At 66.6% G+C, this 230,686-nt stretch carries 212 protein-coding genes and 3 pseudogenes (1 of these 215 only partly in view); 129 read left to right on the top strand and 86 right to left on the bottom strand.

Annotation, left to right across the window (positions count from 1 at the left end; all coding sequences use genetic code 11):
* The 3 genes and pseudogenes from AB4879_RS15180 to AB4879_RS15170 form a co-directional block, all read right to left on the bottom strand.
* Positions 1-282: the 5' portion of a hypothetical protein gene (locus AB4879_RS15180; RefSeq protein ID WP_370508219.1), read on the bottom strand. 36 nt of this gene lie to the left of the window's left edge; the window shows 282 of its 318 coding nt (coding positions 1-282); it begins with the start codon at positions 280-282; its stop codon lies beyond the left edge, outside the window.
* A gap of 784 nt (positions 283-1,066) precedes the next feature.
* The gene (locus tag AB4879_RS15175; RefSeq protein ID WP_370508348.1) at positions 1,067-1,606 is read right to left on the bottom strand and encodes a hypothetical protein; all 540 of its coding nucleotides are present in this window, start codon (positions 1,604-1,606) and stop codon (positions 1,067-1,069) included.
* A 246-nt stretch (positions 1,607-1,852) separates the two neighbouring features.
* Positions 1,853-1,951, bottom strand: a pseudogene (locus AB4879_RS15170) (DUF2510 domain-containing protein); the annotation flags it as partial.
* A 190-nt stretch (positions 1,952-2,141) separates the two neighbouring features.
* Between AB4879_RS15170 and AB4879_RS15165 the strand changes: the two are divergent.
* From AB4879_RS15165 to AB4879_RS15155, 3 genes are all read left to right on the top strand, one after another.
* Positions 2,142-2,459, top strand: coding sequence for a WXG100 family type VII secretion target (locus AB4879_RS15165; protein ID WP_370508218.1), 318 nt, complete (start codon positions 2,142-2,144; stop codon positions 2,457-2,459).
* Positions 2,456-4,282: an alpha/beta hydrolase gene (locus tag AB4879_RS15160; RefSeq protein WP_370508217.1), complete on the top strand. Its 1,827-nt coding sequence runs from the start codon at positions 2,456-2,458 to the stop codon at positions 4,280-4,282. Before AB4879_RS15165 ends, AB4879_RS15160 begins: the two co-directional genes overlap by 4 nt.
* Before the next feature lie 71 nt (positions 4,283-4,353).
* Positions 4,354-4,836, top strand: a complete 483-nt coding sequence (locus AB4879_RS15155) for a hypothetical protein (protein ID WP_370508216.1) — start codon at positions 4,354-4,356, stop codon at positions 4,834-4,836.
* 357 nt (positions 4,837-5,193) lie between these two features.
* Here the strand turns inward: AB4879_RS15155 and AB4879_RS15150 are convergent, their stop codons facing one another.
* Complete coding sequence (locus AB4879_RS15150) at positions 5,194-5,991, bottom strand: hypothetical protein (protein ID WP_370508215.1); 798 nt, start codon at positions 5,989-5,991, stop codon at positions 5,194-5,196.
* 797 nt (positions 5,992-6,788) lie between these two features.
* Between AB4879_RS15150 and AB4879_RS15145 the strand changes: the two genes are divergently transcribed.
* The 3 genes from AB4879_RS15145 (at position 6,789) to AB4879_RS15135 (ending at position 9,405) form a co-directional block, all read left to right on the top strand.
* Complete coding sequence (locus tag AB4879_RS15145) at positions 6,789-7,484, top strand: hypothetical protein (protein WP_370508214.1); 696 nt, start codon at positions 6,789-6,791, stop codon at positions 7,482-7,484.
* Positions 7,477-8,061 (top strand): hypothetical protein, encoded by a 585-nt coding sequence (locus tag AB4879_RS15140; RefSeq protein WP_370508213.1) that lies wholly within the window; start codon positions 7,477-7,479, stop codon positions 8,059-8,061. Before AB4879_RS15145 ends, AB4879_RS15140 begins: the two co-directional genes overlap by 8 nt.
* A 444-nt stretch (positions 8,062-8,505) precedes the next feature.
* Positions 8,506-9,405 carry a hypothetical protein gene (locus AB4879_RS15135; RefSeq protein WP_370508212.1) on the top strand — a complete coding sequence of 300 codons (900 nt, stop codon included), beginning with the start codon at positions 8,506-8,508 and terminating at the stop codon, positions 9,403-9,405.
* 708 nt (positions 9,406-10,113) lie between these two features.
* Here the strand turns inward: AB4879_RS15135 and AB4879_RS15130 are convergent.
* Positions 10,114-11,814, bottom strand: coding sequence for a hypothetical protein (locus AB4879_RS15130; protein ID WP_370508211.1), 1,701 nt, complete (start codon positions 11,812-11,814; stop codon positions 10,114-10,116).
* A 91-nt stretch (positions 11,815-11,905) separates the two neighbouring features.
* Here AB4879_RS15130 and AB4879_RS15125 point away from each other — a divergent pair.
* From AB4879_RS15125 to AB4879_RS15115, 3 genes and pseudogenes are all read left to right on the top strand, one after another.
* Positions 11,906-12,009, top strand: a pseudogene (locus AB4879_RS15125) (hypothetical protein); the annotation flags it as partial.
* Positions 12,010-12,021: 12 nt separating this feature from the next.
* Positions 12,022-12,315 (top strand): annotated as a pseudogene (locus AB4879_RS15120) (DNA processing protein DprA); the annotation flags it as partial.
* Between the two features lie 80 nt (positions 12,316-12,395).
* Positions 12,396-13,244: a siderophore-interacting protein gene (locus tag AB4879_RS15115; protein ID WP_370508210.1), complete on the top strand. Its 849-nt coding sequence runs from the start codon at positions 12,396-12,398 to the stop codon at positions 13,242-13,244.
* Here AB4879_RS15115 and AB4879_RS15110 read toward each other — a convergent pair.
* Both AB4879_RS15110 and AB4879_RS15105 read right to left on the bottom strand, forming a co-directional pair.
* Positions 13,241-16,216, bottom strand: coding sequence for an RND family transporter (locus tag AB4879_RS15110; RefSeq protein WP_370508209.1), 2,976 nt, complete (start codon positions 16,214-16,216; stop codon positions 13,241-13,243). The two genes, AB4879_RS15115 and AB4879_RS15110, sit on opposite strands and share 4 nt — an antisense overlap.
* On the bottom strand, positions 16,213-16,644 hold the full coding sequence (locus tag AB4879_RS15105) for an MmpS family transport accessory protein (protein WP_233209257.1): 432 nt from the start codon (positions 16,642-16,644) through the stop codon (positions 16,213-16,215). The genes AB4879_RS15110 and AB4879_RS15105 overlap by 4 nt, the downstream gene beginning before the upstream one ends.
* A gap of 92 nt (positions 16,645-16,736) precedes the next feature.
* Here AB4879_RS15105 and AB4879_RS15100 point away from each other — a divergent pair, with 92 nt between their 5' ends.
* The 3 genes from AB4879_RS15100 to AB4879_RS15090 all read left to right on the top strand — a co-directional run bounded on the left by AB4879_RS15100 (position 16,737) and on the right by AB4879_RS15090 (position 19,494).
* Positions 16,737-17,060, top strand: a complete 324-nt coding sequence (locus AB4879_RS15100) for a metal-sensitive transcriptional regulator (protein ID WP_370508208.1) — start codon at positions 16,737-16,739, stop codon at positions 17,058-17,060.
* Positions 17,061-17,365: 305 nt separating this feature from the next.
* Positions 17,366-18,511 carry a transporter substrate-binding domain-containing protein gene (locus AB4879_RS15095; RefSeq protein WP_370508207.1) on the top strand — a complete coding sequence of 382 codons (1,146 nt, stop codon included), beginning with the start codon at positions 17,366-17,368 and terminating at the stop codon, positions 18,509-18,511.
* A gap of 65 nt (positions 18,512-18,576) precedes the next feature.
* Positions 18,577-19,494, top strand: a complete 918-nt coding sequence (locus AB4879_RS15090; protein ID WP_370508206.1) for a tyrosine recombinase XerC — start codon at positions 18,577-18,579, stop codon at positions 19,492-19,494.
* A 4-nt stretch (positions 19,495-19,498) separates the two neighbouring features.
* Here the strand turns inward: AB4879_RS15090 and AB4879_RS15085 are convergent, their stop codons facing one another.
* Entirely contained in the window at positions 19,499-20,929 is a 1,431-nt protein-coding gene (locus AB4879_RS15085) for a YdiU family protein (RefSeq protein WP_370508205.1), read from the bottom strand.
* A gap of 101 nt (positions 20,930-21,030) precedes the next feature.
* Positions 21,031-21,522, bottom strand: a complete 492-nt coding sequence (locus tag AB4879_RS15080) for a M23 family metallopeptidase (protein ID WP_370508204.1) — start codon at positions 21,520-21,522, stop codon at positions 21,031-21,033.
* 299 nt (positions 21,523-21,821) lie between these two features.
* Between AB4879_RS15080 and rpsB the strand changes: the two genes are divergently transcribed.
* The 8 genes from rpsB to AB4879_RS15040 all read left to right on the top strand — a co-directional run bounded on the left by rpsB (position 21,822) and on the right by AB4879_RS15040 (position 31,148).
* Positions 21,822-22,658 (top strand): 30S ribosomal protein S2, encoded by an 837-nt coding sequence (gene rpsB / locus AB4879_RS15075; protein ID WP_370508203.1) that lies wholly within the window; start codon positions 21,822-21,824, stop codon positions 22,656-22,658.
* 18 nt (positions 22,659-22,676) lie between these two features.
* Complete coding sequence (gene tsf / locus AB4879_RS15070; RefSeq protein ID WP_102806855.1) at positions 22,677-23,492, top strand: translation elongation factor Ts; 816 nt, start codon at positions 22,677-22,679, stop codon at positions 23,490-23,492.
* A 136-nt stretch (positions 23,493-23,628) separates the two neighbouring features.
* A complete protein-coding gene (locus AB4879_RS15065; protein ID WP_370508202.1) occupies positions 23,629-25,056 on the top strand; it encodes an amidase in 1,428 nt (475 codons plus the stop codon).
* Positions 25,057-25,156: 100 nt separating this feature from the next.
* Complete coding sequence (locus tag AB4879_RS15060; protein WP_370508201.1) at positions 25,157-26,326, top strand: ABC transporter permease; 1,170 nt, start codon at positions 25,157-25,159, stop codon at positions 26,324-26,326.
* Complete coding sequence (locus AB4879_RS15055) at positions 26,326-26,892, top strand: ABC transporter permease (protein ID WP_102806852.1); 567 nt, start codon at positions 26,326-26,328, stop codon at positions 26,890-26,892. Before AB4879_RS15060 ends, AB4879_RS15055 begins: the two co-directional genes overlap by 1 nt.
* Positions 26,893-26,894: 2 nt before the next feature.
* Positions 26,895-27,617 carry an ABC transporter ATP-binding protein gene (locus tag AB4879_RS15050; RefSeq protein WP_102806851.1) on the top strand — a complete coding sequence of 241 codons (723 nt, stop codon included), beginning with the start codon at positions 26,895-26,897 and terminating at the stop codon, positions 27,615-27,617.
* 24 nt (positions 27,618-27,641) lie between these two features.
* On the top strand, positions 27,642-29,162 hold the full coding sequence (locus AB4879_RS15045; RefSeq protein WP_199189845.1) for an APC family permease: 1,521 nt from the start codon (positions 27,642-27,644) through the stop codon (positions 29,160-29,162).
* Between the two features lie 6 nt (positions 29,163-29,168).
* A complete protein-coding gene (locus AB4879_RS15040; RefSeq protein WP_370508200.1) occupies positions 29,169-31,148 on the top strand; it encodes a primary-amine oxidase in 1,980 nt (659 codons plus the stop codon).
* Positions 31,149-31,186: 38 nt separating this feature from the next.
* Here AB4879_RS15040 and AB4879_RS15035 read toward each other — a convergent pair whose 3' ends face one another.
* Positions 31,187-31,615 carry a MarR family winged helix-turn-helix transcriptional regulator gene (locus AB4879_RS15035; protein ID WP_102806849.1) on the bottom strand — a complete coding sequence of 143 codons (429 nt, stop codon included), beginning with the start codon at positions 31,613-31,615 and terminating at the stop codon, positions 31,187-31,189.
* Positions 31,616-31,661: 46 nt separating this feature from the next.
* Here AB4879_RS15035 and AB4879_RS15030 point away from each other — a divergent pair, with 46 nt between their 5' ends.
* The 6 genes from AB4879_RS15030 (at position 31,662) to rlmN (ending at position 36,168) form a co-directional block, all read left to right on the top strand.
* Complete coding sequence (locus tag AB4879_RS15030; protein ID WP_370508199.1) at positions 31,662-32,339, top strand: class I SAM-dependent methyltransferase; 678 nt, start codon at positions 31,662-31,664, stop codon at positions 32,337-32,339.
* Positions 32,340-32,380: 41 nt separating this feature from the next.
* Positions 32,381-32,734: a Fe-S protein gene (locus AB4879_RS15025; protein WP_102806847.1), complete on the top strand. Its 354-nt coding sequence runs from the start codon at positions 32,381-32,383 to the stop codon at positions 32,732-32,734.
* A 124-nt stretch (positions 32,735-32,858) separates the two neighbouring features.
* Complete coding sequence (gene pyrH, locus AB4879_RS15020; protein WP_102806846.1) at positions 32,859-33,599, top strand: UMP kinase; 741 nt, start codon at positions 32,859-32,861, stop codon at positions 33,597-33,599.
* Between the two features lie 12 nt (positions 33,600-33,611).
* Positions 33,612-34,169 (top strand): ribosome recycling factor, encoded by a 558-nt coding sequence (gene frr, locus AB4879_RS15015; RefSeq protein ID WP_370508198.1) that lies wholly within the window; start codon positions 33,612-33,614, stop codon positions 34,167-34,169.
* 23 nt (positions 34,170-34,192) lie between these two features.
* Positions 34,193-35,059 (top strand): phosphatidate cytidylyltransferase, encoded by an 867-nt coding sequence (locus AB4879_RS15010; protein WP_102806844.1) that lies wholly within the window; start codon positions 34,193-34,195, stop codon positions 35,057-35,059.
* A gap of 17 nt (positions 35,060-35,076) precedes the next feature.
* Positions 35,077-36,168, top strand: a complete 1,092-nt coding sequence (rlmN, locus tag AB4879_RS15005; RefSeq protein WP_370508197.1) for a 23S rRNA (adenine(2503)-C(2))-methyltransferase RlmN — start codon at positions 35,077-35,079, stop codon at positions 36,166-36,168.
* 9 nt (positions 36,169-36,177) lie between these two features.
* Here rlmN and AB4879_RS15000 read toward each other — a convergent pair whose 3' ends face one another.
* The 4 genes from AB4879_RS15000 to AB4879_RS14985 form a co-directional block, all read right to left on the bottom strand.
* A complete protein-coding gene (locus tag AB4879_RS15000) occupies positions 36,178-36,432 on the bottom strand; it encodes a DUF2631 domain-containing protein (protein WP_036338962.1) in 255 nt (84 codons plus the stop codon).
* 57 nt (positions 36,433-36,489) lie between these two features.
* Positions 36,490-37,833, bottom strand: a complete 1,344-nt coding sequence (locus tag AB4879_RS14995) for a deoxyribodipyrimidine photo-lyase (RefSeq protein WP_370508196.1) — start codon at positions 37,831-37,833, stop codon at positions 36,490-36,492.
* A 121-nt stretch (positions 37,834-37,954) separates the two neighbouring features.
* Positions 37,955-38,545 (bottom strand): fasciclin domain-containing protein, encoded by a 591-nt coding sequence (locus AB4879_RS14990; protein ID WP_370508195.1) that lies wholly within the window; start codon positions 38,543-38,545, stop codon positions 37,955-37,957.
* Positions 38,546-38,651: 106 nt separating this feature from the next.
* Positions 38,652-39,311: a fasciclin domain-containing protein gene (locus AB4879_RS14985; RefSeq protein WP_370508194.1), complete on the bottom strand. Its 660-nt coding sequence runs from the start codon at positions 39,309-39,311 to the stop codon at positions 38,652-38,654.
* A 193-nt stretch (positions 39,312-39,504) separates the two neighbouring features.
* Between AB4879_RS14985 and dxr the strand changes: the two genes are divergently transcribed.
* From dxr to AB4879_RS14955, 6 genes are all read left to right on the top strand, one after another.
* A complete protein-coding gene (gene dxr / locus AB4879_RS14980; RefSeq protein ID WP_370508193.1) occupies positions 39,505-40,680 on the top strand; it encodes a 1-deoxy-D-xylulose-5-phosphate reductoisomerase in 1,176 nt (391 codons plus the stop codon).
* Positions 40,677-41,906 (top strand): RIP metalloprotease, encoded by a 1,230-nt coding sequence (locus AB4879_RS14975; protein ID WP_102806838.1) that lies wholly within the window; start codon positions 40,677-40,679, stop codon positions 41,904-41,906. The genes dxr and AB4879_RS14975 overlap by 4 nt, the downstream gene beginning before the upstream one ends.
* 47 nt (positions 41,907-41,953) lie before the next feature.
* Positions 41,954-43,105, top strand: a complete 1,152-nt coding sequence (ispG, locus tag AB4879_RS14970) for a flavodoxin-dependent (E)-4-hydroxy-3-methylbut-2-enyl-diphosphate synthase (protein WP_370508333.1) — start codon at positions 41,954-41,956, stop codon at positions 43,103-43,105.
* 43 nt (positions 43,106-43,148) lie between these two features.
* On the top strand, positions 43,149-44,003 hold the full coding sequence (locus AB4879_RS14965; RefSeq protein WP_102806836.1) for a GNAT family N-acetyltransferase: 855 nt from the start codon (positions 43,149-43,151) through the stop codon (positions 44,001-44,003).
* A 192-nt stretch (positions 44,004-44,195) separates the two neighbouring features.
* Complete coding sequence (locus AB4879_RS14960) at positions 44,196-45,548, top strand: family 16 glycosylhydrolase (RefSeq protein ID WP_370508192.1); 1,353 nt, start codon at positions 44,196-44,198, stop codon at positions 45,546-45,548.
* Positions 45,549-45,637: 89 nt separating this feature from the next.
* Positions 45,638-47,461 carry a penicillin-binding transpeptidase domain-containing protein gene (locus tag AB4879_RS14955; protein WP_370508191.1) on the top strand — a complete coding sequence of 608 codons (1,824 nt, stop codon included), beginning with the start codon at positions 45,638-45,640 and terminating at the stop codon, positions 47,459-47,461.
* 9 nt (positions 47,462-47,470) lie between these two features.
* Here the strand turns inward: AB4879_RS14955 and AB4879_RS14950 are convergent, their stop codons facing one another.
* Entirely contained in the window at positions 47,471-47,737 is a 267-nt protein-coding gene (locus AB4879_RS14950; RefSeq protein WP_036338938.1) for a hypothetical protein, read from the bottom strand.
* 164 nt (positions 47,738-47,901) lie between these two features.
* On the opposite strand from AB4879_RS14950, the gene AB4879_RS14945 reads away from it, so the two are divergent.
* Positions 47,902-48,816: an NAD(P)H-dependent flavin oxidoreductase gene (locus tag AB4879_RS14945; protein ID WP_370508190.1), complete on the top strand. Its 915-nt coding sequence runs from the start codon at positions 47,902-47,904 to the stop codon at positions 48,814-48,816.
* Between the two features lies 1 nt (position 48,817).
* Here the strand turns inward: AB4879_RS14945 and AB4879_RS14940 are convergent, their stop codons facing one another.
* Positions 48,818-49,219, bottom strand: coding sequence for a ubiquinol-cytochrome c reductase iron-sulfur subunit (locus AB4879_RS14940; RefSeq protein ID WP_370508189.1), 402 nt, complete (start codon positions 49,217-49,219; stop codon positions 48,818-48,820).
* Between the two features lie 55 nt (positions 49,220-49,274).
* Between AB4879_RS14940 and AB4879_RS14935 the strand changes: the two genes are divergently transcribed.
* From AB4879_RS14935 to AB4879_RS14915, 5 genes are all read left to right on the top strand, one after another.
* Positions 49,275-49,850, top strand: coding sequence for a DUF1707 domain-containing protein (locus AB4879_RS14935; protein ID WP_083116837.1), 576 nt, complete (start codon positions 49,275-49,277; stop codon positions 49,848-49,850).
* A gap of 9 nt (positions 49,851-49,859) precedes the next feature.
* Positions 49,860-50,720, top strand: coding sequence for a type I methionyl aminopeptidase (gene map, locus AB4879_RS14930; RefSeq protein ID WP_102806831.1), 861 nt, complete (start codon positions 49,860-49,862; stop codon positions 50,718-50,720).
* A gap of 73 nt (positions 50,721-50,793) precedes the next feature.
* Complete coding sequence (locus tag AB4879_RS14925) at positions 50,794-52,317, top strand: cobyric acid synthase (RefSeq protein WP_370508332.1); 1,524 nt, start codon at positions 50,794-50,796, stop codon at positions 52,315-52,317.
* Positions 52,318-52,321: 4 nt separating this feature from the next.
* Positions 52,322-52,990, top strand: a complete 669-nt coding sequence (locus AB4879_RS14920) for a hypothetical protein (protein WP_102806829.1) — start codon at positions 52,322-52,324, stop codon at positions 52,988-52,990.
* A 61-nt stretch (positions 52,991-53,051) separates the two neighbouring features.
* On the top strand, positions 53,052-53,615 hold the full coding sequence (locus AB4879_RS14915; RefSeq protein ID WP_102806828.1) for an alpha/beta hydrolase: 564 nt from the start codon (positions 53,052-53,054) through the stop codon (positions 53,613-53,615).
* Between the two features lie 2 nt (positions 53,616-53,617).
* Here the strand turns inward: AB4879_RS14915 and ngg are convergent, their stop codons facing one another.
* The 3 genes from ngg to AB4879_RS14900 all read right to left on the bottom strand — a co-directional run bounded on the left by ngg (position 53,618) and on the right by AB4879_RS14900 (position 58,937).
* Positions 53,618-55,387 carry an N-acetylglutaminylglutamine synthetase gene (gene ngg, locus AB4879_RS14910; RefSeq protein WP_370508188.1) on the bottom strand — a complete coding sequence of 590 codons (1,770 nt, stop codon included), beginning with the start codon at positions 55,385-55,387 and terminating at the stop codon, positions 53,618-53,620.
* On the bottom strand, positions 55,384-57,192 hold the full coding sequence (locus tag AB4879_RS14905) for an N-acetylglutaminylglutamine amidotransferase (protein ID WP_370508187.1): 1,809 nt from the start codon (positions 57,190-57,192) through the stop codon (positions 55,384-55,386). Before AB4879_RS14905 ends, ngg begins: the two co-directional genes overlap by 4 nt.
* 173 nt (positions 57,193-57,365) lie before the next feature.
* On the bottom strand, positions 57,366-58,937 hold the full coding sequence (locus AB4879_RS14900) for an amino acid permease (protein ID WP_370508186.1): 1,572 nt from the start codon (positions 58,935-58,937) through the stop codon (positions 57,366-57,368).
* Between the two features lie 266 nt (positions 58,938-59,203).
* On the opposite strand from AB4879_RS14900, the gene AB4879_RS14895 reads away from it, so the two are divergent.
* The 6 genes from AB4879_RS14895 (at position 59,204) to AB4879_RS14870 (ending at position 65,104) form a co-directional block, all read left to right on the top strand.
* Positions 59,204-60,526, top strand: a complete 1,323-nt coding sequence (locus AB4879_RS14895) for a glutamine synthetase family protein (protein WP_370508331.1) — start codon at positions 59,204-59,206, stop codon at positions 60,524-60,526.
* Positions 60,513-61,265: a gamma-glutamyl-gamma-aminobutyrate hydrolase family protein gene (locus AB4879_RS14890; protein ID WP_370508185.1), complete on the top strand. Its 753-nt coding sequence runs from the start codon at positions 60,513-60,515 to the stop codon at positions 61,263-61,265. Before AB4879_RS14895 ends, AB4879_RS14890 begins: the two co-directional genes overlap by 14 nt.
* Positions 61,262-62,626: an aldehyde dehydrogenase gene (locus AB4879_RS14885; protein WP_370508184.1), complete on the top strand. Its 1,365-nt coding sequence runs from the start codon at positions 61,262-61,264 to the stop codon at positions 62,624-62,626. The genes AB4879_RS14890 and AB4879_RS14885 overlap by 4 nt, the downstream gene beginning before the upstream one ends.
* Positions 62,627-63,400: a 3-oxoacyl-ACP reductase gene (locus AB4879_RS14880; protein WP_370508183.1), complete on the top strand. Its 774-nt coding sequence runs from the start codon at positions 62,627-62,629 to the stop codon at positions 63,398-63,400.
* A 38-nt stretch (positions 63,401-63,438) separates the two neighbouring features.
* A complete protein-coding gene (locus AB4879_RS14875) occupies positions 63,439-64,161 on the top strand; it encodes a FadR/GntR family transcriptional regulator (protein ID WP_102806972.1) in 723 nt (240 codons plus the stop codon).
* 88 nt (positions 64,162-64,249) lie between these two features.
* A complete protein-coding gene (locus tag AB4879_RS14870) occupies positions 64,250-65,104 on the top strand; it encodes a class I SAM-dependent methyltransferase (RefSeq protein WP_370508182.1) in 855 nt (284 codons plus the stop codon).
* A gap of 6 nt (positions 65,105-65,110) precedes the next feature.
* On the opposite strand, the gene AB4879_RS14865 is transcribed toward AB4879_RS14870, so the two are convergent.
* Entirely contained in the window at positions 65,111-66,175 is a 1,065-nt protein-coding gene (locus AB4879_RS14865; protein ID WP_370508181.1) for a sodium:calcium antiporter, read from the bottom strand.
* Positions 66,176-66,260: 85 nt separating this feature from the next.
* Positions 66,261-66,812 (bottom strand): RNA polymerase sigma factor SigC, encoded by a 552-nt coding sequence (gene sigC / locus AB4879_RS14860; RefSeq protein ID WP_102806818.1) that lies wholly within the window; start codon positions 66,810-66,812, stop codon positions 66,261-66,263.
* 139 nt (positions 66,813-66,951) lie between these two features.
* Here sigC and AB4879_RS14855 point away from each other — a divergent pair, with 139 nt between their 5' ends.
* From AB4879_RS14855 to AB4879_RS14840, 4 genes are all read left to right on the top strand, one after another.
* On the top strand, positions 66,952-69,198 hold the full coding sequence (locus AB4879_RS14855) for a heavy metal translocating P-type ATPase (RefSeq protein ID WP_370508180.1): 2,247 nt from the start codon (positions 66,952-66,954) through the stop codon (positions 69,196-69,198).
* A 20-nt stretch (positions 69,199-69,218) separates the two neighbouring features.
* Positions 69,219-69,428, top strand: a complete 210-nt coding sequence (locus tag AB4879_RS14850; RefSeq protein ID WP_199189842.1) for a heavy-metal-associated domain-containing protein — start codon at positions 69,219-69,221, stop codon at positions 69,426-69,428.
* Between the two features lie 6 nt (positions 69,429-69,434).
* Positions 69,435-70,577, top strand: coding sequence for an SGNH/GDSL hydrolase family protein (locus AB4879_RS14845; protein WP_370508179.1), 1,143 nt, complete (start codon positions 69,435-69,437; stop codon positions 70,575-70,577).
* Positions 70,578-70,762: 185 nt separating this feature from the next.
* Complete coding sequence (locus AB4879_RS14840; protein WP_370508178.1) at positions 70,763-71,383, top strand: superoxide dismutase; 621 nt, start codon at positions 70,763-70,765, stop codon at positions 71,381-71,383.
* A gap of 9 nt (positions 71,384-71,392) precedes the next feature.
* Here AB4879_RS14840 and AB4879_RS14835 read toward each other — a convergent pair whose 3' ends face one another.
* On the bottom strand, positions 71,393-73,303 hold the full coding sequence (locus AB4879_RS14835) for a cytochrome c oxidase assembly protein (RefSeq protein WP_370508177.1): 1,911 nt from the start codon (positions 73,301-73,303) through the stop codon (positions 71,393-71,395).
* Between the two features lie 106 nt (positions 73,304-73,409).
* Between AB4879_RS14835 and AB4879_RS14830 the strand changes: the two genes are divergently transcribed.
* Positions 73,410-74,081, top strand: a complete 672-nt coding sequence (locus tag AB4879_RS14830; protein ID WP_370508176.1) for a DUF5134 domain-containing protein — start codon at positions 73,410-73,412, stop codon at positions 74,079-74,081.
* Between the two features lie 54 nt (positions 74,082-74,135).
* Here the strand turns inward: AB4879_RS14830 and AB4879_RS14825 are convergent, their stop codons facing one another.
* The 3 genes from AB4879_RS14825 to AB4879_RS14815 all read right to left on the bottom strand — a co-directional run bounded on the left by AB4879_RS14825 (position 74,136) and on the right by AB4879_RS14815 (position 75,969).
* Positions 74,136-74,711: a hypothetical protein gene (locus tag AB4879_RS14825; RefSeq protein WP_370508175.1), complete on the bottom strand. Its 576-nt coding sequence runs from the start codon at positions 74,709-74,711 to the stop codon at positions 74,136-74,138.
* A 32-nt stretch (positions 74,712-74,743) separates the two neighbouring features.
* Positions 74,744-75,040 (bottom strand): hypothetical protein, encoded by a 297-nt coding sequence (locus AB4879_RS14820; protein WP_370508174.1) that lies wholly within the window; start codon positions 75,038-75,040, stop codon positions 74,744-74,746.
* A gap of 209 nt (positions 75,041-75,249) precedes the next feature.
* A complete protein-coding gene (locus AB4879_RS14815; RefSeq protein ID WP_370508173.1) occupies positions 75,250-75,969 on the bottom strand; it encodes a zf-HC2 domain-containing protein in 720 nt (239 codons plus the stop codon).
* A gap of 78 nt (positions 75,970-76,047) precedes the next feature.
* On the opposite strand from AB4879_RS14815, the gene AB4879_RS14810 reads away from it, so the two are divergent.
* The 5 genes from AB4879_RS14810 to AB4879_RS14790 are packed head-to-tail and all read left to right on the top strand — an operon-like array spanning position 76,048 to position 79,050.
* Entirely contained in the window at positions 76,048-76,380 is a 333-nt protein-coding gene (locus AB4879_RS14810) for a helix-turn-helix transcriptional regulator (protein ID WP_102806812.1), read from the top strand.
* A gap of 55 nt (positions 76,381-76,435) precedes the next feature.
* Positions 76,436-77,182, top strand: coding sequence for an energy-coupling factor ABC transporter permease (locus AB4879_RS14805; RefSeq protein WP_370508172.1), 747 nt, complete (start codon positions 76,436-76,438; stop codon positions 77,180-77,182).
* Positions 77,179-77,535 carry a PDGLE domain-containing protein gene (locus tag AB4879_RS14800; RefSeq protein ID WP_370508171.1) on the top strand — a complete coding sequence of 119 codons (357 nt, stop codon included), beginning with the start codon at positions 77,179-77,181 and terminating at the stop codon, positions 77,533-77,535. The genes AB4879_RS14805 and AB4879_RS14800 overlap by 4 nt, the downstream gene beginning before the upstream one ends.
* 1 nt (position 77,536) lies before the next feature.
* Positions 77,537-78,313: a cobalt ECF transporter T component CbiQ gene (gene cbiQ, locus AB4879_RS14795; protein ID WP_102806809.1), complete on the top strand. Its 777-nt coding sequence runs from the start codon at positions 77,537-77,539 to the stop codon at positions 78,311-78,313.
* A complete protein-coding gene (locus tag AB4879_RS14790; protein WP_370508170.1) occupies positions 78,310-79,050 on the top strand; it encodes an energy-coupling factor ABC transporter ATP-binding protein in 741 nt (246 codons plus the stop codon). Before cbiQ ends, AB4879_RS14790 begins: the two co-directional genes overlap by 4 nt.
* A gap of 86 nt (positions 79,051-79,136) precedes the next feature.
* Here AB4879_RS14790 and AB4879_RS14785 read toward each other — a convergent pair whose 3' ends face one another.
* The 7 genes from AB4879_RS14785 to AB4879_RS14755 form a co-directional block, all read right to left on the bottom strand.
* A complete protein-coding gene (locus AB4879_RS14785) occupies positions 79,137-80,387 on the bottom strand; it encodes an NAD(P)/FAD-dependent oxidoreductase (RefSeq protein ID WP_370508169.1) in 1,251 nt (416 codons plus the stop codon).
* Positions 80,384-81,781, bottom strand: a complete 1,398-nt coding sequence (locus tag AB4879_RS14780; RefSeq protein WP_370508168.1) for an NAD(P)/FAD-dependent oxidoreductase — start codon at positions 81,779-81,781, stop codon at positions 80,384-80,386. The genes AB4879_RS14785 and AB4879_RS14780 overlap by 4 nt, the downstream gene beginning before the upstream one ends.
* On the bottom strand, positions 81,781-83,208 hold the full coding sequence (locus AB4879_RS14775) for an FGGY family carbohydrate kinase (protein ID WP_370508167.1): 1,428 nt from the start codon (positions 83,206-83,208) through the stop codon (positions 81,781-81,783). The genes AB4879_RS14780 and AB4879_RS14775 overlap by 1 nt, the downstream gene beginning before the upstream one ends.
* Positions 83,205-84,737 carry an amino acid permease gene (locus AB4879_RS14770; protein WP_370508166.1) on the bottom strand — a complete coding sequence of 511 codons (1,533 nt, stop codon included), beginning with the start codon at positions 84,735-84,737 and terminating at the stop codon, positions 83,205-83,207. Before AB4879_RS14770 ends, AB4879_RS14775 begins: the two co-directional genes overlap by 4 nt.
* A gap of 95 nt (positions 84,738-84,832) precedes the next feature.
* A complete protein-coding gene (locus AB4879_RS14765; RefSeq protein WP_370508165.1) occupies positions 84,833-85,624 on the bottom strand; it encodes a DeoR/GlpR family DNA-binding transcription regulator in 792 nt (263 codons plus the stop codon).
* 121 nt (positions 85,625-85,745) lie between these two features.
* Positions 85,746-87,158 carry a mycothione reductase gene (gene mtr, locus AB4879_RS14760; RefSeq protein ID WP_370508164.1) on the bottom strand — a complete coding sequence of 471 codons (1,413 nt, stop codon included), beginning with the start codon at positions 87,156-87,158 and terminating at the stop codon, positions 85,746-85,748.
* 10 nt (positions 87,159-87,168) lie between these two features.
* Positions 87,169-88,128: an alpha/beta hydrolase gene (locus AB4879_RS14755; RefSeq protein WP_370508330.1), complete on the bottom strand. Its 960-nt coding sequence runs from the start codon at positions 88,126-88,128 to the stop codon at positions 87,169-87,171.
* Between the two features lie 182 nt (positions 88,129-88,310).
* On the opposite strand from AB4879_RS14755, the gene mqo reads away from it, so the two are divergent.
* Genes mqo through AB4879_RS14715 form a run of 8 tightly spaced genes read left to right on the top strand, consistent with a single transcriptional unit; the run spans position 88,311 to position 98,563 of the window.
* Positions 88,311-89,882: a malate dehydrogenase (quinone) gene (gene mqo, locus AB4879_RS14750; protein WP_102806802.1), complete on the top strand. Its 1,572-nt coding sequence runs from the start codon at positions 88,311-88,313 to the stop codon at positions 89,880-89,882.
* Positions 89,879-90,352, top strand: a complete 474-nt coding sequence (locus tag AB4879_RS14745; protein ID WP_102806801.1) for a GNAT family N-acetyltransferase — start codon at positions 89,879-89,881, stop codon at positions 90,350-90,352. Before mqo ends, AB4879_RS14745 begins: the two co-directional genes overlap by 4 nt.
* Complete coding sequence (locus AB4879_RS14740; RefSeq protein ID WP_370508163.1) at positions 90,349-92,172, top strand: VWA domain-containing protein; 1,824 nt, start codon at positions 90,349-90,351, stop codon at positions 92,170-92,172. The genes AB4879_RS14745 and AB4879_RS14740 overlap by 4 nt, the downstream gene beginning before the upstream one ends.
* Positions 92,173-92,204: 32 nt before the next feature.
* Positions 92,205-92,819 (top strand): cob(I)yrinic acid a,c-diamide adenosyltransferase, encoded by a 615-nt coding sequence (gene cobO, locus AB4879_RS14735; RefSeq protein WP_102806799.1) that lies wholly within the window; start codon positions 92,205-92,207, stop codon positions 92,817-92,819.
* A 2-nt stretch (positions 92,820-92,821) separates the two neighbouring features.
* On the top strand, positions 92,822-94,195 hold the full coding sequence (locus AB4879_RS14730) for a cobyrinate a,c-diamide synthase (RefSeq protein WP_370508162.1): 1,374 nt from the start codon (positions 92,822-92,824) through the stop codon (positions 94,193-94,195).
* Complete coding sequence (cobA, locus tag AB4879_RS14725) at positions 94,192-95,415, top strand: uroporphyrinogen-III C-methyltransferase (protein WP_102806797.1); 1,224 nt, start codon at positions 94,192-94,194, stop codon at positions 95,413-95,415. The genes AB4879_RS14730 and cobA overlap by 4 nt, the downstream gene beginning before the upstream one ends.
* Before the next feature lie 33 nt (positions 95,416-95,448).
* The gene (locus AB4879_RS14720) at positions 95,449-97,017 is read left to right on the top strand and encodes an MFS transporter (RefSeq protein ID WP_102806796.1); all 1,569 of its coding nucleotides are present in this window, start codon (positions 95,449-95,451) and stop codon (positions 97,015-97,017) included.
* A 52-nt stretch (positions 97,018-97,069) separates the two neighbouring features.
* A complete protein-coding gene (locus AB4879_RS14715; protein WP_102806795.1) occupies positions 97,070-98,563 on the top strand; it encodes an MFS transporter in 1,494 nt (497 codons plus the stop codon).
* Here the strand turns inward: AB4879_RS14715 and AB4879_RS14710 are convergent.
* The 3 genes from AB4879_RS14710 to AB4879_RS14700 all read right to left on the bottom strand — a co-directional run bounded on the left by AB4879_RS14710 (position 98,560) and on the right by AB4879_RS14700 (position 102,711).
* Positions 98,560-99,894: a cytosine permease gene (locus AB4879_RS14710; protein ID WP_102806968.1), complete on the bottom strand. Its 1,335-nt coding sequence runs from the start codon at positions 99,892-99,894 to the stop codon at positions 98,560-98,562. The two genes, AB4879_RS14715 and AB4879_RS14710, sit on opposite strands and share 4 nt — an antisense overlap.
* Before the next feature lie 94 nt (positions 99,895-99,988).
* Positions 99,989-101,983 carry a YhgE/Pip family protein gene (locus AB4879_RS14705; protein ID WP_370508161.1) on the bottom strand — a complete coding sequence of 665 codons (1,995 nt, stop codon included), beginning with the start codon at positions 101,981-101,983 and terminating at the stop codon, positions 99,989-99,991.
* A gap of 14 nt (positions 101,984-101,997) precedes the next feature.
* Positions 101,998-102,711 carry an ATP-binding cassette domain-containing protein gene (locus AB4879_RS14700; RefSeq protein WP_370508160.1) on the bottom strand — a complete coding sequence of 238 codons (714 nt, stop codon included), beginning with the start codon at positions 102,709-102,711 and terminating at the stop codon, positions 101,998-102,000.
* Positions 102,712-102,837: 126 nt separating this feature from the next.
* Between AB4879_RS14700 and AB4879_RS14695 the strand changes: the two genes are divergently transcribed.
* Complete coding sequence (locus AB4879_RS14695) at positions 102,838-103,512, top strand: VOC family protein (protein WP_370508159.1); 675 nt, start codon at positions 102,838-102,840, stop codon at positions 103,510-103,512.
* Between the two features lie 23 nt (positions 103,513-103,535).
* Positions 103,536-105,290 carry a proline--tRNA ligase gene (locus tag AB4879_RS14690; protein ID WP_370508158.1) on the top strand — a complete coding sequence of 585 codons (1,755 nt, stop codon included), beginning with the start codon at positions 103,536-103,538 and terminating at the stop codon, positions 105,288-105,290.
* On the opposite strand, the gene AB4879_RS14685 is transcribed toward AB4879_RS14690, so the two are convergent.
* Together AB4879_RS14685 and AB4879_RS14680 are read right to left on the bottom strand one after the other, a co-directional pair.
* Positions 105,291-105,788 carry a ferritin-like domain-containing protein gene (locus AB4879_RS14685; protein ID WP_102806792.1) on the bottom strand — a complete coding sequence of 166 codons (498 nt, stop codon included), beginning with the start codon at positions 105,786-105,788 and terminating at the stop codon, positions 105,291-105,293.
* Positions 105,785-106,315: a hypothetical protein gene (locus AB4879_RS14680; protein WP_102806791.1), complete on the bottom strand. Its 531-nt coding sequence runs from the start codon at positions 106,313-106,315 to the stop codon at positions 105,785-105,787. Before AB4879_RS14680 ends, AB4879_RS14685 begins: the two co-directional genes overlap by 4 nt.
* A gap of 115 nt (positions 106,316-106,430) precedes the next feature.
* Here AB4879_RS14680 and rimP point away from each other — a divergent pair, with 115 nt between their 5' ends.
* From rimP to AB4879_RS14640, 8 genes are all read left to right on the top strand, one after another.
* The gene (gene rimP / locus AB4879_RS14675; RefSeq protein WP_370508157.1) at positions 106,431-106,964 is read left to right on the top strand and encodes a ribosome maturation factor RimP; all 534 of its coding nucleotides are present in this window, start codon (positions 106,431-106,433) and stop codon (positions 106,962-106,964) included.
* Positions 106,961-107,995 (top strand): transcription termination factor NusA, encoded by a 1,035-nt coding sequence (gene nusA / locus AB4879_RS14670; protein ID WP_370508156.1) that lies wholly within the window; start codon positions 106,961-106,963, stop codon positions 107,993-107,995. The genes rimP and nusA overlap by 4 nt, the downstream gene beginning before the upstream one ends.
* A 102-nt stretch (positions 107,996-108,097) precedes the next feature.
* Positions 108,098-109,504, top strand: coding sequence for an FAD-dependent oxidoreductase (locus AB4879_RS14665; RefSeq protein ID WP_370508155.1), 1,407 nt, complete (start codon positions 108,098-108,100; stop codon positions 109,502-109,504).
* 49 nt (positions 109,505-109,553) lie between these two features.
* Positions 109,554-109,937: a YlxR family protein gene (locus AB4879_RS14660; RefSeq protein ID WP_370508154.1), complete on the top strand. Its 384-nt coding sequence runs from the start codon at positions 109,554-109,556 to the stop codon at positions 109,935-109,937.
* Between the two features lie 80 nt (positions 109,938-110,017).
* The gene (infB, locus tag AB4879_RS14655; protein WP_370508153.1) at positions 110,018-112,801 is read left to right on the top strand and encodes a translation initiation factor IF-2; all 2,784 of its coding nucleotides are present in this window, start codon (positions 110,018-110,020) and stop codon (positions 112,799-112,801) included.
* Positions 112,801-113,298 carry a 30S ribosome-binding factor RbfA gene (gene rbfA / locus AB4879_RS14650; protein ID WP_370508152.1) on the top strand — a complete coding sequence of 166 codons (498 nt, stop codon included), beginning with the start codon at positions 112,801-112,803 and terminating at the stop codon, positions 113,296-113,298. The genes infB and rbfA overlap by 1 nt, the downstream gene beginning before the upstream one ends.
* Positions 113,273-114,271, top strand: coding sequence for a bifunctional oligoribonuclease/PAP phosphatase NrnA (locus AB4879_RS14645; RefSeq protein WP_370508151.1), 999 nt, complete (start codon positions 113,273-113,275; stop codon positions 114,269-114,271). The genes rbfA and AB4879_RS14645 overlap by 26 nt, the downstream gene beginning before the upstream one ends.
* A gap of 150 nt (positions 114,272-114,421) precedes the next feature.
* Positions 114,422-115,723 carry an MATE family efflux transporter gene (locus tag AB4879_RS14640; protein WP_370508329.1) on the top strand — a complete coding sequence of 434 codons (1,302 nt, stop codon included), beginning with the start codon at positions 114,422-114,424 and terminating at the stop codon, positions 115,721-115,723.
* Here AB4879_RS14640 and AB4879_RS14635 read toward each other — a convergent pair.
* The gene (locus tag AB4879_RS14635; protein WP_370508150.1) at positions 115,720-116,280 is read right to left on the bottom strand and encodes a class I SAM-dependent methyltransferase; all 561 of its coding nucleotides are present in this window, start codon (positions 116,278-116,280) and stop codon (positions 115,720-115,722) included. The genes AB4879_RS14640 and AB4879_RS14635 overlap by 4 nt on opposite strands.
* Before the next feature lie 447 nt (positions 116,281-116,727).
* Here AB4879_RS14635 and AB4879_RS14630 point away from each other — a divergent pair, with 447 nt between their 5' ends.
* Positions 116,728-119,397: a Calx-beta domain-containing protein gene (locus AB4879_RS14630; RefSeq protein ID WP_370508149.1), complete on the top strand. Its 2,670-nt coding sequence runs from the start codon at positions 116,728-116,730 to the stop codon at positions 119,395-119,397.
* A gap of 6 nt (positions 119,398-119,403) precedes the next feature.
* Here AB4879_RS14630 and AB4879_RS14625 read toward each other — a convergent pair whose 3' ends face one another.
* The 3 genes from AB4879_RS14625 to AB4879_RS14615 all read right to left on the bottom strand — a co-directional run bounded on the left by AB4879_RS14625 (position 119,404) and on the right by AB4879_RS14615 (position 122,180).
* The gene (locus AB4879_RS14625) at positions 119,404-120,162 is read right to left on the bottom strand and encodes an enoyl-CoA hydratase (protein WP_370508148.1); all 759 of its coding nucleotides are present in this window, start codon (positions 120,160-120,162) and stop codon (positions 119,404-119,406) included.
* 21 nt (positions 120,163-120,183) lie between these two features.
* The gene (locus tag AB4879_RS14620; RefSeq protein WP_370508147.1) at positions 120,184-121,494 is read right to left on the bottom strand and encodes a hypothetical protein; all 1,311 of its coding nucleotides are present in this window, start codon (positions 121,492-121,494) and stop codon (positions 120,184-120,186) included.
* A gap of 134 nt (positions 121,495-121,628) precedes the next feature.
* Positions 121,629-122,180 carry a helix-turn-helix domain-containing protein gene (locus AB4879_RS14615; RefSeq protein WP_370508146.1) on the bottom strand — a complete coding sequence of 184 codons (552 nt, stop codon included), beginning with the start codon at positions 122,178-122,180 and terminating at the stop codon, positions 121,629-121,631.
* Between the two features lie 141 nt (positions 122,181-122,321).
* On the opposite strand from AB4879_RS14615, the gene AB4879_RS14610 reads away from it, so the two are divergent.
* Both AB4879_RS14610 and AB4879_RS14605 read left to right on the top strand, forming a co-directional pair.
* Positions 122,322-122,585 (top strand): DUF2277 domain-containing protein, encoded by a 264-nt coding sequence (locus AB4879_RS14610; protein WP_370508328.1) that lies wholly within the window; start codon positions 122,322-122,324, stop codon positions 122,583-122,585.
* Complete coding sequence (locus tag AB4879_RS14605) at positions 122,582-123,127, top strand: DUF1802 family protein (protein ID WP_370508145.1); 546 nt, start codon at positions 122,582-122,584, stop codon at positions 123,125-123,127. The genes AB4879_RS14610 and AB4879_RS14605 overlap by 4 nt, the downstream gene beginning before the upstream one ends.
* Here the strand turns inward: AB4879_RS14605 and AB4879_RS14600 are convergent.
* A complete protein-coding gene (locus AB4879_RS14600; RefSeq protein WP_370508144.1) occupies positions 123,038-124,861 on the bottom strand; it encodes a CocE/NonD family hydrolase in 1,824 nt (607 codons plus the stop codon). The genes AB4879_RS14605 and AB4879_RS14600 overlap by 90 nt on opposite strands.
* Positions 124,862-124,864: 3 nt before the next feature.
* Between AB4879_RS14600 and AB4879_RS14595 the strand changes: the two genes are divergently transcribed.
* The 3 genes from AB4879_RS14595 to truB are packed head-to-tail and all read left to right on the top strand — an operon-like array spanning position 124,865 to position 127,355.
* Positions 124,865-125,800 carry a metallophosphoesterase gene (locus AB4879_RS14595; RefSeq protein WP_115319435.1) on the top strand — a complete coding sequence of 312 codons (936 nt, stop codon included), beginning with the start codon at positions 124,865-124,867 and terminating at the stop codon, positions 125,798-125,800.
* Positions 125,797-126,465, top strand: a complete 669-nt coding sequence (locus AB4879_RS14590) for a 4'-phosphopantetheinyl transferase (RefSeq protein ID WP_370508143.1) — start codon at positions 125,797-125,799, stop codon at positions 126,463-126,465. Before AB4879_RS14595 ends, AB4879_RS14590 begins: the two co-directional genes overlap by 4 nt.
* Positions 126,462-127,355 carry a tRNA pseudouridine(55) synthase TruB gene (truB, locus tag AB4879_RS14585; protein WP_370508142.1) on the top strand — a complete coding sequence of 298 codons (894 nt, stop codon included), beginning with the start codon at positions 126,462-126,464 and terminating at the stop codon, positions 127,353-127,355. Before AB4879_RS14590 ends, truB begins: the two co-directional genes overlap by 4 nt.
* A gap of 12 nt (positions 127,356-127,367) precedes the next feature.
* Here the strand turns inward: truB and mntR are convergent, their stop codons facing one another.
* On the bottom strand, positions 127,368-128,072 hold the full coding sequence (gene mntR, locus AB4879_RS14580) for a manganese-binding transcriptional regulator MntR (RefSeq protein ID WP_370508141.1): 705 nt from the start codon (positions 128,070-128,072) through the stop codon (positions 127,368-127,370).
* A gap of 80 nt (positions 128,073-128,152) precedes the next feature.
* Between mntR and AB4879_RS14575 the strand changes: the two genes are divergently transcribed.
* Positions 128,153-129,130, top strand: coding sequence for a bifunctional riboflavin kinase/FAD synthetase (locus tag AB4879_RS14575; protein WP_199190086.1), 978 nt, complete (start codon positions 128,153-128,155; stop codon positions 129,128-129,130).
* Positions 129,131-129,136: 6 nt separating this feature from the next.
* On the opposite strand, the gene AB4879_RS14570 is transcribed toward AB4879_RS14575, so the two are convergent.
* Together AB4879_RS14570 and AB4879_RS14565 are read right to left on the bottom strand one after the other, a co-directional pair.
* Entirely contained in the window at positions 129,137-129,622 is a 486-nt protein-coding gene (locus tag AB4879_RS14570; protein ID WP_370508140.1) for an SRPBCC domain-containing protein, read from the bottom strand.
* Between the two features lie 3 nt (positions 129,623-129,625).
* Complete coding sequence (locus AB4879_RS14565) at positions 129,626-129,964, bottom strand: helix-turn-helix transcriptional regulator (protein ID WP_102810099.1); 339 nt, start codon at positions 129,962-129,964, stop codon at positions 129,626-129,628.
* Positions 129,965-130,131: 167 nt separating this feature from the next.
* Between AB4879_RS14565 and rpsO the strand changes: the two genes are divergently transcribed.
* From rpsO to AB4879_RS14535, 6 genes are all read left to right on the top strand, one after another.
* Positions 130,132-130,401, top strand: coding sequence for a 30S ribosomal protein S15 (gene rpsO / locus AB4879_RS14560; RefSeq protein ID WP_102810098.1), 270 nt, complete (start codon positions 130,132-130,134; stop codon positions 130,399-130,401).
* 265 nt (positions 130,402-130,666) lie between these two features.
* Entirely contained in the window at positions 130,667-132,916 is a 2,250-nt protein-coding gene (locus AB4879_RS14555) for a polyribonucleotide nucleotidyltransferase (RefSeq protein WP_102810097.1), read from the top strand.
* Positions 132,894-134,243: a pitrilysin family protein gene (locus tag AB4879_RS14550; RefSeq protein ID WP_102810110.1), complete on the top strand. Its 1,350-nt coding sequence runs from the start codon at positions 132,894-132,896 to the stop codon at positions 134,241-134,243. Before AB4879_RS14555 ends, AB4879_RS14550 begins: the two co-directional genes overlap by 23 nt.
* Positions 134,244-134,293: 50 nt before the next feature.
* Entirely contained in the window at positions 134,294-135,271 is a 978-nt protein-coding gene (locus AB4879_RS14545) for a nitronate monooxygenase (protein WP_370508326.1), read from the top strand.
* Positions 135,268-136,182, top strand: a complete 915-nt coding sequence (gene bla / locus AB4879_RS14540; RefSeq protein WP_370508139.1) for a class A beta-lactamase — start codon at positions 135,268-135,270, stop codon at positions 136,180-136,182. The genes AB4879_RS14545 and bla overlap by 4 nt, the downstream gene beginning before the upstream one ends.
* A 60-nt stretch (positions 136,183-136,242) precedes the next feature.
* Entirely contained in the window at positions 136,243-137,037 is a 795-nt protein-coding gene (locus tag AB4879_RS14535; protein WP_370508138.1) for a VOC family protein, read from the top strand.
* 76 nt (positions 137,038-137,113) lie between these two features.
* On the opposite strand, the gene ald is transcribed toward AB4879_RS14535, so the two are convergent.
* Positions 137,114-138,229 (bottom strand): alanine dehydrogenase, encoded by a 1,116-nt coding sequence (ald, locus tag AB4879_RS14530; protein WP_370508137.1) that lies wholly within the window; start codon positions 138,227-138,229, stop codon positions 137,114-137,116.
* 95 nt (positions 138,230-138,324) lie between these two features.
* On the opposite strand from ald, the gene AB4879_RS14525 reads away from it, so the two are divergent.
* Entirely contained in the window at positions 138,325-138,837 is a 513-nt protein-coding gene (locus AB4879_RS14525; protein WP_370508136.1) for an Lrp/AsnC family transcriptional regulator, read from the top strand.
* A gap of 69 nt (positions 138,838-138,906) precedes the next feature.
* On the opposite strand, the gene AB4879_RS14520 is transcribed toward AB4879_RS14525, so the two are convergent.
* On the bottom strand, positions 138,907-139,836 hold the full coding sequence (locus AB4879_RS14520) for a PE-PPE domain-containing protein (protein WP_370508135.1): 930 nt from the start codon (positions 139,834-139,836) through the stop codon (positions 138,907-138,909).
* A gap of 129 nt (positions 139,837-139,965) precedes the next feature.
* On the opposite strand from AB4879_RS14520, the gene dapB reads away from it, so the two are divergent.
* The 3 genes from dapB to AB4879_RS14505 all read left to right on the top strand — a co-directional run bounded on the left by dapB (position 139,966) and on the right by AB4879_RS14505 (position 141,723).
* On the top strand, positions 139,966-140,700 hold the full coding sequence (gene dapB, locus AB4879_RS14515; RefSeq protein WP_370508134.1) for a 4-hydroxy-tetrahydrodipicolinate reductase: 735 nt from the start codon (positions 139,966-139,968) through the stop codon (positions 140,698-140,700).
* A gap of 35 nt (positions 140,701-140,735) precedes the next feature.
* The gene (locus AB4879_RS14510) at positions 140,736-141,158 is read left to right on the top strand and encodes a hypothetical protein (RefSeq protein WP_370508133.1); all 423 of its coding nucleotides are present in this window, start codon (positions 140,736-140,738) and stop codon (positions 141,156-141,158) included.
* Positions 141,159-141,270: 112 nt separating this feature from the next.
* Positions 141,271-141,723 carry a flavodoxin family protein gene (locus tag AB4879_RS14505; RefSeq protein ID WP_370508132.1) on the top strand — a complete coding sequence of 151 codons (453 nt, stop codon included), beginning with the start codon at positions 141,271-141,273 and terminating at the stop codon, positions 141,721-141,723.
* A gap of 7 nt (positions 141,724-141,730) precedes the next feature.
* On the opposite strand, the gene AB4879_RS14500 is transcribed toward AB4879_RS14505, so the two are convergent.
* The 9 genes from AB4879_RS14500 to AB4879_RS14460 form a co-directional block, all read right to left on the bottom strand.
* Positions 141,731-144,793: an FAD-dependent oxidoreductase gene (locus AB4879_RS14500; RefSeq protein ID WP_370508131.1), complete on the bottom strand. Its 3,063-nt coding sequence runs from the start codon at positions 144,791-144,793 to the stop codon at positions 141,731-141,733.
* Complete coding sequence (locus tag AB4879_RS14495; protein WP_370508130.1) at positions 144,790-145,197, bottom strand: SCP2 sterol-binding domain-containing protein; 408 nt, start codon at positions 145,195-145,197, stop codon at positions 144,790-144,792. The genes AB4879_RS14500 and AB4879_RS14495 overlap by 4 nt, the downstream gene beginning before the upstream one ends.
* Entirely contained in the window at positions 145,190-146,212 is a 1,023-nt protein-coding gene (locus tag AB4879_RS14490) for a hypothetical protein (RefSeq protein WP_370508129.1), read from the bottom strand. The genes AB4879_RS14495 and AB4879_RS14490 overlap by 8 nt, the downstream gene beginning before the upstream one ends.
* Positions 146,209-146,484 (bottom strand): hypothetical protein, encoded by a 276-nt coding sequence (locus AB4879_RS14485; protein ID WP_370508128.1) that lies wholly within the window; start codon positions 146,482-146,484, stop codon positions 146,209-146,211. The genes AB4879_RS14490 and AB4879_RS14485 overlap by 4 nt, the downstream gene beginning before the upstream one ends.
* Complete coding sequence (locus AB4879_RS14480; protein ID WP_370508127.1) at positions 146,481-146,939, bottom strand: hypothetical protein; 459 nt, start codon at positions 146,937-146,939, stop codon at positions 146,481-146,483. The genes AB4879_RS14485 and AB4879_RS14480 overlap by 4 nt, the downstream gene beginning before the upstream one ends.
* Positions 146,936-148,138 carry a polyprenyl synthetase family protein gene (locus tag AB4879_RS14475; protein ID WP_370508126.1) on the bottom strand — a complete coding sequence of 401 codons (1,203 nt, stop codon included), beginning with the start codon at positions 148,136-148,138 and terminating at the stop codon, positions 146,936-146,938. Before AB4879_RS14475 ends, AB4879_RS14480 begins: the two co-directional genes overlap by 4 nt.
* A complete protein-coding gene (locus AB4879_RS14470) occupies positions 148,107-148,868 on the bottom strand; it encodes a hypothetical protein (protein ID WP_370508125.1) in 762 nt (253 codons plus the stop codon). Before AB4879_RS14470 ends, AB4879_RS14475 begins: the two co-directional genes overlap by 32 nt.
* Positions 148,869-148,971: 103 nt before the next feature.
* Entirely contained in the window at positions 148,972-153,279 is a 4,308-nt protein-coding gene (locus tag AB4879_RS14465) for an AAA family ATPase (RefSeq protein WP_370508124.1), read from the bottom strand.
* A 151-nt stretch (positions 153,280-153,430) separates the two neighbouring features.
* Entirely contained in the window at positions 153,431-153,979 is a 549-nt protein-coding gene (locus tag AB4879_RS14460) for a TetR/AcrR family transcriptional regulator (RefSeq protein WP_370508324.1), read from the bottom strand.
* A 279-nt stretch (positions 153,980-154,258) separates the two neighbouring features.
* Between AB4879_RS14460 and AB4879_RS14455 the strand changes: the two genes are divergently transcribed.
* Positions 154,259-154,732: a hypothetical protein gene (locus tag AB4879_RS14455; protein ID WP_370508123.1), complete on the top strand. Its 474-nt coding sequence runs from the start codon at positions 154,259-154,261 to the stop codon at positions 154,730-154,732.
* Here the strand turns inward: AB4879_RS14455 and AB4879_RS14450 are convergent.
* A complete protein-coding gene (locus AB4879_RS14450; protein ID WP_370508122.1) occupies positions 154,721-155,461 on the bottom strand; it encodes a dienelactone hydrolase family protein in 741 nt (246 codons plus the stop codon). The two genes, AB4879_RS14455 and AB4879_RS14450, sit on opposite strands and share 12 nt — an antisense overlap.
* A 43-nt stretch (positions 155,462-155,504) precedes the next feature.
* Between AB4879_RS14450 and AB4879_RS14445 the strand changes: the two genes are divergently transcribed.
* The 3 genes from AB4879_RS14445 to AB4879_RS14435 are packed head-to-tail and all read left to right on the top strand — an operon-like array spanning position 155,505 to position 157,989.
* Complete coding sequence (locus AB4879_RS14445; RefSeq protein WP_370508121.1) at positions 155,505-156,305, top strand: thymidylate synthase; 801 nt, start codon at positions 155,505-155,507, stop codon at positions 156,303-156,305.
* Entirely contained in the window at positions 156,302-156,784 is a 483-nt protein-coding gene (locus AB4879_RS14440) for a dihydrofolate reductase (protein WP_370508120.1), read from the top strand. Before AB4879_RS14445 ends, AB4879_RS14440 begins: the two co-directional genes overlap by 4 nt.
* A complete protein-coding gene (locus tag AB4879_RS14435; RefSeq protein ID WP_370508119.1) occupies positions 156,781-157,989 on the top strand; it encodes a winged helix-turn-helix domain-containing protein in 1,209 nt (402 codons plus the stop codon). The genes AB4879_RS14440 and AB4879_RS14435 overlap by 4 nt, the downstream gene beginning before the upstream one ends.
* Positions 157,990-158,066: 77 nt before the next feature.
* Here AB4879_RS14435 and AB4879_RS14430 read toward each other — a convergent pair whose 3' ends face one another.
* Positions 158,067-159,626: a class I adenylate-forming enzyme family protein gene (locus tag AB4879_RS14430; protein WP_370508118.1), complete on the bottom strand. Its 1,560-nt coding sequence runs from the start codon at positions 159,624-159,626 to the stop codon at positions 158,067-158,069.
* A gap of 109 nt (positions 159,627-159,735) precedes the next feature.
* Here AB4879_RS14430 and AB4879_RS14425 point away from each other — a divergent pair, with 109 nt between their 5' ends.
* Genes AB4879_RS14425 through AB4879_RS14405 form a run of 5 tightly spaced genes read left to right on the top strand, consistent with a single transcriptional unit; the run spans position 159,736 to position 165,505 of the window.
* Positions 159,736-160,833 carry a diguanylate cyclase domain-containing protein gene (locus AB4879_RS14425; protein ID WP_370508117.1) on the top strand — a complete coding sequence of 366 codons (1,098 nt, stop codon included), beginning with the start codon at positions 159,736-159,738 and terminating at the stop codon, positions 160,831-160,833.
* A gap of 9 nt (positions 160,834-160,842) precedes the next feature.
* On the top strand, positions 160,843-161,607 hold the full coding sequence (gene thyX / locus AB4879_RS14420; protein ID WP_102806527.1) for an FAD-dependent thymidylate synthase: 765 nt from the start codon (positions 160,843-160,845) through the stop codon (positions 161,605-161,607).
* 24 nt (positions 161,608-161,631) lie between these two features.
* Positions 161,632-162,534 (top strand): 4-hydroxy-tetrahydrodipicolinate synthase, encoded by a 903-nt coding sequence (dapA, locus tag AB4879_RS14415; protein ID WP_102806528.1) that lies wholly within the window; start codon positions 161,632-161,634, stop codon positions 162,532-162,534.
* A complete protein-coding gene (locus AB4879_RS14410) occupies positions 162,531-164,210 on the top strand; it encodes a ribonuclease J (RefSeq protein ID WP_370508116.1) in 1,680 nt (559 codons plus the stop codon). Before dapA ends, AB4879_RS14410 begins: the two co-directional genes overlap by 4 nt.
* Before the next feature lie 35 nt (positions 164,211-164,245).
* A complete protein-coding gene (locus AB4879_RS14405) occupies positions 164,246-165,505 on the top strand; it encodes an MFS transporter (protein ID WP_370508115.1) in 1,260 nt (419 codons plus the stop codon).
* Here the strand turns inward: AB4879_RS14405 and AB4879_RS14400 are convergent.
* From AB4879_RS14400 to AB4879_RS14390, 3 genes are read right to left on the bottom strand one after another with little or no spacing between them, the layout of a single operon-like run.
* A complete protein-coding gene (locus AB4879_RS14400; protein ID WP_370508322.1) occupies positions 165,466-166,440 on the bottom strand; it encodes a DUF3445 domain-containing protein in 975 nt (324 codons plus the stop codon). The genes AB4879_RS14405 and AB4879_RS14400 overlap by 40 nt on opposite strands.
* A 5-nt stretch (positions 166,441-166,445) precedes the next feature.
* Positions 166,446-167,369, bottom strand: a complete 924-nt coding sequence (locus AB4879_RS14395; protein WP_370508114.1) for a 2Fe-2S iron-sulfur cluster-binding protein — start codon at positions 167,367-167,369, stop codon at positions 166,446-166,448.
* A complete protein-coding gene (locus tag AB4879_RS14390) occupies positions 167,366-167,947 on the bottom strand; it encodes a dimethylamine monooxygenase subunit DmmA family protein (protein WP_370508113.1) in 582 nt (193 codons plus the stop codon). The genes AB4879_RS14395 and AB4879_RS14390 overlap by 4 nt, the downstream gene beginning before the upstream one ends.
* On the opposite strand from AB4879_RS14390, the gene AB4879_RS14385 reads away from it, so the two are divergent.
* Entirely contained in the window at positions 167,937-169,484 is a 1,548-nt protein-coding gene (locus tag AB4879_RS14385; protein WP_370508112.1) for a hypothetical protein, read from the top strand. The genes AB4879_RS14390 and AB4879_RS14385 overlap by 11 nt on opposite strands.
* Here AB4879_RS14385 and AB4879_RS14380 read toward each other — a convergent pair.
* Together AB4879_RS14380 and AB4879_RS14375 are read right to left on the bottom strand one after the other, a co-directional pair.
* On the bottom strand, positions 169,430-170,245 hold the full coding sequence (locus AB4879_RS14380) for a mycofactocin-coupled SDR family oxidoreductase (protein ID WP_370508111.1): 816 nt from the start codon (positions 170,243-170,245) through the stop codon (positions 169,430-169,432). The genes AB4879_RS14385 and AB4879_RS14380 overlap by 55 nt on opposite strands.
* Positions 170,246-170,250: 5 nt before the next feature.
* Entirely contained in the window at positions 170,251-170,565 is a 315-nt protein-coding gene (locus tag AB4879_RS14375) for a putative quinol monooxygenase (RefSeq protein ID WP_102806533.1), read from the bottom strand.
* Positions 170,566-170,771: 206 nt separating this feature from the next.
* On the opposite strand from AB4879_RS14375, the gene AB4879_RS14370 reads away from it, so the two are divergent.
* The gene (locus AB4879_RS14370) at positions 170,772-173,285 is read left to right on the top strand and encodes a DNA translocase FtsK 4TM domain-containing protein (protein WP_370508110.1); all 2,514 of its coding nucleotides are present in this window, start codon (positions 170,772-170,774) and stop codon (positions 173,283-173,285) included.
* Between the two features lie 63 nt (positions 173,286-173,348).
* Here AB4879_RS14370 and AB4879_RS14365 read toward each other — a convergent pair whose 3' ends face one another.
* Positions 173,349-173,849, bottom strand: coding sequence for an amino-acid N-acetyltransferase (locus AB4879_RS14365; protein ID WP_102806535.1), 501 nt, complete (start codon positions 173,847-173,849; stop codon positions 173,349-173,351).
* 55 nt (positions 173,850-173,904) lie between these two features.
* Between AB4879_RS14365 and pgsA the strand changes: the two genes are divergently transcribed.
* The 5 genes from pgsA (at position 173,905) to AB4879_RS14340 (ending at position 177,158) form a co-directional block, all read left to right on the top strand.
* Complete coding sequence (pgsA, locus tag AB4879_RS14360; protein ID WP_102806536.1) at positions 173,905-174,510, top strand: CDP-diacylglycerol--glycerol-3-phosphate 3-phosphatidyltransferase; 606 nt, start codon at positions 173,905-173,907, stop codon at positions 174,508-174,510.
* On the top strand, positions 174,488-174,976 hold the full coding sequence (locus AB4879_RS14355; protein WP_370508109.1) for a CinA family protein: 489 nt from the start codon (positions 174,488-174,490) through the stop codon (positions 174,974-174,976). Before pgsA ends, AB4879_RS14355 begins: the two co-directional genes overlap by 23 nt.
* 71 nt (positions 174,977-175,047) lie before the next feature.
* Positions 175,048-175,383, top strand: coding sequence for a transcriptional regulator ClgR (gene clgR / locus AB4879_RS14350; RefSeq protein WP_102806538.1), 336 nt, complete (start codon positions 175,048-175,050; stop codon positions 175,381-175,383).
* 117 nt (positions 175,384-175,500) lie between these two features.
* Positions 175,501-176,313 carry a phage shock protein PspA gene (gene pspA / locus AB4879_RS14345; protein ID WP_102806539.1) on the top strand — a complete coding sequence of 271 codons (813 nt, stop codon included), beginning with the start codon at positions 175,501-175,503 and terminating at the stop codon, positions 176,311-176,313.
* 14 nt (positions 176,314-176,327) lie between these two features.
* The gene (locus AB4879_RS14340) at positions 176,328-177,158 is read left to right on the top strand and encodes a hypothetical protein (RefSeq protein WP_102806540.1); all 831 of its coding nucleotides are present in this window, start codon (positions 176,328-176,330) and stop codon (positions 177,156-177,158) included.
* 11 nt (positions 177,159-177,169) lie between these two features.
* On the opposite strand, the gene AB4879_RS14335 is transcribed toward AB4879_RS14340, so the two are convergent.
* On the bottom strand, positions 177,170-177,613 hold the full coding sequence (locus tag AB4879_RS14335) for a limonene-1,2-epoxide hydrolase family protein (RefSeq protein WP_102806541.1): 444 nt from the start codon (positions 177,611-177,613) through the stop codon (positions 177,170-177,172).
* A 42-nt stretch (positions 177,614-177,655) separates the two neighbouring features.
* Here AB4879_RS14335 and AB4879_RS14330 point away from each other — a divergent pair, with 42 nt between their 5' ends.
* The 5 genes from AB4879_RS14330 (at position 177,656) to recX (ending at position 181,402) form a co-directional block, all read left to right on the top strand.
* Positions 177,656-178,822, top strand: coding sequence for a glycosyltransferase (locus AB4879_RS14330; protein WP_370508108.1), 1,167 nt, complete (start codon positions 177,656-177,658; stop codon positions 178,820-178,822).
* Positions 178,823-178,831: 9 nt separating this feature from the next.
* Positions 178,832-179,026, top strand: coding sequence for a DUF3046 domain-containing protein (locus tag AB4879_RS14325; protein ID WP_036338673.1), 195 nt, complete (start codon positions 178,832-178,834; stop codon positions 179,024-179,026).
* Positions 179,027-179,030: 4 nt separating this feature from the next.
* Positions 179,031-179,720, top strand: a complete 690-nt coding sequence (locus AB4879_RS14320) for an alpha/beta fold hydrolase (RefSeq protein ID WP_370508107.1) — start codon at positions 179,031-179,033, stop codon at positions 179,718-179,720.
* 142 nt (positions 179,721-179,862) lie between these two features.
* Entirely contained in the window at positions 179,863-180,915 is a 1,053-nt protein-coding gene (gene recA, locus AB4879_RS14315) for a recombinase RecA (protein WP_036338669.1), read from the top strand.
* Entirely contained in the window at positions 180,884-181,402 is a 519-nt protein-coding gene (recX, locus tag AB4879_RS14310; RefSeq protein WP_370508106.1) for a recombination regulator RecX, read from the top strand. The genes recA and recX overlap by 32 nt, the downstream gene beginning before the upstream one ends.
* On the opposite strand, the gene AB4879_RS14305 is transcribed toward recX, so the two are convergent.
* Together AB4879_RS14305 and AB4879_RS14300 are read right to left on the bottom strand one after the other, a co-directional pair.
* Positions 181,403-181,963, bottom strand: coding sequence for a DUF305 domain-containing protein (locus AB4879_RS14305; protein WP_370508105.1), 561 nt, complete (start codon positions 181,961-181,963; stop codon positions 181,403-181,405).
* Positions 181,964-182,044: 81 nt separating this feature from the next.
* The gene (locus AB4879_RS14300) at positions 182,045-183,334 is read right to left on the bottom strand and encodes a cytochrome (RefSeq protein WP_370508104.1); all 1,290 of its coding nucleotides are present in this window, start codon (positions 183,332-183,334) and stop codon (positions 182,045-182,047) included.
* Positions 183,335-183,399: 65 nt separating this feature from the next.
* On the opposite strand from AB4879_RS14300, the gene AB4879_RS14295 reads away from it, so the two are divergent.
* Complete coding sequence (locus AB4879_RS14295) at positions 183,400-184,227, top strand: TIGR03560 family F420-dependent LLM class oxidoreductase (RefSeq protein ID WP_370508103.1); 828 nt, start codon at positions 183,400-183,402, stop codon at positions 184,225-184,227.
* Positions 184,228-184,235: 8 nt separating this feature from the next.
* Here the strand turns inward: AB4879_RS14295 and AB4879_RS14290 are convergent, their stop codons facing one another.
* Positions 184,236-185,042 (bottom strand): alpha/beta hydrolase, encoded by an 807-nt coding sequence (locus AB4879_RS14290; RefSeq protein ID WP_370508102.1) that lies wholly within the window; start codon positions 185,040-185,042, stop codon positions 184,236-184,238.
* A 128-nt stretch (positions 185,043-185,170) separates the two neighbouring features.
* The gene (locus tag AB4879_RS14285) at positions 185,171-185,842 is read right to left on the bottom strand and encodes a GAP family protein (RefSeq protein WP_370508101.1); all 672 of its coding nucleotides are present in this window, start codon (positions 185,840-185,842) and stop codon (positions 185,171-185,173) included.
* A gap of 55 nt (positions 185,843-185,897) precedes the next feature.
* On the opposite strand from AB4879_RS14285, the gene AB4879_RS14280 reads away from it, so the two are divergent.
* The gene (locus tag AB4879_RS14280; RefSeq protein ID WP_370508100.1) at positions 185,898-186,602 is read left to right on the top strand and encodes a TetR/AcrR family transcriptional regulator; all 705 of its coding nucleotides are present in this window, start codon (positions 185,898-185,900) and stop codon (positions 186,600-186,602) included.
* Positions 186,603-186,611: 9 nt separating this feature from the next.
* Here the strand turns inward: AB4879_RS14280 and AB4879_RS14275 are convergent, their stop codons facing one another.
* Together AB4879_RS14275 and AB4879_RS14270 are read right to left on the bottom strand one after the other, a co-directional pair.
* Positions 186,612-188,831, bottom strand: coding sequence for an arylsulfatase (locus tag AB4879_RS14275; protein ID WP_370508099.1), 2,220 nt, complete (start codon positions 188,829-188,831; stop codon positions 186,612-186,614).
* Between the two features lie 82 nt (positions 188,832-188,913).
* The gene (locus AB4879_RS14270; protein WP_370508098.1) at positions 188,914-190,899 is read right to left on the bottom strand and encodes an FAD-dependent monooxygenase; all 1,986 of its coding nucleotides are present in this window, start codon (positions 190,897-190,899) and stop codon (positions 188,914-188,916) included.
* Positions 190,900-190,995: 96 nt separating this feature from the next.
* On the opposite strand from AB4879_RS14270, the gene AB4879_RS14265 reads away from it, so the two are divergent.
* A complete protein-coding gene (locus AB4879_RS14265; RefSeq protein ID WP_370508097.1) occupies positions 190,996-191,595 on the top strand; it encodes a TetR/AcrR family transcriptional regulator in 600 nt (199 codons plus the stop codon).
* A 73-nt stretch (positions 191,596-191,668) separates the two neighbouring features.
* On the opposite strand, the gene AB4879_RS14260 is transcribed toward AB4879_RS14265, so the two are convergent.
* On the bottom strand, positions 191,669-192,682 hold the full coding sequence (locus AB4879_RS14260) for an Lrp/AsnC family transcriptional regulator (RefSeq protein ID WP_370508096.1): 1,014 nt from the start codon (positions 192,680-192,682) through the stop codon (positions 191,669-191,671).
* Between the two features lie 168 nt (positions 192,683-192,850).
* Here AB4879_RS14260 and AB4879_RS14255 point away from each other — a divergent pair, with 168 nt between their 5' ends.
* The 3 genes from AB4879_RS14255 to AB4879_RS14245 are packed head-to-tail and all read left to right on the top strand — an operon-like array spanning position 192,851 to position 195,343.
* Positions 192,851-193,585: an alpha/beta fold hydrolase gene (locus tag AB4879_RS14255; protein WP_370508095.1), complete on the top strand. Its 735-nt coding sequence runs from the start codon at positions 192,851-192,853 to the stop codon at positions 193,583-193,585.
* Complete coding sequence (locus AB4879_RS14250; RefSeq protein WP_370508094.1) at positions 193,582-194,574, top strand: amidohydrolase family protein; 993 nt, start codon at positions 193,582-193,584, stop codon at positions 194,572-194,574. The genes AB4879_RS14255 and AB4879_RS14250 overlap by 4 nt, the downstream gene beginning before the upstream one ends.
* Complete coding sequence (locus AB4879_RS14245) at positions 194,567-195,343, top strand: SDR family NAD(P)-dependent oxidoreductase (protein WP_370508093.1); 777 nt, start codon at positions 194,567-194,569, stop codon at positions 195,341-195,343. Before AB4879_RS14250 ends, AB4879_RS14245 begins: the two co-directional genes overlap by 8 nt.
* 62 nt (positions 195,344-195,405) lie before the next feature.
* Here the strand turns inward: AB4879_RS14245 and AB4879_RS14240 are convergent, their stop codons facing one another.
* Positions 195,406-196,341 (bottom strand): LysR family transcriptional regulator, encoded by a 936-nt coding sequence (locus tag AB4879_RS14240; RefSeq protein ID WP_370508092.1) that lies wholly within the window; start codon positions 196,339-196,341, stop codon positions 195,406-195,408.
* Between the two features lie 57 nt (positions 196,342-196,398).
* Here AB4879_RS14240 and AB4879_RS14235 point away from each other — a divergent pair, with 57 nt between their 5' ends.
* Complete coding sequence (locus tag AB4879_RS14235) at positions 196,399-197,139, top strand: SDR family oxidoreductase (RefSeq protein WP_370508091.1); 741 nt, start codon at positions 196,399-196,401, stop codon at positions 197,137-197,139.
* Positions 197,136-197,891 (top strand): SDR family oxidoreductase, encoded by a 756-nt coding sequence (locus AB4879_RS14230; protein ID WP_370508090.1) that lies wholly within the window; start codon positions 197,136-197,138, stop codon positions 197,889-197,891. The genes AB4879_RS14235 and AB4879_RS14230 overlap by 4 nt, the downstream gene beginning before the upstream one ends.
* 79 nt (positions 197,892-197,970) lie before the next feature.
* Here the strand turns inward: AB4879_RS14230 and AB4879_RS14225 are convergent, their stop codons facing one another.
* From AB4879_RS14225 to AB4879_RS14205, 5 genes are read right to left on the bottom strand one after another with little or no spacing between them, the layout of a single operon-like run.
* Positions 197,971-199,266: a DUF1254 domain-containing protein gene (locus tag AB4879_RS14225; RefSeq protein ID WP_370508089.1), complete on the bottom strand. Its 1,296-nt coding sequence runs from the start codon at positions 199,264-199,266 to the stop codon at positions 197,971-197,973.
* A gap of 14 nt (positions 199,267-199,280) precedes the next feature.
* The gene (locus AB4879_RS14220; protein WP_102806551.1) at positions 199,281-200,144 is read right to left on the bottom strand and encodes an amino acid ABC transporter permease; all 864 of its coding nucleotides are present in this window, start codon (positions 200,142-200,144) and stop codon (positions 199,281-199,283) included.
* Complete coding sequence (locus AB4879_RS14215) at positions 200,141-200,821, bottom strand: amino acid ABC transporter permease (RefSeq protein ID WP_102806552.1); 681 nt, start codon at positions 200,819-200,821, stop codon at positions 200,141-200,143. The genes AB4879_RS14220 and AB4879_RS14215 overlap by 4 nt, the downstream gene beginning before the upstream one ends.
* A 12-nt stretch (positions 200,822-200,833) precedes the next feature.
* Positions 200,834-201,670 (bottom strand): glutamate ABC transporter substrate-binding protein, encoded by an 837-nt coding sequence (locus tag AB4879_RS14210; protein ID WP_370508088.1) that lies wholly within the window; start codon positions 201,668-201,670, stop codon positions 200,834-200,836.
* A 19-nt stretch (positions 201,671-201,689) separates the two neighbouring features.
* Positions 201,690-202,418 (bottom strand): amino acid ABC transporter ATP-binding protein, encoded by a 729-nt coding sequence (locus AB4879_RS14205; protein ID WP_199189833.1) that lies wholly within the window; start codon positions 202,416-202,418, stop codon positions 201,690-201,692.
* Between the two features lie 126 nt (positions 202,419-202,544).
* On the opposite strand from AB4879_RS14205, the gene miaB reads away from it, so the two are divergent.
* Both miaB and AB4879_RS14195 read left to right on the top strand, forming a co-directional pair.
* Positions 202,545-204,071, top strand: a complete 1,527-nt coding sequence (gene miaB, locus AB4879_RS14200; protein ID WP_370508320.1) for a tRNA (N6-isopentenyl adenosine(37)-C2)-methylthiotransferase MiaB — start codon at positions 202,545-202,547, stop codon at positions 204,069-204,071.
* Positions 204,059-204,664 (top strand): hypothetical protein, encoded by a 606-nt coding sequence (locus tag AB4879_RS14195; protein ID WP_102806554.1) that lies wholly within the window; start codon positions 204,059-204,061, stop codon positions 204,662-204,664. Before miaB ends, AB4879_RS14195 begins: the two co-directional genes overlap by 13 nt.
* On the opposite strand, the gene AB4879_RS14190 is transcribed toward AB4879_RS14195, so the two are convergent.
* Positions 204,661-205,986, bottom strand: a complete 1,326-nt coding sequence (locus AB4879_RS14190) for a DUF349 domain-containing protein (RefSeq protein ID WP_102806555.1) — start codon at positions 205,984-205,986, stop codon at positions 204,661-204,663. The genes AB4879_RS14195 and AB4879_RS14190 overlap by 4 nt on opposite strands.
* Positions 205,987-206,201: 215 nt before the next feature.
* On the opposite strand from AB4879_RS14190, the gene AB4879_RS14185 reads away from it, so the two are divergent.
* The 5 genes from AB4879_RS14185 (at position 206,202) to hflX (ending at position 211,065) form a co-directional block, all read left to right on the top strand.
* On the top strand, positions 206,202-207,086 hold the full coding sequence (locus tag AB4879_RS14185) for a DMT family transporter (RefSeq protein WP_370508087.1): 885 nt from the start codon (positions 206,202-206,204) through the stop codon (positions 207,084-207,086).
* A gap of 20 nt (positions 207,087-207,106) precedes the next feature.
* Positions 207,107-207,793 carry a hypothetical protein gene (locus AB4879_RS14180; RefSeq protein ID WP_370508086.1) on the top strand — a complete coding sequence of 229 codons (687 nt, stop codon included), beginning with the start codon at positions 207,107-207,109 and terminating at the stop codon, positions 207,791-207,793.
* Positions 207,781-208,707 carry a tRNA (adenosine(37)-N6)-dimethylallyltransferase MiaA gene (gene miaA, locus AB4879_RS14175; RefSeq protein WP_370508085.1) on the top strand — a complete coding sequence of 309 codons (927 nt, stop codon included), beginning with the start codon at positions 207,781-207,783 and terminating at the stop codon, positions 208,705-208,707. The genes AB4879_RS14180 and miaA overlap by 13 nt, the downstream gene beginning before the upstream one ends.
* A gap of 15 nt (positions 208,708-208,722) precedes the next feature.
* On the top strand, positions 208,723-209,592 hold the full coding sequence (gene dapF / locus AB4879_RS14170) for a diaminopimelate epimerase (RefSeq protein WP_370508084.1): 870 nt from the start codon (positions 208,723-208,725) through the stop codon (positions 209,590-209,592).
* Positions 209,593-209,664: 72 nt separating this feature from the next.
* Positions 209,665-211,065 (top strand): GTPase HflX, encoded by a 1,401-nt coding sequence (gene hflX / locus AB4879_RS14165; protein WP_370508083.1) that lies wholly within the window; start codon positions 209,665-209,667, stop codon positions 211,063-211,065.
* Positions 211,066-211,096: 31 nt separating this feature from the next.
* On the opposite strand, the gene AB4879_RS14160 is transcribed toward hflX, so the two are convergent.
* The 3 genes from AB4879_RS14160 to AB4879_RS14150 form a co-directional block, all read right to left on the bottom strand.
* A complete protein-coding gene (locus AB4879_RS14160; RefSeq protein ID WP_370508082.1) occupies positions 211,097-212,059 on the bottom strand; it encodes a hypothetical protein in 963 nt (320 codons plus the stop codon).
* The gene (locus AB4879_RS14155; RefSeq protein WP_370508081.1) at positions 212,056-212,721 is read right to left on the bottom strand and encodes a hypothetical protein; all 666 of its coding nucleotides are present in this window, start codon (positions 212,719-212,721) and stop codon (positions 212,056-212,058) included. Before AB4879_RS14155 ends, AB4879_RS14160 begins: the two co-directional genes overlap by 4 nt.
* Before the next feature lie 201 nt (positions 212,722-212,922).
* Complete coding sequence (locus tag AB4879_RS14150) at positions 212,923-215,205, bottom strand: molybdopterin-dependent oxidoreductase (RefSeq protein WP_370508080.1); 2,283 nt, start codon at positions 215,203-215,205, stop codon at positions 212,923-212,925.
* A 137-nt stretch (positions 215,206-215,342) separates the two neighbouring features.
* Here AB4879_RS14150 and AB4879_RS14145 point away from each other — a divergent pair, with 137 nt between their 5' ends.
* Both AB4879_RS14145 and AB4879_RS14140 read left to right on the top strand, forming a co-directional pair.
* A complete protein-coding gene (locus AB4879_RS14145) occupies positions 215,343-216,515 on the top strand; it encodes an acyl-CoA dehydrogenase family protein (protein ID WP_370508079.1) in 1,173 nt (390 codons plus the stop codon).
* A gap of 221 nt (positions 216,516-216,736) precedes the next feature.
* Positions 216,737-218,866, top strand: a complete 2,130-nt coding sequence (locus AB4879_RS14140; protein WP_370508078.1) for an LGFP repeat-containing protein — start codon at positions 216,737-216,739, stop codon at positions 218,864-218,866.
* Between the two features lie 18 nt (positions 218,867-218,884).
* Here AB4879_RS14140 and lexA read toward each other — a convergent pair whose 3' ends face one another.
* Positions 218,885-219,544, bottom strand: a complete 660-nt coding sequence (lexA, locus tag AB4879_RS14135) for a transcriptional repressor LexA (protein ID WP_102806565.1) — start codon at positions 219,542-219,544, stop codon at positions 218,885-218,887.
* A gap of 213 nt (positions 219,545-219,757) precedes the next feature.
* Between lexA and AB4879_RS14130 the strand changes: the two genes are divergently transcribed.
* Positions 219,758-220,240 (top strand): LysM peptidoglycan-binding domain-containing protein, encoded by a 483-nt coding sequence (locus AB4879_RS14130; protein ID WP_102806566.1) that lies wholly within the window; start codon positions 219,758-219,760, stop codon positions 220,238-220,240.
* Positions 220,241-220,329: 89 nt separating this feature from the next.
* On the top strand, positions 220,330-220,794 hold the full coding sequence (nrdR, locus tag AB4879_RS14125; protein ID WP_370508077.1) for a transcriptional regulator NrdR: 465 nt from the start codon (positions 220,330-220,332) through the stop codon (positions 220,792-220,794).
* A gap of 2 nt (positions 220,795-220,796) precedes the next feature.
* Here the strand turns inward: nrdR and AB4879_RS14120 are convergent, their stop codons facing one another.
* From AB4879_RS14120 to AB4879_RS14110, 3 genes are all read right to left on the bottom strand, one after another.
* Positions 220,797-221,483, bottom strand: a complete 687-nt coding sequence (locus tag AB4879_RS14120) for a PhzF family phenazine biosynthesis protein (protein WP_370508076.1) — start codon at positions 221,481-221,483, stop codon at positions 220,797-220,799.
* 56 nt (positions 221,484-221,539) lie between these two features.
* Positions 221,540-224,743 carry a right-handed parallel beta-helix repeat-containing protein gene (locus tag AB4879_RS14115; protein ID WP_370508075.1) on the bottom strand — a complete coding sequence of 1,068 codons (3,204 nt, stop codon included), beginning with the start codon at positions 224,741-224,743 and terminating at the stop codon, positions 221,540-221,542.
* A gap of 353 nt (positions 224,744-225,096) precedes the next feature.
* Positions 225,097-230,541, bottom strand: a complete 5,445-nt coding sequence (locus AB4879_RS14110; protein ID WP_370508319.1) for a beta strand repeat-containing protein — start codon at positions 230,539-230,541, stop codon at positions 225,097-225,099.
* Positions 230,542-230,686: the final 145 nt, after the last annotated feature.

Raw genomic sequence — 230,686 nt, 5'->3', positions numbered from 1 at the left:
TGCCACCATGTCGGCGAACAGCTTCTCGCTACTTACGTCAGGCCAATCAACAGCGGCCGGGGAACTGGACCACATCGCCAACTCGACGACCGTACTGCTGCGCAGATCGGAAACGAGGTACTCGTGAGTGATCGTTGGTCGCGCGCCGGTGGTCGTGAGCACAGCCCTCAGTGACTGGCCGGGGTGTCCGTTGGGCAGGAATTGCTCGGAAATTTCCGACACGGTGGTCCCCGCTGTCTGTGACATGCAGTCGCGATGCAACACCGCGCTCGCGGTGTCCATTACCGCCGACGCTCTCTGTCCGGCGATCCATGGATCGCCACGCCAGTGCAATATTTGAACCGCGAGCTGCCACTGCCCAGGGGGATTGGGCAGCATGATATGGGCCGCCACAGCTGTGTCTCGCTGGTCGTCGGTGATGGGTGGTGCGGCGCATACATCGTCCATCTCGAACCTAGGACTTGTAACTGATTCCGTCAGCGGCCCGAGAGTGGGCCACGAGTAGACGCGATTCAGCGGAATCGCTGATGGTGAGATCCAGGCAGAGTCGGGAATGTGAGCGCACGCCGGGGGGCAGTTGCCGTTCGGCACTCGGTTCGGGTCAGGTGCTGGAGCAGGGAAGATACTCGGTCCTGGCCCGGCGGCCGACGTCGCTGAAGCCGCATGCGGCGCGGGGGTCGTCAAATTCCCGGCACCCGGCCGCGCAGCCAGTTTGTAACCACCGAAAACCGCGACGCCTACGGCTGCCACAAGACTGACAAATACCGCGATGAGAGTGATGAGTCTGGGCGAGATCCCTCGTGTGATCGCATATGCGGAGTCGTCGGTTTCGCCGTCGTCGACCGTGCCCCACGCATACGCGGACTGAGTGTCCGCTTCAGCAGCGCCCGAGAGCTCAGTGGGGTCGCTAGGTTCCGTCATCGAAGATTCCCCCGAACCATCGGCGGAGCGTAGCGGAATTTCAGTACCAGCCTGCTCGAACCCTCCAAACTTCGGTTGAAGTCACAGCGAGTCCCAAGAGTGCCTCGTCGAGGGGAAAGGCTGACGTGATCGAGCGCCTGTTCAACTAGTTGATGTAGACGACCAGGAGTGTGCCTTGAGCATTCACGCCGGAGCAGCGCTTCGATCCCGGCCACACGTTCGTCTTATTCAACAAGCAGGTCATCAGATAGGACTGGTGGGTCACCGGGCTATAAGCGACAACGTTGGTACCGGGTTGGGAGTAATACGCTGTCCGGACGCTGTCTGCGAACGCGCAACTGGTGTCGTCGGTGGCGACGCCAGTCAAGCCTGATGGACAGACCTTGAAGTGCTCGACAGGGCCCGCCGACGGCGGCGGTGGGCCCGGTAGTGGGGGCGGCGGCGCGGCTTGGGCGGGCGTCGGCATATCTTGAATCGCAAACAGGAATGCGCCGGGCGCGGCCTCCCACAAGGTCCTGTCGCCATCTGAGGTGACGTCGATCGGCACATCGTGACTCGTCCCGCGCGACGTCTTGACCTGTGCGATGCCCTTGTATTCGTTGCCCGCCTTATTGACCAGGTCGACGTGAATCACCTTCAGGTGCAACGGTGATAGGTCCGGATCGGTGTCGAGTTTGGACTGCATGGAAGACTTCACTTCCGCAGCGACCTGGTCGGCCTTCGGTGTGCTCGGCGTGGGTGTTGTAGTCGGTGTGAGGGTCGGCGCAGCCGTGGAACCCTCCCCGGTGGGTCGCGTCAATACGAAAACCGCAGAGCCGACAGCGATCACGACAGCAAGACCCAGAACCCACAGCGGCCACAAGCGCCGCGACCTCTCTGTCGTCGGCGGCGGTGGCTCAGGGAATGGCTGGGCAACCTGAGGGCCTGTCGGTGGCCCCGGTTGGATAGCGCCGTCCCACTGCGTTCCATCCCAGTAGCGGGCACCCTGACCGCCGAGCGGGTCGGGATACCAACCCGGCTCAGTCGCCATCGCTGTCGGACTTCCCCCACGTCATGGGCGCATTTTAACCGGTTCCTGCGATTCTCTGATTGGATCCGCGCCGGCCGACCGGGACGCCGATGAGCCGCGATATCGAGTGGACGTCCATCGGTGAATTGCACGGACATCCAGGCCGTTGTAGTTTCAGCTTTAGTTTGCTGAAGGCATCGGCGGAGGCGTCATGGGTGATCGCTTGAATGTGAGCCCTGAACACTTGCTGTCCTGGGCGGCTACGGTCGACCAGCACTCCCAGAATGTCTTCGCCACCCACGCGCAGGCCGACCAGACCTTCGAGTCGTCGCTGTTCAGCTGGGCTGGACAGTCGCAAGCCGCGATGTCAGCGAAGGCGGCCGAGTGGGCCACGGTGACAACTGTTCTCTCAACGCGGTTATACGCGCACGGTGAAGGGTTGCGGGTAAGCGGGCTGTCGTTCGCTGACATGGATGCCCGCGACGCCGCGAAGCTGGCTTCACTGCGCGAATCCGATGAGCCCACGTGACTCTCGGCGTCGCCGACATCGAGCGGTGGGATCCCGAAGCGGTTCGGGAGGTCTTTCACGCCGCGACCGCACGGGCGACGTCGTCAACGCAGGCATCTCTGGCGCTTGCGCAGCTGCCGGCCTTCGACTCGTGGGGCGGCGTGGCCGCTGATGCCGCGCGGGACGCGATCGGTAAGACCAGGGTTGACCTCGACGCGCACGCTCAAGAGGCGCGCGCTGTTGCGCAGGCGGCCGAGCAAGCCGCGCAGGGCATCGAGAAGGTCAAGCTGGATCTGCGCCAACTCGACGAGGACTCCGACGCGGCAGGGTTGGCGATCGACCCCTTTAGCAGCACAGTCGTTCGGGGTCCGAAGTTCAAGGGCACCCCTGCCGAGCTGGCGTCCAAGGTCACGGCCTTCCAGTCCCGGCTGAACGCGATCCTCGCCGTGGCCAACGGTGTTGACGCGCAGCTGGCATCGGCGATCTTCATGGCCGACGGCAAGATGCCGATCCCGGATTCACCGCCAACGCCGGCACCGCCCCCGCCGCAGACCAGCGCTGAAGACGTCAAGAAGTGGTGGGAGTCCCTCACCCCGGAGCAAAAGCAGGCAGAACTGCGCGATCACCCGGACATCGTCGGTAACCTCAACGGCGTCCCAGTCGCTGCGCGCAGTGATGCCAACTTGCGGGTGATGCGCCACGATCTCGAAACTGTCGATGAAGCCGCCCGCCGCGCTGGTGTCTCCACCGCTGACGTCATCAAGGACCCGACCAAGTACGGGCTGACCGCCACCGACGTCACCCGGTTCCACAACGCCACCGAAGTCCAAGAAGGCCTCAAGCATGACGCGGGCGATCGAGGGACGAACCCGACGTTCTTGTTCGCCTACGATCCCACCGCATTCGGGGGCAAGGGCCGCGCTGCCATCGCCATTGGCAATCCCGACACCGCGAAAGACACTTCGGTAATCGTTCCCGGCACCAGTAGCAGCGTCACAGGTGGCTGGCTGCACGACAACCACGACGACGCCCTGCACCTGTACTCGCAGTCCGAGGCCGCCGATCCCGCCAATAGTCACTCGGTCATCGCGTGGATGGGGTACGACGCACCCAATGACTTCCAAGACCCCCGCATCGCGACGCCCTGGCTGGCGCGCGCAGGCGCTCAATCGCTGGCCGCTGACGTCAACGGCCTGGCGGCGACACACATCGGCGCGGATCACATCACTGTGCTCGGCCACAGCTACGGCTCCACCACCGTCGCCGACGCCGCAGTGATGGGAATGAACGCCAACGACGTCGTACTGCTCGGCTGCCCGGGAACGGACATGGCTCAGTCCGCAGCCGACTTCCACCTCGCCTTAGGTGGCCACGTCTATGTCGGGGACGCCTCAACAGATCCGGTGGGCTGGCTCGGCGAAGGCCAGACCGGCTTCAACTGGGCCAACCAACAACTCAACTACCCCTTCGGGCCGCTCGCGGGGCTGGGGGCAGACCCAGCGGCTGACGGGTTCGGGGCGACCCGCTTCCACGCCGAAGTGCCTGGCGCAGAGGGGATCAACCCGCACGACCACTCGCACTACTACGCCAAGGGAAGCGAGTCGCTGCGCGCTATGACGGACATCGCCACCGGCCACAGTGAGCGCCTTATGACCGATCAGCTCATCGCCGAGTCGCGGCACAAACCCACGGTCTCCACGCCGGATCACGTCGATATACCGGGCATCGGGCGCGTGAACCTGCCCCACTTCGAGGTACCGATTCCGGGAACCCCGGCGATCGTTGACCCCGAGTTCGATAGGCCAATCGGTTCGATCAACGACAGCCACGGATACGCCGAATGATCACAAGAACTCGCAGCCTGCTCGCCATCGCCTTGTGCGCATTGATCTTTCCACTCGGAGGGTGCCTCACCGTGAACGACAAACCGTCCTCCCCGCGCACATCGGCTGCGCCCGGGCCGACGCTGACACCGCTCAGTGATGACGAAGCCCAGGCCCAACTTACCCAGCTGGGCAAAGCAATCGTCTCCGCTGCCCAACTGCAGAACGTTGACGCCGGGTTCGCGTTCTCCTCGTGCAACGATCAGGGCGACCCACCCCATCAAGGCTCGCTGGAGATCGGCTTCACCGTACCCAGTGGACAGAGCCCGGATGCCTACCTGAATCAGGTCGCAGCGCATATGACGTCGCTGGGTTGGGTCGACGGAGCGCCGCCGGGAAAGACCTACGTAGGCAAGGTGCTCAGCATGGGAGGTATCGCGGCTCAGCTTCGCCCACCCACCGTCAACGACCCCAAAGCTGTCATCTCCATCGACGGCGAATGTCGCAACATGACCGACCACAAGACCGACGGCAAAGGCAACGGACACGACGTCACTGCCGAAGTCACCAGCTGACGGGCTCTGCAACTCAAGGCGGGCCCCGTGAATTATTTGTTGCTACGCACATTTCGGAATGCCCACTGGGAGTGCACGACGCCCCTTCGTTAGAGCAGGGGTTACGCCCCCTCCGTGCCAGTGCCCGACCCCGACGGGCTTGATCGGGGGTCTACTCCCGCAATGAACCGCTCGGGTTCTCAGCCCGATATTGATTGGAGTGGAGGGCCGGGTGCGCAAACCTGCGCTGGGGTCGTTCGAGGTAGATTGCCTGAGACAGGGTGATGCGACCGTACTGCCGACGCCACTTCAGAAGCACCTCATCATCAGTCACCGTCCCGTCCTAACGATGCTGTAGGAGCGCGGGACTCGCGAAGGCTATCGGGGCGCTCGCCGTAAGTGATTCTTGATCTCCCGATACGCCTCGGCCCGGGCCATGACCGCATCCATCGCGGACGTGTTTGGGGCGGTGTCAGGTGCTGCCTCGATCCCGTACAACTCCGCGCTTAACATGGCGGTCAGTTCTGCACGCTTCTCGGCGACCTTCGCATCTCTGCGTTCGTTGCGTAGAGATTCGTCGATGAGCTGTGCTTCCGTGGCGCACTTGCCGATCAATTCGACACTCTCGACTGCGGCCCGCTCTAGATTCGCGATTGTGTTGCGCGCCTCAGCAAGAGTTTTGCGATCATCGGCACCGGGATTATCTAACCCGGATAACTCGTCCGCAACCTTGCGTAAGCGGTGCGCCTTCTCGAAATTGGCGGTAATCCATTGGATGTTGGGGCCGAACTCGACATCGGGAAGCCATCCTGCGATAGCGGCCTCGGAAGCGCGAACCAGCTCCACTGCTGTCAGCGCGGATTCGAGTAGTGCGGCATTTTCTTTGCCGAGAGTATCGATGCGCCGTTGCTTTTCTAGTCGGGCCCGCTCTTCCCGATCTTCGCGTTCGCACTGAGCGACAATAAGCGCCCGCTTCTGCTCCATTTCATCGTGCCTTTTTGCACCCTCATTGACCCAGTACGCAATCAACCCGATTACAAATATCGCGACGACAACGCCGAACGCGATGAGCATAGCCTTCGCCGCCTCGTTATGCTCAATCCAAAACCAAAGCGCAACAAGGATGAGGATGAAGCCGCCGACGCCTCCGCCACCAGCTGAGCGGCCGTTGCTCACCCTCGCCTCACTTACTGTCGCTTCAACTTAATCTCCGGTGCGCCAGCGCACAGAACTGCTTCTTACAGGCACTGGCCGTCGTCGCTCGGATCGCTAAGAGCACCGTTGTGTGGTCATATCCACACATTTTTGCGGTGTTGCTTGGACAACACAACCCACGTTGTGCACCTCCATAGCTCAATTAGGTCGCGGCCTACTTCGTCATCGGTCACGTTGCCCTCCTAACGCGGTGCAACAACAACCTACTCAATCAACGCTGTCCCCGACGCGCACTATGCCGATTCGGTTGTACTTGCCGCCGGTTTGCGCGGCGTAGGTATTGCGCACCTCGCCGCAGAAGAACACTGGTCCAGGGTTTAAGCAGCTGATCAAGATGTCGAAGACGAGGCGTGGCGATACGTACTTGTCACATAGTTCTGCAGAGTTGGAGTCTCGACTCCAGGCGCGGCGGCCGGCCCTGAAGTGGATATGACCGGATCAGACGCAACCGTGGTTGCATCTGGAGTGCCGGACTAATCTCCCGCTTGGTAGTAACTCGACGAAACGGGCTTAGCGGTTGGGGATGGTGCCGGAGATGGTGATTAGACCTGGACGGTGATCTTTGGTGGCGTACTCACGGGGGGATTTGTTAGGGCATGGGAGATGTGGTAGCCGCCCATGGTAGCGCCGATGGTTGTGGCGGTAATCAGGATCGGTTTAACAAATTTTACTATGGATTGATCTCCTCGTAATTCTGCTATGCGCTTTTGTGCATATAAAATCAATACCGAAATGCGCGTAATGTAGACTGCCCGCTTATGTGGGGTAAGCTTTGGGAATTCCCATTCCACGCAGACATCTGGGGTGATGTTGCCACGTGGGCTGGTGCTGTCTCGACGGGTCTGGCGGCACTCATTGCTGCGATCACTTACGCGCGTAGCAGTCGTGCCGAGAAGTGGGCTCAAGCGAAGCTCATCTACTTCGAAATCGGAGCTCGCGGTAAGTACGTCGTCCACAACCGCTCAGACAAGCCGATCGTAGGCGTTCGTGCCGTACCCGTACGCCGGTCGCTATGGTCAGCCGCGAAAATAAGCAGCTTCACCGATTCGGTAATCTTCTCATTCTTCAATGCGCCTTCCTACGAGCTTTATGAAAAAGTACGACAGACTCACTCAAGGAAGAACCCAACCAGGCAGCATCCCGGCAACTACATGTTCGCGGAAAAGATCGAGGCTGATCACTCGGCGAGCGTTGATGCTAGATGGATTCATATCAACGGGTACGAGAGCTACATTGAATTCCGCGACGTCTATGGCCAGGATTGGCGCTGGGATATTGAAGAAGAGAAGCTGAAACCGGTCGAGCGGCGCCCTAGCCCTCTGAGGCTTAAGAGCAATCGTCGATCGGCGGCATGGTGGATCTTGAAGAACGAGTGTATTCACGTATGGCGACATCACCTTTATCATCCGAGCGGCCGGCCGGAAAGTCGCAAGGACGAGTCACTACATGAGTAACGACGAGGGCCGATGGCTGAAAGCTACCAATCTGGTTATCGCAGGTGCGTCCTTGGTAGCGGCGGTCTTCTCGGCTGTCGCCGCCTGGAATGCTAGCGACGTCGCCAACGATTCGCTTGAACTCTCTCGACAGATCGAAGCGCGGTCAGATTCGGCAATGTCGGCTAGTCCTTCAATCGGAATCAAAGGGCGATGCTCGGATGCCGCGAATCCTCTAACGGTGTCGGTTTACGTCGGCAATGGCGGCAAGTTGCCAGGAAAGATCACTGGTGTTTTCTTTCGAGCAGATCTACAACCTACTGAAGCGCAGAAGAAGGCGATGCCCAACGCCAACTGGAGTTCTGTGCTTGGTACATCTCTTGAGGAGGGAACGGTAGATCCATTCGATTCTGCCGAGGTGAAGATGCAGATCGATTGCAATAAATTGTCGAAGGTCGGTATCGATCCCGCGAAGGCGGGCGAAGATATTGTCTACTCGGTAGAGCAACACACCAAGGCGTGGTACGTCATGCCGCTGTATGCCTATGGCGGCAAGGGATTCGGAGAACGAGTGACCCACGCGTATTACGAGAACTAGAGTAGGTAAGAGGAAGCCTCCAGAACCAATCCGCCCATAACATTTCTGTGCGTCAGTGCCGTTAATAGTGCCACGTATGAGAATCGATTCCTTCAAGAAGTGGGTCACCTTCACCGACATGGGTACCAGCAAGAGCGGTCGCACAAAAGTCTGGGCTATCACGGGCAAGAAAACCATGGCAAAAGCGAAGGTACTAACCAACCTCTAACACGATGGCACTACCTACCCGGCCGGCGAGACGTTCGAGGCTGATGATTCGATCGTGGACACCCTGGAGCAGGCCGGTGTCGTTGAGGCGGCCGCTAAAGAGCGGTGAACATTGTCCGAAATCAAGAGCGACGCACCAGCCAGCAAGGTCGCCCCGAAGGGGCAGAAGTCTATGCAAGCATGCAAGAAAGCCAAGTAGGCTGCCAGCGCTTCACCGCCACAATGAGACGACCCAAGATGGGTCGTCTTTTGTATGCTGCGGTGGTGCCGACTCTTCACGAAGCTCCGAGGCCGATGCGCCATTTCATGACTGAAACAGCGCGCTACGGGCTAGTGGCGGTCTTCATCGCATACCTTGGATTCGCCTTTCCCTTAGTAACGAAGAAGGATGCGCCGCCGCGCCAGAGTGAAATCTCGAACAACAGCGGATGCATCGGCAATTGTCAGGGAGCGACAGTAGGAGCGGCAAAGCAATCAGACAAGGTCGAAAACACTTATGATCCGGAAGCGGGATGCACGCTGGACCCAGAAGACAAGTCGGTTGCCGGTGGTTGGGGGCCTGCGCGAAACGTGCTCGCAAAAGACCAGTACAGTGAATTCCCCGCGTTCAACCTAGATAAGCTTCCTGAGGTTGGCGATGAGCGTGGCTTCTACGACGGCCGCGAAGACGGCATACCGCCTCCGTATGTGTGGCACTACGATATTCATGTTCAGCGTGACAAGACCTATATTTTGCGCATGATCATACACAACAGTGCGTACCAAGGAAGCCCCGAAAACACAGCTAAAGGCACTCGGCTGGAGGTTAACCTGCCCGTTTGCACCGGTCGTCGTATCGCGAGTCAAGCAACGATAATTTCGACTAATTCCGCGCCAAAGGAGGTGTGGGGCGGTGTGACATTTATAGGTGATGAGCCGTTCAATTTGGTCTATGTCAGTGGGTCGGCCATCCTCTGCACGAATCACTTCGCGTGTAAGGCCGATGGACGTGGCGGCGTGCCATTATCTGAGGATTTTCTAACTATTAAAGGCGTATTACTGGGATTTGATTCAATGAATGGCGATGTGCCTGGCGGATACCAAGCATCATTGCTTGTCTTGTATAAAGTTCGTCCTCAGTTCGCGCCGAAGCCGTAGCCGCGTCATCCTGGATCTTGGGATGGATTCGTAAAATTCTCAGATCGAATGCCCAGTACTTCCCTCGCAGCGTGTTGTAGGTTTCATTGGTATAAGTAGATGCTGCTCGTTGCAATTGCCAAACGCAGTCAGTCGTCAATGGGTGGCACCCGATTTCTCCGCTACGCAATTCTTTGATGCTTGGCGGACGACCTTCATGCTGGGTGTCGCGAGCCAGATCACAAACCCTGATGTTGCGGTGAAGATAGCCAGCGCCGGTCCGCCGTTCTCATTGGCCGCATTGATGGCGCCTAGATAGCCGCTGCCACCAAGCAGTGATTTAACATTTGTCAAAGATCTAGCGCTGATCCGAGGACTGGAACGGGAAAATCAGGTGTCGCGGATGCAAGCAGATCAATTTGAGTTTGCCCTGGGCCAGTCTCAGCTGACAACTGGTAAGAGCGCTCAAGTACTTTCGAAGTGATGTGCTCTAGGTCATCGCCTGGACCTTTACGAAAACCATCTCGATTTCACTTATCCCCAAGGCGCTCGGCCATGTAGATATAGTTTCACTAATCGCCGGTCGGGGTCTACGTCTCCGTGGCCCTGTCTCCCTTCACAATTCCGGGATCAGGGAGGCCTCATTCATCCCCTTGGTACGGGGAAAGCGGAACCCCCGGCACCTGGGCCCGGGGTTCTGTTATTGCCCTTTCCCGCATCGGAATCCTCTTACGGTTCGTCCCCCTTGGCGTCCTGGGGGATTGAGGTTTCTGCTTCTGCTTCGTTGGAAAGGTCTGCTTCGTCGGTCACTGGAATGGCCGTGCCAGTTACAGGGTCGATGCGGATCTTTCCCTCTCGTTCTAGCGTTTCAAACGCTTTCTTCAACTCTTGACCAAAATACTCACCGCCAGAAAGTCCTGTGTCATCTCGTATGAGGGCGTTCATTCTAATGAGTGCTTCGCCTACCCGTGCCTCTTCTGCTGTGGCTGCTTCCCTCGATTGCTTGGCCATCTCACGGCCCCCTGCGATGGCTTGGCGGGCCATCGCTGACATGAACAGAATTCCTGGAACGCGTTGCTCCATTTCTTCGGTCGTCGAGACGAATCTGAGGGTTTTCGGCGGCACGAAAGTGAAGTCAGAGCTGTTGAAAAACATCTGCCCACTTTCGATTTCGCCCCTGGTGGGTTCTCTTGAAAGCTCGACTTCGAATACGTATTTCGTGTAAGCGCCCAACCTCGGCCAGCTGTGACTCGCTGGAGAGTCTGGCAGGGTATCGCTCTTTCGAATTGCGATGACGCGTAGCTCACTCGGCTCGGCAGTGCGCTTAGGTGATCCACCTCGTAACTTATGCACGATGCGATTCAGCCGCGATAATTTCGTCGGACGCAGTATATCGCCGTCTACCTCTGGGTAAACGGGGTGAAAAGAGTTCAGCTCCAACGTGGTCCATAACCAGGTATGCCCGTTCAATTCATCCTCGGGGTCGTCCTCGACCCGATGGCTGTGGGCGTGCAGAGGTTCGAACACTGATCCGTGCCCCGTTACTAGCCGCACGACATCTTCTAGGATCTGTTGTTCTCTCAAAGGTCCATTACCCCAACACATGTTGAATCTCCAGAAGCCGTCATGAGGCTTCCGCAGCATCGCAACCACGAAGTGGCCCGGAAGATAGGGGAGGCCACCTTCTGGCGAGCCGTTGCGATACCCATTCAAGTCTGAGGGGATTTCCCCTCGGGCCATAGAAGTAACCTCCCAGTCTCGCAGGACTTGTAAGAGGTCAGGTTTCGGTCCATCTCGGTCAACTATGGAATGGACTTGCTGCGCATACAGTTTCGGGGTCCGGTGTTCTAGGAATTGCTTTTTCTCTTGGCGCCCAGCGAATTTAGAGGCTATCCGCATCGTCATCCCCAGCTCAAACATCAGTTCACCGACTGCTGTTAGCGCCTGCTCACGTTGTTCTAGGGACGCTGCGTGGGTAGTGCGTGGCAGGGGGAGTGCCTGGAATGCCAGTTTGTCGAGGTGGTCGGAGACCACACCGGCCATGGTGACTACAGGAACGTCTGCCACGAGCATCAACGCTTGGTATTGCTGCAACAGTTCTGCTTCTAGGTCTCGGACTGTGCCTAGCACCTTCAGCCTGTCTTCTTCGCTGATGCCTTCGCGTGCCAGGTGGGCCAACTTCAACGCGGTGCGATGAAAATTTTGGTTGGCTTCTATTTTCCGTTCGGCGAGCCACTTACTGCGCTCCCTCCTACGGGTCAGTTCGGCGGTGACGATGGCAGCTAGAAGGCTTCCGAAGCCGAGGATGGTCAGGAATTGGATCCAGGTCGGCCCGGTTGTTGCTGTGGCCGCCGCGTCCGCTAGTACGCCGACTTCGCCAAGAGATGTCATAAGCAATGTCGCCGCCGGTCCGAAACCGGGTGATGCCACCAGCGAGTCATAGCGGAATCGTTGCACCGATGAGGGGGACCGCAGCCATGACGCGCCGCACGGCAGGCGCAGGACCTGCGAAATCGAGGCGTTAGCCGTCGCGTGGACATTGGCGGATCTGGCCGGCCGCACGACGCCGAACATCGACGACGCGGCGGTGGCGTGAGTTTCCGTAAGTCAGGAGCAAAGCCATGAGCGATGACGTGACGCAACGGTGCCGAGCTGGTGACGCGAGCCGACGAGGTCGTCGAATTGGTCGGTCGGGCCGGCGAATTCGCCGACGAGGAGCCGCGACCGGTTGGCGTGCTCGACGGTCTGAGCGACCCCGAGAAGCAGGTGTACGAGGCGCTGCCGGCCCGCGGGGTGCGCAGCGCCGATGACATCGCGGTGGCGTCCGGTCTGGCGCCTACGGCAGTGCTCGGCCCGCTGGCGATGCTGGAGATCGCCGGACTTGCCCGCCGTGAGGAGGGTTGCTGGCGGCTGGTGCGCAGGCCGGCCTGACGATGTAGACGGCCGGAACACACGCTCGAAACGTATAGTCGAGCCGGTTGGCTATCGATTTTCTTTCGTCGGGAGGCGATGTGGCGGGTCGACCACTACACACATTTCAGGTCGTCAGTACCGAGCAGCTGGCGCCGCACATGGTGCGCGTCGTCCTCGGCGGTACCGGGTTCGACACGTTCACACCCGGTGAGTTCACCGACTCCTACGTCAAGTTCGTCTTCGTGCGCGACGACATCGACGTCACGTCGCTGCCGCACCCGCTGACGCTCGACAGCTTCAAGGACTTCCCGCCCGAACAGCAGCCCACCGTGCGCACCTACACCGTGCGCCGCGTCGACCCGCAGGCTCGTCAGATCACCGTCGACTTCGTGGTCCACGGTGAGCACGGCGTGGCCGGACCGTGGGCGGCGGCCGCCACACCCGGCGACACCGTCTACCTGATGGGCCCCGGCGGGGCGTACGCGCCCGACCCGGCCGCCGACTGGCATCTGTTCGCCGGCGACGAGGCAGGACTCCCAGCCATCAGCGCAGCCCTGGAAGCGTTGCCGCCCAACGCTGTTGGCAAGGCCTTCATCGAGGTGGCCGGACCCGAGGACGAAGTCGAGCTCAACGCGCCGGAGTCCGTGGCCATCAATTGGATCTACCGCGGCGGGCGCGCCGACCTGGTCGGCGACGACCGGGCCGGTGACAACGCGCCGCTGATCGAGGCCGTCACCACCACCTTGTGGCTCCCGGGCCAGGTGCAGGTCTTCATCCACGGTGAAGCCCAAGCCGTCATGCACAACCTGCGCCCCTACATCCGCAAGGAGCGCGGAGTCGACGCCAAGTGGGCCTCCATCTCCGGCTACTGGCGGCGCGGCCGCACCGAAGAGACGTTCAAGCAGTGGAAGCGTGAACTCGCCGAGGCCGAAGCCGGGGAGGCTTAAGCCGGCGCGATCGCCTCGGTGTCATTCTCGGGTTCGGGCTTGATGTCCCGCTCGGCTGGGACCGCGCGCATCCGCTCGCTGTAGGCCGGCCGCTGCCGGACCCGCAGCGGCCACCAGAACCAGGGTCCGAGGATCGCGGCGATCGACGGTGTCATCAAGGACCGCACGATCAACGTGTCGAGCAACAGGCCGATGCCGATCGTCATCCCGCCCTGACCGACGTTGAGCAGGTCACCGGAGATCATCGAACCCATCGTGAAGGCGAACACCAGTCCGGCCGCGGTGACCACAGTGCCGGTACTGCCCATCGACCGGATGATGCCGGTGTTGATACCCGCGCCGATCTCCTCCTTGAATCGCGACACCAGCAGCAGGTTGTAGTCGCTGCCGACGGCCATCAAGATGATCACTGCGAACGCCAGCACAATCCAGTTCAATTCGATGCCCACGATCCGCTCGAAGATGAACACCGACAGGCCGAAGGCGGCACCCAGCGAGATCACCACCGTCCCGACGATCACCATCGACGCCACCAGGGCGCGCGTGATGATCAGCATCACGATGAAGATCAGTGTCAGAGCGGCGAACGCGGCGATCATGGTGTCGTATTTGGCTCCCGCCTGCACGTCTCGGTACGTGGCCGCCGTGCCGGTCAGGTAGACGTCCGCATTGGCCAGCGCGGTGCCCTTGATCGCCTCGTGCGCGGCGGTCAGCTGGTCGTCGACCACCGAGATGCCGGCTTCCGATGCGGGATTCACATCATGGGTCACAATAAGCCGGGCCGCTTTGCCGTCCGGTGAGAGGAACAGCTTCAGCCCCTTCTGGAAGTCCGGGTTGGCGAACACCTCCGGCGGCAGGTAGAAGTAGTCGTCGCTTTTGGAGGCGTCGAACGCCTCACCCATCGCGGTGGCCGTGTCGGTCATCTGCTGCATCTGCTGGATCAACCCGTCGAAGCTGCTGTGGATGGTCTGCAGGGTGTGCTGCATCGTCGTGGCGGTTGCGATGATCGGGCCGAACTGCTGCACCATCTGCGGCACCAGCGCGTCGATGCTGTCCATGCCGTTGACCATCTTGTCCATGCCGTCGACCATCGCCGTCATGTCGGTCTGCAGTGCGGCCATGTTGTCGCTGAACGTGTTGACGCCGTCCATCGCGTCGAACGCCGAGCGCACCGCAAAGCAGGCCGGGATGTTGAAACAGTTTGGCTCCCAGTAGAAATAATTACGGAACGGCCGCACCTCGTCGTCGAAGTTGGCGATGTTATCGCGCATCTGGTCCAGCGTGGCCTTCATGGTGTCCATGTCGGCGACGCTGCGGTGCGCTGACTCCACCATGCCGTGGCCCGCGCCGACGGTGGTGTGCATGGCGTCGGAGAACTTCACCATCAACGCTTGCAGCTGAGTCATCGATCCGATCATCGCGCCCATGTCGTCACTCATCTTGCTGATGTCGCCGACGCGCTGCTTCAAGAACTGCAGGTTCTGGGTGATCGGTACCGAGGACATGCTGATCTGGTAGGGGATGGAGCTGTGGGCGATGGGGGAGCCCAGCGGACGGGTGATGCTCTGCACCATTGCGATGCCTTTGATTCTGAACAGCGCCTTGGCAATCCGGTCGAGCACAATCATGTCGGTGGGGTTGCGCATGTCGTGGTCCGACTCGATGGTCATGATGTCGGGGTTGAGTCGCGCTGTGCTGAAGTGCTTTTCGGCCGCCGTGTATCCGACGTTGGCCGGCACGTCGGAGGGAATGTAGCGGCGGTCGTCATAGCTCGTCTTGTAGCCGATCATGGCCAGCAGGCCGAGCAGCACGATGCTGGTCGCCGCGGCGAGAATGGGTTTGGGCCAGCGGACTGTTGCGGTGCCGACCTTGCGCCACCCCCTGGTCTTCATCATCCGCTTGGGATCGAGCAGACCGAATCGGCTGGCGACGACCAGGATGGCCGGGGCGACGGTCAGTGCGGCGGCGACGACGATGATCAGGGCCAGGGCTGACGGGTAGGCCAGCGAATTGAAGTAGGACAGCCGGGTCAGCCGCAACGTCAGCATGGCGCCCGCGATGGTCAGCCCGGAGCCCAGGATGACGTGGCCGACGCCGTGGAATGCGCTGTAATAGGCCGATTCCGGATCCTCGCCGTTCTGTCGGGCTTCGTGGTAGCGACCGATCAGGAAGATCGCGTAGTCGGTGCCCGCTGCGATCGACAATGCCGTCATCAGCGGAACCGAGAACGTCGAGAAGTCCATGATTCCGAGGTGGCCGATCACCGCGACCGCGCCGCGGGCGGCACCCATCTCGATGCCGACGATCGCCAATATGAGCAGCACGGTGCTCACCGATCGGTAGACCAAGGCCAGCATGATCGTGATGACGATCATCGTGACCACGGTCATCTTGATCATGCCGCGGTCACTGGCTTCGAGTGAATCCGTGGTCAGCGGCGCAGGCCCGGTGACATAGGCGTGTAGCCCTGCGGGAGGCGGGGTTTGGTCGATGATCGTGCGCACAGCATCCACCGAGTGGTTGCCTTCGGTGCTGCCCTGGTCGCCGGCCAGGTTCAGCTGGACGTAGGCGGCCTTGCCGTCACTGCTCTGGACGCCGGCGGCGGTGATCATGTCGCCCCAGAAGTCCTGAACGTGCTCCACGTGCTTGGGGTCGGCCTTGAACTTCTCGACGAGGGTCTGGTAGTAGCGGTGCGCCGCGTCGCCCAGGGGTTGATCGCCGACGAGCACCACCATGGCGATGCTGTCCGACGTGGACTCCTGAAATTTCTGCCCCATCCGCTTGGCGGCGATCACCGCCGGCGCGTCCTGCGGTGACATCGATACGGCATTGGCCATGCCGACCTTCTCGACCTGCGGGACAAGCAGATTCACGGCTGCGGTGAATGCCACCCAGACCAGGATGATCGGAACCGCGAGCGCCCGGATGGTGCGGGGGACCCGGGTCCGGGTTTCCTTGGTGTGGGCGCTCATGCGGCTTTGTCCAGACAGAAGGCTTGCGCGTCACGGCCGTTGGCGAAATTCTCGGCGACGAGTTTGTCGTCGACCAGGATCCGGCACCCCAGAGCATCGGTATCGCCCTGGGCGACCACATTTGCCAGCACGCCGGGATCGGTGGTGCTCACCGTCACCGACCAGGGCAACTCCGTGAAGGCGGCCTCGATCGTTTTGCCGTTGACGTCGAGGTAGCTGATCCGCCCGGATGCCTCTGCGGGACCGACGATCTCATAGGTCACCCGCTTGGTGTTGATGGGCTTGATGGCGTCTGCCGGCATCGCGGCGGCGAGATAGGGCTTGTCGGAGTCAAAGAACGTTCGAAGCCGGCCGACCACACCGACCGCGGCGAGTAGAGCGATCACCACCATCGCTGCCACCCAAAACCGTTTCAGCAAGCCAAGCATTGGCGGCATCTCCCTCTCGTGTGACGCGACTCAGGCCGCAGCCCGTGGACGGCGACAATCTAGTCATACCATAGGGGGTATGGTATACAGAAATGGTGGGAACCGAGAAAGTCGACGTCGTCGACGTCGAGAAAGGCCATCAGCCGCAGTGTGATGCGGCCGTCGCCGGCGCGTTGACACGGCTGCGCCGTGTGCACGGTCAACTCGGCGGTGTGATCGGGATGATCGAAGAGGGTCGCGGGTGCAAGGATGTCGTCACTCAGCTCGCAGCGGTGTCAAAGGCTTTGGACCGTGCGGGTTTCACGATCATCGCGACCGGCCTGCGCGAATGCATCGACCCGGCCGCCGCCGGGCGCGAAGGCGCCCAGAAGTTGACGATCGACGAGTTGGAGAAATTGTTCTTGAGCCTGGCCTGACGCCGGCTCTTCCGGAAAGGAGATCACGATGTGCCGAGCTGTGAATTGTCGGGTGTGCGGGAAGACGACGTGGTCGGGGTGTGGCATGCACGTCGATCAAGTACGTCGCGGCGTGCCTGCCGGCCAGTGGTGCTCGGGTCACGCCGAGAGCGAGGCGCCGCGGTCGCGCTGGAATCCGTTCAAGCGGTCCTGACGCCGGCAACCCACAGCCGTTGGTGCGCACAGTGGCGCCGACGCTCTGTCGGTGGCGGGCGAACAGTTGACTCTGCGCGATAGCCTCGGAGGGTTCCCGACAAGCGAGGTGAGTGGTTCTGCGTTCTTATCGACTGGTCGCGGTGTCGGTTCTCGTGTGGGTGGCCGGCCTCGGGCTGATCGGCGCACCGCGGGCGGCGGCGCAACCCGCTCCCGAGGACGGATCACAACAGGTCACCGTCGCGATTCACCGCCTCGAGCCATTTGTGATGAAGACCAGCACCGGGGAGTGGACCGGGTTCAGCATCGACCTATGGACCGAGATCGCCAGGCGGCTCGGCTGGAGCACCGACTACCTCGCTACCGACGACGTCAACGGCCAACTCGCCGCGGTGGCCGACGGCAGGGCCGATCTGGCGGTAGGCGCGATCTCCTTGACCGCCCAACGCGAAAAGTCCTTCGACTTCTCGCAGCCCACACTCGATGCCGGGCTGCAGATAATGGTGCCCGTCCACCACACCCGACCGTCGGTGCCGGGCCTGGGGGGTTTCCTCGATCTGTTGTGGAGCCGGACCATGTTGATCTGGCTCAGCGCCGCCGTCGTGGTGAGTGTGGTCCCGGCGCACATCTTCTGGTTCATTGAACGTCGTACCGCCAAACCGGTTGTCTCGAGGTCATACTTCCCGGGCATATTCCAGGCGTTCGGTTGGGGAATCGGGTCGCTCGTCGGCAAGAACAGCACCGCGGCCACCCAGTCGGTCACCCGTGCGCTGGCGATTCTGTGGGGCTTCGCGGGCATTGTCTTTGTGTCCTTCTACTCCGCGAACCTGAGCGCCACACTGACCGTGGCGAAGCTGGAGTCCAAGATCAGTGGTCCGGCGGATTTGTATGGCAAGTCGGTGGCGACGGTGGCCGATACGACCGCCTCGTCGTACTTGCGCGGCATGGGCATCGAAGCGACCGAGACCCGTACGATCGACGACTCCTACCACCTGCTCAACAACGCCGATTACGACGCGGTCGTGTTCGACGCGCCGGTGCTCCGCTATTACGCCGCACACCGCGGCGAGGGTGCCGTCGCATTGGCCGGTCCGGTCTTCCAGGACGAAAGCCAGGGCTATGTCTTTGCCATCAACAGCCCGTTGCGCAAACCGATCAACCAAACGGTGTTCCTGATGCGCGAGGACGGCACCTACAACTTGATCAAGGAGAAATGGTTCGGCGACGACGAGGCAACCTCGGCAAGCAGTGCAAATTAGCGGCTGTTTCGGACACGCCGGGCCGCTCGCTCCCGTAATGCCCGCGCGTCTGCGAACGTAGCGGAGTGGACCCGAGCGACTACGCGGCGATCCTCGACGATTACGCCGAGTACCTCGCGCTGGAGCGCGCCCGCTCCGAGCACACTCAACGGGCCTATCTCACCGATGTGAAATCGCTGTTGGCCTTCCTCGACGAGCGCGCCCCGGGCGCCGGGCTGGGCGGACTGAGCCTGCCGATCCTGCGCTCCTGGCTGGCCGCGCAATCCGCCGCCGGAGCGGCCCGCACGACCCTGGCCAGGCGCACCTCGGCAGTCAAGACGTTCACCGCCTGGGCCGTCCGGCGCGGTCTGCTTGCTGACGACCCCGCGGTCCGGCTTCAGCTGCCCAAGGCCCGTCGCACCCTGCCCGCGGTACTGCGTCAGGATCAGGCGCTGGCCGCCATGGCCGCCGCCGACCTCGGCGCCGAGCAGGGCGACCCGCTGGCGCTGCGTGACCGGCTGATCGTTGAGCTGCTCTACGCCACCGGCATCCGCGTCAGCGAACTGTGCGGCCTGGACATCGACGACGTCGACACCGGCCGGCGGGTGCTGCGCGTTCTGGGCAAGGGCAACAAACAACGTACGGTCCCGTTCGGGGCGCCGGCGCTGGCCGCGCTCACTGCCTGGCTGACCGACGGCAGGCCCGAACTGGCCACCCCCGACTCCGGTCCTGCGCTGCTGCTCGGGACGCGCGGCAAGCGACTCGACCCCCGCCAGGCCCGCACGGTTGTGCACCAAACGATGTCGGCGGTCGACGGGGCGCCCGACATCGGACCGCACGGTCTGCGGCACAGCGCGGCCACCCATCTACTCGAGGGCGGCGCCGACTTGCGCATCGTCCAGGAGATCCTCGGTCACTCGACGTTGGCGACCACGCAGCTCTACACCCATGTGACGGTCGCGCGCCTGCGCGCAGTGCACGATCAGGCTCACCCGCGCGCCTGAGAATCTAAGTGCCGCAGAATGTTTGAAAGCAGCGGCCGAAATCTTCCGGTGCGGGCTCGGCGTAGCGTTCGAACCCCGCACGCTCGTCGTACGGCGAGCTGAGCGCCACCAGCAGCCGCGTGAACGGCTCGAGGTCGCCCACCGTGGCCGCGGTCAGTGCCTCCTCGACGAGGTGATTGCGGGGGATGTACACCGGATTGACCCGGCGCATCGCTTCGACGTCCGGGCTCAGGCTGCGCCACCGGGTCGCCCACGCCTCGAACGGTGGCTCGATGACACCCTCGGCGAGCCGACGGAAGAACGAGGTGTAGTCGACGCGCTCGCCTTCGAGTAGCTCCACCAGATCCTCGGTGAGTTGCAGGGCGGGTGCGTGCTCGACCTCGGCACCCAGTCCGAGCTTTCGGCGCATGCCCGCCAACCACGCCGAGGAGTACCGCGGCGCGAACTGCTGCAGCGATTCGGTCGCCAGCTCGACAGCGCGGTCCTGATCCTCATCGATCAGCCCGAGCAGCGTCTCGGCGAAGCGGGCGAGATTCCAGGTGGCGACGGAAGGTTGGTTGCCGTAGGCGTAGCGGCCCCACGAGTCGATCGAACTGAACACCGTCTTGGGGTCGAAGGCGTCCATGAAAGCGCATGGCCCGTAGTCGATCGTCTCACCCGAGATCGTCATGTTGTCGGTGTTCATCACGCCATGGATGAAGCCGACCAGCATCCACTGCGCGACGAGGTGGGCCTGAGCGGCGATCACCGAGTCGAGCAGCGCCAGATACGGATTGTCGGCTTCGGCGGCGGCCGGGTGGTGCCTGCTGATCGCATGGTCGGCGAGTCGTCGCAGCACCTCGAGTTCGCCTGCGGCCCCGACATATTGGAAGCTGCCGACGCGCAGATGGCTGGACGCGACACGGGCGAGGACGGCGCCCTCCAGCTGGGTCTCGCGCTGGACGATGCGCCCGGTGGCCACGACCGACAGCGAGCGGGTGGTCGGAATGCCCAGCGCGTGCATCGCCTCGCTGATCAGGTATTCACGCAGCATCGGACCGACCGCCGCCAGGCCGTCGCCGCCGCGGGCGAACGGCGTGCGGCCTGATCCCTTGAGATGCAGATCGCGTAACCGCCCGTCGGCGTCGGTGAGTTCACCGAGCAGCAGTGCGCGGCCATCGCCCAGGCGCGGCACCCAGCCACCGAACTGGTGACCGGCATACCCCTGCGCGACGGGCTCGGCGTCCGCGGGCAGCTGAGTCCCGACAAGTAGCCCGATTCCGTCGGGACTGCGCAGCCAGGCGGGGTTCACCCCCAGCTCGGCGGCCAGCGTCTCGTTGAGCACGAGCAGCCGTGGGTCAGGGGCGGCTTCGGCCTGCCAGCGCAGCGCGATCTCGGGCAACTCGGTGGCGAATCGGTGGCCGAGGACGACGGTCGTGTCGGGCGCGATGCTCATTACCGACCAGCCTACGGAGAATTACTTCTCGCGAGCAGACACCAACTCGCAATTTCGAGAGCCAGTTCGTACGAGTTTGTGTCTGCTCGCGGTGGGGATTCTCACCCCGCCAGCGGCTTGAGCCGAACCGGCGTGCCGGCCAGCAGACCCAGCGGATCGATGTAGTCGGCTCGCGACGCCGGCCCCCACATCGCCCCCCAATGCAGGCACGCCGGCGCCGGGCAGCCCGCATGCCCGGGCAACAGCCGGCCCAGCGCCGTCGACCCGTCGACGAGCTGACCGACCCGCACCGAGGCCTCGACCGGTTCGTAGCTGGTGCGCAGTCCGCCGGCATGCGCCAACGACACCACCGGGCGCCCCGCCAACCTCCCGGCGAAGACCACCGTCGCCGGGCCTGCGGCGTAAACCGGCTGGTCAGGCGTCCCGGCCAGGTCCACGCCGCGGTGACCGCGCTGCCAGTCCGGCGACGGTGCGTCGAAGGCCCTGGTCACCGACGGCGGAGGCCGCAGCGGCCACACCAGCCGGCCCGCGTCGGCACGCCCGGCGCCCGCACCCACCAGCAACGCCGCCACCACCACCGCAATGACCCGCATCACTCCAGTTCAGCGCGATATTCGCCGAGACGAAAGCCGCCAGGAGCCATCCTGTGGACGGGCGCCGCGCTGTGGACAAAGCACCCCTTCGAGCGGTGTAAACTTTCCCCTGCAACTCGCGCGAGCGGGTTGACTTCGCGCGCCTGTTCCGCAAGTTCGCCACGTCGACACTTGCACCACGCATGCCGGTTGGTCTCGTCCGAGGTTTCACAACGACGGGTCGGCACGCCTCAGGCGCCAGGGCTTGGCTTCACCCGAAGCCGGGCGACAACCGACAACACATAAGGAATGGCCGACCCATGGCTGTTGTAACCATGAAGCAGCTGCTTGACAGCGGCACGCACTTCGGGCACCAGACCCGACGCTGGAACCCCAAGATGAAGCGGTTCATCTTCACCGACCGCAACGGCATCTACATCATCGATCTGCAGCAGACGCTGACCTACATCGATCAGGCCTACGAGTTCGTCAAGGAGACCGTCGCCCACGGCGGCACCATCCTGTTCGTCGGCACCAAGAAGCAGGCCCAGGAATCCATCGCCGAAGAGGCGACGCGCGTCGGCATGCCGTACGTGAACCAGCGCTGGCTGGGTGGCATGCTCACCAACTTCCAGACCGTGCACAAGCGCCTTCAGCGGATGAAGGAGCTCGAGGCCATGGAGCAGACCGGTGGCTTCGAGGGTCGCACCAAGAAGGAAATCTTGATGCTGACCCGCGAGAAGACCAAGCTCGAGCGCAGCCTCGGCGGTATTCGGGACATGGCGAAGGTGCCGTCTGCGGTGTGGGTCGTCGACACCAACAAGGAACACCTCGCGATCAGCGAGGCCATCAAGCTCGGCATCCCGGTCATCGCGATCCTGGACACCAACTGCGACCCCGATCAGGTCAACTACCCGATCCCGGGCAACGACGACGCGATCCGCTCCGCGGCGCTGCTCACCAAGGTGATCGCCTCCGCGGTGGCCGAGGGTCTGCAGGCACGCTCCGGCGGTTCGGGCGACAAGGCTGACTCCGGTTCCGGAGCCGCGGCCGAGCCGCTCGCCGAGTGGGAGCAGGAGCTGCTCGCCAGCGCAACCGCGTCGGCCCCCAACGACGCTGGGCCGGTCGCCACCGAAACCACCACTGAAGGTTCTTAGTTTTTAGGGAAGGGCCACATGGCTAACTACACCGCTGCCGACGTCAAGCGGCTTCGGGAGCTCACCGGTGCGGGCATGCTCGACTGCAAGAACGCCCTGGCGGAGAGCGACGGCGACTTCGACAAGGCTGTCGAAGCGCTGCGCATCAAGGGTGCCAAGGACGTCGGCAAGCGCGCTGAGCGTGCCACCGCCGAAGGCCTGGTCGCCGCCAAGGGCGGGGCGATGATCGAGCTCAACTCCGAGACCGATTTCGTCGCCAAGAACGCCGAGTTCCAGAAATTGGCCAACGACGTGGTCGCCGCCGCGGCGGAGTCCAAGGCCGCCGACGTGGAGGCCCTCAAGGCCGCCAAGATCGGCGACACGACAGTCGAGGAAGCCGTCGCGGCACTCTCGGCCAAGATCGGCGAGAAGCTCGAACTGCGCCGCGCGGCGTACTTCGACGGCAACGTCGAGGCCTACCTGCACAAGCGTGCCGCCGACCTGCCGCCCGCCGTGGGCGTGCTGGTCGAATACACCGGCGACAACACCGAGGCGGCACACTCGGTGGCGCTGCAGATCGCCGCGCTGAAGGCCAAGTACCTGACCCGTGACGACGTCCCCGCCGACATCGTGGCCAACGAGCGCCACATCGCGGAGGAGACCGCCAAGGCCGAAGGTAAGCCCGAGCAGGCACTGCCCAAGATCATCGAGGGCAGGGTCACCGGCTTCTACAAGGACGTCGTGCTGCTCGACCAGCCGTCGGTGTCCGACAGCAAGAAGACCGTCAAGGCGCTGCTCGACGAGGCCGGCGTGACCGTGACCCGGTTCGTCCGGTTCGAGGTCGGCCAGGCCTAGCGCCCGACACCAAACTTGGGCGGAACACCAACCGCCCACTGGAAAACCCCGCGCCACATCCGGCGATCCCGGAGGCGCGGGGTTTTGCCATGTCGGGATCGCTGCTATTGAACACGTGCCTGCTAGCGTCGGCGGAATGCAACATGTGAACGCCTACCGCGATGACGCGCTCGGCACGATGGACGCCGTCGCTCTGGTCGACGCCCTCCGCACCGGCAAGGTATCCCGCCTCGAGCTCGTGGAGGCCGCCATCGCGCGTACCGAGGCGGTCAACCCCATGCTCAACGGTCTGGCCCATCAGACGTTCGAGCGGGCACTGGCCCGCGCGGCCGCCGGCGGCCACGGATACTTCGACGGGGTGCCGACGTTCATCAAGGACAACGTCGATGTCGAGGGCATGCCGACAATGCAGGGCACCGACGCCTGGGAGCCCCGTCCCCAGCCCGCGCACGGCGAGTTCGCCGGCCTCTTTCTGGCCACCGGCGTGGTGCCCCTGGGCAAGACCCAGCTCTCGGAGTTCGGGTTCAGCGCCTCCGCCGAGCATCCGCGGCTGGGCGCCGTTCGCAATCCGTGGGACACCGACTTCACCGCCGGGGCGTCGTCGTCGGGCTCCGGTGCGTTCGTCGCGGCCGGTGTGGTGCCCATCGCCCACGCCAACGACGGCGGCGGCTCCATCCGCATCCCCGCCGCCTGCAACGGCCTGGTGGGCCTCAAGCCGTCACGGGGCCGGCTACCGCTGGACAAGATGACCCGACAGATGCCGGTGCGCATCGTCAACGACGGGGTGCTGACCCGCAGTGTGCGCGACACCGCCGCGTTCTACCGGGAAGCCGAGCGGGTCTGGCGCGACCGCAAGCTGCCGCCCATCGGCGCGGTGACCGGGCCGAGCACTGCCCGGCTGCGCATCGCCGTCGTCACCCAGTCGGTGGTTCGTCAGGCCGCACCCAGCATCCGGGATCACACCCTGAAGACCGCCGAACTGCTTGCCGGCCTTGGTCATAGCGTCGAATACCTCGACCAGCCGCCGGTGCCGCGCTACTTCTTGGACGACTTCCTGTTGTACTGGGCGTTTCTGGCGATGACGCTGGTGCGCACCGGGCAGCGGACGTTCGGTCAGAGTTTCGACAAGACGAAGCTCGACAATCTCACCCTGGGGCTCGACCGGCACGCCACCCGCAACCTGCACAAGTTGCCGATCGCCATCACGCGGTTGCGCAGGCTGCGGCGAATCACCGCCCGGCTGTATCAGACGTACGACGTGATCCTGATGCCCACGCTCGCCGAGGAGACACCCCGCATCGGTCATCTGGATCCCACCGCGGACTTCCAGCAGATCATGGACCGACTGATCGACTGGGTGGCATTCACCCCGCTGCAGAACGCAACCGGCGAGCCGGCAATCTCTTTGCCGCTGGCCCAATCCGCGTCCGGCATGCCGGTGGGCATGATGCTGGCCGGGCCACTCGGCCACGAACGCCGACTCCTGGAGCTCGCCTACGAGCTCGAGGCGGCCCAGCCGTGGCCGCGCATCGACACCGCGCACGAACAGCCGCTGCCGCACTAGTTGCCACAGACACCTTGATTTAACAGCCGGGGTGCTCGCGTAACTCGAGTGACATCAGCGGATTCGGTGGCCGAAACAGTCCACGCCGAATATTTTCGGTGTGGAAACCTCTGCCTCCACAACGATTTCGCGGCCATCGGTGATCGCCACAACATCCGGAAACAAGACGTTCGTGCGTCTGCTCCGGTTTGCTTGGGCGAACATCCGCCGGCGGCCCGAACGGTTTGTGCTGTCTGTTCTCGGTATCGCACTGGCGATCACCTGCGTGACGGTGGTGCGCACGATTTCGTCGAGCTTCGCCATCACCGGCGCCGATTCGGTGACCGACGTGCTCAGTGGTGCTCAACTGTGGGCGGTGCCTGCCGCGGGCGTCCACTACGACAGCTCGGTGCAGGCGCTCGTCGCCGATGGTCCGGTCCCGGTGATCGACGCCCCTGGGGGGTGGCGGGCGATCAAGACGCTCTCGGGCATCACCGATATCGGTGGTACGCCGGTATCGCTGCGCGGCAATGACGAAATCCCAGACAGCCAAGCAGTTTTGGGCTCCGGTGTCGCGCAAAGACTGGGTCTGCACGACGGTGACCGGGTCAGTGTCGGCTCGCAGAGCCTCGCTGTGGTGGTACGCGGCACGGGAGAATCGGTCACGGTGTCGACCCCACTGGCGCGCACCGTGGTGGGCGACAGCGGGTGGTGGACCGTGTACGCGCCGACCGGTCAGGAGAAGAGCCGCAGCCTCGGCAGCACCTTCGGTGACGCGGTAGGGCTGCGGTCCACCTCCGATCCGTCCGTCAAGCCCGATCCCGGCGGCCCGGGATTGATCTACGACACGGTGGGCGGTACCGGCCCGCTGACGTTCGATCAGAAGTACTCGGCGTTGTTCTCCGGCAAGGTCACCAGCTCGACGCTGGGCATCATCTCGATCATCGGGCTGGTGCTGGGGTTCATCATCGCGGTCTCGTCCTTCCTGGCGGCCGTGCAGGAACGCCGCCGTGAGTTCGGCATCATGTCCAGCATCGGCCTGGCCGACGAGGTGCTTTATTTCTTCCTGGTGGAGTCCGCCGTCGTGTTCATGGCGGCTTACGTGGTGGGGGTGCTGACCGCGGGAGTCGCTGTGTGGCTGGTGATTCCGGGCATCGCGACCCCGGTCACCTGGCTTCAGGCGGCCGGCATGGTGGCGGGCTTCCTGCCCGCGATGTCGATCGTCGGTGCACTGATACCGGTGCATCGCCTGTTGCAGAACCGTCCGGTCGACCTGCTCGGAGCGCGCTGATGATGAGGTTCGGACTTTCCTACGGCTGGCTGGCGGCACGACGCCGGGTCCGCGAGATGGTGCTACCGATCGTCACCACCGCCACCGGCGCCTTTCTCGTCGTCATCGTCTTCGGAATGTCGGCAGGCATCCAGGAACAGTCGGCGTCGCTGGGTCACGCAGGAGAAATCGGCCGGGCCGTCATCCTGATCGCGATCACGGTGCTGCTGGTGGGTGTCGTGGAAGTGGCTGTGGCGACCACCCGCACGATCGCGCATCGCACCCGCGAACTCGGGGTGCTCGGCGCCACCGGAGTGCCGCGCCGTCCTGTCATCGCCGCACTGCTCGTCGAACCGGCAGTCGCGGCCACGCTCGGAGCGATCGTCGGTGTGGTGCTTGCGATCATCGCCGCCGTCGCATTCGGCATGCTCGGTCTGGTGCCCACCGGGGTGTCGGCGGCCGGTCTCGGATTCGGCTCGGCGATCGCGGTCGCGGTCAGCATTGCCGCCGCCCTGGCGACCAGCGTCATCCCCACCTGGAACGCGGCGTCGCGTCCCCCCGTCCATTCCCTGTCGACCGGAGGTTAGACATGACCGCAGTCGAAGACGCCGTCCCCGATGTCGCGTCAGCGCCCGAGCCGTCGCCGGTGATCGAGATCAGCGACGTGTGGAAGTTGCACAAGCTCGGCGACGAAGTCGTCAAAGCCCTGATCTCCGCCGAGTTGACCGTGATGCCAGGCGAATTCGTCTGCCTGATGGGTCCGAGTGGGAGCGGCAAGTCAACGCTGCTGAACATCATCGGCGGCCTGGACCGGCCGACCAAAGGGTCGGTGCTGATCGCAGGCCGGGACACCGCCAGGCTGACCGAAAGTCAGTTCGCCGCACTGCGCCACGACACCATCGGGTTCATCTTCCAGAGCTACAACCTGATCCCGTTCCTGTCCGCGGTCGAGAATGTCGAGCTGCCGCTGATGTTCGAGCCGTATGACCGTAAGGCGTTGCGGCAGCGCGCACTCGACCTGCTCGACCTGGTCGGGCTGAGCCACCGGGTGCACCACCAGCCGACCAAGATGTCGGGCGGTGAGCAGCAGCGCACCGCGATCGCGCGGTCGCTGATCAGCAACCCGACGCTGGTGCTGGCCGACGAGCCGACTGCAAATCTGGACCACCGTACGGGGGAGACGGTGGTGCGCATGCTGCGCGACCTGTGCTCAACGCTGGGCGTGACGGTCGTTGCCAGCACCCACGATCCCACGGTGGCCGATGAAGCGAGCCGTGTCGTCCGGATGAGAGACGGACAAATCATCAATTGATCCAACTCCGATGGGGAGTTACGTATGACGCAACAAATAGATGCGCCGGCCTCGGCCGGGCGTGACAAGCTGCTGACCACAGAGCTCGTTCCCGAGCAGGTACTGCCGAAGGTGATGACCACCTTCGGCCTGACCGCCACCTACGTCTTCATCATCTGCTGGATCACCGGCTCGTCGATCATGGCTGCCGGCGGGTGGACCGCGATCCCGATGTGGATTCTCGGCATCCTCACCTTCCTGATCCCCGCGGGCATGGCGGTCGCCGAACTCGGCAACCTGTGGCCCGGTGAAGGTGGTGTCTACATCTGGGCGACCCGAACCATGGGCGAGACTTGGGGATTCATCGGCGGCTACCTGTCGTGGATCCCGGTGGTGCTGAACTCGGCGTCCTCACCGGCGATCATCCTGCAGTTCCTGCTGCTGGCTTTTCACGCCGAATTGGGCCTGACGCTCACCATCATCATCCAGGTGGCGCTGCTGTGGGCCGTCATCGGCCTGGCGCTGGCCAAACTCGCTGCCAACCAACGCATCATGAACACCGTCTTCGTCGTCTATTGGGCCCTGACCGCCGTCATCTTCATCTCCGGCGTCATCTACGCCATCCGCAATGGGTCGGCCCAGGAGTTCACCGCGCACGCCGCAATGGTTCCCGACTTCGCCGGCGCCGGTTTCCTGTATGGCACCGTGCTGCTCTACCTGGTCGGTGTCGAGACGCCGTACAACATGGGCGCGGAGTTCCTCTCGGTACGCAAGAGCGGACCGAAAATGGTGGTGTACGGGTCGATCGCGCTGATCCTGATCTACCTGCTGACCACACTTGGCACCATCATGGTGCTGCCGGCCGATCAGGTGAATCCGGTCACCGGTGTCATCGGCATGCTGGGCACCGCCGCACCCAAGGGCGTGATGGAAGCCGCGGCTGTCGTGCTGGCCATCATCGTGTTTGTGGCGTTGATGAGCTACCAGGTCACCTACTCCCGACTGATCTTCGTCTCCGGTCTGGAACGTCACCTGCCGCGCATTTTTACGCACCTCAATCCGCGTACCCGCAATCCCGTGACGGCGATCCTCATCCAGGGCGTGCTCTCGTCGCTGCTCATCGTGGGGCTCTACTCCCAAAGCAGCATGGCCAACGTCACCGTGTTCCTGCAGGGCGGCCTGTCCATCGCGTGGCTGATTTCCGGATTCTTCTTCCTCGTCCCGGTCATCATCGCGCGCAAGAAGTACTCCGATCGCTATGCCGCGGAAAAGTTCTGGCGGATCCCCGGCGGCACGGTCGGTGTCTGGATCACGGTCATCGTCGGCTCGCTGGGCACCATCGGCGGCGTCTATTACTCGTTCGCGAAGTCGTGGATCGCGGATGTGCCCGACAGCACCTGGATGACCTGGACCGGCAGCATCGCGCTCGGCATGTTCGCCCTGGGTGTCGTCGTCTACATCTTCGGCCGGCGCTCGGCGCACAAGACGACCAAGGAAGACGCACTGGCGCATCTGGCCGTGCTCGATCTCAAGAAATCCGAATCACCTAGCCCTGAGGCGGTTTGACCGACAATGACCATGGACAGCACCGTGCTGAGCGCGGGAACGACCGATGACCGTGCCGCTTACCCGCTCGACCCGCTCAGCGGAGCCGAGATCGAGATGGCGGCCGCGATCGTCAAAGAATCCGACTATTCAACTCCGACACTAAAATTCGTGATGATCCAGCTCGCCGAGCCGGACAAGAACACGCAACTGACGTTTGAGTCGATGACCGATGTCCCGCGGCGGGCGTTCTGCACCATGTACGACGGGGCGGCCAAGATGATCTACGAGTCGGTCGTCGACATCGGCGCCCGGGTGGTGGAGTCCTGGACTGCGATTCCCGGCCGCTTCCCGTCGTATCTGGTCGAGCACATGACCGGCGTCGAGGAGGTGGTCCGAGCAGACCCACGCTGGCAGGAGGCGATGCGCAAGCGCGGCATCACCGATTTCGACCTGGCGATGATCGATCCGTGGCCGGCCGGCTATTACGGAGCGCAGGATCACTACGAGAACTCGCCGCTGATCTGTCGCCCGCTCACCTTCATGCGGGCGGCGCCGTCGGAGCACGGATACGCCCGCCCGGTGGAGGGCGTGATCGTGACCTTCGACCTCGACTCCATGACGGTGCTCGACGTCGAAGACCACGGCGTGGTGCCGTTGCCGCCCAAGGCGGGCAACTACTCGGCGCAGTTCATGTTCGACGCCGACAACCGACCGGCCTTCACCGAGTTCCGCGACGACGTCAAGACCATCGAGATCACCCAGCCGGACGGACCGAGCTTCACCGTCGACGGCTGGAAGGTCGAGTGGCAGAAGTGGTCTCTACGAGTGGGATTCAACCCGCGCGAGGGCCTGACATTGCACGAGATCACCTACAACGACCGGGGCACCGTCCGGCCGATCATGTACCGGGCCGCGCTCTCGGAGATGGTGGTGCCGTACGGGGACACCTCGCCGACACACTGGAACAAGAACGTGTTCGACATGGGCGAGGTCGGCATGGGCTTCTCGGCGAACCCGCTGACCCTGGGTTGCGACTGTCTGGGCGAGATCTTCTACTTCGACGGCATGGTGCACGATTCCGACGGCAACGCGGTCACCATCCCCAACGCGATCTGCATGCACGAAGAAGACTACGGAATCTCCTGGAAGCACACCGATTTCCGCACGGGCGAGGTCGAGGTGCGCCGCTCGCGCCGGCTGGTGATCTCGATGATCTGCACGGTCGGCAACTATGAGTACGGGTTCTTCTGGTACCTGTACAACGACGCGTCGATCGAGATGGAGGTCAAACTCTCCGGGGTGCTCACGACGGGGTCGATCCCCGAGGGTGAGAAGCCGCGGTGGGGCAAGCTGGTGGCGCCGGGTATCTACGGCCCGAATCACCAGCACTTCTTCAGTTTCCGACTCGACATGGCCATTGATGGTCCGGATAACAGTGTCTACGAGGTGGATTCGATCGCCGAGCCCGACCCGGCGCTCAACCCGCACCACAATGCCTGGATCACCCGAGACACCCTTGTCGCGTCGGAGGCCGAGGGCGCCCGGGACTGGAACTGGCAGACCGGGCGGTACTGGAAAGTCACCAACCCGTCGAAGATCAACGAACTCGGCGCCGAGGTGGGTTACAAGCTGGTGCCGCGGGATCCGGTGCCGGTGATGGTGCAGGAGGGCTCCTACATCTATGACCGGGCCCGCTTCGTCCAACACAATCTGTGGGTGACGAAGTACGACCCGGCCGAGAAGTTCGCCGCCGGGGACTACATGTATCAGTGCGCCGAGGCGCAGGGGCTGCCCGAGTACGTCGCCGACGACGCCCCGCTGGACAACACCGACGTGGTGCTCTGGTACACGGTGGGGGCCCACCACATCGTTCGGCCCGAGGACTGGCCGGTGATGCCGTGCGCCTACACCGGATTCCACCTCAAGCCGATCGGCTTCTTCGACGGCAATCCCGCGCTTGACCTGCCGCCGTCACCACCGAAAGCCTGCCACGCCAATCACTGACAACCAACGAGGCTGCAGCGCAACGTAATCGGGATCAGCTACTGGTCCGGGGCGCCGAGGGCGGCGAGAATGGTACGGAATTCTCGCCGCTGCTCGGTGGACAGGCCCGCCATCAGCCGCTGCTCGGCGGCGCGGACGCCCGTCTCGGTGCTGTCCAGCAGCTCTGCACCGGCCCGGGTCAGCTTCGCGGGCAACGAACGGCCGGAGGCCACGGTGTCGGGGCGGGTGACCAGCCGACGTTCTTCGAGGCTGCGCAGCACCATGTTCATCGCCTGTGGCGAGACGCCGGTGTCGCGGGCCAGTTCAGCGTTGGAGCGGTCGGGGAACCGGGACAGAATTCGCATGCAGATGTATTGCGGGAACGAGAGGCCGGCCGGTTCGAGCGCGGTGGTGCTCACTTCGGCGCGCAGCGCCGAGGCCACCCGGTGCATCAGGTAGCCCAGCGGCTCGTCGTGACCTCCACCCATGTCAATGATATTGACATATATCAACTGGGTTGATAGTCGTGGAGGTATGAGTACAGAAGATCTCTTTGATTCGGCCTACCGTCAGTCGGCTCCGCAGTTCGCGGGCCTTCGTCCGCCGTGGAGCATCGACGAGCCCCAGCCCGAGATCGCGGCCCTGATCGAACAGGGCAAGTTTCACGGTGACGTGCTTGATGCCGGCTGTGGGGAGGCGGCGGTCTCGATCTACCTCGCCGAGCGCGGCTTCACCACCGTCGGTCTTGACCTGTCACCCGCGGCCATCGAGCTCGCCCGCGCGGAGGCGGCCAAGCGCGGCCTGCGGAACGCGAGTTTCGACGTCGCCGACATCAGCGACTTCGGCGGCTACGACGGCAGATTCGGCACCATCGTCGACTCGACCCTGTTCCACTCGATGCCGGTCGAGTTGCGCGACGGCTATCAGCGCTCGATCGTGCGTGCGGCCGCACCGGGGGCGTCCTACTTCGTCTTGGTCTTCGCGGTCGGATCGATGCCCGCCAATGGGCCCGTGCATCCGGTGACCGAGGACGAGCTGCGCGCCGCGGTCGAACCGTATTGGGTGATCGACGAGATCCGTCCCGCGCGTATTCACGCCAACGTGCCACCGGAGATGGCTGAGATGGTCAAGTCGGCCGGTGGTGACCTGCGTGAGGAGCCGAAGGGTCGCAAGTCGATGCCGGCCTGGCTGTTGTCGGCGCACCTCGGCTGACTGCCGCTTGATGGGCGACGTCGTGTCGTAGGCTCTGCCGCATGGAACTACTACGTCATGTAGTTGTGCTGGTGCACATCGTCGGGTTCGCGGTGACGTTCGGCGCGTGGGCGGCCGAGGGAGCCGCCCGGAGGTTTCGCACCACCCGGTTGATGGACTACGGCCTGCTGGTGTCGCTGCTCACCGGTCTGGCGCTGGCCGCGCCGTGGCCCGCCGGAATTGTCTTGAACTATCCCAAGATCGGGGTCAAGCTGGCCATCCTGGTGGTGATCGGTGGCCTGCTCGGTATGGGCAACGCCCGGCAGCGGCGCACCGGCGAGCCGGTTCCGCGCCCGGTCTTCCTCTCGGTGGGGGTCTTATCGCTGACGGCAGCGGGTATCGCTGTGCTGTGGTGATGGGCGCACCAGGCATAACCCGGGAAATCGGCACCTTCGGCGATGAGGCAGGATGGAAGTGCCGTCCCGAAAGTCGCCGGGATGGCACTCTCATGCCAGGAGCCCGACTAGTCCGAGGAGTCTGATGGGGGAGACGGCGACGGATTCTCAGGAATTGCGCCCACATTTCAACAGGGTGGTGCTCAAGCTCGGTGGGGAGATGTTCGGCGGCGGATCGGTCGGGTTGGATCCCGACGTCGTCGCCCAGGTGGCCCGCCAGATAGCCGAGGTGGTCCGCAGTGGCGTCCAGGTTGCTGTCGTCATCGGCGGCGGCAACTTCTTCCGCGGCGCGCAGCTGCAGCAGCGCGGGATGGAACGCACCCGCTCCGATTACATGGGCATGCTCGGCACGGTCATGAACAGCCTTGCGCTGCAAGACTTCCTGGAAAAGGAAGGCATCGTCACCCGGGTTCAGACCGCCATCACCATGGGGCAGGTCGCGGAGCCTTACATTCCCTTGCGCGCGGTGCGGCACCTGGAGAAGGGGCGCGTGGTGATCTTCGGAGCCGGCATGGGTCTGCCGTACTTCTCCACCGACACCACAGCGGCGCAGCGCGCCCTCGAGATCCGTGCGGATATCGTGCTGATGGCCAAGGCTGTCGATGGCGTCTTCACCGCCGATCCGCGACAGGACCCGAAGGCCCAGATGATCACCGAGATCAGCCACCGCGAAGTGCTCGATCGCGGGCTTCAGGTCGCCGACGCCACGGCGTTCAGTTTGTGCATGGACAACGGAATGCCGATCCTGGTCTTCAACCTGCTCACCGACGGGAATATCGCCCGGGCGGTCGCAGGTGAGAAGATCGGAACTCTGGTCAGCGGTTGAGAGGACCACTACATGATTGAAGAGGCTCTCTTCGATGCCGAAGAGAAGATGGAGAAGGCCGTCTCGGTCGCCCGCGACGACTTAGCGTCCATCCGGACCGGACGGGCCAACCCGGGAATGTTCTCCCGCGTCGTCGTCGACTACTACGGGTCGCCGACGCCGATCACGCAGCTGTGCAGCGTCAACGTGCCCGAGGCACGGATGGTCGTCATCAAGCCCTACGAGGCGTCGCAGCTACGGGCGATCGAAGACGCGATCCGCCACTCCGATCTCGGGGTGAACCCCACCAACGACGGCAACATCATCCGGGTGTCGATCCCGCAGCTGACCGAGGAACGCCGCCGCGATCTGGTCAAGCAGGCCAAGTCCAAGGGTGAGGACGCCAAGGTGTCGGTGCGCAACGTGCGCCGTCGTGCCATGGAGGAGCTGCACCGCATCCGCAAGGACGGCGAAGCCGGCGAGGACGAGGTCGGGCGCGCCGAGAAGGATCTGGACAAGGCCACAGCCACCTACGTCGGCCAGATCGACGAGTTGGTCAAGCACAAGGAAGGCGAATTGCTGGAGGTGTAGCCACCTTTCAGCAACGCATCGAAGTGGCGGAAACCGATACCGGCGGCGCGGCCGCGCAGCCATCGCCCAAGAGTTCGCGCGCAGGGCGTGATCTGCCCGCCGCCATCGCCGTCGGCGTCGTGCTCGGCGCAATGGCGATCGGCAGCCTGCTGTTCGCCCCGAAGTGGTGGATGCCGCTATTGGCCATCGCGATGGCGATCGCCACCCACGAGGTGGTCCGCCGGCTTCGCGAGCACGGGTATGTGATGCCCGTCGTGCCGCTGCTGCTCGGTGGCCAGGCGATGATCTGGCTGGCCTGGCCGTGGGGCGTGGCGGGAACGCTGGGCGCCTACGGTGCCACGATCGTGGTCGCCATGGTGTGGCGCCTGCTCGGTCAGGGTCTGCGCGAGCAGCCGGTCAACTATCTTCGCGACATCGCCGCCTCGGTGCTGCTGGCCACCTGGGTGCCGTTGTTCGCGAGTTTCACCGCGCTGCTGATCTTCCAGGACAACGGCGGCGCCCGGGTCTTCACCGTGATCGCCACCGTCGTGTTCGCCGACATCGGCGGCTACACAGCCGGCGTGCTGTTCGGCAAGCATCTGCTGGCCCCGGCGATCAGCCCGAAGAAATCCTGGGAGGGCCTGGGCGGCTCGCTGTTGTTCGGCGTCACCGCGGCCGTGCTTTCGGTCACGTTCCTGCTGCACAAGCCGGCCTGGGTCGGTCTGCCGCTCGGGCTGATGCTGGTGATCACCGGAGTCCTCGGCGACCTGGTGGAGTCCCAGGTCAAGCGCGACCTCGGTATCAAGGACATGGGCACGCTGCTGCCCGGCCATGGCGGCATCATGGACCGCGTCGACGCGATGCTGCCGTCTGCGGTCGCCGGCTGGATAGTCCTGACTCTGCTGGCCTGACCGCCATACTGGAGCCAATGAAACGAGAGCTCGTCTTCGAGGCACCGCGGCGTGGGTTACCGCCGCGGCATCTCGCCGACCTGGATGCCGCGGCCCGCGCGGCCGCGGTGGCCGAACTGGGGTTGCCGGCATTTCGGGCCAAGCAGCTCGCGCAGCAGTACTACGGCCGGTTGCTCGCCGATCCTCAGCAGATGACCGATCTGCCCGCGACGGTCCGCGACGCCGTCGCCGATGCGCTGTTCCCGAAGCTGCTCACGGTGGCCAAAGAAATCGAGTGCGACGCGGGTGAGACCCGAAAGACGTTGTGGCGCGCCCACGATGGCGCCACGTTCGAGTCGGTGCTGATGCGCTACCCGAACCGCAACACGGTGTGCATCTCGTCGCAGGCCGGCTGCGGCATGGCGTGTCCGTTCTGTGCGACCGGCCAGGGCGGGCTGACCCGCAATCTGAGCACCGCCGAGATCCTGGAGCAGGTTCGGGCGGCGGCGGTGACCTCGCGCGACGAGTTCGGCGAACGCCTGTCGAATGTCGTGTTCATGGGGATGGGTGAGCCGCTGGCCAACTATGCGCGGGTGCTTGCCACCGTGCAGCGGATCACCGCGGCGCCCCCGGAGGGCTTCGGGATCTCCGCGCGGTCGGTCACGGTGTCGACCGTCGGGCTGGCACCGGCGATGCGCAAGCTTGCCGACGAACACCTCGGTGTGACGCTGGCGTTGTCACTGCACACGCCGGACGACGAGCTTCGCGACACCCTGGTGCCGGTGAACAACCGCTGGCAGGTCAGCGACGTGCTTGACGCCGCGCGCTACTACGCCGACCAGACCGGCCGGCGGGTGTCGATCGAGTACGCGCTGATCCGCGACGTCAACGATCAGCCCTGGCGTGCTGATCTACTCGGCAAGAAGCTGCATCAGGCCCTCGGCCCGTTGGCGCACGTGAACCTGATTCCACTGAACCCGACGCCGGGCAGTGAGTGGGACGCCAGCCCCAAGCCGGTGGAACGCGAATTCGTCCGCCGGGTGCGCGCTCAGGGAGTGTCATGCACTGTGCGCGACACCCGCGGGCGGGAGATCGCCGCGGCATGCGGTCAGCTCGCCGCCAGCGGTTAGCGCGTCGGCCTAGCGGATCCAGCCGCGGCGGCGACCCCACCAGTCGCGCACGGTCACGGCGAACACCAGCACCGCGAACACGATCAGCACGTAATCCTCAACGTGGCCGACGTGGTTGCCCTTCAACATCGCCAGCAGGAAGACCGTGACGAAGATGCCGAGAGCGTGCCAGGTGCGCGGATTGACCTTGCTCCAGCCCCAGGCAGCTGAGGGTACGTCGGCCGGATCGACCTCTGAATAGCGCTCCACCTCGGTGCTGACCATTGCGGCTCCTGTCACTCGGCAACTGCGGTAATTCTGGCATACCGCTTCGACCCGAGCTCAGCCGATCTGGCCGTAGCGCCGCAGCGCTTCGACCCGCTCCGCGGCGTGGTCGACGATCGGCTCCGGATAACCGGGCGGTGGGCCGCCCTTGAGCTTGTGGACATCGGTGACGTCGGCGAGCTCGGGCACCCACCGCCGGATGTACTCCCCGTCGGGGTCGAACTTCTGGCCCTGGGTGGTCGGGTTGAACACCCGGAAGTAGGGGGCCGCGTCGGTCCCGGACCCGGCGCACCACTGCCAGCCGTGCTGATTGTTGGCCATGTCGCCGTCGACCAGCTGCTCGAGGAACCACCGGGCGCCCCACTGCCACGGCAGATGCAGATCCTTGACCAGGAAGGACGCCACGATCATCCGCACCCGGTTGTGCATGAATCCCGAGTCGCGCAGCTGACGCATCCCGGCGTCGACGATCGGAAATCCGGTGCGGCCCTCCTTCCAGGCCTCGAACGCCTTCGTCGACTCGGGGCCGGTGTCCACCTCGATGGCGTCGAAGTTTCGGTTCCAGTTCCACCACGCGCTGTCCGGCCACTGGTCGAGCACTGCGGCGTAGAAGTCCCGGAACGCCAGCTCCCGCAGATACGAAGCCGGGCCCTTGGCGCGGAAGTCGAGGTCGGCGGCCATCGTCCTCGGGTGAATCGTGCCGAACTTCAGATGCGCCGACATCCGGCTGGTGGCCGCTTTGTCCGGCCGGTTGCGATCCTCGTCGTAGTCGGCCAGATGGGATCGGACGAACTCCTTCCACCCGGCCAGCGCCGCCGCCTCGCCAGCCTCGAGGTCGAGGTCGGCGCCCGGGTCGGGGGCGTCCACCCGCAGCTTCGCGGGCAGGTCCGCCGGGTCGATCCAGTTCACCTTCGCTGTTGCCGAGGCGGCAGGCCCGCGCCATCCGACTTCCCGCCACCGCGCCAGGAACGGGGTGAAGACCTTGTACGGGGTGCCGTCGTCCTTGGTGACCCGACCCGGCGTGACGAGATAGGGCGAACCGGTGGCCTGCAGCGTCGCCCCCGTCTCGGCCAGTGCGGCCGTGACCGCCGCGTCGCGCCGCACCCCGAACGGGGTGAAGTCGGCCGAGACATGCACCTCGGTGGCGTTGATCTGCTTGCACAGCAAGGGGATTCGTTCCTCGGGCCGCCCGCGGGTGATCAGCAGCCGGCCGTCGAGTGAGTCGGCGAGCGTGCGCAGCGAATCCCCGAGGAATTGCAGCCGACGTGGGCCCGATGACGTCTCCAGACGCGGGTCCAGCACGAAGCAGGCGAGCACCTCGTTGCCGTCGGCGGCAGCCTCCAACAGCGGGGGCAGATCGTTCAGGCGCAGGTCGCGACGGAACCACAACAGTGTGGGCATGTTCCTATGCTGCCCTTTCCATGCTGAAGGTATGCGCGACGCAGGTCCTCACCCGCGGGGTGACCCGCACGCCGCCCGAGCTCTCGATCACCGAGCGGGCCGGCGTACGGGTCGCGCCGGTCTACTGCGCCGGCGGCATCAGCACCGTGTCGATGAGGTACACCGTGGCGTTGGCGGTGCGCACGCCACCGCACACCACGTTGGCACCGTTGACCTGCAGGTGATCGCCCGAGCCGGTGACCGTCAGGTCCGCGCCTTGGACGGTCTTGTGAGTCCCCACCACCTTGTCGGGTGTGGCCTGACCCGGAACCACGTGATAGGTCAGGATCGAGGTCAGCAGGTCCTTGTTGGTCTTGAGCTGGTCGATGGTGGCCGGGTCGATCTTCGCGAAAGCGTCGTCCGTGGGCGCGAAGACGGTGAACTGCCCGCCGTTGAGGGTGTCGACCAGGTTGACCTCGGGGTTCAGCTTGCCGGACAACGCAGCCGTCAGGGTGGTCAGCATCGGGTTGTTGGCGGCCGCGGTGGCGACCGGGGCCATCGACATCCCGCTCACCGAGCCCGGCCCGGTGGGCACCTGCTCGGCGTAGGCCGCGCAACCCGGCCCAACCGGACCCGAGTGGTTGTCGGCGGCGGCGACGGGAGCCAGACCCACCGAGAACACCGCGGCCATGGTGAGGCCGGCCATCGACGCGACCTTCGTGGATACCTTCATCGACATTCGATCATTCCTTTCGTAAGACGTTGCGCCAGAAGAGGTCAGCGCACCGTTGCGATGTGTTGTGTTGAGAGTTGGCGTGGTTCGTGCGGAGCGCGCCGGGTCACTGGGCGGGCGGCATCAACACCGTGTCGATCAGGTAGACCGTGGCATTGGCCGTCTGCACACCGCCGCACACGACGTTGGCGTCGTTGACCTTCAGTGCGTCACCGGATCCGGTCACCGTGACCTCTGCGCCCTGGACGGTCTTGTGCTGGCCGACGACCTGAGCGGGGCTGGCCTGCGCCGGAACCACGTGGTAGGTCAGGATCGAGGTCAGCAGGTCCGAGTCGGTCTTGAGCTTCTCGACGGTGGCGGGATCGAGCTTGGCGAACGCGTCGTCGGTCGGCGCGAACACGGTGAACTGTCCGCTGTCGAGGGTCTGCACCAGGTTGACGTTCGGGTTGAGCTTGCCGGTCAGGGCCGACGTCAGCGTCTTCAGCAGCGGGTTGTTGCTGGCTGCCACCGTCACCGGGTCCTTCGACATGCCCGCGACCGAACCAGGTCCGGTGGGCACCTGCTCGGCATAGCTCGCGCAACCGGGGCCGACGAGAGTGCCGGCCGGTGCGGCCGCCGCCGAGGTGGTGGTCGTGGTCGTGGTGGTCGCCGCAGGCGAGGTGCTCGACGACGACTCCGCCGTCGTGCTGGTCGAGGAACAGCCCGCGAAGAGCACGGCGGCCGCCGTCAGTCCGACAGCGCTCAGAACGGTGCGATGAAATGCCATAGGTGACTCCCTTGTCGTGTGAATCGGTTCCAGTCGGTGCGACCGGTCGTGATCGGCAATGCACAGGCAATTCGGCACGCACCGCGGTCCGGACGGGTGCATCCGGGGTGGGGTCACAAACGCGTCACAGTCTCGGCGGGCGCGAATCGGCAGGGATGCCGGGATTGCGGGCCGCACGCGGCACAATTGAGTGGTGAGCGCCGCCAACCGTCTCCGGGTCCTGATCTTGGGCAGCACCGGTTCCATCGGAACCCAGGCGCTGGAGGTCATCGCCGAGAATCCGGACCGGTTCGAAGTCGTCGGTCTGGCCGCCGGCGGGGGGAATCCCGACCTGCTCGCCCGACAGCGCGCCGAGACCGGTGTGACCAGCGTCGCCGTCGCCGACCCCGCCGCCGCGGACCAGGTGGGCGAGGTCACCTACAGCGGGCCCGACGCGGTCACCCGGCTGGTGCAGGACACCTGCGAGACCGGCGTCGACGTCGTGCTCAACGCCCTGGTCGGGGCGTTGGGGCTGGAACCGACCCTGGCTGCGCTGGCCTCCGGCGCCCGCCTGGCCCTGGCCAACAAGGAATCGCTGGTTGCCGGCGGACCGCTGGTGGTCAAGGCAGCGGCTCCGGGACAGATCGTGCCCGTCGACTCCGAGCACTCGGCGCTGGCCCAGTGCCTGCGCTCGGGCACTCCCGATGAGGTCGCCAAACTGGTGCTCACCGCCTCCGGCGGGCCGTTCCGCGGCTGGTCGGCCGCCCAGCTCGAGCCTGTCACTCCCGAGCAGGCCGGCGCCCACCCGACCTGGAACATGGGCCCGATGAACACGCTGAACTCGGCGTCGCTGGTCAACAAGGGTCTGGAGCTGATCGAGACGCATCTGCTGTTCGGTGTTCCCTACGAGCGCATCGAGGTCGTCGTGCATCCGCAGTCGATCGTGCACTCGATGGTGACGTTCACCGACGGCTCGACGATTGCCCAGGCCAGCCCGCCGGACATGAAACTGCCGATCTCACTCGCCTTGGGCTGGCCGGACCGGGTGCCCGCCGCCGCCGCGGCCTGCGACTTCACCACGGCCTCCACCTGGGAGTTCGAGCCGCTGGACGCCACGGTGTTTCCCGCCGTCGACCTGGCTCGCGAGGCCGGACAGGCCGGCGGCTGTCTGACCGCGGTGTACAACGCCGCCAATGAAGAGGCCGCCGAGGCCTTCCTGGCCGGAAAGATCCGGTTCCCGGCCATCGTGCGAACAATCGCCGACGTGCTGCACGCCGCAGACCAGTGGGCCGCCGAACCCGCTACCGTGGAAGAAGTACTTGACGCGCAGCGCTGGGCACGGCAACGGGCCCGCGAGGCCGTCACACAGGAGGTCGCTTCAATCCGATGATGTTCGTTATCGGCATTGTGCTGTTCGCACTCTGCATCCTCATCTCCGTGGCGCTGCACGAGTGCGGTCACATGTGGGTGGCGCGCGCCACCGGAATGAAGGTGCGCCGCTACTTCGTGGGCTTCGGTCCGACCCTGTGGTCCACGCACCGGCCCAACCGGCTCGGCTCCACCGAGTACGGCGTCAAGGCGGTCCCGCTCGGCGGCTTCTGCGATATCGCCGGTATGACCTCGGTCGAGGAACTCACGCCCGACGAGCGCCCGTACGCGATGTTCAAGCAGGACACCTGGAAGCGGGTGGCGGTGCTGTTCGCCGGGCCGGCGATGAACTTCATCATCGGTCTGGTGCTGGTCTACGGGATCGCCATCGTGTGGGGTCTGCCCAACCTGCATCAACCGACAAATGCGATGGTCGGCGAAACCGCTTGTGTCGCACCACAAGTCAGCAAAGACAAGGCGGGTGACTGCACTGGACCCGGTCCGGCCGCGCTGGCCGGCATCAAGAAGGGCGACGTCATCACCAAAGTCGGTGACGCCCGGGTCAAGACCTTCGACGAGCTCGTCTCCGCGGTGCGCAAGGTGAACGGTCCCACCGTCTTCACCGTCGACCGGGTCGAGAACGGGCAGTCCCGAGAGTTCACCACCACTGTCGACGTCACCACGACCCAGCGGTGGACGTCCAAGGACGCGACCGCACCGACCACTGTCGGTGCCATCGGTGTCGCGCCCGAGGTTTTCGGTCCCACGCAGTACAACCCGCTGTCGGCGGTCCCCGCGACGTTCGCGTTCACCGGTGACCTGGCCGTCGAACTGGGCAAGTCGCTGGCGAAGATCCCGACCAAAGTCGGCGCGCTGGTGCACTCCATCGGCGGCGGCGAGCGCGACCCCGAGACCCCGATCAGCGTGGTGGGCGCCAGCATCATCGGCGGCGACACCGTCGATCACGGTCTGTGGGTGGCGTTCTGGTTCTTCCTGGCCCAGCTGAACTTCGTGCTCGGCGCGATCAACCTGGTGCCGCTGTTGCCGTTCGACGGCGGTCACATCGCGATCGCGGTGTTCGAGAAGATTCGCAACCTGCTCCGGTCGGCGCGCGGCAAAGTCGCCGCGGCGCCGGTCAATTACCTGAAGCTGATGCCCGCCACCTACGTGATCCTCGTCGTGGTGGTCGGCTACATGCTGTTGACCGTCACCGCCGACCTGGTCAACCCGATTCGACTGTTCCAGTAGTCGGCCCGACGTTTGGAGATGAAGACGTGACTTCCATTGGCCTGGGCATGCCGGCCCCGCCCGCACCCGTCCTTGCGCCGCGCCGCACGACCCGCCAGCTGATGGTGCGCGACGTCGGCGTCGGCAGCGACCACCCGATCTCGGTGCAGTCGATGTGCACCACCAAGACTCATGACGTCAACACGACGCTGCAGCAGATCGCCGAGTTGACTGCCGCGGGCTGCGACATCGTGCGGGTGGCGTGCCCGCGCCAGGAAGACGCCGACGCGCTGTCCGAGATCGCCAAGCACAGCAACATTCCGGTGATCGCCGACATCCACTTCCAGCCGAAGTACATCTTTGCCGCGATCGACGCAGGCTGCGCGGCCGTGCGCGTCAACCCCGGCAACATCAAGGAGTTCGACGGCCGGGTCGGTGAGGTCGCCAAGGCTGCGGGCGCCGCGGGTATTCCGATCCGCATCGGGGTGAACGCCGGCTCCCTGGACAAGCGGTTCATGGAGAAGTACGGCAAGGCCACCCCGGAAGCGCTCGTCGAGTCCGCGCTGTGGGAGGCCTCGCTGTTCGAGGAGCACGGCTTCGGCGACATCAAGATCAGCGTCAAGCACAACGATCCGGTCGTGATGGTGGCCGCCTACGAGCAGCTGGCCGAAAAGTGTGACTACCCATTGCATCTCGGCGTCACCGAGGCGGGGCCCGCGTTCCAGGGCACCATCAAGTCGGCGGTCGCCTTCGGCGCGCTGCTGTCCCGAGGGATCGGCGACACCATCCGCGTCTCGCTGTCGGCCCCTCCGGTCGAAGAGGTCAAGGTCGGTATCCAGATCCTGGAGTCGCTGAACCTGCGGCCCCGCGGGCTCGAGATCGTGTCCTGCCCGTCGTGCGGGCGGGCGCAGGTCGACGTCTACACGCTGGCCAACGCGGTGTCGGCCGGTCTGGACGGACTCGACGTGCCGCTGCGGGTGGCCGTCATGGGATGCGTCGTCAACGGTCCGGGGGAGGCGCGCGAAGCCGATCTCGGCGTGGCGTCGGGCAACGGCAAGGGCCAGATTTTCGTCAAGGGCGAAGTGATCAAGACCGTGCCAGAGGCACTGATCGTCGAGACGCTGATCGAAGAGGCCATGAGACTTGCCTCCGAGATCGGCGACGCCCAGCGTGACAGCGGCGCATCTGCCAGCGGTTCGCCTGTCGTGACCGTAAGCTGATGGCGTAACCCGCCGGGGTTTCACTCCGCAGAAAGTAAGGCCCATGTCGGCTCCGCCACTGTTTCGTCTGGTCGACGAGCGACGGGTATCGGTGGTGCGCGACGCCGCGGCGGTGAGCCGGGTTTTCGCCGACGATCCGGTCGGCTCCTGCATGGTCGCGGCGCGCGTCGCCGATCACGGCGTCGAGCCGCAGGCGATCGGCGGCGAACTCTGGACGCGCAGGCGCGCTGAGGAATCCCTCTGCTACGCCGGGGCGAATCTGATTCCGCTCCGTGGCGCGCAACCCGACCTGCACGCGTTCGCCGACAAGGCGATGAGTACCGCCCGGCGCTGTTCGTCTCTGGTCGGCCGGGCCGAACTGGTGCTGCCGCTCTGGGACCGCCTGCAGCACACCTGGGGGCCCGCCCGCGATGTGCGCGACCACCAACCGCTGATGGCATTGGGTGTGTCCCCGTCCGCACGAATCGACCCGGCGGTGCGACGCGTGCGCGTCGACGAGCTCGATGCCTACCTGGTCGCCGCGATCGACATGTTCATCGGCGAGGTCGGTATCGATCCGCGGATCGGCGATGGCGGCCGGGGATATCGCCGCCGCGTCGCCAGCCTGATCGCGGCGGGCCGGGCCTATGCCCGATTCGAGCACGGGCAGGTGGTGTTCAAAGCGGAGGTGGGTTCGCAGTCACCGGTGGTCGGCCAGATCCAGGGCGTGTGGGTGCATCCGGAGTGGCGCGGCCACGGGCTCGGCACGTCGGGCACCGCGGCGGTGGCTGCCGCCGTGGTCAACAGCGGGCGCATCGCGAGCCTGTACGTCAACAGCTTCAACGCGGTCGCCCGTGCGGCATATGCGCGCGTGGGCTTCGCCGAGGTCGGGATGTTCGCAACCGTCCTGCTCGACTGATTTCGTCATATTTACATGTGCCCGATCTGAGACGAGATCTTCCCGATCCCGCCTAATGTAGGTGAGACGCGGTGCACGTCGCGTCAAGGTCTGGAGTTCGCGGGGGTCCGGGGTGTTTGCGGTCTGCCCGCGTTGTCGAATCGGGGGGTCGGCATGCGGGAATCTCGTTATGGTTTGCCAACTTCCGGCTGGGTGACCGGCGCCCTGATGGCGCTCGGGGTCGGCGCCTCGATCACAGTGGGCTGCGGTGTCGCGGCTGCTGACGACGGCTCGTCGTCGTCAGCGGCGGCGTCCACGTCGAAATCCGGTGCGGCACATTCCAAGCCGTCCTCACACACCTCGGCTGTGAGTCGGCCGCGCGCGCCGCAGGCGAAAAAGCCGGTGGCGGCGGTCGGCACGACCGGCCGCCGGGTCGCGGCGCAGGCGCAGGCGCAGCCCGAAGTCATCGCCTCCGCGCTGGTCGGCGCGCAACCGACCAAGGCGGTAACGGCCACCAAAGGTGCTTCGGCAGTGGGTAATCCGCTGGGGTTCCTCAATTCGATCGCCCGGCGGATTCAGGTCACCTTCTTCAACCGAACGCCGACGATCTATTACGACGCGTCGAAGAACGTCATCAATGACGACGGCAGCATCACCGGGCAGGTCATCGGCAGCGACGCCGACGGCGACACACTCAAGTACACCGTCAGCACCCCGGCGGACGGGACGGTGAAGGTCGACAGCAGCGGTCACTTCACCTACACGCCCGGGGCCGACTTCGTGCCCGCCTCCGGTGACCTGTTCACCGCGTCGGTGAGCGACGCCATGGCCGGGCGCTACCACGGACTGATGGGATTGCTGGTTCCGGGATGGGGGTCGACGGCAAGCCTGGTTGCGAAGGTGACCGGTACGATCACGGTGCCCGGCGATCCGGGAGGTGTCGGAACATGGGGTACACCAACGCGATCCACGTTCTTCACTGACTGGTCGGTGCTGTCGGACTGGTGGGTGTACAACGGCAGGACTCAACATGGCAACCGCACACCGAACCAGATTTCGTTCGCCGACGGGGTGATGACGCTGTCGGGTGACGCGGCAGGCAATGATGCGGGCATCGCGTGGGGGCCGGGCCAGAAGTACGGCGCCTGGGAGGTCCGAGTCAAGATCCCGGTGGGTGCGCCGAACTACGATCCCGTGCTGCTGCTATGGCCTGATGCCGAAAACTGGCCCACCGGAGGTGAAATCGACTTCATGGAGATCTGGGGCGACGGCTCGCGGCAGGCGGTGAATTCGGTCCTGCATTACTCGTCGACCAACCAACAGGCCGGTGCGACGATGGCGGTGGACGCCACGCAGTGGCACACCTACGCGGTCAAGTGGACACCGACCGAGATCACCACCTACGTCGATGGCACGACGATCTTCACCACCACGGACACCTCGATGTTTCCGCCGGGCCCGATGCACCTGGCGATCCAGCTGGACATGCTGGGTCCCGACATCTCGGCCGGAGCGAAGATGATGGTGGCGTGGGTCAAGGAGTATTCACTGGCGTCGGTCCTGTGACCGGCGCCGCGCAACTTTGAGGTTCCGATCGACTCCACCGCGGTGTGTTTGCGGCACTTTCCGGTCACGGGCTCATAACATTTGCCCCAATGGCTACTTGCACCTCATTAGCAACACGAGTAACAGGCGTCATCTCGGTTTTGGCGGTGGTGGCGGCGTCAGCGACCCTGTCGGCGTGCACCCCGCGCCCCGATGGGCCGGGCCCGGCTGCGGAGAGATTCTTCGCCGACCTCACCAAGGGCGACACCGCCTCGGCTGCGCAACTGTCCGACCGCCCGGCCGACGCCCAGGCCGCGCTGAACGAGGCATGGGCAGGGCTGCAGGCCACCCACCTCGACGCCCAGATCCTGGGCTCGCGATACACCGAGGACACCGGCAGCGTGAACTACCGCTTCACCTGGCAGCTGCCCAAGAAGCGAACCTGGACCTACGACGGCGTGCTGCAGATGATCCGCGACGAGGGCAATTGGCACGTCCGCTGGACCCCTGCCGGACTGCATCCCAAACTTGGTGAGCACCAGCACTTCTCGCTGCGTTCCGATCCGCCGCGGCGGGCCTCGGTCAATGAGCTCGGCGGTACCGACGTGCTCGCTCCGGCCAACCTGTATCGCTATCAGCTCGACGCCGCCAAGGCAGGCCCCGCGCTGATGTCCACCTCGCGGGTGGTCGCAGACCAGCTGCGCCAGTTCGACAACACCCTGGACCCGCAGCGCCTCGCTGAGCAGGCCAGCTCGTCGAGCGCCCCGCTGGACCTGATCACCCTCAAGCCGGTGGACCACGACAAGGTCGCTCAGGCGCTGGACATGCTGCCCGGGGTTGTCGTCACCCCGCAGGCCGACCTGCTGCCCACCGACGACCGCTTCGCCCCGGCCGTCATGGGCCAGGTGAAAAAGGCGGTGATCGACGAACTCGACGGCGAGGCCGGCTGGAGAGTGGTCAGCGTCAACCAGAACGGCGCCGACATCGACGTGCTGCACGAGGTGGCGCCCACCCCGGCGCCGTCGATCTCGATCACCCTGGACCGGTCGGTGCAGAACGCCGCCCAGCACGCCGTCGACACCCAGGGTCGCAAGGCGATGCTGGTGGTGATCAAGCCGTCGACCGGCGAGATCCTCGGCATCGCGCAGAACGCCGCGGCCGATGCCGACGGACCGGCGGCCACCACCGGGTTGTATCCGCCCGGCTCGACCTTCAAGATCGTCACCGCCGGCGCGGCCATCGACCGCGACATGGCCACCCCCAACACGCTGCTCGGCTGCCCGGGTGAGATCGACATCGGCCACCGAACCGTGCCGAACTACAACAAGTTCGACCTCGGCACGGTCCCGATGTCGAAGGCGTTCGCCAATTCGTGCAACACGACGTTCGCCGAACTGGCCAGCCGGATGCCCCCGACGGCGCTGACCGTGGCGGCCTCGCAATACGGCATCGGCCCGGACTACACCATCGACGGGCTGACCACGGTGACCGGCACGGTGCCGCCTACGGTGAACCTGGCCGAACGCACCGAGGACGGATTCGGCCAGGGCAAGGTGCTGGTCACGCCGTTCGGTATGGCGCTGGTGGCCGCGACCGTCGCCGCGGGCAAGACGCCGACCCCCCACCTGATCGTGGGCAGCCAGACCTCCGAGACCGGCGATCACCCGCCGATCACCCCGGCGATGCTCGACGGTCTGCGCCCGATGATGCGGCTGGTGGTCACCAATGGCACCGCCAAGGACATCAGCGACGCCGGCGATGTGCGCGGTAAGACGGGCGAGGCCGAGTTCGCAGGCGGATCCCATGCCTGGTTCGCCGGCTACCGCGGTGACATGGCGTTCGCAGCGCTGATCGTGGGCGGCGGGAGTTCGGAGTATGCGGTCCGGATGGTCAAGATGATGCTGCAGGAGTTGCCGGCCGACTACCTGGCTTGACCCCAGGCGTCAGAACGTCGGCAGGTACGACAGGCTCTCATTCCAGAAGTCGTCGTCACCGTAGCTGCGCAAGTACTTGGACTTTCGAAACGCCTTGTCTCCGAAGAGGTCGAACACGCCGACTTCGGAGTGGTCTTGCTCGGTCGCGACGTACGCCGTGTCGCCGCGCTCGAGTCGGCGAACCATGTGTTCGCGACGACAACTGTCGACATCGTTCCCGACCTGATACTGAACCGCGACCAGATGGCGATAGTCGCGGCTCTCGGGGGGTGACATTCGCCGAGCAACAATTTGATAACGCATCGCACCACCTCGAAATATGCAGCTAGAAAGCGTGTCGAAGACTCTACAAGAGTTTGCCAAAAATGCAGCGCCGTGTCGAGTTCTCGGCGCGTCGCTGCTGGCTCGAGACCGTGGAACACTCGATGCTTAGATGAGGCGTGGCCAACCGGATTCAGACTCTGCTGGGTGTTGCCTACCCCGTCGTCCAGGCCCCGATGACCTACATCGCGCGGGCCACGCTGGCCGCTGCGGTGTCCGAGGCCGGGGGACTCGGGGTGATCGAAACCCTCACTCCGGAAGGTCGCGCCGACCTGCGTCGAGTGCGCGATCTGACCGACCGGCCGGTGGCCGCCAATCTGATGATCCAGGGCTGGAAACGGGATCCGTCGATCGTCGATGTGCTCGCCGGGGCGAACGTCCGCCACGTGTTCACCTCCGCGGGCGACCCGGCCCTGTTCACCGCCCGGCTGCACGACGCGGGGATGACCGTGGTGCACGTGGTGGGATCGCTGCGGGGCGCCCTCAAAGCCGTCGACGCCGGGGTGGATGCGTTGGTGGTCGAGGGCGTCGAGGGCGGGGGATTCAAATCGGCGCTCGGAGCGTCCACCTTGGTGCTGCTGCCGCTGATCGCCGACCAGGTCGACCTGCCCCTGATCGCGGCGGGCGGGATCTGTGACGCCCGCTCGGCCGCCGCGGCGGTGGTCCTGGGGGCCGAGGGCGTCCAGATGGGCACTCGCATGCTGGCCAGCCGCGAGGCGGCGGTACACGCCAACTTCAAGGACGCCATCGTCGCCGCCGATGACTTCGGGACGATCCTGCTCGACCTTCCCGGCAATCCCACGATGCGGGTGCTGCACGTCGGTCTGGCCCGTCGGGTGTCGACCGAGGGGGCCTCCGCGCCGCTGATCAGCGGTGTCACCGAGCTCTACTTCGAGGGTGACATGGAGGCCAGCGTGGCCAACACCGGTCAGGTCTCGTCGCGCATCGGCGAGGTTCTGCCGGTAGCCGACATCGTCCGCGATACCTGGCTTGGCGCCCAGGGCGTCCTCACCGGGGCCGCGGCCCGGCTCTGAGTCAGTCGGCGACGATGTTGCCGCCCGCGACCCGCACCGCCACCTGGGTCAACGGAGTCACGGCGGGCCCGCGCAACACGGCGCCGTCCAGGCCGAACCGACTGCCGTGGCACGGGCAATCGAGCGTGCCGTCGGTCACCGTGGACAGCTTGCAGCCGGCGTGCGTGCAGCGGGCCACGAATCCCTCGAAGACGCCGGCGGTGGGCTGGGTGACGACGGTGTCGCCGATCACCTTGCCCGACCCGACCGGGATGTCGGTGGCCGCCGCCAGCACCTGACCCGGTGCACTGGTCGTCGGCGGGGACACGAGCTCACCGGTGTTGGAATTGCAGGCGGCGATCGGTGCGACGGCGGCCCCGATGAGGACAGTTCGACGCGGCAGCCCAGAGATCGACGCACTCATCGGCCCAGGCTAGCCAGCCCGATCCCAGAGGTCGAGCAGGTACCGTGGAGAGGCCATGACCGGAATCGAACACACCCCTGGACTGCGGGTTTCCGACGCCGACCGCAACGGAACGCTGCGGCGGCTGCACAACGCCGTCGCGCTCGGGCTGATCGACATCGGCGAATTCGAGGAACGGTCGGCGCAGGTGTCGGCGGCGCGGATGCATTCCGATCTCGAGGTGTTGGTGGACGACCTGCCGGGGCCCGGGGCGATCGTCACCTCCGCCGCCGATCGGGTTGAACTGCGCGGCTGGATGGGGTCGCTGAGGCGGCAGGGCGAGTGGATGGTGCCGACCCGGCTGGCGTTGGTGCGCCGCTTGGGTTCGGTCGACCTCGACCTGACCAATGCCCGGTTCGCCGGGCCAGTCGTCGTGATCGAGCTGGACATGGTGCGCGGGTCGTTGGATTTGCGGCTGCCCGACGGCGCCAGCGCGTCGATCGACGACGTCACCGTGTACGCCGGCAGCGCCCGCGACCGTCGCAAGGACGCCCCGGCGGAAGGCACCCCGCACGTCGTGCTCACCGGCCGGGTGGTCATGGGGTCGGTCAACGTTCGCGGCCCCAAGCGTCCGCTGTTGCGCCGCCACTAGGCTGGGAACATGCCCGTACGTACTGCACTCCGGCCCGGAACCGTTGCACCGGAACTGCCTGTCCCGAAGGCGATCGAGCGACCGGAATACGTCGGCAAGTCGACGGTCGCCGAAGGCAGCGAACCGTGGGTCCAAACGCCCGAGGTGATCGAGAAGATGCGCGTCGCCGGGCGGATCGCCGCCGGCGCGCTGGCCGAGGCGGGTAAGGCCGTCGCGCCGGGGGTCACCACCGACGAGCTCGACCGCATCGCCCACGACTACATGATCGATCACGGCGCCTACCCGTCGACGTTGCACTACAAGGGTTTTCCGAAGTCGTGTTGCACGTCACTGAACGAGATCATCTGCCACGGCATCCCCGATTCGACCGTCGTCGAGGACGGCGACATTGTGAACATCGATGTGACGGCCTACATCAACGGCGTGCACGGTGACACCAATGCCACCTTCTTGGCCGGCGAGGTCAGCGAGGAACACCGTCTGCTGGTCGAACGCACCCACGAGGCGACGATGCGCGCGATCAAGGCCGTCAAGCCCGGCCGGGCCCTGTCGGTGGTCGGCCGGGTCATCGAAGCCTATGCAAACCGGTTCGGCTACAACGTTGTTCGCGACTTCACCGGTCATGGAATCGGCACGACGTTCCACAACGGACTGGTGGTGTTGCATTACGACCAGCCTGAGGTCGAGACCGTGCTGGAGCCGGGGATGACGTTCACCATCGAGCCGATGATCAACCTCGGGGCGCTGGACTACGAGATCTGGGACGACGGCTGGACGGTGGCCACCAAGGACCGCAAGTGGACCGCACAGTTCGAGCACACGCTGGTCGTCACCGAGGACGGTGCGGAAATCCTGACGCTGGCGCCCTAGTCATGGCGAGTGTGCGTCCGCGTACGCGGTCAGCGGCGTGTTGCGTACGCAACCGCACGTTCGGCGCCACGACGTGAGCGCCGGCGCGCTGCTGATCGCCGGCACCACATCGGATGCCGGTAAGTCGATGGTCGTCGCGGGGTTGTGCCGACTGCTGGCGCGCAAGGGAATTCGCGTGGCGCCGTTCAAGGCACAGAACATGAGCAACAACTCGGTGGTCGCCCTGGACGCGCACGGGGTCGGCGGCGAGATCGGCCGGGCCCAGGGTATGCAGGCGCGCGCGGCCGGACTGGCGCCGAGCACCCGGTTCAACCCGGTGCTGCTCAAACCCGGCAGCGACCGCACCTCCCAGTTGGTGGTCAGGGGCCGCCCGGTCGGCACTGTCGGCGCAGCCGACTACATCCACCATCGCGACCGGCTCGCCGGGGTGGTCGCCGACGAACTGGCTTCACTGCGCGCGGAATTCGACGTCGTGCTGTGCGAAGGTGCGGGATCGCCGGCCGAAATCAATTTGCGGGCAACCGATCTGGCCAATATGGGGTTGGCCCGGGCGGCCGATCTGCCGGTGGTGATCGTCGGCGACATCGACCGCGGCGGTCTGCTGGCTCACCTGTTCGGCACCGTCGCCGTGTTGTCGCCGGAAGACCAGGCACTGATCGCGGGCTTCATCGTCAACAAGTTCCGCGGGGATCCGGCCCTGCTGGCCCCCGGGCTCGACCAGCTCGCCGAGCTCACCGGCCGGCCCACCTACGGCATCGTGCCGTACAGCGACGGGCTGTGGCTCGACGCCGAGGATTCGGTGTCGGTGGTGGCCGGGCATGTGGTCGGTATCCCGGCTCCGCCGCGCGGTGAGCAGCGGTTACGCGTCGCGGCGATCCGGCTGCCGCGCATCTCCAATTCCACCGACGTCGAGGCACTGGCCTGCGAACCGGGCGTGCTGGTCCGGTGGGTCAGCGAGCCGGCGGAACTGGCCGACGCCGACGTGGTCGTGATCCCCGGCAGCAAGGCGACCGTCGCCGACCTCGGCTGGCTGCGGGAGCGCGGCCTGGCCGATGCCATCACCGCGCATGCGCACTCCGGTCGCCCGGTGCTGGGCATCTGTGGTGGTTTTCAGATGCTGGCACGGCGCATCGGTGACACCGTCGAAACCCGGGCGGGTGATGTCGAGGGGTTGGGACTGCTCGATGCCGAGATCGACTTCGCGGCCGAGAAGGTGCTGCGGCACTGGGAGAGTCCGTTGAGCGGTTACGAAATCCACCACGGCCGGGTATCCCGATGTGGCGAGGACGGCTGGTTCGACGCCGACGGCGCCGTCCAGGGTTATCTGCGAGGCGCGGTGTTCGGCACCCACTGGCATGGCTTGCTGGACAACGACGAGTTCCGGCGCGGGTGGCTCACCACGGTCGCGACGGCCGCCGGCCGGACCGGTTTCGAGGTTGCGACCGATGTCAGCGTGCCGGCCCGCCGGGATGCCCAGCTCGATCTGATGGCCGATCTGCTGGTCGCCCACCTCGACATCGATGCCCTGTTGTCGCTGATCAGCGGTGGTGCGCCGGTGCGTCCGACGGTGAGCACCCGCGTGCATCGCCTACCCTGAACTCATGTCGGGTCGGGCAGTTCTGGTCACCGCGTCGGCGGCTGCGGTCTTGGTCGCCGGTTGCGGGTCGACGGTGTCGGGAACCGCGACGTGGCCGGGTGCCACGCTGGAGAAGGCCACGCTGGCCCCTGCCGATTTCCCGCCCGGCGTGCAGTACGACCGGATCGTCGAGCAGCTCGGTCAACCTGACAACACCGGTAGTCCACCGTCGATGCGGTCGCGACCGGAGGGCTGCGCGAACGCCCTGACCAACGTGATCGCCGACTCGGCCGAACGCGGCCCGGGCAGCGCGGCCAAATACGCGGCCACCTACAACGGCACACGCATCGTGATGACGGTCCTGTCGTGGCCCCTGGATCTCGACAAGCTCGAGGCGGCGGCCGGCCGCTGCGCCCAGTTCGAGACCTACTTCGACACCCGCAGCAAGGGCATCCCGATCACCACCACGGAACTTCCCGGCTTGAGTGATGATGCGCTGGCCTATCAGCAAACGATGCAGCTGATGGGTTCGGCCAGTAGTGTTTACATGGCGTTCCAGAATGTGGGCCGGTATGGAGTTTTCGGAATCGCTTTTCCCACATCTGATCCCAGCATCGCTGCCAAAGCGTCACTGCCGCAGACGTTCCTGGACGTGTTTGCCAAACAAGCTGTGAAGATCCGTAAGGCGATCTGAGGAGATGAGGAACCCTGCCGAAACTGCCTCGGGCCCGCTGGTTTCCCAGTAACGTGGCGAAATGCCTTCGACGATGGTGACTGTCGACGGGTTCCCCGTCCCGGTCAGCGTGACCGGACCGGAGAAGGGCCCCCATGTCGTCGTGCTGGGCGCGGCCCAGCACGCACCTGCTGCCTATGACGGGGTCTGTCAGCGCTTGCACACGGCGTCGGTTCGCACGGTCGTCATCGGCGCCGACCCTCGGCTACATCCCAAAGCGGTCATCGGCATCCTCGACGCCCTCGACGTCCGATGGGGAATCCTGGTGGGGGATCGCGCGGGCGCCGAACTCGCCTGGGAACTGGCGGCCACCCGGCTCGATCGGTTCACCGGCCTGGTCGTGATCGACCGCGGACATCCGCGTGTCCCCGACCAGAACGGTGTGGTCCGCGATGAGGACTGCCCACCGGTGGAGATCAACACCACCGCGCTGGTCAGCACCCCCGCCGCCCGGGCATTGGCCAGGGCCAGCCAGCGCTACGTCTACAGCGATTACCGGTTGGTGGAGTTCACCGGCAGGCGCAATGCCGCCGAGTCCACCGCGCAGCTGGCGGCGGAGATCGTGTTACGCACCAGCACCTGGTGAGTTCAGCGCGGCGCCGCCTCGGTCGCCTCGCTAGGGGTCCACGCCTGGGGTAGACCCGGCTGTCCGGGGAACAGGAAGTCGACGAAAGCCTGTGCGGTGGGCTGTGGCTGGTGATTGGCCAGCCCGGGCCGTTCGTTGGCTTCGATGAACACATACTCGTCGCGGGTCACGTCGGGCACCAGGAGATCGATGCCGGTGACCGGGATGCCGATGGCGTCGGCCGCCACCACGGCGACCCGGCACAATTCGGGATGCACGATGGCCGTCACATCGTGAATGGTGCCGCCCTGGTGCAGGTTTGCGGTTTTGCGCACCCGCAGCCGTTCGCTTTCGGGAAGGACGTCGTCGAAGGACCAACCGGCCTCGGCGACAGTCGCTTCGGTGACGTCGTCGAGGGGGATACGCGATTCACCACCGGTGGCCGCGGCGCGGCGGCGGCTCTGGGTCTCGATGAGTTCCCGCACAGTGTGTTTGCCGGTGCCGACGATCTCGGCCGGTTTGCGCAGAGCCGCGGCGACAACCTTGCCGTCGATGACCACCAGGCGAAGATCATCGCCGGCGGCGCGTTGTTCGATCAGCACTTCGGGGTGTTGTTCACGGGCGCGCGCGAGAGCGGCGTCGAGCGCCTCAGGGCTGTCGATTCCGACGGTGATGCCCTTGCCCTGCTCGCCGCGGGTCGGTTTGACGACGACGTCGCCGACCTCGGCCAGGAAGGCATGGTCTTCGTGGTCGAAGGTGGCCAGCCGGCCCCGCGGCACGACGATGCCGGCTTCGGACACGATGCGACGGGTCAATCGCTTGTCGTCGCAGCGGCTCATCGCAACCGCGGAGGTGTATTCGCTCAAGGACTCTCGCGTCACCACGCTGCGGCCGCCGTACGACAATCGCATCTCGCCGGTTTCGGCGTCGAGGACCTCGATGCGGATTCCGCGGCGCATGGCCTCGTCGGCGATGATGCGCGCGTATGGGTTCAGATCGTCGACAGTCTCAGACGCCGGGGTGAACAGCGGCTCGTTGATCGCGTTCTTGCGCTTCACGGCCAGCACCGGGACGCGCTGGAAGCCGAGCTTCTCGTACAGCGCGATCGCGGCGTCGTTGTCGTAGGCCACCGAGAGGTCCAGGTAGGCGCGGCCGCGCTGGCGGAAGATGGCGGCCAGCGTGCGGGTCAGCGATGCGCCGATGCCGGGCAGGCTGGCGGTCGGGTCGACCGCCAGTGACCACAGGCTGGAGCCGTCCTCGGGATCGTTGAACAGGCGCTTGTGGTCGACGCCGGTGACGGTGCCGACCACCGACCCGTCATCGTCGCGCACGGCGACGAGGTACTCCACCGCGTCGCGGTGCAGGTGGTTGTTCCAGATCAGTTCGGTGGGGGCGGGGACCATGCCGCAGCGCACGTACACCCGGTTCATGTCGTCGGCTTCAGCCTGATCTCGCAGCTGGCGCACGGTGAATCCGGCCGGTGTCGGCACTTCGGGGTCGTCGGGGTGCAGCCGCCAGCGGTAGGTGTGGCTGGGGTCGATGAACAGTTCGGCCGGCGATTTGGCCACCAGCACATGCGATTCGCGGGCGTAGATGCAGATGTCCCGCCGGCCCTGCTCCTCCTGCTGCAGCACCGCGGCCAGCTTGTCGGGGCTCTCGAAGGTCTGCCCGAAAATCAATCGGCCCCAACCCAATTCGAGAACGGTGTCGTCGGACATCTCGCGGACCAGGTCTTCCGGCGAGGCCTCGTGCAGGCTCATCGTGATGGCCTCGGTGTGCGACGAGGTGCTCATGCGGCCGGCCCGGTGATGCCGTGCTGCTGCAGCCATAGCTCGAGGAGTCCGATCTGCCAGAGTTCGTTGCCGCGCAACGGGGTCAGCCGTCCGTTCGGATCGGCCAGCAACCGCTCGACGGCCTCGGGCCGGAACAGGCCGCGTTCCTTGGCCTGGGGCGCGTACAACGCGTCACGGACCATCTCCAGGTACGGCCCTTCCAGATGGGTGAGCGCGGGTACCGGGAAATAGCCCTTAGGCCGGTCTATCACCTCGGCTGGAATCACTTGGCGGGCAGCCTCTTTCAGCACGCCCTTGCCGCCGTGGGCGGTCTTGAACTCGGGCGGGCAGGTCGCCGCCAGCTCCACCAGGTCGTGGTCGAGGAAGGGCACCCGGCCCTCCAGCCCCCAGGCCATCGTCATGTTGTCGACGCGCTTGACGGGATCATCGACCAGCATCACGGTGGTGTCCAGTCGCAACGCGCGGTCCACGCCGGTCTGCGCACCGGCCCGGGCGAAGTGCTCGGCGACGAACGACAGGCTGGGATCCTCCCGGCCGGTGAGCCGGTCGTCGGCGAGCAGTGCGGCCACGCCGTCGTGGTCCCGGTCGAAGAACGCCCCCCGGTAGCGGGCGACCGAACCGTCGACGCCGGCCGCGTCCGGCTCGGCCATCGGGGGATACCAGTGGTAGCCGGCGAACACCTCGTCGGCGCCCTGGCCGGACTGAACGACCTTGACGTGCTTGGCGACTTCCTGGCTCAACAGATAGAACGCGACGCAGTCGTGGGAGACCATCGGCTCGCTCATCGCGCCGATCGCGCCCTGCAGAGCGGGCAGCATCCGGGCGGTGTCGATGCGGATCTGGTGGTGGTCGGTGTCGAAACGCTTGGCCACGATGTCGGAGTAGACGAACTCGTCACCCTTGACGCCGCCGACCGATTCGAAGCCGATGGAGAAGGTGGACAGTCCGTGCTGGCCTGCTTCGGCGAGCAGACCGACGATCAGGCTCGAGTCCACCCCGCCCGAGAGCAGGCAGCCGACGGGCACGTCGGCGACCAGGCGGCGCTTCACGGCGGCCCGCAGCGAGTCGAGGACCGCGTCCTCCCAATCGCGTTCGCTCCAGTCGGACCGGTCCGCGCGACGGCTGAAATCCGGTTCCCAGTAAGTGATCTCACGTCGCTTGCCGTCGGGTTCGATGGCCAGCAGGGTGCCGGGGGAGAGCTTGCGGACGCCGCACAGGATGGTGCGCGGTGCCGGGACCACCGAATGGAAGGTCAGGTAGTGGTGCAACGCGATCGGGTCGATGCGGGTGTCGACTCCGCCGCCGGCCAGCAGGGCAGGCAGTGATGACGCGAACCGGATGCGGTGGGAATCTTCGCTGATGTACAGGGGTTTGATGCCGAGCCGGTCCCGGCCGAGCAGTACGCGTCCGCTGTCTCGTTCGGTGATCGCGAAGGCGAACATGCCGGACAAGCGGTCGACGAACCGGTCACCCCAGTGGTGGTAGGCCTTGAGCAACACCTCGGTGTCGCTGTGGGAGAAGAACCGGTAGCCATGACCGGCGAGTTCGTCGCGCAGAGCTTCGTAGTTGTAGATACAGCCGTTCCAGGCGATGGTCAGTCCGAGCTCGGCGTCGACCATCGGCTGGGCGCCGGCGTCGGTCAGGTCGATGATCTTCAACCGGCGATGGCCGAGCGCCACGCGCCCCTGTGACCACACACCAGACGCGTCCGGCCCACGGGGCTCCATCGTCTCCGCCATTGCAGCCACCGCGGCCACATCGGGGGCCTGATTGTCGAGACGGACTTCACCCGCCGCTCCACACATCGTTACGACCAATCCCGTCTGTTTCGCTGTCTTCGGCGTTCCTATTTACCCGCGACGAACGATTCTTAACCCGAGCCTAGACGCCGGTCACAAAAACCGCGCCCCTCGGCCTGGGGCACGAGGGGCGCGGGGCCCGCCTCACGGAGGGCCTGGGGTGTGGTCTCCTGCAGTGTTTAGGAAACCCCCTCCAGTTCCTCACCGGTGAGGTCGATTTGCCGCACCGGCCCGGTGAACCAGTTCTTCACCGACGCGTGCCAGTAGATGTACAGCAGGATCAGCACGCCGCCGACCACCAGTGGGGTGTAGTTGACGAACTTCCACTCGAAGCTCGCGTCCCAGGGCGCGCCGCCGATCGAGGTGGGGAACATCGCGATGATCGAGGTGATGATGATCTCGGCCAACGCCAGAGGTGCCATCCACTTGTGGTGCCCACGGAGATTCCATTTGCCCAGGGGGAACGAGTCGCCGGCTTTCCAGCGGTAGTAGATCGGCACTGCGAAGCACAGATAGAGGCCGACCACCCCGATCGAGACCACCGCGAAGAAGGCGATCGGCACCGGGGCGCCATTGATGTCCACCTGGACCAGGGCGGGCAGCGTCAAGATGGCCGCGATCACCGCGGTGACCATGACGGCGTTGGCGGGCACCTTCTTCGTGCTGAGCTTGGACCACAGCTGATGGCCGGGCACCGCCCGGTCGCGGCTGAACGCGAACAGCATCCGCGAGGCGCTGGTCTGGCACGCCGTGGTGCAGAACAGCTGCCCTGCGGTGGAGATCAGCAGGACGATCGCCACCCACTTGGAGTCCATCGCCTGGCTGAAGATGGTGGCGACCGCGCCACCGCCCGTGGTCACGCCATCGACGTCCTGGACGGCGAACAGGAAGCTCAGCAGCAGGATCCAGCCGCCGATCGTGGAATAGAAGATCGACCGCCAGATGCCTTTCGCCGCGCCATCGGCCGCACTCTTGGTCTCCTCGGACAAGTGTGCCGACGCGTCATAGCCGGTGATGGTGTACTGCGTGAGGATCGCCGACATCGGCAGCACGAACAGCAGGAAGCCGAAACCGGAGGTGGATCCGCCGAAGAAGCCGGTGTTGTTGACCGTGGTGGCGAACACCGTGGAGAAGCTGGCGTGCTGGGCGGGGATCAGCCACAGGATCACGATCACTGCGGCGGCGCCGATGACGTGCCACCACACCGAGATGTTGTTGATCACGGCCAGCAGGTGGCTGGAGAAGATGTTGATGGTCGCGACGATCACCAGGATGACAAGGAACATGACGAATGTCCGGGTCAGGCTGTAGCCGGCCAGCCAACTCTCGCTGAACGTACCGAGCGTCAGATCAAGGAAGGTCGCCGATCCGTAGGCCACCGACGCCAGGATGGCGATCAGGCCGATCAGGTTCAGCCAGCCCGTGTAGTAGCCGGCTTTGGGACCGCCCAGTTTCGCTGCCCACCAATAGATTCCGCCCGATGTGGGGAATGCCGACACCAGCTCGGACATGCACAGCCCGATGAGCAGGATGAAGACCGACAGGATCGGCCAGCCCCAGGCGATGGCCGCCGGGCCGCCGTTGTTCCAGCCCAGGCCGAACGAGGTGAAGCAGCCGGCCAGGATCGAGATGATCGAGAACGAGATGGCGAAATTACTGAAGCCGGACCAGGACCGGTGCAGCTCCTGGGTATACCCGAGGCTGGCGAGGTGCTTTTCGTCGTCGTCGAGTAGTTCGTGACCCTCTGGCACGGTGTCTCCTTCTGGGCGTCATGACGAAGAGGCGCCCACCGGCGCTCTCCTTGAGTAGGGACAATAGAGTGCTATTGGTCTGGTGTCCTACCTTTGGAGTGACGTTTATGTAAACCTGGACCACGACGCCGTCGCGACGGCGGCATCCAATGGTTGACTTTCCGTCTAATCAACCCGATCCCGGGCTATCGAGAGGGGCACGCGTGACGCCTGATGGTGCCGGCCGCCGCCGGCCAGGTCTGTTGCTGCAGGCCGAGTTGGAGGCCATGGTCGCCGCCGGTGAGATCGACACGGTGATCGTGGCCTTTGCCGATATGCAGGGCCGGCTCACCGGCAAGCGGATCTCGGCCGAATTGTTCGTCGACGATGTCGCCGCCCACGGCGCCGAGTGCTGCAACTACCTGCTCGCGGTGGACGTCGACAACAACACGGTCGACGGTTACGCGATCTCGAGCTGGGAGACCGGCTACGGCGACATGGTGATGACCCCGGATTTCAGCACGCTGCGCCGTATCCCGTGGCTGCCGGCCACCGCACTGGTGATGGCCGATCTGTCCTGGACCGACGGCCGGCCGGTGAGCCAGGCGCCGCGCGGCATCCTGCGCAAACAGCTCGACCGGCTGGCCGAACGCGACATGTGTGCGGTCGCCGCGACCGAACTCGAGTTCATGGCGTTCGACACGAGCTACCGCGACGCCTGGAAGTCCGGCTACCGCAACATCACTCCGGCAACCGACTACAACATCGATTACGCGATGTTGGCGTCGACGCGGATGGAGCCGCTGCTGCGCGACATCCGTAACGGGATGGCCGGTGCCGGCATGTACTGCGAGGGCGTCAAGGGCGAATGCAACCTCGGCCAGCAGGAGATCGGGTTCCGGTACGCCGACGCGCTGGTCACCTGCGACAACCACACGATCTACAAGAACGGCGCGAAAGAGATCGCCGATCAGCACGGCAAGAGCCTGACGTTCATGGCGAAATACGATGAGCGGGAAGGAAACAGCTGCCACATTCACATCTCGTTCCGTGGCACCGACGGCTCCGCGGTGTTCGCTGATGACTCCGACGAGCTCGGGATGTCGCCGATGTTCCGCAGCTTCATCGCCGGTCAGCTCGCCACGCTGCGCGAGCTGACGCTGTTCTATGCCCCGAACATCAACTCCTACAAGCGGTTTGTCGACGGCAGCTTCGCGCCGACTGCGATCGCGTGGGGCATGGACAACCGCACCTGCGCGTTGCGGGTGGTCGGCCACGGATCCGGGATGCGGATGGAGTGTCGCGCCCCCGGCGGTGACGTCAACCAATACCTCGCGGTGGCGGCGCTGATCGCCGGCGGGCTGTACGGCATCGACAACGGGTTGGAGCTGCCCGATGCGGTTGACGGCAACGCCTACACCAGTGGGGCCGAGCGGCTGCCGACCACGCTGGCCGAGGCGGCCGCGCTGTTCGAGGGTTCGGCGGTGGCGCGCGAGGTGTTCGGTGACGACGTCGTGGAGCACTACCTGAACAACGCCCGCGTCGAGCTGGCGGCGTTCAACTCCGCGGTCACCGATTGGGAGAGGGTGCGCGGTTTTGAGCGGCTCTGAGAGGGAGACCTTGCTCCGTCCCGTCGTGGGTCTCACGACGTATCTCCAGCAGGCTCAGACCGGCGTCTGGGATGTGCACGCCAGCTTCCTGCCCGGCATCTACATCGAAGGCGTCACGCTGGCCGGGGGCATCGCCACACTGCTCCCGCCGCAACCGGTGGACGCCGGCATCGTCGAGCGGATCCTGGACGGCATCGACGGTCTGATCATCACCGGCGGCCGGGATGTCGATCCGTCCGCATACGGCCATGATGCGCACCCGGCCACCGACGTGCCGGACCGTGTTCGCGACGCCTGGGAGCTCGCGCTGGTTGCCGGGGCGATCCGCCGGCACCTGCCGGTGCTCGGTATCTGCCGCGGGGCGCAGGTGCTCAACGTGGCACTGGGCGGCACACTGCACCAGCACCTGCCGGACGTCGTCGGGCACACCCGTCATCAGCAGGGCAACGCGGTGTTCACCACCTCGACGATCAGCACCGTGGCGGGTAGCCGGCTGGCCGGCCTGATCGGCGAGAGCACGAATGCGCAGTGCTACCACCACCAGGCCATCGACCGGCTCGGTGACGGACTGATGATCAGCGCCTTCGACGCTGAGGGTGTGGTCGAGGCCGTCGAGGTGCCGGGGGACGATTTCGTCCTGGCCGTGCAATGGCATCCCGAGGAAACCCTGGACGATCTTCGCGTGTTCGCCGGCCTGGTCGAGGCGGCCCGGGCCTACACAACGGAAAGAGTGAATTGAGTACAACCGAACTGGTCAATCCGGCCACGGAAGAGTCGCTGCGCACGGTGGAGCTGACCGACGCCGCCGGCGTCGACGACGCCGTTGCGCGCGCCAAGGTCGCCCAAAAGGTCTGGGCCGCACAGGCGCCCGCCGAGCGGGCGGCCGCATTGCGGGCGTTCGCCGCCGCAGTCGACGCGCATGTCGGGGAGCTGGCCGCCCTGGAGGTGGCCAACTCCGGTCATCCGATCGGCGCGGCCGAGTGGGAGGCCGGACATGTGCGCGACGTGCTGCAGTTCTATTCGGCCACCCCGGAGCGCTTGTCGGGCAAGCAGATTCCGGTGGCCGGTGGCCTGGATGTGACGTTCAACGAGCCGATGGGCGTGATCGGGGTGATCACGCCGTGGAACTTCCCGATGCCGATCGCGGCGTGGGGCTTCGCGCCCGCGCTGGCCGCAGGCAACGCGGTGGTGCTCAAACCGGCCGAGTGGACGCCGCTGACCTCGATGCGGCTCGGTGAGCTCGCGATGGAAGCCGGCCTGCCCAAGGACCTGTTCCAGGTGCTGCCCGGCCGCGGTTCGGTGGTCGGCGAGCGGTTCATCAGCCACCCCGATGTCCGCAAGATCGTGTTCACCGGTTCGACCGAGGTCGGCACCAAGGTGATGGCCGGGGCGGCCAACCAGGTCAAGCGGGTCACTCTGGAGCTCGGTGGCAAGAGCGCGAACATCGTGTTCGCCGACTGCGATCTGGAGAAGGCCGCGGCCACCGCACCCTACGGTGTGTTCGACAATGCCGGCCAGGACTGCTGTGCGCGCAGCCGGATTCTTGTGCAGCGCAGCGTGTTCGACAAGTTCATGGAACTGCTCGAGCCGGCCGTCAAAGGCCTGGTCGTCGGTGATCCCGCGGCCCGGGACACCGAGATGGGACCGCTGGTGTCGCGCAAGCACTTCGAGTCGGTGGCCGCCTACGTACCTGATGACAGATGCGTCGCCTTCCGCGGCTCGGCGCCGAGCGGACCCGGTTTCTGGTTCCCGCCGACGGTGCTCACCCCGCAACGCACCGACCGCACCGTCACCGAGGAGATCTTCGGACCGGTCGTGGCGGTGCTGCCGTTCGACGACGAGGCCGACGCCATCGCGCTGGCCAATGACACCGAATACGGTCTGTCCGGGTCGATCTGGACCGACAACCTGTCGCGGGCCGTGCGGGTGTCCCGCGCGGTCGAGGCGGGCAACCTGAGCGTGAACTCGCATTCGTCGGTCCGGTACAACACCCCGTTCGGCGGCTTCAAGCAGTCCGGGCTCGGCCGTGAACTCGGCCCGGACGCACCCCTGCACTTCACCGAAACCAAGAACGTCTTTTTTGCTGTAGAGGAGAGCTAGATGGATCTGTCCCAGCGACTCAAGGACAAGGTCGCCGTCGTCACGGGTGGGGCGAGCGGTATCGGACTCGCAGCCGTCAAACGGATGCGGGACGAAGGCGCGATCGTCGTCATCGGGGATCTCGACGAGACAACCGGCAAGACCGTGGCCAACGACTTGAACGTGACGTTCGTCCAGGTCGACGTTTCCGATCAGGTCGCGGTGGATAGGTTGTTCGACACCGCTTTCGAGCTGCACGGCGGCGTCGACATCGCGTTCAACAACGCGGGTATCAGCCCGCCCGACGACGACCTCATCGAGAACACCGGCATCGACGCCTGGGACCGGGTGCAGGACGTCAACCTGAAGTCGGTCTTCTTCTGCTGCAAGGCCGCACTGCGGCACATGGTGCCCGCACAGCGCGGCTCGATCATCAACACCGCCTCGTTCGTGGCGGTCAACGGTTCGGCCACCTCCCAGATCTCCTACACCGCGTCCAAGGGCGGCGTGCTGGCGATGTCGCGCGAACTCGGAATCCAGTACGCGCGCCAAGGCATTCGGGTCAATGCACTGTGCCCCGGCCCGGTGAACACGCCGCTGTTACGGGAGCTGTTCGCCAAGGATCCCGAGCGGGCCGCCCGCCGACTGGTGCACGTACCGATGGGCCGGTTCGCCGAGCCGGAGGAGCTGGCCGCCGCGGTGGCGTTCCTGGCCAGCGACGACTCGTCGTTCATCACCGGGTCCAACTTCCTGGTCGATGGCGGCATCACCGGCCACTACGTCACCCCGCTGTAGATCATGGTTCGGCGGGCAGGAACGGAGTGACCCGGGAATTGTCAAGCGCACCGGAACCGCAGCAGGCCCACGAGGCATTGCTGCGTCCGGTGCGCCTTGGCAATGCCTTCGAGGACACCGTCGGCCGGCTGCTGCAGACCATCAAGCTCGGTGTGCTCACCCCCGGTGACTCGCTACCCCCGGAACGGGAGCTCGCCGCCCGGCTCGGCGTCAGCCGAGACACCGTCCGGGAGGCGATCAAGTCCCTGGCCGACGCCGGTTATCTGGTGTCGCGCCGCGGCCGCTACGGCGGCACCTTCCTGGCCGAGTCGCTACCGGCCCCCACCGAAGGCCGGGTGCGGTTCAGCCGCGCCGACATCGACGACGCGCTGCGGCTGCGCGAGATCCTCGAAGTCGGCGCCGCCAGGATGGCCGCGACCCGAACGCTGACCGCGGCCGAGCGGGAAGGGTTGTGGTCCCGGCTGACCGATGTGCGCTGCTCGTGCGCAGAGGACTATCGGCGGCTGGACTCCCGGCTGCACCTGGCCATCGCCGAAGCCGCCGGCTCGGCATCGCTGGTGCCGCTGGTGGCCGAGAACCGGATGCGGCTGAACGCGCTGTTGGATCAGATTCCCTTGCTGCGGCGCAATATTGCGCACTCCGACGAACAGCACAAGGCCATCGTCATCGCCATCCTCGCCGGCGATCCTGATGCGGCCGGAGCGGCGATGCAGGCCCACGTCGCCGGGTCGGCCGCCCTGCTGCACGGCTTTCTGGACTGAATTTCCCTTTCGCTTTATTGCCATTTCTGCGTGCGCTTCACCGCGTGCGCGCATTCTGTGCCCACGGCCGTGGTGAAGGAGATCTGGGATGGGTACCGGACCGGAACACGATGACTCCGCCGATCGCGCGCTGAAGGCCAAGCACCGTGCCCTGTGGGCGTCCGGTGACTACCCGACGGTGGCCGCCGAGTTGGTGGCCGAACTGGGACCGCAACTCGTCGACGCTGTCGGCATCCGGCCCGATCACGTGGTGCTGGACGTGGCCGCCGGCGCCGGCAACGCCTCGATTCCGGCCGCCGAAGCCGGCGCGCGAGTGACCGCCAGCGACCTCACCCCGGAGCTCTTCGACGCCGGCCGCCGGATCGCCGCCGCCCGTGGTGTCGAGTTGGAGTGGGTGGAGGCCGACGCGGAGGCGCTTCCGTTCGCCGACAACCACTTCGATGTCGTCCTGTCCTGTCTGGGCGCCATGTTCGCCCCGCATCACCAGGCGGCCGCCGACGAGCTGGTGCGGGTGTGCCGGCCGGGTGGGACGATCGGGATGATCAATTGGACGCCGCAGGGCTTCATCGGGCAGTTGTTCGCCACCATGAAGCCCTATGCCGCACCGCCACCCCCGGGTGCCTCGCCCGCACCGCTGTGGGGCGACGAGAACCATGTACGAGAGTTGTTCGGCGACAACGTCACCGACCTCACCATGGCACGGCGGGCGCTTCCGATGGCGCACAGTCCCAGCCCGCTGGAATTCCGGGAATACTGGAAACGCAACTACGGACCGACGATCGCTGTGTACAGCTTCAATGCGGAGCGCCCCGACCAGGTGGCGAACCTCGACCGCGACTTCCTGGCGTTCCTCGAGCAGTGGAATCAGTCGGATCGGCCCGGCCACACCGCGTATTCGGCCGAGTATCTGGTGGTGACGGCGACCAAGGCCGCGCGGGATTGACGGTGATCACCCGGCGATGAAGGCCAATCCGGCAACCCCGACGACGTAGAGCACAACCACGGCGATCGAGTCCGGACCCATGCGAAGCCATTGCCGCTGTGGGCGAAAGATCAGCCCTGCCATGTACACCACGGTGAGCAGGGCGGCCAGGGCGGTGAGGTAGATGTCGGTGTGGTGGGCGGTCGGCAACACGGCGGCGCCGGACAGCAGCGCCGCGAGGAGGAAGAGCACCGGCAGGAAAGCGTTGCCGCCGAAGATGTCGCTCATCGCCAGCTTGTAGTCGCCCATCCGAGTCGACGCCAAGCCGGTCGACAACTCGGGAAGCGAGGTGGCGGCAGCAAGCACGGTGGCGCCGAACAACACCCCCGACATGCCCCAGCGGCTGAACACCTCCTCGCCGCTGCGTTCGATCAGAACACCGGCGAGCAGTGTGCCGAGCGCCGCGACAACGAACACGGCGACCGCGCGGCCGGTGCTGACGCCCCGTTGCGTAGCGGTCTTCTCGTTCGTGGCGGTGGAGTGACCCGGTGGCTTGTCCTGGCTGCCCGGCGCGTGGCCGCCGTCGTGCCACGGCAGGCCCTGTCCGGCGCGGCGGATCAGATACAACCCGATCGCCCAGACGGCGGCGATCAGGACCGCACCGGGAGTCAGCCGCCAGACGATCAGCGAATCGGGCAGCTGCGTGGACATCACCACGATCACTAACAGCGCCACCACGAGACCGGCTTCCAGCACCAGGGTCAGCGATGCAGCCAGATAGGTCAACGGCTTTCGCGGACGCGTGCCTGCGGCGTCGAGGACGGCCAGGACGACGGTCTGGATCGCGATGCCACCGAGGATGTTGCCGACCGCCACATCGACGTGATGGGACAGTGCGGCGCTGGCGGTGATGGCGATCTCGGGCAGGTTGGTCGCAATGGCGAGAAGGATGACCCCGCCGAGCGCCGAGCCCAGATGCCATCGCTGCGAGAGCACATCGGTCGTCTGGGACAACTTGATTCCCGCGAACCAGATCACGGCGGCGCAGACGACGAAGATCGCCACCAGCGCCGGCGAAGCCAGAGAGGTCATGGCGATGTGTTTCCCGCCCGGCGGGATGCTAACCAGAGGGCAACAGTTGTCCAGCGACAAACAATCGGCGCGGGCGTCGAGTCGGTCAGCCGGCCTGATCGTCGCGACCGGCGGCGGCGAGGAGATCCTCGCGCGCCCGCGCCACCCGGGAGCGGATCGTGCCCACCGGGCATCCGCAGACCTCGGCGGCTTCGGCATAGGACAAGCCCAGCACCTGGGTGAGCATCAAGGCATTCCGGCGGTCGGTGTCCAAGCCGTCGAGCAGCATCCTGATCTCGGTGATCTCCTCGAAGCGCCCGCTGCTGCGCCGGGAGTCGAGCACCTGCTCCAGGTCGACCGCCGAGGTCGTGCGCGGTCGCGCCTGGTTGCGGCGGATCTGGTCGACGACGACGCGGCGGGCGATCGACAGCAGCCAGGTCCGGGCCGAGGACCGGCCGGAGAACCGGGGGAGTGCGCCCAACGCCCGCAGGAACGTCTCCTGGGTCAGGTCGTCGGCGTGACCAGGATCACCGAGAAAGGCGACCGCGCGCCACACGTCGCGCTGGGTGGCCTTGATGAACGCCTCGAGTGCGGCCGCATCGCCCCGGCCCGCGGCCAGGGCCAGCGCAGTCACGGGGTCGTCGTCGCGTTCGGCCACGCTCAGTGAGACTAGGGGATCTCCATGACCGGCACATTCCCGGCCCGTTGCAGGCGCGTATTTTGGGAGGCTGGGGAACCCGACGGCAGCTTCAGCCGACTCTTCCCTCGGGTCCGCACCACAGCCAAGGAGAGCGATGATGGTATCGGTCGTGGGCGGGTCGACCGCTCCGGGCGTGTCCGACGCCGCGCACCGGATCGAACTCGACGTCTCGGGGATGTCCTGCGCGGCGTGCGCGGCCCGGGTCGAGACCAAGCTCAACAAGATCGGCGGCGTGCGCGCCTCGGTCAATTACGCCACCCGGGTGGCCAGCGTCGACGCCCCCGACTCGGTGGCCGCCGACGACCTGTGCGAGGTGATCCGCAAGGCCGGGTACGACGCCGCTCCGCGTGCGGCCTCGTCGGCCGAGCCGGTGGACCCCGACGACAAGATGGCCCGCAGCCTGCTGCGGCGGCTGGCGATCGCCGCCGTGCTGTTCGTGCCACTGGCCGACCTGTCGGTGATGTTCGCGGTCGTGCCCAGCACCCGGTTCACCGGCTGGGGTTGGCTGCTCACCGCGCTGGCGGCGCCGATCGTCACCTGGGCGGCCTGGCCGTTCCACCGGGTCGCCCTGCGCAACGCCCGCCACGGCACCGCCTCGATGGAGACGCTCATCTCGGTCGGGGTCACGGCGGCCACGTTGTGGTCGCTGTACACGATCTTCATCGGGCATCGGGACCGGCGCAGTGACGGCATCTGGCAGGCGCTGCTGAGCAGCGATTCGATCTATCTGGAAGTGGCCGCCGGCGTCACCGTCTTCATCCTGGCCGGCCGCTATCTCGAGGCCCGGGCGAAGTCTCGGGCAGGCAGCGCGTTGCGCGCGCTGGCCGCGCTGAGCGCCAAGAACGTGACGGTGCTGCTGGCCGACGGCAGCGAAATGGTGCTGCCCGCTGACGAACTCAAAGAGCAGCAGAAATTCGTGGTACGCCCCGGCGAGACGATCGCCGCTGACGGGTTGGTGATCGAGGGTGACGCCGCCATCGACATGAGCGCGATGACGGGCGAAGCCAAGCCGTCGCGTGCCCATCCCGGTGGCCCGGTGGTCGGCGGAACGGTGGTGCTCGACGGTCGGTTGATCGTCGAGGCGGCCGCCGTGGGTGCCGATACCCAGTTCGCCGGGATGGTGCGGCTGGTCGAGGAAGCGCAAGCCCAGAAGGCCGATGCCCAGCGGCTGGCCGACCGGATCGCCGGGGTGTTCGTGCCGGTGGTCTTCGGTATCGCGGCGCTGACGGCGATGGGCTGGTGGCTGGCCGGGGCCGACGCCGATCGGGTGTTCTCGGCGGCGCTGGCGGTGTTGGTGATCGCGTGCCCCTGTGCGCTGGGGCTGGCCACCCCGACCGCGATGATGGTGGCCTCCGGACGCGGCGCGCAGCTCGGCATCTTCCTCAAGGGTTACCGTGCGCTCGAAGCCATCCGCGCGGTGGACACTGTGGTGTTCGACAAGACCGGCACACTGACCACGGGTCATCTGGCGGTCACCGAAGTGACGGTCGCCGACGGCGCGCAATCCGACGAGATCCTGGCGCTCGCCGCGGCGGTCGAGGTGGCCTCCGAACATGCTGTCGCGGTGGCCATCACGACCGCCACCGACGAGCGCCGCCAGGTGGAGGACTTCCGTGCCCACCCCGGCCGCGGGGTCGTCGGGACGGTATCCGGGCAGCACGTGACGGTGGGCCGCCCGTCGTGGGTCGCCGGGCAGGCCGAGATCCCCGAGCCGGTGCAGTCGGCGCGACGGCGTGGTGAATCCCGCGGTGAGACAGTCGTCTTCGTCGCCGTCGACGGACGGGTCTGCGGTGCCGTTGCGGTGGCTGATGCGGTCAAGGAGTCGGCCGCCGACGCGGTGGCCGCGCTGCACCGCCGGGGGCTGCGCACAGTGCTGCTCACCGGCGACAACGCCGCCGCCGCGGGTGCGGTGGCCACCGAGGTCGGCATCGATGAAGTGATCGCCGAGGTGCTGCCCGAAGGCAAGGTCGACGTGATCGAGCAACTGCGCGAACATGGCCGGGTGGTCGCCATGGTGGGTGACGGCATCAACGACGGACCCGCGCTGGCATCGGCGGATCTGGGTCTGGCCATCGGGCGCGGGACCGACGTGGCGATCGGCGCCGCCGACATCATCCTGGTGCGCGACGATCTCGACATCGTCCCGCAGGCACTCGACCTGGCCCGTGCGACCATGCGCACGATCCGGACCAACCTGTTCTGGGCATTCGGCTACAACGTGGCGGCCATCCCGATCGCCGCCGCCGGATTCCTCAATCCGCTCATCGCCGGTGCGGCGATGGCGTTCTCATCGTTCTTCGTCGTCTCGAACAGCCTGCGACTGCGCAACTTCGACTCCCGATAGCCACCGGAAGGCAGATCTCGATGTCTCACACGTTCAAGGTCACCGGCCTGCACTGCCAGAGTTGTGTGCGGGTGGTCAGCGGTGCGCTGACGGCGCTGCCGGCGGTCAGCGCCGTCGACATCGACCTCGACCCCGAGGGCGCGTCGATCGTGCGGGTCGACGGCGACGTCAGCGTCGAGCAGGTCCGTGCCGCGCTCGCCGACGAGGGCGACTACGCCGTCGTCGGCTGAGACGCGATGACCGTCATCACACCGATCTCGCGGGAGTTCCTGCGCGGTGCACAGGAACTCGAGCAGACGAGCCATGGCCTGCTGCCGCATCGGCTGCCCGGTTGGGCCCGGGCGCAATGCGCCGACCCACAACTCGCGATGGCCGAAGCCCAACCGGCCGGGTGCCGATTGGTGTTCGAAACCCGGTCCACCGAAATCGAATTGGACGCCCTGCGCACCCGGCCCGCCTATGTGGGCATGCCCATGCGACCCGACGGCCGCTACGACCTGCTGATCGACGGGGAGTTGACGGCGCAGGCCAGCCTGACCGGCGGCAGCCTGCTGATGAAGGATGTCGCCGCCGGTACCGAGGAACTCATCGCAGGCCCGCCAGGGACGATTCGCTTCGCCGGCCTGCCGGACCGGGCCAAGTCCGTCGAGATCTGGTTGCCGCACAACGAGATCACCGAACTGATCACACTGCGCAGCGACCACCCGTTGCAGCCTCGCCCGATCACCCGGCCGGTGTGGCTGCATCACGGCAGTTCCATCAGTCACGGCTCCAATGCCGTGCACCCCACCGGCACCTGGCCCGCGGTGGCGGCCGCCGGCGCCGGCGTCGAACTGATCAATCTCGGTATGGGCGGCGCGGCGCTGCTGGATCCCTTCACCGCCCGCACCATGCGCGACATCCCCGCCGACCTGATCAGCGTCAAGATCGGGATTAACATCGTCAACGCCGACCTGATGCGGCTGCGCGCTTTCGGCCCGGCCGTCCATGGCTTCCTCGACACCATCCGCGACGGGCATCCGGTCACGCCGATCGTCGTTATCTCCGCGGTGCACTGCCCGATCCACGAGGACACGCCGGGACCGTTGGCCCCCGACTTCAGCGGCGGAACACTGGCATTCGCCGCCACCGGCAACCCGACCGAGGTGTCGGCAGGCAAGCTGACGCTGCGCGTCATTCGTGATGAACTCGCCCGCATCGTCAGCCACCGCGCGGTCACCGACCCGAACCTGCGCTACGTCGACGGCCTGGACTTGTACGGTCCCGCGGACTTCGCCGAATTCCCGCTTCCCGACCGGCTGCACCCCGGCCCGCAGGCCCACGAGCGCATAGGGCAGCGGTTCGCCGAAGTCATCCGCGGGGCCCTCCCGCTCCTATAGCGAACCGATCGAATCAGTGTGGCGCCAAGGCCAATTCAGTGTGACGAGTGTGGTGGGCAGTGCCGGTCGCGAGCTACCACCTCGGGTTGAGGATCTGGCGATGTGCTGCATCGACTCGTCGACCGCGACCGACCTGCCACAGATTCACCCTATCATCTGAACACCTGAACAGATAAGTTGATGGCATGACGGAATACTCATTGCCTGACTTGGACTACGACTACAGCGCGCTCGAGCCCCACATTTCCGGCGAGATCAACGAGATCCACCACAGCAAGCACCATGCGACCTATGTGAAAGGCGTCAACGACGCGTTGGCCAAACTGGAGGAAGCCCGCGCCACCGCCGACCACGCCGCGATCTTCCTCAACGAGAAGAATCTGGCCTTTCATCTCGGCGGCCACCTCAACCACTCGATCTGGTGGAAGAACCTGTCGCCCGACGGAGGTGACAAGCCGACCGGTGAGCTGGCGGCCGCCATCGACGATGCGTTCGGGTCATTCGACGGTTTCCGTTCTCAATTCGCCGCAGCCGCAAACGGTTTACAGGGTTCCGGTTGGGCGGTGCTGGGTTACGAGCCGCTCGGTGGCAGACTGCTCACCTTCCAGCTCTACGATCAACAGGCCAACGTGCCGCCGGGGATCGTGCCGCTGCTGCAGGTCGACATGTGGGAGCACGCCTATTACCTGCAGTACAAAAACGTCAAGGCCGACTACGTTACGGCCTTCTGGAATGTCGTGAACTGGGCCGACGTTCAGGACCGGTTCGCCGCCTCGACCGGCAGACCGCTGGGCGGCCTTGCCTGACAGGCTGATTCAGCGCCGGTTCTTGGCCAGCTCCCGCAGCATCGCGTTGTAGGCGTCGAGATCGTCGTCGTAGTGGGCGTCGGCGTGCCGGTCGGTGCGGGTGGCGGTCCGCCGGTCTTGACGCGCCCATTGGTACACCAGTGCAATCACCACGACGATGACGGGGAGTTCGCTCGAACCCCAGGCGATCGCCCCGCCGAGGTGCTGGTCGTCGTTGAGGCTCGCCAGCCACGGCACGTGCAGGTAGCGGTAGAACGTCCCGCCGAGCACCGAGGTCATGGTCATGGTCGCGATGCCGAAGAACGCGTGAAACGGCATCACCGCGAACAGCAGGCCCAGCCGCCCGATGAACGGCAATCGCTTGGGTCCCGGGTCGATACCGATGATCCCCCAGAAGAACAGGTACCCGGTGATCAGAAAATGCAGGGTCATGAACTCGTGACCCCAGTGGTAGCGGACCAGGGTGTCGAAGATCGGGGTGAAGTAGACCGCGTACAGCGATCCGACGAAGAGCACGAAAGCCGTTGCGGGATGGGACAGGAACCGTGACGCCGGCGAATGCACCAGCCACAGCAGCCGTTCCCGCGCACCCGGCGGATGGCCGGCGCCCGCCACCGGAAGCGCGCGCAGCGCCAAGGTGATCGGTGCGCCGAGCACCAGGAACACCGGGATGAACATGTTCAGCGCCATGTGCTCGGCCATGTGCACGCTGAACATCGCCGACCCGTAGGCGCGCACCCCCGAGCTGGTTGCGAGGAGCAGTGCGGCACAACCCAACAGCCATGCCACCAAGCGGCCGGGCGGCCAGGCGTCGCCGCGCCGTCGCAGCCGGATGTAGCCGATCACGTAGCCCAGCGCCAAGACCACCGCCGCGACGCCGAGCAGCACGTCGAAACGCCAGACAGTGAGCAGCCGAAGCGCATTCGGCGGGTCGGAGAGCTGGTAGCCGAGGAAGACGTCCCAGGCGGTGAACTCGTGTGCCAACAGCCGGGGCGCGGTCTGAACCGCCATCGCCGCCACGGCGGCGACCGCCACGATGCCCGCCACCGCGCCGGTCACGGCGCTCCGGGGGGCGATCGCCAGGCTCACGATCAGGGCGACCGCGGCCAGCGCGCCGAATCGTCCATAGTCCGACGCCAGCCCGGCCGGTGTCGCCAGCAGGAACCACAGCACGGCGCCGTAGATCAGGGCCACCGCGCCGGCGACCCGCTGGGTGAGCAGAATCCGTCCGCGCAGTTCGGCCGTCGGCGGGGCCAGCGCAGCACTGACCGCCACGCCGGTCAGCACAGCCAGCGCGGTGGCGAAGACGATCACGGCGCTGGTCGCGTAGTCGTGGTTGGGCCCCTGGCCGGCGTTCCCCGTGACCGGTAGCGCGATCACGCCGATGAACGTGGGAATCAGCAGCACGGCGTGCCACGACCAGCGCAGGGTGGCGCGCAGACTGACGGTCACCACGGCCGCGACGACAGCGGCGGCGATCCAGCCGCGGCCCATTTCCGATGCGCCGAGCGCACTTCCGAGGCCACCGCTGGTGATCAACCGGGTCACCGGCACGCCGGCGGCGTTGGCGGCCTGGACCGGGATCATCGCCAGCGCCGTGACCAGCCAGACGGGGGCGAGGCGCTCGGCCAGCAGATGCACCCGGAACGATGCCGGGTCGAGCACGCCGCGGTCGTCGGGCTCGGCGGCGATGACGATGAACACCAGCGCGCCCAGACAGATCGCGGCGGCCAGCGTCGCGGTGAAGTAGCCGATCAGCCCGGCGACGCTGGTCGCCAGGCCGGGGTAGGAGTCGCCGGTCGCGGTGAAGCGACGGTCACCGGAGGCCACCGCGTAGGCGACGAGGGCGGCGAGCAGCCCGAGGTAGCCGCCGAGCATCCACCGACCCGGCGAGCGGGTGCCTGTGTGGGTGACTTCCATCATCGCGAGTCTACGACTCGTCGTCGTAGTCGAGTCGCCGTGGTGGGAACTTTCTGGTGCGATGAATCGACCATTGCTGACGTGCCGAGCGGAGAAGGAGTGACCGGTGATCGCTGACCTGACGCTGCGCTGGGTCGTCACGCTGCTGTTCATGCTCGCCGCCGCGGAATGCCTGTCGGCCCTCGTCGTCGGTGACCGGCGCCCGGCAGGTGTCGTCAGCCAACTGCTGCACGTCGTGATGGCGGTGGCGATGGCGGTGATGGCCTGGCCGTGGGGCGCGGCACTGCCGACCGTCGCGCCGATGGTGTTCTTCCTGCTCGCGACCCTGTGGTTCGTCGCCGTCACAGCGAGCCCGACCTGCGCCGGCCATCGGGTCGCGGGTGTTTATCACGCACTGATGATGCTGGCGATGGCGTGGATGTATGCCGTGATGAACGGCCGGCTGCTGCCCGGGCAGGCGTCCTACGCCGGGGACACGGCGTCGACGTCCGGCGGGTCGTCGGGCCATGCCGGTCACGCGGGGATGAACATGCCCGGCATGGACATGTCCGGGGCCGCGGGCACGGCGGACAGCTCCGGCGGCGGATACCCGCCCTACATCGACACGCTGAACTGGGTGTGCACGATTGGGTTCGCGGTGGCCGCGGTGTTCTGGCTGTATCGCTACCTGGCGGTGCGAATGGACCGCGAGCCCGCTGCGACCGCGCGGCCGCTCGGGATCCTGTGTCAGTCGATGATGGCCGCCGGGATGGCGATCATGTTCGGCGTGATGCTCTGAGGCGACGACCAACTGTGGCCCGAAGGATCGGGCCACAGTTCGTGGTGTGTCGGTCTAACAGGAGCCCTGCGCCCGCAGCGCCGTCTTCGCCGTCGTCGCGGTGCATACCTGCGTAGCTGTCGACGAAGCGCGCCGATGATTACCGGTGGCGACCTGGTGGCCGCTGAGTTGGCGGATCACTGCTGCGGAGAGGTCTGCCTCGTCGGGTAGCGCCGCACCCCTGGTTTGCAGGGAGTCGTAGGTCGTCTTGATCAGGCCGCCGTTCAACAGGCCCGTCACCGTGCCGTTCGATCCGTGGGTCGGGTGCTCGTAGTTCGGCGTCCCAAATGCGTTGTGGTAGTTGATTCCGAGTGGGGAATCGTCCAGGGCCTTGGTGAATGCGGTGCTCTGGTTGAACACCCGGTCGCCGAGTGCTTGGACGGCGCGCACACCCGGTGCCGGATTGCCCGGAGTCTCTTCACTTCCGAAGCCCGGCCGGCCGACTGCGTCGCCTGACGGGGTGCTGTAGCCGTGGGCGTGCCCGATACCCGCTCCGGGAGTCGCGACCATCAGTACCGCGGCCAGAGCGGTCCCGCCCAGTGCGGCGCCTGCGCGAATGCGGCGCCGGGGATTGACGTGCTGCGTGATCATGTGGGTCTGCCTTTCAGTCAATGGTGTTGTTTTCAACGGCCCCGGCCGTTGCAGGCCGCCGTGGTAGGCACGCCGGTGTCGGTGCACATCGCCCTGGACCCGCCGCCGTTGCCGGTGGCAGTGCCGGCACCGGCCCCGCCGCGGGTATTGGCGCCGCCGCTCTTCGCGCTGCTGTCGGTGCTGCCGCTGGTGCCGGAATCCGAGCCGCCGTGGTCGTGGCCGGGATGCGCGGCCGCATTTCCCGCCAGAGCGACGCCGGCTGAGACCGCTGCGGCGGCCACGAACGCGCCCAGTAGTCGCGGCACCCGACTGTTTTTTGTGACCTTCATTCGTCTCTCCCGTGTTGGTGGACCCCGATCTACTACAGGGCGTAGTAATCGAGGGCATATCGGTGCCCTTGCGGGCCGGCTGACCCTGATTCCGTCAGCTGCGTGCGAGCCTCAACCCATCGCTAGGGGGCTGAGCCCTCACAGCAGACGATCAGGAAACGCACAGATAATTGGTCGCGGGCCGCCGCGGAAAGTTCCCCGTTGTCAGGTCACGCAGCGCCGTCGGTGGGGTAGAGGTGACCGCGGCGACGGCCGCGAGAGGCACTGTCGGGCAACACCACATCGGCGGTGATGGGCGCGGCATCACCTCGGGGCTCCGGCTCGGACGCCCGGCTGTCGCGCCACACCAGCAGCGCCAGGACGGTCCCGGCCAGCACGGGCAGGTGCGATAGGACGCGGTCGAGCGTCACCGCGCCCGCGACCGCGTCGGAGACGACGTAGCCGGTGAGGACCGCGGTGAACACCGACAGCACCCCGGCCAAGCCGGCGGCCGCGGTAGGTCGCGCCGCCGCGACGATCATGACCACGCCCAGTGCCGCCGACCATGCCGTCGACTCGTTGAGCAGGTGGCCGCCCATCATCGCGTGGTGGGTGGCCGCCGATGTTCCGACGTTGACGCCGAGGGCCTGAGCCCCTGCGACCCCGACCTGCATGAGCCCGATGACGGCCAACGCCGCGCGCAGCATGTTATTGGCCGATGGCAGCCGCCGACGTGCGGCCAAAAGCTGGTCGTTCGGCGCAGCGACGGCCGCCACCTGGGACCGGCCGGCCAGCCGGCGCAGCAGCTGCGTCTGCTCGACGGCCCTGGCGTACCACGCCCCGCACTGGTCGCAGGTGGTGAGATGCTCGTCCACCCGGGCCGCGGGAACGGGTTCACGTTCGCCGTCGATCCGGGCTGACAACGCCTCCCGGGCGACATCGCAGTCCACGCATCAATAGTCGCGTACGGAGGCCGGATTGTTCCAGCGTCCCGGGTCCAGCCCGCCTGCTGGGCTAGATTCCTAGTCATGGATGCCCCCGGCGATACGGCGAAGGTCGAGCTTGCCTCGTCCGCGCTGGCCGATGTGGACATCCACAATTGGACGCAACGCTTCGATCTATTGTCCGACCCGCACCGGCTGGAGATCCTTCTTGGGTTGCACCGCGCGCCCGGCATCTGCGTCGGTGATCTCGCCGCCGCCGTGGGACGGTCGGAAAACGCTGTCTCGCAGGCACTTCGGGTGCTACGTCAGCAAGGCTGGGTCACCTCGACGCGGGTGGGGCGTCAGGTCAGCTACCGGCTGGAGGATCACACCGTGCACGATCTGCTGCACTGGATCGGCGCCGCCCACTCCGAGTGAGTGACCTCTTCACTCCATTATCTGTACAGGTAGACAGATATCTCGCCGGCCGATTATGGTTGACCGTTGGGGACCGACCCGACCGCGAGGAGACACGTTGAGCGTCCAGATCACGGCCATGCACATGAGCGACGGCCTGGTCAACGCGCCGACCTCGGTGATGTTCGGGGCGCTGGCGATCGCGGCGGTGGCGGTGTGTGGCTGGCGGGCGCGTACCGAACTCGACGAACGCACCGTCCCGCTGGCCGGTCTGGTCGCCGCCTTCATCTTCGCGGTCCAGATGATCAACTTCCCGATCCTGCCCGGCGTGAGCGGGCATCTTCTCGGTGGCGCGCTCGCCGCGATCCTGGTCGGCCCGTACACCGGCGTGCTGTGCATCACGATCGTGCTGGTGGTGCAATCCCTGCTGTTCGCCGACGGCGGCGTGACCGCACTGGGGATGAACATCACCAATATGGCGTTGATCGGCGTCACCGCGGGATACGCCGCCGCGCGGGTCATCTACGCACTGGTGCGACGGCGTCGCCCCGGCTCGGTACCGGCGCTCGGAGTCGTCGGCTTCCTCTCGGCGTTGTTCGGGACAGTCTGCGCAGCAATGGGATTCGTGGCCGAATACGCGATCGGCGGTTCCGCGCCGACCTCGCTGGGCACGGTCGCCACCTACATGCTCGGTACCCATGTCCTGATCGGTATCGGCGAAGGGCTGATCACGGCGGTGACGGTGATGGCTGTAGTGCGGTCCCGTCCGGACCTCGTCTACCTGCTGCGCCGCGATCGCGACCGCGAGGCGGTGGCCGCATGAGCGCGCAGACGGTGGCCCGGCGCTGGCAGTTCTGGGTCGGCTTCGGGGCGGCGATCCTGCTGATCGCCGGTGTGGTGTCCTACTTCGCCAGCTCGAGCCCGGACGGACTGGACTCGGCGACATTGCAGGGTTGTCAGGTCGTCCACACCGAGCACGGTGAACAACTGACCGGCAGCTGCATCGCCCAGCACGCAACCGAACACACCATGTCGGCCTCGCCGCTGGCCGACTACACGATCTTCGGCCATCCCGCGACGAGCGGACTCGCCGGCGTCATCGGCGCCCTCGTCGTGTTGGGCATCGCCTTCGGCGGATTCTGGCTGATCGCCCGCAGCCGCCGCGCGAAGGACTGAGATGGGAGCCGGGCACTCCCACCCGCTCTACCGGGACGGCGAATCAGCGGTGCACCGCGCACCCGCGGAAGTCAAGATCGCCGGACTCGTGTTGTTCGTCCTCGCGGTGGTGGCCACCCCGCGGGAGATGATCTGGCCGTTCGCCCTCTACGCCGTGATCGTGCTGGTGGTGTGGCGGGTGGCTTCGATCCCGCTGCGATGGATCCTGCCGCGGATGCTTATCGAAGCGCCGTTCATCGTGCTGGCCGTGTTGCTGCCGTTCGCCGAAGGCGGCGAACGCGTCACGGTCGGCGGTCTGCAACTGTCGGTCGCCGGGTTGTGGGCGGCGTGGGGGATCGTGGTGAAAGGCACGCTCGGCGTGGCCGCCTCGCTCACCGTCGCCGCCACCACGTCGGCGCGGGAGCTGCCGTTGGCGCTGAGCCGGCTCGGCGTGCCCGGGCTGGTGACCTCGATGCTGGTGTTGATGATCCGCTACATCGACCTGCTGTCGGCGGAGGTCAGCCGGATGCGGATGGCACGGATCTCCCGCGGCGACTCTCCGCGCGCCCTTCATCAGATCGGCGCGATCGCGAAAGGCGTTGGGGCGTTGTTCCTCCGGTCGTATGAGCGGGGCGAGCGCGTGTACCTGGCGATGACGTCACGCGGCTTCGACGGCACGGTGCCCGAGTTGGCGATCGTAGGGGCCGGTCCGCGGGCCTCAGGGGCGCAGTGGGTGTTCGCGCTGACGCCGGCGGTGGCCGCGGCCGCGGTGGCGGCCTCGGCGTGGGTGCTGCGATGAGCGCGCCGGCCGTCCGCGTCGAGGGTCTGCACTACCGTTATCCCGACGGCCGGGTGGCGCTCGACGGTGTCGATCTCAGCATCGCGCCCGGTGAGCGGGTGGCCATCCTCGGCCCCAACGGGGCGGGTAAGACCACGCTCATGCTGCATCTCAACGGCGTCCTCACCGCCACCTCGGGCACCGTCGAGATCAGTGGAATTACGTTGACCCGCAAGAGTCTTCGCGACATCCGGCGCCGAGTTGGGTTGGTGTTCCAGGATCCCGACGATCAGCTGTTCATGCCCACGGTCGCGCAGGACGTCGCGTTCGGCCCGGCCAACTTCGGGCTCACCGGGGATGCGCTGGCCGCCCGGGTGGCCGCCGCGTTGGAGGTCGTGTCGATGACCGAGCACGCCGACCGCAGTCCCGGGCACCTGTCCGGTGGGCAGCGTCGCCGCGCCGCGCTGGCCACTGTCCTGGCCTGCGAGCCCGAGATACTGGTGCTCGACGAGCCCTCGGCGAACCTCGATCCGGTCGCGCGGCGGGAACTGGCCGAGACGCTGGCTACGCTGCCGGCGACGATGGTGATCGTCACCCACGACCTGCCGTATGCCGCGCAGCTGTGCGACCGGGCGATCGTGCTCGACGGCGGCGCGGTGGTCGCCGACGACACCGTCACCGCGGTGCTGTCCAACGCCGAATTGCTGGCCGCCCATCGGCTCGAATTGCCCTGGGGTTTCGCGGTTCCCGCGCGCTGATCGTGTCCCGAGCAGACACAAAATCGTATGAATCGGGCGAGAATTCCACGACTTTCTGTCTGCTCGCGAGGGAAATCGAGCACGCCTCAGTCGGCGAGCGACAGGACGACGGGGCCGCCACCCGCGTCGACACCATCCAGGATTCTGGACGGGACCCGGAACACTCGCCCGGGCGATGCGGGCCAGGGCAGCGTCGTGCGGCCGATGACGGCACCATCCTGGCGGGCAACGACTTTGGGAATGCGGACCAGCCGATCAGTCCACAACAGCAGCCGGTGCCGGGCGGGCGCCGGATCGCCGGGACGCAGCAGATTGGGAGCCACCCAGCGCAACGGCGCCGCGGCGTGGATCGGAACCCCCGCATCCGTAGGCCGGTGTCCCGCCAGGTGTGCGCGGACCTGGCCGGCGACGTGGCGGCCGTCGAGTGCGGCGATATCGGCGGTGTCGACGGGGTGCAGCAGGTTGCCGATCGCGAAGACCCCGGGTCGGCTGGTTCGCAGCGCGGTGTCCACGACCGGACCGAGAGTTCCGGGATCGATGTCGAGGCCGGTGCTGCGGGCGAGTTCGTGGTCCGGGATCCAATCGCCGGTCAGGACGACGGTGTCGCAGTCGACGATCCGGCGTTCACCGGTGTCGAGATTCTCGACCTCGACGCCGGTGACTGTCGGCGTGCCGATGATCCGCACCACTCGGGTGCGTGTGGCGATCTGCAGTCCCAGCAGCGGTGACCGGCCGGCGAGGTTGAACAAGCCGTAGGACTCCGGCGACGGGTATTCGGTTGTCATCAAGACGGTCTGGCAGCCGACGTGTTTGAGGGTGAGCACCGCCGAGTAGCTGACCAGCTCGGCACCGACCACGACGGCACGCCTGCCGACGGCGCGATGCTTGAGATGCACCGCGTTCTGCAACAGGCCGGTGGTGTAGACGCCCGCCCCGCGATCGCCGGGAATCAACCGGGCCGGGCGTGGTCGCTCACGTGCCCCGGTGGCCAGGACGATGGCCCGGGCGGTGAGGTGGTAGCGCCCCTGCGGCGAGGTGATTTCGAGAGTCTGATCGTCGGCCCAACCGGTGACCATCGCACTGGTGCGTATCGCCGCGCCGGCGGCGCGGGCATCCCGGGTGAGCCGTTGCGCGTAGGCGGGCCCGCTGATGAACGTCTTGCGGTCACGTATTCCGTAGCCCGGGTGATCGCTGTGCCGCGGGATCCCACCGGCTTCCGACTCACGTTCCAGAACAACGATATTCAGCGTGCTGGTGCGGGCCAGGTCGGCGGCCGCCGTCAGTCCGGCGGGGCCGGCGCCGACGATCGCGACGTCGACCGTTTCGGTGGCGGTCATCGGCGGCTCTCCTGGTGAGTCTCACGGTCGAACACCGACTGAACTTCGGCGCCGCAGAAGAACGCCTGGCAGCGGCCGTTCATCACGCGGGTGCGTCGCCGCAGTCCCTCCACGGTGGCGGGCGGGATCACCGAATGGCAGGCGTCGCGAATCTCACCCTCGGTGACCCGCTCGCAGAAGCACACGATGCGCCCGTAGGCGGGGTCGGCGGCGATGGCGTCGGGCTGCTGGAAGGGGCGGGGGAATGCCTCGCCCAGATTCGGCATCTGCGGGGGAGCCGGCAGTTCGGCCTTCGGCACCAACGACAGACCGGCGTCGGCGAGCTGATCCCGCACGTATTCGGCGATTGCCATACCCGCGGTCAGGCCGGTGGAGCGGATACCGCCGACCAGGAGGTAGTGCTGCGCGGTATCGGCCTCGATGAGGTAATCGCCGTTGTCGATGGCCGCACGGAGCCCGGAGTAGGTGGCGGTCACTTCCTCCTCGAGGAGGCGTGGCATCAGAGTCCTGCCCTTGCCGAGCAGGAAATCGAAGCCGGCTTCGGAGGTGCCGGTGGCGGTGCGGTCCTGCAGATCTTCGGACGTGGGTCCGAGCATGACATTGCCGTAGATGGTCGGACTGACCAGCACGCCCTTGCCGCGCGCGGTCGGCACCGGCAACACGATCTTGTCCACCAGTGCACGGGCGAGCTTGTCGTAGACGATGAGTTCGCCGCGGCGCGGGGTGACCGTGAACCGCTGATAGCCGAACAAGGCGTCGACGAGATCGGCGCCGAGTCCCGATGCGTTGACGATCCAGCGTGCGGTGACCTCCCCGCCGCTGGTGTGAAGAGTGGTGGCATCCGCTGCGATGTCGACGCCGTCGACCCGGTGGCCGGTCAGCAGCACGGTGCCGCGGTTGACGGCATCGGTGGCCAGTGCGAGGTTGACCGTCCACGTGCAGATGATCGATTCGTCGGGGACGGTCAAGCCACCGAGTGCGCCCGGTCCGAGGTTCGGGATATCGGCGTAAACCGCTGCGGCATCGATGATTTCGCAGTCATGGTAGCCGTTGTCTTCGGCTTTCTTCCGCAAGCCGGGTAGGGCGTCGACTTGCTCCTGGTCCCAGGCCACCAGGATGGCTCCGGTTCGTTCGACCGGGATGCCGGTGTGCGAGGCGTAGTCGGAGAGCAGGTGGTAGCCGCGGTGCACCATCGCAGACTCGAGCGTGCCGGGCTTCGCGTCGAAGCCGGTGTGCAGGATCGCGGTGTTGGCCTTACTGGTGCCGTCGCCGACGTCGCTACGGGCCTCGATGAGCGCGACCGAGAGTTGGTGGCCGGACAGTTCACGGGCGATCGCCGATCCGACGATGCCCGCGCCTATGACGACGACGTCGTAGGCGGTGGGGGTGGTCATCACGTCTCCTGGGAGGGGTAGGTGGTGGCGGCAAGTTCACGCCACCGATCACGAAAGCCGTTGGCCTGCTGTCCTGTCCAACTCGGTTCGTAGGTCGCCGCAGGTGCCCAGTCCGGAACGACCTCGGACAGAGACTGATTCGGAGACCGGCTCAGCCGGGCCAGCGCCGCGGCACCGAGCGCGGTGGCATGGGCGGACGGGTACACCTCGACGGGCACCTGCAGGATATCGGCGCAGGCCTGCATGAGGACGGTGGACTGGGTCAGTCCGCCGTCGGCGCGCAACGTGGTCAGCGGCGTCGGGGTGTCGGCGTTGATGGCGGTCACCAATTCGGCGATCTGGGCGGCGATGCCCTGCAGGACGGCCAGCACCAGATGACCGCGATCGGTCGACAACGTCATCCCCGAAATGGACGCCTTGGCTTGAGATTTCCACCACGGTGCCGCCAGACCGGCCAGTGCGGGCACACACAGCACCCCGCTGCTGTCCTTGGCTGCGATGCCATCCATCTCCTCGGCGCCGCCGACGATGCCGAGCGAGCTGAGCCAGCGCACGGCCGACGCCGCGGTGTACACCTGACCGTCGACGCAGAACGTGTCGCGGCCCCCGATCCGCCATGCCACCGAGGAGGTCAAGCCGGTGGTGGAGTGCACGCCGGTGGTTCCGGTGTTGGCCAGCAGGAACGCGCCGGTCCCGAAGGTGCATTTGGCCATGCCCGGCTCCAGGCAGGCCTCGGCAAGCAGGGCTGCCTGCTGATCGACGACGATACCGCCGACCGGAATTTCGCCGCCGAATGCCGTTGTCGTGCCGATTGTTTCGTCATTGCCGACGATGGCCGGTAGGCGTTCGCCGTCGAGCTCGAACAGCGCCAGCAACTCGTGGTTCCACTCCTTGGCGCCCAGATCCACCGCCAGGGAGCGACTCGCGGTGGTGGCGTCGGTGACGAACGCTCCGGTCAGCTGATGCAGCAGCCAGGTGTCCGATGTAGTGACCACTCCGTCGGTCTCGACATTGCGACGCAGCCAGGCCATCTTCGGTGCCGAGAAGTAGGGGTCGAGCACCAGCCCGGTGCGGGCGGCCAGCATCTCGCCCCACTCGCGCATGGCCGCGCACAGCGGTTCGGCACGGCGGTCTTGCCACACGATCGCCGGCGTCAGAGCACGGCCGGTATCGGGATCCCAGGCCAGGACCGTCTCGCCCTGGTTGGCCAACGAGACCGCGTCGATCGGGCGGTTCGCCTGGGCCACCGCTGCGCGCCCGGCGATCAGGACCGACTCGAGCAACTCGTCCGGGCTCTGTTCGACGCCACCGCCCTCGAGATACCGCGGATGCACGGCGACTTCGGCCAGCCCCACCACGCCTTCGTCGGGGTCAACGACGATGGCCTTGGTTCCCGACGTGCCCTGGTCGATGGCCAGGACACTCATCGCGGCACGTCCTCGGCGACTTGCCGTGCGCCGGCCGCGCTGTCGAGTTCGGCGTCTATCGAACGCAATTCGGGCATCTTGAGCCCGTCGCGACCGCGGGTGATCAACAGGTAGCCCAGGTAGACCGCGCCGATCGCCACCATCACCAGCACATAGAGCCACGGCTGCCGGAACGAGGCGTCGCGGAACAACGACAGCGCGAACACCAGCCACGCCACCGCCACGACGATGATCGGGACCTCCCACCGGCCGAGGCTGAACGCCGCGCTCTGCGGCAGCTGACGCCGCTTGGCGATGTAGAGCGCCACGGTGATGGCATAGATGACGGCCGGCAGCAGGGTCGCGGCGGAGAACAGGATGAACAGCGCGTCGGTACTCGTGGAGAAGACGCCGAGGATCACCGCCGAGATCGTGGTCATCGCGATCGTGGCGTTCAACGGGGTCTTGGTGCGGGGAGACACCTTGTGCAGCGCCTGCCAGCCGGGGAAGCGCTGATCGCGGGACATCGCCCAGGTCAGTCGCACACCGCTCATCACGATCACCAGACCGCAGGCGAAGATCGCGATGGCGACCAGGATCAGCAGCGCGGTCCCGACGAATGAGCCGAGGATGTCGCGGATGACGTCGGCGATCGGAGTTCCCGACTCGGCCAGCGCCGTCGGATCGTTGACCGCGGCGGTCACCACCAGCAGGAACAGGAAGCCCAGCACGCCTGAGGCCAGCACGGCCTGCCACATCGCCCGTGGCACAACAACTTCCGGCTGCTTGGTCTCCTCGGCCAGGTTCGCGGCGGATTCGAAGCCGACGATGGTGAACGCGCCGAGCAGGAAGCCCAGCATCCAGGGGCCGGCGGCGGTCGCGGTGCCGAAGTTCCAGTAACCCTCGGCAGGGATGTCGCCGCGGGAGAACAAGTTGCCCGCCGACAGTTTGTGGGTGACCACACCCACGATGAACAGCAGGACGACCAGCGCCACCATGCCGATCAGTTCAGCACTGACCGCGAAGTTGTTCACCCGTTCGGTCCACTTCGTCGAGACCGCGACCAGAAGACCCTGCAACAGCAGGATGGCGGCGGTGATCAAGAACGACGTCAGTGCCGTGCCGGTGAAGTCGAACAACGCCGGAACGACCGTCGCCGCGACGGTGTAGTCCACCGCGACGGCCACGATGGCCAGGAAGGTGAACGAGATCCAGCCGGTGATCCACCCCAGGATCGGGTTGGCCAGCCGGGACACCCACTGATAGGCGTAGCCGGTCACCGGGATCCGGGCGGCCAGCGCGCCGAGCAGCAGGGCGACCGCCAGCTGCCCGATGATCACGATGGGCCACGTCCAGATGCCCAGTGGGCCGGAGCTTTTCAGGACACTGCCGTACGTGGTGAAGATGCCGGTGGCGATCGAGACGAAGGCGAATGCCACTGCGAAGGAGGCGAATCGCCCGGTGGAGCGCTCCAGGGTGTCGGTATAGGTGCCCTGAGAGACGTCTCGAGAAGGGGTTCCCGCGGGTGGCGGTGTGGAAGAATGTGTCACTGGATCGGTCTTTCTGACTCTGAGTGATTCGGATATGAGGTTCGGTCCCGCGGGCGGCGCTGCAACGCCGCCCGCACCCATGTGGGGGGAGCGATTCAGGCAGTGGCTGCGGCCGGCGGCCGCGCTGACAAGACCACACCTCCCGTCTCGTCGAAGGCTGCTGCAACAGCCGTGTCGGTGCTTTGGTCGGTGATCAGGCCGTCGACCGCGCTGAGGGCACACACCCGGTGCGGCGCCACCTGGCCGAGCTTGGAGGAATCGGCCAGGATGTAGCTGCGCGCGCTGTTGGCGATGATCGTGCGCCGGACGTCGATCTCGTCGAGATGGAAATCGGTGAGCCCCGAGCGGGCGTCGACCCCGCCGGAGCCGATCAATGCGAGATCGGGATAGATGTCGGCGAAAAAGGCTTTGGTGTGGGCATTCGAGCAGGCCAGGTCGCCGGGGCGGACGCGCCCGCCGGCCAGCAGCACCTGGATGCCGGGGCGGTCGGCCAATTCGACGGCCACCGGCAGCGACGGCGTGACGATCGTGCCGGTGAATCCGCGCGGGATCGCCTGGGCGACGGCGACCGCAGTCGTGCCGATGTCCAGGACCACGGTCTGGCCGTTCTCCATCAGTCCCACAGCGACTTTCGCAATCTGAGCCTTCGCCTGATGGCGGATGACCGAGCGTTCGGTGAACGACGGTTCCATCGCTCGGCGCTGGTCGACCGCGGCGGCACCGCCATGCACGCGGCGGATCACGCCACGCTCCTCCAGCAGTGCCAGATCGCGGCGTACGGTCTCCGCGGAGACGCCCAGCCGGCGGACCAGGTCGTCGGTGCTGACGGCCTGGCCGGAGCTGCTGACGGCCTCCACGATCGCTTCTTGCCGTGCGACGGGCAGCATCTCAGCTGACCGATTTTGTGGCTTTTTGACCGCACATGACTGCAAGTGTGGAGTGTTGTGTGCATCACGTCAAGCCGAGCGCGCGAGCCATCGTGGCGACAGTCGCGGGCTAGTGGGGACGTCAGTGCCGGCGCGACGGCGGCCAGGGCGGCTCGCCGCACAACGCCAGCAGTGCGTTCTCGATCACTTCGGGCAGGGCCGGGTGAATCCAGTACTGACCTCGGGCCATCTCCTGACCGGGCAGCCCGAAACTCATCGCCTGGATCAGCGGCTGGATCAACGACGATGCCTGGTACCCCATGATGTGGGCGCCCAGGATCTTGCCGCTGTCCTGCTCGACGATGAGCTTGGCGAACCCCGTGCTGTCCTCCATCGCCCAGCCGTACGCCACGTCGGAGTAGTCCTGCACCTTGACGTTGATCTTGTATCCGGCTGCGCGGGCTTCGTTTTCGGTGAGCCCGACGCAGGCGATCTGCGGGTCGGTGAACACCGCCGACGGCACGAAGCGGTGATCGGAGTACATCAACGCGTCAGTGTCGTCCCAGTCCTGCAGCAGGTTGTGCCGCACCACCCGGGCCTCGTGGTTGGCGACATGCTTGAGCTGATAGTGCGACGACACGTCACCGAGGGCGAAAATGCCTCGCGCGGTTGTGCGTTGGTAGTCGTCGACCTTGACCAGACCGTGCTCGTCGAGTTCCACGCCGGCCAGGTGCACGTCCATCAGATCGCCGTTCGGCTGGCGGCCGGTGGCCACCAGCACGGCGTCGGCGTGCACTTGCGATCCATCGTCGAGTTCGACCACGGTCTGGGACCCGTCGGTATGCGCCCCGATCATGTTGCGGTGGCTGCGGATCTCCCACTTCTTGGCGGCGATGTCGGTGAACCGCTCGCAGAGCGCGTCGTCGCAGTGCGACAGCATCGCGGCACCGCGGATGACGATGGTGACCCGGCTACCCAATGCCGAGAAGACATGCGCGAATTCGGCCGCCACGAACCCGCCACCGATGATCACCAGATGGTCGGGTAGCTCGGGGATGCGCATGATCGTGTCGCTGGTGTGGACATCGACACCGCAACCGGCGATCGCGTCGGGCACCATCGCCCGCGCACCCGCGGCGATCACCACCTGCGCGGCGGTGAACTCGTCACCGGCCTCGGTCCGCAGCCGGTAGCGATCGTCGTCGCGGCCGGTGAATCGGGTGTGGCTGTCATAGACCGTCACGTCCGGCGAGGAGCGCCGATAGTTCTCGCCACCGGCCGCCAACGGATCGATCCGGCCGAACACCCGCGAGACGATATCGGTCCAGCGCACGCCGTCGATGTGGGCGTCGACGCCGAATCGGGCGGCGTCGCGGACGGTCTGGGCCACCTCGGCGGCGTAGACGAACATCTTGGTGGGGATGCACCCCACGTTCAGGCAGGTGCCGCCGAACACGCCCTGCTCGCAGATCGCGATCTTCTTGCCGCTGAACCGCTCGTCGATGATCGTGTTGCCCGAGCCGGTCCCGATGATCGCAATGTCGAAGTGCTCCAACGACTTCCCCTTATCCCTGACCTGCGGCCGACGCGGCGGTGTGGCGTGCGCGGTAGAAGTCCAGCCAGCCCGACAACTCGTCATAGGCTGCGGCACGCGGCGCGGCCAGCGACAGGAACACGTCGTGCTTGGCGTCGCGGATCGGCACCACCGTCGTGCGATTACCGATACAGCCCGCCCACCGCGCGATCTGCGTGACGTCGAGCACCGCGTCACCGCGCTGCATGCTCGCCGCGTCCGCGCTCTCGGTGACGCTGTGATCGGAACGCAGGATCAGGTTCGGCACGCCGACGTCCAGACCGCGGTGCAATGTGGCGTGACCGCGGCGGATCGCGTGGATCCAGCCGAACGTCACCGGGAAGCCGCCCAGCGGTTTCCACTCCAGGTTGTAGTCGAACTCACCGTGGTAGTCGCGGTGCAGTGTCAGCCCGTAGCCGCCCTTACTGGTGCTGCGCACCACCCGGGTCTTGCGAACCCGCGACATCGCGCCGATGGCCGTCGAGGTGAGCCGGGTGCGCAGGATCGCGGGTCCGTGCAGATCCAGCCACGGGCTGTTCAACACGAGACCGCCGATGGACAGCGCCGCGGTCGCGGAGCGCCGCCGCACCCGATCGAGCCACAGCGACACGATCAGTCCGCCGGCCGAGTGGCCGCACACCAGGATGGTCGTACCGGGATTCTCGATCGCAATGATCTCGACCGCCCGCTCCAGCTCGCGGTCATAGCGGGCGAGGTCGGTGGTGAAGTGCGGCGTCTGGCCGTCGCGCCACGACCGCCCGCACTTGTGTTGGTCCAGCGCGTAGAACCGGAACCCGGCGCCGGTGAAGTGGTCGGCCAGGTCGGTGTTGAAGAAATAGTCGGTGAATCCGTGCACCGCCAGCACGGTGTGGGTGGCCGGTTTGCCGTCCGCGCGGCGCACCAGCGTGGCGAACAGATCTGCCTCACCATCGGGGTCCGGGCCCAACGCCATGGTGGCCTGTTGGTAGCCGGACAGGACGTCGTCACCCCAGTCGGCCTGCCGTGGCGTCACAGCCCCTACCCTAGCTGTGAGCAATGCGGGGTGTGGTGCTGGCGACTCTCGCGAATAAGTCGGTGTCGGGCGGGATAACCTGACTGTCTATACAGCTGTCACAAGTAAAGGACGACGATCCGGTGTCAGATACCACCAAGACCGATGTCGTACTGGTCGGTGCGGGAATCATGAGCGCGACGCTGGGCGCCCTGCTGCGGCTGGTCCAGCCGGACTGGTCGATCACGCTGGTCGAACGCCTGGACGCCGCAGCCGCCGAGAGCTCCGATCCGTGGAACAACGCGGGCACCGGCCACTCCGCGCTGTGCGAACTGAACTACACGCCGGAAAAGGCCGACGGCACCATCGACATCGCGAAGGCCATCACCGTCAACGAGCAGTTCCAGGTCACCCGCCAGTTCTGGAGCTACGCCCACGAAAACGGCATCCTGCCCGACGTCCGCAGCTTCCTGAATCCCATCCCGCACGTCAGCTTCGTGCAGGGCGCCGAGCACGTCGACTACCTGCGCCGCCGCCGCGAGACCCTGGTGCGCAACCCGTTGTTCGCCACGATGGAGTTCATCGACGACCGCGACGAGTTCAGCCGTCGGCTGCCGCTGATGGCCAAGGGCCGCGACTTCTCCGAGCCGGTCGGCCTGAACTGGACCCAGGACGGTACCGACGTCGACTTCGGCTCGCTGACCCGTCAGCTGCTCTCCTTCGGCACCGAGCGCGGCATGAGCACATTGTTCGGTCACGACGTTCTCGATCTGCACAAGGAGTCCGGCGGCGGCTGGACGGTGAAGATCCATAACCGTCGCACCGGGCAGAAGCGCAAGCTGTCGGCCAAGTTCGTATTCGTCGGAGCCGGCGGTGGTGCGCTGCCGCTGTTGCAGAAGGCCGGCATCCCCGAGGCCAAGGGCTTCGGAGGCTTCCCGGTCAGCGGTCAGTGGCTGCGCACCGGCGACCCGGAACTGGCTGCCGCGCACCAGGCCAAGGTGTACGGACTGCCCCCGCTGGGTGCCCCGCCGATGTCGGTGCCGCACCTGGACACCCGCGTGATCAACGGCCGTTCCTGGTTGCTGTTCGGTCCGTTCGCGGGGTGGTCGCCGAAGTTCCTGAAGGAAGGCAAGGTCACCGACCTGCCGCTGTCGGTCAAGCCCAACAATCTGGCTTCGATGATCGGCGTGGGGCTCACCGAGATGGGCCTGTTGAAGTACCTGATCGGCCAGTTGGCTCTCAGCGAAGCCGACCGGGTGGACAACCTCCGCGAATTCGCCCCCACCGCACGGGATTCCGACTGGGAGCTGGACATCGCCGGCCAGCGGGTGCAGGTCATCCGCCGCGACTCCAAGAAGCTCGGTGTGCTGGAGTTCGGCACCACGGTGCTCGCCGCCGCCGACGGTTCGATCGCCGGCCTGCTCGGTGCCTCCCCGGGCGCCTCCACCGCGGTCCCGGCGATGATCGAGGTTCTCGAACGCTGCTTCGCCGACCACTACCAGGGCTGGCTGCCCAAGCTCAAGGAGATGGTGCCCTCGCTGGGCGTCAAGCTCTCGGAGAATCCGGACCTGTTCGGCGAGGTGTGGGCGCACGGCACCAAGGTGCTCGGGCTCGAGAGCGGAACCCACGCCGGCCACGCCGCACGGGCCGCCGGCCCCGACAGCACCCCGGTCGCGTCAGATTCCGGTGATCCGGAACCCGCGGGAGTGGTGTGACGGTCGCCTTGCGCCGGTCCTGGGCCAAGGACCTCGACGCGGCGACCCTCTACGAGCTGCTGAAGCTCCGGGTCGAGGTGTTCGTCGTCGAACAGGCTTGTCCCTACCCGGAACTCGACGGCCGCGACCTGCTGGCCGAGACCCGGCATTTCTGGCTGGAGCAACCCGACGGCACGGTGATCGCCACGCTGCGGCTGATGGAGGAGCACGCCGGGGGAGAGAAGGCATTCCGCATCGGCCGGGTGTGCACCCAGCGCCCGGCCCGCGGGCAGGGCCACACCAGCCGGCTGATGCAAGCCGCGCTGGCCGATGTCGGTGATCACGCCTGCCGGATCAACGCCCAGACCTACCTTGTCGACATGTACGGCAACCACGGATTCGTGGTCGACGGAGCCGAATTCGTCGAGGACGGGATCCCACACGTTCCGATGTTGCGCCCGGCCGCACCGATCTTGACCGAGAAGCCGTGAACGCACCCGCTTTTCCGTTCAGTGCGATCGTCGGGCACGACCAGCTGCGTCTGGCGCTGATCCTGTGTTCGGTGCGCCCCGAGATCGGCGGGGTGCTGATCCGCGGCGAGAAGGGCACCGCGAAGTCGACGGCGGTGCGGGCGCTGGCCGCGGTCCTGGCCGAGGTGGACGCCGGTGCCCGGCTCGTCGAGTTGCCGATCGGCGCTACCGAGGACCGGGTCGTCGGATCGCTGGACCTGCAGAAGGTGCTGCGCGATGGTGAGCACGCCTTCTCACCGGGCCTGCTTGCCCGCGCCCACGGTGGCGTCCTCTACGTCGACGAGGTCAACCTCCTGCACGACCACCTCGTCGACATCATGCTCGACGCCGCCGCGATGGGCCGGGTGCACATCGAGCGCGACGGCATCTCCCACTCCCACGAGTCGCGATTCGTGCTCATCGGAACCATGAATCCCGAAGAGGGCGAACTGCGTCCGCAACTCTTGGACCGGTTCGGGTTGACCGTCGACGTGCACGCCTCCCGCGATGTCGCGGTGCGCAGCGAGGTGATCCGCCAGCGGCTGGCCTACGAAGCCGATCCCGCCGCATTCGCCACCCGGCACGCGGGCGCGGACAGCGAGCTGGCCGCCCGGATCGCCGCCGCGCGAGCGCGGGTGGCCGCAGTGGTGCTGCCCGATGCCGAACTGAACCGGATCGCGGCGCTGTGCGCGGCGTTCGACGTCGACGGCATGCGAGCCGACCTGGTGGTCGCACGCACCGCGGTGGCGCACGCCGCCTGGCGTGGAGCCGAAGTCGTTGAGCAGCAAGACATTCGGGTGGCCGCCGAACTGGCGCTGCCCCACCGCCGCCGTCGCGACCCGTTCGACGACCCGGGCCTGGACCCGGCGCAGCTCGACGAAGCGTTGGCCGCCGCCGACCCCGAATCCGGCCCCGAACCCGAGCCCGAGCCGGACCCGCCAGGGGGCGGGCAGCCGAGCGAAGGATCTCCGCAATCGTCTGCGCCGCAAGGCACGTCGTCCTCGTCGCCGCGCCCGGCTGCACCGCCCGCGGCGACGTTCCGGACCCGTGCGCTGACCGTGCCCGGCGTGGGGGAGGGCAACCCCGGTAGGCGCTCGCGGGCCCGCAACCGCTCCGGTGCCGTGGTCACCGCGACCGATTCCCCCGAGCAGGGGCACGGTCTGCACCTGTTCGCCACCGTGCTGACCGCCGCGGGCAACCGCCGGTTGCGTCCGCAACCCGAGGACATCCGCCGCGCCATCCGGGTCGGCCGGGAAGGCAACCTGGTGATCTTCGTCGTCGACGCCTCCGGGTCGATGGCCGCGCGGGACCGGATGTCGGCGGTATCCGGTGCGGCACTGTCGCTGCTGCGCGACGCCTACCAACGCCGAGACAAGGTCGCCGTCATCACCTTCCGACAGGACGGCGCACGAGAACTATTGCCGCCCACGACGTCGGCGCACATCGCCTCGCGGCGGCTGACCCGATTCGACACCGGTGGCACCACGCCGCTGGCGCAAGGACTGCTGGCGGCGCGGGACGTCGTGGTCCGCGAACGAGTGCGGGACCGCACCCGCCGCCCGCTGGTGGTGGTTCTGACCGACGGCCGCGCCACCGGTGGGCCGGACCCGCTGGGGCGCAGCCGTTCCGCGGCCCGCCGGCTGGTCGCGGAAGGTGCCGCCGCGGTGGTGGTGGACTGCGAGACGTCCTACGTCCGGCTGGGGTTGGCCGCCGATCTGGCCGAGAATCTGGAAGCCCCCCTGCTGCAACTGGAGCAGCTGCGCGCAGACTATCTGGCACAGGCCGTGCGCAGGGCCGCCTGAAGCTGCGTTAGCGTTCGGAAAGGTTTACGTCCATGCCGCAGGGTCAGCCGCTCACCGTGCCGAACGACGGGCTGACCACCCGGGCCCGTCGCAACACCCCGGTGCTGGCCGTGCACACCGGGCCCGGCAAGGGCAAATCCACCGCGGCGTTCGGAATGGCATTGCGCGCGTGGAACGCCGGGATGAGTGTGGCGGTCTTCCAGTTCGTCAAGAGCGCCAAGTGGAAGGTCGGCGAGGAGTCGGCGTTCGCCGCACTGGGCCGGCTGCATGACGAGCAGGGACTCGGCGGAGCCGTGGAATGGCACAAGATGGGCTCCGGCTGGTCGTGGACTCGGAAAGCCGGCTCCACCGACGATCACGCCGGGGCCGCCGCCGAAGGGTGGACCGAAATCGCCGGGCGCCTCGCCGAACAACGACACGACTTCTATGTCCTCGACGAGTTCACCTATCCGCTCAAGTGGGGCTGGATCGACGTCGACGAGGTGGTCGACGTTCTCCTCGACCGGCCGGGTGGTCAGCACGTCGTGATCACCGGCCGTGATGCGCCGCAACGCCTTCTCGACGCCGCCGACCTGGTCACCGAGATGGCCAAGCTCAAACACCCGATGGACGCCGGCCGCAAGGGTCAGCGCGGAATCGAGTGGTGAGCATGACCAGCATTCCCGCCGTGGTGATCGCCGCGCCCGCGTCGGGAAGCGGAAAGACCACCGTCGCAACGGGTTTGATCGGCGCGCTGCGGGCCGCCGGCCGACGGGTCGCCCCGTTCAAAGTCGGACCGGACTTCATCGACCCCGGCTATCACGCCGTCGCCGCGGGCCGGCCGGGCCGCAACCTCGACCCCGTTCTGGTGCCCGAGGAGCTGATCGGCCCGCTGTACCGGCATGGCAGCAGCGATGCCGACATCGCCGTGATCGAAGGCGTGATGGGCCTTTTCGACGGCCGTATCGACGAGCATCCGGTCACACCCGCGCGCGGCTCCACCGCCCACGTCGCCCAACTGCTCGGCGCCCCCGTCGTCCTGGTGGTCGACGCCCGCGGCCAGTCGCAGAGTATCGCCGCGGTGCTGCAAGGCTTCTCGACGTTCCACACCGGCGTGCACATCGGCGGGGTGATTCTCAACCGGGTCGGCACCAACCGCCACGAACAGGTGCTGCGCCAAGCGTGCGAGGCGGTCGGGGTGCCGGTGCTCGGTGCGATTCCGCGCCGTGACGAATTGGCCGTGCCGTCACGGCATCTGGGGCTGATCACCGCCGTCGAGCACGGCGAGCAGGCCCGCGCCGCGGTCGCCGCGATGACCGAACTGATCGCTCGTCACGTCGATCTGCCCGCCGTCGTCGCGCTCGGTGCCTCTCGGGTGCAGGCGCCGGCGTGGGCACCTGAGGACGTGGTCGGCGAACCCCACGCGGGGCATCCGGTGGTCGCGATGGCCGCGGGCAAGGCCTTCAGCTTCGGCTACGCCGAACATCGCGAACTGCTGCGGGCCGCCGGGGCGGACGTCGTCGAATTCGATCCGCTCACCGACAGCCTGCCCATGCGCACCGCGGCGATGGTCCTGCCGGGCGGCTTTCCTGAGCAGCATCTGGCCGATCTGTCGGCGAACTCCGAACTGCGCGCCCAGATCCTTGAGTTGGCCGGCCACGCACCCGTGCAGGCCGAATGCGGCGGCCTGGCCTATCTGATGGACGACCTGGACGGCCATCCGATGTGCGGGGTACTGGCCGGCTCCGCCCGATTCACCCCGAGGCTGACGCTCGGCTACCGGGAGGCCGTGGCGGTGTGTGACTCATCGCTGCATGCCGCGGGTCAGCGCGTTGTCGGCCACGAATTCCACCGCACCACAGCGGAATTCATCCACGCGCCCGAGTCGGCCTGGGCGTTCCGGGGCCATGACGGCCAGCCCGTTCGGGAGGGTGCGGTCCACGCCGGGGTGCATGCGTCGTATCTGCACACCCACCCGGTCGCCCAACCGCAGTCGGTCGCTCGATTTGTCGCGCACGCAACCTTGACTAGGCTGCCCCGGTGACCGAGAACGCCTACCTCGTCGGCTTACGCCTGGGCGGCAAGAAGGTCGTCGTGGTCGGCGGCGGGACAGTGGCCCAACGGCGGATTCCGCTCCTGATGGCCCGCGATGCCGATGTGCACGTGATCACCCGGGCCGCGACACCGGCTGTCGAGGTACTGACCACCACCAACCCCGGCATCACGCTGGAATTGCGGGACTACCGCGACGGCGACCTCGAGGGCGCCTGGTACGCCATCGCCGCGACCGACGACCCGGCCGTCAACGCCGCCATCGTCGCCGAGGCCGACCGTCGGCAGATTTTCTGTGTGCGCGCCGACATCGCCCGCGAGGGCAGCGCGGTCACCCCGGCCTCGTTCGACCACGACGGGCTCCTGGTGGGTGTGCTCGCCGGTGGGGAGCACCGCCGGTCGGCGGCGATCCGCACCGCCATCCGCGAAGCCTTCCAGCAGGGACTGATCACCGCCGAGGCTCCGGACGACGTCACGCCCGGCAGCGTCGCCCTGGTCGGGGGCGGTCCCGGCGACCCCGAGCTGATCACCGTGCGTGGCCGGCGGCTGCTGGCCCGCGCCGACGTCGTCGTCGCCGACCGGTTGGCGCCACCGGAACTGCTCGCCGAGCTCGGACCGCACGTCGAGGTCATCGATGCCGCGAAGATCCCGTATGGCCGGGCGATGGCTCAGGAAGCGATAAACAAAATTCTTATAGACCGCGCCCGGGAGGGGCGGTTCGTGGTGCGCTTCAAGGGCGGCGACCCGTTCGTGTTCGCCCGCGGATACGAAGAAGTTCTGGCCTGCGCGGAGGCCGGCATCCCGGTCACCGTCGTACCCGGTGTGACCAGTGCCATATCGGTGCCGGCGATGGCCGGTGTTCCCGTTACTCACCGCGCGGTCAATCACGAATTCGTGGTGGTCAGCGGCCATTTGGCACCCGACCATCCGGAATCGTTAGTGAATTGGAATGCGCTGGCGCAATTGTCGGGAACGCTGGTTTTGTTGATGGCCGTCGAACGCATCGAATTGTTTGCCCAGGAATTGATGTCGGGCGGCCGACCTGCGGAAACACCGGTATTGGTGGTGCAACACGGCACCACCGCCGCCGAACGCATACTCCGGACCACACTGCGCGATGCGCCTGATCGGATTCGAGCCGACGGTATTAGGCCCCCGGCAATCATCGTGATCGGCCCCGTCGCGGGCCTTCCCGGGGCGTTCGGCCTTTAAAGAATCCTTAAGATTACTGTAGGGTAGCTCGGTATGACGGCCCTCAACGACGCTGCGCGGGCGACCGCCAACAGTTCTGAGCGCGCGGTCCCGATGCGCCTCGAGCCGGCAGCACTGGCGAAGACCAACAAGTACATCCCGAGCTGGTTGCCGTCTCGGCGGTTCTTCGCCGCGGTGACCGCCATCGGCGGCATGCAGCTGCTGGCCACGATGGACAGCACTGTCGCTATCGTCGCGCTGCCCAAGATCCAGGACGAGTTGGCGTTGTCCGATGCCGGCCGTAGCTGGGTCATCACCGCTTATGTGCTGACGTTCGGCGGGCTGATGCTGCTCGGCGGCCGGCTCGGCGACACCATCGGCCGCAAGCGCACCTTCATCGTCGGCGTCGCGCTGTTCACCATTGCGTCGGTCCTGTGCGGCGTCGCGTGGGACGAGGCGACGCTGGTGATCGCACGGCTGCTCCAAGGTGTCGGTGCCGCGATCGCCTCACCGACCGGTCTGGCCCTGGTGGCCACCACATTCCCGAAGGGGCCGGCGCGCAACGCGGCGACCGCGGTGTTCGCCGCGATGACGGGCATCGGCTCGGTGATGGGCCTGGTGGTCGGCGGCGCGCTGGTCGAGGTGTCCTGGCGGCTGGCGTTCCTGGTGAACGTGCCGATCGGCCTGCTGATGATCTACCTGGCTCGCAAGACCCTGCGCGAGACCCACCGTGAGCGCATGAAGATGGACGCCGCCGGTGCGCTGCTGGCGACCGTGGGTTGTACCGCGGCGGTCTTCGGCTTCGCCCAGGCGCCCGAGAACGGATGGCAGTCGCCCATCACCCTGGCCTCGGGCCTGGCGGCCGTACTGGCCTTCGTCGCCTTCGCGTTCGTCGAGCGTCGCGCGGTCAACCCCGTGGTGCCGTTCGCCCTGTTCCGTGACCGCAACCGGCTGGCGACGTTCGCCGCGGTGTTCCTGGCCGGCGGCGTGATGTTCACGCTGACGGTGCTGATCGGCCTGTACGTGCAGGACATCATGGGCTACAGCGCACTGAAGGCCGGGATCGGCTTCATCCCGTTCGTGATCGCCCTCGGCATCGGCCTCGGCGCATCCTCGCAGTTGGTGTCCCGTTTCCCGCCGCGGATCCTGGTGATCGCCGGTGGCGTGCTGGTGCTGGCCGCGATGATCTACGGCTCCACGCTCAACGGCGGCATCCCATACTTCCCGAACCTGGTCCTGCCGATCACCGTCGGCGGCTTCGGCATCGGCATGATCGTCGTGCCGCTGACCGTGTCGGCCATCGCGGGTGTCGGCTTCGACCAGATCGGCCCGGTGTCGGCGATCGCGCTGATGCTGCAGAACCTCGGCGGACCCGTCGTGCTCGCCATCATCCAGGCCGTGATCACCTCGCGCACCCTGTACTTGGGCGGCACCACCGGTCCGGTGAAGAAGATGAACGAGGCGCAGCTGCACGCCCTGGACCAGGGCTACACCTACGGCCTGCTGTGGGTCGCCGCCGTCGCGGTGATCGTGGGGGCTGTCGCGCTGTTCATCGGCTACACCGCCGCGCAGGTCGCGCACGCCCAGGAAGTCAAGGACGCGATCGACGCGGGAGAGCTGTAACTCCGCGAGGGCTCACCGACGACCGCCGCGGCGGCCAGTAGGGTAGTCACCCATGTCTGGTGTGAGTGGTCGTCAGCCGACCACCAGACCGCTGTCCTCCAGAGTGCTGGGGCTGGCGATCGTCGCGATCACCGGTATGCAGCTGATGTCCACGCTGGACGGCACGATCGTGATCGTCGCGCTGCCGCGGATGCAGGCCGAGCTGGGCTTGTCGGATGCCTCCAAGAGCTGGGTGATCACCGCCTACGTGTTGGCCTTCGGCGGCCTGCTGCTGCTCGGCGGTCGCGTCGGCGACGCCGTCGGCCACAAACGCGCGTTCATCTCCGGCGTCGGCGTGTTCACCATCGCCTCACTGGCGTGCGGACTGGCCAACGACCAGTGGACGCTGATCGTGGCGCGCGCCGTGCAGGGGATGGGCGCCGCGGTGGCCGCCCCGACAGGTCTGGCGCTGATCGCCACCACGTACGCCGTCGGACATGCCCGCAATCAGGCATTGGCCGTCTCGGCCGCCATGCAGGGACTCGGATCCGTTCTGGGCCTCGTCGCCGGCGGTGCGGTGACCGGCTTGTCCTGGCGGCTGGCCTTTCTGGTCAATGTGCCGATCGGAATCTTCATCATCATCGTGGGTCTGACCCGGCTCGAGGAGACCCGGCACGAGAGACTCAAGCTCGACATCACCGGCGCGCTGCTGGCCACCCTGGCGTGTACCTCGGCCGTGCTGGTCTTCACCCAGGGCCCGCCGCGCGGGTGGATCGATCCGTGGGTCATCGGTGCGGGCGTGGCCGCGGCGGTGTTCTTCATCTCCTTCCTGATCGTCGAGCGCGGCGCCGACAACCCGCTGGTGCCGTTCTCGATATTCGACAATCGCAGCCGTGTCGCATCCTTCGCGGCGTACTTCATGGCCGGCGGCGTGATGTTGACGCTGAGCGTGATGATCGGTCTGCTGGTTCAGGATGTGCTCGGGTACTCGCCGTTGCGCGCCGGGATCTGCTTCATGCCGTTCGCGGCGGCGTTCGTGGTGGGCAACGTCGCCGCCACCAAACTGGCGCTGCGGATCGCGCCGCGGTGGGTGATCCTCGGCGGTGGTCTGCTCGTGCTGGCGGCCATGCTCTACGGGTCGACGTTGAATCGGTCGATTCCGTACTTCCCCGACCTGTTCGTCCCGATCGTCGTCGGCGGTCTCGGCATCGGGATCATCTCGGTGATCTTGCCGCTGTGCACCCTGGCCGGAGTCGGGCCGCGCGAGATCGGCCCCGTCTCGTCGGTCACCCTGATGGTCTTCAACCTCGGCGGTCCGCTGGTCCTGGTGATCGTCCAGGCGGTGCAGACCTCGCGAACGCTGTACCTGGGCGGAACGACGGGTCCGGTCAAGTACATGACGCCCGCCCAGCTCGACGCGCTGGGCCAGGGGTATACCTACTCGCTGCTGTGGGTGGCCGGCATCGCCGTGCTGGTGGGGGTGGCCGCGCTGGGCATCGGGTTCTCCACCCGCGACATCGCCGCCGCCCAGCACACCCGCGAAGCCGTCGAGGCCGGCGAGCTCTAGGACCTACGCGCTCGCATCACCCGATAGCCGCCGTAAACCGCCGCTGCGACAAGGAAATTCACGAAGTACGCCAGATCGGCGCCGTGCAGAGCCGTCGCCACCGGCCCGACGATCAGGTTCGTGTGCATGAACGGCACCGCCGCCGCGAACGCCACGAAGAACGCCGCAAGGGCGACGACGGCGTCAGTGCGGGGGGTGACCTCATCGGCCGGGTTCACCGCGTCGCGGCCGGCGCTGCGGAAGCGCCAGTCGATCGCCACGATCGCCACGAACGCCGGAATCCAGTAGCTGACGAACAACAGCACACCCTGAAAGCGTGACGCCAGGTCGCCGGAGTGCAGCCACATGATGAGCGCGAACGCGATCAACACCACCACAACCGCGGACACCGGCCTGCGTACCCGCACCCCGACGGTCTGCAACGCCAGCGATCCGCTGTAGTCGTTCATCGCGTTGGAGGCCACCGACCCCAGTGCGATCACCAGCAGTGCCACCGCGCCCAGCACGCCGCCGCCCATGATGTCGCGCACGCCCTGCGCAGTCTGATCGGTGAGCGTGCCTGCCGCGGCCACCCCGATCGCCTGCACGGCGATGTAGGCCACCGCCAGGCCGCCGAAGGTGTAGCCGAACACCGCCGTGCGCGATGTGGTGACGGGCAGATACCGGCTGTAGTCCGAGGCGTAGCTGGCCCACGAGATCGCCAGGCTCAGCGCGATGGTGACTTCCAGCGCGAACGCGCCGGCCAGGTCGGCGCCGCCCAGGGTGGGCAATGAGATCACCTGGTGACCGCTGATCAGCTTCCACGCGAACACCGCGAAGGTGACGATCAGCACGACCGTCATCACCGCCTGCACCCGGTGGATCACCTCGTAGCCGAAGACCCCTACTGCACCCTGGGCCGCCAGCACGATCACCACCGCCAACCAGAACGGCATGCCCAGCAACTCGGCGAGCGCCTCACCGCCGAACAACCCGACCAGGCCGTCCCAGGCGATCGACGACAACCACTGGATCACCGCCACCACGCCGACGGTGCCGCCAAATGCCATGCGCGCGTTGGGAAGTTGCGCGGTACCCGTGCGCGGGCCCCAGGTGGACAGGTAAGCGACGGCCAGCGACCCGATCACCGTGCCGATCACCATCGCCAGCAGTCCAAGCCAGAAGCCCAGCCCGAGCACCACCGCCAGCGTGCCGGTGAACACCACCGTCATGTTCACCTGCGGGGCGAACCACACGGTGAACAGCCGGCGCGCGCCGCCGTACCGGTTGCCCGGCGGAATGGGCGCGATCCCGTGGGTTTCGACTGCCATGTCCCCGACGTGCGACGGCATCCGGCCGGCATAGGTCTGGGCGGCCAGCGATGACCCGGCAGAACCGGTCGGCGACGATTCGGTTGTCACCCACCCACCCTAGAGGCCGCCGGGCTCACACCTCGATGGGTGGGTGCAGCCGCTCCATCGTGTATTGGCGGTTTCGCCGGGCCGCCCAGGCGGTGGCCCCCAGCGATGCGGCGAGGACGCCGGAGAGCACCGCCACCGCGATCCACAGTCGGTGGTCTATCCCACCATTGATGAGTTGGCGTAAACCGTTGACGGCGTACGTCATCGGGTCTGCCGGGTGAATCACCTGGAAGGGCTTTGCGGTGGTCTCCACCGGATAGATCCCGCCGGCCGACACCAGCTGGAGCATCAGGAACGCCAGCGTGACGACGCGTCCGACGGCCACGCCGAACACGGCGTTGAAGGCCTGGATGATGCCGAGGAACGCGGCGATGACCAGGATCAGGAACGCCACCGTGGCAACCGGATAGCGAGCCTTCAACCCGACGCCGTAGTGCACCACCACGTACATCACCAACACCTGGCTCACCGCGACGAGGAGGGCAGGCCAGTACGACGCCAGCACCACGCGCAGCGCTCCGAGCCCGTTGATGATCGGCCGGGACTGCAGCGGGGTCAGAAGCATCCAGATGATCAGCGCTCCGATAAACAGTGCCAGCGGCAGGAAGAACGGGGCGAATCCGGTGCCGAAGGTCGCCGCCGGGTTGTGTGTCTCCATGTCCAGATTCACCGGAGAGGCAACGGTTTTGGCGACGACTTGGCGCTGTTGCGGCGTCCACGACGGAACCTGTGTGGAGCCTTCCCGCAGCTTGCCTGCCAGCTCCTGACTGCCGTCCCGTAGTTGCCCGGTGCCGTCGGCAAGGCGCTGCGCACCCGCTGCCAGCTGACGGCTGCCGTCGGTCAACGCCACCAGGCCGGCGCTGAGCCGCTGTGTGCCGGAATCGAGCTGTTGGACGCCGCTGCGCAGCTTCAGCACTTCGGCGCGCAGGCTGCCGTCGACCGCCGCCGTGAGGAAGGTCCGCACCTTGCTCGTGGGGTCGCCCAACTCGTTTTCGAGTTGGGCGGCGCTGTCGCGCAGTCGGGCGAGGCCGTCGTCGGTCGTGGGATCGATACCTTGGGCCCGAAGCAACCGCTGGGCGCCGGCGAGGACTGTCCCGACATCGCGCACCGTGGGGTCCGGGTTGTTCGACAAGGTGGCCACCGCTTGATCGACCAGCGCTGCGGCCTGCCGCTGGTCGATGTTCAACGCCGCTATCCGGTCAGAGGTCGAGCGCACCGCTCCGCTGAGGTGTTCGGCGACCGCGCCGACCTCGGCCGGATCCAGTCCCAGCCCGTCGACCCGCTCCAGCACGTGCACCAGCGGATCGGTCGCCGTGGTGACGGCGGCATTCAATTGTTTTGTACCGGTGGCCAATTGGGCTGCGCCATCTCGAGCGGTGGCCATGCTGGTGGCCAGAGTGGCCGATCCGGTGGCGAGTTGGTGGGCTCCCGCGTCGGCGGTGTCCAGTCCGGACGCCAGCCGGTCGGCGCCGTCGGCTGCGGCCTTGAGGCCAACGCCGGCGTCGGTGAGCCCGGTCAACACCGTGCCGACAGTCTGTTCGCCGACGCTGGAATTGACCTGATTGATGACCTCGCGCGCGGCGTTCTGACCAATGATCGAGCCGAGGTAGTTGTTGGCGTCGTTGAAGGTGAACTTCAGGCTGGCCGGGGTGGGCTCATCGCCGGAGGGCGAGGCGATGTCGGCGCTGAAATCGGCCGGGATCGTGATCGTGAAGTAGTAGGTGCCGTCTGCGAGCCCGCGGGCGGCGTCGGCCGCCGACGTCTCGTGCAGCTGCAGTTGGCCGGAATCCTTGAGCGCCTTGGCCACCTGGTCCCCGGCCCGCAGGGGTTTGCCCTGAGCCTGGGCGCCACGGTCCTCGTTGACCAGGGCGGCGGGAACCTTGTTGACCGCGGCGAACGGATTCCAGAACGCCCACAGGTACATCGCTCCGTACAGCAGCGGCATCAGGATGATGGTGACCAAGGCGATGCGGGGCAGGACGCCTCGGGAGTAGCGCTTGAGGTCGGTGCCCAGTGACATTCCGGCGAGCATGGTCAACCCGTCCCTTTCTGGGATTCCGACAATTCGGCGCGGTCGGCGTTGGCGACCGGAATCTGTGACCGGACGTCGTGGCCGCTCACCCCGTTCACTGTCGCGGTCACGATCGTCTGTTCGCGGCCCAGGTCGATCAGCCGCTCGATGAGCAGGTCCCGGTTGAGGTCGCTGGTGACGAAATCGAGGTTGCCGACGACCAGCAACGGCGGGCGCTTGGTGTTGGCCAGGGCGATGCGGAGCAGCAGCCGGTCGAGTTCGGAGAGTTCTTCGAAATACTCGTCGAGGGGAGGCAGTGGATGCGGCCCGAACACCGGCGCGCAGATGGCCGTCAGCGCGGCCATGTCGGCCCTGCGCACCAGGCGATACCACGGTGCGCCCCAACGTAATTGTTCAGTGATCAGATCGCGGACGGTGACCGACTCGGGGACGGTGTCGAGCTCGTCGATACCGGCGAGGGCGGACGTGGCGAAGATGTTGTGGACGTCGCCGGCACCGAAGACGGTCAGCTCGCCGGACTGGGGTGCCATCCGTCCGGCGATCGTCATCAGCAGCGCCGTGCGTCCCGAGCCGGCCGGACACACCAGGACGTTGACGCCGCCGGCCGGCACCTCGAGGTCGACGGGACCGTAGACCGGACCCCACGGTCCCCGCACCCTGATCCCACGGGCGACGACAGCGGGTGGACCGGAGTCGTCACTGTGGCTGTCGGGCAATTCCGGTAACACTGCGCACCTCCCGCGTCGTGCGTGCCCGCACATCAGAACACGCCGAGGCGGTGGCGCGCGCGGGAAATTATGCACGCCCTGAGCGCGGCCGGCCAGATCGCTAGGCTGACCTCTGTGAGTGCGTCGGACCGGCCGAGCCGCCAGGAAATCTCCGACGCGGTGACCGGCCTGGGCTGGCGACTGGTGCTCGGCGCGGTCTACGCCGAGGTGACGGTGTCGTCGCTGGCGCAGGCCGGTGAGGCGGCCGCACTGGTGGTGGCCGCCGTCGGCGCGGACGGGCAGGGACACGCGAGCATCGACATCAGGTCCGATCGGGTGGTGGTGCGGCTGCAGTCGGCATCCGCCGGGGCGGTCCTGGGTGTGGATATCGCTCTGGCGCAGGCGATTTCGTCAGCGTTGACGGAACGAAACCTGCGCCTTGCGCCTTGCTCGGTGCAGGCGTTCGAGATCGCCGTCGATGCGCTGGACATCGGTGCGGTCCGGCCGTTTTGGCAGGCGATCACCGGCTACGTCGATGAAGCCGGGCCATCGGATCTGACCGACGGTTTGATCGATCCGGCCGGGCGCGGCCCGGCGATCTGGTTCCAGCAGATGGATGCGCCCCGGACCCAGCGCAACCGGATCCACCTCGACATCGACGTGCCGCACGACGTGGCATCGGCACGCGTCGCCGCCGCGATCGCCGCGGGCGGGACGCTGCTGTCCGATGCCAAGGCGCCGGCGTTCTGGGTGCTGGCCGATCCGGAGGGCAACGAAGCCTGCATCTGCACCTGGCAGGGGCGCGACTGAGGGCATCGCTAGGCTTGCCCACTGTGATCACCCGCATGTCCGAGCTGTTCTTGCGCACCCTGCGTGACGACCCAGCCGACGCCGAAGTGCCCAGCCACAAACTGTTGATCCGTGCCGGGTACGTCCGGCCGGTGGCGCCGGGGCTGTACACCTGGCTGCCGCTGGGCCTGCGGGTGCTGCGCAAGATCGAGAAGATCGTGCGCGAGGAGATGGTCGCGATCGGCGGCCAGGAGATCCTGTTCCCGGCGCTGCTGCCGAAAGCGCCCTACGAGACCACCAACCGCTGGACCGAGTACGGCGACGGAGTGTTCCGGCTCAAGGACCGCCGCGGCAACGACTACATGCTGGGCCCCACCCACGAGGAGTTCTTCACCCTGACGGTGAAGGGGGAGTACAGCTCCTACAAAGACTTCCCGCTGCTGATGTTCCAGATCCAGACCAAGTACCGCGACGAGGCCCGGCCGCGGGCCGGGATCCTGCGCGGGCGCGAGTTCATCATGAAGGACTCGTACTCGTTCGACGTCGACGACGACGGCCTCAAGACCGCCTACCACGCGCACCGCGAGGCGTATCAGAACATGTTCAAGCGCATGGCAATTCGCTATGTGATCGTCTCGGCGGTGTCCGGCGCGATGGGCGGTTCGGCCTCCGAGGAGTTCCTGGCCGAAAGCGAGATCGGCGAAGACACCTTCGTGCGGTGCGTGGAGTCCGGGTACGCGGCCAACGTCGAGGCGGTGGTCACCGCGGTCCCGGAGGCAATGCCGGCTGAAAAGGTGGCTGGCCTTCCTCCCGCCCAGGTGCACGACACGGGCGATACCCCGACCATCGCCACCCTGGTCGAGTGGGCGAACTCCGCCGGCCTCGGCCGGGAGATCACCGCCGCCGACACCCTGAAGAACGTGCTGCTCAAGGTCCGTGCGCCCGGTGGCGATTGGGAGCTGCTGGCCATCGGCGTGCCCGGTGACCGGGAGGTCGACGACAAGCGCCTCGGCGCCGCGCTGGATCCCGCCGAGTACGCGCTGCTCGACGACGCCGACTTCGCCAGGTACCCCTTCTTGAAGAAGGGGTATATCGGCCCGAAAGGCTTGCTGGCCAACGGGGTTCGCTATCTGGTGGATCCTCGGGTGGTGGACGGGACGGCGTGGATCACCGGCGCCGACGAAACCGGCAAGCACGTCGTGGGCCTGGTCGCCGGCCGGGATTTCGTCGCCGACGGCACCATTGAGGCCGCCGAGGTGCGCGACGGCGACCTGTCGCCCGACGGCGCCGGACCGCTGGTGTCGGCGCGCGGAATCGAGATCGGTCACATCTTCCAGCTGGGCCGCAAGTACACCGACGCCTTCGCCGCCGACGTGCTCGGCGAGGACGGCAAGCCGGTGCGGCTGACGATGGGTTCCTACGGCGTCGGGGTGTCCCGGCTGGTCGCGGTGATCGCCGAACAACAGCACGACGAGTTCGGGCTGCGCTGGCCGGCGTCGGTGTCACCGTTCGACGTGCACGTGGTGATCGCGAACAAGGACGCACAGGCCCGCGCCGGGGCCGAGGAGCTGGCCCGCGACCTGGACCGGCTCGGCCTTGAGGTTCTGCTCGACGACCGCACCGCCTCGCCGGGGGTGAAGTTCAAGGACGCCGAGCTGCTCGGGGTGCCCTGGATCGTCGTGGTCGGGCGTGGCTGGGCCGACGGGGTCGTCGAGCTGCGTAACCGGTTCACCGGCGAGAAGCGTGAGATCGCTGCCGAGGGTGCCGTCACCGACATCGCGGCGACCCTGGCGTCCTAGTTACTCGGTGCCGCCGGGGAACGCCTCGGTCAGCGGCCGGATGCCCAGCGCCTGCTTCCAGCGTGCCGTCAGTACCGCCGTGTCGGTCAGCGCGCTGACACCGAAAGCGCGGTCCTGGTCGGACGTCGCCCGTTCGATCACCGCGCGCCAGGCCGTCGCGCAGTCGTTCTCCATCCGGATCGCGAGATTGCCCGCGTCGGTCGGGGTGTTCACCGCCATCGGCAGCTGATAGCCGGCGGCGGGCACCGGCGCCTTGACTGAGCGGCCGGTCAGCATCGCGATGGCCGCTTCGCGGCGCTCGCGGTGCTGCGCCATCGCGTCGGAGACCAGATCGTTCTCGTCCGGAGAGCTGTGGGCCGAGACGATGCCGTATCCGTAGATCGCCGCGTGCTCGGTGGCCACCGCGTCGAACAGCGCCGCCGCGGCGGCATCCGACGGCCGGTCGGGATCTGGCGTGGTCGACGGGGTCGGCGACGTCGACGAGGTGGGTGACGTCATTGCCCGGCCTTTCCGGCGGCGAGGGCCACCGAGTACCCGGTGACGCAGGACGCCGCGATCGAACCGATCAACCCGGCCCGGTATCCGGACAGGGTCGGCGCCAGCGAGGTGGCGCTGTCCGCCGAGCTGCGCAGCGCGGCGACCACATCGGCCACCGTCGGTGCCGGGGCGCCGGACGCCGACGTGGTGGTCGCAGCGGTGGAACTGGTCGTGGATGCCGGTTTGCCGGAGAGTCGCGCGACCTCGGCGGCCAGCACCGTGGCGTGCTTCCCGCGTTCGGCCGCCAGCTCGGTCAATGCCGGCGCCAGCGCTGAGGGAGCGGTCTTGGCCGCGGCGGCCGCCAGTTCGCTGTCGTGGCGGGCCAGCTCGGCCTGCTGCTCCAGCGGATCGGGTTCCGGCGGCGACGGGTTGCCGCAGGCGGTCGCCGCCGCGCCCAACACCGCGAGCAGCGCCAACCCGCGGCTGCCGTCGATGAGAACTCGTCGTCGGGATATCCCGCCGAATGGACGGGGATCTCGGCTCAGCACGCCAACATCCTGCCATTGCAGTGCCCCGCGCTGGCGTATCGTGGAGGGCTGGCTCTCTCGAGAGCGCTGCATCCGACGCAGCTGATCAGGACAACTCAAGATGGAGGAGCTCGCCGTGGCTGGCCGTTCTACGGGGCTACCAACCCAGAAGCAGGTGATCGAGCTACTCGATGGTGAGTTCGTGCGCGCCGGATACGAAATCGAAGACGTCGTGATCGACAGCCGCCCCCAGCCGCCGCGCGTCACGGTCATCGCCGACGGCGACAAGCCACTGGACTTGGATACCGTCGCCGCGCTCTCCCGCTCGGCCTCGGCACTGCTGGACGACCTGATCAGCGGTGACGACGCCTACGTTCTCGAAGTCACCTCGCCGGGGGTGGACCGACCGTTGACCAACGAGAAGCATTTCCGTCGCGCGCACGCCCGCCTGGTCGACGCCGAGCTTGCCGACGGAACCACGGTCACCGCCCGGTTGGGCGTCGTGTCCGATGACGCCGTCGACCTGGTGGTGCGCGAGCGCAATGATTGGACGGTGCGCCGGATTCCGCTGGCTGACATCGTCAAAGCTGTTGTCCAGGTTGAGTTTTCACCACCAAAGCCACGCGAGCTCGAACTTGCGGGAGCAGCCGGAACGGAGGCCGAAGCATGAACATCGACATGACCGCCCTGCATGCGATCGAGATCGATCGCGGCATCTCGGTCGACGAGTTGCTCGACACCATCAAGACGGCGTTGCTGACCGCCTACCGGCACACCGAGGGCCATCAGCCCGACGCGCGCATCGAGATCGACCGCAAAAGCGGTGCGGTGCAGGTGATTGCGTGCGAGACCGACGAAGACGGCAACCTGATCAGCGAATGGGACGACACGCCAGAGGGATTCGGCCGCGTGGCGGCCACCACGGCCCGCCAGGTCATGCTGCAGCGCTTCCGCGACGCCGAGAACGAGCGCAGCTATGGGGAGTTCTCCGCCCGGGAGGGCGACATCGTCGCCGGTGTCATCCAGCGCGACGCCCGAGCCAATGCGCGCGGCCTGGTCGTCGTGCGGCTGGGCAGTGAGACCAAGGGCGCCGAAGGCGTCATCCCGGCTGCCGAGCAGGTGCCGGGCGAAACCTATGAGCACGGCGACCGGTTGCGCTGCTACGTCGTCGGGGTCAGCCGCGGTGCGCGCGAACCCCTGATCACGCTGTCGCGCACACACCCCAACCTGGTTCGCAAGCTGTTCTCGCTGGAGGTGCCCGAAATCGCCGACGGCTCCGTGGAGATCGTCGCGGTGGCTCGAGAGGCGGGCCACCGATCCAAGATCGCGGTCCACTCACGGGTGCCCGGGCTCAACGCGAAGGGCGCCTGCATCGGCCCGATGGGCCAGCGGGTGCGAAACGTGATGAGCGAGTTGTCCGGCGAGAAGATCGACATCATCGACTTCGACGAGGATCCGGCGCGGTTTGTCGCCAACGCTCTGTCACCGGCGAAGGTTGTCTCCGTCTCCGTCATCGACGCGAACACCCGCGCGGCGCGGGTGGTGGTGCCCGACTTCCAGCTGTCGCTGGCGATCGGCAAGGAGGGGCAGAACGCCCGACTGGCAGCCCGCTTGACCGGGTGGCGCATCGACATCCGCAGCGACGCGGCGGCGCCGGAAGACGAGCCGCGACCTGCCGCGTCGCACGACGTGGAGCACTGACGAGAACCGGGCGCTGAGCTGCCGATGTAGCCACATCGGCGACCGGTGGGTACACCATCGTCAATTAGGTGGGTGCACCATCGTCAACAAGGGGGGAATTCGTTGTCAGAACTCGGCGCTGCCCAATCCGTCGACGTGCTCGTCGTCGGAGCCGGCCCGACCGGGCTGACGGCGGCCGATGCGTGTGTGGCGGCCGGGTCTTCGGTGGCCATCGTGGAACGCACCGGCTACGTCGGCGGGTTGGCCCGTCCGGCAACCGTGGCCGGGCATGACGTCGACCTCGGCGGTCACCGGCTGCTGTCGGCGACACCCGAGCAGCGCCGAGTGTGGCTGGAGTTCGCCGAGCGGCTCGGCGGTATCCCGATGTCGGACATCGACCGGCACAGCGGAATCCTGCGGGAAGGCTACGTGGTCAGCTATCCGTTCGACTGGCGGCAGTTCCGCCATTCGGCGCCGCTGTCCGTCCGGGCCCGCGGCGCCGCCTCGCTGATCGCCTGGAAGCTGACGGCGCCGGCCGGCCGCACCGACGACACCCTGGACGACTGGGTCAAGAACCGGTACGGGCCCTACCTGTCGGAGAAATTCATGGCCCCGCACGCCCGGAAGGTGTTCGGCATCGACCCGAAGAACATTCCGGCGGCGTGGGCGTCGCAGCGGATCCTCTCGCCGCGGCTCGCCTCGGTACTGGCCACCGCGTTACCGCGGATGCGGAACTCGACGCGTCCCGATGAGCCGACCGACAGGTTCATCTATCCGCACGGCGGGGCGGGAGTCCTGTGGTCGCGCCTGGCCGCATCGCTGGGAAGGAAAGTCGACTGGCTGTTCGACTCCACCGTGGCGGCGATCAGCAGGTCCGGTGGCGGACGATTCACCGTCACAGTGTCGGGTCCCGCCGGAAGACGCGTCGTGTCCTGCGGCCGGATCATCTGGACCGGGCGACCCGATGATCTGGCCGCAAGCCTGGGGCTGAGTGAGCTGTCCACCGCGATCGCGCAGGCCTCGGGACGGCGCGACCTTGTCGTCGGCGTGGTGCGACTGCCCGACGCACCGCCGAGTTGGCATGGCTACCAGTGGCTCTACACCCACGACGCCGGCGTGCGAGCGCACCGATTCAACAACTACGGCGAGTGGAAGACGCTGAACTGCCCGTCCGGCGTGATCGGCCTGGAGTACGCGGTTCCGTCCGGTGAGCCGTTCGACGTCCGGTCCACCGCATCGAAAGACATGTCGATCTTGCTCAACGGCGGTTCCTTCGAGTTTCTCGGATCCGAGACGACCGCCGATGCGTACTCCAACTTCGACGCCGCCGCCGACCTGTTCGCCGAGCTCGACACGGCGCTTCACCGGTTCGGCGAGGGGATCATCGCCACGGGACGCCAGGGGGCCGGGATCTACATCAATCTCGACCAGGCGAGGGAGTTGGGAACCCGGGTCGGCAGCTTGCCCGCCGACCACGCGGGCGTGGTCGGTCGGGACGGATATTCGCGGTATCAGGAGAAAGCGGGCTGACGGCCGGACCCGGATCGCCCAGCCAAGGGTGGTTCTGAGCGATGCCGCGATGACGGTAGACTGTGCCGTGATCCAGCGCGAGACTCCGACTCCCGAGCGACCGCATCGACGTACCGAAGGTCCGGTACGGACATGTGTCGGGTGCCGGAAGCGAGAGTTGGCCGTCGATCTCCTCCGAGTGGTGGCTGTGTCGAACGGGAACGGCCATAGCGCCCTAACCGTTGATCAAGCAGGTAACCTCCCAGGGCGGGGTGCGTGGCTGCACCCCGACGACCGGTGCCTTCAGGCAGCGTTCCGACGGCGAGCATTCGGCCGAGCGTTGCGCATCACCGGTTCACCGGATACATCCGCGGTGGTCGAGTACGTCGAGAAATCGACGTGCCAGACCAGCCCGGCAAGAGAACAGGCAGCGAAGAACATGAGCACACCGTGAAGTCCCGACGATGACCATGCGTCGTAGCTAAACCCGAGGCGCGGCCTACCACCGCTGTCGCCTCTTGAGTAGGAGATGTAGTGGCAGGTAAGGCCCGCGTACACGAGTTGGCCAAGGAACTCGGTGTTACCAGCAAGGAAGTTCTCGCCCGACTGAGCGATCAGGGCGAATTCGTCAAATCCGCATCATCGACGGTGGAAGCCCCCGTCGCACGCCGTCTGAGGGAATCATTCGGCGGCGGTAAGCCCGACAAAGCCCCGGCGAAAGCCACACCGGCCAGCGCGGCCGGAAACGGAGCGCCGGCACCCAAGCCCGCGCCCGTCTCTGATGGCGCTGCCGCGACCGCGCCGCCCGCGGCGCCGGCACCCAAGCCGGCCGCTCCGGCTCCGGCCCCAGCCCCGGCCGCCCCGACTCCGGCACCGCCGGTGCCTGCGGCTCCGGCTGCACCCGCGGCCTCGGCGGCCCCCGCCGCCCCCGCGGCACCCGCGCCGAGCAGCCCCGGGCCCACGCCCGGTCCGCGTCCGGGACCGGCAGCGCCGAAGCCGGGTATGCCTCGGCCGCCGCGCGTCGGCAACAACCCGTTCTCCTCGGCTCAGCCGGTCGAGCGGCCCGCGCCGCGCCCCCAGGGCCCGCGTCCCGGCCCCGGTGCCGGTGGTCCGCGTCCCGGCGCGCCGCGCCCGGGTGGAGCCACACCCGGCAACATGCCTCCTCGTCCGCCCGGCGCCCGGCCCGGTGCGCCCGGTCGGCCCGGTGCCCCGCGTCCCGGCGGCGGTCCCCGTCCCGGCGGCGGCGCCGGTGGCGGCGGGCGTCCCGGTGGTGGCGGCGGCGGTAACTACCGCACCGGCGGTCCCGGTGGCGGCGGTGGCGCAGGTGGAGCTGCTGCCGGTGGCTTCCGTGGCCGTCCCGGTGGCGGTGGTGGCGGTGGTCGTCCCGGTCAGCGCGGTGGCGCGGCCGGCGCGTTCGGCCGTCCCGGCGGTGCCCCGCGTCGTGGCCGCAAGTCGAAGCGGGCCAAACGCGCCGAGTACGAGAGCATGCAGGCGCCCGTCGTCGGTGGCGTGCGGTTGCCGCACGGCAACGGCGAGACGATCCGGCTGGCCCGCGGCGCGTCGCTGAGCGACTTCGCCGAGAAGATCGACGCCAACCCGGCCGCATTGGTCCAGGCGCTGTTCAACCTCGGTGAGATGGTGACCGCCACCCAGTCGGTCGGCGACGAGACGCTCGAGCTGCTCGGCGGCGAGATGAACTACGTCGTGCAGGTCGTCTCGCCCGAAGACGAGGACCGCGAGCTGCTGGAGTCGTTCGACCTCACCTACGGCGAAGACGAAGGCGACGAGGGCGACCTGGAGGTTCGTCCTCCGGTGGTCACCGTCATGGGTCACGTCGACCACGGCAAGACCCGACTGCTGGACACCATCCGCAAGGCCAGCGTCCGCGAGGGCGAAGCCGGCGGCATCACCCAGCACATCGGTGCCTACCAGGTGACCGTCGAGCACGACGGTGTCGTGCGCCCGATCACCTTCATCGACACCCCGGGCCACGAGGCGTTCACCGCCATGCGTGCCCGCGGTGCGAAGGCCACCGACATCGCGATCCTGGTGGTCGCCGCCGACGACGGCGTCATGCCGCAGACGGTGGAGGCCATCAACCACGCGCAGGCCGCTGACGTGCCGATCGTGGTCGCGGTCAACAAGATCGACAAGGAGGGCGCCGACCCGGCCAAGATCCGGGCCCAGCTCACCGAGTACAACCTGGTTGCCGAGGACTTCGGTGGCGACACCATGTTCGTCGACATCTCGGCCAAGAACGGCACCAACATCGAGGCGCTGGAGGAGGCGGTCCTGCTGACCGCCGACGCGGCACTGGACCTGCGGGCCAACCCCGATATGGAAGCCCAGGGTGTGGCCATCGAGGCGCACCTGGACCGTGGCCGCGGCCCGGTGGCGACCGTGCTGATCCAGCGCGGCACGCTGCGGGTCGGCGACTCCGTGGTGGCCGGCGATGCCTACGGCCGGGTTCGCCGGATGGTGGACGAGCACGGCGAGGACGTCACTGAGGCGTTGCCGTCGCGACCGGTGCAGGTCATCGGCTTCACGTCGGTGCCAGGTGCCGGCGACAACTTCCTGGTTGTCGACGAGGACCGCATCGCCCGCCAGATCGCCGACCGGCGCAGCGCGCGCAAGCGCAACGCACTGGCCGCGCGTACTCGCAAGCGCATCAGCCTGGAAGACCTGGATTCGGCACTGAAGGAAACCAGCCAGCTGAACCTGATCCTCAAGGGCGACAACTCGGGCACCGTCGAGGCGCTCGAGGAAGCCTTGCTGGGCATCGAGATCGACGACGAGGTGGAGCTGCGCGTCATCGACCGCGGTGTCGGTGGCGTCACCGAGACCAACGTCAACCTGGCGTCGGCATCGGACGCGATCATCATCGGGTTCAACGTGCGCGCCGAGGGCAAGGCCACCGAACTGGCCAACCGCGAGGGTGTGGAGATCCGGTACTACTCGGTGATCTACCAGGCGATCGACGAGATCCAGAGCGCGCTCAAGGGCATGCTCAAGCCGATCTACGAGGAGAAGGAGCTCGGCCGCGCCGAGATCCGCGCGATCTTCCGGTCGTCGAAGGTCGGCAACATCGCCGGCTGCCTCGTGCAGTCCGGGATCATGCGGCGCAACGCCAAGGCGCGGTTGCTGCGTGACAATGTCGTCATCGCCGAGAATCTCACGGTCTCCTCGCTCAAGCGGGAGAAGGACGATGCCACCGAGGTGCGCGAGGGTTACGAATGCGGTCTCACGCTGACGTACTCCGACATCAAGGAAGGCGACGTCATCGAGACCTACGAGCTGGTCGAGAAGGAGCGCGTCTAGTGGTTGATGTTGGCAGGGCCCGCAGGCTCTCCAAGCGCATCGCCACCATCGTCGCCTCGGCCATCGAGTTCGAGATCAAGGATCCGCCGCTGGCGTTCGTGACGGTCACCGACACCAAGGTGACCGGTGACCTTCACGACGCCACCGTGTACTACACGGTGCGCGGCAAGACCCTCGATGACGAGCCGGACTATGCGGGTGCGGCCGCGGCGCTCGAACGTGCCAAAGGTGCACTGCGTACCAAGGTCGGTGCGGGCACGGGTGTGCGGTTCACTCCGACCCTGTCCTTCGTTCTGGACAAGGTGCCCGACACCGCGCAGAAGATGGAGGAGCTGCTCGCCAAGGCGCGCGCTGCCGACGCCGATGTCGCCCGGATTCGGGCCGGGGCCACTCCTGCGGGAGACGCGCAGCCGTACCGTGTGGTAGGAGAAGAGGGGACATCTTCCCTCTCGCAGGACGACCAGGACGCCGGTGACCGCGATCGACTCGACGACTGAGATCACCCGCCCCTCGCGGCGGGTGGATGCGCACGGCGCCGTCGAGGTCCTGCGCGGCGCCGGCGCGGTCAGCGTCATCTGCCACGTCCACCCCGACGCCGACAGTGTGGGCGCCGGACTTGCTCTGGCGTTGATTCTCGAGCGTGACGGTGTCGACGTCGAAGTGAGTTTCGCGACGCCGTCGACGCTGCCGGAATCGCTGCGCATGCTGCCCGGCGGGCACCTGCTGGTGGCCCCCGGTGACATGCGCCGTGACGTCGACCTGGTGGTGACTGTCGACGCCCCGAGCGTGAACCGGCTCGGCGCGCTGTCGGAGTTCACTCAGCTCGGTTGCGCGGTGCTCGTCATCGACCACCACAAGTCGAACACCCTGTTCGGCAGCGTGAATCTTGTTGATCCGAAGGCGGATTCGACCACCATGGTGGTGGCCGAGCTGCTCGATGCCTGGGGTAAGACGATCGACTGCGATGTCGCATCGTGCCTGTACGCGGGACTGACCACCGACACCGGCTCGTTCCGGTGGGCATCGCCGGGCGCGTTGCGGCTGGCCGCCCGCCTGGTCGAGCTCGGGGTGGACAACGCCGCGATCAGCCGTGAACTGTTCGACACACATCCGTTCGTGTGGCTGCCCTTGCTGTCGCGGGTGCTGTCCCGCGCCCAGCTGGTGCCCGAGGCGGCAGGCGGGCGCGGACTGGTCTACGCGGTGGTCGCCCACGAGGAGTGGATGGAGAACCGCTCCGAAGAGGTCGAGAGCATCGTCGACATCGTGCGCACCACGCACGAAGCCGAGGTCGCCGCGGTCTTCAAGGAGATCGAGCCCGGGCACTGGTCGGTGTCGATGCGCGCCAAGAGTTATGACCTGGCTGCGGTCGCCAGTGGTTTCGGCGGCGGTGGGCACACGTTGGCCGCCGGGTACTCCGCGGCCGGACCGATCGACGACGTGGTGGCGGAGCTGACCGCCGCCCTTGGCTGAGTCGGGTCTTGGCCGGTACCGCTGCCGCACCATCGAATTTCACCTTTGGTAGCGATTTACTCGTACTTCGAGTGCAAAAGGTGAAACTCGATCTCACTACTCCGGGGTCTGGGCTTGACTGACTCAGCCGACGACGCCGCTGTAACCAGCCTGCGGATCGCGGCGCTGGCGCTTCCCGCGTTGGGTGTCCTTGCCGCCGAACCGATCTACTTGCTGTTCGACATCGCGATCGTCGGCCGGCTCGGCGCGCTGAGCCTGGCCGGCCTGGCGATCGGCGGCCTGATCCTGTCGGTCGTCAGCGCCCAGCTCACCTTTCTGTCGTACGGGACGACGGCTCGCTCGGCGCGTTTCTACGGCGCGGGTGACCGGGTCGCGGCCGTCGGTGAAGGGGTCCAGGCCACCTGGCTGGCGCTCGGGATGGGTGTCGCGATCGTGGCTGCCGTGCAGTTGGCCGCCGTGCCGATCGTGTCGGCGATCGCGGGGACGACGTCCGGCGGCGGCGACATCGCCGGTGCCGCCTTGCCCTGGGCGCGTATCGCGATCTTCGGTGTGCCGGCCATCCTCATCTCCGCGGCAGGCAACGGCTGGATGCGCGGTGTGCAGGACACCATGCGCCCGCTGCGCTACGTGCTGGTGGGTTTCGGTGTCTCGGCGGTGCTGTGCCCGTTGCTCGTCTACGGCTGGCTTGGCTTGCCGCGGCTGGAACTGGCCGGTTCGGCAATCGCCAATCTGGTGGGGCAGTGGCTGGCCGCGATTCTCTTCTGCTGGGCGCTGCTGGCCGAGAAGGTACCGCTGCGCCTGGACACGTCAGTGCTGCGTGCGCAGGTGGTGATGGGCCGTGATCTGGTGCTGCGGACCCTGGCCTTCCAGGCCTGTTTCGTCTCGGCCGCCGCGGTGGCCGCTCGGTTCGGTGCGGCGGCCGTCGCCGCGCATCAGGTCGTGCTGCAGCTGTGGAACTTCCTTGCGCTGGTGTTGGATTCACTCGCGATTGCCGCGCAGTCGCTGGTCGGTGCCGCCCTTGGCGGAGGTCGAACGGAGCACGCGAAGTCGGTCGCGTGGCGGGTGACGGTGTTTTCCGCGATCGCCGCCGCGGTGCTCGCTTTCGTGTTCGCCGCCGGCGCGTCGGTGCTGCCGTCGCTGTTCACCGACGACCGGTCCGTGCTCGCGGAGATCGGGGTGCCGTGGTGGTTCATGGTGGCCCAATTGCCCATCGCCGGAGTCGTTTTCGCACTCGACGGGGTGCTGCTGGGTGCCGGCGATGCGGCCTTCATGCGCACCGCTACATTGGCCAGCGCACTGATCGGGTTCCTGCCGCTGATCTGGTTGTCGCTGGTGTTCGGTTGGGGCCTGCTCGGGATCTGGTCTGGCCTGAGCACGTTTATGGTGCTGCGACTGGTCTTCGTCGGATGGCGCGCCTTCTCCGGGCGGTGGCTGGTGCCAGGCACCAGCTAGCGTCGGGCGATTGCCGCCCAGCCGAAGTCGTTGGTGCGCACATCGATCCGCTCGAATCCAGCCGCGGTCAATCGGTCCGCGAGGGCCGCCGGATCGATCGGATTGTAGGTGTCGCCCACGTGTGCGGCGGCCATGTCGTCGTCGCCGATGCCGTCGCTGGCCACCAGTGCGGCACCCGGCCGCAGCACCCGGGCCACCTCGGCGAACAGGCGATCCTGCAGCTCGGCGGTCGGAACGTGGTGCAGCATCGTGAAACACGCCGCACCCGAGAACCGTCCGTCGGGGAAGTCCAGTGCGGTCGCGTCGCCGCGCACGATCCGGACTGACGGCACATCGGCGAACCGCTCGGTGAGGATCGTCGCGAGCCGTTCGTCGATCTCGACGCACGTCACCTGCGGCACAGTCCGGCTCAGCACGTCGGTGGCCGCGCCGAAGCCCGGCCCCACTTCCAGGACGTCATCGCCAAGGTCGCAATCACCGAGGACCCACGGCAAGATCTGCTCGCGCATGATCTGACGCCATTCGTCACCGCCGCAGACCTCGTGCGCCTCGTTCACGCCCCCAAGCGTAAATGAATAGCCCGTCAAATATGTTGTATGGCTATGTATCGATTTTTGCTGAGTTACTTCCGCGCACGTCGCTGGTGAGTTATTAATGACGTTGCTGATACATCGATTCATGACGGGGGCTCCATGAGTTCGGCCAACTTTGGATTTCGCATCGGTTCCGCAGCGTTCGCCATGGGCCTGGGGGTGGCAATTGCCAGCAACCCCGGAGCCGCGGTAGCTGAAGGCCCGGACTCGGGCTCGACTGGGCATTCCCCGACATCCTCGACGTCCACCGATTCGTCGGATGCCGCTGGTTCAGGCCGTTCAGGGCCACGCGCTGTCGGCTCGTCCCGGCGCGCGCCGCAGCAGGCCCGCGGCGCTGCCGGCCCGCAGAAGAAGTCGAGCGGCCGGACGTCGGCAACGCGGCCCAGTACTGCGGTCCGGTCGGACGCGTCGGTGACCACTCCCGCAGACGCCACGCCCGCAGTGAAAGCGCTGGCCGGTGATCGGGTGGATCCCGGCGCGCAGACCACTGCCGCCACCCTGTCGTCTGCAACCGAGCCGAATTTGCCGGCTGCCACCTCCGTGTCGTCGTCCGCGCCGGTGCCCGCGGCCCTCGTTGCGCCGGCGCGGCGCGCCGCGGCCACCGTGATTCGCCCACCGAACATCGTGTCGGGATTCCTGTCGCTGTTCGGTCTGAGGCCCGGCACCGGCCTGCCGCCGGCCCCGATTCAATTACTCACCGGTGCGCTTGCGCTGATCAGGCGCGACCTCGAGTCCGTGGTCAACCAGGTGACGGCGTGGACGGCCGCCCCGGCAACCCGCAGCCTGTCTGCCGCCACCGCCGGGACGACCACCACGGTCACCTGGGCGTGGGGCTCGAATCCGGTACTGGCGTTCAACCCGGCCACCGACAAACTCGATTTCGGCTGGATGCAACCGGGCCAGTTCACCGTCGTCGAGAGGTCCGGATCCGTGGTGATCGGGGTCGTCGACAACAACCACTCCTACACGCTGCAGGGCGTCAGCCTGGGGCAGCTGTCGACGACGAACATCGTCGCCAAGGACGCGGGCACCGTGGCCAAATGGCAGTCGCTGATCAGCGGCGCGCAGACCGCGCTTCCCAGCGTTTCGGTCGCCGACACGACGGTGACCGAGGGCAACAGCGGCACCACGAAGGCCGCGTTCACGATCACGCTGTCCAAAGCCAGCACCAAACCGGTGACGGTGAATTACACGACGTCCAACGGTTCGGCCACGGCCGGCCAGGATTACACGGCCGGCTCCGGCACCGTGACGTTCGCCGCGGGCCAGGTGTCCCAGACGGTGGACATCACCGTGCTGGGCGATACGACGGTCGAACCGACCGAGACGTTCACCGTCACGCTGTCGAACCCGTCGGGTGCCACCCTCGGCAGAGCCACCGCGACGGGCACCATCACCACTGACGACGCCGCACCGGTGTTGCCGAGCATCTCGATCGCCGACGCCACCGCGACCGAGGGCAACAGCGGCAGCGCCTCGATGGGGTTCACGGTGACGCTGTCCACAGCGTCGACCAGTACGGTCACCCTGAACTACACGACGGCCAACGGCACGGCCACCGCCGGCCAGGACTACACGGCCGGCTCCGGCACGGTCACATTCGCGCCCGGGGTGACCTCACAGGTGATCAACGTCGGCGTGCTGGGCGATACGACGGTCGAACCGACCGAGACGTTCACGGTCACGCTGTCGAATGCTTCCGGCGCCACCATCGGCGACGGCTCGGCGGTCGGCACGATCACCAACGACGACACCGCCACGACACCGGGCGGAACCGCGCAGTGGGGCACGAGCTTCTTCGCGCCGTACATCGACATGGGTGCCTACCCGGTGCCGAACCTGCTCGCGCTGTCCAAGACCTACGGCACCTCGCTGGTCACACTCGGCTTCATGCAGGCCGACCCGAACGGCAACCTCGCCTGGGCGGGATTGGCTGCGCTGGAACCGAGTTCGACCAACGAACAGGCGGTCGCCATCAACACCTCGATCGCCACGTTCAAGGCGGCCGGCGGCGACGTGATGATCTCGTTCGGCGGCGCATCGGGCACCAGCATCGCCCAGGCGTACGCGGCCAAGGGTCGCAGTGCCCAGGAGCTGGCCAACGCCTATGCCGCGGTGATCGACACCTACGGCGTCACCCACATCGACTTCGACATCGAGGGTGGCGCCGTCGCCGACCCGGCGTCGGTGGCGCTGAACAGCCAAGCCCTCGCGCTACTGCAGAAGCAGAAGCCGGAGCTGCACATCTGGTACACGCTGCCGGTCTTGCCGACCGGGCTGACCGCCGACGGCCTCAACGTCGTGGACGCCGCAGTCAAGGCCGGGGTCAAACTCGACGGCGTGAATGTGATGGCGATGGATTACGGCGAGTCCGCCGCCCCGACCAGCGGTGCGGGTGCAAAGACCATGGGCGCGTACGCAATTGAATCAGCCCAGTCGACGTACACGCAGCTGAAATCGCTGTACGGCAAGTATGGGCAGAGCTTCGGTTACAGCCAGATCGGTGTGACTCCGATGCTCGGCGTCAACGACGTCCTCACCGAGGTGTTCACCGTGGCCGACGCGCAGGCGCTGGAGGACTTCGCCCGGGCCAACGGTATCGGCATGCTGTCGATGTGGCAGGTGCTCCGCGACACCCCGGGAACCCTCGGGCAGGCGAGCACCGGCGCCTCCGGGTTGAGTGATCCGCAGGGCGCATTCAGCAAGGTGTTCAACGACTACGGCACCATCAACGTCGTCGACTACAGCAACACCGGAGGCACCGGAGGCACCGGAGGCACCGGTGGCGTAACCCCGGTGAACGGCGGCACGACGACGACGATCACGTGGGGCTGGGGCACCAACCCGGTGCTGAGCTTCAATCCGGCGAAGGACACCCTGGACTTCGTCTGGATGCAGCCAAGCGAGTTCGACGTCACCGAGAAGGCCGGCTCTGTGGTGATCTCCGTGGTCGGCAACAATCACACCTACACGCTGGCCGGTGTGACGCTGAGTCAGCTCCAGGCCGGCAACATCATTGCCAAGGACGCCAGCACGCTGGCCAAGTGGCAGAGCCTCATCGCCGCCGCGAAAGCGGTGTAGCAGAAGCTATTTCACCTGGCTGCGACCACGTTCGATCACCGAGGCGCGGCTGGCGGCGATGTCGTCACCGGACGTCGCCGCCATCCACTTCCTGGCCGACATCGCTTCGATCCACAGTCCCGAGCCGGTCTGGTCCTCGTCGATGCGGTGATACGACGTCAGCAGCGCGCGGACGGCCTTCTGGTTGTTGCCGACGATCGAGGCGGCCACCGCCCGCGCGGTGGGAAGAAGCTCGTCGTGGGCGACGACCTGGGTCACCAGCCCGGCCCGCAGCGCGTCGCCGGCGGACAGGTAGTCCCCGGTGAGGCTCATCCGCCGGGCCATTCCGACGCCAACCTTCTGCGGCAGCCGCACGCTGAGGCCCCACGTCGGCAGCAGTCCGACCCGGGCATGGGTGTCGGCGAAGCGGGCGTTCTCGGAGGCGATCAGGATGTCGCAGTACAGGGCGAGTTCGAGTCCGCCGGTCACGGCAGCGCCGTTGATGGCCCCGATGACGGGTTTGGTCATGGGCGGCCACTTGGGGGAGATGTCGGGCAGCTCGGTGGTGTCCCCGAGCTCCTTGAGGTCCAGCCCCGCGCAGAACACCGGGTCGGCCCCGGTGACGATGATGACGTCGACGCCCTCGTCGGCCTCCGCCTCGCGCAGCGCGCTGAAGAAACGGCTGCGCAGTGCGCTCGACAGCGCGTTGCGCGAGTTGGGCCGATTCAGCGTCACCGTGCGGACTCGGTCGGTGGTGTCAATGAGCAGGATGTCGTCGCCGGTCATACGGACACCGTATCGGCACCCCTAACGGCCGGGGCGTGCGCTCCGGCTGGTCGAGTGGTGGGGTGCTGTCGCGGTGCGCGCCGGGCCGGTATCCGGCGGCGGGGCGCCTGGATTGACGGCCGCCGCCGGGCGCGGCGCCACCGAGCCGGTCCGGGCAGGCAGCGGCGGGCGCACGGCTGGTGCGGGCGAGGAGCGGCCGGCTGTGGTGCCGCTGGGTGCCACCCGGTCGGCGACGGCGACAGCGACGGGGATCTGCACCCGATCCGGCACCTCACGCTGAACCGATAGTGTTGGGGGAGAGGGAGAAACGGTTGTCTGGATGGGTGGTTCGGCCACGTCGGTGCTGATCTGCTCCGGCGCCGCGCAGGTGTCGATCATGGACTGCAGGCGGTCCTGCAGCGAGTGACTGTCCTGTTCCGAGCGCAGGGACGTCTGATGGATCGCCGCGGCCGCGACCGAACACTCGTGGACGTCGACGACACCGCCGAACATCGGCACGCCGCCGAGTGCACTGGGGACGTACCACGCCAACCGCATCGGGCCCGCCGCGGCAGCCCTGCTCTGCTGGATGACGGTGGACAGTTCCTGCTCGGCGACGGCCGGGTCGGCGGGCACCATGGCCTGCAGCACTCGGACGCCGCCGCCGTCGATGCGCACCCCGAAGACGTCGACCGGGACGGTGTCGAGGAACTGCTCGACCGAGTTTTGGTCCTCGGCGCTCAGCGGGAACGACGCCCGCATCCGCGGTGTGCGCGGCGACGGCGACGCCGGCGACACCGTCAATGTCAGGCCGGTGTCGCCCGCGGTTCGGCGCACGGTGTCGAGGATGTCGGATCCCGGGGTGTGGCTGTCGGTGATCGCCAGGTGGTTGACATCCGGGTGGTTGGCATCGTCGTCGTCCCGGAACCAGTCGATGCGGCCGTCGGTGTGCGCGGCGATCACCCTGAGTCGTTCTGCGTCGTCGGCGATCTGCGCGGGATCGACATGCGACTGTCGGCGGACCGTCACGGGTTTGTCCGGGGTCACCCAGAACTCGACGTCTTCGATGTAGTTCGAGACGAGGCTGATCCGGGTCTCGGCGATGCGGTTCGCCACGGCGACGAGCTGCGGTCGTGTCGCGTCAGGGACGTCGACCGCGACGGTGAAGACGATGCCTTCGGCGTAGCTCTGGTCGTGATACACCCACGCGTCGGTCACTCCCGGCATTGACATCAGGGCGGACTGGAGGTTGTTGGCGATCTCGGTGAGGCTGCCGGGGCCACCGCACGACGGAACGGCAGCGGCACCGGCGAGCAGGGCGACTGCCGAAAGGGTTCGGCCCCATCGTCGCATTCGCAACGGACCTCCAACCCTTCGTCGCACGTACTGCGGCGTGCGCGACGCGCTCAGCGCAGACCACGCGCAAATCTACTCCCGCGCAGCATCCTTGGGCCGCAGCCGTGCCGAATCAGTGGCCGGGAGTTTGCTCACAGCATGTCTAGGTCCATCTGCAGATCGATCCACGTGAGCTCGTAGGCGGTCAGAACCCATCGGCCGACGATCGTGGCGACCAGGGCCTCCACCTGATCCGCATCATCGCGCGGGCCTACGGCCTGGATACACATTCGGCGCAGGTCGGCCGAGACGCCGGCGATTCGGGGTGCGACGTCGGCTATCCGGTGCGAGTGTGCCAGCGACGTGCCCAACAGTGCGCAGGCCATGCGCAATCCGCCGTGTTCGGGGCCGGTGAAGCGTTCCGATCCGATTCCGGCCGGGGTCATCGCAATGTCGTACGCCCGCTCGAGTGCCGCGCGGTACAGCGGTGCCTTGCCCGGGAAGTGGTGGTGGATCGCCGGGCGGGTGATGCCGACGAGATCGGCGACCTCTTGCACGGTGGCGGCGTCGTACCCGCGATAGGCGAAGACGCGGATCGCCGCGGTGATGATCATCTCGCGTCGCGCATCGGTGTTCGACCCGCGTGGCCGGCCGACTGCGCGTTTGATCACTCGAGGTCGAGGTGACGCCACTCCCGCGGTCATGGTGCACCCTTCTCATCACACGAATTCGACGGCCAGGCGGCCAGGCTAGGTCCCGAACGTGTGAGCCAGATGGGTACCGGATATCAATCCGATCAGCACTTCGGCCGTGAACTCCGGGGTGAAGGCGGGCATGCTGGGGGCATGTGCCGAAACATCACCGAGTTGCGTGGCCTGGAGCCTGCGGCCACCGACGAAGAGATCACCGCGGCGGCCCGTCAGTATGTCCGCAAGGTCAGTGGCATCACCCGGCCCTCCGATGCTGTCGCCGAGGCGTTCGAGATCGCGGTCGCCGAGGTCGCCGCCACCACCGCCCGGTTGCTGGAGGAGTTGCCCGCCCGGCGTCAGCCGCCGAAAACCATTCCGCCGCTGCGGCGCCCGGAAGTGCGGGCGCGGCTGGCGACATGACCAGTGCGCTCAAGGAGTGGAGCGCGGCGGTGCACGCGCTGCTGGATGGTCGGCAGACCGTGCTGCTGCGCAAGGGCGGTATCCACGAGAAGCGGTTCGCCGTGGCGGCAGACGAATTCTTGTTGTTCCCCACCGTCGCGCACAGTCATGCCGAGCGGTTGCGCCCGGAACATCGGGACCTGCTCGCCGCCGCGCAGCCGGACAGCACGACTGACCATGTCGTCATCAGGGCTGGCGCCAAAGTGGTTGCTGCCGTGGTGGTTTCCGATCCGCGGGGACTTGCCGACATCGAGGACCTGCACATCTGGACCGCCGAGTCGGTGCAGGCCGACCGGCTGGACTTCCGACCCCGTCACCAGTTGACCGTGCTGGTGGTGCAGGCCTTTCCACTGGCCGAGCCGGTCCGGTTGGTGCGGGAACCGCACTACCGGGGCTGCACCAGCTGGGTGCAGCTACCCGCGACCGCCGCCGTCGGCGCCCCGGTGCACGACGCCTCGGCCCTGGCCGGTATCGCCACCCGGGTTCGCGCGGCCGTCGCCTGACGGCAGGTCCGCCGAGGCGGGCAGCAGCAACCTGGAGACCCCACCCGCCCCGTGGTGCACGGTGTGCAGCGAGGGGACCATCCGCGCGCCGGTGAGCGCCGGTTCGCCGGTCCCGAGATTGCGCGCGTAGCGCGGGTGCGAACCGCCCGCGACGAGCACCCGGATCCGGGTTCCGGCGGGGAAGCGATGCGCGACGGCGTCGAGTTCGATGCGAAGCGGCCCCGGTGCCGTGGCATCGAGCCGGCGGTAGCCGTCGCTGACGTTTCGGGAGCGGCCGCGGCTGTCGACCTCGCTGACCCGCACGAACACGTCGGCGTGGGCGATGTCGGCGTGGTGGGCCAGTTCGATCACCGGCTCGCCGAGCACATAGAGGTCGGCGTCCAGCGGGCCGCTGGTGAAGCTCAGTACGTCGGCCCGCTCGGCGAGCCGCGCGTCGTTGCGGTAGCCGCTCAGCTGAGACAGCAGCCGGCCACCGACCGTCGGGGTCGGGTCGGCGGGGTCGTAGCGGAACGTCGAGGGCGCGGCGTCGGCAGGTGGCGCGCTGGCGGCGAGCCGCCCACCCGGCTGCAGGTACATGACACCGGTACTGGTGGGCGGTGGCCAGTCCGGCAGGTCGAGCCAGCCGTGATGGGCGACGTGTACCCGCACCGGGCTGGGCCGGCCGGTGGTGGGCGCGCCGGCCAGATGTGTGCCGAGCCAGCCCAGCGTCTCGGCGGCGGCGGTGCCGCCCGCCTTCATGATCATGTCGGTGTGGGTCCACGGCCCGACCGTCATCGCGACGTCGACCCCACGGCCGCGCAGGTGGCGATACTGCGCGAGCGTCTGCTCCAGGAACAGGTCCTGCCAGCCGCCGAGCAGGAGCACCGGCACCTCACAGCGGTCGAGCGCAGCGGTCATCCGCATGGCGTCCCAGAACGGGTCGTCGGCCTCGGGGTGGTCGATCCACGACTCGTACCACGGTGACGCGGCGCCCAGCAGATCCCGGCCGGCTGCCCCCAGCGGCAGCCCCAGGGTGGCGTGTTCGAGCCTGCGGGCCGCACGGGTCTGGAAGGCCAGGCGGCGCAGGTTGGTCTGCTCCTGGTGACCGACCATGTCCGACCAGCCCAAGAAGTCGTTCAGCGAGAACGAGCCGGTGCCCCACGACGAGGCGTGGAAATCGTGCGGGCCGACGGTGATCACCGCGGCAACCAGTTCCGGCGGCGGGTCGGACAGCAGCGCCCACTGGGTGAAGCCCAGGTAGGACAGCCCGATGGTGGCGAAAGTACCGGTGAACCACGGCTGGTGGCGTAGCCAGGCGACGGTGTCGGCGGCGTCGTCGGCTTCGTGGACCATCGGCACGAAGTCGCCGCCGGAGCCGAATGTGCCCCGCACACTCTGCAGCAGGACGTGGTAGCCGCGGGCGGCGTAGAGCTGCGCGTAGACCAGGGAGAACGGGAAGGCCCGACCGTACGGGCAGCGGACCAGGATGGTGCCCAGCGGTGCGTCGGCAGGCGCGTAGTGAGTGGCCCGCAGGATCACACCGTCGCGCATCGGCACGTCGACGCCGCGACGCACGGCATAGTCCGTGGTCGGCGGCGTTATGTGCAGGGCTCGGGACAGGGATCGGTCGACGATCTTTCGAAGCCGACTGCTGCGCACGGCTCCCAGACTATGCACCGCGTAGCAGGGTTGTTCCGGCCGGTGCGCTTCATCACCCAGAACCGGGCGGGGTGGCGTGCGCAAGTAGGCTGGCATGTTGTGGCACCCACACTTTGGGCGATCAGTGACCTGCATACGGGTCACACCGGCAACAAGCCGGTCACCGAATCGCTATATCCCTCGACCCCGGACGACTGGCTGATCGTCGCCGGCGACGTCGCCGAGCGCACCGACGACATCCGTTGGTCGCTGGATCTGCTGCGCCGGCGGTTCGCCAAGGTGATCTGGGTGCCGGGCAACCACGAACTGTGGACCACCGGCAAGGACCCGGTCCAGGTGTTCGGCCGGGCCCGCTACGACTATCTGGTCAACATGTGCGACGAGATGGGCATCATCACCCCGGAACACCCGTTCCCGGTGTGGACCGAGCAGGGCGGCCCGGCGACGATCGTGCCGATGTTCCTGCTCTACGACTACACATTCCTGCCCCCGGGCGCGACGACCAAGGCCGAGGGCCTGGCGATCGCCCGGGAACGCAATGTGGTGGCTACCGACGAATTCCTGCTGTCCAGTGAGCCCTACGCCACCCGCGACGCGTGGTGCCGGGATCGACTGCGCCACACCAAGGCTCGGCTCGACGAACTCGACTGGATGACGCCCACGGTATTGGTGAACCACTTCCCGTTACGCCGTGAGCCCTGCGACGTTCTGTTCTTCCCGGAGTTCTCGCTGTGGTGCGGGACGACCGAGACCGCCGACTGGCACACCCGCTACAACGCGGTCTGCTCGGTCTACGGTCACCTGCACATCCCGCGGACCACCTGGTACGACGATGTGCGCTTCGAGGAGGTGTCCGTCGGCTATCCCCGAGAGTGGCGGCGCCGCAAGCCTTATCGCTGGTTGCGCCAGATCCTGCCCGACCCGCAATACGCGCCGGGCTACCTCAACGATTTCGGCGGCCACTTCGTCATCACCGAGGAGATGAAAGAGCAGTCGACGAAGCTGCGTGAGCGTCTGCGCAGTCGGCGCGAATGAGCGAGCTGATGCGGGCGGTGTTGCCCGACCGCGACGGTCTGGTGTTCGCCGAGACCTACGACGATCCGCCGGATTTGGCTCCGCTGCCCGAGGAAGAGCCGCTGATCGCGAAGTCGGTGGCCAAGCGGCGCAACGAATTCATCACCGTCCGCCATTGCGCGCGGGTCGCGTTGGGGCAGCTCGGTATCCCGCCCGCGCCGATCCTCAAAGGGGACAAGGGTGAGCCCTGCTGGCCGGATGGCGTGGTGGGCAGCCTGACTCACACCCAGGGCTATCGCGGCGCGGTTGTCGGGCGCACGACGGCGGTCCGCTCGGTCGGCATCGACGCCGAACCGCACGGCGTGCTGCCGGACGGGGTGCTCAACGCGGTAAGCCTGCCCGCCGAGCGGCATGAGATGGGTGCCCTGCCGGGCGGACTGTACTGGGATCGAATCTTGTTCTGCGCCAAAGAAGCAACCTACAAGGTGTGGTTCCCGCTGACCGAGCGCTGGCTCGGATTCGAGGATGCCCACATCACGTTCGGTGTCGATCCTTCCGGCGTCACCGGCACGTTCGTGTCCCGAATACTGATCGACCCGGCCGCGCGCTCCGGCCCGCCGCTGAACGAACTGGCCGGCCGGTGGTCGGTGGGCGGTGGCCTGGTACTGACGGCGATCGTGTTGTGACCTCCAGCGGACCGGAGCCCGGCATCGTCGTCGTCGACAAGGCCGGCGGTATGACCAGCCACGATGTCGTAGGCCGGTGCCGGCGGATCTTCGGAACCCGCAAGGTCGGCCACGCCGGCACCCTTGACCCGATGGCCACCGGCGTGCTGGTCATCGGGATCGAACGCGCCACCAAGATCCTGGGACTGGTGACCGCCACGTCGAAGTCTTACACCGCGACGGTCCGGCTGGGCCGGTCGACCACCACCGAAGACGCCGAAGGTGAAGTGCTGCAGGACGTTTCCGCGGCCGATGTCACCGACGACCAGATCCACGCCGGCATCGCGGAGCTGCGCGGCGAGATCTCGCAGCGGCCGTCTGCGGTCAGTGCGGTCAAGATCGGCGGCAAGCGCGCCTATCAGCTGGTGCGCGAAGGCCAGCAGGTGGAGCTCGCCGAGCGCGCGGTGCGAATCGACCGGTTCGACGTGTGTGAGGTGCGGCGGGACGGGCCGTTCGTCGACCTCGACGTCGAGGTGGACTGCTCGTCGGGTACCTACATCCGGGCACTGGCCCGCGACCTGGGTGATGCGCTCGGTGTCGGGGGACATCTGACAGCCTTGCGCCGCACCCGCGTTGGCGGCTACGGGCTCGATCACGCCAGGACGTTGGACGAACTCGCCGAACATCCGCAGCTGAGCTACTCCCTCGACGACGCCTGCCTCTTGGCGTTCCCGCGCCGCGACGTCACCGCTGCCGAAGCCGACGACGCCAGCCATGGCCGACCGTTGGCCGCGGCGGGAATCGACGGGGTCCATGCCGCAACTGATCCCGAGGGCCGGGTGATCGCGCTGCTGGAGGACAAGGGCGGTCGCACCCGATCAGTCGTGGTGATCCGGCCTGCCACGCTCTAGCCGGCTGGGGTCCTAGCCGACGACCCAAATCGCCTGGGCCGCAGGGCTGCCCAGCTCGACAGTGTTCGCTGCACCATCGGCTGATTCCACCGACACCGAGATCATGCCGGCGAAATCGCGCCGGGCGAGCACCTTAAGCCGCGAGTCCAGACTGATGCCGACGGTGTCGAAGTAGCGCAGCATCTCCGGGTCTGCGTCGGAAATCCGTGCCACCGTGCCGAGTTCGCCGTCGACGCATGCCGACAGCTGTCGCGCCGGCGGAGTGGGGACCCAGCCGTCGGCGGTCGGGATGGGGTCGCCGTGCGGGTCGCGGGTCGGGTGACCGAGCTTGGCGTCGATCCGGTCGAGCATCATGTCGCTGATCGCGTGCTCGAGAATCTCCGCCTCGTCGTGCACCTCGTCCCAGCTGTAGCCGAGCTCGCGCATCAGGAACGTCTCCAACAGCCGGTGCCGCCGCACCACCGCCAGCGCCGCGAGCCGTCCGCGTTCGGTCAGCGTGACCGCGCCGTACTTCTCGTGGTCCACCAGCCCCTGGTCGGCGAGCCGGCGGATCGATTCCGACGCGGTGCTGGCAGAGACCCCGATGCGTTCAGCAAGCAGCTTGGTGCTGACCTTGTCGAGCGACCATTCCTGCGCCGACCAGATCGTCTTGAGGTAGTCCTGGGCGACCGTCGTCAGGTCGTGTACCCCGGGGTTGGGGTTGTCGTCAGGACTCACATCCAAAAGTTTAGGCAATCATCACCTGATCTGGGGATCTGGCGTGTCCGGGCGGCTCGGCGCGCCGTAGGCTTGCCGTCGTGGAACGGTGGCGCGGACAGGACGAGATCCCCTCGGACTGGGGCCGATGCGTGGTGACCATCGGCGTCTTCGACGGTGTACACCGCGGGCACGCGGAGCTGATCGGGCGTGCGGTCAAGGCCGGCCGGTCCCGCGGGGTCCCGACGGTGCTGATGACCTTCGACCCACACCCGATGGAAGTGGTCTTTCCGGGAAGCCATCCGGCACAGCTGACCACGTTGACCCGGCGCGCCGAACTGGCCGAGGAATTGGGTATCGACGTCTTCCTGGTGGTGCCGTTCACCACGGATTTCATGAAGCTCACCCCGGAGCGCTACATCCATGAACTGCTGGTGGAGCGGCTGCATGTGGTCGAGGTGATCGTCGGCGAGAACTTCACCTTCGGCAAGAAGGCGGCCGGCAACGTCGGCACCCTGCGCAAGGCCGGTGAACGCTTCGGCTTCGCCGTCGAGAGCCTGTCGCTGGTCGCCGAACACCACCAGAGCGAAACCGTCACGTTCTCCTCGACGTACATCCGGTCCTGCGTCGACGCCGGTGACGTGGTGACGGCCGCCGAGGCGCTGGGCCGCCCGCATCGTGTCGAAGGTGTGGTGGTGCGCGGCGACGGCCGGGGCCGGGTGCTGGGCTTCCCGACCGCCAACGTCGCACCGCCGATGTACTCCGCGATTCCGGCCGACGGGGTGTACGCGGCGTGGTTCACGGTGCTGGGCCACGGCCCGGTGACCGGTTCGGTGATTCCGGGGGAGCGGTATCAGGCCGCGGTCTCGGTGGGCACCAACCCGACGTTCTCCGGACGCACCCGCACCGTGGAGGCGTTCGTCCTGGACACGGCCGCCGACCTCTACGGTCAGCATGTCGCGGTCGATTTCGTCGCGCGGCTGCGTGGCCAGCTCAAGTTCGATTCGGTGGACGACCTGATCAAGGCGATGGGCAAGGACACCGAGAAAGCTCGCGCGATTCTCTCCGCGCAGGACTGACCGCCGTCAGACCGCCAGCAGCTCGTCGATCTGGTTGATCGCCGACGTGGCGCCTTCGACCACGCCCATGTCGAGCACCTGCTGCAGGCCTTCCGCGGAGGCGAACGTGCTGACATACACCGCGCGCGTGCCGCCGTTGTGTTCGGTGAAGGTATAGGTGTTCTCCGAGACCGGCATGTCGGGGTTCGGCTTCAGATCGGCGTCGGCGAACCCGTCCCGGAACGCGAAGCTCGTCGGCTCGTCGACGCTGGTGATGTCCCAGTACCCGGCGTGTTTCTCGCCGTCCGGCCCGGTCATGAAATAGGTGACCCGGCTGCCTGGGGTGAGGCTGTGGTCGACGAACGTCGCCGGATGGGAGGGCGGTCCCCACACCTTCTCCAGCTGACGCGGGTCGGCGTAGATCTGCCAGACCCGCTGCACCGGTGCCGCGAACTCAGCGGTGATGGTCAGCGTCAGGTTCTCCAGATCGTGCTTCACGTCGGTGACAGGCATCAGCTAGTCCTCCTTGTTCTCGGATGCGATGAGGTCGTCGATGCGGCCGATGCGACCGCGCCAGACCTCCTCCAGTTCGGTGAGCATCGCCGCCACCGACCGCACGGCGGTCACATCACCGCTGGCCAACTGCTCGCGGCCGTGGCGCCGCTTGGTGAGCAGGCCGGCCTTCTCCAGGACGGCGACGTGTTTTTGCACCGCGGCGAAGCTCATGTCGTACTTCAACGCGAGCGCGGACACCGAATGCTCACCGGCCAGTGCCCGGCGCATGATGTCGCGGCGGGTTCGGTCGGCGAGAGCGTGGAACAGGGCGTCCGCACGATCCTCGGCAGCTACGGTCACCACTGCAACATACAACCATTTGGTTGTATGTTGTCAAGGGGTCGGCCCGCTGTGATTTCGGTTCGCGACGTGGGCGCTGCTAGAGTCGGCGATCAGCGTGCGCTGCAGTCCGCGGCGGCCCACGGCATTAGATTCCCCTCGCGGCACCGATTGATGGAGATGTTTTCGTGGCGCTTACCGCCGAGCAGAAGAAGGAAATCCTGGGCCAGTACGGTCTGCATGAGACCGACACCGGTTCGCCGGAAGCCCAGGTGGCGCTGCTGACCAAGCGTATTTCCGATCTCACCGAGCACCTCAAGCAGCACAAGCATGACCACCACTCGCGGCGCGGTCTGCTCTTGCTGGTCGGCCGCCGTCGCCGGCTGCTCAAGTACGTCGCCGACCTGGACGTCGCGCGCTACCGCTCACTGATCGAGCGGCTCGGTCTGCGCCGCTGAGGCGCACGACCCGCCGTGTAACATAGGGGCGTTGCGAGCCGGATTCCGGCTCGAACAACGGGTGCGGTGCATGCATACCCGCGTGTCCCGTTCCTGCGTGTCACAGCGAAGCTTCCCTGATCGGGCGGTCTTCGGTAGTGGCTGCCGGGCCCCAATGATTTGGGGAGCGCCCGGCCGCTTCGATCGACGGCCGTAGCCGACTGGATGCACCTGTGGTGACGCGAAACAGCTGAACAGTGAATTCAGAAAGGCTGAACGGGCATCCATGTCTGTAGCTGAAATCGACGAAGGCGTATTCGAAGCGACCGCCGTCATCGACAACGGGAGCTTCGGCACCCGCACCGTACGTTTCGAGACCGGCCGGCTGGCGCAGCAGGCCGCAGGATCCGTCGTCGCCTACCTCGACGACGAGACCATGCTGCTGAGCGCGACCACCGCCAGCAAGACCCCCAAAGATCATTTCGACTTCTTCCCGCTGACGATCGACGTCGAGGAGCGGATGTACGCCGCCGGGCGCATTCCCGGCTCGTTCTTCCGCCGCGAAGGCCGTCCGTCCACCGACGCGATCCTGACCTGTCGGCTCATCGACCGCCCGCTGCGCCCGACGTTCGTCTCGGGTCTGCGCAACGAGATCCAGGTCGTGGTCACGATCCTGAGCCTCGATCCCAAGGATCTGTACGACGTGCTGGCGATCAACGCAGCGTCGGCGTCCACCCAGATTTCCGGTCTGCCGTTCTCCGGTCCGGTCGGCGGCGTGCGTGTCGCCCTCATCAATGGCCAGTGGGTGGCGTTCCCGACCGTCGAGCAGCTCGAGGGAGCGGTGTTCGACATGGTCGTCGCGGGCCGCAAGGCGGGCGATGACGTCGCGATCATGATGGTCGAGGCCGAGGCCACCGACAATGTCATCGATCTCATCGCCGGTGGTGCGGGCGCACCGACCGAGGCTGTGGTGGCCGAGGGCCTCGAAGCCGCCAAGCCGTTCATCGCCGCGTTGTGCGATGCGCAGCAGGCACTGGCCGACAAGGCTGCCAAGCCGGTCGCCGATTACCCGCTGTTCCCGGACTACCAGGACGACGTGTACGCGGCCGTCTCGCACGTGGCCGGTGGCCCCTTGGCGGAGGCGCTCACCATCGCCGGCAAGCAGGAGCGCGACGAGCGCACCGACGAGATCAAGAACGAGGTCCTCGGAGAGCTCGGCGAGACCTTCGCCGGGCGCGAGAAGGAAATCGGCGCGGCCTACCGATCGCTGACCAAAAAGCTTGTGCGCCAGCGCATCCTGACCGACCACTTCCGCATCGACGGCCGTGGTGTCACCGACATCCGCGCTCTGTCCGCCGAGGTTGCGATCATCCCTCGGGCGCACGGCAGCGCGCTGTTCGAGCGCGGCGAGACCCAGATCATGGGTGTCACCACTCTCGACATGGTCAAGATGGCTCAGCAGATCGACTCGCTCGGGCCGGAAACCTCCAAGCGCTATATGCACCACTACAACTTCCCGCCGTACTCGACCGGTGAGACCGGCCGCGTCGGCTCCCCGAAGCGTCGGGAAATCGGCCACGGCGCGCTCGCCGAGCGCGCGCTGATGCCGGTGCTGCCGAGTGTCGAAGAGTTCCCGTACGCGATTCGCCAGGTGTCGGAAGCGTTGGGCTCCAACGGTTCCACGTCGATGGGCTCGGTGTGCGCCTCGACGCTGTCGCTGCTGAACGCCGGCGTGCCGCTGAAGGCCCCGGTTGCCGGTATCGCCATGGGCCTGGTGTCCGACGACGTCGATGGCGAACGCCGCTTCGTCACGCTGACCGACATCCTCGGTGCCGAGGATGCCTTCGGCGACATGGACTTCAAGTGCGCAGGCACCAAGGAGTTCGTCACCGCTCTGCAGCTGGACACCAAGCTGGATGGCATCCCCTCGCAGGTGCTGGCCGGTGCTCTCGCTCAGGCCAAGGACGCTCGCCTGACGATCCTCGAGGTGATGGCCGAGGCCATCGACGAGCCCGACGAGATGAGCCCGTACGCGCCTCGCGTCACCGCCATCAAGGTGCCGGTGGACAAGATCGGCGAGGTCATCGGACCCAAGGGCAAGATGATCAACTCGATCACCGAGCAGACCGGTGCGTCGATCTCCATCGAGGACGACGGCACCGTGTTCGTCGGCGCCACCGACGGTCCGTCGGCGCAGGCGGCGATCGACATGATCAACGCGATCGCCAACCCGCAGCTGCCCAAGGTCGGCGAGCGGTTCCTCGGAACCGTGGTGAAAACCACCGACTTCGGTGCATTCGTGTCGCTGCTTCCCGGTCGCGATGGCCTGGTGCACATCTCGAAGCTGGGCAGGGGCAAGCGGATCGCCAAGGTCGAGGATGTCGTCAAGCTCGGTGACAAGCTCCGCGTGGAGATCGCCGACATCGACAACCGCGGCAAGATCTCGCTGATCCTGGTGTCCGAAGACGGAGCAGACGCTCCTGAGGATGCTGCACCGGCACCAGTTGATGCCGATGCCGCGACCGCCAGCAGCTAGCGGCCCCGCACTTCGCCGCGGCCGGCGCCTCTCTAGCGAGGCGCCGGTTGCGGTGCGGCGCACCGTACTTCCCGGCGGCCTGCGGGTCGTCACCGAGTACGTGCCGTCAGTGCGGTCCGCTTCGGTCGGTGTCTGGGTGAACGTCGGTTCCCGCGACGAAGGCCCGACCGTGGCCGGCGCCGCGCATTTCCTGGAGCATCTGCTGTTCAAGGCGACGCCGAGTCGCACTGCCGTCGAGATCGCGCAGTCCGTCGACGCCGTCGGCGGTGAGCTCAACGCATTCACCGCCAAGGAACACACCTGCTACTACGCCCACGTTCTGGACGACGATCTGGAGTTGGCGGTCGATCTGGTCGCCGACGTGGTGCTCAACGGTGTGTGCGCACCCCACGACGTCGAACTGGAACGTGACGTCGTGCTGGAAGAGATCGCGATGCGCGACGACGATCCCGAAGACGCCCTGGGCGATGTGTTCCTCTCGGCGATGTTCGGGGACCATCCCGTCGGGCGTCCGGTGATCGGCAGTGTCGATTCGGTGTCGGGGATGACCCGATCGCAGCTGCATTCATTCCATGTGCGCCGCTACACCCCGGAGCGAATGGTCGTGGCGGTTGCAGGCAACATCGATCATGACGAGGTAGTCCGGTTGGTGCGCAAGCACTTCGGCGCGCATCTGGTCAAAGGCCGCACCCCGCGGGCTCCGCGCAAGGGCACCGGCCGGGCCACCGGCGCACCCCGGCTGGAGCTGATCAGTCGGGACGCCGAGCAGACCCATCTGTCGCTGGGTGTTCGGGTACCGGGACGGCACTGGCCGCAGCGCTGGGCGCTGTCGGTGCTCAACACCGCCCTTGGCGGTGGATTGAGTTCGCGGCTCTTCCAACAGATTCGGGAAAACCGCGGGCTGGCGTACTCGGTGTACTCCTCGGTTGACAGCTTCTCGGATGCGGGGGCATTGTCGGTGTATGCGGCGTGCCTTCCCGAGCGCTTCGACGAGGTGGTGCGGTTGACCACCGAAGTCCTCGAGGGCGTCGCGCGTGACGGCATCACCGAGAGCGAGTGCCGCATCGCCAAGGGCTCGATCCGCGGCGGCCTGGTGCTCGGCCTGGAGGACTCGGCATCGCGGATGCACCGTCTCGGTCGCAGCGAGCTGAACTACGGTGAGTACCGCAGCGTCACGAGCACTCTGGAGCGCATCGACGAAGTGACCCTGGATCAGGTCAACGCGGTTGCCCGCCAGGTGCTCACCAAGCCTTTCGGCGCGGCCGTACTGGGGCCACACAAGTCCAAACGATCTCTGCCGCAGCCACTTCGGACGATCAGGAGCTAGCCGTGCCCTTCTGCCTGCAGGATTTGGCGATACCGATTCTCGGTGCACCAATGGCAGGCGGTCCGAGCACGCCCGCCCTGGCGGCCGCGGTGTCCGACGCAGGTGGCCTGGGTTTCGTGGCGGCCGGCTATCTGACAGCGGACAAGTTCGCCGAGGTGATCGCCGGTGCCCGGGCGTTGACGTCGGCCCCGATCGGGGTGAATCTCTTTGTGCCGCAGCCGTCTGCGGCGAACGCCGATGAGCTGGAGCGCTACCGCGACCTGCTTGCCCCGCTTGCCGATCACTACGGTGCTGAGATCGCGCGGCCCCATCCCGACGACGACGCGTGGCAGGCCAAGCTCGACGTGGTCGCCGATACCGCACCCGAGGTGGCCTCGTTCACCTTCGGTTGCCCGACACCGGAAATCATTGCCCGTCTGCGTGATCGGGGCGTGCTGGTCGCGGTGACGGTCACCAGCCCGGACGAGGCGGGTGCGGCGGTCGCTGCGGGCGCCGACGCTCTGGTGGTGCAGGGCCCGGAAGCCGGCGGGCATCGGGGGACGTTCGATCCCGTCGTCCGGCCGGGCGATGACCCGCTGGATTCACTGCTGTCCGCGATCGTCGCAGCTTACGACCTGCCGGTGATCGCGGCGGGCGGTCTGTGCAGCGCGGCGGATGTCCGACGGGTGCTGCACGGCGGAGCAGTCGCGGCGCAGGCGGGCACGGCGTTCTTGCTGGCCGAGGAGGCCGGCACCAACGCCGCCCACCGCGCGGCGCTGACCGACGGGACGTTCACCGAAACCGTGGTGACACGGGCTTTTTCGGGCCGGTATGCGCGCGGCCTGGCGAATGACTTCACCGCCCGCTATGACGATGTGGCACCGTTGGGCTATCCGGATGTCAATCAGATGACGGGTCCGCTGCGCCGCGCCGCCGTCGCCGCGGGCGATCCGCATGGCACCAATCTGTGGGCGGGCACCGCGTGGCGGGAGATCAGCGGGGGTAGCGCAGCCGACATCGTGGCGGCATTGGCGGAGGGCACCCGATGAGCCTGTCCCGCCGCCGCCTTCTGGTCACTGGCGGCGCGCTGACCGTTCTCGCGGCGTGCGGCGTCAAACCCTCACCGACCCGTCCGACACTCAGCGACCCGGCCGAGCCGTTGCCGCCCGTCGAACAGCGCATCGCCGCTCTGGAGAAGCGGCACAACGCATTCGTCGGCCTCTATGCCAAGAATCTGGACTCCACGGTGGAACTCGCGAACCGCGACGGCGACCCGTTCGCGATGTGCTCGACGTTCAAGGTTTACCTCTCGACTCGGGTGCTACAGAAGGCGCAGGCGGGGGAGCTGCGGCTGACGGACACGGTGGTGGTCGACCCCGCGGAGCTCAAGCCCAATTCCCCGCGCACCGAGCCCAATGCCGGTCAACCCATGGCTATTTCGGATCTGTGCGCGGCGGCGCTGCAAGTCAGCGACAACACCGCGGCGAACATGTTGCTGCGTATCATCGGCGGCCCGCCGGCGATCACCGCGTTCGCCCGCTCGATCGGGGATGATCGCAGCCGGCTGGACCGCTGGGAGACCGAGCTGAATTCGGCTGTTCCCGGCGATCCGCGCGACACCAGCACGCCGCGGGCGCTCGGCAGCGGATTCGCGCGGGTGCTGACCGGCGACGTCCTCGACGGGTCGCACCGCACTCAACTCGAGGACTGGATGCGCGCCAACACCACCTCGAGTATGCGCGGTGGGCTGCCGGCTGGCTGGACGACCGCCGACAAGACCGGATCCGGTGACTACGCCAGCACCAATGACGTCGGGATCGCATTCGGGCCCAACGGCGAACGCGTTCTGCTGGCGATCATGACCCGTACCCGATCCGACGATGCGCAGGCCGAGCCGCTGCGCCAGCTCATCGCCGAGGTGGCGACTCTGGCGTTGCCGGAGGTGACGCGCCCGCGATGAGTTTCCGCCCCGCTGGGTGTCAGTACTGAAGACCGACGACATCAGCCGAAAGGATCCATCGTGAGTGAGTACGCCGCCCCGGTCGGGGCGCCCATCTGGTTCGACCTGATGAGCAGTGATCCCGCGCGAGCCGCGGAGTTCTATCGGGAGATCTTCGGCTGGGAGCTCGAGGGACCGGCGCACCCGGAATTCGGCGGTTATCAGAACTTCACCCGTAACGGTAAGCGGGTGGCTGGGCTGATCCCGCCGATGGGCGAGGGCCCGGCGAACATTTGGTCGGTGTACCTGCACACCGCGGACGGCAGCGCCACCGTCGCGGCGGCTGAGGCCGCGGGCGCGACGGTGATGGTGCCACCGATGGCGGTCGGAGATCTGGGTTCGATGATGGTGGTGACCGACCCCGCCGGTGCGGTGATCGGGTTCTGGCAGCCCGGGACGCATCCCGGGTTCACCGAGTGGGGTGAGCACGGGACGCCGTACTGGTTCGAATGTCAAAGCAAGGACTACGACGCGTCACTGGCGTTCTACCGCCAGGCGCTCGGGGCGCGGATCGAGGAGATCGGCACCGGCGGTGACCCGGACGCCGTCGGGCCGGACCGCTACGGTCAGGTTTTCGCCGGGGAGAGCGCCTATTCGGGAATCATGGACGCCGCCAAGCTCTTTCCCCCCGATGTGCCGTCGTTCTGGCAGGTGTACATCACCGTCGACGACGTGGCCGCCACGGTGAAGCAGGCCGAGGGACTCGGGGCGACGCTGCTGATGCCCATCGAAGAGACGCCCTACGGAACTCTGGCGGCGATCAAAGACCCCTTGGGCGCGCTGATCTGCCTCGGCCATCCGCCTGCCGGGATGTAAGACCAACGAACCGGGACGCTGCGGTGAGCAGTCCCGGTTCGCTGTGCAGTAGTGAGCTGTTGGCTCACTGAGGTTTTCAGGCCATCAGGCCGGCCGGATCGGTGTACGGCAGATCGAGGTCGTTGGCGACCTCGTGATTGAGCAGCTGACCGCTATGGGTCGACAAGCCCTTGGCCAGCGCGGGATCGGATCCGCAGGCGGCCTTCCAGCCCTTGTCGGCGAGCTTGATGACGTACGGCATGGTTGCGTTGGTCAGTGCGTAGGTCGAGGTCCGCGGGACCGCGCCGGGCATGTTGGCCACGCAGTAGAACACCGCGTCGTGCACCCGGAAGGTCGGGTCGTCGTGCGTGGTTGGCTTGGAATCCTCGAAGCAGCCACCCTGGTCGATGGCGATGTCCACCAGCACCGCGCCCGGCTTCATCTGTGCCACAGTCGCATTCGTGACGAGCTTCGGAGCCTTGGCGCCCGGCACCAGCACGGCGCCGATGACCAGATCAGCCTGCTTGACGGCATCCTCGAGGTCGAGCCGCGAAGAGTAGCGGGTTTCGATCGCACCGCCGTACTCGGCGTCGATCTTGCGCAGGATGTTGATGTTGAGGTCGAACACGGTGACGTGCGCGCCCATGCCCCAGGCGACGGCGGCGGCATTGTCGCCGGCCATTCCGCCGCCGATCACCACGACCTTGGCCGGGGCAACACCGGGCACGCCGCCCATCAGAACACCGCGACCGCCCTGGGTGCGCATCAAGTGGTAGGCGCCGACCTGCGCGGCCAGCCGGCCTGCGACCTCGCTCATCGGGGCCAGCAGCGGAAGCGCTCCGTCGGCGGTCTGCACCGTCTCGTAGGCGATCGACGTGGTGCCGGATGCCAGCAGAGCGTCGGTGCACGGACGCGAGGCGGCCAGGTGCAGGTAGGTGAACAGGGTCTGGTCTTTGCGCATCCGCGAATACTCGGCCTCGATGGGCTCCTTGACCTTCAGCAGCAGGTCGGCCTCAGCCCAGACCTGGTCGGCGCCGGCGATGATCTGCGCACCGGCGGCCTTGAAGTCGTCGTCGTGGATGGCGGAACCTTCACCGGCGCCGGCCTGGACGATGACCTCGTGGCCGCGGCGGACCAGTTCGGACACGCCGGCCGGGGTGATGGCGACGCGGTACTCGTTGTTCTTGATCTCGGTCGGGATGCCGACGCGCATGATCGCTCCTCGATTGGAATTTGGCTTAGGAAGAAGTGTGAAGAAAATTCGAGTGGATTGCAATCGGATTGGTGAAAATTCGATAGATTGGGTCCATGAATGAAGAATCGGCGATATCGGATGCTCGTCCGGCGGTTGCGCCGAAGGATGTTCGGACCGAATTGGACGATGTCGACCGCCGGATTCTGGCCACCCTGCATGCGGACGCCCGGATCTCCAACAGCGCGCTGGCGGACGCTGTCGGTATCGCGCCGTCGACCTGTCACGGGCGCGTGCGCAGGCTGCAGGACATCGGGGTGATCCGCGGCTTCTACACCGACATCGATCCGGCCGCGATCGGGCTGTCGTTGCAGGCGATGATCTCGGTGAGCCTGCAGTCCAACGCCCGCGGAAAGATCCTCAGCTTCATCGAGCACATCCGGCGCAAGCCGCAGGTGATGGACGTGTACTTCCTGGCCGGCGCCGACGACTTCATCATCCATGTGGCCGCCCGCGACACCGACGACCTGCGCTCGTTCGTCGTCGAGAACCTCAACTCCGACTCCGACGTGGCGGGAACCCAGACGTCGTTGATCTTCGAGCACCTGCGCGGTGCCGCTCCGCTCTAGGCCGGCCGCGATTGCCTGGCGCCGAGCGTAACGCCATGGCGGGAAGTCGCGCCGATCGCGACCGTGGCGTTACTGTCGGCGAGCCGAGGATGCTGTCGAGCCTTTCGGTTTGGGCTGGCTGGTCGACTTGGCGCTGCCGGAACCGGCTTTGGCGCGTTTCGTCGATGCTGCCTTGGCCGGTGGCGCAGCGGAGCGAGCGGATTGCACCGAGACCGAAGCCGGCGCCGGCGCATGCGGATCCGGTATGTCGACCGGCCGGTGGTAGGCCGCCTCGATGATCGGGCGCAGTTTCTTGTCCAGCGCCGGGGCCAGTGGTCCGGCCCAGGCGACGAGCGGCAGTGTCTTCGTCGGTACCCACACGTAGGTGACATTGCCCGGCTGCCCGGCCACGTCCGGTGTGTACCGCAGGTTGTTCGGATCGTTGAGGTCGACGTTGCGGTAGTTGGTGTGGATCGAGAACATTCCGGCGAACGCATTGGCGACCGCAAGCAGGTTGCGTGTGTCGTCCGGCCAGTCGGCCCACCCGTCGTACTGCCGAATGACTTCGGTGCCGGTGTAGGCAGTGTCGACCGGTAGGTACGGAGTAGCCGGCGTCTCGGTCTTGGCTCGCCGCCCACCGTACGGATTTTCCGGATTGCCGATCGAGACCCACGTCAGCCGGGACGGGTCGGGTGCGGTGGCCGGGTCGGCGGCAAACCGGCGCAGGTCGGAATAGACGACCTGTCCGCCTTGGCTGTGGCCGAAGAGGACGATTTGCTCATCGGCGGGCAGACGCGCGATGGCCTGCTGAACTTTCGTCGCTCCTTGAGCGGTGAAGGTGTCGGTGGGAAACGCGAAGTAGTCGACCGGCTGACAGTGATTCGGGCTCTTGCACAGGTCTCCCTGCAGCTGGGTCGGCACGAAGTGCACAAAGTGCTGCATCCCGACGAAGCCGCCCTCGAGCGTCAGCACCGTCGCGGCTGTGCTCACCGGAGCCGCCGCTATCAATGCGGCGCTCATTGCTATGGCCAATCCAGCTTTCGTGAACATCCCCGACCTCCCCAGAGAAATGGTAAGTCCTAGCAACCCACCCTGGACGGTGAATGGTGCATTGAGATGACGGTAGCGGTGCCTCGTTAGGCTGCAGGTATGCGAGTTGCGGTGCTGGGAGCCAGAGGCAAAGTCGGAACCACGATGTGCGACGCCGTCCGCGCGGCCGACGACCTGACGCTGAGCGCCGAAGTCGACGCCGGTGATGCGCTGTCGCTGCTTACCGACAGCGACACCGAGGTAGTCATCGACTTCACCCATCCCGATGTGGTGATGGACAACCTGAAGTTCCTCATCGACAACGGGATCCATGCCGTCGTCGGCACCACCGGCTTCACCGACGAGCGCCTGGACACCGTCCGGTCCTGGCTGGCTGACCACCCCAAGTCCGCTGTTCTGATCGCCCCCAACTTCGCGATCGGCGCCGTGCTGTCGATGCACTTCGCGCAGAAGGCCGCGCCCTACTTCGAATCCGTCGAAGTGATCGAACTGCACCACCCACACAAAGCTGACGCCCCCTCAGGTACTGCGACCCGCACCGCCCGGTTGATCGCCGAGGCACGAAAAGGCTTGCCGCCCAACCCCGATGCCACCAGTACCGGTTTGGACGGAGCTCGCGGGGCAGATGTCGACGGCGTGCCGGTGCACTCCATTCGGTTGACCGGGCTGGTCGCGCATCAGGAGGTGCTGTTCGGCACGCTCGGGGAGACGCTGACCATCCGGCACGACAGCCTGGACCGCACCTCGTTCGTGCCCGGCGTCCTGCTCGCAGTCCGCGAGGTCGCCAACCGGCCCGGCCTTACCATCGGAATCGAACCGCTGCTCGACCTGTGAACGCCGCCTTGCGCGTCCAGCTTCTGATCGGCCTCATGTGTGCGGCCCTGGTTGTCTACTTTCTGCTGCTGGGCCGAACCGGGATCACCCTGATCGGCACCGGAACTCCGGTCGCGGTCGCGCTCGGCATCGGGGTGCTGATCCTTCCGGTGGTCGGGGTGTGGGCGATGGTGGCGACGCTGCGCGCCGGGTTCGCCCATCAGCGGCTGGCGCGGCTGGCCGTCGAGGCCGGGATGGAACTGGATGTGAGCCAGCTGCCGCGGACGCCGTCGGGACGTATCGAGCGCGACGCCGCGGACGCGTTGTTCGACACGGTGCGGGCCGAACTGGAAGCCGATCCGGACAACTGGCAGCGGTGGTACCGGCTGGCGCGGGCCTACGACTATGCCGGCGATCGCGGCCGAGCCCGTGAGACGATGCGCAAAGCCGTTGCCATGCAGGCGGAGGTGAGACGGTGACGGCTGACTCGCCGGGCGCGCGTCTCTTCAACACCGTGAACACGGACGACGCGCGAGATCCCGGTCGTTGTGCTGACTCCCGCGGCGACCTCGCGCTGAAACGGTTTCGGAGATGAAGCGTCTTCTGATTGTGCATCACACGCCGTCGCCGCACTGCCACGAGATGTTCGAGGCGGTGCTCGCCGGCGCGACCGACCCCGAGATCGACGGGGTCGAGGTGATTCGCAGGCCGGCACTGACATGTTCGGCCGCCGACATGTTGGAGGCGGACGGCTATCTACTGGGCAGCCCCGCCAATCTCGGCTACATCTCGGGCGCTCTCAAGCACGCTTTCGACCAGTCCTACTACCAGATCCTGGACTCCACCCGAGGCCGCCCGTTCGGCGTCTACCTGCACGGTAACGAGGGCACCGAGGGCGCGCAGCGCGCCATCGACGGCATCACCGCCGGCTTGGGCTGGGTGCGGGCCGCCGAGACGGTCATCGTGTCCGGCAAGCCGACCAAGAACGACCTCGAGGCGTGCTGGAACCTCGGCGCGACCGTCGCGGCTGGGCTGATGGAGTGAGGGTCTCTTAGCCTGACGGGGTGTCGATGCCTGGTTGAGAGAAGAGCGATTTGGCGACGATCGGCTGCACGGACGCCCGATCCACTCGACTCATCGCACTGGTGAATGCCGAAGCTGCAAGAGGACTGACGATATCCGCCGGCGTGGTGGCGGTTGCGGCCTGCGCCGATGACGTGGTCGGGTTCTCCCCGACGGTGTCGCGTCCGATGTCGTGGAGCTGGTGGACGTTGAAGTTGCCGGGCCGAATCAGGATCTGCTGCTGCCGCCGTCCTATCTGTTGATCAGAATCGGGTGCCTGTGTGTTCGTGGCAGTGGGTGCCATTCGTAGCACCGGCGGAAAGGTCTTTTTCGAATCTTTGCCCTCGCCGCTAAGCACATTGCTCTTGCTGCCGCCAGTGTTCTCGGGTTCGTTGGCGACGTCCTGTCCGGGCCCGCGGAGGTGCTGCGGAGCGGGGGAGAACAGCTGGCCGCCGAATAATGGCGTCGGCACGGCTGAGGGTGTCGCCGGGGAGGTCTGCGGTGACGACGGCGCCACCCCTGCGCTGTGCTCGAGGTATTGTCGCCAGGCTTGAAGGTAACTGAACAGCTGCTGCGCATAGTCGGCCGGTGCGGGAGGCATCGGCTGCGGGGCAAACGCCGGCGGCTGTCCGGCCGCGGTGGCGGTTGGTGCCACGAACGGATTGGGCGGTGGGGGCGAACTTCCCGCCATGGTCGTCCACTGTTGCAGAAGCTGTTGTCCTGCTTGAAGATAAGCGAACAACTGTTGCATGTAGTCCGGTGATGGCGTGATCATTCCATGACCTCCTGCAGGTGGGGTGGGAAGGGCGGGCGGGGCTCCGAGCGGAAAGAAGGGCGGCGTGTCCAACGGGTGCGGCAAAGACTGCTCGCAGAAGTCAGAGTCGAGGTTGCGAAGGGCACGGGTGTCGGCCGGTTCGCGGTTCTCTATGTCGAACACGTAGCAGTAGTCACCCGCAGGCGTCGGCATCCGGATCGGGCTCGACAAACTCTGATCGAGGAAGCCGTAAGGGAACACCCAATCAAGTGCCGGACTCTTTTCGCGGCGGTCGGCGCCGCCGGTTTCGACCCAGATGTAATGGTCGAGAATCGCGTTGACTGCGTGACGACCTGATTCGCACGCCGCCTCCATCGATGTCAGCCGGGTGAACGTCTTGTTCCAGGTGCCGGCGAAGACGACCGAATTGTTGTGCACCTGATAGCCGCCGTGGCGCGCTTGCCAGACGTTCTGCCGATCGAGATCATCCAGCCAAACATCCTCGGGCGGAACGTAACTCCACGACGTACCGTGCGGATTCCACGGTTCTGTACTCGGCCGGTTGTCCCAGTCCCCGACGATGGGGACCAGATACGGAGTGTCGTTACGGACCACCCGGCCCTGCCCTTGGCCGGGACCTTCCGCCATGACGAGGCCGCGATCGAGCGCGTACCACGTCGGCGTCGGCACCACCCCTTGGCCGCCTGAACCGGAATTGCTGGCCAGCGCGGATGTGATCTGGCGCCAAACTTCTGCGGCAATCTCGTCCGGCGTACAGTCGCGCGCCGCTTTGCCACGGCCGGACTCGTCCAGCACATGTGACGACGGGGTATTGAAATCGCCGATGTCGACCGACAGCACCGAGATATGGCCGTCGCGGTCCAGAATCGGCCGCTTCTCCCACAATCCGGTTTGGTTGACCGACGACAGCGCCCACTCGCTGCCGACATAGAGCATGTGCCCGCGAACCAGCTGGAACTCGGTGTCGAAGTAGAACTGGATACCGCACAGGGTCTGGAATCGGTCCCACGGCACGCGACCCAACTCGTCCATCGCGTAAGGGTTGCGCCGCAGCACGGGTCGGGTTGCGCCAGGTTGTAGTGGCCCGTCAGGAGGTGGAGCGATTGTCGTGAATCCCTCCAGCCTGGCCGCCGTACCGCCCGTGCCCGCGATGTGCAATGCGGCGGCGAGGTTTTCGGCAGCCGGGGCGTCGACGGCGACGACCGCGTAATCCGCGGTCACACGCGAACCGTCGGCGAAGGTGATCTGAGCACGCGGCCGCAGGTGGGGCGACAGTGTCTTATCGACTGCGGGTGGGTCGATGCGCGTCGCCGCTGTTCGGACGAACCGGACGCCGAGAGCGACCAGGTGGTGATACCAGTGGTCGAACCACGACTCTGTTGTGGGGCCGTTGAGCACTCCGTCGGCCTTGTTGTCGCGGCGATCCATGCTCAGGTACAGCTGCAGATTGGTGCTGAGATTCGTGCGCGCGTCTCCCCAGCGTGAATCGAGGGCGACCAAAACTCTTGGCATCTGGCGCAATAGCTTGTCGCACTGCGGTGTGTAGGAGTACTTGTTGATCCCGGTTCGGGGGTCGTGTCCGACAAAGAAGTCATAAGCCGAAACGTTCTGGAGTTCTTCCGCACGGCGCAGGGGGCTTGTGACGAGATAGCGCAGCAGTCTGCTCTCGTAGGTGGCGATGTCGCTTGGCGCAAAACCCAGAGTGCTCAATTGGCTCAGTACACCGAGGAATTCAGCGGGGCTGCGCGGAAGTTCGCGGGGAAACACCAACGATGGCTCTCCGTCGGCGGTGGCGCCTTGGGTAACTACCCGTCGGACGTTGTCGTAGACAGTGCGCGAGGTCGGCGTCCAGTGGGCGCTGCCGTCGGCTCGGTGGCTGTGTTGATACACCGGAATGCGTTGGAACATGTCCCAGATGTGCAGGTAGTACGCCGGGAAGAAACGAAATCCGTGTTCACCCGCCACCGCACGTCCCGGCGCAGGCGGATGGCCCCGCCGCCCGGGGAACGCCCGCAGTTCGGCCTGGCTCCCGTTGTGCGTGCCCACCGTCGAATACTGGGAGGCGGCAAGACCACCGAGCTTCACCGGCGGGTACGCACCCGCGTGCTTGGGTCCCAACCCGTTTCGTTCGTCCTGTTGCGCTTCGTACACCGTCACGATGAAGCCGCGTTCGGCGAGTTCGTGAGCGGCGGTGAGTCCCGCGATGCCGGCGCCGATCACCGCTACGGTCGGACGGCGCTCGCAGGACGCCGGTGTCGTTATGCCGTGGTCGGTCATGTCGCACCAGCCCGGAGTTCGGACAGCAGTGCGGGTACCGACGCCGCCCGGACTGCACCGTGTATGTATGCCAGCAGTGTGTCGTGTGCGCGCTGAATGTCATCGAGGCACCCGTGTACCGAGACGGCGCCCGCCTCCACGGCTTCGTCGAGTCCGACTTTCGCGTCGATCAGATCGAGAATCGCGGTTCGCGAGGTCCGGATCCGGACCCTGGCTTTCTGGGCCGGGCCGTCCGACACGTGGAGCCGGTCGCTCGCGGCGTGGACGGTAAACATATCGTCGGCGACGTCGAGTTCAACGACCAGCGGACCGAGTTCGCTAACCAGCATTTGATAACTGGCGGGCACATCTTCCTCGAGATGCTCGATTGACCGCCGGAAGAGCGACGAGACCTGTTCAGCCATAGAGGAACTCGAATACGCCGGTACCGTCGAAGGTGAAGTTCTCGCCCTTGATCGTGCCGTGCACCCGAACCGTCCCGTCGGTTTCACACAGCACAGTCGAGCGGTCGGGGCGCACTTCGCTTGGTTGCGCCAGACGAGCGTAGGAACGCGATGTGAACTCGACATGCACGGAGTCGCCCGCTCGGCACGCGCCGACTTCGACCCGCGCTGGCACACCCGGAAGCTCCCCGTCCAGCAGAAGTCGCATCGGCGGCGGAAGCGTGCAATCGGCCGCGCGGGCAAGCCTGCCGTCTGAGCGTGTCTGAACCGCCGCGTGCCGGAATATCGCGGCGGGTTCGTCGTGGCGCCATACGTAGAGCGATCGCGATACCGACCGCAACCAGCTGCGGTCGGTTATCTCGACGAACACCATCGACCACGGGTCGTCGGGGGCTGTGGGCAGGATGGTTGCCCAGGTCCAGCCGAAATCGTCACCCCACCGGAATCGGCCCCAGTTGTGGTCGTGATAGGCCAGCTCGTCGTCGAATCGGTGATCTCGGCCGCCGATGTGCAGCCAGCCCTGCGCGCGCAGTCGTGGCACGAACAGCCAGCTGATCCGGCCTTCGCCAGCCGGTTCGTTGCGAACCACGAACGGCTGGCTGGTCGCGGCGAAGTGTAATTCACCCCGAATATCGTTGTCGGGCAGATCTATCGATACGTAGTAGCCGTCGGCCTCGACCGTCATTTTGTTGTTGCCGATCGCCAGACCGCCCAGATCCGGCGAGACCTCGATCGCGTGTCTGTCGAACCGCTCGATGGCACCGGTCCAGTTCTCGTCGTGTGCGATCACGATGACTCGCGGGGCAGGTCTGATGTCGCCGGCACCGAAGACCTCGTTGTTGAGGCTGAAGTTGATCAGCACCCGCACGCCGTGACCGTGGATCACGAAGTGATGCCACTCCTTGAAGGCCGCCGGCTGCACGCCCGCCAGGACCGGCGTTCGGAGGAAGTCGCTGCGCGCGAGCGCGGCGTTCATCGGAGGTATCTCGTCGGTCGGGCGGCCGCGTCGGCGTCACGACTCGGATGTGGCGGTTGGGCAACACAGTTGGCCATTCGCTCGATGGCCGAACCCACGCTGGCAAGCCCGAGCAGGGCATATCGGAAGTCGTCGCAGTCCCGTACCGGTTCGGCGCGGCGATCGGTGGCGGCTAGGGAGCGAATCATGTCAGCCATCGCGGCGAGACCGACCAGATAGCCGACGAAATCGCTGTGGTCGGCGAGCGCGTCACGAGGATCAGTGAGCCTCACGTGAACCCCGTGGGACGAAGCCGTGCCAGGGTGGAGTCGTCGAGTCGCTGCCCGACGAGGGCATCGACCAGCAGGTCGGCCCAGGCATGGGGAGCTCCGCTGGATGAGGTGGGGCCGCCAAGGACGTTAAGACTCACCATTTCCCAGACGCGGCGGAGATTTTCCACCGATTCGGAGGCGACCAGCCCGTCGCGCAGCCTGGCCCCACGGGGCGTTTCGGCGTAGCGCCGACCCTCGGTGGCGAGGACGTCATGGAGCCGACGAGCAGCGGCGGGGTTGCCCAGGACCGCGCGGCGAGCGCTCAGCAGTAGGTCGAACACGGCTCGCTGCGTTGCATCGCCGTCGTCGGGCGGAGGCGGTTGCAACTGCGGTGTGTCCCGCTCGATGAGGTCGAGGGTGAGTTCGCGGACTCGCTCGAGCTCCGCAAGCATGCCGGCCAGCTCTTCGGGGCTCATCGGGTACGCCCGTGCACGTAGTCCACGAGGTCGGCGAGGAAGTCGCGGTGTCGGCTGTGAGGGAACCAGTCGAAACGCGTCAGCAGTGTGCTTGCCTGCTGCGCATGGGCGGCGGCGATGTCGCGAGCGTGCCGCAGCGATCCGACGTCGTGCATCAGTTCGAACAGCCAGCGAATGTCACTGATGCTCTTGCACTCCGAGGTCTGGTGGCTCCGCAGCCGTGCCGCGAGCTCGACGCGCCCTGACTGCGACAGTTCGCCTTGCGCGGCCAGTCGGTCGAGTACTTCGGTCAGCCCTTCACCGTCGGGACTTGGCCGCCGTTTGGCCAAGATTGCGATCACACGATCCTGATCCTTTGGCTCGGCATGCCGCAGTGTGTACAGAAGCATCAGGGTTCGCTTGCCCTCCCACAGATCCCCGCCGATCTCCTTGCCGTACTCCTGCGGGTCGCCCCGAAGATTGAGCAGGTCGTCGGTGATCTGGAATGCCGCGCCGAGATGGCGTCCGAAGGACTCCAACGGGTCCATCCGCTCGGGCCCGACCCCCGCCGCGATAGCGCCCGCCTGCAGGGGAGTGATGAAGGTATACCAACTGGTTTTCAGTTCCACCATCCTCAGGTAGTCGGCGTCGAGGAGCCGCCAACTGTTGGAACGGACCCAGTCGAGCTCCAGCGCCTGGCCGTCGACCGTCAGCCGGGTCATCTTCGCCACCGCGCGCAGGATGCGAAGTGCGGGTCCGAGCCCGACCCGTTCGACATTGTCGAGCAGCGGTTGCAGCGATAACGAGAGCATGGCATCGCCGACATTGATGGCGATCGGGATGCCGTGGTCGATATGCAGCGTGGGTTTGCCGCGCCGCCACCACGATTCATCCTCTATGTCATCGTGGATCAGGAACGCGTTGTGATAGAGCTCCAGAGTGGCTGCTGTTGGTAGCACCGCCTCGAGACGGCCGCCGAGTCCCAGGCATGTCGCGATACTCAGCGCTGGTCGAAGGGCCTTCCCGCCACGTAGCGGATAGTCGAGGATCAGGTCGTAGAGGCCGCCGCTTCCACCATCGCGGGGTCCGTACAGCCGAGCGATCTCAGCGTCGCACGCCTCTTTGCAGAGCGCCAGGTAATCGTCGAGCGGGTAGCGAACTATGGGGCTTGCACCGCCATCAGCGCTATCACAAGTGGAGGGCAACAAGGCCGTGGGCATCGGTGACCCTGTTCGCGTAGCGGATGCGTGCTGTGAGTTGGATATCGCCGCCGACCTCACCGTCGACTTCCAGGCTCGGCGGCAGGCACACCGCGAGGTCCACCGGCTCTTCGCCGGGTGATGCCTGCGGCGCAGCAGCCTGGGGTATCCGCCGTCGTCGCCCGACCAGCAGCAATTTGAAATCGCTGTCAGGGGGATTGAGCGGTACGGTCCGGTACAACGAATTGATGTTTGCGGCGGCTGTCAAATCATCGAGTATGCTTGACCCGCCGGCGAATTGGCTGAGTTTAGTAAGTCCTTCCGTATTGGTGATGATGCACGAGGGGGCTCGGTATCCGGCGTCCTCGAGAGATGCCCGAGCGCTGATCAGCGAGCCGAGCAGCGCCGCCGGGCCGGTTCCCGTCGGGGCGTTCGTCGCAGCGGCAGTAAAGACAGCCTGGAGGATGGCGTCATCCACCTGTTTCGCGAGATCCTTGGTTTTAGCCATCACCTGAGTAAGCAACAGATCGGGCGTGGGCGCATGTGCCGTGGCGAGGGTGATCGTGAAGGACTCCGCCTTTTGATCGACCGTGATGAAGCCCGCGGGGTTGTATTTGCCGTCCGGCACATTGATCTGGCCAGGGTCGCCGGTGTCCCACTGCGGGATCGCCTGCCAGACAATACTGCACTGCTCGAACGTCTCCCGAACCGCCTGATTGGCCAAGGCCAAACGTTCTGCGCTCAAATACATGACTACGGACCCCCGACAAGTCGTAGATGTTTCGCCTGATCATGGCAGAGGAAATCGACGAGCGCGCAAGTAATTCACCGAATTTCCAAAATGCAGTAGTGCACTACTTACTCAGGAGAACGATTTCTTGGCCGGGGTCCATTTCGCCACGCGTCATCGCATCACAGTGAGCTAAGTGCAGTGGCGCAACGGGATCGTCGGGCAGCAACTGTCGGCAGCGTTCGAAGGCGGCGCGGGCCTTGTCGACATCTCCCGCGTCGAACAGTGCGAAGGCTTCGTCGAAGGCGGGCTGTGCCGCACGCTTGGCCTCTCGCACTTCATCCGGATCCGATTCGTAGACTTCATAAATCGTCACCTGCTGGCGTCGGTTGACCACCCTGACCCGTTCCATGCGACGGATGTCGAACTCCGCCAGGTGGGCAATCCGCGCATGGGTCTGATCGGAGATCAGCAACGCCGACCCGTACCGCTTGTTGGTGCTCTCGATACGCGCAGCGAGGTTGACTGCGTCACCGATGATGGTGAGAACCATCCGGTTGACCCCACCAACCAGACCGACCCCCACGGTGCCGGTGGTGATCCCGATGCCGGCCCGCAGCTCCTGGGAACCAAGTGCTGCGCGCTCCTGGTTGTGATCGTGCAGAGACCGCAGCATGCCCAACCCCGCGCGGACAGCATCGGACTCGGACTCGAAGACGGCGACGATCTCGTCGCCGCGCATGTCTTGGATCATGCCGTTGTAGCTGATGATCGGTAGTTCCATGGCGCGCAGAAAGTCCGTCGCCAGGATGCCCGCGTCGGCGACGTTCATATCCTCGATCATCGTGGTGTAGCTACGGATGTCGCTGATGAGTACCGTCATCTCGCGTTCGACCCGGTAGCCGCTACGGACGCGGCGGAGGTCGTCGATGTCGAGGATGCGCAGGAGTTTGTTCGGCACGAATCGTGACTGAACGTCCATCAGGGACTGCCGGTACTCGTCGGCGGCCCGAAGTCGTGCCTCGAGTTGAAAGTTCGACAGCGGCGCCGCTGCTTGTGCACACACGAACTCGACCGCCTGCTTGTGGTCGGCGCTGAAAACTCCTGCAGATTCGCCCTTCTCGGCGTATACAACACCGATTATGTTGTCGTGCAGACGGATCGGGGAAGCGAGCACAGAAAGAGTTGTTGCTGCGCGATCAACGGCAACAATGACAGGTGATCCCTCGTCGATCACTCGGCGCACGATCGTCGGGTCGTAGGCGACTTCGTTCCACGGTCCGTCCACCATCGAGATGGCGCCGCGGTCATTGACGGCGCGAACTTCCAGGTGTTCGGGCCCGCCGGTGAGGAACAGGACGCGATCTGCGCCGGTGGTGTCGGCCACCGAGCCCAGAACGATGTTGGCCAGAGTGTCCGCCGTCCGCGCGGAAGACAACGAGTGGAGCAACTGATGTGCCCCGACCGGATCGATACCCCCCGAACCCGACAGATCGCGCCGCAGTAGCCAGGGGTGCTCCCGTGCCAGCCTGTCGGCGCGCACCACGAAACCCAGGTTCTGCCATCGCTGGTAGGCCCTGCGCAGCATGTGTTCGCCGAGGGTCGCCCGCCCGGTTTCGGCGTAGAGCGCGGCGACCTCCTCGTGGGTGTACGCGCTCACCATCGGAAGTTGATGCTCCTCGGCGAGTCCGATCGCCTGATGAAGAAAGCGATCGGCCTTGGTGTTCTGGCCGCGCGCTCGCGCCCACGCCCCCTGAATGAGCGCATAGGATGCCGCATAATTCTCCGGTGCCCCCGCCGCCCATTTGCGGTGCAACGCCAGAGCCTGACGGACGAAGCGAGTGGTCGCGGAATCCTTTGGTGCGCTGTGGATCATGCCAAGTGCGCCGAGTAGGTACACGAATTGTGAGGCAGGAACCCCGGCCAGGCCGTCGATGTGCTCGATCGCCTCATGCGTGGCGGCGGCCGCGCCGGCGTAGTCACCGCACCAGAAATGCAGTCCCTGCTTCATGGCCGCGGCCGCGGCGAGCGTCACGGCATCGCCCTCGCTGCGCGCGGCTGGAAGCACGTCTCGCTCGTCGTAACCGCTCTCGCCGGCAAGCAGGAGCGGATCGGCGCTGCGCCCCATCAAATTGAGGCACAGTTGCTGCACGGCCTGGCAGAGGGCACTGGGCACGGGCTGTGAACGGATTTGCGGGATCAGGGATCTGGCGAGGGCGTCGATCTCGGCCAGCGGACGACCAAGCCAGAACGACTGAGAGAGCAGCACCGCGACCAGGAAGCCGGCGTTTTCCTGGTCGCCTTGGTCGAGTGCTGCATCCACCGCACCGCGAAGCTCAGACACCCCGTCGCGGATGGGGTGGCGCCAGTGATGGATGTAGTCGAGATACATGAAAACGACCTGCGGACGGGCCTCCCGGAATTCCGGTCGCGCGGCGAGTGCCCGCCCCACCTCACCGAAGCGCTGGGCGCCCGCGTGGTCGCCGAGCAAGACCAGCACGATTCCGTACCCGGCGATGACCACTGGAGAGGAGGGCGTGTGGCCGTGCGCCAGCGTGAGATCGAGTTGCTTCCGAACCAATAACGGCAGGATGTTGGGCCGGATCAGGACCGCCAAATTGCACAGCTCGGCGAGGATCGGGTGAAGCGCGATGACCCGCTCGTCTTCGCAGTGCCGCAGCGCGAGCAGGCGTTCGTTGCTCCAGCGCCGCATCGTCAGTTTCATCTGGACGATGGCGTTGCCCATCCGGGGTTTGCCTGCGTCGGAAGCGATGGGTTCGCCGAGCTGCCGGAGAGCGTGGAGGCCTGTCTCGAGCGCATCCTGGAGGCGATTCTCGGTGACGCAGCCTTTGAGACGTAGATAGGCGATCCGCGCGCGGTCCGGCGGCTGGTGCAGGAACCGCTCTGCTTCGTCGAGCAGCGCGTTGAGTGTCGTCGCATCACCGACGAGCAATGCGGCGTCCGCGGCGTCGAGTTGCAGGTCTCGCGTCAGCGCGAAGTCTGTGCTCCAGCGTTGGTCGCCGAGCAGGTCCAGCGCATTGCGGCAGTAGTCGAGCGCCAGCGGAAAGGAGGCCTGCGCCCGAGCTTTTCGAGCCGCACGCCGTACGACTTCGACGAAGCCGCTGCGTTCCGCTTCTTCGGTCGCTTCGACGCCGGCGAGGCCGATATGGCGCGCCGCATCGAAGACGCGGTCATCCCCGAGTGTGATCAGCCGTCGACCGATGCGCAGATGGATGGCACGCAAGGTGTCGTCCGACAGCTCCGCGCGGGCGGCTTCGGCCACACGATCGTGGCTGAACCGATAGCGGGCGTCGCGGCTGATCGCGTTGGTGATCCGTTGCCCACCCGCGTCGAGCGCCTCGACCAGCCGGAGTTCGAGGCACTCCCACAATGCGCGGGCCACCACGTCGGGCGACTTCGCAGCCGCCGCGATGGCGTCCTCGAGGTCAAACTCGCCGCCGATGCACGCCAGCGAACTCAACACCTCCCGATCCGGCGGGCGAAGCTGGTCGAGGTAGCGGCCCAGGAACTCGGCGGCGGTGGCGGACACCTCGATCGAGGTGAGCAGGCGCAGATCCCAGCGTGGATGGCCGCCCGGGCCGACCGGTACCAGCGCGCCCTCGCGTTGGGCACGGTAGAACAGTTGCCGGACGTGCAGGGGGTTGCCGCCTGTCCGATGATGAAACTCGGCGGCCACGTCGCCCATCTCCACGCTGCGGCCGCACACATCGGCCAGCAGCTCTTCGACGTCGGCGAGGCCCAGCGGTTCAAGCTGGATAGCCTGGAGGCCGTCCGATTTCAGGGCGACCCCGGCCGGATCGAACTCGCCCTCCCGGTGGGCGCCGAGAACCAGGACGTTGCGCAGCGACACCGTCAGCAGTTCAGCCAACAGCAACAGCGTGTCCCGGTCGGCCCACTGGAGGTCGTCGATAGCCAGCACCACCGGTCGATACGACGCAGTGGCGGCGAGCAGCCGGATGACTGCACGGTGTAGCTGGTGTCGAGAGTCGGCGGCGTCGAGCTCGGTGGGATTGGTGAATTCGCCTAGTAGCGAAGCTAATTCGGGTACGAGTTCGGCGAGGATCCCCGCGAACCCGGACATCTCGGCGACGAGTTCGGCTTGCCACCGGGTGCGTTCGGCCGGGCCGGTGGCTTGCATGGTGCGCACGATCGAGCCCAGCGCGACGGACAACGCCGCGTACGGCGCCGGGGCGTCAGCACGGCACCTCCCGTAGCCGAATACGCACCCGCCGCGGGATACCTCGACGCCGAAGGCTTGGATCAACGTCGACTTGCCGACGCCCGGTGCGCCGCTCAGCAGCAGGCACGCCCCGCCGGCGCGCCCCGCCGCGTCGACCGCGGCCCGGAGGTCGGCGAGTTCGTTCCGTCGGTCGACGACACGACCGCCGAGGTCCAGAACCGGTGTCGTCACGGCCGGAACGAGGCCTGGTACGGCGCCAGCGGTCGCACGGCGTCGTGAAGAAATCGCAGGTTGACATCAAAATGCATGGCCAGACCCCCCGAGGGCAGTGTCCATGCATCTTAGTGACGAATCGACTGTTGCGTGCGCTATCCACGCCTGGTCAGGGGCGCAGGCCGGAAAGGATCATCTCGGCGAAGACCTCGCCGATCTCCGTCAATGAGCACCGCCCGCTGGGCGCGTACCACCGATGAATCCAGTTGTGCATCCCGAGAATTCCGTGGGTCACCAGCCGGGGCTCCAGGTCGGCGCGGAAAACCCCTGTGCCGACGCCCTCCTCGACGATCGCGAGTAGAGCTTGGACGTAATCCTCGGCGTTGCTGCTGATGCCCTCTGCGTCGGGAATCGCGGCGATGTGCTGACTCTCGTTGAACAGCAGGAACAACTCCGGATGGTTCTCGAGGTCGTCGACGTAACAATGCAGTGCGGCACGCAGTTTGACGTCGGCCGGCGCGTCGGATTCCAGCGCGGCGCGGCAGTGCCGCGTCATGTCACGGGCCGGCTCCTCGATGAGGGCGAGCAGCAACTCTTCCTTGGTTCCGACGTAGTAGTAGAGCGACGCCCGGTTGATGCCGACTTCGGCGGCCACGTCTTCGAGCCGGGCTCGGGCAAATCCCTCCCGCCGGAACACCTCGGTGGCGCCGAGAAGGATGCTTCGCCAGCGCTCGTTGGACGCCCGGCGATCTGCTGCCCGACGTTCGATGCGGCGCCTGGCGTTGTCGCTCTGCTGGCGTGTGACGGGGATCGGTCTCGCCCTTCCACTCGGGATCGGCTCGCCTAGTCAAACTACGTCATCAGCCCTGCGACCTTGCCAATCGCGACGCGTCCGCGTCCGAGACCGGGCAACACGATCTGACGTCTTTCTGGACCGGCAGGCCGGTCGGCCCTACCGTCATCTGCAACAACCGCCCGATGAAGGACGTGAGGTGTCATGCCGGGAATTGCTGATATCGCTCTGGGGGCCGCGCCGATTGCCGGCGGGGCGCTATTGGGTGTCGCCGCCGGCAATCTCCGGGGCCCTGACGTGCGCGGCGCCATCAAGGCCGACCTCGAGCTGCTCGACCAGCTGCCCGAAGAGGACGTCGAGTTGCGCGCCAGGCTGCGCGAGAGCATCAACGTGCGGATCGTCGACCTCATCGATGCCACCGAGAAAAGCCGCGAGCTGCGCGAGATCGCGGCGTCCTACAAGGGCAACTGGCGAGACATCGTGGTCTTCATCTGCGCGGTGCTGTTCACCATCGTCTGGTGGAACGTGCCGCACAGCCGGACCAACTGGCTGGTGATGTTCGTATTCCTGATCCTGCTGTCCGGCGTCGTCGCCGTCTACGCCTCACGCGGCGTCATCCGCGCGCTGGCCAGCCTGCGCCACTCCCGACACAAGCACGAGCACGACTCAGCGGGGTAGGTGGGCCGCGAAGAAGTCCCGCATCGCATCCCAGTGCCGCGCGGCGGCTGCCTCGTCGTAAGGCGCGTTGTCGGGGACCGCGAAGCCGTGGGCGGCCGGATACCACTCGATGGTGTGGTCGACGCCGGCCGCCGTCAGCGCCTTGTCCAAGGTGTCGGCCTGGGCCGTGGTGAACGAGGCGTCGTCCTGGGCTCCGCCGACATAGACCGCCGCCGTGATCTGGTCGGCCAGCAGATGCGGGCTGTCCGGATCGTCGGAGGCCAGCCCGCCGCCGTGAAACGACATCGCCGCGGCGACGCGTTCGGGCACCCGGCCGGCGACCGTCAGTGACGTGCGCCCACCCATGCAATAGCCGGTCGTGCCGAACGCCTCGCCGGTCACCTCGGGGCGGCCGGCCAGGTAGTCGAAGAACGCCCGCGCGTCGGCGGCCATCGCGTCTGGCGTGACGCTGCCGATCATCGAGAACAGCCGCTGCCGCTCGGCTTTGTCGCTGAATACCGTCTCCATGTCGAAGGGCGCCCAATCGCCGCTGCGGTAGTACACGTCGGGCACCAACACGGCGTACCCCAGGTCGGCCAGCCGGGCCGCCATGTCGACAAACGTCGCGCGGGTGCCACCGGCATCGGGATACAGGATCACACCGGGCCACGGGCCCTGGCCGTCGGGAACAGCGAGGATGACCGGACAGGTTCCATCGGCGGTGGTGACGGTGTCAGAGATGGTCGGCATGGCTTCGTTTGTACTCTCTGCCTGCGGACGTAAGCTGAGCGGCGTGCCGATCGCCACGCCGTACGAGGATCTGCTGCGACTTGTGCTCGAGCAGGGCACACCGAAATCCGATCGCACCGGTACCGGCACCCGCAGTCTGTTCGGCCACCAGTTGCGCTACGACCTGTCGGCCGGATTCCCGCTGATCACCACCAAGAAGGTGCACCTGAAGTCGGTGGTCTACGAGCTACTGTGGTTCCTGCGCGGCGAATCCAACGTCGAATGGCTGCAGCAGCACGGCGTCACTATCTGGGACGAATGGGCTTCTGCCACCGGCGATCTCGGACCGGTGTACGGGGTGCAGTGGCGGTCATGGCCGACCCCGTCAGGTGAGCACGTCGACCAGATCAGCGCCGCGCTGGATCTTCTGCGCACCGACCCCGACAGCCGCCGGATCATCGTTTCGGCCTGGAACGTCGGTGAGATCCCGCAGATGGCGCTGGCGCCTTGCCATGCGCTGTTCCAGTTCTACGTGGCCGACGGGCGGCTGAGCTGCCAGCTCTACCAGCGCAGCGCCGACCTGTTCCTGGGGGTTCCGTTCAACATCGCCAGCTACGCGCTGCTCACCCACATGATGGCTGCCCAGGCCGGGCTGACGGTCGGCGACTTCGTCTGGACCGGCGGTGACTGCCACATCTACGACAACCACGTCGAGCAGGTCACCGAACAGTTGAGGCGCGATCCCCGCCCTTACCCCGAATTGGTTCTCGCTCAACGTGATTCGATATTCGACTACACCTACGAAGATGTCGAGATCCGCAACTACGATCCACACCCGGCGATCAAAGCGCCCGTCGCCGTATGACGGGTTTGGGCCTGATCTGGGCGCAGTCGCCCTCCGGGGTCATCGGCCGCGACGGCGGCATTCCGTGGCGCCTCCCGGAGGACCTGGCCCGCTTCAAGGAGCTCACGATGGGACACACCGTCGTGATGGGTCGGCGCACCTGGGAGTCGCTGCCCGGCTCGGTGCGGCCACTGCCCGGCCGGAAAAATGTCGTACTCACCCGGCAAGCTGACTACATGGCTGACGGAGCGACGGTGGTGGGCGCGTTGGACGACGTGCCCGATGACGATATGTGGGTGATCGGCGGATCGGAGGTCTACCACCTGGCGCTGCCGGTGGCGACCCGCTGTGAGGTGACCGAGGTGGAGATCGACCTGCGCCCGGAGGACGAGGACGCCCTGGCTCCGGTTCTCGACGAATCCTGGATCGGCACGTCGGGGGACTGGCGGGCCAGTAGTTCGGGACTGCGGTACCGATTTCTCAGCTACCTGCGGGCATGACCCGGCTGTCAGCCGACCAAGCCCGCCGCGTCGCCGTCTCAGCTCAGGGTTTCGCCGAACCCAAGCCGCGCGGGTCCGTCAGCCGCGCGCATCTGCGCCGACTCGTCAGCCGCATCCAAGTGCTGCAGCTCGACTCGGTGTCGGTGGCGGTGCGCGCGCACTACGCACCGGTGTTCAGCAGGCTCGGCCCCTACGATCGCAGCGTCCTCGACGCCGCGGCGTGGAGCCACAGCGCCCGGGCGCCGCGGCTGCTGGTCGAATACTGGGCGCACGAGGCCGCGCTGATGGCGGTCGAGGACTGGCCATTGATGCGGTGGCGGATGCGGGAATACGCCCACGGCCGCTGGGGTCAGGAGATCGTCAAGAAAAACCCTCGGCTGGCCGACAACGTGCTGGCTGCCGTCGACGAACTCGGGCCCAGTACGGCCGGCCAGATCGAAGCGCACCTGGAAGGGGAACGCGCGCGGCGCAAGGGTCCGTGGTGGGATCGCAGCGACACCAAGTGGGTGGCCGAGGCCTTGTGGTCGTCGGGAGCGCTGACGACGGCGACGCGGATCGGGTTCGCCCGGCACTACGACCTCACCGAGAAGGTGTTGCCACCGCACGTTCTGGCCCGCGAGGTCGACGATGACGAGGCGGTGCAGGAATTGGTGCAGCGCGCCGCCGGTGCGCTCGGGGTGGCCACCGAACCGGATCTGCGTGACTATTTCCGGCTGAGTCCCAAGCAGAGCAAGCCCGCGGTCGCCGCGCTGGTTGCCGAGGGTGCGATCGAGGAGGTCGAGGTCGACGGCTGGTCGGCGCCGGCGTACCTGGCACCGGGGGTCACGGTGCCGCGGGTGGATCGGGGCACGGCGCTGCTGTGTCCGTTCGACCCGCTGATCTTCTTCCGGCCGCGCCTCGAGCGGCTGTTCGACTTTCACTACCGCATCGAGATCTACGTGCCAGAACCCAAGCGACAGTTCGGCTACTACGTGTGGCCGTTCCTGCTCGACGGGCGTCTCGTCGGACGTGTCGACCTCAAGGCCGAACGCGCCAACGACGCGCTCAACGTGGTCGGAGCGTTCACCGAGCCGGGGCAGAGTCCGACGGTGGTCGCGCCGAGGCTGGCTGCCGAACTGCAGAGCATGGCGGCCTGGCTCGGGTTGGGCAGCGTCACGGTCGGCACCCGCGGCGACCTGGTCGGGGCGCTGGGCAAGGCCCTGTAGGCGCCCAGACCGCCACCATGGTCGTGATCCTCGCCGATCAGCAGCCCTGGTGTCGATCTCGTTGCGGTGGAACTGCGTCAGCTGAATCGTGCGGCCAGGCGCTTCTTGTCGATCTTCTCGCCAGGAAGCGTCGGCAGGGCGGTGGTGCTGATGTGCCAGCGGGTCGGAATCGCGAAGTGCGCCAGCACATCCGACACATGGGCGCGAAGTTCATTCTCCGTCGGCGCAGCCTGCCCGTGACGGTGGACCACCACGGCAGCCAGCTCCTCGCCGAGGTCGGGGTGTGGCAGTCCGATGGCGGCCACCTCAACAACCGCCGGGTGGGACGACAGAGCGGCTTCCACATGGCCGCAACCGATGTTCTCGCCACCCCGGATGACGATGTCCTTGGCGCGACCGTCGATGAACAGATAACCGTCCACGACATGGCCGAGATCGCCGGTGTGCAGCCAGCCCTCGTCGTCCACGGTTCCGTCGTCGATACCGACATAGCCGTTCATCACTGTTGGCGAGCGCGCGAGGATCTCCCCGACTCCGTCGGCATCCGGGCGGTCGATGACGAGCTCCACGACCGGGTAGGGGCGTCCGACGGTACCCGGATACTGCTGCAGGTCGCGGCCCGTCGCGGCGGTCAGGAATCCGCCGGATTCGGTCATGCCCCAGGTGTTTCCGAGTCCCCGGCCGGCGAGCTGCGGCAGCCGGACCCGCATCCGGTCCAGCAGCGCGGTGGGTACCGCCGCTCCGCCGAGCGGGAATGACCGCAGGGTCGACAGATCGAACGAGTCGAAGTCCGGGTGCTCGAGCACCCGGATCGCCATGGTCGGAACACCCCCCCAACTGTGCACACCCTCGCGTTCAATCAACGCGAGTATCTGACCGGCGTCGAACCGTCCCTCGGGAATGACCACCCGACCGCCGGTGAGGTAGTTGCTCAACAGATTCGAGAGCCCGCCGACGTGGAACATCGGGGTGCTCGCCAACGAGACCACCTGGGGTGCATCAGGATTGAGCTGATGCGGTAGGCGTTTGGTCACCGCCAGCACGTTGTGCTGGTTGGCGATGACGGCGCGCCGGGACAGTTCGACCGCCTTCGGAAGGCCGGAGCTGCCAGAGGTGAACAGGATCACCGAGGTCGCGTCGGGATCCTCGATTTCAGAGGAGGCGACCGTGGGGGACGCGAGGCCGCCGTCGGTGAATGCAGCGATGTCTCGTGTCTTCGCCGCCGCCACGCTCTGAAGGGATGTGTCGGAGATGACGAGATGCGGATCGAGCAGCTCGATGGCGTGGTCGACCTCGGTCTGTTTCCACCAGCGATTGGCGAGTACCGGGACAGCGCCGCTGCGCCACGCCGACCACAGGGCGACCACCCACGCCGGACTGTTATAGGCGTACAGCATGATTCGATCGCCGGGCTTTACGCCGTCGTCGCGCAGGGCGGCGGTTCCCGCGTTCACCGCCTCGCTGAACGCGGTGAACGTCATGCGGTGCTCGCCGTGGACCAGAAAGGTGCGCTCGGCCCAGCGCTGCGCGTCGGCGAACACCTGCGCGAATGTGGCTGGCCGAGGGGAGTACTGCAGGCCCCGGTGACCGGCATAACCAGCGGCGTCGATATCGCTGCCCCAGCGTGCGTCTGGCATCTGACTCCTTCGGCATTGCTCAGTGACCTGAGGGAAGGTGCTCACGCATCCCCGCGACATCACTACCATCAGGAGCAATCACGATCACAGCTTGGGGGCGCGGGGACAAGTGCATGGCATAGGCCTGTGGTGGCGACAACCCGACCACTACGACTGGCTGACGTCCTACCTCAAAGCGCGCCGCCTGCTGACGTTCATGCGCTGGCTGATGTTCGCCGTCTTGGCGACCATCGCCGCCGCCAATGCGCTGGCACTGGCCAGCCCCGCGGGCCCGCAGACCCCGGTGCAGCGCGCCCTCACCTGTGGGGCCAGTGCCGTCCTGGCCGCGATAGCCGTGTCGTACCTCCGGCGGTGGCCGACTCGTATTCAGTCGCAGGTGTTTTCGATCGCAGGTAATGCGTGCATCGCCGTGGGTGTCCTAGCCGAGGCGGACCCCCGCACCGCCATGGTCGGCGCGGTCGCCTTCGTCGGGCTGGCCGGATACGTCGCCTTCTTCCACACCGCACCGTTTCTGGTTCTGACCCTCGGGACGGGCGTGGCGACCGCCGCCGTCAGCGCCGCACGCATCGCCATGGCGGGCGATACCGCGATGGCGGTGGCCAAATTGCTGATCCTGTGCGGCGGGATATTGGCTGTCCCCTTCTGCGGTCAGGTAATCGTCCACTGGTTGTCGGTCGACTCCCTGAAGTCCTCGACCGACACCCTCACCGGCTTGCCGAACCGACGCGGCTTCTTCCGGTCGGCGCAGACCCTGTTGCGGCACGCCGACTACCGATCTCGGCCGTACTTCACAATCGCCATGATCGACCTCGACGGTTTCAAAACGCTCAACGACACCTTGGGCCACCCGACCGGCGACCGGGTTCTGGTCGCTGTCGCCGACAGCCTCCGAGACGTCAGCGGAACCAACACCGCGATCGCCCGAATCGGGGGCGAGGAGTTCCTCTTCGCGCAGCTGTCCACCCCGGAGCAAGCCAGGGAGAGCAGCGAAGAACTGCGCACGGCCATCGCCGCCGCGCCGTGGGGTGTGACCGCCAGCCTGGGTTTGGCATCGACGGTGATCCGCGCGCCCGCGCTGAAACCACTCGAACTGATCGAATGGCTGATCGCCCGCGCCGATGCCGCGATGTACGAGGCCAAACGCAGCGGCGGGAATCAGATTCGCTATGCCGGGGATCTGACGGGCGACGGGTCCGAGGCGCACTAAGGTGAGCCCGTGGCCGAGACCGCGCCGCTGCGCGTGCAGCTGATCGCCAAGACCGAGTTCCTGGCACCCGCCGACGTGCCGTGGGACACCGACGCCGACGGCGGTGAGGCGCTCGTCGAGTTCGCCGGCCGCGCCTGCTACCAGAGCTGGTCCAAGCCGAACCCCCGGACCGCGACCAACGCGTCATATCTCAAGCACATCATCGACGTCGGCCATTTCTCGGTCCTCGAGCACGCGTCGGTGACGTTCTACATCACCGGCGTCTCCCGGTCCTGCACCCACGAGCTGATCCGGCACCGGCATTTCTCGTACTCGCAGCTGTCGCAGCGGTATGTGCCCGAGAACGACGCCCAGGTGGTCGTGCCGCCGGGTCTGGAGGACGATCCGGAACTCCAGCAGATCCTGCTGACGGCGGCCGACGCCAGCAGGGCGGCCTACCTCGAACTGCTGAACCGGCTGGAAGCGAAGTTCATGGCCGGTCAGCCCGGCGAGAACACAGCTGTTCTCCGCCGCAAACAAGCCAGGCAGGCGGCCCGCGCGGTACTGCCCAACGACACCGAGACCCGCATCGTGGTGAGCGGCAACTATCGGGCCTGGCGGCATTTCATCGCGATGCGGGCCAGTGAACATGCCGACGTCGAGATTCGCCGCCTTGCCATTGCCTGCCTGCGGGAACTGCGCGACGCCGCGCCCGCCGTCTTCGCCGATTTCGAGATCACCGAACTGGCCGACGGCACGGAGGTCGCGACGTCCCCGCTGGCGACAGAGGTGTGAGCGGAGCGGGTAATCTAGACGTCCGTGAGCACCAGCGGAATCGATGTCAGCGCCCAGTTGGGCACCGTACTGACCGCAATGGTGACTCCGTTCAAGCCCGACGGCACGCTCGACACCGTCGTCGCGGCGCGGGTGGCCACCCACCTCGTGGACTCCGGATGCGACGGACTCGTGCTGTCCGGTACCACCGGGGAGTCCCCGACCACCACCGATGACGAGAAGCGAGCGTTGCTTGCCGCTGTGCTCGAGGCGGTCGGTGACCGGGCCCGCATCGTGGCCGGCGCCGGCACCTACGACACCGCGCACAGCGTGCACCTGGCCAAGGCCGCAGCCGCCGAGGGCGCGCACGGTCTGCTGGTCGTCACGCCTTATTACTCGCGCCCGCCGCAAGCCGGTCTGATCGGGCACTTCACCACCGTCGCCGATGCGACAGACCTGCCGGTGATGTTGTACGACATCCCGCCGCGCTCGGTCGTCCCGATCGAGTGGGACACCATGCGCACGCTGGCGGCGCACCCCAACATCGTCGCGGTCAAGGATGCGAAGGCCGATCTGCACGGCGGCGCGCAGATCATGGCCGAAACCGGGCTGGCCTACTACTCCGGCGACGATGCGCTGAACCTGCCGTGGCTGGCGATGGGCGCGATCGGCTTCGTCAGCGTGTGGGGTCATGTGGCGGCAAGTCAGCTGCGAGACATGCTGAGCGCCTTCAACTCCGGTGACATCGCCACCGCGCGCAAGATCGCTGTGGCGCTGGCGCCGCTCAATGCCCCGCAGACTCGTCTGGGCGGTGTCACGTTCGCCAAGGCCGGGCTGCATCTGCTGGGCATCGACGTCGGCGATCCGCGGTTGCCGCAGGTGCCCGCCACCGCCGAGCAGCTCGACGAACTGGCCGCCGAACTCCGCGCAGCAGCAGTCCTGCGATGAACGAAGAGCTGTCACCTCCCGGGCCGCTGGCCCCTGGAGGTCTGCGCGTGACCGCGCTGGGCGGCATCAACGAAATCGGCCGCAATATGACTGTTTTCGAGCATCTCGGCCGGCTGCTGATCGTGGACTGCGGGGTGTTGTTCCCCAACCACGACGAACCCGGGGTCGACTTGATCCTGCCCGACCTGCGACACATCGAGGGCCGCCTCGACGACATCGAGGCGCTGGTCCTGACCCATGCCCACGAAGACCACATCGGCGCGATCCCGTATCTGCTCAAGCTGCGCGGCGACATCCCGGTGGTGGGCTCCAAGTTCACCCTCGCGCTGGTGGCCGCCAAGTGCCGCGAGCACCGGGTCAACCCGGTCTTCGTCGAGGTCGCCGAGGGCCAGCGCAGCACCCACGGGGTGTTCGAATGTCAGTACTTCGCGGTCAACCACTCCATCCCCGACGCGCTCGCGATCGCCATCCACACCGGCGCCGGAACCGTCCTGCACACCGGTGACATCAAACTCGACCAGCTGCCGCCCGACGGGCGCCCCACCGACCTGCCCGGCATGTCCCGCCTCGGTGATGCCGGGGTGGACCTGTTCCTGTGCGACTCGACCAACTCCGAAATCCCCGGCGTGGGGCCTTCGGAAAGCGAGGTCGGCCCCAACCTGCACCGGCTGATGCGCAACGCCGAAGGGCAGCGGATCATCGTGGCCTGCTTCGCCTCCAATGTCGATCGCGTGCAGCAGATCGTCGACGCCGCAATCGCATTGGGCCGGCGGGTGTCGTTCGTCGGCCGCTCGATGCTGCGCAATATGGCGATCGCCCGCGAGTTGGGTTTCCTGCATGTCGAGGATCGCGACGTCGTCGACATCGCGATGGCCGAGGAGATGACGCCCGGGCAGGTGGTGCTGATCACCACCGGCACGCAGGGCGAGCCGATGGCGGCGCTGTCCCGGATGTCGCGCGGAGAGCACCGCAGCATCACGATCACCTCCGACGACCTGATCATTCTGTCGTCGTCGCTGATCCCCGGCAACGAGGAGGCCGTCTACGGGGTGATCGACGACCTCGCCAAGATCGGTGCCAGGGTGGTCACCAATCAACAAGTGCGAGTCCATGTTTCGGGCCATGCCTACGCCGGTGAGCTGCTGTTCCTCTACAACGGGGTACGGCCGCGCAACGTAATGCCGGTGCACGGCACCTGGCGGATGCTGCGCGCCAACGCCAAGCTGGCCGCCCGCAGCGGCGTGCCCGAAGAGAACATCGTGGTGGCCGAGAGCGGCGTCAGCGTGGACCTGGTCGGCGGCCGGGTCTCGATCGCCGGCGCGGTTCCGGTGGGCAAGATGTTCGTCGACGGCCTGATCATGGGTGATGTCGGCGAGGCAACACTGGGCGAGCGGCTCATCCTGAGTTCGGGATTCATCGCCGCCACGGTGGTGCTGAACCGGGAGACCGGGCGCTCAGTGGCACCGCCGCAGCTGCATTCGCGGGGGTTCTCCGAGGACCCCAAGGCGTTGGAGCCCGCTGCCCGCAAGGTCGAAGCCGAGCTGGAAAAGCTTGCCGCCGACAATGTCACCGACCCGGTGCGCATCGCGCAGGCGGTGCGCCGCACCATCGGAAAGTGGGTGGGGGAGACCTACCGCCGCCAGCCGATGATCGTGCCGACGGTCATCGAAATCTGACCGGCCCGCCTGGTAGCGGATAAGCTCTGCTGCTTATGGCGGGCTCCGTGCGGAGCGGAAACTATCTGGCTTTGCTCACCCAGGGGACGTTCTTCAAAGTAGGCGTCCAGGTGAGCAGCATCTCGGCTGTCATCCCGTACATCGCCGACCAGCTCGGCAGTCCGGGCGTGGTGGTGGCACTGCTGGCACCGGCCTTCACCGTCGGAACCATGCTGGGAACAGTCCTCGGGCCCAAAGTGTTACGCCTCACCGACTCGGTCACGGGGCTGCTGGTCGGAGTCGCTTTGGCCCAAGCAGCGCTCACCGCGCTGGTCGCACTCGACATCGCACTGGCGCCGCCATGGCTGTTCGCGTATCCGTTGTTGCTGGTGTGTCTGCTCATCGGCATCGTCACTGGCAGTTCGCAGGTGGTCTCCCCGATGGCGATGTCGGCGCTGCTGTCGGCTCAACAACGCGGCGACGTCATGCTGAAACAGGCCGGATACAGTGGCGCGCTGGTAGTTCTGATTACCGCCTTCACCGCGGGACGTCTGCTGCCCGACTTTCCTCGATGGCACGACGCCGATCTGCTCTGGATCTCGGTGGCGGCCATGGTGGTGGGCGCCCTGTGCTGCGCGACGCTGCGCACGCCCGGGGTGCAGCTGGCCAAGGGGCCGGCACGCATGGTCGACACGTTGCGCCAAGGACGTTCGCAGTTACGGGCCAATCGGTGGCTGCGGCGTTTCCTGACAACGAATCTGGTCTTCACCCCGGTGATCCTGACGCCCACCTTCTACGCCATCTACGCGGCCGAACTCCTCGGCTCCAGCCTCAATGTCGACCAGTTCCTGGTGTTCGTCGGTGTCGGACTGCTTATCGGCATTCCGCTGTGGCGGGTGGTGCGCCGGAAGTTCGGTGCCCGCGGTGTCTACCTGTGCAGCGCACTGATCAGTATGGCCGCGGCGGCGCTGTGTATCGCTGCGCAGCAGTGGCATATCGTGCCGGGGCTGTGGGCGTTCGGGCCTGCGATGCTGCTCTCGGCGGTCGCCAATCAGGCGCTGCTGCCCGCCGCCTACGACTGGATTTTCGACCATGCCGACAGTGCGGACGCGGCGGTGCTGATCAGCTGCACCCACATCGTCATCAGTCTGGGAATGATTGTTGCCGGCTTCACCCTCGGCCTCATCGCCGAAGGGGCGCCGGCGATCTGGCCGCTCGTGACGATGCTCGTGCTCACCGTCGCCGCCGCGTTCTCCGCGGTGCAGGCCCCGGGCATTCAGCGCGAGCGCAGCCAGGTGACCGCGCGGTCCCGATAGGGACTCAGTCCCTTGTAATCGACCATGTCGTCCGGCAATTCGGCCAACACCGCTGCGGTGCGCACCCGCCACTCGTCGACAGTGGCGATGTCGGCCAGCGGCAGCATGTAGCTGCGGATCAGAAAGCAGATCGCACCTGACTCGGGCAGCCGGATCAGGTGCTGGACCTCCACCCGCAGGTGGATGAGCCGGCCGAACGTGTCGTCATCGACGGCGTCCAGGTGCGCGCGGTCGGGCAGCCACTGCGGGACGGCTTCGGTGGATACGTCGAGCCGTCTGCCGACGGTCATCGACCAGTTGGTCCGGCGGTAGATGCCGCCGACCTGCAATCGCATCAGGAACTCCCGGGCCCGGGTGATCACCCCGGTCTCTCGTAACCGGGGGACCGGTCCGTGGATCTCCAGGAAGGTCATCCCGACGTCGAAGCCGAACGACCAGCCCGCGGCGAACGTGACCACACCGGCGTCGGCGAACAGGTCGCCGTCACGCTGGTCGAGCAACACGATGTCCTCCTGCACCTGCCCGGCGATGTAGGCCAGCGGATCGCACGGCAGGCTTGATTCATCGCCGGCCACGAATTCTTGGGTGATACCGAGCAATTCGTTGCGCCAGCACCAGGTGTCGCCGGCGCGGCTCAGGGACATCGCCGCCGGATACGAGTTGGCGAGCTCAGACATCAACGTCAGCATGGTGTCCCAGCACGCGATTCCCATGTGCGGCAACACCGCATGCCGGGATGGATCGGCGGCCAGGATGCGTCGGCGTTCGGCGAGTTCAAGGGTGTACTCGCTGTCGATGTCGACCACCCGGCCGCCCCACTGCCCGGTCGCGGTGGTGACCACCGTGCGGGCAGGCGCGATATTGGTGCTGTACCGGTACGAGTCGGCCGTATACGGAAATGGGAAGGACGCAACCAGATCCGGTGCCGACACCAGCCCGCTCACAGGTCCAACTCCACCCGGCCGGAGCCGCGGGAGACGCAGGCCATCATGGAGTCGCGGCGTTCGTCATCGGTGAGGAAGAGGTCGCGGTGCAGCACCATCCCGCCGCGAACCGGAACCCGGCATTCGCCGCACACGCCCTGCCGGCACAGATTGGGAATGACGTATCCGTGTGCGGTCAACGACTCCAGCAGCGAGACACCTGATTCGACGGTGAAAGTGCTTCCATCGGAGAATAATTCGACCTCGAACGGATCACCGGGTGCCAGCTCTCCGCCGAAGTGTTCGACGTGGATGCGCCCCCGGGGCCAGCCCAGCTCGGTGGCGACAGCCACGACGTCGTCGATGAACTGGCTTGGACCGCAGAGGTAGGCGTGCGTGCCGAAGGGCTGGGCGGCCAGTGTGGCTGTCAGGTCGGCGAGGAAGACCGTCCGGTCGGTGAAGAACGAGGCGTTCTCGGTCAATGACCGGATCTCGTCGACGTACGCGCCTCGGCCGTCCCGAAAGATGTAGAGCAACCGCACATCTCGACCCCAGCGTCGCGCGCTGCGCAGATGCGACACCATCGGGGTGATGCCGATGCCCGCAGCGATCAGCAGGTGTCGCCGGGCTCGCAGAACGGGGGCGAAGGCGCTGCGCGGCGGGTGCACGACGACGGCATCGCCCACGCTCAGGTCACGGTGGATCCACCGCGAGCCACCCCGGCCCGCAGGGCATTCCAGCACCGACACCACATAGTGGCGAGGCGCAACACTGTCCCCGGTCAGCGAATAGGCGTTGGCCCCGCCGGCATGTTCGATCACCACGTGGCTGCCGGGCGTGAACGATGGCAACGCCGCACCGTCGGCACGGGCCAGGTTCAAAGTCCTGATTCCGGGCACCGTGTCGTCGATCGCGACGACGTGCAACGTCAGCTTGGTCATGGCGTGGTGTCGGCGGTCGTCGCGAATCCGAGGTGAGCACCGATCCGGCGAGAAACGTGGTAGTGCACGAACAGTCGGCGTGCACAGCCGGGGCAGGTGATCTCCTCGGACAATCCCGTCGCCGCCGTGGTGGTGATCCGGCAGTGCGCGCAGTACACCTCGCGGGTGGCCACTTCGGTACTCGCGACGGTGATTTCGTCGTCGGCGGCGCCGAGTTCGAAGGCGCGGGCGCGGATGCGAAGACACGCGTACGCGGGGCCGGCCAGCAGCAGCCGCCAGCCGACTTTCGCCTCCTCGAGGTCGGCGTCCAGCGCGGCACACGCCGCCTCGACGTCGGCGACCTGATGCACCCGGGGCCGGGCGTCCGGATGGGCGGCGTGGATCTCATCGACCCACCGTGCGGCGACGGCGGCCGCGTCGGTGCCGACAGCGAGCACCGTCCAGTACCGGCCGGTGAGATCGGCGGTCGGACAGGTTGGTTCGACGGCCCAGGCCGGGACGCTGGTGAGCTCCAGATCGGGTGTCATCGTCACCCGATCGTAGTGCAGCGTGTGGTAGACAGCTTGCGTGTCAGCCATCGACCCGTCGACTCCGGTTCTGGTCGGCTGGCATGCGGTGAGCCGCCGTGACGGTGATCCTCGCGACGGTCAGGAAGCGGCCGAACTCATGGCGAGCGCCGCGCGCGGGGCGCTGCAGGCATCGGGCGTGGACGCCGCCGACGTGGACTGGATTGGTGCTACCGCGGGCCTGACCCGGTACGCCGATCCCGCGCGTCTGGTGGGTGAATGGATCGGCGCCGGCGCCGCGCACACTGTCCTCGCTCACATCGGCGTCATGCAGCAGACGCTGGTCAGCCATGCCTGTCGGGCCGTCCAAAGCGGCACTCACCACGTGGCGTTGGTAATCGGTGGCGAGGCTCATTATCGAAAGGTGAGAGCAGTCGCCGGCGGGCACGACCCGCACGTCACCACTCAGGCGGCGGGCGTCGTGCCCGACGAGTCGCTGACCTCTCCGGATTTCGACGAGAGCATGTCACATCCCGCCGAGGTGGCCGCCGGGCTTTCGGCTACTCCCGCGTACTACGCGTTGATCGACAGCTTCTGGCGCAGTCAGAACGGCCAGGGCATCGAGGAGCATCGCGATGAACTCGCGCGGGTATACGCGCGTTTCGCCGCCGTCGCTCAGCACAACCCGGATGCGGTGCGCACCAAGGGCTATCGTCCCGACGAGCTGCGCAACCCGTCGGCCGACAATCCGATGCTCGCCTTTCCCTACACCAAGTTGTTGGCGACGACCTGGACCGTCGATCAAGGGTGCGCGTTGCTCATCACAACCCACCGCCACGCCGAAGAACTCGGCATCCCCGACAGTGCGCGGTGCTATCCAGCCGTGGCGGTCGAGTCCAATCACGTTGTGCCGGTGGCCGGCCGAACCCGGTTGAGTCAGCCGGCGGCAATGCGCATCATCGGCGACACGATTTCGCACCGGATGAATCGGGATGTTTCCGAGATCGAGCTGCTGGATCTCTATTCGGCGTTCCCCGCGCCGGTGTTCATCGCAGCCGAAGCGTTGCGGGTGCCGGCGGGACGTGATCTGACCCTGACCGGTGGGATGTCCTTTGCCGGTGGTCCGCTCAACAGCTATGTCCTGCACGCCATTGCCGCGGCGGCACAGCGATTGACCACCTCGGGCGCGCACGCCGCACTCGTCAGCAGTGTGAGTGGTCTGTACTCCAAGCAAGGGGCCTTGGTGATCACCGCCGACGCGCCGCCCGACACATTCGAGACCATCGACGTCACAGAAGCAGTCGCCGACGAAGAACCGCAGCTGCCAGTCGCCATTGACCCGCAGGGAAGCGGCCGGGTTGTCGCGTATACCGTTGTGTTCGAGAGTGATCGGCCCGAGCGGGCGATCGTCGTGGTCGATTTGGCCGACGGCCGCCGAGCCGTGGCGCGCAGCCACGATCAGGAACTCATGGCATCGGCACTGACACATGACATCGTCGGTGCCGAGGTGGTCGTACGCGACGGAATCTTTGTTATCACCGACCGCGGCGAGCCTCAACGCTTGTTCGTGAACCCTGCGTCGACGGGCAACGTGACGCCGGTGACGTAGCGGCCCGCGTCCGACACCAGGTAGTACACCGCGTTGGCGATGTCCTCAGGTTCCAGCGTCTGGACCGGCAGCGCATTGCTCATGTCGGGGCCGCCTTGCATCTGTTGGGCGAAACCTTCGAGCCAGGAGCGGGTGAACTCGTTGTCGATCATCGGGGTGTTCACTCCGGCCGGATGCACCGAGTTGACCCGAATATTGAATGCGGCAAGGAAATTCGCGTACGCCCGCATCAGGCCTACCACGCCGTGCTTGGCGACCGTGTAGCCCAGCGATCCCGCGACCGGCGCGCCGATGCCGACCAGGCCGGCCACCGAGCTGGTCAGCACGATCGCGCCGCCGTCGCCCTTCTTGATCATCGGCTTCATCGCCACGTCGACGGTGTGATAGACCCCGGTGAGGTTCACGTCGAGGACGTCCTGCCAGGCGCCGTCGTCGGCCATCGGGGCGATCCCGGCGTTCGCGATCACGATGTCGAGCCGGCCGAGTTCCTCGATGCCCTGGTACATCGCGTTCTTGAGCGCCGTCCGGTCACGGACGTCGGCCTCGCGGGCGACGATCCGCACTCCGGTGTCCTCGACGAGCTTGACGGTCGCCGCCATGTCCTCCGGCGTGGCCATCGGATACGGGACGCTGGCGATCTGGTCGCAGAGGTCCACCGCGATGATGCTGGCGCCCTCCGATGCCAGCTTCACCGCATGCGCTCGGCCCTGGCCGCGGGCCGCGCCGGTGATCAGCGCGACCTTGCCGTCGAGTTCACCCATGACGATCAGGGACGAACCTGGCCCTTGGCCGGGTCGCCGGCCGGGATGGGGGTGAGCATCTTGATGTCGGGAGCACCGTCGAGGTGCTCACCGATCGCGCCGAACAGCGCGGTCACGCCGGGCGCGGTGCTGTGGGTCTTGAGGGCGTCCTCGTCGGCCCACTGCTCGACGAACACGAACGTCTTGTCGCCCTCATGGACGGCGTAGAGGTCGCAGCCGGGCTCGCCGTGGACCTCCGCGACGGCCTTCTTGCAGGCCTCGCGCACGGCGTCGACGGATTCGGGCTTGACGGTGAAGCTGGCAACGACGACGACGGGCATGAGCGGGGCTCCTCAGCTCTTCGGGGCAAGTGTGACGGCGCTTACGTTAGCCCTGCTTTGTAATGCCACGAGAAGGGGTCCCGGTCAGCGGCGCGGGGTGCCCGAAATCGACCTCAGCCGGCGTTTGTCGCAGTCTGGCAACGACGCGCCGTGGAACGGGTGTTGCGGATGGTGCAGATGGGGCACATGCGACTAGGCTTCCCCGCATGGCGAACAAGACGGCCGCTCGCTCAAGCGCGCGAACGACCAGGTCAAAGGGTGCGACGCGGTCGGCCAAGCCGGCCCCGCGGCGCAAGCCTGCCAAGAAGCGCACCTCCTCGCCGGTCGCCACCGCGGCCGCGACCGGGGGACGCGCAGCGCGGGCGACCTGGCTGATGTTGGCCAAGGGGGCGGGCTCGACCGCCCGATCGGTCGGTCGAGCCCGCGACATCGAGCCCGGGCATCGCCGCGACGGCATTGCGCTGGGGCTGCTGGCGGTCGCGGTCGTGATCGCCGCGAGTTCGTGGTTCGACGCCGCCCGGCCGGTCGGCGCCTGGATCGACTCTGTGCTGCGCACGATGGTCGGCGGAGCCGTCGTTCTACTGCCCGTCATCATCTGCGCCATCGCTGTCCTTCTGATGCGCACCGAACCCAATCCCGACGCCCGGCCCCGCCTGATCCTGGGGTGCGCGATGGTCGCCCTGCCGGTACTGGGGCTGTGGCATCTCTGGTCGGGTTCGCCCCAGGATCCCGCGGCGCGTCAACGCGCGGGCGGCTTCGTCGGCTTCGCCATCGGCGGTCCACTGTCCGACGGGCTGACCCCGTGGATCGCCACACCGTTGCTGATCATCGCCGCGCTGTTCGGGCTGCTGCTGCTGACCGGCACGACGATCCGCGAGGTGCCGGAAACCCTCTACGCGATGTTCAGCACGCGCGACCACTACGACGATGACGACGAGTACTACGACGACGAGGAGCCCGAGGACCTCGCTGTCGCGGAGCCGGAGGACTTCTCCGACGGCTACTACGACGATCCGCGGTCGTACACCGACGAGGCGCCGGCCTGGCCCGGCGAACAGGGGCCGGTCGGCACACCGCTGGACAACTATCCGCTCGATGAGGATGCGCCGACGGCACCCGAGCCGGTGAAGGCGAGGCGCAAGAAGGCAACTCCGAAGCCGGAGCCCACGCCGGACACCGCCACGCAGGAGACCAAGGTCCTGGATCGTGTGGTCGAGGGCCCGTACACGCTGCCGTCGCTGGATCTCCTGGTGGCCGGCGACCCGCCGAAGCGGCGCAGCGCGGCCAACGACCAAATGGTGGACGCGATTTCGAACGTCCTGCACCAGTTCAAGGTCGACGCCGCAGTCACCGGCTGCACCAGGGGTCCGACTGTGACCCGCTACGAGGTCGAACTCGGCCCCGGCGTCAAGGTCGAGAAAATCACTGCGCTGCAACGCAATATCGCCTACGCGGTGGCCACCGAAAGCGTCCGCATCCTCGCGCCGATCCCCGGCAAGTCCGCCGTCGGCATCGAAGTGCCCAACACCGACCGTGAAATGGTCCGGCTGGCAGACGTTCTCACCGCGCCGTCCACCCGCGGCGACCACCGCCCGCTGGTGATCGGGCTGGGCAAGGACATCGAGGGGCACTTCGTCTCGGCGAACCTGGCCGATATGCCGCACCTGCTGGTGGCCGGCTCCACCGGCTCGGGAAAGTCCAGCTTCGTCAACTCGATGCTGGTGTCGCTGCTGGCGCGTGCCACCCCTGAAGAAGTGCGAATGATCCTCATCGACCCGAAGATGGTGGAACTCACGCCCTACGAAGGCATTCCGCACCTCATCACGCCGATCATCACCCAGCCCAAGAAGGCGGCCGCGGCGCTGGCGTGGCTCGTCGAGGAGATGGAACAGCGCTACCAGGACATGCAGGCCTCCCGGGTGCGCCACATCAAGGATTTCAACGCCAAGGTGCGCTCCGGGGAGATCACGGCGCCGCTGGGCAGCCAGCGCGTGTACAAGCCGTACCCGCTGATCCTGGCCGTCGTCGACGAGCTGGCCGACCTGATGATGACCGCGCCGCGTGACGTCGAAGAGGCGATCGTGCGGATCACCCAGAAGGCCCGCGCGGCCGGCATCCACCTGGTGCTGGCCACCCAGCGGCCGTCGGTCGACGTCGTCACCGGTCTGATCAAGACCAACGTGCCGTCGCGGCTGTCGTTCGCGACGTCGTCGCTGACTGACAGCCGGGTCATCCTCGACCAACCAGGCGCCGAGAAGCTGATCGGTATGGGCGATGGTCTGTTCCTGCCGATGGGCGCCTCCAAGCCGGAGCGGTTGCAGGGTGCCTACGTCAGCGACGAGGAGATCCACGCCGTCGTGCAGGCCTGTAAGGACCAGGCCGAGCCGGAGTACACCGAAGGCGTCACCGCGGCGAAGCCCAGCGGTGAGCGCACCGACGTCGACCCCGACATCGGCGACGACATGGACGTCTTCCTGCAGGCCGTCGAACTCGTGGTGTCCTCACAGTTCGGCTCGACGTCGATGCTGCAGCGCAAGTTGCGGGTCGGCTTCGCCAAGGCCGGCCGGCTCATGGATCTGATGGAGACCCGCAACATCGTCGGACCTTCAGAAGGCTCCAAGGCCCGCGAAGTGCTGGTCAAGCCTGATGAACTCGCCGCGACGCTGATGCTGATCCGCGGCGGCAGTGCCGAGGACGACGACGAGGACGACAACTTCTAGCGCCGAGATCGACGTTTCGCCGGTGTGCACTCGCACAAACGCGGCCAAACGTCGGTTTGGGCGTCAGAGCTTGAGCAGCATCCGGGTGTTGCCGAGGATGTTCGGCTTGACGTACGACAGATCGAGGAACTCCGCGACACCGATGTCGTAGGACCGGCACATCTCGTCGTACACCTCGGAGGTGACGGGGGTGCCTTCGATCTCGGCGAAACCGTGCCGGGCGAAGAACTCCGTCTCGAAGGTCAGCACGAACAGCCGCTGCAGTTGCAGTTCGCGGGCGACCGTCAGCAGCTGGTCGACGATCGTGTGGCCGATACCGCGGCCCTTGACCTTCGGGTCGACGGCGACCGTGCGGACCTCACCGAGGTCGGCCCATAGGACGTGCAACGCCCCGCATCCGACGACCTCGCCGTCCACCTCGGCCACCCAGAATTCCTGGACCGCCTCATAGAGGGTGACCAGGTTCTTCTCCAGCAGGATGCGGCCCGCGTAGATGTCGACCAGACGCTTGATATCCGCGACATCCGAGGTGCGGGCGCGGCGGACGACGACATCGGAGCTCACGGGTGCAGAGTATCGGGCGTGAGGGGCCCGGCTGCCAACCGATATTCTGGTCGTCGTGTCGGGACAACCCCAAACCGGTCCGGCGGTCCCGCGCGTGCGGGTCGCCAACCTAGCCAACTTCCTGACCGGTATCCGTCTGGTCCTGGTCCCGATTTTCCTGCTGTTCCTGTTCGCCGGTGATGGCCACGAAACAGCCAGCCGCCTAACGGCTTTCATCATCTTCGCGGTGGCGGTCATCACCGACCGGCTGGACGGTTCGCTGGCGCGCACCTATGGGATGGTCACCGAATTCGGCAAGCTGGCCGACCCGATCGCCGACAAGATGCTGATTGGCGCCGCCCTGATCGGGCTGTCGATGCTCGGCGACCTGCCGTGGTGGGTGACCGTGGTCATCCTGATTCGCGAGCTGGGCATCACGGTGCTGCGGTTCGCGGTACTTCGGCGCGGAGTGATCCCCGCCAGCCGCGGCGGCAAGGTCAAGACGCTGGTGCAGGCCGTCGCGATCGGGCTGTTCGTGCTGCCGTTGCACAACTGGCCACCGGCCTGGCACATCGTGGCCTGGGTGATCATGTGGGCCGCGATCGTGTTGACGGTGATCACCGGTGTCGACTACGTGGTCTCGGCGGTCAAGGACTCCCGTGAGCGAACCGCTGGCCGATGACGGTGCCCGCACGCTGGTCGCTCTGCTGACCGCACGCGGCGAAACCGTGGCGACGGCGGAATCGCTGACCGCCGGCCTGCTGGCAGCGACCCTGGCCGGGGTGCCCGGTGCCAGCGCGGTGCTCATCGGCGGCCTGGTGACGTACACCGTCGAGACCAAGATTGCGCTGGCAGGTGTGCCGCGGCAGCTGCTCGACGACGTCGGGCCCGTCGCGGCGCCGACGGCCGCCGCGCTGGCCGAAGGGGCGCGCGACCGCTGTCAGGCGACCTGGGGTGTCGGCCTCACCGGGGTGGCCGGGCCGGAACCGCACGGCGGGCACCCGGTCGGCACCGTGTTCCTGGGGCTGGCCGGTCCCGGGTCAACGGAAGCCGCCGAACTGCGGCTATCCGGCTCACGCTGGGACATCCGGCTGGCGGCCGTACACCAGGCGATCGGGCGGCTGCACCGGTTCGTCGAGCGATCCTGAGGTTCCTGGGAACCAAATCGGGCGTCCGCGGCGTTGAACGGTTCGTTGCAACTCTTGGAGGAGGACACCCGATGGCGATACTGCTGCGTGAGGTGATCGGCGACGTGCTGCGGAACGCTCGCACGTCGCAGGGACGCACCCTTCGTGAGGTGTCCGATTCGGCCCGAGTGAGCCTGGGATACCTCTCCGAGGTCGAACGCGGCCGCAAGGAAGCCTCCAGCGAGCTGCTCAGCGCGATCTGCACCGCGTTGGACGTCCCGCTGTCGCGGGTGCTGACCGATGCCGGTGCCAAGATGGCCGACCGCGAGCGGATCGCTCGGTTGACCTCCGTGCCGGCCCAGGACGGCACCATCGACGTCGCCACCAAGGTGGTCATTCCGCACCCCGTCACGATGGCGGTTGCCTGAGCCGCGAACCGGCCGCGACCGGGCCACATGCGGACAAGGGTGTGGCCGGGCGTGGTTAACCGATAAATTGGGCACGACCACCGAACTGCGGCACCCGATACATAGACGGAGCAACTGATGGCCAATCCGTTCGTCAAGGCGTGGAAGTACTTCACAGCACTCTTCAACTCGAAGATCGACGAATATGCCGACCCCAAGGTGCAGATCCAGCAGGCGATCGAGGATGCCCAACGCCAGCATCAGGGTTTGACCCAGCAAGCCGCGCAGGTCATCGGCAATCAGCGCCAGCTCGAGATGCGCTTGAACCGTCAGCTCGCCGACATCGAGAAGCTGCAGGTCAACGTGCGCCAGGCGCTGACGCTGGCCGATCAGGCGGTGGCGTCCGGGGATGCCGCCAAGGCCACCGAGTACAACAACGCCGCCGAGGCGTTCGCGGCGCAGCTGGTCACCGCCGAGCAGAGCGTGGAAGACCTCAAGAGTCTGCACGACCAGGCGCTGCAGGCCGCTGGCCAGGCCAAGAAGGCCGTCGAACAGAACGCCATGGTGCTGCAGCAGAAGATCGCCGAGCGCACCAAGCTGCTCAGCCAGCTCGAGCAGGCCAAGATGCAAGAACAGGTCAGTGCCTCGCTGCGGTCGATGAGCGAGATCGCCGCACCGGGCAACACACCGAGCCTCGACGAGGTGCGCGACAAGATCGAACGCCGCTACGCCAACGCGATGGGTGCCGCCGAACTCGCGCAGAACTCGGTGCAGGGCCGCATGCTCGAGGTGCAGCAGGCCACCGTGCAGATGGCCGGACATTCCCGGCTCGAGCAGATCCGCGCGTCGATGCGCGGGGACGCTCTGCCTGCCGGTGACACCGCAGCCGCCCCGGCCACGCCGGCCGCTCCGGCCGTCACCCCCGAGCCCGAGAAGCCGTTAGGCCAGTAGGAGGCGAGCATTCGATGGCGGTGACACCGGACAAACCGGGATTCGTATCGCGTCAATGGCGTTCGGTCATGCAGCGCGGTATCGACACCGTCAGCGAGTACGCCGACGTGGCGGCCCGGAAGCTCAGTGCCGTCTCCGATCCGCGGGCCCGGCTGCTGCGCAAGCGGCGCTGGGCGTTGCGGCTGGGGATCTTCTTCTCATTCGCCACCGTGTTTTGGATAGCCGTCACCGGACTGCTCGCCACGTGGAGCACACCGGTGTGGGGTCTGATCATCACCGGGGTGATCGCCGCCGGCGCCGCAGTGCCGGCCACCTTGTTTTTGCTGCGTTACCGCTGGCTGCGGGGCGAGCCGCTGCCGCCCACCCGTCAGGTCAGCGGCCGCCGGCTGCCGCCGCACGGCTCGGTGGCCCGGCCGTCGATGTCGGCCCTCGGGGCGTCTGAGCGCGGCTTCCACTCGCTACTGGGTGTGATGCAGCGCGGGAACATGTTGCCGCCCGAGGAGATTCGCGAACTCGTCGCTGCAGCGGATCGCACCGCGGCGACCATGGCGGCCACCGCCGACGAGGTGGTGTCGATGGAGCGCGCCGCGATCGAGACCCCGCATTCACAGTCCTACCTGGCGCCGACCATCAACGCGTTCACCGCGCAGCTCAGCACGGGTGTGCGGCAGTACAACGAAATGGTCACCGCCGCAGCGCAACTGGTCTCTGCGGCCAACACCGGCGCGATGTCGAGCTCGCCGATGTCGCAGCAGCGCTACCGCAACGAACTCGCAGGCGCGACCGACCGGCTGATGGGTTGGGCGCAGGCCTTCGACGAGCTGGGCCAGCTCCGCCGCGCTTAGAGCGTGAGGCCCTAGAGCGTCGGACGTAGCCCCGGCACCACTGCGCCGATGAGGCCGCGCACGGTGGCCTTGGTCATGTCGAACATGTCGAAGTAGTCCCGCCACAAGGTGATTCGGCCGTTCGTGACCTCGAACACGCCGCACACCCAGAACTGCAACCGCACCGGACCGACCCGCAGCACATCGGTGCGCTCGGTGAGCACCACCGGGCCGTTGACCGCGATGCGGTGGATCTTGACCTCGAAGCCGAAGCTGGGACGCTGCAGGCCTTTGAACAGCTTCATGGTCCGCTTGCGGCCGCGGACGGTGGGGAAGCCGACGTTCTGGTAGACGAGATTGTCGTCCAGCTGGAGGTCGGCGGTGGCCAGGTCCTGGTCCTGCAGTGCGTTCAGGAAAACCTCGACCGTATGGGCATTGTCGATATCGGAGCTCACGTTGGTGATCTGCTCGGTCATGCTCTCGAGCCTAGGCCGGATGCGCTGTGGCAGGGTAGGCCCGTGCGCGTCGCGGTGGTGGCAGGACCGGATCCCGGCCATGCGTTTCCCGCGATCGCGCTGTGCCTGCGCCTGGCGGCCGCGGGCGACCATCCCACTCTGCTGACCGGAACCGAATGGCTGGACACTGCCCGCGCCACCGGTATCGAGGCGGTGGAACTCCTGGGACTCGACGTCACCGACGACGATGACGACACCGACGCCGGCGCCAAGATCCACCAGCGCGCGGCGCGGATGGCCGTGCTCAACGTTCCGGTACTGCGTGAACTGGCGCCCGACCTGATCGTCTCTGACGTCATCACCGTCTGCGGCGGGATGGCCGCCGAATTGATCGGCACCCCATGGGTCGAGCTGAACCCTCAGCCGCTGTACCGGCCGTCGCGGGGACTGCCGCCCTTGGGCAGTGGGTTGGCGCCCGGCACCGGCATCCGCGGCCGGGTGCGGGACTCTATTCTGCGCGCCCTGACGGCGCGGTCGTGGAAGGAAGGGGAGCGACAGCGTTCGGCAGCACGAGTGCAGATCGGGCTACCCGCCCGCGAACCGGGGCCGGTGCGCCGGCTGATCGCGACCCTGCCCGCCCTGGAGGTGCCGCGCCCGGACTGGCCGGCCGAGGCTGTCGTCGTCGGGCCGCTGCACTTCGAGCCCACCGACGCGGTGTTGCCGGTTCCGCCGGGTGACGGCCCGGTGATCGTGGTGGCGCCGTCAACCGCCGCGATCGGTGCCCAGGGCGTGACCGAGCTGGTGCTGGAACATCTGGTGCCCGGACGAACCCTCCCGGACGGGTCGCGGGTGGTGATCTCCCGGCTCGGCGGCCGGGAACTCGAGGTGCCGCTGTGGGCGACTGTCGGGCTGGGCCGCCAGGACGAACTGCTGACCCACGCTGATCTGGTGATCTGCGGCGGTGGGCACGGGATGCTGACCAAGACGCTGCTGGCAGGCGTGCCGATGGTGGTGATCCCGGGTGGGGGTGACCAATGGGAGTTGGCGAATCGCGTTGTGCGCCAGGGCAGTGCGCGCTTGATCCGGCCGCTTGCCGCCGAGGTTCTGGTGGCGGAGGTGGGTGAAGTGCTGTCCTCGCCGGGCTATCGGGAGGCGGCCCGGCGCGCCGGCGAGACCATCGCGGACGTCGCCGATCCGGTACGGGTGTGCCATGAATCGGTGGCTGGGTAAGTTGGTGGCGTGCGGCTGACGGAATTCACCGAACTCGTCGAGGGGCAATTCGGCCGGGTTCGTGGTGGCTCGCTGCTGGTGGATCACGTGCTCACCCAGTTGGGCGGGCGGACCGCCGCGCAGGCCATCGAGGACGGTGTGGAGCCCCGCGACGTGTGGCGGGCGCTGTGCGCCGACTTCGACGTGCCGCGCGATCAGTGGTGAGCGCGTGAGTACCTTCGCGTTGATCCATGGCGCCTGGCACGGGCCGTGGTGCTGGGAACGGTTGATTCCCGAATTGGAGCGGCGCGGGCACCGGGCGGTCGCGGTGGACGTCCGGTTCGATGATCCGACGGCGACGTTCACCGACCATGCCGCCACATTCGCCGCGGCCATAGATGAGAACGACCACGACGTCGTCGCTGTCGGCCACTCGCTGGGCAGCTATGCGTTGCCGTGGATCGCAGACCGGTGCCTGCTTCGTCACCAGGTGTATTTGTGCGGCTTGGTCGCCGAGCCCGGCCGCACCATCGCTGAGCTGAATCGGGAGCAACACATACTCAATCTGGATCATTCGGCCGGACTCGCCAAGGTCGATGGCGGCACCCGATGGGTCGACTTCGACCTGGCGCGATCGATCTTCTATCCGGATTGCGACGAAGAGATCGTCGCGTCGGCGATCCCACGGCTGCGAGTTCAGGCGCGGGAGCCGATGTCGCAGCGCTGCACGTTCGATCGGCTCCCATCGATTCCGGCCACCTACATCGTGTGCTCGGAGGACCGGATGGTCGATCCAGGCTGGTCGCGACGGGTGGCGACGGAGCGGCTCGGGGCGCAGGTGGTAGAGCTGCCGGGGGGTCATTCGCCGTTCTACTCCCGCCCGGAGGCTCTGGCCGACGCCCTGCATCGGCTCGTCTGACACGCGGCGGCGCGCCTCCTTGCCATCGAACACATGTTCGTTATGGTGGTCAGCGTTCGACCGTTTTGTCGGAGCCTTGTCCTAACGTCACGGCCAACCGACCGAGAACCGGTCAACAACGACTACCGGAAGAGGTATCACCATGGCTCCGCAGGCACCTGATCGCGAGAAGGCCCTCGAGCTCGCACTCGCGCAGATCGACAAGAACTTCGGCAAGGGCTCGGTGATGCGCCTCGGCGACGAGGTCCGCCAGCCGATCTCCGTCATCCCGACCGGATCGATCGCCCTTGACGTCGCCCTCGGTATCGGCGGTCTACCGCGCGGCCGCGTCGTCGAGATCTACGGCCCGGAATCGTCGGGTAAGACCACCGTCGCACTGCATGCGGTGGCCAATGCTCAAGCCGCCGGTGGCATCGCGGCGTTCATCGACGCCGAGCACGCGCTGGACCCGGATTACGCCAAGAAGCTCGGTGTGGACACCGATGCGCTACTGGTCAGCCAGCCCGACACCGGTGAGCAGGCACTCGAGATCGCCGACATGCTGGTGCGTTCAGGTGCCATCGACCTCATCGTCATCGACTCGGTGGCCGCCCTGGTACCCCGCGCCGAGATCGAGGGCGAGATGGGTGACAGCCACGTCGGCCTGCAGGCCCGCCTGATGAGCCAGGCGCTGCGCAAGATGACCGGTGCACTGAACAACTCGGGCACCACCGCGATCTTCATCAACCAGCTGCGCGAGAAGATCGGCGTGATGTTCGGCTCACCCGAAACCACCACGGGTGGTAAGGCTTTGAAGTTCTACGCCTCGGTCCGCCTGGATGTGCGGCGGATCGAGACACTCAAGGACGGCACCGACGCGGTGGGCAACCGCACCCGCGTCAAGGTCGTCAAGAACAAGGTGTCGCCGCCGTTCAAGCAGGCCGAGTTCGACATCCTCTACGGCAAGGGCATCAGCCGCGAAGGCTCGCTCATCGACATGGGCGTGGAGCAGGGCTTCATCCGCAAGTCCGGATCGTGGTTCACCTACGAAGGTGAGCAGCTCGGTCAGGGCAAGGAGAACGCCCGCAACTTCATGATGGAAAACCCCGATGTGGCCAACGAGATCGAGAAAAAGATCAAAGAGAAGCTCGGTATCGGTGCGGTGGTGACCGATGAACTCGTCGATGACGTCCTCCCCGCCCCAGTCGACTTCTGAGACCCGCGAAGAGCAGGCGCATGCGTTGTGCCTGCGCCTGCTCACCGTGCGTCCGCGAACCCGATCCGAGCTCGCCGGCCAGATGGCCAAGCGGGGGTACCCCGACGAGGTCGCCGCGAATGAACTCGACCGGCTGGCCGCTGTCGGTCTGATCGACGACGCTGACTTCGCCGAACAGTGGGTACGTTCGCGACGGGCGCGCGCGGGAAAAGGCAAGCGCGCCTTGGCTGCTGAGTTGCGGACCAAAGGTGTCGGCGACGAGGTGATCGCTGCCGCGCTCGACGACATCGACGCCGGCGCCGAACGGCAACGCGCCGAGGAGTTGGTGCAGCAGAAGCTGCGCCGGGAGAAGCTCGACGACGGCGACGACACCAAGGTGATGCGCAGGCTGGTCGGCATGCTGGCCCGTCGCGGCTACAACCAGAGCATGGCCGTGGCCGTGGTCAGAGACGAGCTGGCGGGGGAGCGGGAACGCCGCCGGGTCTGATCACGGCGATCCCAGCAGCGTCTTCATCGTGGTGATCTGCCGTTCCTGGGTGGCTTCGCCGCCGCCGGCGACCGCGACAGTCGCCCGATAGGTGCCCTTGTCGACCTCGGTCTTGCTGAGGGCGAGGGCTTGCTCGCGGTTGGCGATCATCTGCTCGAGGTACAGCCTGGCCGCCAGGGCTGGTTCGGCGTCCTGGAGCGCGGCCGTATGTGTGCCGGACGCCTGCTCGGCGGCGCCCGGGGCCGGAGCGCCCCAGTCCTTGAGCCATTGCTGCAGCTGAACCACCTCCGGGCGATCGTTCTCGTGTATCGCACGGGCTATATCCGAGACGTCGCGGTCGACGCCGGGTTTGGCCAGCAGCGCCTCGCTCATCGCGACCGCCTGCTGCTCCAGCGGGATCATCTGCTGGGCAAAGGAAACGTCGGCGTCGTTGTGCTCTTCGTAGCCCGGCGGCTGGGTGGGACCCGCTTGCGGGGTTGCTGCCTGCTGCAGGGAACATCCGGCGAGTACGCCGAATGCCAGTAGGGCGCCTGCACTGGTCTTGACGAATTGCCTGCGCATGTCGTTCTCCTTCCGCCACTGCGGATACCCACGTGACAGCGCGACGCAACCTTGAAGTTGTCTGGTCAGAGCCTGCGTGGCTCAGCGTACGGTGTAGCCGAGCGGGCAGGGATCGGCCGCGCGCGCCACGCCGCCGATCTGAGCGGGCACCGGACGCGGATGTCCTGTCCACTCGGGCCTCATGTCGTAGCGGCCCACGAGGCGAGTCATCGCCATCGCCATCGCCGCCAACGAAAACGGCTGTGCCGGGCAGGAATGCCTGCCGTGCCCGAAGGCGGTCACCAGCATCGGTGACGGCAACGCATGTGCGTCGGCGAGCCGGTGCCGGTGCCACCGGCTGGGATTCCACTGCTCCAAGCCGGCGGCGGCCGAAGTGTTCAGCAGCGGTAGCAGCGTCGCGATGGTCCAGCCCTTCGGTACGTCGACCACACCCGCGCCGGTGTCGAATGTGACCGGTTCGAGTACGGCGCGAGCCATGATCGAACGCTGCGCCAACCGGGTGCTTTCGAGAGCACAGCTGGAAGCCAGCTCACGATCGCCACCCGCGACCAGGCGGAGCTGATCGGGATGGGCGATCAGGTCGACGAGCGCCCAGCCGAGCGCTGCCATCAGGTTCGACATCGAGGCGATGTGGATGAGCGCGACGTCCATCGCGACACCGCGGCTGCGGACGTCCGGCGATTCCGATGCCCAAGCCTCGACGATTCGGCTGAACAGACCCGCGCCGACCCCGGACGTCGAATCATGGTGCCGCAGTGACTCTTCGATCACCTCGGCGACGTCATCCAAGGCGGCCCGTTCGGCTCGCATACCCGAAGCGGCCACGGCCGCCATCGCGTCGGGGTGAACGAAGGCATCCGAACCGTCGAGGACGTCGAACGCGCGCACCAGTCGCTCGAACGCCTCCCCGTCAGCGCAGCCCGGCCCGGCCCACGACGCCAAACCCATACGGTGGCCAAGCCGTCGGGTCAGCGCGAACAGGTCGACTGTGCCGCTCTCGCCGAGTTCGGCCTCGGTCGCATCGAGGGCGCTGTCGAGGTTGGCGAGGTACGACGTGACGTCGTCGCGGCGAAACAGTGAACTCGGCAGTAGCCGCCTTCCTGAGAACACCTCGTCGGGCAGCTTGCGCCGCAGCATGAGAAAGTCCGCGACACCCTTGCTGGCGGCTTCTTCGACGAGCGCGTAGAACGATTCGACGCCGGTTGGCGAGAAGGTGAAAAGGTAGCGGTCGCTTCCACTCTCGACCACGAACGTATCGCCGTGGCGTTCGCGTGCCGTGGCGATCGCGGCCACCGCGTCGTCAACCGCGACATCCCACGGCAGCCCGACGCCGTCGGCGACGGGTAGGACGTCGAGCGGGTTCGCCACCACGACGCTGACGATACCGGCGACACATCGAGCAGCGGTCGTTTTCCCTACCCGACTAGGCTGCATACATGCGGATCTCGGCCAAGCTGGCGCCCACATTCGATTATCCCGAGCTCGAGCAATTCTGGCGTGCAGCCGATGAGCTGGGTTTCGAAGCGGTTTGGAACTACGACCACTTCTACGGATTGGCCGACGACCGCATGCCCACCCACGAGGGGTGGACGACACTGGCAGCGATGGGCGTGGTGATCCGCCGGGCGCGGATCGGCTGCATGGTCACCGGCGTGACCTATCGAAACCCGGCGATCCTGGCCAAGATGGCGGTCACCGTCGACCACGTCAGCGCCGGCCGCCTGGACTTCGGCATCGGGGCGGGCTGGCACGAGAATGAGCACCGCGGCTACGGCATCGAATTCCCCAGTCCGGGAACGCGAGTGGCGATGCTCGACGAGGCGCTCACCGTGATCCGCCGGCTCTGGGCGGAGGAGACGGTCACATTCGAAGGCCGCTTCTACACGCTGAACGAGGCGATCTGCGAACCCAAGCCGCTGCAGCGCCCGCATCCGCCGATCGTCATCGGCGGCTCCCAGCCCAAGATGCTGCGGGTGATTGCCCGGCACGCCGACGAGTGGAACATGCCCAGCCATGAAGGCCCGCAGCAGTGGGGTGAGGTCAACGGGCGGCTCGCCGAAGCCTGCGCCGAGGTCGGCCGAGAGCCGGGCGAGGTTCGGCGTTCGGTCCAGATCTTCTTGCATCCCCGTGATCCCGAACAGGTTGCCGCACAACTGGATCAGCTGCCCCAGTACGCCGAGCTGGGCTGCGAGCATGCGGTGTTGAGTTTCTACCAGCCGCCATCGGAAGAACTGCTGGCGCGGTGCGCGGAACTGGGGGATTAGTCACCCGGCTAGCCGGACTGACCCGTTAACGCCGTACCGATGAAGGACGAAATCTGCCGACTGGCCGCTTTGGATTCCGGAGCTGGCAACAGTACGAAGCCGTGGAACCCGCCACATACTTCGACGAGCGTGACGTCGACGCCGGCGGCGCGCATGCGGGCGGAGGCAGTACGGGAGTCATCGAGTAAACAGTCGTGGGTGCCGACGACGATAAGTGTGGGAGGAAAGCCGGCGAATGAGCCGTAGAGTGGGGACACATGCGGCGATGTCAGATCATGGTCGCCGGCATAAGCCACCGCGCTACGCGATAGGCCGTTGCGGGACAGCATATCCCGATGCTCATTGCGAACGAAGCTGTCGGAATTGTTGGTGAGATCGGCCCAGGGGAACATGGTCACCAGCCCTTTCGGTGCGTCGCCGTCTTCGTCGAGCACTCGTCGGACCAGTGACATGGCCAGTCCACCTCCGGCGGATTCCCCGACAATGACTGTAGGCCGGTCGGTCGCCACCTCGGAGTAGACCGCCCACACATCGTCCAGTGCCGCTGGGAATGGATCCTCCGGCGCCAAGCGGTAATCGACACTTATCAGTTCCGCATTGTTGGATCTGGCCAGCCCGCTATGGGCACGGGCAGCCATCGAACTGCCGGATACATACGCACCGCCGTGTACGTGGAAGATCAACCCCGCGTCGGTCCGGGCGGGCTGAAACCACCGGACGGGTACGCCGGCCACCGTCGCCGTGGTCTCCCGGACACCGCGCACCCGCCGTTGGCGTGACTCCATCGTTTGGGTGATTTTGCGCGTCTTGCCCACATCCTGAGCACTTCCTAATCGCGATGTCGCCATCAGCATGAGCCTCTGGAAAGCGCGCAACCTGCGGCTCGGCCGGTGAGAGTTGGGAGCAGGCAAGAATCTTTCTCCTTCATTTCGAGGCAGCGTGATCATGCTGCTTGCAGCAACAACACCAGGCCCACGGCAAGCAGAACGACCGCGAGGATCGCGGCGTTATGCCGCTCAAGGGCAACTCTGAGCCGTCGCAATGGCTCCGTCATACGCTCGCGAAAGATGGCGTAGCCCAACACCGGCAGTATCACCGTCGCACTCGCGAGCATCGCGAAACCGAGGACATCCGCCCACGAGCTCAGGCCCGCCTGCGCGGTGGCCCCGATGCTGAACCCTGCCGCAGCGCATGCGGAGAGCACCTTCGGATTCAGCGACACCAGAACCGGCGCCGTCGTCAGGGCCCGCCACGGAGTAACAGAGTCCAGCGCCCGTAGCCACACCGGCGCTTGCGCACTGCGTCCTCGACGCAGCCAGATGACGACGGCGGCGACGATCAGGAGCAGTGCCAAAGCCAAGGTCAGGGGCCGGACCCATGGCGGCGGGGGACCGCCGGCATCAGGCATTTTCCCGGAGATCGCGACAAATATCTGGGTGGCAAGCGCCAACGAGAGCGTCCAGCCGGCGGCGAACGTCGATCCCGAAGCAAGGGGGCGAGGTGTGTGCAGCATCAAGATCGCCGGAATCACCGACGCCGGTGAGACTGCGATTACCAGTGCCAGCGATGTCAACTCCACCCGCATTACGCACCCGGCTTCCTCGTTGACAACCATCAAATTAATGAGAGCTCATTATATGCTTGTCCACGGAACTGCGTACGATCGGGCGATGCCCTCGGAGTCGGACCGCATTCGGGATCGGGCGGCCAAGCGCGGCCGCAACAGCGGTGGCGAAGCAACGCGTATCAAGCTCATCACCGTCGCGGAGACGATGTTCGCCGACCGCGGGATCGCTGCCGTCAGTCTCAACGAGATCAGACTTGCTGCGGGACAAAGCAATGCCGCGGCGGTGAACTACCATTTCGGATCCAAAGAGCACCTGATCAAGGCAATTCTCGAAGATCGGCTCGAACGAATCGATGAAGATCGGGGCCGACTTCTCGACGACGCACTGTCGGGTGATAACCCGGTCGAGCTCAGACGCCTGCTCGCGGCGCTGATCCTCCCGCAGGTGGGCAGCATTGAGCGGGGGGAGCGGCATGTTGAGCTGGTGGCGCAGCTGCTGTTTCACGGATACGGCGAGCCGGGCGGACACGCGTGGATTCTGGCTGACCCCTCGTTGACCGAGCACGGACAGAGACTCAATCAGCTCATCTGGGAACATCTTTCGCATCTCCCGGAAGTCGTCGCCAAATCGCGGCTCCGTTTTGTCTACTTGAGTTGCCTGAATTCGGTGGCCGATCACCAGCGGCAACGAGCGACCGCACCCGATGCGCCCCCCACCGCGGTATTCGTGTCCGACCTCATCGATTCGCTGACTGCGATCATCCACACACCCGCCTCCGCGGGAACGCTTGAGGCGCTGAGTAAGTGAAAGAATTAGTCATTCCGACTTGAGTGCCGCCCTGAGCAGTTCCTGACTCGGGAGCGACTCCAGATCGGATTCCACTGTCACTGAATGCAAACGACCATTCCATGCAAAGGGTGGTCGATAATCGACACACACCGGAAGGCCGCGGTCCTGGCCCAGCAGCATCGATGTCCCGCCATGCTGCCACACATGGGGCAGCGTCAACGGGGCGAGTACAGAGCCGACAACGATGCCGTCGATCACCGCTTCCACTCGAGTCTCGTCGTCCAGGCGATGTAACCGACAGCCTGCACTGTGACGCCCCTCTGTCAGCGGCCGATCGGCTTGCACCCGGATATTGCCGCCCGGGGCGGCGATGGCAATGTGAAGTCTGGACTCGATGACGAAGGCCGCCAACCCACCGGTCCAGTTACCGATCGCAAACAACACACCGTCGGCACCATCAGGCGCGACATCGATGTCCGCCGACAATCGGCTGTACAACAAGGGCAGCGCCTCGTCGGGAACAGGCCCCCCGGAAGGCCGCAACACCACGCGCTGACCGGGCGGGAATTCGGGCCATACCATTTCTGCGGCTCGTGCCACCAGTGAATCTGTCAGTGGCAGAACGTCATAACGGGCGGCCTCGGCATTCCAGAGTGCGGTCAATCGCGCCACGACGTCGGGGTGGATCTTCGACAGGTCGTGAGCTTCGGAGAAGTCGTCCGCACTGAACAGCGACCACCGGTCGAGAGCGAAGTCCCGGCTGCCGTCCAGCAGCACCTCCTCGTCCATAACGCCTTGGGCCACGTGGTCGGTGGTGGCTTTCCAGCCGTCGGCAATAATGGAGCGAGAACCCACGACCTCGAAGTATTGGGTGGATCGCGGCGCAGGAGCCGCGGCATCGCTGAACGTCGGCAACAAGCTGGCCCCGTGGACCGCGGTGTCGGAGTTCTCAGAAGGGCTCGGCTGCAGCCGAATCCCGCAGGCATCCAGGACTGTTGGCATGATGTCGATGGCGTGGGCAAACTGCGACCGTACAGCGCCGCCGTCACGGACACCGCGCGGCCAGTGCACGATCAGCGGGACACGCGTACCGCCCAGCCACGCATACCGCTTCCACAAGCGGAAGGGGGAGTTGCCGGCCCAAGCCCAGCCCCACGCATAATGCGGATACCCGGACGTGCCACCCCAGTCCGGCAGGCGGTCGAGATTGTCGGCCGGCGACTCTGGTACTCGATGGGTGAACCGGTGTTCGTTGCTGGTGCCCGCTACGCCCCCTTCGGCGCTTGCGCCGTTGTCAGACATGACGAGGATGAGCGTGTTGTCGATGACGTCCATGTCCTCGAGCGTGCGGATCAAGCGATCGATCTGGCTGTCGGTATGACTGAGGAACCCCGCATACACTTCGTGCATCCGTGCGTACACGGCCCGTTCGTCCGCGGTGAGGGTAGTCCAGGCCGGAACCCAATCTGGCCGCTCGGTGAGTGTTGTGCCCGTGGGCACCACCCCTTCGGCGAGCTGCCGCGCGAAGACCTGATCTCGCCAAGTATCCCAACCGACGTCGAATTGCCCTGCGTAAGCGTCGGCCCAGCTTCTGTGTACGTGATGCGGGGAATGCATTGCGCCCGTTGCAAAGTAAAGGAAAAACGGCTTGCCGGGGGCCGACTGCTGCTGGCTGACCACCATCCTGATCGCCTCATCGGTGAGGTCCTCAGTCAGGTGGTATCCGGTCGCGCGCACATCAGGTCCGTCGAGATAGGTGTTGTCGCGCACCAGTTGCGGGTCCCAGTGATTGGCGTCGCCGAGCAAGAAGCCGTAATACCGCTCGAACCCCAGACCCAACGGCCAGCGGGTGAACGGACCAGCGCCTATTCGTTCGCCGCGCGGCGCCAAATGCCATTTCCCGACAGCCATGGTGCTCCAGCCTGAGTCCCGCAGCAGGCGCGGCAAGGTCCGCACGGAGGGTGGGATCTTGCCGGTGTAGCCGGGATGGGCGGTTGGGATGTCGGCGAGGAACCCCATTCCGACCGAGTGGTGGTTTCGCCCGGTGAGCAACGCGGCTCGCGTCGGCGAACACAGACCGGTGACGTGAAAACGGTTGTATCGGAGCCCTTTCCGAGCGAGCCGATCGATAGCCGGGGTCTGAATGTTTGATCCGTAGCACCCCAGTTGGGCGTAGCCGAGGTCGTCCAGCACGATCATGACGACATTCGGACCCGTCTGCGTTCCGGTCACGTCGGATGTGCCCATGCCAACTCCTCGGCTCCACCGTCGAATTAATGTGTATTCATTAATAGCATACGTGCGCCTGTCGATATGTCCGCCGAGCACGTCATCGGTGAACTGGTAACCGCATCCCGGGTGTGATGACGATGGACTTGATGCGCCATCCGGCCGGGATACGCGTGTACTCGATGTCGGCGCCGAGGTATGCGGCCCGGGGGTCCTCGCCGTCGTCGGCGGCGACCCACATCAGCCACTGGCCGCGCGCATGGTCGCCGTCGACGACGAGGACGGGGTTGAGAAAGGCATGCATGGCGAAGGGGGCCGACGCCGTAGCGTCCGGTAACACTGCCGCGATCGTGGCCGCCCCGATGGTCGGAGGCTCGCCGGGGTGCTCGAATACGCCGTCGGGCGTGAAGATCTCGATAATGCTCTCGGGCTGAATCGTCTTTCCGGCCCAGCCGCGGTTGATCGCATCGGCGTAGCGCGCGGTCAAGTCTTTGATGGCCGCCTGATCGTCCCATGTCGACGAACGGGGGGTGAGTGCTGCGGCAGTGCTGATTGCGCCCGTCAGCGCGGCTGCACGATCGGCCGGGGCGGTCGCGACCCGCCATGCGATGTAGCCGTCGGGTCGCACCAGGCCGGCTCCGCCGGGTCCCAACCCGTAGGCCGCGACGATGGCATCGCACTTCGTCGGCTCAGCGGAGGGGCAGAGCAACTCGATCGACACTCCGAGTCGGGCAGCGACGAAGTGCACGGCGTTGCGCCACGCTTCGGAGCCGGTGACCAGCGTCCAGCCTCGGCCGAAATAGTCGAGCGTCGAGCGGCCCTGGGCGATCCATACATGCGGCGCCCGGGTGCCTGGCTGCCCGGCCCACTCTTCGGGTCGGCGCGCGTCCGGCAGGTGGCCGGCCATATCGGCGGGAGCGACGCTGCGGTAGAGCTGACCCAGTTCCATGGCGACGTCGTCGATGATCTCGACATCCGAAGTGGGGGTTTCGATGTAGGCCTTGTAATCGGCACGGGCGAAGATCTGTTGGTGACGTAGCCATGCCACGGGCCTGCGTTCGGCGTCGTAGGTGTCGAGGAGCCTCGCCGCACTGCGGCCGGTGTGTACTGCGCCGATCTTCCAGGCGAGGTTGTGGGCGTCAGCGATTCCGGTGTTGGCGCCGTAACCGCCGCGATTGGGTGGCAACTGATGTGCGGCGTCGCCGACCAGAAACACTCTGCCGCAACTGAAGTCGTCGGCGATGAGCGCTGAGAGCTCCCAACGTCCGGTGGTGATCAACTCGATCGAGAGGTCGTCGATTCCCGTGGCGCGCCGGACGACCGCGCGTTGCTCATCTTCGGTGCGATCAACATCGTCCTTGAGCATGAGCACCCAGCGTCCGTCGGAATACGTGGTCAGAAAGGCGTCGAATCCGGGTTGCTCGATCTCGAATTGCACGATGCCGCGGCTCAGGTACTGGTCCAACTCCGGTGCGCGGAACAGGATGCTTCGCTGCACCGACAACAGTCCCCGCCCGGTGCGGCCGATACGCAAACTGTTTCGGATTCCGCTGTCGGCCCCGTCGGCCGCGATCAGATAGTCCGCATCGATACGGTATTCGCTGCCGTCGACCCGTTTGCGCACGGTGGCCGTGATCCCGTCGCCGTTGTCGACAAAGGACACCAGCTCGGAACCCAACCGCAGATCGGCGCCGAGGGTGACGGCACGTTCGCGCAGGACCGGCTCCAGAGCGTCTTGGGCGATCGCACTGGCGCGCACTGGTGAGTGATCGACCGTCTTGGCGGTGGCGGCCGCCGGGGGCGACCACGGATACTCCTCGAACCATTGTCCGACAACGCTTTCGACGCGGGCCCGACGCGGCGGGCCGTTCTGCGTGCTCGCAGGTAGCTCGAGCCCGACGCTGCGGAACAACTCGATGGTCCGCGTGGTGTAGCCGATGGCGCGGGGGTGTGCCGCACTACCGAGATGCCGCTCGATCAGCGTCGTCGGTACGTTCTCCGATGCTAGGAAGACGGCTGCCGAGAGGCCGACAAGGCTGCCTCCGACGATGAGGGCGGTGGGGGGATCGGTTGTCGCGCCGTCCATCTGCACTCCTAACTCAGCGTACTGTTAACTCGCTAAAGTAATATACTCGCTAAGGATATTTAGCAACTAGACACCACTCGCTACGATGGGCGGGTGATGACTGATGTGGCAGGCCGCCGCGCCCGCAAGAATGCGCAAACGCGCCGCGCGTTGGCCGAGGCTGCCGAGCGTCTCTTTCTCGCACGCGGTTATGACGCCGTGGCGGTCAAAGACATCGCCGACGAGGTCGACGTCTCCGTTCCCACACTGTTCAAACACGTTCCCGACGGGAAGCCGGCCGTCATATTCGACGACGGAGTGGAACGACGAGAAAGCCTGCTGGCCGCGGTGCATGACCGGCCGCCCCAGACGTCGGTGCTCACCGCGTTGCGGCAGTTCCTGGCCGGCAGAGGACCGTTCGAAGACAAGCCCACCCGCGCGTTCGTGCGCCGCACTGAACTGATTATGACCACCCCGGCTCTCCGGGAATACTCCCGAAAGCTCTGGATCCGCTGCGAGGCACCGCTAGCCGAGGCCATCGCCGCTGAGCTGGGTCGGCCGTCCGACGACATCACCGCCCGCGCAGTGGCCCGCTACGTTCTGGAGATCCCGCAGTTCGTCGGCGACGAGCCCGATCCGCGAAGCGCGCTGAACGCCATCTTCGACCTCCTCGAGCACGGCCTCCAGTCGGATGCGGTCTCAGGCATGTCGCACTAGTCGATGCAGCAAAGTGCTCGACGAGTCCGCCAGCAGGACTCGATGAGGGATGATCGCGGACCTCGATCGGGAGTCACGTTCCAGGCGTGCGTGATGTGGGATTGATGAGTCGCCCGTGGGAAACGAGCGATGCGGATTGCTTGAGCACTTCGGTCCGGACACTGATTTCATAGGTCGCGATGTGGCCGACCGCGGCGAAGCGGCCCGAAAGGTAGCGGTAGAGATCGTGTTCGTTACGGCATAGAGCGACGGCCATAAGGTTGCGCGGCCCGGTGGTGGCTGCGACGAACGCGATCTGATCGTGTGTGGCGAGTTCGGTACCCACGGCGTGGGTGTGTTCTGGAGAGAGTGTCATCCACAGGAATGCGTTGAGTTGGTAACCGAGGCGTTCGGGCAGAAGATCTATGTCGTAGAGCAGCGTGTGTGATGACTCCAAGGCTGCGAGGCGCCGTGCGACACGTGCTACGGACCACCCGGTGGCTCTGGCGAGTTCAGCGTGGGAGGCCCGCCCGTCTTGTGCGAGTGCGTCGAGGAGACGTATGTCTTCGGCGGTGGGGACGCCTGGCGTCGTGTCACTGGACTGTTTGCGACTGTTGGCTGTGGCGATTTGACGGGCTTGAGTGTCAGTGAGTTTGTCGCCGTAGGCAGTCCACACGGTCGTTGTTGCGTCGCCGAAAGCGTGCAGGATCAGGTCGACGCTGAGGTCGAGGACTGCGGCGGATCGTGGAAGTTGCTGCAACAGTTGAGGATTGCGACCGTTGTCCCGGGCCGTTGTAATCGTGCAGAATAGTTCGGTTCCGCCCGACTGAACGCTGACGTACCCGACATCTGGCCGACGGGTCAACGCATCGGTGAGCGGGCCGATGCGGTCAGGTTTGATCCGGATACGGGCGACCCAACGGGTGTCGCCGATCAGGTGCGAGTTGACAGTTCCGACCACCCGCAGCACCCCCTCTCGGCGCAGCTGATGGTAGCGGCGAGAGACGGTCTGTTCTGACAAGCCGGTTACCTCGGCGATATGGCGGAACGGCACCCGTGGATTTAATTGCAGTGCGTGCAGTATCACGCCATCTGAGGGTCGCGCCATGAGTAAAAGTCTCCATCCTGTGTGAACTACTGACGAAATCTACGCATCATCGGCCCAGCACGCGTGAGTTCTTTCGGCCGACTGCGAGGCTGTCGGTGTTGTCCGGCATGGCCATCGTTGCGGTGACCGACCCGGAGCCTTGCATCATCGACGACAGGAGTCGGCCCCATGCTGAGATCCGAATCCGCTGACTTCCACCGGCCGGCAATGTTGCTGATTCACGGTGCTTGGCACGGGCCTTGGTGCTGGGAGGATCTCATTCCGGTGTTGTCCGACCGAGGGTGGCGCGCCTACACGGTGGAGCTGCCTTCGAGCCTCGAGTTCGGTTCGGCCGCTCCGGCGCCGGTCCCTGGTCTATACGACGACACGGCGGCCGTAGAGGCGAAGCTCGCGGAGATCGGCGAGCCAACCGTGGTGGTCGCGCATTCCTACGGTGGCGCCCCGGCCACCGAAGCCTGCGTACAGGTCGCCAATGTCGCGCATTTGGTCTACCTCGCCGCGTTCGCCCTCAATGTCGGTGAAAGCGTGCGCACAGCGATGGGCGCCAGCCCCGATCTGCCGATCCCTGACGCCGGCTACTCCGCGCCCATGCACGGTGCGGACCTGTACTCCGACGTCGACGCCGAGGTCGCAGCGCGAGCCATCCGGCGGCTGCGTCTGCAGTCCGATCCCAGCCGAGCTCAAACGGTCAGGCGCGCTGGTTGGCACACCGTGAGAACGAGTTATGTGATCTGTGACTACGACAAAGCGGTTCCGCCGCAACGTCAGAAGCAATTCGCTGCCCGCGCTGACGCGACGTACCACCTCCCGACCGGGCACTCGCCGTTCTACTCGGCGCCGAAGAAACTCGCCGACCTTCTCAGTGAGATCACCGGCGGCGCCGACAGCGAGGCCGTGCAGTGAGCGGCGACGCGAGGCGCGTGATAGCTGTTGAAGAACACTACGCTGACGCTGAATTCCTTGCCCTGACCGGATTTGACGTCTCGCGACTTCCAGATTCCCGCCGCCGGGGACTGACCGATTGGGAGGCTCGGCTGGCCGATATGGACGACGCAGGAATCGATGTGCAAGTACTTTCCGCCTTGCCACCGGGTATGCAAAGGCACTCCGCCGAGCAGGCTCGCGCTGCCAACCACCGGTTGGTCGAACACGCCATCTCACCGTGGCCCGAGCGATTCGCCGGCTTCGCCACGTTGCCGCTTACCGATCCGCTTGCCGCGGCGGCTGAATTGGGCTACGCCATAGGTGAACTGGGACTCGTCGGGGCGATGGTGCATGGCATGGCTGGTGAGCGGTTCCTGGATCACCCCGACTACGAGCCCCTCTTACACACCGCGGCCGAGCTCGGCGTGCCGCTTTATCTGCACCCCGGGTTCCCGCCACCGAAGGTGTTCGACCAGTACTACTCGAACCTGCCGGCGGGCACCGGGCACGCACTCGCCACTCATGCCTACGGCTGGCACTACGAGGCATCACTGCATGCCCTTCGGCTCATCGCCAGTGGTGTCTTCGACCGGCTGCCGACGCTGCAGATCATTCTGGGACATCTAGGCGAGGGGTTGCCGTTTCACCTGCAGCGCATCGAACGGATGTTCAGCGATGCCGCCCCACATTTGGCGCGGCCCGCGAGCAGCTACGTGCAGAGTAACTTCTGGATCACCACCAGCGGCTACTTTGACGAACACCCGTTCACACTGGCGCGCAACGTCATCGGTGACAGCCGGATCATGTTCGCCGTCGACTACCCGTTCAGCGACAACTCCACGGCCGTTAGCTGGCTCGACAGCCTGCACCTCGACCCCGACGCGCAGTGTCGGCTCGCTTACGGCAACGCCGAGCAGCTACTGGCACTGGCCGGTGAACAGACCACCGTCGATGCCGATCATGAGTAGGGCGATGCGGCACCGGGACCAGCGCGCATTGGTCACTGGTGGGAGCAAAGGTATCGGAGCGGCGATCGCGCGCCACTTGGCATCCGAAGGAGCCAGCGTCGCCATCACCTATCACGCCGACCGTGCGGCCGCACAGGACCTGGTCGTCGACCTCAAACGAAAAGGATGCCGCACCAGTGCCTTTCACGCCGACGTCGGAGAACCCGCCCAAATACGTGCGCTCGTCGATATGGTCGCCGATGAATTCGGGGCTATCGATGTGGTGGCCAGCAACGCCGGCGTGGAACATCACGGAGCGTTGAGATCCATCACACCGGAAGCATTCGACCAGGTTTTCCGCGTCAACGTCGCCGGCCAGCTCTTCCTCACTCAAGCCGCCGCGGCGGTCATGCCACCAGGCGGACGGGTGGTACTGATGTCATCGATCAGTGCTCGGGTCGCCTCCTACCATCACGCCCTCTACGCGTGCAGCAAGGCCGCCGTGTCGTCGCTGGTCCTCAGCTTGGCGCCGGAGTTGGCGGAAGCCGGAATCGGCATCAACGCTGTAGCTCCCGGACCAACCAATACCGACATGGGCAGGCAACATGCGCACACCTACACCCACCCCGCGTTACGCACGGTGCCTCCGGCCGTGCTGGCCGCAGCGATGAACGCCGTGGGTAAACCGGCGGAACCGCGCGAGATCGCCGCTGCGGTCGCATTTCTCCTGTCCCCGGATGCGGCACACATCACCGGAACGACGCTCGAGGTCGCGGGCGGATGGAACTAACACAACAACGGATCTCCACAGAAGCGGATGACCCGTGGCACAGGTGATGGTTTCGCGTTTGGTTAGCCGACGAGCAAAGCTCTTGCCGCTGAGACGAATTCAGCGACCAGCGGATTCGTCTCACCGACACGGGTGGCGACGACGACGCGGCTGGGTGGAAAGCCGGTCAGTGGTACAGACGTGAGGTCAGGCCGCACCGAACTGCGGCGGTCGCCAACGGGTAGGACCGCGACCGCCTGACCACTCGCGACGAGTTCAAGCCTGTCCTCGAAGCTCTCGATGACGGGTAGGGCCGACATCGGGCCTGGTTCACTCGACCGGTAGGTGTCCGCGGGGAAGATCGCGCGCGTCGCGCCGTGCGAGCAGATGATCGACTCGCCACTGGCGAAGTCTTCCAACGAGACCGATACCCGGTCGGCGAGAGGGTGATCGGCGGGCATAACAAGCATTCGCGGCTCGTCGTAGAGCGTGGTGACGCGAATGTCGTCGGCCGGGATGAACAGCGGCGCCCTGGCGACCAACACGTCAACCTGTCTGTCGATGAAGACGCCTTCTTCGTGACATTCCAGGTGGCGGGTGGTGATGTCGGCGTGCGGGTGTTGGCGACGCAACTCCCGAACCGCCGGCGTGACCACGAGGTCTTCGACATAGCCAATGACGACCTTGCCGGCAGGTGTATAGGCGCGGGCGGTGAGCGCCGCCCGGCGGGCGGCCCGCAGCATCGTCTGTGCCTCGGGAAGAAAAGCCTTGCCGGCCTCGGTAAGCAGTGCGCCCTGCGGAGTGCGCTCGAGCAGGCGGACACCGAGGCGGTGCTCCAGCCGCTGGATCTGCCTGCTCAGGGATGGTTGCGCCACATGAAGTTCGGCGGCCGCGCGGCTGAAGTTCAGATGTTCGGCGACCACGGTGAAATACCGAACCAGCCGCAGCTCCAGATCGACTCCGAGATCGTTCACCCGACGTCCAACCCGGATGTACTCGGGGCTATTCCGTTTCGGCATAGCGGGATACCAACCAGGTCTTGGACAGGTGCTACCGGCGGTCGAAGACTCGACAGCATGAGCAGATACGACGGCAAGCGTGTGGTCATCACCGGCGGAAGCAGCGGCCTGGGCCTGGCCGCCGCCCGCTACCTCACCCAGCACGGTGCTCGGGTCATGGTCACCGGACGGCATCAGGACACTCTCGACGATGCCGCCCGCCAACTAGGTAATCGTGGCATCACGGTTCAGAGCGACGCACGTTCACTTGCGGCGATCGACGCCCTCGCCGACCGCGTACGCAGCGACTTCGGCACCGTCGATGCCTTGATCGTCAACGCCGGCATCGGCAGCTTCGATCCATTCTTCGCCGTCACCGAGCCGACCTTCGACGAGGTCTTCGCGATCAACACCAAAGGCCCGTTCTTCACGGTGCAGAAATTGGCGCCGCTGCTGACCGAGGGCAGCGGTGTGGTGCTGACGACCTCGATCGCGAACCAGACGGGTTGGGATGCTCTCAGCGTGTACTCGGCGAGCAAGGCGGCGCTGCGGTCGATGGCCCGCACGCTCAGTAAGGAGCTGCTGCCGAAGGGAATTCGCGTCAACGCGATCAGCCCCGGTTCGATCGACACCGGCAAGTTGGAGAAGGAAGTGCCCGAGAAGGCCGCGCAACTCAAGGCTGAATTCGAGGCCAGCAGCCCGATGCGGCGATGGGGCCACCCCGATGAGTTCGCACCTGCCGTGGCATTTCTGGCCTTCGACGCGACGTACGTCGCGGGTATCGAACTCGTGATCGACGGCGGCGAATCGCAACTGTGAGAAGAGATCTGAAAGTGACTGTGTACGAGGGGAAAAGGGTCGTCATCACCGGAGGTACGAGCGGAATCGGACTGGCGACTGCCAAAATGCTGACCGAGCGCGGCGCGCGCGTAGTGGTGACTGGTCGTACGCCGTCCTCGCTGGATTCGGCACGAACGATACTGGGCGCCGGTGGCATGGTCGTCGCAAGCGATGCCGTCTCGGGTATCGACTCGCTGGTGGACCGGGTGGCGGCCGAACTCGGTGGCGTCGACCTGTTGGTGCTCAATGCCGGCGCGACCGACACCGCGACGGTCTCGGACACCGGGGAGGCGATGTATGACAAGCTCTTCGAGATCAACGCCAAGGCACCGTTTTTCACGTTGCAGAAGTTCCTGCCACTGTTGCCGGTGGGCAGTGCCGTGGTGCTTACGACATCGGTCAGCAACACGAAGGGCATTGCGATGACCAGCGTCTATTCGGCCACCAAAGCCGCACTGCGATCCATGACGCGGACCTTCGCCCGTGAACTTCTTGACCGAGGCATCCGGGTGAACGCCGTATCCCCGGGACCGATCGACACCGGCATCCTCGAACGCACCATGTCGGCAGAGGCCGCCCGCGAGTTTCTCGAGCAGATCAAGGCCGACAACCCGATGGGCAGATTCGGCGAACCCGAGGAAGTGGCGAAAGCGATCCTCTTCCTGGGATTTGACGCCACCTACACGACCGGCACCGAACTCCTCGTCGACGGCGGCGCGTCAGATCTGTGATCACGCTGTGTGATTCGAGCCTACCTATTGCAACTCGGCTTCTGCCGCCGCGCCATTCCGACGCTCACGTATCGGGCCGTCACACCTTGCGAACGGCCGGCGGATGCCACGCACCGGCGATGGCCTCCCGGCGCGGGGCGTAGAGCCGCATCGTGACGCCCAGAGTTCCCAGCGGCGCGGGCAGCCAGTTGGCCACCTTGTCGGGGCCGGGGTTGCTGTGCTGAATGTAGATATCCAGTGAACCGTCTGCGTTGTACTGCAACGCATCTCGATCGCCGATGGCAAAGCGATCGATCTCGTTGGCGACCTGATAGCCCTCGGCGTCGTACATCGTCACCGACCAGAAGGCGTCCACCGGCGGCAACGTGCCGGCATCGAAGTGGATGACGTAGTCGTTCTCGCCGGCCAACGGTTGACCGTCGGCGTCGGTCACCAGCATGGGATACACCGCATCTTCGGGTGGGTTGGCTCCCAGCCCTACCAGCGTGACGACGGCACGCCGCAGATACGCATTGCCGTAGACACCCATACCCTCGCTCAGGGTCATCCACCCGTCGACGATGTTGCCCAATGTCGGGGCCGACGACGTGATGGCGGCAAGTGCGTCCTGTGCTCCTGCCTCGATTTCGGCGCGTTGCTCGGCGGAGAACCGCTGGACGTCAAACGGCTTACCCGCCTCGATTCCCAGGCCGGACAGCCGGGCCAGAATCGAAAAGTCGGTCGGGTGCGGCGGATTCACGCTCAGTAAGTCCGCGGCGTAGGACAGATAGTCGAGCGCTGCCATGGCATTGACCTTGCGCAGCGGCTCGGTGGTGACGTCGTAGGACTCATCCCGGACGAACGTCGGTGCTGCCACCGGCGTCAGGGTGTAGCCGTCCTGGACGGCATGCACCGCCGGGTAATCAGCCGGCCCATTGGTCTGGGTGCGGCCGATGATCCACACATGCGGTGTCGGCGCGTGGATCGCCGGAATATCCTGCGGCAGCTCACCGATATGACCGGGGCCGACGATCGCATAGCGCTGCGGCCCGGTTCCCGAGGTTCGCTTTCCGGGATTGGCGAAGACATCGGTCCACATGTCCAGCAGCGGCAGCATGAAGTACCGGTCGTCGGTGTCGGGAACGCCCAGGATCACCGGGCCCTCGGTCAGGTCGAGCCACGCCGACGAGTAGAGAGTGTCGAAGTTGGGGCGTACCACCGCGCGAAAGTCGGCGTCCGGGTACTGACGGACGTGGTGGAACTCGTTGGGCGGACCCGCCCCGATGCCCGAACGGTTCAGCGTCTGCAGCCGCGAAACATCCATCGTCACCAACGGATAGAAGTAGACATAGGCCTCGTAGCTCAGCGTGCGCAGATCGGACGACAACGTAGTCATGGGCCTGGTCTCACCTAGTCTCCCGGTTCCAGCGCGGCCTGTGTCTGCGCGGGGACACCGGCGCGCTTGGACCGCCGCAACCGTCGCTCCAGCCGCGTGGCCGCGACTGACAGTGCGAAGTTCGCGCTGATCATCAACACCGCGATCACAATCAGCGCCGGCACGTAGTTGCCGTAGCTCGAGCCGACCACCGTTCCCTGGCGGACCATTTCGACGAACGTGATCTGGTAGCCGATCGCGGTGTCCTTCAACACCACCACCAGCTGCGACACCAACACCGGCAGCATCGAGGTGACGGCCTGTGGCAACAGGATCGACCGCATCGTCTGGCCCCACCGCAATCCCAGCGCGGAAGCGGCCTCGCTCTGCCCGCGCGGAAGCGACTTGACCCCGGCACGGACGATCTCGGCGATCACCGCACCGTTGTAGAGCGTCAGACCCGTCACCACGCCGGCCAGCGCCAGATGCGTCGAGGCGAACACGTCGTAGAGCGCGAACAGGAAATACGCGAAGATCATCATGATCAGCACCGGCACGGCGCGGAAGAACTCCACGATCACCGCCGACGGCCACCGGATGTACCCATTGTTCGACAGCCGCCCCATGCCCAGCGCGAAACCGAGGATCAGCGCCAGCACGATCGAGAGCGCCGCCGCCGTCAGTGTGCCTTCGATACCCGGCAGCACATAGGTCTTCCAGAGATTGCCGGTCAGGAACGGCTGCCATTTGGCCGCTGTCAGCTGCCCTTTGCCGGCCAGCTTGACGATCACCGCCCAGACCACCAGGGCGGCAACGACAATCGTCACCGCCGTGACGATCCGATTGCGGACCCGCGCCCGCGGACCCGGCGCGTCGAAGAGAACCGAAGCCGTGCTCACCTCGCCACCGCCAGACGCTTACCCAGCCACCCGAACAGCAGACCGACCGGTAGCGTGAGGATCACGAAGCCCAGCGCGAAGATCGTGCCCACGGTCACCAGAGCCGCGGTGTTCTCGATCATCCCCTTCATCAGCAGCGCCGCCTCAGCCACTCCGATGGCCGAGGCGATCGTGGTGTTCTTGGTCAACGCGATCAGCACCGAGCCGAGCGGAATGATCACCGAACGAAATGCCTGCGGCAACAGGATCATTCGCAGGTTCTGTCCGAATGTGAAGCCCAGCGAGCGGGCCGCTTCGGCCTGGCCCAGCGGCACGGTGTTCACCCCCGAACGCACCGTCTCGCACACGAACGACGCCGTGTAGACCGTCAACCCGAGCACCGCGAGCCGAAAATTGCTGTCCTCGATCGAGGTTGGCGAATTCGGGTCCACCAGGGTGATGCCCAGCGTCTGCGCGAGGCCGAACGAACAGAACAGGATGATCAGCGTCAACGGGGTATTGCGCACCACGTTGACGTACGTGGTGCCCAGCCAGTTGAGCATCGGCACCGGCGCCAGCCGCATTGCGGCCAGCACCGTGCCCAATATCAGCGCTCCGATCGCGGAGAACACCGTGAGCTGAATCGTCGTCCAGAACGCCTCGAAGATCTGGCCGCGATATTCGCCGAAGATGTCCACGCCCGCGCGACCTCAGCAGCCGTCGAGGGCCGGCGGCGCCGGCGCGGGGACGCCTGCCGGGCCGAGGTTCTTGTCGAACGCAGCCTTCCAGGAGCCGTCGGCTTCCATCTTCTTCACCGCATCAGTGATCTTGGTGCACAGCTCCTTGTCACCCTTCTTCAACCCGATGCCGTAGCGCTCCTCGGAGAACGGCTGGCCGACGATCTTGAACGCACCGGGCGACTGCGCGGCATATCCGGCCAAGATCACCTCGTCGGTGGTCACCGCGTCGATCGCGCCGTTCTTCAGCGCCTCCACGCATGCCGAATAGGTGTCGTACTGCTGCAGCTGCACACCCGGGTACTTGTCCTTGATCCGCTGCGCCGGGGTCGACCCGCTGACCGAGCACAGCTTCTTGTTGTTCTGCAGCGACTCCGCGCCGGTGATGTCGGTGTTGTCGGCGCGCACCAGCAGGGACTGGCCGGTCACCAGATACGGACCGGCGAAGTCGACCTTCTCCTTACGCGAATCGGTGATCGAGTAGGTCGCGACGATGTACTTCACCTGACCGTTCTGGATCAGGTTCTCCCGCTGCCCGGACGGGGATTCCTTCCACTCGATCTTGTCCTCGGGATAGCCGAGTTCCTTGGCGACGTACTTGGCGACGTCGACGTCGAAGCCGCTCATCGTGCCGTCCGGATTCTTCAACCCCAGACCGGGCTGGTCGAACTTGGTTCCGATGACCAGCTTGTCGCCGCTGCCACCGCCGCCGCATGCGGTCGCGGCGAACGGCAGCGCCACGGCCAGCACGGCGGCGCCGACACGACGCCAGGACAGACGGGGGATGGTAGGGCCAGAAAATATCGACACAGTGGGTGTTCCTTTCGCCCTAGTGGTTGAGGATCTTGCCGAGGAAGTCTTTGGCGCGCTCCGAGCGCGGATTGTCGAAGAACTCAGTGGGCGGGGCGTCCTCCACGATCGCCCCGTCGGCCATGAACACCACCCGGTTGGCGGCGCGGCGGGCGAAGCCCATCTCATGGGTGACCACCACCATCGTCATGCCGTCGGTGGCCAGCGACGTCATGACGTCCAGGACCTCGTTGATCATCTCCGGGTCCAGCGCACTGGTCGGTTCGTCGAACAACATCACCTTCGGCTTCATCGCCAGCGAACGTGCGATCGCCACCCGCTGCTGCTGGCCGCCGGATAGCTGGGCTGGGTATTTGTCGGCCTGGTTGGCGATCCCGACCCGCTCCAGCAACGACAGCGCGTTCTCGCGGGCCTTGTCCTTGGCGACCTTGCGCACCTTCACCGGCGCCAGTGCGACGTTCTCCAGGATCGTCTTGTGCGCGAAGAGGTTGAACGACTGGAAAACCATGCCCACGTCGGCTCGCAACTGCGCGAGTTTGCGCCCCTCCGAAGGCAATTCCACGCCGTCGATGGCGATCGTGCCCTCGTCGACGGTTTCCAGCCGGTTGACCGTGCGGCACAAGGTCGACTTGCCCGATCCGGACGGGCCGAGCACCACCACCACCTGGCCGCGGTCGACCTCGAGGTTGATGTCTTTCAGAACATGCAGGTCGCCGAAATGCTTGTTGACGCCCTGAATCGAGATCATCGGCTTCTCGCCGCTGCGCCCCATGCGTTCAGACCCTACCCAGGTAACCCCCAGTTTGCCGAGCGTTGACCGATCCGCGATTTCTCACCGCCTCGTGGTGCTCCGTACGATGAGCACGTGACATCGGTGCTGACCAACGACAATCCGGCGGGCGAACTGCCCGGATCGGGCGATGGACGTACCGAAGGTCGCACCTACCAGGTCCGCACTTACGGCTGCCAGATGAACGTCCACGATTCCGAACGGCTCGCCGGGCTGCTCGAAGCGGCCGGATATCACCGCGCGCCCGAGGGCACCGACGCCGACGTGGTGGTATTCAACACCTGCGCGGTCCGGGAAAATGCTGACAACAAGCTGTACGGCAACATCAGCCACCTGGCGCCGCGCAAGCAAGCCGACCCCGAAATGCAGATCGCGGTCGGCGGCTGCCTGGCCCAGAAGGACCGCGAAGGACTGCTGCAGAAAGCGCCCTGGGTCGACGTCGTCTTCGGCACCCACAACATCGGCTCGCTGCCCACGCTGCTCGAACGGGCCCGGCACAATCGGCAGGCTCAGGTCGAAATCGCCGAGTCGCTGCGGGAATTCCCGTCAACGCTGCCCGCTGCACGCGAATCTGCTTACGCCGCATGGGTTTCCATTTCGGTAGGCTGCAACAACACCTGCACGTTTTGTATCGTGCCCGCGCTGCGGGGCAAGGAAGTGGACCGCAGGCCCGACGAGATCCTCGCCGAGGTGCAGTCCCTGGTCGACCAGGGCGTGCTGGAGATCACCCTGCTGGGCCAGAACGTCAACGCCTACGGAGTCTCGTTCGCAGCCGGCACCCCGCGCGATCGCGGAGCGTTCGCCGCACTCCTGCGCGACTGCGGGCGCATCGAGGGGCTGGAGCGGGTCCGGTTCACCTCACCGCACCCGGCCGAGTTCACCGACGACGTCATCGAGGCGATGGCCCAGACCCCGAATGTCTGCCCCGCCCTTCACATGCCGCTGCAGTCCGGGTCGGACCGCATACTGCGCGCGATGCGGCGTTCCTACCGAGCCGAGAAGTATCTCGGCATCATCGAGCGCGTGCGTGCGGCGATGCCGCACGCGGCGATCACCACCGACATCATCGTCGGCTTCCCCGGCGAGACCGAGGACGACTTCGCCGCCACCCTGGACGTGGTGCGCCAGGCCCGGTTCAGCACCGCGTTCACCTTCCAGTACTCCAAGCGTCCCGGCACCCCGGCGGCCGAACTCGACGGCCAGCTTCCCAAAGCCGTTGTGCAGGAACGCTATGACCGGCTCATCGAGCTGCAGGAGCAGATCTCCTTCGAGGAGAACACCGCCCAGATCGGTCGTGAGGTCGAGTTGCTGGTGGCCACCGGCGAAGGCCGCAAAGACGCCAGCACCGCCAGGATGAGCGGCCGCGCCCGCGACGGCAGGCTGGTCCACTTCACGCCGGGCGATGCCGCCCCGCGCCCCGGCGACATCGTGACCACCACGGTCACCGGCGCCGCTCCGCACCACCTGATCGCCGATGCGCCGCTGCTGAGCCACCGCCGCACCCGCGCCGGCGACGCCCACGCGGCCGGGCAACGGCCCCGTACCGTCGGTCTTGGGCTGCCGCCGGTGGGCAGACCACAGATCGAGGAAACGACGGGATGCCAGCAATGAGTCGCCACGACGAAGACCCGAGCGAGGCCTACCGCTCTGACATGGAGAAGGCCGAACGCAAGGTCGCCGGAGAGATCCAGCCGGGAGCCCGCGCCATGGTGGTGGCGATCCTGGTGTTCGTCCTGCTGGTGTCGCTGATCCTGCCGCACACCGGCGCCGCCCGCGGCGTCGACGTCCTGATGGGCGACGACAAAGCGCTCAGTGTCGGCATCGCGTTACCGTCTCGGCTGTTCACCTGGTTCGTGCTGGTGTTCGGTGTCGGCTTCTCGATGCTGGCCTTGACCACCCGGCGCTGGGTGCTGGCCTGGATCGCCCTCGCGGGGTCGGCGCTGTCCTGCGCGCTCGGTCTGCTGGCCGTATGGTCCCGTCAGACCGCCGTGCACGGCCATCCCGGCCCGGGCATCGGGTTGTTGCTGGGCTGGGTGGCGGTCATCCTGCTGACCTTCCACTGGGCCCGGGTGGTCTGGACGCGAACCGCGGTGCAGTTGGCGGCCGAGGAACAGCGCCGTGCCGCCGCACGGGAAGGCCAGTCCCGCAGCCTGCTCGACGATGTCGACCATCGTGAGCGCAAGCAGCCTCCCGCCGCGGGTTAACGCTTCTTACTGAGCGATTCGACTGCCGCGTCGGCCCATTGCCGCCATTGCTCGGCGCTGGCCCTGGCCGCTTCGGCATCTTTGGTGCGGCCCGCCGCTTCGGCCTTCTCGGCCTGCCGCTCGAACTGCTCGACCCGGGCGCGGAACTGCTCGGCGCGGGCCTGCGCCTCCGGATCGGTCCGCCCCGAGTCGGCGGCGTCGCGCACCTTCTTCTCGACCGCACGCAAGCGGCGTTCCAGATCGGCCGATCGCTCCCGCGGCACCTTGCCGATCGCATCCCACTTGTCGGTGATGTTCCGCAATGCCGAGCGGGCCGCGTCCGGGTTGGCGGTGTCGAGTTTCTCCGCTTCGGCCAGCAAGGCCTCCTTGGCGGTGGCATTGGCCTGGAATTCGCTGTCCCGCTCGGCATTCACCGCGTTGCGCGCGGCGAAGAAGGTGTCCTGGGCCGCCTTGAACCGATGCCACAGGGTGTCGTCGACGTCCTTGGCTGCCCGGCCGGCCGCCTTCCACTCGGCGAGCAGGTCGCGGAACGCGGCCGCCGTCGCCGACCAGTCGGTGGAGCCGGACAGCTCCTCGGCGCGCACGCACAACTGCTCCTTGGCCTGCCTGGCGCCGGCGCGTTCGCGGTCCAGGTCGGCGAAGTGCGAGCCCCGGCGCCGGTTGAACGTTTCGCGGGCCGCCGAGTAGCGCTTCCACAGCGCGTCGTCGGTCTTGCGGTCCAGGCCGGTGATGGTGCGCCACTCGTCGAGAATCGCGCGCAGCCGGTCGCCGGCGGCCTTCCACTGGGTGGAGCTCGTCGCCAGTTCCTCGGCTTCGGCGGCCAGCGCCTCCTTGCGCGCGGTCTGCTCGGCCCGGTGTTGCTCGCGACGGGCCCGATCGGCCGCCGCGGTTTCCTCGGCGTGGTCGCGGATCGCGGCCAGCCGCGCGGCCAGCGCGTCGAGATCGCCGAGAACGCTTGCCGTGGGCAGGGTTTCAGCCAGAGAGGCAGCCGCGGCTTTGATTTTGCGGGCATCGCCGGTGCCGGAGGCCAGCCGCGTCTCCATCAACGTGACCTCGGTGGCGAGATCTTCGAAGCGCCTGCCGAAATGGGCGAAGGCCGCCTCGGTGTCGCCGGCCTGCCACGAGCCGATATTGCGTTCGCCCTCCGAAGTGATCAACCAGACCGTGCCGTCGTCGTCGACGCGGCCGAACCGGTGCGGGTCACTCGATGGCGGCAGCACCACCGGCGCGGTGGGTGCGTGGGGCTTGGGGACGGGTCGCGGTGGTCCCGGTCGGGGAGCCGGCTTCGGGGCTCCGTCGGCGCTGGGTTGGTCGATTGTCATGGACTCGCCTCACCTACCCTCCGCGCGGTGTTCCCGCGCATCTGCCGCGCGACGCGGCGCCACTGCTGCACGTCCGGCGACCATGGTCACGGCCGCCGTCCTCGTTGGTATTGAACCAGGTCGATGCCACCCATGCGCCCGGGTTGGCTGGTCTGAGGTTGCGGACGACGTCAATCGGCGGGCACGCTGACTGCCCGAGCACGAGGAGATCAGTGATGCACAGGTCGGACATCGCCACCCTGTTCGCTCTCGGGGCCGCGCTGCTGATCGCGATCGGCGACGTCATCCAGCAACGTTCCGCGCACGACGTCACCGACCAGCAGGTCGGTCCCATCGCCTTGTTCCTGCAGTTGCTCAGGGACAGGACCTGGTGGCTGGGCAGCCTGGTCGCCGCCGGCGGATTCGCGCTGCAGGCCGCCGCCCTGGGGTTCGGCTCGGTCCTTCTGGTGCAGGCCCTGATCGTGACGTCTCTGCTGTTCGCGCTGCCGCTGAGCGCGCGCTTCGCGGGCCGGCGGATCACCCGCTACCAGTGGATCTGGGCGGTGCTGCTGGCCACGGCCGTTGCCGTGATCGTCACCGTCGGCGACCCGTCCAAGGGGCAGGCGCGGGCTGGGTTCGAGATGTGGAGCTGGGTGGCCGCCACGCTGGGTCCGCTACTGCTGCTGTGCCTGCTGGGTGCGCGGGTCTTTCGCGGCAAACCGGTGGCGGCGGTGTTGCTGGGGCTGGTGGCGGGTTCGTTGTGGGGGTTGTTCGCGGTCCTGATGAAGGGCGTGGTCGACGAACTCGATCACGGGATCGTGGCGGTGCTGAAGCTTCCCGAGCTCTACGTGTGGGCGGTGGTGGCCATCGCGGCGACGGCGATTCAGCAATCGTCGTTCCGGGCCGGGTCGATGGCCGCGTCGCTCCCGGCGGTCACGGTCAGCGAACCATTGGTCGCCTCGGTTCTCGGCGTCGCCATTCTCGGGGAGATGTTGCGCCCCGGCCGGTCCGGGTGGGCATTTCTGGTGATCGCCGTCGTGGTGATGATTGCAGCCACAGTGGAGTTGGCGCGTACCGAGGCCGCGCCGATGCCGGATCCCGCCGCGCCGATACCCGGCTGACGGCCACTAGCGTGGGAGGCGTGCTGTCCGCCGTTGTCCTGACGCCTTCGGCGCCCGTACTGGTGCCTGAACTGGCCGGTGCGGCCGCCGCCGAGGTCGCCGAGTTTCGCGACGCCGCGCTGGCTGCTGCTGCCGCGCTGCCCGATCGATGGGTCGCCGTCGGTGTCGGCGCCGCCGATCAGACCATCGAGCCCGACGCCCGCGGCACCTTCGCCGGCTACGGGGTGGACGTTCCCGTCGCGCTGTCCCCGGACGCGCCCGCCGCGGTGCGTGAGTTGCCCCTGTGCGCCCTGTTCGCCGGGTGGCTGCGCGGGCAGGTCAACCCCGCGGCCCGCGCGCAGGTCCGGGTGTACGACGCCGACCACGACGCCGGCCGGGCTCTGGAGTTCGGCCGGCTGCTGCGCGCCGAGATCGACACCACCGACGAACCGGTCGGTGTCCTGGTGGTCGCCGACGGCGCCAACACGCTGACGCCGCCCGCGCCCGGCGGCTACGACCCCGACGCCACGGCCGTGCAGGCCGCCCTCGGCGACGCGCTGGCCTCAGGTGACAGTGTTGCGCTGGCGGGGCTCCCCGGCGGCATCGTCGGCCGCGTCGGCTACCAGGTGCTGGCCGGGCTGGTGGGTTCCGGACCGCGGGCGGCCACTGAGTTGGCGCGCGGTGCGCCGTACGGGGTGGGGTACTTCGTCGGCACGTGGACGCCGTGACCCGGCCGATCGCGGTGATCGGGCCGACGGGTACCGGAAAGTCGGCGCTGGCCCTCGACGTCGCCGAACGGCTCGGCGGCGAAATCGTCAACGCCGACGCCATGCAGCAGTACCGCGGCATGGACATCGGCACCGCCAAGCTCGCCGTCGCCGAACGGCGCGGCATCCCGCACCACCAGCTCGACGTCCTCGACGTGACGCAGACCGCGACGGTCGCGCGCTACCAGGAGGCCGCCGCCGCCGACGTCGAGGCCATCGCGTCGCGCGCAGTACCGCCCGTGATCGTGGGCGGCTCGATGCTCTACATCCAGTCGCTGCTCGACGACTGGGCGTTCCCGGCCACCGACCCCGAGGTGCGGGCGCGGTGGGAACACCAGCTCGCCGAGGTCGGGGTGGCCGCCCTGCACGCCGAGCTGGGCCGTCGCGATCCGGCCGCCGCCGAGGCGATCCTGGCCACCGACGGCCGGCGGATCGTGCGCGCGCTGGAGGTGGTCGAACTGACCGGCCAGCCGTTCGCGGCGTCGGCACCCCGGATCGGGACGCCCCGCTGGGACACGGTGATCGTCGGGTTGGATTGGGACACAAGCATTCTTGACGAACGACTGGCGCAGCGCACCGACCTCATGTTCGAGGGCGGTCTGGTCGACGAAGTGCGCACGCTGCTCGGCGCCGGCCTCCGGCAGGGCGTCACCGCCGCGCGCGCCATCGGCTACGCCCAGGTGCTCGACGCGCTGGATGCCGGCGCCGGAGATCAGGATCTGGCCCAGGCGCGCCAGCTGACCTTCATCGGCACGCGGCGATATGTGCGCCGGCAACGGTCGTGGTTCCGCCGCGACCATCGCATCCACTGGCTCGACGGCGCCGCCCCCGACCTTGCCGACCAGGTGATCGCCCGGTGGCGGCACGTATCCTGATCAGGTGATCTTCGCATGATCTTCTCGAAGGGGCACGGGACCGAGAACGACTTCGTGCTGCTGCCCGACCTGCCCGCGCAGCTGCAGCTGGCGCCCGCCGCCGTGGCCGCGCTGTGCGATCGGCGCCGAGGGCTCGGCGCCGACGGCGTGCTGCGGGTCACCACCGGCGCGGCGGCCGTCGATGCCGGTGTGCTGGACCGGCTGCCCGAAGGAGTGGACAGCGGCGACTGGTACATGGACTACCGCAACGCCGACGGCTCGATCGCCCAGATGTGCGGCAACGGTGTTCGGGTGTTCGCGCACTACCTGCGGGCCAGTGGCCTGGAGCAACGCGACGAGTTCGTGGTCGGCACCCTGGCCGGACCGCGCCCCGTGGTCGTGCATCACGCCGATGCTCTGACAGCCGAGGTCACCGTCGACATGGGCAAGGTCAACCTGCTCGGGACCGGCACCGCCACCGTCGGCGGCAGGCACTTCACCGGAGTCGGCGTCGACGTCGGGAACCCGCACCTGGCCTGCCTGGATCCCGGTCTCACCGAACAAGCGCTGGCCGACCTCGACGTCGCCGCGCCGGTGGTGTTCGACCACGGGCAGTTCCCGGACGGCGTCAACGTCGAGGTCCTGACCATCGCCCGCGATGGCGCCGTCAGCATGCGGGTACACGAACGTGGTGTCGGCGAAACGCGCTCCTGCGGAACCGGAACGGTCGCCGCCGCGGTCGCGGCCCTGGCCCACCTCAATCTGTCCACCGGCACGCTGCGTGTCCGCATCCCCGGCGGGGAGGTCACCGTCGAGGTCACCCACACCTCCAGCTCGCTGCGGGGCCCGTCGGTCCTCGTCGCGCACGGCGAACTCGCCGACGACTGGTGGGCGGCCCAACTCTGACGGCACGTTATTCAGGTGCACGACGTTGGACACCCGTGGCACCATCGATTACCGCATATGACAGAAACGCCTATGACAAAAGCTGACGCGCCCGACCCCAGCGTCGGCGAACTCGCGCTCGAAGACCGCGCTGCCCTCAAACGGGTAGCCGGGCTGTCCACCGAACTCACCGACATCTCCGAGGTCGAGTACCGCCAGCTTCGGTTGGAACGGGTCGTCCTGGTGGGGGTGTGGACCGAAGGCAGCGCCGCCGACTCCGAGGCCAGCCTGGCCGAACTGGCCGCGCTGGCCGAAACGGCCGGTTCCGAGGTGCTCGAAGGGCTCATCCAGCGCCGTGACAAGCCCGACCCCTCCACCTACATCGGCTCCGGCAAGGCTCAGGAGCTGCGCGAGGTCGTGATCGCGACCGGCGCCGACACCGTGATCTGCGACGGCGAGCTCAGTCCCGCGCAGCTCAACGCGCTGGAGAAAGTGGTCAAGGTCAAGGTCATCGACCGGACCGCGCTGATCCTGGACATCTTCGCTCAGCACGCCACCAGCCGGGAAGGCAAGGCGCAGGTGGCGTATGCCCAGATGGAGTACATGCTGCCGCGGCTGCGTGGCTGGGGTGAATCGATGTCCCGCCAGGGCGGCGGCGCAGGCGGCAGCGGCGGCGGCGTGGGTACCCGCGGCCCCGGTGAGACCAAGATCGAAACCGACCGGCGCCGGATCCGCGAACGGATGTCGAAGCTGCGCCGCGAGATCAAGGACATGAAACAGATCCGCGACACGCAGCGCAGCCGGCGGTTGCACAGCGACACCGCGTCGATCGCGATCGTCGGCTACACCAACGCAGGCAAGTCCAGTCTTCTCAACGCGCTGACCGGCGCCGGTGTCCTGGTGCAGAACGCATTGTTCGCCACCCTCGAACCGACCACTCGCCGAGGCGAATTCGACGACGGACGACCGTTCGTGCTGACCGACACGGTCGGTTTCGTCCGGCACCTGCCCACCCAGCTGGTCGAGGCGTTCCGCTCCACGCTGGAAGAAGTGGTCGACGCCGACCTGCTGGTGCACGTGGTCGACGGCTCCGACAGCAATCCGCTGGCGCAGATCGAGGCTGTCCGTCAGGTCATCCGCGAAGTGCAGAACGACCACCACGCGCCGCCGGCCCCGGAGTTGTTGGTGGTCAACAAGATCGACGCGGCCGACGATTTGATGCTGGCTCAGCTGCGTCGCGCGCTGCCCGGTGCGGTCTTCGTCTCGGCGCACACCGGTGAGGGATTGCCGCGTCTGCGCGCCCGGCTGGGTGAGCTCGTCGAGCCGCGGGAGATCACCGTCGACGTGACGATCCCGTACGACCGGGGCGATCTGGTCGCGCGGCTGCACAGCGACGGCCACGTCGATGCTGTCGAGCACACCGAAGCGGGCCCCCGCCTGAAAGCCCGGGTGCCCGCCGCGCTGGCCGCAGGCTTGCGGGAATACGCGACGTGACCGCGGATCGGGTGTACTGACGCGTGAACGATCAGGTGATCCGGGGCGGGTCGCCGGTACCGTCGCGCCGAAGCCGGATGAAATGGCGCGCGCCGACAACCATGATCGCCGCCGCCAGCACACCATTGGCGACGGCCAATGCGAGCGTGGCTCGGCCGGTGCGCTCGGCGCCGGGGCCGAAGCTGGCGCGGAAGGCGGCGATGTCACCGTAGGCAAGCACAGCGGTCTCGTTCACCGCGGGGGCCTGCTTGTCGCTTCCGGTGGTGTGGGTTGCCCCCGGCTGCCCCCAGAACACCACCGGATCGCCCGCGCGCAGTCCGCATTCTTCTACCCGGTAGCCGCTGGCCGGCCAGCCCCAGGCCTGCCGCACCGAGCTGATGCCCTGCGCCCAGGCCTGGGAATCGTCGGCGAGGTGCAGGGTGAACGACGATGGCAGCCACGGCTGTATCCGTGACGGTGCGGGAGGCCCGATGTTCTCGCACTGGTACGACGCCAGCAGGGTGCTCATGTCGCGGCGTTGGCCGGGCGTTCGCTCGCCGAGGCGGCCTTCGACGAGTACCCCGTAGATCCGGTGGCGGGGCGCGCTGTTGCGCCAGTCCAGGATGCCCTCGCCGGTGCGGATCTCAGGCAGTGTCGCGAACTGCAGTCCGTCGTCGGCGATGCGCCACAACATCATGGCGACCGCGGTGAAAGCCGCCGCCAACACTGCGCACAGGGTGGCCGCCGCCCATCTGTCGGCGCGGCTTCGCAGGCGGGGGAGCACCACCACGACAACGGCGACCGACAGAATAGTGACGATCACCGTGCCCCCGAAGGTCTTCGCCGCCCGTTCGAAGATCGCCGTGACGGTTGGACCGGTAAGCAAGAATGTGACGGCCAGCGCCACCGCTGATCCGATGGCCACCACGCACAGACGCAGCGCCTTGTCGCGCCAGCGGGAGGACAGCGCAGCGGTGGCGGCCGCGATGGCCAGCCACGCCGCGACCAGGTTCATCGACGGAGGTCTCCGAGTGCGATACGGCAGGCGAGACCGAGCTCGACGAAGTCCTGCAGGCACTCGGGTGCGCGCGTGGCGTCGCTACGCACCCGCACGGTGACGCCGTCGGTGTCCAGGGTCACCGCCGGCTGATCGCGTTCATCACCGTGACGTGCGCACCAGGCACAGACGGCATCGGCGACAGCGGTGAGTTCGGGGCCATCGCGGTCGGCCGTCACGAACACCAACAGCCGCGGGTCGGCCGAGCTGAGCGGCCTCAGCCGGGCGCCGTCGCCGAACCGGGTCAACCCCAGCCAGCCGCGTGCCGGACCGGCCATGGAACCGATCAGCCCGATCGCCATGTCGCGCAGTGGACCTGGCGGTGAAGGCCCGGCGAGCAGTGCGCCCTCGGGATGGCTCGGCCACGCCGACGACCACGTGCTCACGACGATATGGGTGGACGACGGGGATTGCTGCGCGGCGAAGGAGCGCGAGGTGCGGACCTCCCAATCGCCGTGCCCGGGTCGCACGGTCGTCGAGTCGCCGTTGCGCAACCGCATCCAGCCACGCTCGCCGAGCAACGCATCGAAGCGCGCCCGCCGTCGACGGGACCGGGCGAGCAGCGCGGCCACCCCGAGGCCACAGACGATCGCGGCGAGTACCGCCACTGCAATCGCCATCCGATCCATGAAGCCGCCCGTTCTTGAGGACACCGCGCCTTGCCTCGGTGCGAGCGTAGCCAATCGCGACGCGTCAGGCGCTGTTCCATGTCGTGCAGCTCTCCGCCGAGGGTGGACAGAAGCTGACACCGCGGTAGCGGCTCATGTCCCGGAGACTGACGGCGGGTTCACGTCCCCGCTCGGTGACGGTCACGACCCTGGCTATCGGATCTCCGGGGGGTGGTGCGCCCGTACCGGCGGCAGCGGGCCGTCGAACTTCTCCACCTGCACCAGCACGGCGGCGCCGGTGCAGCCTTGGGCCAGCGACGAGGTGCCGACGTCGTCGGTCAGCACGTTGGGATTGCCGTGCACGCACATCGAGTCCGGGTCCGAGGGATCCAGCGGGTCGTACCACGCTCCGGTCGACAGCTGCACCACCTGCGGCCGCAGCCCCTCGTCGAGGACAACTCCGGCCAGGCACGATCCGCGGTCGTTGAACACCCGCACCACCTCGCCGCCGGACAGGGCGCGCTGCGCGGCGTCGGACGGATGCATCCGGATCGGTTCGCGGCCCTGAACTTTCGCGTTCTGGCTGACCGCACCGCCGTCGAGCTGGCCGTGCAGCCGGGTCGCGGGCTGGTTGGCGATCAGGTGAAGCGGAAAGCGTTGGGCGCGTTCGCCGCCCAACCACTCGATGGGTTCATACCAGCGGGGGTGCCCGGCGCAGTCCGGATAGTCGAAGCCCGCGATGTCGTCGGAGAAGATCTCGATCTTGCCGCTCGGGGTGGCTAACGCGTGCCGCCGCGGGTCGGCGCGGAAGTCGGCCAGCAGGGTCAGCCCGGTCTCGACCGGAAGCCGCAGGACGCCGTCGGCCCAGAACTGGTCGAAGTCGGGGACCGCGAAATCGATTTCTGCGGACCACTTTTCGTACATGTGCTCGAGCCATTGCCGGGCGGTGCGGCCTTCGGTGAACTGCTCGGCGAAGCCCAGCCGCTCGGCGAGCGCGGCGAACGTGGTGTAGTCGTCGCGGGACTGCGCGAAAGGCTCCGCCAGCGCGGGCATCGCCACCAACAGGGGGTCGTTTCGGGACCCGGAATAGTCGTCACGCTCGAACGCGGTGGTGGACGGGACGACGATGTCGGCGTGCCGTGCCATCGCGGTCCAGTAGGGCTCGTGCACCACCACGGTGTCGACGCGGCCCAGCGCCCGACGCAGCCGCGGCAGGTTCTGGTGATGGTGAAAGGGATTGCCACCGGCCCAGTACACGCATTTGATGTCGGGATAGGTCAGAGTGCGGCCGTTGTAGGTGAACGTCTCACCGGGGTGCAGCAGCATGTCGCTGATCGCCGCGACCGGGATGAACGTCCGGACCGGGTTGACCCCCTGCGGCAGCGACGGCAGCCGATGCCGCAGCGGCGGCAGGCCGGGTTCGTTCATCGAGCCGTACCCGTGGCCGAATCCGCCTCCGGGAAGGCCGATTTGGCCGAGCATGGCCGCCAGTGTCAACCCCATCCACGGCGCCTGCTCGCCGTGCCGGACGCGCTGCAGTGACCAGCTGACGGTGACGATCGTGCGCCGTCCGGCCATCGTCGTGGCCAGGTCGGTGAGGACCGCGGCGTCGATGCCGCAGATCCCGGCGGCCCACTGCGGCGATTTCGGCACGCCGTCCTCGGTGCCGAGCAGATACCGCTCGAACTGCTCGTAGCCGGTGCAGTAGGTGTCCAGGAACTCGCGGTCGGCGAGGTCCTTCGTGGCCAGCACGTAGGCAAGGGCCAGCATGATCGCCACGTCGGTTCCGGGGACGGCGGGCAGCCACTCGCACTCGCCGTCGACGTCGCTGCGCAGCGGGCTGATCGAGACGATCGTGCCGCCATTGGCCCGGAATCGGTGCAGCGCGTCGCGGGCCGGGTGCCCGGTGGTGCCGCCGTGGTTGATGCCGGTGTTCTTCAGGTTCACGCCGCCGAAGCAGACCAGCAGATCGGTGTGCTCGACGATGACGTTCCATTCGGTGGACCGCTTGAACAGGTCGTCGTGGGTGCCGACCACCCGCGGCATGATGACGCCGGTGGCTCCCAGGCTGTACGAGTGCCGCGAAAATGTATATCCGCCAAGTATCTTCAGGAATCGATGCACCTGGCTCTGGGCGTGGTGGAACCGGCCCGCGCTGGCCCAGCCGTAGGATCCGCCGTAGATCGCCTGGTTGCCGTAGGTGTCGACCACCCGGCGAAGTTCGCCGGCGAGGAGCTCCGTCAGCTCCTCCCAGTCCAGTGCGACGAACTCGTCGGCGCCGCGGGCGCTGCTCGGCCCGGGCCCGTCGCGCAACCAGCCGCGGCGGACGGCGGGTGTGGCGATGCGCGAGGAATGTCGTAGCGACCCGGGCAGGTTGCCGAGCAGGGGAGACGGGTCGGTATCGCCGGGAAACGGGGTGACCGCGATGATGTCGCCGTCGGCGACGTCGGCGCGAAACGCTCCCCAGTGGGCGAGGCTGCTGCGGGCGTCGGGCACCCCAGGAGTCTAAGTGGCGGCGCTTCCACCAGTGACTTTGGCGAATCCGCCGGTTGCCACGCAGGGCCACCGTGACGACCAACCATCCGGTTGGTTATCCTCGTCTACAAACCCACAGCGCCGTCCGGAGGGAAGTCATGGCTGTCGAGAAGAACGCAACCGTCAAGTACGAGCGGACCTTGTTCGAGCCCGAGCACGAACTGTTCCGCGAGGCCTACCGGTCGTTCCTCGAGCGGCACGTGGCGCCTTTCCACGACCAGTGGGAGAGGGACAAGATCGTCGATCGCGGGGTCTGGCTGGAGGCCGGCAAGCAGGGCTTCCTCGGCATGGCCGTGCCGGAGGAGTTCGGCGGCGGCGGCAATGCGGACTTCCGCTACAACGTCATTCTGACCGAGGAGACCGCGGCGGCCCGCTACAGCGGCCTCGGATTCGGCCTGCACAACGACGTCGTCGCGCCATACCTGCTGGAACTGACCACCGAGGAGCAGAAGCAGCGCTGGCTGCCCAAGTTCTGCAGCGGCGAGTACATCACCGCGATCGCCATGACCGAGCCCGGCACCGGCAGCGACCTGCAGGGCATCAAAACCCGCGCGGTCAAGCAGGGTGATCACTACGTGCTCAACGGCTCGAAGACGTTCATCACCAACGGCATCAACTCCGATCTGGTGATCGTGGTGGCCCAGACCGATCCCGAGAAGGGCGCGCTGGGCTTCTCGCTGCTGGTCGTCGAGCGCGGCATGGAGGGCTTCGAGCGTGGCCGCCACCTGGACAAGATCGGCCTGGATGCGCAGGACACGGCCGAACTGTCCTTCACCGATGTCAAGGTCCCGGTCGAGAACCTGCTCGGCGAGGAGGGCCAGGGCTTCATCTACTTGATGCAGAACCTGCCGCAGGAGCGCCTGAACATCGCGGTGATGGCGGCTGCCGCCATGGAGAGCGTCCTCGAGCAGACCCTGCAGTACACCAAGGAGCGCAAGGCGTTCGGCAAGCCGATCGGCAGCCAGCAGAACAGCCGCTTCCTGCTGGCCGAGCTGGCCACCGAAGCGACCGCGGTCCGCATCATGGTCGACGAGTTCATCCGGTTGCACCTCGACGGCAAGCTGACCGCCGAGCAGGCCTCGATGGCCAAGTGGTACGCGGCCGAGAAGCAGGTCCACCTCGTCGACCGCTGCCTGCAGTTGCACGGCGGCTACGGCTACATGCGCGAATATCCGGTGGCCAAGGCCTACCTGGACGCCCGCGTTCAGACGATCTACGGCGGCACCACCGAGATCATGAAGGAGATCATCGGACGCAGCCTGGGCGTCTGACCCCGCAAGCGGGGCTGAACTGCGGTTTTGGTTCCCCGTCACTCGGCTGCCGAAGCGGCGGGCGCTGGTGATGCGCCCCGGTTTGTCCTGGGGATTTAGGGTGTTTTCCCCCGTCAACGCGTCGGTTATCTCGTAGAAACGCCGCGTGTCGTGAGGTGCTGAAGCACAGTTGACACGGAGGATGAGGGGAAGCATCTTGACCGACACTGCGGGGAGAGTGCATGACCAGGCTTGGAAGTCGTCTCAGTAGAGGCGTCGGGCGGATGGCGCTCGGCGTCTTGGCGACGGCTGCGGCCGCGCTGCTGTGGGCGCCCGGGGCGATCGCGAGCCCCGAAACCGACGCGAGCGACGCCATCAATCAGGCGTGGGAGACCGCTGGCGGCGATGGTTCTCCGGTGGGCACCAAGGACGGCGACGTCTACGCCGTCGGCGACGGATTCGCCCAGAACTTCAGCGGCGGCAAGATCTTCTTCACCCCGGCCACCGGCGCCCACCTGCTCTTCGGGGCCGTCCTGGACAAGTACGAGGCGCTCGGCGGTGCAGCCGACAGCGACCTCGGATTCCCGACCATCGACGCGGTCGCGGGTCTGGTTGGGCCGGACAGCCAGGTCAGCACGTTCAGTGCCAGCGACAAGCCGGCCATTTTCTGGACACCGGCCACCGGCGCGTGGGTGGTACGCGGCGCGATCAACGCCGCGTGGGACAAGCTCGGCGGCTCGGCGGGCACGATGGGCGTCCCCACCGGGGAAGAGACCTTCGACGGTACGGTGATCAGCCAGAAGTTCACCGGCGGCGAGATCTCCTACGACACCGCCGCGAAGACGTTCACCACCGTGCCACCCGAGCTCGCGGCCAACTTGGCCGGCGTCGAGGTGCCCAGCGACGCGACGACCGCGATCAACCAGGCGTGGCGGGCCGCAGGGGGGCTCGCGGGACCGCTCGGCGCCCGCCAAGGACCGCAGCAGGCGATCGGCACCGACGGCGCCGCGCAGGATTACGCGGGCGGCAAGATCTTCTACTCCCCGGCCACCGGCGCGCATGCGGTCACGGGCGCGATCCTGGCCAAGTACGAGGCGCAGGGCGGCCCGACCGGAGACCTGGGACTGCCGACCGGAACCGAAGCGGACGGCGGCGCGCCCAACAGCCGGGTCAGCGCTTTCAGCGCCGCCGATAAACCGGTGATCTTCTGGACTCCCGACAACGGTGCCATCGTGGTGCGCGGTGCGATCAACGCCGCCTGGACCAAGCTGGGCGGTGCCACCGGCAAGCTCGGTGTACCGACCGGCGAGCAGAGCGTCAACGGCGACACCGTGACACAGAAGTTCAGCGGCGGCGAGATCTCCTGGAACAAGGCCAGCAACACGTTCACGACCAAACCGCCGGAACTCGCCGGTTCGCTGTCCGGTGTTCAGGTTCCGGCCGCCGGGCCGCAGGCCGGCCAGGCGGGCAGCAAGTCCGGCAACGGTTTCACCTTCCACTGGTGGTGGCTGCTGATCATCGTCCCGGTCCTGTTGCTGCTGGCCGTGATCGGCCTGGGCGTGCTGTGGCTGCAGCGCCGCCGCAGCGGTGGCGAGGAGATCGACGACGACTTCGACGACTCGGACTACGACGACGATCATTGGCCCAGTGAGGTCACCGGCGAGGCTGATGCCGCGGCCGCGTCGCGCTTCTCGACCTACCCCGACGGCGGCGTTCCGCAGGTCGCCGCCGCGCCGGGGTTCGGCTGGGCGCCCACCGAAGACGAGAAGTCGCAACCCGGATCCGAGGACGTATTCGACGGCGACGAGGACTCCATCGACACCACGCCGACCCGCATCCCCGCCGAGGCCGCCGAAACCGGCGGGTACGAGGCAGACGAAGCCGACGAGGTGCCGGCGGAACTCGAGTACGCCGAGGTCGAGGAGATCGAGGACGACGAGTCGAGCGATTCAGGCCGCCATGCGGCGGTGAATCTCGGGGAGTCGCAATCGATGTGGCGGCTCGACATGGGAGAGCTCGGCACGCCGCGGCGTCGGCGCGCTGCCGAGCCCGAGCCCGAGCCCCCACTGGAGCCCGAGCCGGCACCGGAGGAGATCGTCGAGTCCGACGTCGTCGACATCGAGGAAGACTCCACGCAGCCGGCGGAAGTCCTGCAGTCCGACGTGCACGCCGAAGCGGCAGCCCATCGTCCGGCGATCCACCTTCCGCTCTCGGATCCGTATCAGGCTCCCGAGGGCTATGTGGTCAAGGCCAACACACATTCGGGGCTGTACTACACCCCGGACTCGGCGCTGTACGACCACACCGTGCCCGAAGTGTGGTTCGCCAGTGAGGAACTCGCGCAGGCGAATGGTTTCCACAAGGCGGAGTGAGGCTTTCGCCCCGGTCCGCTAGACCTTGCGGAGAACGGTCACGACCTTGCCGAGGATCGCGGCGTCGTTACCGGGAATGGGGTCGAACGCCGGGTTGTGCGGCATCAGCCACACCTGGCCGCTGGTGCGCTTGAACGTCTTCACCGTTGCCTCGCCGTCGATCATCGCCGCGACGATGTCGCCGTTGTCGGCGACGTTCTGCTGACGGACCACGACCCAGTCGCCGTCGCAGATCGCCGCGTCGATCATGGACTCACCGACGACCTTGAGCAGGAACAGCGACCCGTCGCCGACCAACTCGCGCGGTAGCGGGAACACGTCCTCGACGGCTTCCTCGGCGAGGATCGGGCCGCCGGCGGCGATGCGTCCGAGCACCGGCACGAACGTCGGTTCGGGGAGCGCGTCCGAACCGGCAACCTCGGTGCGCACGTGGCTCACCGCGTCGTCGGCTCCGCGCACGTCCACCGCACGCGGCCGGTTGGCATCGCGGCGTAGATAGCCCTTGCGCTCCAGGGTGCGCAGCTGGTGAGCCACCGATGACGTGGATGTGAGGCCGACGGCGTCGCCGATCTCACGGATGCTGGGGGGATAGCCGCGGCTGGTGACGGAGGCGCGGATCACGTCGAGGATGGTGCGCTGCCGCTCGGTCAGCCCGGATGTCTCACTGCGCTCGCTCATAGGGCCGAATCTAGCCGGGCCCGCGTCAAAATTCAAACATTTGTTCGACCGTGTCGCGATTCGGTGTTCTCGGTGGCCGGCGGAGCAGAACTTGTCGGTGGTCGGATTTATTCTTCGAACACGCTCGCTCACATGTTCGGTTTTCGAACGGATGATCGAGTATATTTCGAACACAAGAGCGAACCGGGGCGGCCCTGAAGGAAGGACACGGACGTGACAGTCATCGATGATCGACAGGTTTACATCTCGGCACCGGTGTACCGGCGGACGGCCGGCGCGCCTGTTTCTCCTGCTCGGCGCCGTCCGGCCGGCGTTCGTGCCCACCGGCCGCACCCGGCACGGCCGGCCATCACGCCGATGCGGTACCGGGGCACGGGGGTCGCGGTCTCCCGAGCACCGCACACCCGCAGGCCGGTCAGCACTGCGGTCACGATCGCGCTGGCGGGAGTGGCCGCATTGATCACCCTCTGGCTCGGTATGGTCGGCCACTTCAGCGCCGCGCCCGCGGCCACCGAGCAGATGCCGGACCAGCTCGCCGTCGTCCAGGTTCAGGCAGGGGAGACGCTGCAGCAGCTGGCCGGACGGGTCGCGCCGGATGCGCCCGCCGGACAGGTGGTGCAACGCATCCGCGATTTGAACAAGCTCGAGTCGGCGTCGCTGGACGCCGGGCAGACGCTGATCGCGCCGATCGGCTGACGGCCGTGTTGGCCGCAGCCGCTCCCGCGGACGGCGCAGGTAGGCTCTCAGTGGTTCGACGTATCGGGCCACTGAGCGAAGGAGCGGTCATGCACTGTCCGTTCTGCCGCAACCCGGACTCCCGTGTTGTCGATTCCCGCGAGACCGACGAGGGCCAGGCCATCCGGCGTCGCCGCTCCTGTCCGGAGTGCGGCCGGCGGTTCACCACTGTGGAGACCGCGGTGCTGGCGGTGGTGAAGCGCAGCGGCGTCACCGAGCCGTTCAGCCGGGAAAAGGTCGTCAGTGGCGTTCGCCGGGCCTGCCAGGGCCGCGATGTCGATGACGACGCGCTCAATCTGTTGGCCCAGCAAGTGGAGGACACCGTGCGGGCGGCCGGCTCGCCCGAGATCCCCAGCCACGAGGTCGGACTCGCCATCCTGGGCCCGCTACGTGAACTCGACGAGGTCGCCTATCTGCGATTCGCGTCGGTGTACCGCTCGTTCAGCTCAGCCGAGGACTTCGAGCGTGAGATCGAGGCGCTGCGCGCCCACCGGGCCGTCGGCACCTCCGGCTGAGCTCAATCGAGCTGTCGCACACCGTCGCTGACCACTCTGCCGGCAATCAGCACCCACCCTTGCGCGTCCCACGTCGTGAAGATCTGCGATCCCTTGCCCTGGGTGATCGTCAGGTCGCGGCTCAGGTAATCGGTCACCCGTGCCGCCGCGGATCCGGTGGCCTCGTCCTCGGGCACTCCGAGATCGGCGGCGAACATCCGCGACCGGATGTGCCCGCCGTCGCGATCCAGCCACGCCCACAGGTAATGCTCCGCGTCGTCGGAGTAGTCGTCCGGGTCGGCGGCCAGCAGTTCGTCCACCGAGTCCAGGTCATGAATGGCGAACTCCGGCGACCACTCGGCCCGAACCCGGATCACCGTGCGCTCGTCGTCGTAGGCGACCCCGACGATGCCGGCCGGAACCTGAAGGGTGTGAATCGGCGTGCCGCGCTCCCGCAGCCACCAGGCCGCGCCCACGGTGGGGTGCCCGGCGAATGGCAATTCCGTGGCCGGAGTGAAGATGCGGGCGTGCGCGGTGGTTGACCCGTCAGCCGGCAGGTCGATGAATATGGTTTCGCTGTAACCTAATTCGGTCGCAATGCGCTGGCGGTCACCGGCCGGCACGGTTGCCGCGTCCACCACGCCCAGCGGATTGCCGAAATTGCCGGCTTCATCGGTGAACACCCGCAACACGGTCACGTCGACGGTCATGATTCGACTTTACGACGCGGCGGGCCCGGCTCTCCACGGTCGGCGGATCTGCGTGTTCACGCGGGAATCTGCGCATTGACGGAGAACTCCGACGTGTCACCTTCGGAACTGGTGGCGGTCATGGTGATGTAGCCACCGGCGGTGACGTTGGCCGGCGCCGGGATACTGACGGTGTTCGATCCGTGCACAGCGGACAGCGTCTGCAACAGCTGTTGGCCCTGTACGGGGATGGCCGTGCCGGCGGGCGAGTAGAAGATCTGGACGGTGTACTCGCCAGAGTCGGGCGGAGCAACGGTGAACGACACCGTCAGGCTTCCCGCGTTCAGGGTCGCCGAGTGCACATCGGGCGGCGGCTGGTTGTTGTTCGCGCCGGCCTCGAGATGGATCCCGACGCCCCCGGTGCCACCGTTGCCGAAGATGGAGTTCGACAGGATTTGGTTGCCGCTGCCCGCACTGACGAGCACGCCGTCACTGCCGTTGTCGAGGACGACGTTGTCCTCGACCACGGTGCCCTGTGCGCCGTCGATCTGAATACCGTTGCCGCCGTTGCCGCTGATTGCGAAATCGCGGATTACCGAACCGGTGGCTTGTCCGATCACGACGCCGCTGTCGGTGAACCCCAGGATCAGACCGCCACCGGTGAATGCAGCCGTGACGCCCTTGCCGACCGAGAGACCTTTGTCGGCCGAGAAGCCGAGGTTGCCCGCCAGGGCAACATAACCCGGTGCTGTGACGGTGGCGGAGCCGCCGGCGGTCGCTGTCACTGTCAACCCACCCAGTGGGTTGGTCACACCCACATCGCCGTTGAGGGTGGCCGTCTTGCCGTCACCGGGGGTGAGGCTCAGCTGGTAGCCGCTGCCGGCGTTGGCGTCGATGCGTCCGTTGAAGGTGATGTCACCGCCGGTGATGCTGGTGGGTCCGGCCAGCGTGGTGGCCCCGCCGACCGAGAACGATCCGCTCGACACCGAATAGCCGCCGTTGAGGGACACCGCATCGGCATAGACCTGGCTGCCTGTGGTCGTCACCGACGCGGTACTGGTCGACCCGCCGGCGTCCGTCGTCAATGCGGCCAGTGGTTGTCGGCTGCCAACCTCCCGCGCGAATGTGGTTGTCCCTTCCGAGTCGAGAGCAAGAGATTCGGCGCCGGTGCCGGCGTCGACGGTCCCGGAGAACCTGACGTCACCGTTGCCGGCCTGTACATGGGTGTCGCCGAGCACGGTCGTCACACCGGCGACGGAGAAATCGCCGTTGCCGGTGCTGTAGTTGCCGGACAGGTTTGCGTTCTGGCGATAGGTTTGCGATCCCGTCGTGGTCACCGACTTCAGCGTCACCGTCGACTGCCCGCCGGTCGGTCGCAACCAGATGATCTGGTCGGCGACGTCGAACATGACGTCATATTGGTTGTACAGATTCAGACCCGTGTTGACATTCTGAATGCCACCTGGCTCGCCCTGTTGATAGTTGACCAGGTTCACCGACCCGTTGTCGCCCGCGACGAACGTCCATCTCAGCGGCGGTCGGCCCATGGCGGTCGGAAAGTCCGCGATGAAGGTTGTCCCCCGCTGTAATTGGCCGCTGTCGTTGTAGGGATCCCCGCCCTGCCCCTGCGTGCGGATGCCCGTCGACGGCGCACCGCTGTCGATGAGGGACGGAAGCGTGGAATTGACGCCGATCTGCTGTGCCGGCTGGTCGCCTTGTTGAGCGCTGTAGCTGGGGGAGAAGCCGAACCAGCTCAACACCGGGTAGCCGGATACCGGATACGTTCCACCGCCGGGTTGCGGGGTGACGGGCACTGCATACGGGAACTGGTCCCGCAACGCGTCGGTGACCCCGACGGTCAACTGCGGCGCAATCCCGATGGGGCCCAACTGCACCAGGAAGCCACTGGACAGATTTCCGGGAAGCTGAAGCAGCGGATTCGCCAACGCGCTGCCGAGGCCGGGAACCATCAGTGTGTCGAAGGAGGCGCCGAAGTCGCCGAAGAAATGGTCTTCGACCGGTGGTGCGTCGGGATTGGCGAAGTCGAATGTGGTGTCCTTGTTGGTGTTTCCACCGTTGAGGATCGCGGCAAGCTGGATGGGCTGGCCGGTGGACACCGTCTGCGTGCCCGTGCCGATCGTGATGCGGGTATCGGCGACGACCCCGTCGAAGTAGTTCCCGGAGGAATACGTCTCCGAAACCGGAGTGGCGGTCAACGGTACGTCTTTCCAGAATGCGGAGTTGTAACCGGCGAAGAACGCCACTCCGCCGGTGTCGAATTCGTACATCTGCGAGGGGTTGTCGCCGATTGCGACGTCGATCCCGTATTTGACCTGTGCCTGGCCGGTTGTGCTGAACTCCGGCAGATAGTGCAGCGGCACGGTCGCGGTTTGGGTCGACTGCGGAATGACCAGCGCGGCGATGCCCTGGGTGAGCAAACTGGCCAGCGGGGCCTGACCGCCGACTGCGGCACCAAATGTGGTCGTGCCCAACGCCGTCACCGTCAGCGATTGCTTACCCGCTTGCGCGGCGTCGACCGTTCCGGCGAACAAGACATCACCGTCGCCCGCATCGATGGACACGTCGTCGGCGAGGACCACGGATCCGTGGATGCTCACGGCGTGATCGCTGCGAATGGCGCCACGCAGCACGAGCGTGTCGCCTGGAGCGACCGACGCGCTGACGGCACCGTCCACAGAACCGGTGGAATCGAAACGGATCGAGTCGATTTGGGACGTCTGCAGGCTGGCGAGCACCTTTCCGGATGTCAGAACCAGGCCGGCGCAACCCGCATTGCCGGGATTGGTCACTGTCACAGTCGTATTCGGCGTGGTGGTGAACGTCGTCGCGCGCACAAATGACGGGTCGCCCGATATCTGCAGGGTGGAGCCGGTCTGCCGCAGGTAGACCGCGCTGCCGGTGTTCACGGCGACGGTCAGCGCGGTGCCGACCTGGCTGGCGGTGACACCCTCGGGCACCAGGAACAACGTGCGTCGGATCAACACCAGCGCTCCGGCGACGAGATCGGAAATCGGATTCGGGCCGAACGTGGACAACCAGGTGAATGCGGAGTTGAACACATGGTTGACCGCGGCGGTGATCCCCTGGGCGATCGAGGGGGCCGCGGCACCCCAACAGACCGCGCAGTCGGTGCCGAGTATCGATGCCGCGGTCGGGCCGGCCAGGCGGGCCGGCGGGGTGGCGGGCTCCGCGGCGGAGGTGTCCCCCGGGGCGGGGCGGGCCGACCCACCTTGTGTGCCGTGAGCCGGAGAGGTCGACATCGGAACGGATGCCGGCGCCACGGCGGTGCCCCGCGGCGTCGAGGTCCGCTCCGCTCTGCGTCGGGATGCGCCCGGCAGGTCCGGTCCCGATGGCGCACCGGATGCGGGGTCGAGTAAAGCTGTTGTCGGGGCTTTGGTTCCGGGCTGTGGCCGCCCGGTGGGGTACCTGGGGATCGGCCGGTCGGCTGTGCGGCCGGAGCGGGCCCCTGCGGGCTTGGATTGGGCTGCCGCCGGCGCGGCGGACGGGTCTGTCCCCGTCGAATCGGCTGCGGCAACCCCAAGGTGTGGCCCACCCAACGAGATCCCCAGGACGAACGCGGCGGTTCCCAGCCGTGCGGCTTTGATGAACATCGTCACACGTCGCTCACGGGCGTGGAGAACTCGGAGGTGTTGGCCGGCGCCGTCACCGGTGTGGCGGTGACGGTGATCCACTGATCGTCGGGTCCGACCGAGAAATCTTGACTGAAGTCACCGGCCGAGGTGGTGAACGATCCGAGTAGATGCCGACCCTGAGCGTTGACTCCTTCGGACGGCGGTGACCCGAATACCTGGACCTCGAACTGTCCGGAGTATCCGCCCACCGCGGTCACCGTGCCGTGCACCCGCACCTGGGTTTCGTTGTCCACCAACGTGGCTGATACCGAGCTGGGTGCCGGTTGTCCGCCATTTGCGCCGTCAGTCAGGGCGATTCCGTGGCCGGCGTTGGAATGGATGGAATTGGACAGGATCGAGTTGCCGGTCGACGTCGCTGCGCTGACCGCGACACCGTCACCGGTGTTGTGGGCGATCGTATTGGCGTTGAGCACATTGTCGGCGCCGATGATGCTGACACCGTCTCCGCCATTGTCTGAGATCGTGTTACCGGTGACCGTCAGATTGTCCACTCCGGTGGGGGCGTTGGGATTTTCGAAGTGCGCGGCGGTGAACTCGCCGTTGCCGGCGAATGCATCCTGCGCCTGCTGGGTGGATCCGACCTTGAGGCCGAAATAGCCTCCTGCTGCGTCGTAGAGGTAGTCGAAGGCGGCGAAGACATCGCGTCCGGTGTTGAAGAACTGCTGGCTCTGGGGTGCCATGTTCTCGGTGTAATTGCCTGCCAGAGGGTTGAAGAACGCGACATCGGTGGGAGCGAGCAGGTTGTCCGCGCGGACGATGCTGCCGGTGGAATCGGTCTGGAAGTGGTAGCTGACACCGGAATTCGAGCCGCCGGAATTGAGCAGGTCCACGGTCATCTTTCCGGAGAACGACGACGTGGGCGTCTGACCCGGCAAAGTGAGGATCCCAGTCGGAATTCCCATGTCGATCACGAGCTGACCGGTGCCGTATGTGGTGTTCTCGTAGGTGACCGTCCCGGTCGCCGGTTGCCAATCGGGCGCGCTCTGCGTTCCCTGTTGCAGGCCGGTCGGGGCCAGATCGGTGTAGGCGAAGCCGGTTACGGCGCTGTCCAGGCCGAGAGTCACCCCACCGGCGGACAGAACATACCCCGGGCGCATGGCGCCGTCCTGCATCTCGGTGAGGTTCAGGAAGGCGTTGTAGGCCTGATTGTATTCGTTGGTCGTCGGTGCCGTGCCCTGACCGGATCGATCGAATCCGATGCCGAAGTTGGCAACCGGGGCCAGTAGTTCGTTGCCGTCCACGATGTTGTCGGCGTAGTTGGCCCACCAGCCGCCCGGGATTGTGACGGTGCCCTTACCCGGGCCGGCCGACGGATTGGTCACGATGGTGGCCTGCTGTGTCTGACTGCCATTGGTGATGACGATGGTGCCTGTGGACACCGTTGTGCTGAACGTCGTGTTGGGTACCGTGCTGCCTGGCATCGGAGTCATCGAGGCGCCCACCGCGCTGACCACCAGCACAGGGACGCTGGCCTGTGCCCTGCGGCTCTGATCGGTGCCGTTGGCGTCCACGTATACCGACTGCGAGAACGTGATGGGAAGCTGGACCCAGTCGCCGAAGAAGAGCCTGTTGGAGCTGTTGAGGTAGACGTAGCCTTTGCCCAGTTGTGTTCCCTGGCCGGTGATTTCGGCCGGAAGTTGAAGGGCGTCGAAGTAGAGTCCGCGTGAGCCGGTGTCCAGGTTGACTGTCACATTCGTTGTGCCGTGCGGAGCCGCACCGATCTGCAGCTGGATCTGTGGGTCGGCCGGTGGGGTGGTGGGGTCGTAGAAATCCGGATTGTTCGCATAACTGACGACGTAGTGACCGAGCCCCGCGGTGTAACCGGTCAGCGGATTGCCGCCGGCGGTCGTGGCCTGGCCGACACCGGCGCCGAGGGAGATTCCATCGGAGCCGTTGGCTGAGATCGTATTGCCGGTGATCACAGTGGAGGTGAAGTCGCCGGTGGCGAATTCGATGCCATGCAGCTGGTTGTCCTTGATCGTGTTGCCGGTGATCAGCAGACCCTGCACGCCACCGGGCGCGAAGATGCCGCTGCGAGCGTTGTCGGTGATCGTGTTGTCGTAGATCGTGGTGCCGGTATAGAGGCCGGGAGCGAGGACGATGCCGTGCGTGTTCGGGCCGGGGGTGACGTAGAAGCCCCATTCGTTGGTCTCACCGGTCGCCCCGATCGTGTTGTCACGGATGGTCAAACCGAGCACCGGTGCGGCAGCTTCGATGCCGAAAGCAGAATTGCCGTAGATGGTGTTCTCGGCGATCACCGTGCCGGCGAAGTCGACCGGGACACCGGAGCTCGCGTTGTCGAGGCCGAGCTGAATACCGTCGTAGACGTTGCCTGCGACGTGGAATCCGCGAACCTCCGATCCTTGCGATCCGCCCTGGAACACGATGCCGCTACCGGTGAAGCCGGTGATCGAGCCACCGGCGCGCAGGCGCACGGTGGCGCCGTCCCCGATATCGATGCCGGTCTGGCCCGAATTGGCCAGTGAACCAACAAGGTTGACCGTGTCTGCAGCAGTGACGCTCGTGTTTTTGTCGATGGTCAAGCCGCCCAGCTCGCTGGTGCCGCCGACTTTGGCGCCGAAGCCGACCGCCCCGCCCTGAGCCGACACCTCCAGTGTGAACCCGGTCTTGACCGGGCTGACACCGGTATCCGACGGAAGTTGCTCGATCTGGGAATCGATCGTTCCGGCGAAGGCGATCGATCCGTCACCGACGGTGATGCTGCTGGGTCCGGCCAGCACCGTCGACTTCCCGGCGGCGAACGAACTGCCGGAGTACGCGCCGTTGATCGATAAGTCGTCGTGATAGGTCTGGCCATCCGCCGTGGTGACACCCGACGTGACCGTCGAGCCGGGCGTGTCGGTGGTCAGACTCTTCAGGGCCGCCAGAGCTCCGACTTGGCGAACGAAAGTGGTTGTACCGCTGGCATTGACGGTCAGCGATTGTCCACCGGCCGCCGTGCCGTCCACGGTTCCGGAGAACGTTGCATCACCGGAGCCTGACTCGACGGTGACGTCACCGGCGAGTCGAGTGACCCCGGAGATCGAGAACGCCCCGCCACCGGTCGCATAGGTGCCGCTGAGGATGGCGTTCTGGCCGTAGGTCTGGGCTCCGGTGGTCGCCACCGACTGCAGGGACACCGTTGACTGACCGCCGTTGGGGCGCAACCAGATCACTTGTTTGGCGACGTCGAACATGATGTCGAAATCGTTGTAGAGATTCAGGCCGGTGTTGACGTTCTGGGTGGTGGTCGCGGCCCCGCTGCTGCTGTCGTAACCGACCTGATCGACCGAGCCGTTCGTGCCCGCGGTGAATGTCCACGTCAGCGGTGGGCGCCCCTGCGTGGTCGGAAGCTCGGCGACGAAAATGGAACCCGGCTGTAATGCCGAATTGTTGGCCGTCGAGAGTGGATACGGTGTCGGCGCGCCGGGCAGTCGGACACTGGTCGACGGCGCACCGCTGTCGATCAGCGAGGGTAGGCATTGCTGCGCGCACTGGGCGAAGGATTCCGTACCAAGGGGGATCAGTAGGCCGGTGTCTTGTTGCGTCACGAAATACTCTGCGGCGAAGCCGAATTGCTGCAATACCTGATATCCGGAAACCGGATACACGCCGCCGCCGGTCAGTGCGCTCACCGGCACCGCATACGGGAATTGTGCGCGCAGCGCGTCGGTGACACCCACCGTCAACTGCGGTGGCGAGCCGATCGGGCCCAGCTGGGCGAGAAAGCCGCTCGACAGATTCCCGGGCAACTGGAACAGTGCGCTCGTCAGGCCCTGCGCCTGATTGTCAACCGGTTGCACACCGAACGCAGCTCCGAAATCTCCGACAAACCGCCCATCCCACGGGGTGGCGTCGGGATCGGAGAAATCGAATACCGAACCGTCATTCTTGTTGCCGCCGGCGACGATCGCGCCTATCTGGATCGGTTGCGTGGTGACGCTCTGCTGGCCGGTTCCGATCGTGATCGTGGTGGTCGTCGCGACCGCATCGACGAAGTTGCCTGAGGTGTAGGTGATGTCGGAGGAGTTGGTTCCGAGCTGGACGTCTTGCCAATAGCTCGGCGTGTAACCAGCGTAGAACCCGTTGCCGCCGGAATCGAACAGGTATGTGCGCGGAGCATTATCGCCGATTGCGACATCGATGCCGTACTTGACCTGTGGACGCCCGTCCGCCGAGAACGTCGGCATGTAATGCAGGGGAATGGTTTTCGAGTCCGCCGATTGAGTGATGTCGATCGGGGCGATGGCGCGGGTGGTCAGGCTGGCCAGCGGATTCCGGCTTCCGATCGCTGCTGCGAACGTGGTCGTCCCGAGTGCACTGACCAGCAAGGACTGCTTGCCTGCTTGCCGGGCATCGACGGTATTGGTGAACACCGCATTGCCGGTACCGGCGTCGATTTCCACATTCGAGGCCAGCAAGACCTGACCGTCGATGGTCACGCCTTGTGACCCGCGAACCGCGGTTCGTATCGAGATCGGCGAGGAGGCATCGGTCAGCGTGACGGTGCCGCCAAATGCGGCGCCGGGGCCGAATTCGATTGAATCAATCTGGTTGGCAACGAGATTGGCCGCGACGGTACCCGTCGCAAAGTCAAAGCCCGCGCACCCGGTGGCTCCCGCATTGCTGACAGTGACATCGGACAGCGACGGCGCCGCGAACTCTTGGGCTCCCCAGAACAGGGGATTATCCGCAACCTGCACCTGAGATCCGGACTGCCGGAAGTACGCCACGCTGCCACTGTTGACGCCGACGGTCAGTGCGGTGCCGACCTGGGTCGCGGTGACGCCGGTCGGAACGAAGAACAGGGCCCGCCTGATGAGGACGAGTGCCCCCTCGATGGATGTCGAGATCGGATTGCCGGGACCGTCGTCCAGCAGCTGATAGGCGACATTGAACAGGTGATTGGTCGCCGTCGTGAGACCTTGCGTCACTGTGGGTGCGCCGACACCCCAGCAGGCAGCGCACGGTGCGGCGAACGGTGCGGCCGGCGCGGATACGGCGGGACGCACGGCCCGCGCGGACGCGGCGCTCGGCGTCGGGGCAGAAGATCGCCGGTCCAGGCGGGCGGTGCTGGCGGTCGGTGAGGCTGAGGACAGTGGCCGTGCGAGGCGCTTCGATGTACCGACGCCAGGGCTGGCCGGGCGGGCGGTGGAGGCGCGTACGCCCTGCTTGCTGCCGGGGTCTTTCTTGGCCGGTGCGGTAGCCCCCGGGTGATCGGCCGAACCACCGGTGTCCGCGTTGGCGATACCGACGCTGCCTGCCAGCACGGCCCCCATGCCGAGCGTCGCCGCTCCGATGCCCAGCCATGCCGTTACGCGCAGCGGCCGCCGCTTGATTCGTGTGCGACGGTTCGCGCGGTTACTGTCCGGGCGCTGAGCTAAGTGTCCGCCGGTGTCAGACATGTCGTTCACGAGGACCCCCACTGCACTCGTCCCGTCACACAGAGAAGCCATCAAATCACAACCACGCCGCAGGCAATTGGCGAAATCGTCAAAATCGCGATCGCCCGCGGGGCGGGTGGATCGATCCGGTCAAATCGCAGATTAC

Origin of the sequence: Mycobacterium sp. SA01, assembly GCF_041287105.1 — a bacterium.
GTDB lineage: Bacteria > Actinomycetota > Actinomycetes > Mycobacteriales > Mycobacteriaceae > Mycobacterium.
Note: the sequence above shows the minus strand (reverse complement) of the source record. Positions and strands in the feature narration are given on the sequence as shown.

Coding starts and splice junctions, on each gene's coding strand:
- AB4879_RS15175 (WP_370508348.1), bottom strand. CDS start 1,606: ATGCAGTCCAAACTCGACACCGATCCGGACCTATCACCGTTGCACCTG.
- AB4879_RS15165 (WP_370508218.1), top strand. CDS start 2,142: ATGGGTGATCGCTTGAATGTGAGCCCTGAACACTTGCTGTCCTGGGCG.
- AB4879_RS15145 (WP_370508214.1), top strand. CDS start 6,789: ATGTGGGGTAAGCTTTGGGAATTCCCATTCCACGCAGACATCTGGGGT.
- AB4879_RS15140 (WP_370508213.1), top strand. CDS start 7,477: ATGAGTAACGACGAGGGCCGATGGCTGAAAGCTACCAATCTGGTTATC.
- AB4879_RS15135 (WP_370508212.1), top strand. CDS start 8,506: ATGGGTCGTCTTTTGTATGCTGCGGTGGTGCCGACTCTTCACGAAGCT.
- AB4879_RS15110 (WP_370508209.1), bottom strand. CDS start 16,216: ATGAGCGCCCACACCAAGGAAACCCGGACCCGGGTCCCCCGCACCATC.
- AB4879_RS15105 (WP_233209257.1), bottom strand. CDS start 16,644: ATGCTTGGCTTGCTGAAACGGTTTTGGGTGGCAGCGATGGTGGTGATC.
- AB4879_RS15100 (WP_370508208.1), top strand. CDS start 16,737: ATGGTGGGAACCGAGAAAGTCGACGTCGTCGACGTCGAGAAAGGCCAT.
- AB4879_RS15085 (WP_370508205.1), bottom strand. CDS start 20,929: ATGAGCATCGCGCCCGACACGACCGTCGTCCTCGGCCACCGATTCGCC.
- AB4879_RS15080 (WP_370508204.1), bottom strand. CDS start 21,522: ATGCGGGTCATTGCGGTGGTGGTGGCGGCGTTGCTGGTGGGTGCGGGC.
- rpsB (WP_370508203.1), top strand. CDS start 21,822: ATGGCTGTTGTAACCATGAAGCAGCTGCTTGACAGCGGCACGCACTTC.
- tsf (WP_102806855.1), top strand. CDS start 22,677: ATGGCTAACTACACCGCTGCCGACGTCAAGCGGCTTCGGGAGCTCACC.
- AB4879_RS15065 (WP_370508202.1), top strand. CDS start 23,629: ATGCAACATGTGAACGCCTACCGCGATGACGCGCTCGGCACGATGGAC.
- AB4879_RS15055 (WP_102806852.1), top strand. CDS start 26,326: ATGATGAGGTTCGGACTTTCCTACGGCTGGCTGGCGGCACGACGCCGG.
- AB4879_RS15050 (WP_102806851.1), top strand. CDS start 26,895: ATGACCGCAGTCGAAGACGCCGTCCCCGATGTCGCGTCAGCGCCCGAG.
- AB4879_RS15045 (WP_199189845.1), top strand. CDS start 27,642: ATGACGCAACAAATAGATGCGCCGGCCTCGGCCGGGCGTGACAAGCTG.
- AB4879_RS15040 (WP_370508200.1), top strand. CDS start 29,169: ATGACCATGGACAGCACCGTGCTGAGCGCGGGAACGACCGATGACCGT.
- AB4879_RS15035 (WP_102806849.1), bottom strand. CDS start 31,615: ATGGGTGGAGGTCACGACGAGCCGCTGGGCTACCTGATGCACCGGGTG.
- AB4879_RS15030 (WP_370508199.1), top strand. CDS start 31,662: ATGAGTACAGAAGATCTCTTTGATTCGGCCTACCGTCAGTCGGCTCCG.
- AB4879_RS15025 (WP_102806847.1), top strand. CDS start 32,381: ATGGAACTACTACGTCATGTAGTTGTGCTGGTGCACATCGTCGGGTTC.
- pyrH (WP_102806846.1), top strand. CDS start 32,859: ATGGGGGAGACGGCGACGGATTCTCAGGAATTGCGCCCACATTTCAAC.
- frr (WP_370508198.1), top strand. CDS start 33,612: ATGATTGAAGAGGCTCTCTTCGATGCCGAAGAGAAGATGGAGAAGGCC.
- rlmN (WP_370508197.1), top strand. CDS start 35,077: ATGAAACGAGAGCTCGTCTTCGAGGCACCGCGGCGTGGGTTACCGCCG.
- AB4879_RS15000 (WP_036338962.1), bottom strand. CDS start 36,432: ATGGTCAGCACCGAGGTGGAGCGCTATTCAGAGGTCGATCCGGCCGAC.
- AB4879_RS14995 (WP_370508196.1), bottom strand. CDS start 37,833: ATGCCCACACTGTTGTGGTTCCGTCGCGACCTGCGCCTGAACGATCTG.
- AB4879_RS14990 (WP_370508195.1), bottom strand. CDS start 38,545: ATGAAGGTATCCACGAAGGTCGCGTCGATGGCCGGCCTCACCATGGCC.
- AB4879_RS14985 (WP_370508194.1), bottom strand. CDS start 39,311: ATGGCATTTCATCGCACCGTTCTGAGCGCTGTCGGACTGACGGCGGCC.
- AB4879_RS14975 (WP_102806838.1), top strand. CDS start 40,677: ATGATGTTCGTTATCGGCATTGTGCTGTTCGCACTCTGCATCCTCATC.
- ispG (WP_370508333.1), top strand. CDS start 41,954: ATGCCGGCCCCGCCCGCACCCGTCCTTGCGCCGCGCCGCACGACCCGC.
- AB4879_RS14965 (WP_102806836.1), top strand. CDS start 43,149: ATGTCGGCTCCGCCACTGTTTCGTCTGGTCGACGAGCGACGGGTATCG.
- AB4879_RS14955 (WP_370508191.1), top strand. CDS start 45,638: ATGGCTACTTGCACCTCATTAGCAACACGAGTAACAGGCGTCATCTCG.
- AB4879_RS14950 (WP_036338938.1), bottom strand. CDS start 47,737: ATGTCACCCCCCGAGAGCCGCGACTATCGCCATCTGGTCGCGGTTCAG.
- AB4879_RS14940 (WP_370508189.1), bottom strand. CDS start 49,219: ATGAGTGCGTCGATCTCTGGGCTGCCGCGTCGAACTGTCCTCATCGGG.
- AB4879_RS14935 (WP_083116837.1), top strand. CDS start 49,275: ATGACCGGAATCGAACACACCCCTGGACTGCGGGTTTCCGACGCCGAC.
- map (WP_102806831.1), top strand. CDS start 49,860: ATGCCCGTACGTACTGCACTCCGGCCCGGAACCGTTGCACCGGAACTG.
- AB4879_RS14920 (WP_102806829.1), top strand. CDS start 52,322: ATGTCGGGTCGGGCAGTTCTGGTCACCGCGTCGGCGGCTGCGGTCTTG.
- AB4879_RS14915 (WP_102806828.1), top strand. CDS start 53,052: ATGCCTTCGACGATGGTGACTGTCGACGGGTTCCCCGTCCCGGTCAGC.
- ngg (WP_370508188.1), bottom strand. CDS start 55,387: ATGAGCACCTCGTCGCACACCGAGGCCATCACGATGAGCCTGCACGAG.
- AB4879_RS14905 (WP_370508187.1), bottom strand. CDS start 57,192: ATGTGTGGAGCGGCGGGTGAAGTCCGTCTCGACAATCAGGCCCCCGAT.
- AB4879_RS14895 (WP_370508331.1), top strand. CDS start 59,204: ATGGTCGCCGCCGGTGAGATCGACACGGTGATCGTGGCCTTTGCCGAT.
- AB4879_RS14880 (WP_370508183.1), top strand. CDS start 62,627: ATGGATCTGTCCCAGCGACTCAAGGACAAGGTCGCCGTCGTCACGGGT.
- AB4879_RS14870 (WP_370508182.1), top strand. CDS start 64,250: ATGGGTACCGGACCGGAACACGATGACTCCGCCGATCGCGCGCTGAAG.
- AB4879_RS14865 (WP_370508181.1), bottom strand. CDS start 66,175: ATGACCTCTCTGGCTTCGCCGGCGCTGGTGGCGATCTTCGTCGTCTGC.
- AB4879_RS14855 (WP_370508180.1), top strand. CDS start 66,952: ATGGTATCGGTCGTGGGCGGGTCGACCGCTCCGGGCGTGTCCGACGCC.
- AB4879_RS14850 (WP_199189842.1), top strand. CDS start 69,219: ATGTCTCACACGTTCAAGGTCACCGGCCTGCACTGCCAGAGTTGTGTG.
- AB4879_RS14845 (WP_370508179.1), top strand. CDS start 69,435: ATGACCGTCATCACACCGATCTCGCGGGAGTTCCTGCGCGGTGCACAG.
- AB4879_RS14840 (WP_370508178.1), top strand. CDS start 70,763: ATGACGGAATACTCATTGCCTGACTTGGACTACGACTACAGCGCGCTC.
- AB4879_RS14835 (WP_370508177.1), bottom strand. CDS start 73,303: ATGGAAGTCACCCACACAGGCACCCGCTCGCCGGGTCGGTGGATGCTC.
- AB4879_RS14825 (WP_370508175.1), bottom strand. CDS start 74,711: ATGATCACGCAGCACGTCAATCCCCGGCGCCGCATTCGCGCAGGCGCC.
- AB4879_RS14820 (WP_370508174.1), bottom strand. CDS start 75,040: ATGAAGGTCACAAAAAACAGTCGGGTGCCGCGACTACTGGGCGCGTTC.
- AB4879_RS14810 (WP_102806812.1), top strand. CDS start 76,048: ATGGATGCCCCCGGCGATACGGCGAAGGTCGAGCTTGCCTCGTCCGCG.
- AB4879_RS14805 (WP_370508172.1), top strand. CDS start 76,436: ATGGTTGACCGTTGGGGACCGACCCGACCGCGAGGAGACACGTTGAGC.
- AB4879_RS14800 (WP_370508171.1), top strand. CDS start 77,179: ATGAGCGCGCAGACGGTGGCCCGGCGCTGGCAGTTCTGGGTCGGCTTC.
- cbiQ (WP_102806809.1), top strand. CDS start 77,537: ATGGGAGCCGGGCACTCCCACCCGCTCTACCGGGACGGCGAATCAGCG.
- AB4879_RS14790 (WP_370508170.1), top strand. CDS start 78,310: ATGAGCGCGCCGGCCGTCCGCGTCGAGGGTCTGCACTACCGTTATCCC.
- AB4879_RS14785 (WP_370508169.1), bottom strand. CDS start 80,387: ATGACCGCCACCGAAACGGTCGACGTCGCGATCGTCGGCGCCGGCCCC.
- AB4879_RS14780 (WP_370508168.1), bottom strand. CDS start 81,781: ATGACCACCCCCACCGCCTACGACGTCGTCGTCATAGGCGCGGGCATC.
- AB4879_RS14775 (WP_370508167.1), bottom strand. CDS start 83,208: ATGAGTGTCCTGGCCATCGACCAGGGCACGTCGGGAACCAAGGCCATC.
- AB4879_RS14765 (WP_370508165.1), bottom strand. CDS start 85,624: ATGCTGCCCGTCGCACGGCAAGAAGCGATCGTGGAGGCCGTCAGCAGC.
- AB4879_RS14755 (WP_370508330.1), bottom strand. CDS start 88,128: ATGGCGTTGGGCCCGGACCCCGATGGTGAGGCAGATCTGTTCGCCACG.
- cobO (WP_102806799.1), top strand. CDS start 92,205: ATGCCGCAGGGTCAGCCGCTCACCGTGCCGAACGACGGGCTGACCACC.
- AB4879_RS14730 (WP_370508162.1), top strand. CDS start 92,822: ATGACCAGCATTCCCGCCGTGGTGATCGCCGCGCCCGCGTCGGGAAGC.
- AB4879_RS14720 (WP_102806796.1), top strand. CDS start 95,449: ATGACGGCCCTCAACGACGCTGCGCGGGCGACCGCCAACAGTTCTGAG.
- AB4879_RS14715 (WP_102806795.1), top strand. CDS start 97,070: ATGTCTGGTGTGAGTGGTCGTCAGCCGACCACCAGACCGCTGTCCTCC.
- AB4879_RS14710 (WP_102806968.1), bottom strand. CDS start 99,894: ATGCCGTCGCACGTCGGGGACATGGCAGTCGAAACCCACGGGATCGCG.
- AB4879_RS14705 (WP_370508161.1), bottom strand. CDS start 101,983: ATGTCACTGGGCACCGACCTCAAGCGCTACTCCCGAGGCGTCCTGCCC.
- AB4879_RS14685 (WP_102806792.1), bottom strand. CDS start 105,788: ATGACGTCACCCACCTCGTCGACGTCGCCGACCCCGTCGACCACGCCA.
- nusA (WP_370508156.1), top strand. CDS start 106,961: ATGAACATCGACATGACCGCCCTGCATGCGATCGAGATCGATCGCGGC.
- AB4879_RS14660 (WP_370508154.1), top strand. CDS start 109,554: ATGACGGTAGACTGTGCCGTGATCCAGCGCGAGACTCCGACTCCCGAG.
- AB4879_RS14625 (WP_370508148.1), bottom strand. CDS start 120,162: ATGACCGGCGACGACATCCTGCTCATTGACACCACCGACCGAGTCCGC.
- AB4879_RS14620 (WP_370508147.1), bottom strand. CDS start 121,494: ATGCGACGATGGGGCCGAACCCTTTCGGCAGTCGCCCTGCTCGCCGGT.
- AB4879_RS14615 (WP_370508146.1), bottom strand. CDS start 122,180: ATGACCGCGGGAGTGGCGTCACCTCGACCTCGAGTGATCAAACGCGCA.
- AB4879_RS14610 (WP_370508328.1), top strand. CDS start 122,322: ATGTGCCGAAACATCACCGAGTTGCGTGGCCTGGAGCCTGCGGCCACC.
- AB4879_RS14605 (WP_370508145.1), top strand. CDS start 122,582: ATGACCAGTGCGCTCAAGGAGTGGAGCGCGGCGGTGCACGCGCTGCTG.
- AB4879_RS14600 (WP_370508144.1), bottom strand. CDS start 124,861: ATGCCAGCCTACTTGCGCACGCCACCCCGCCCGGTTCTGGGTGATGAA.
- AB4879_RS14590 (WP_370508143.1), top strand. CDS start 125,797: ATGAGCGAGCTGATGCGGGCGGTGTTGCCCGACCGCGACGGTCTGGTG.
- AB4879_RS14570 (WP_370508140.1), bottom strand. CDS start 129,622: ATGCCTGTCACCGACGTGAAGCACGATCTGGAGAACCTGACGCTGACC.
- AB4879_RS14555 (WP_102810097.1), top strand. CDS start 130,667: ATGTCTGTAGCTGAAATCGACGAAGGCGTATTCGAAGCGACCGCCGTC.
- AB4879_RS14550 (WP_102810110.1), top strand. CDS start 132,894: ATGCCGCGACCGCCAGCAGCTAGCGGCCCCGCACTTCGCCGCGGCCGG.
- AB4879_RS14545 (WP_370508326.1), top strand. CDS start 134,294: ATGGCAGGCGGTCCGAGCACGCCCGCCCTGGCGGCCGCGGTGTCCGAC.
- bla (WP_370508139.1), top strand. CDS start 135,268: ATGAGCCTGTCCCGCCGCCGCCTTCTGGTCACTGGCGGCGCGCTGACC.
- ald (WP_370508137.1), bottom strand. CDS start 138,229: ATGCGCGTCGGCATCCCGACCGAGATCAAGAACAACGAGTACCGCGTC.
- AB4879_RS14525 (WP_370508136.1), top strand. CDS start 138,325: ATGAATGAAGAATCGGCGATATCGGATGCTCGTCCGGCGGTTGCGCCG.
- AB4879_RS14520 (WP_370508135.1), bottom strand. CDS start 139,836: ATGAGCGCCGCATTGATAGCGGCGGCTCCGGTGAGCACAGCCGCGACG.
- dapB (WP_370508134.1), top strand. CDS start 139,966: ATGCGAGTTGCGGTGCTGGGAGCCAGAGGCAAAGTCGGAACCACGATG.
- AB4879_RS14510 (WP_370508133.1), top strand. CDS start 140,736: ATGTGTGCGGCCCTGGTTGTCTACTTTCTGCTGCTGGGCCGAACCGGG.
- AB4879_RS14505 (WP_370508132.1), top strand. CDS start 141,271: ATGAAGCGTCTTCTGATTGTGCATCACACGCCGTCGCCGCACTGCCAC.
- AB4879_RS14500 (WP_370508131.1), bottom strand. CDS start 144,793: ATGACCGACCACGGCATAACGACACCGGCGTCCTGCGAGCGCCGTCCG.
- AB4879_RS14495 (WP_370508130.1), bottom strand. CDS start 145,197: ATGGCTGAACAGGTCTCGTCGCTCTTCCGGCGGTCAATCGAGCATCTC.
- AB4879_RS14490 (WP_370508129.1), bottom strand. CDS start 146,212: ATGAACGCCGCGCTCGCGCGCAGCGACTTCCTCCGAACGCCGGTCCTG.
- AB4879_RS14480 (WP_370508127.1), bottom strand. CDS start 146,939: ATGAGCCCCGAAGAGCTGGCCGGCATGCTTGCGGAGCTCGAGCGAGTC.
- AB4879_RS14475 (WP_370508126.1), bottom strand. CDS start 148,138: ATGCCCACGGCCTTGTTGCCCTCCACTTGTGATAGCGCTGATGGCGGT.
- AB4879_RS14470 (WP_370508125.1), bottom strand. CDS start 148,868: ATGTATTTGAGCGCAGAACGTTTGGCCTTGGCCAATCAGGCGGTTCGG.
- AB4879_RS14455 (WP_370508123.1), top strand. CDS start 154,259: ATGCCGGGAATTGCTGATATCGCTCTGGGGGCCGCGCCGATTGCCGGC.
- AB4879_RS14450 (WP_370508122.1), bottom strand. CDS start 155,461: ATGCCGACCATCTCTGACACCGTCACCACCGCCGATGGAACCTGTCCG.
- AB4879_RS14440 (WP_370508120.1), top strand. CDS start 156,302: ATGACGGGTTTGGGCCTGATCTGGGCGCAGTCGCCCTCCGGGGTCATC.
- AB4879_RS14435 (WP_370508119.1), top strand. CDS start 156,781: ATGACCCGGCTGTCAGCCGACCAAGCCCGCCGCGTCGCCGTCTCAGCT.
- AB4879_RS14430 (WP_370508118.1), bottom strand. CDS start 159,626: ATGCCAGACGCACGCTGGGGCAGCGATATCGACGCCGCTGGTTATGCC.
- AB4879_RS14410 (WP_370508116.1), top strand. CDS start 162,531: ATGAACGAAGAGCTGTCACCTCCCGGGCCGCTGGCCCCTGGAGGTCTG.
- AB4879_RS14405 (WP_370508115.1), top strand. CDS start 164,246: ATGGCGGGCTCCGTGCGGAGCGGAAACTATCTGGCTTTGCTCACCCAG.
- AB4879_RS14395 (WP_370508114.1), bottom strand. CDS start 167,369: ATGACCAAGCTGACGTTGCACGTCGTCGCGATCGACGACACGGTGCCC.
- AB4879_RS14390 (WP_370508113.1), bottom strand. CDS start 167,947: ATGGCTGACACGCAAGCTGTCTACCACACGCTGCACTACGATCGGGTG.
- AB4879_RS14380 (WP_370508111.1), bottom strand. CDS start 170,245: ATGGGTGAACTCGACGGCAAGGTCGCGCTGATCACCGGCGCGGCCCGC.
- AB4879_RS14375 (WP_102806533.1), bottom strand. CDS start 170,565: ATGCCCGTCGTCGTCGTTGCCAGCTTCACCGTCAAGCCCGAATCCGTC.
- AB4879_RS14370 (WP_370508110.1), top strand. CDS start 170,772: ATGGCGAACAAGACGGCCGCTCGCTCAAGCGCGCGAACGACCAGGTCA.
- clgR (WP_102806538.1), top strand. CDS start 175,048: ATGGCGATACTGCTGCGTGAGGTGATCGGCGACGTGCTGCGGAACGCT.
- pspA (WP_102806539.1), top strand. CDS start 175,501: ATGGCCAATCCGTTCGTCAAGGCGTGGAAGTACTTCACAGCACTCTTC.
- AB4879_RS14340 (WP_102806540.1), top strand. CDS start 176,328: ATGGCGGTGACACCGGACAAACCGGGATTCGTATCGCGTCAATGGCGT.
- AB4879_RS14335 (WP_102806541.1), bottom strand. CDS start 177,613: ATGACCGAGCAGATCACCAACGTGAGCTCCGATATCGACAATGCCCAT.
- recA (WP_036338669.1), top strand. CDS start 179,863: ATGGCTCCGCAGGCACCTGATCGCGAGAAGGCCCTCGAGCTCGCACTC.
- recX (WP_370508106.1), top strand. CDS start 180,884: ATGACGTCCTCCCCGCCCCAGTCGACTTCTGAGACCCGCGAAGAGCAG.
- AB4879_RS14305 (WP_370508105.1), bottom strand. CDS start 181,963: ATGCGCAGGCAATTCGTCAAGACCAGTGCAGGCGCCCTACTGGCATTC.
- AB4879_RS14295 (WP_370508103.1), top strand. CDS start 183,400: ATGCGGATCTCGGCCAAGCTGGCGCCCACATTCGATTATCCCGAGCTC.
- AB4879_RS14285 (WP_370508101.1), bottom strand. CDS start 185,842: ATGGTTGTCAACGAGGAAGCCGGGTGCGTAATGCGGGTGGAGTTGACA.
- AB4879_RS14280 (WP_370508100.1), top strand. CDS start 185,898: ATGCCCTCGGAGTCGGACCGCATTCGGGATCGGGCGGCCAAGCGCGGC.
- AB4879_RS14275 (WP_370508099.1), bottom strand. CDS start 188,831: ATGGGCACATCCGACGTGACCGGAACGCAGACGGGTCCGAATGTCGTC.
- AB4879_RS14270 (WP_370508098.1), bottom strand. CDS start 190,899: ATGGACGGCGCGACAACCGATCCCCCCACCGCCCTCATCGTCGGAGGC.
- AB4879_RS14265 (WP_370508097.1), top strand. CDS start 190,996: ATGACTGATGTGGCAGGCCGCCGCGCCCGCAAGAATGCGCAAACGCGC.
- AB4879_RS14260 (WP_370508096.1), bottom strand. CDS start 192,682: ATGGCGCGACCCTCAGATGGCGTGATACTGCACGCACTGCAATTAAAT.
- AB4879_RS14255 (WP_370508095.1), top strand. CDS start 192,851: ATGCTGAGATCCGAATCCGCTGACTTCCACCGGCCGGCAATGTTGCTG.
- AB4879_RS14245 (WP_370508093.1), top strand. CDS start 194,567: ATGAGTAGGGCGATGCGGCACCGGGACCAGCGCGCATTGGTCACTGGT.
- AB4879_RS14240 (WP_370508092.1), bottom strand. CDS start 196,341: ATGCCGAAACGGAATAGCCCCGAGTACATCCGGGTTGGACGTCGGGTG.
- AB4879_RS14235 (WP_370508091.1), top strand. CDS start 196,399: ATGAGCAGATACGACGGCAAGCGTGTGGTCATCACCGGCGGAAGCAGC.
- AB4879_RS14225 (WP_370508089.1), bottom strand. CDS start 199,266: ATGACTACGTTGTCGTCCGATCTGCGCACGCTGAGCTACGAGGCCTAT.
- AB4879_RS14205 (WP_199189833.1), bottom strand. CDS start 202,418: ATGATCTCGATTCAGGGCGTCAACAAGCATTTCGGCGACCTGCATGTT.
- AB4879_RS14195 (WP_102806554.1), top strand. CDS start 204,059: ATGCCAGCAATGAGTCGCCACGACGAAGACCCGAGCGAGGCCTACCGC.
- AB4879_RS14190 (WP_102806555.1), bottom strand. CDS start 205,986: ATGACAATCGACCAACCCAGCGCCGACGGAGCCCCGAAGCCGGCTCCC.
- AB4879_RS14185 (WP_370508087.1), top strand. CDS start 206,202: ATGCACAGGTCGGACATCGCCACCCTGTTCGCTCTCGGGGCCGCGCTG.
- dapF (WP_370508084.1), top strand. CDS start 208,723: ATGATCTTCTCGAAGGGGCACGGGACCGAGAACGACTTCGTGCTGCTG.
- hflX (WP_370508083.1), top strand. CDS start 209,665: ATGACAAAAGCTGACGCGCCCGACCCCAGCGTCGGCGAACTCGCGCTC.
- AB4879_RS14160 (WP_370508082.1), bottom strand. CDS start 212,059: ATGAACCTGGTCGCGGCGTGGCTGGCCATCGCGGCCGCCACCGCTGCG.
- AB4879_RS14155 (WP_370508081.1), bottom strand. CDS start 212,721: ATGGCGATTGCAGTGGCGGTACTCGCCGCGATCGTCTGTGGCCTCGGG.
- AB4879_RS14145 (WP_370508079.1), top strand. CDS start 215,343: ATGGCTGTCGAGAAGAACGCAACCGTCAAGTACGAGCGGACCTTGTTC.
- AB4879_RS14140 (WP_370508078.1), top strand. CDS start 216,737: ATGACCAGGCTTGGAAGTCGTCTCAGTAGAGGCGTCGGGCGGATGGCG.
- lexA (WP_102806565.1), bottom strand. CDS start 219,544: ATGAGCGAGCGCAGTGAGACATCCGGGCTGACCGAGCGGCAGCGCACC.
- nrdR (WP_370508077.1), top strand. CDS start 220,330: ATGCACTGTCCGTTCTGCCGCAACCCGGACTCCCGTGTTGTCGATTCC.
- AB4879_RS14120 (WP_370508076.1), bottom strand. CDS start 221,483: ATGACCGTCGACGTGACCGTGTTGCGGGTGTTCACCGATGAAGCCGGC.
- AB4879_RS14115 (WP_370508075.1), bottom strand. CDS start 224,743: ATGTCGACCTCTCCGGCTCACGGCACACAAGGTGGGTCGGCCCGCCCC.
- AB4879_RS14110 (WP_370508319.1), bottom strand. CDS start 230,541: ATGTCTGACACCGGCGGACACTTAGCTCAGCGCCCGGACAGTAACCGC.